We start from the raw sequence: 211,429 nt of genomic DNA on the forward strand, positions 1-211,429 counted from the left end.
CAAATCTACAACACGGAGCGGCCTCACATGGCCCTGAAAAACAAAACGCCCGATGCGGTGCATCGGGCGTTTTGAGGCCTACTGGCCTACCTGTATAGGTGTAAACCTATTTCAGGACTAGACACTGCGCCTTTCGTGGCGTCGCACGGGCCTTCAGGTCGGCGCTGCCGCCCAACGGGAGCGAGCTCCCTCGCCACATAGGCAGGGCGCCGTTAGTCGGAAGGGGCGGGGTGTTGGGGTGATCGATAGCCTGCTATCTGGCAACTCGTGGCTATCGCGACTAGTTTTCAGACAGTGCCGTGCCTGCTTCGACGCGGGGCCGCGGCCTTCGATGACTCACCTTTGTAGGGATGGAATCGGCTATGAACATTTTTCAACGCGTGCTGCTGTTGCTCAAAGTGCTGGTGATGCTGTCGCTCGGAACCTCGGCGGCCTGGGCCCACAATCTGCTGGAGGTGAAGGAGCCGGGTTTTTCATCGACCCACAGTGCGCCCGTGCAGATGCTTGCCAAATCCGAATCCGAGCCGGGGGATGAAGGCCAGGGCGGCAGCTCGGGCGACGACGACCAGACTACCGAGGACGATGGCGCCGATCAGGGTTGAGCAAAAAAAAGCCCCGACAACGGACTGATGCGCAATCCGTTGCCAGGGGCAGGTGGAACACCGTACAGGCGTTCCCGGCAGGTTCCGGGAGCGCCTTTTTCATGGACCGTTACAGGAACTGCTCGGCGAAGTGGCAGGCTACCTGGCGGCTGTCGAGCTGACGCAAGGCCGGCTCTTCAGTGCTGCAACGCTCGGTGGCGTACGGGCAGCGCTTGTGGAAGGCGCAGCCGGACGGCGGGTTCAGCGGGTTGGGCAGTTCGCCGGCGATCTTGATCTTGGGCTTGTTCGGATCGGGGTGAATGGCCGGGGTCGCCGACAGCAGGGCCTGGGTGTAGGGGTGCAGGGGACGGTTGTAGATGTCTTCCTTGGGGCCCATTTCCACCGGGCGGCCGAGGTACATCACCAGCACCTGGTCGGCGACATGGCGCACCACCGCCAGGTTGTGGGAGATGAACACGTAGGCTGTGTTGAACTCCTGCTGCAGGTCCATGAACAGGTTCAGCACCTGGGCCTGGATCGACACGTCCAGGGCCGAGGTCGGCTCGTCCGCCACCAGCACCTTGGGTTGCAGCATCATTGCCCGGGCCAGGGCGATGCGCTGGCGCTGGCCACCGGAGAACATGTGCGGGTAGCGCTGGTAATGCTCGGGGCGCAGGCCCACCTGCTTCATCATCGCCTGGACTTTCTCGCGACGCTCGGCGGCGGACAGCTTGGTGTTGATCAGCAGCGGCTCGGCCAGCTGGTCGCCGATCTTCTGCCGTGGGTTGAGCGAGGCATAGGGGCTCTGGAACACCATCTGCACGTCTTTGCGCAGTTGCTTGCGCTGGGCCTTGTCGGCGCCGGCGACTTCCTGGCCGGCGATTTTCAGCGAGCCCGAAGAGGGTTCCTCGATCAGGGTCAGGGCCCGGGCCAGGGTGGATTTGCCACAACCGGACTCGCCCACCACGGCCAGGGTCTTGCCGGCTTCCAGTTCAAAGGACACGCCGTTGAGGGCGCGCACCAAGGCATGGCCCTTGAACAGGCCGCGGGACACTTCGTAGTGCCGGGTGAGGTCGCGGGCGGTAAGAACGACGGCCATTACGCCACCTCCTGGTTGAGCGGGTAGAAGCAGCGCACCAGGCTGGCGGCTTGCGGATCGAGGCTGGGGCGTTGCTGGCGGCAGTTGTCCTGGGCGTAAGGGCAGCGTGGCGACAGCAGGCAGCCCACCGGCCGGTCGTAACGGCCGGGGACGATGCCCGGCAGGGTCGAGAGCCGCGAAGCCCCCAGGCTGTGCTCGGGAATCGCCGCCAGCAGCGCTTCGCTATAGGGGTGGGCGGGGATGTTGAACAGCTCCGGCACCTTGCCCACTTCCACCGCTTGCCCGGCGTACATCACGCACACTCGCTGGGCGGTCTCGGCAACCACGGCCAGGTCGTGGGTGATCAGCACCAGGCCCATGTTGCGTTCTTTCTGCAGGCTCAGCAGCAGGTCCATGATCTGCGCCTGGATGGTCACGTCCAGGGCGGTGGTGGGTTCGTCGGCGATCAGCAGCTTGGGTTCGCCGGCAATCGCCATGGCGATCGCCACCCGCTGGCTCATGCCGCCGGACAGTTGATGCGGGTAGGCGTCCATGCGGCTGGCAGCGCCGGGGATCTCGACTTTTTCCAGCAGCTCGATGGCCCGCTTGCGCGCGGCCTTGCCGGACATCTTCAGGTGCAGGCGCAGCACTTCCTCGATCTGGAAACCCACGGTGTAGCTCGGGTTGAGCGCGGTCATGGGGTCCTGGAAGACCATGGCCAGGTCCTTGCCGACAATCTGCCGGCGCTGGCGGGCGCTGAGCTTGAGCATGTCCTTGCCGTCGAAGGTGAGGGCGTCGGCGGTGACGATGCCGGGGTGCTCGATCAGGCCCATCAGGGCCATCATGGTCACCGACTTGCCGGAGCCGGACTCGCCGACAATCGCCAGGACTTCGCCCTTGTCGACCTTGAGGTCGAGGCCGTCGACCACGGGGACTGCCTTGGCGTCGCCGAAACGGACGTTGAGATTCTTGATTTCTAGCAGTGACATGGGAATCTCCTCAGGCGGCGTTCTTGAGTTTCGGGTCCAGCGCATCGCGCAGGCCGTCGCCCATCAGGTTGATTGCCAGCACGCTGAGCAAAATGGTCAGGCCAGGCAGGCTCACTACCCACCAGGCGCGTTCGATGTAGTCGCGGGCCGAGGCCAGCATGGTGCCCCACTCGGGGGTTGGCGGTTGCACGCCGAGGCCGAGGAAGCCCAGGGCGGCGGCGTCGAGGATGGCCGAGGAGAAGCTCAGGGTGGCCTGGACGATCAGCGGCGCCATGCAGTTGGGCAGCACGGTGATGAACATCAGGCGTGGCAGGCTGGCACCGGCCAGGCGCGCGGCGGTCACGTAGTCGCGGTTGACCTCGCCCATCACCGCGGCGCGGGTCAGGCGCACATAGGACGGCAGCGAGACCACGGCAATGGCGATCACGGTGTTGATCAGGCCTGGGCCGAGGATGGCGACGATGGCCACGGCCAGCAGCAGCGACGGCAGGGCCAGCATGATGTCCATCAGGCGCATGATGCTCGGGCCCAGCAAACGCGGGAAGAAACCGGCGAACAGGCCGAGGAGGATGCCCGGGATCAGCGACATCACCACCGACGACAGGCCGATCAGCAGCGACAGGCGCGAGCCCTGGATCAGCCGCGACAACAGGTCGCGACCCAGTTCGTCGGTGCCCAGCAGGAACTGCATCTGCCCGCCTTCGAGCCAGGCCGGCGGGGTCAGCAGGAAGTCGCGGTATTGCTCGCTGGGGTCATGGGGGGCCACCCAAGGCGCGAACAGTGCGCAGAACACTACGACCAGCATGAACATCAGGCCGGCCACCGCCCCCTTGTTGCGGGAGAAGTGCTGCCAGAATTCTTTGTAGACGGACGGGTAGAGCAGGCTTTGATCGACTGCTACTGAGGAAGTTGGAGTGCTCATTAGTCTTGATCTCAGCGCTGATGACGGATGCGTGGGTTGGCAAAGCCGTAGAGGATGTCCACCACGAAGTTGACCATGATCACCAGGCAGGCGATCAGCAGGATGCCGTTCTGCACCACGGGGTAATCCCGGGCGCCAATGGCTTCGATCAGCCACTTGCCGATGCCCGGCCAGGAGAAGATGGTTTCAGTGAGCACGGCGCCGGCCAGCAGGGTGCCGACTTGCAGGCCGACCACGGTCAGTACCGGAATCAGTGCGTTGCGCAGGCCGTGCACGAACACCACGCGGTTCGGCGAAAGGCCCTTGGCCTTGGCGGTGCGGATGTAGTCTTCACGCAGCACTTCGAGCATCGAGGAGCGGGTCATCCGCGCGATTACCGCCAGCGGAATGGTGCCCAGCACGATGGCCGGCAGGATCAGGTGCTGCAGGGCGTCGAAGAAGGCGCTGGTGTCGCCGGCCAACAGGGTGTCCACCAGCATGAAGCCGGTCTTGGGCTCGATGTCGTAGAGCAGGTCGATACGCCCGGAAACCGGAGTCCAGCCCAGGCTCACCGAGAAGAACATGATGAGGATCAGGCCCCACCAGAAGATCGGCATCGAATAACCGGCCAGGGAGATGCCCATCACCCCGTGGTCGAACAGTGAGCCTCGGCGCAAGGCCGCGATCACCCCGGCCAGGAGGCCGATCACCCCGGCGAACAGCAGGGCGGCCATGGCCAATTCCAGGGTTGCGGGAAACAGCGAGCTGAATTCGCTCCAGACGCTGGTGCGGGTACGCAGGGATTCGCCCAGGTCACCGTGGGCCAGTTTGCCGATGTAGTCCAGGTACTGGGCGTACAGCGGTTTGTTCAATCCAAGGCGTTCCATTGCCTGGGCATGCATCTCGGGGTCGACCCGACGCTCGCCCATCATGACTTCCACGGGGTCGCCGGGAATCATGCGTATCAAGGCGAAGGTCAGCAAGGTGATGCCGAAGAATGTGGGGATCAGCAACCCCACACGGCGGGCAATAAAACTAAACATCTTCTGAAGTACCTCAATCAGCCGGTTAGGCGTTGCCGCCGCCCTGGATCAAGGGCGGCGGGCGTTTCTTATTACTTCACTTGGGTGGTAGCGAAGTTGTTGGTGGTCAATGGACTCTGGTGAAAGCCCTCGACGTTCTTGCGCATGGCAGTGAACATTTTCGGATAGGCCATGGGGATCCACGGTTGGTCCTGGGCGAAAATCAGCAGGGCCTTTTCATAGAGTTCGGCGCGTTTGCCGGGTTCAGCGTCGGCACGGGCCTGGTCGATCAGGGTCTGGAACTCCTGGTTGCACCAGCGAGCGTAGTTTTCGCCGTTTTTCGCCGCGTCACAACTCAGGTTCGGGGTCAGGAAGTTGTCCGGGTCGCCATTGTCCCCGGCCCAGCCGGCCGAGACCATGTCGTGCTCGCCGTTTTTCGCGCGCTTGAGCATCTCACCCCACTCCATCACGCGGATATCCAGCTTGAGGCCGATCTTGGCCAGGTCGGCTTGCATCATCTGCGCGCCCAGCAGCGGGTTGGGGTTGGTCGGGCCGCCGCCGTTACGGGTGAACAGGGTGATCACGGTGCCTTCCGGCACGCCGGCTTCCTTGAGCAGGGCGCGGGCCTTGTCCAGGTCCCGTGGCGGGTTCTTCAGGCTGGCGTTGAAGCCCAGCAGGGTTGGCGGGTAGGGGCCGGTGCCCACCAGGGCATTGCCTTTGCCGTACAGGCTGTTGACGTAGGCTTCCTTGTCGAAGGCGATGTCGATGGCCTTGCGCACGCGCACGTCGCTCATGTACTTGCGGGTGGTATTCATGGCGATGTAGCCGGTGGTCATGGCCGCCAGTTCGTCGACCCTGAGGTTGGCGTCGGCCTTGATGCTGGGAATGTCATCGGGCTTGGGATAGAGGGCGATCTGGCACTCGTTGGCCTTGAGCTTCTGCAGGCGCACGTTGTTGTCGGTGGTGATCGCCAGCACCAGCGTCTCGGCCGGCGGCTTGCCGCGGAAATAGTCGGGGTTGGCCTTGAAACGCACCTGGGCGTCCTTGGCGAAGCGGGTGAAGATGAAGGGGCCGGTGCCAATGGGCTTGCTGTTGAGTTCGCCGGTCTTGCCTTCCTTGAGCAGCTTGTCGGCGTATTCCGCCGGGAAGATCGAGGAGAAGGCCATGGCCACGTCGGCCAGGAAGGGTGCTTCAGGACGGGTCAGGGTGAAGACCACGGTGTGATCGTCGGTCTTCTCGACGCTTTTCAGCAGTTCCTTGAAACCCATGCTTTCGAAATAGGGGAAGCCGACGCTGGATTTGTCATGCCAGGGGTGCTTCGGGTCCAGCTGGCGCTGGAAGCTCCAGAGCACGTCGTCGGCGTTCATCTCGCGGGTTGGGGTGAAGTAGTCGGTGCTGTGGAACTTGACGCCTTTACGCAGGTGGAAAGTGTATTGCAGGCCGTCGGGGCTGATGTCCCAGGTCTCGGCCAGTGCCGGCTCGATGTCCGTGGTGCCGGGCTTGAAGTCCACCAGGCGGTTGAAGATGGTTTCCGCCACCGCGTCGGCCGTGACTGCAGTCGTGTACTGGACCATATCGAAGCCTTCCGGGCTGGCTTCGGTACAGACCACCAAGGGTTTGGCTGCCGCGCCTATGGCGACGCTCAGCAATGCGGCGCCAATGGCCGCTCTCAGGGGAAGCATTTTCATCAAGAGCCCTCTGCAATCGGTTGAACCAGATTAGCTGGAATGGCGGATTCGTCATGAATCCGCCATTCGGCTGTTGGGTTAGAGAATGTTGAACGGGATGGTGGTGACCAGGCGGAACTCGTTGATGTTGCCGTCGGCCTGGTGTTCGCTGGCGCGGTGGGTGGTGTAGGTCGCGCGAATTGCCGTGGCCTTGAGTGGGCCGCTCTGCACCGCGTAGGACGCACCAATGCCGTACTCGTAGTGGCTTTCGCCATCCATCAGGCTCAGGTCGCCACGTTTGGCGCCTGGATCGGTGTAGGCAACGCCACGGTAGTGAGTACCGTCGATGCCCCAGCCACGGGCCTGGTAGATGTTGAACTTGAGGCCAGGTACGCCGTATTCGGCCATGTTCAGGCCATAGGCGATCTGGAAGGATTTCTCGTTCGGGCCGTTGAAGTCCGAGAGCAGGGAGTTGGCCAGGTAGATGCCGTTGGTTTCGTGCAGGTAGTCGAAGTATTCGTTACCACTGACTTCCTGGTACGAGAAGGTCAGGCTGTGGGCCTGGTGAGTCAGACCCAGCGACAACGAGTAGGTATCGTTGTCGATCTTGCCCATCAGCTTTTTGCCTTCATCGGCAGTCTTGTAGTAGTTCAGGCCGGTGGTCAGGCTCAGCACCTGGCTGTCGCCCAGTTCATGGGTGGCGCCGAAGTAGTACTGGTTCCAGAAGTCTTTGACCTTGGCGCCGTAGAGGCTGGTTTTCAGACTCTTGAACGGCTGGTAATTAAGGCCGGCGGTGTAGACCTTGTCGGTTTCCACGCCCGTTGCGGAGTATTCGCTACGGAATTTCGACAGGCTCTGTTCGGTTCGTGGAGACACGCGGTCGAAACCGGCCAGGTCGAATGACAGGTTGCTGAATTCTTCGCTGTGCAGGCTCACCCCTTCGAAACTCGAAGGCAGCGCACGGTTGCCGATCACGTCGACGATCGGCGTGCTGAAGTTCTGGCGGCCGGCGGTCAGGGTGGTGTTGGACACGCGGAACTTGACGTTGGCCAGGCCCAGCTTGCTCCACTGGCCCACGGCATCGCCGTCGGAGTGGGTCAGGGTGCGGTTGTTCTTGCCGGCGATGTCCTTGCGGTCACGGTCCAGGGCAATGGCGTTGTAGGCCGCAACCTCGGTGCTGACACCCACGGTGCCTTCGGTGAAGCCCGAGCTGTAGTTGAGGATGGTGCCCTGGACCCAGTTGATACGGCGTGGGGTCGAGGTTGAAACACCGTTGTGATTGTAGGAAAAACGGTCATCACGACGTTTCAGCTCGTTGGCGTACCAGTTGCGGGTAGTCCCCGACAGGCTCTGGCCTTCGATGAACCCCTTGGCGTCGGCCTGGGCGCTCTTGCTCAGTTCAGTCGGGACGAAGTCCTGGCTGACGTTCTCCGCATAAGCCGTGGCGGTGATGCTACTGATAGCCAAGGCTAACAATGCGCTGCTGCTCAGTTTCATGGGTGAAGCTCCTTTGCTTTCTTTTTAAATGCCGGTTTTTTTGGGCCGGCTGGTTTTTGGAACTCATTCATGGCATCGCAAACGTTTGCATGCGGCTTGATCGCCGATTTCAGGCAAAGCGCCTGCATGAGGGCGAAGATCGCCCCCAGGGTTTTGGCTCAACGGTTATGGGGTCAGGCTGACACCTGAGAAGGAGTTGCGGCCGAAGGGACTGACCTTGAAGTCCTCGACCCTGGCACTCAACGGTTGGTTGATTGTCGAGTGGGCCACTGGGGTAATGGGTACCTGCTGCTTGAGCAATTGCTGGGCCTGCCGGTACAGCTCGGTGCGCTGCTGGCGGTCGGTGACCACCTTGGCCTGCTTGATCAGTCGGTCGTATTGCGGGTCGCACCACATGGAATAGTTGTTGCCGCCGATGGCATCGCAGCTGTACAGGGTGCCCAGCCAGTTGTCCGGGTCGCCGTTGTCGCCGGTCCAGCCGATCAGGCTGATGTCGTGCTCACCGTTCTTGGTGCGCTTGATGTACTCGCCCCATTCGTAGCTGACGATCTTCACCTTGAGGCCGATTTTCGCCCAGTCGGACTGCAGCATCTCGGCCATCAGCTTGGCGTTGGGGTTGTAGGGGCGTTGCACGGGCATGGCCCAGAGGGTGATTTCCGTACCTTCCTTGACCCCGGCGGCCTTGAGCAGCTCGCGGGCTTTTTCCGGGTTGAAGGCGGCGTCCTTGATGCTCTCGTCGTAGGACCACTGGGTAGGCGGCATGGCGTTGACCGCCAGTTGGCCGGCGCCCTGGTACACGGCGTTGAGAATGGCCGGCTTGTTCACCGCCATGTCCAGGGCCTGGCGAACTTCGAGGCGGTCGAACGGTTTGTGCCGCACGTTGTAGGCGATGTAGCCGAGGTTGAAACCGGGCTTCACGATCACCTGCAACTTAGGATCGCTCTTGAGCGCATCGATATCGGCGGGGCGCGGATGCAGGGTCACCTGGCACTCGCCGGCGCGCAGTTTTTGCACCCGCACCGAGGCGTCGGTGTTGATGGCGAAGATCAACCGGTCGAGCTTGACCCGGCTAGGGTCCCAGTAATGGGGGTTGGCGGCGTAGCGGATCTGCGAATCTTTCTGGTAGCGCTGGAAGACGAAGGGGCCAGTACCGATGGGCTTCTGGTTGATCTGGCTCGGGGTGCCGGCCTTGAGCAGTTGCTCGGCGTATTCGGCGGAGAGGATCGCGGCGAAGCTCATGGCGATGTTCTGCAGGAACGCTGCGTCCACGCTGTTGAGGGTGATGACCACGGTCAGCGGGTCGGTTTTCTCGACCTTGGCGATGTTCTTGTTCAGGCTCATGCCGGTGAAGTAGGGGAACTCCGTGGGGTAGGCCTTGCGAAACGGGTGCTCGGCGTCGAGCATGCGGTTGAAGGTGAACAGCACGTCATCGGCGTTCAGGTCACGGCTGGGCTTGAAGTACGGGGTGCTGTGGAACTTCACACCGGGTCGCAGATGGAAGCTGTATGTGAGGCCGTCTTCGGAAATGTCCCAGCTCTTGGCCAGGCCGGGCCCCACGCTGGTTGCCCCGCGCTCGAATTCCACCAAGCGGTTGTACAGCGGCTCGGCGGCATCGTTGTCGGTGGCGGTGGTGTACTGCGCGGTGTCGAAACCTGCCGGGCTGCCTTCGGAGCAGAACACCAGGCTGCGGTCGGCGGCGCTGCTCAAGCAACTGATGGCCAGTAGGCCGGTGCCCAGAAGAGCCGAGAAAATCGGGGAATGACGCATGACGGTCCATCTCCATTTCTATTGTGATGATCAATGGACCATGACTCCTTCCTGGAGCCTGTACAGGTCATTGATGCCAAGCCATGGCTTGCAGCAAGTGCCCACCGACAGACGCAGTTTTGCCTTGCAACGACGTTAGGGGTCGAGGACAGGGCCGTATATGAGCTGTGCCTGAAAGCCCTGTAGGAATCGGCTCTAAAATCGAGAGATCATGCGCGTTGACGGATGTCTCTCGATGCAGAGGTACGGATTCGTTCAGGGGGGCGCATTCACAACGGCGACGCCGGGACGTCGCCGTTGCAGTGCCTTACTTGCTGACGCTTACACCGTAGAAGGAGTTCAAGCCAAACGGGCTGATCTTGAAGTCCTGCACGTTGCTGCGCATGGGTTGGAACACCGTCGAGTGTGCGATAGGTGTCATCGGGACTTGGTCTTTGATGATGTGCTGCGCCTGCTTGTACAGCTCGGTGCGCTTGGCCACATCGGACGTTGCCTTGGCTTGCTTGATCAGTGCGTCGTAAGGCTTGTCGCACCACTTCGAGAAGTTGTTGCCGTTCATTGCGTCGCAGCCGAACAGGGTGCCCAGCCAGTTGTCGGGGTCACCATTGTCGCCGCTCCAGCCGATGATCATTGCCTGGTTCTCGCCGCCCTTGGAGCGCTTGATGTACTCACCCCACTCGTAGCTGACGATATTCACCTTGAGGCCGATCTTCGCCCAGTCGGATTGCAGCATTTCTGCCATCAGCTTGGCGTTGGGGTTGTAGGGACGCTGTACTGGCATGGCCCACAGGGTGATCTGGGTGCCTTCCTTGATACCGGCTTCCTTGAGCAGCTGCTTGGCTTTCTCCGGATCGTACTGGGTGTCCTTGATGCTGGTGTCGTAGGACCACTGGGTGGGCGGCATGGCGTTGACCGCCAGCTGGCCGGCACCCTGATAGACCGATTCGATGATCTGCGGTTTGTTCACCGCCATGTCCAGAGCCTGGCGAACCTTGAGGTCGGCCAGCGGGTTGGCGTCGGTGCGGCCCTTGAGAACCGGCATCACGTTGTAGGCCACGTAGCCCAGGTTGAAGCCCGCCTGTTCAGGCATCTTCAGGTCCTTGTCCTCCTTGAGCGCCTTGAGATCGGCAGGGCGCGGGAACAGGGTGACCTGGCATTCGTTCTTCTTCAGCTTCTGCATGCGCACCGACGGGTCGGTGGTGATGGCGAAGATCAGGTTGTCGATCTTCACGTCTTCAGGCTTCCAGTAGTCCTTGTTGCCGGTGTAGCGGATGTTCGAGTCTTTCTGGTAGCTCTTGAACACGAACGGGCCGGTGCCGATCGGCTTCTGGTTGATGTCGGAAGGCTTGCCTTCCTTGAGCAGTTTGTCGGCGTACTCGGCGGACTGGATCGAAGCGAAGCTCATGGCCAGGTTCTGGATGAACGCGGCGTCGACGGTCTTCAGGGTGAACTTGACGGTCTTGTCGTCGATTTTTTCGATCTTGGTGATGTTGGTGTCCATCCCCATGTCGGTGAAATACGGGAATTCGGAGTTGTAGGCCTTACGGAACGGCATGTTCTTGTCGATCATGCGGTTGAAGGTGAACAGCACGTCGTCGGCGTTGAAAGTGCGGGTTGGTGTGAAGTACGGCGTGGTGTGGAACTTGACCCCTTCGCGCAGATGGAAGGTATAGCTCAGGCCGTCATCGGCGATGTCCCAGCTGGTGGCCAGGCCCGGGATCACTTTGGTGCCGCCACGTTCGAACTGGCTCAGGCGGTTGTAGAGGGTTTCGGCTGAGGCGTCGAAGTCGGTTCCGGTGGTGTACTGGCCTGGGTCGAAACCGGCTGGGCTCCCTTCGGAGCAGAACACCAGGTTAGTCGCTGCCTGGGCGAACGGGGCGCTGGCGAGCAAGCCGGCGCTGACTAAGAACGGAATGACTGCTTGTTTGAACATGGTGGCCTCATGATTTGTTGTCATTTTTGGTGTTGAGGGCGACCTCGTGAGTCGACCCGCCGATACTTATGCAGGCCCCATACCCAATGCAAGGTGCGGGGTCGCCACAAGTATCAAAGAGTGGCACGGACGTACAGGAATGACGCATTTGTATAAATCTTGACGCATTTGATCGTTTGCGCCGGTTCTTTATGGTGCGTGGTTCGCCTTCTTAGTGGGCGTTCAGGGCCAGTCGCGCCCTGCATCGGTGCAAGGCGTGGACGAGCGCCAGCCGGCAGCGGGTTGCGCCGCCGGGTCGTGCCGCCCTCGAGCGGAGGGTGGGCGAATGGGCTGGAAAAAGTGGCAACGCGAGAACCGGCCTGGTGATGTACCTCGGCCTGGTTGGCGTACCTGATCGTCGCGGGCAGTGCCCGGCCGACAAGCTGACTGACGGAGTCCGAAAACGCGGAGCCGGAACGCAGGCCGGCTAACTGCCAAGCCTTGCGCGAAAGGGTCTTACACATGCAAACCTCTTTTTTCTTTTTTTAGGGTGCATCTGAGGATTGGCCTTTTGGGCTGTGGTAACTCGCCTTTTCGATGGGGAATGGATGAACCCCAAGGACCCTATGCGGCGACAGCGAGTACCTGTTGTGTTCTTGATTGACGACTCGCAGATGCGGAAATTAAGTCATGCTGAAATTGTGGTCAACGAAAATTAAGCATGACTAACATTTATCCTGTGAATAGCTGTGTCTGTGGAGCTCTGCGGGGGGATGTGCTTGGGGCTCAGGAGGCTGGACGATCGTCGAACAGGCCCATGGTGGTGATGGTCAGGACTTCCGCCGGGCCGTCGCCGACATTGGCCAGGCAGTGGGTCTTGGTGGCGTCGAAGTGCACCGAGTCGCCGGGGCCGAGGGGGTATTGGCGGCCCTCGATGGTGTAGACGATCTGCCCCGTTAGAACGTAGGAGAATTCCGAGCCGTCATGGGAAATCAGTTCCGACTGGTAACCCACCGAGATATTCATCTTCACTGCATTGATCAGGTTGCCGGGGAAGGAACTGGACAGGCGCTCGTAGGCCAGTGGCTGGCCTTCGATGGTGTAGCGCACCCGCTCGCCGTCGTGAGAGTCGGGCTGGGCCTGGGTCGGCTGGTCGAACAGGGCATTGAGTGGAACGTTGAGGGATTTGGCGATGTTGACCAGGGACGAGATCGATACGCCGGTGAGGTTGCGTTCCGCCTGGGACAGGAAACTGGCGGTCAGGCCGGATTCACTGGCGATCTGACGCAGGGTTTTCTTGGCGGCGCGGCGATAGCGACGCAGGCGTTCGCCGATGCGGTCTGCGGTCATTGGATAGACTCTTATAGAAAGGCGCAGTATATCCGGCGCAGGCCAGAAAAGTCTGAGCGATGCACAGCCGGATGCGCTGACTTTAGCAGCCGCGAGCCGCGTAGTTTCATCCAGCCCAAGGCCGGGCTGCCCCGGCAGACGCTGCGAGGACGGCCAATGAAAACGGCGCCAACCCGAGCTTGTGCCCACAGGTTGACGCCGTTACGGCATGCCGCAAGAACCTTTATTGCATCAGTACTTCGATGGCGCCGTCGGCGGTCATGCTGACCTGGCTGGTGCCGGCCTCGACTTCCGGAGTCACCGGCGCCGAGTCCATGCTGCCGGCTTTCATCATCATCGGCGCGCGCATGTAGGGTTGTGGATAACCGTTGCTGTTGAAGTTCAGGCTGACGATCTTGTAGCCCTTGCCGCCCAAGGCTTCGGTTGCCAGTTGGGCGCGGGCCTGGAAGGCCTTGATCGCGTCCTTGAGCAAGGCGTCTTCGCTGGCCTTGCGGGTGGGCTCGGCGATGGCGAAGTCCATGCCGCCCATTTTCAGGTCGCCCAGCAGCTCGCCGGTAAGCTTGGACAGGGCGGCGAAGTCGGCGCTTTCAAGGCGCAGCTCGGCGCGCTCGCGCCAGCCGGTGATCTTCTGGCCCTTGCTGTCGTAGATCGGGTAGCTGTTGCGGCTGCCCTGGCGCAGGGTCACGTCCTTGACCTGGCGCGCCTGGCCCAGGGCCTTGTTCATGGTGGTGGTGATTTGCGCGGCCAGCTTGGCCGGGTCGCTGTCCTGCGCCTCGCTGTAGAGGGTCACTATCATCAGGTCCCGGGCCACTTCCTGGCTGGCCTCGGCGCGCAGGGACACCTGGTTGTAGTGCAGTTCATCGGCGGCCAGGGCGGGCAGGCTGGAGAGGGTGCCGGCGCCGAGGGCCAGATAAGCGAGGCTGCGACTCAAATGTTGCATAAAAACTCCTTGGGGGCGGTACGCAGGGCAAGGCCAGAGCCTGAATGAAAGGTTCAGACAGGCGAGGCAGTGGCAAGTTTCAAGCTGCGAGCTGCAAGCAAATACGCTTGTAGCTCAAAGCTCGCAGCTTGCCACTGCTTTTCTGTGACGCTTTGCCGCAGTTTGCCTGTGCCGGGGGCGCCTTGGTTATACTCCCGCCGATTGCCCTGGAGCGCTCATCAGGAGAGCTCATGCTCGCCCCCGTAAAATTGCTGTCCGCAACCCGTCAGAACCTCTGGCGCCTGACCTTTATCCGCACCCTGGTACTGGCCGCCCAGGCCGGCTCGGTGGGGCTCGCCTATTGGCTGGAGCTGCTGCCGCTGCCCTGGTTGCAACTGGGCGTGACCCTGATGTTCTCCGGGGTGTTGTGCGCGTTCACGGCCATCCGGCTGCGCACGTCCTGGCCGGTGACCGAGCTGGAATACGCCCTGCAGCTGGCTTGCGACCTGTTTATCCACAGCGTGCTGCTGTACTTCTCCGGCGGTTCCACCAATCCGTTCGTGTCCTATTACCTGGTGCCCCTGACCATCGCTGCGGTGACCCTGCCCTGGCGTTACTCGGTGGCGCTTTCGGGCATTGCCCTGAGCCTCTACACCTTGCTGCTGGCCTGGTTCTATCCCTTGCAGACTCTGCCCATCGCCCGGGAGAACCTGCAGGTCTATGGCATGTGGCTGAGTTTTGCCCTGGCCGCGGCGGTGATCACCTTCTTCGCCGCGCGCATGGCCGAGGAGCTGCGCCGCCAGGAAGAACTGCGGGCGATTCGCCGCGAGGAAGGCCTGCGCGACCAGCAACTGCTGGCCGTGGCGACCCAGGCTGCCGGCGCCGCCCATGAACTGGGTACGCCCCTGGCGACCATGAGCGTGCTGCTCAAGGAAATGCGCCAGGACCATCCCGATCCGCTGCTGCAGGACGACCTCAGCGTGCTCCAGGACCAGGTCAAGCTGTGCAAGGAAAGCCTGCAGCAATTGGTGCGCGCCGCCGAGGCCAACCGCCGCCTGGCGGTGGAGATGCAGGATGTCACCCAGTGGCTGGATGAAGCCCTGAACCGCTGGCACTTGATGCGCCCCGAAGCCAGCTACCGCTTCCATCTGCTGGGCCAGGGGCCGCTGCCACGCCTGGCGCCGCCGCCGGACCTGACCCAGGCCCTGCTCAACCTGCTGAACAATGCCGCCGACGCCTGCCCCGAGGGCCTGGAAGTGCGCCTGGACTGGGACGCGGAAAACCTCACTATCAGTATTCGTGACCACGGTGCCGGAGTACCCTTGGCCATCGCCGAGCAGATCGGCAAACCCTTTTTTACCACCAAGGGCAAAGGCTTCGGCCTGGGCCTGTTCTTGAGCAAGGCCAGCGTGACCCGCGCCGGTGGCTCAGTGAAACTCTACAGTCATGAGGAAGGCGGAACGCTCACCGAGCTGCGCCTGCCCCGTGCCGCCCGAGGAGACGACCATGAGTGAAGAGATCCAAGTCGAAGGCGAGGAATTGCCGCATCTGTTGCTGGTGGATGACGATGCCACTTTTACCCGGGTGATGGCCCGTGCCATGAGCCGCCGGGGCTTTCGCGTGACCACCGCAGGTTCCGCGGAAGAGGGCCTGAGCATCGCCCAGCAGGACCTGCCGGACTACGCCGCCCTGGACCTGAAGATGGACGGCGACTCCGGGCTGGTGCTGCTGCCCAAGCTGCTGGAGCTGGATCCGGAAATGCGGGTACTGATCCTCACCGGCTATTCGAGCATCGCCACCGCGGTGGAGGCGATCAAGCGCGGCGCTTGCAACTACCTGTGCAAGCCGGCGGACGCCGACGATGTACTGGCCGCGCTGCTCTCCGAGCATGCCGACCTGGATACCCTGGTGCCGGAAAACCCGATGTCGGTGGACCGCCTGCAATGGGAGCACATCCAGCGCGTGCTGACCGAGCACGAAGGCAATATCTCCGCCACTGCCCGGGCCCTGGGCATGCATCGCCGTACCTTGCAGCGCAAACTGCAGAAACGTCCGGTACGTCGCTGAACCGCGACTGAACCAATCTCTGCCGGACATCGTGAAAAGGTGAGCCGATCTACTATGATCGGCTCAATGCCTTCTTCCTCCCAGCCGAGCCTCAACTATGAATCAGAACGCTGAATACTCTGCGGTCAACGATGCTGTGCGCGGGCAATTCTTTCGTCGGGTCTGGGCCATGATCACGCCTTACTGGCGGAGCGAGGAAAAGGGCAAGGCCTGGCTGTTGCTGATTGCGGTGATCGGCCTGTCGCTGTTCAGCGTGGCCATCTCGGTGTGGATCAACACCTGGTACAAGGATTTCTACAACGCCTTGCAGAAGAAGGACGAGGCGGCGTTCTGGCACTTGATCCTGTATTTCTGCGGGATTGCCGCCGTGGCGATCCTCGGCGCGGTGTACCGCCTGTACCTGACCCAGATGCTGACCATCCGCTGGCGCGCCTGGCTGACGGAGAAGCACTTTGCCCGCTGGTTGGGCCACAAGAACTACTACCAGCTGGAGCAGGGTGGCTACACCGACAACCCGGACCAGCGGATTTCCGAAGACCTCAACAGTTTCACCAGCAACACCCTGTCCCTGGGTTTGGGGTTGATCCGCAACATCGTCAGCCTGGTGTCCTTTTCCATCATTCTCTGGGGCGTTTCCGGCAGCATCGAGGTGCTGGGCTACACCATTCCCGGCTACATGTTCTGGTGTGCGCTGGTGTATGCCCTGGTGGGCAGCTGGCTGACCCATATGATCGGCCGTCGGCTGATCGGCCTTAACAACCAGCAGCAACGTTTCGAGGCCGACCTGCGTTTCTCCATGGTGCGGGTTCGCGAGAACGCCGAGAGCATTGCCCTGTACGAAGGCGAGAAAAACGAGAATCAGCGCCTGAGCAACCGTTTCGGCAAGGTCTGGCACAACTTCTGGGAGATCATGAAGGTGTCCAAGCGCCTGACCTTCTTCACCGCCGGCTATGGCCAGATCGCGATCATCTTTCCGTTTATCGTTGCGGCGCCGCGCTATTTCGCCGGCAAGATCGAACTGGGTGAGCTGATGCAGATCAACTCGGCGTTCGGCAACGTCCAGGAGAACTTCAGCTGGTTTATCAGCGCCTATTCGGACCTCGCCGCCTGGCGCGCCACCTGTGACCGTTTGCTGAGTTTCCGCCAGGCCATGGACGACAACGAGGAGCGTCCGCCGGCCATCGATGTGCAACGCCAGGGCGAACAGTTGCAAGTGCGTGATTTGGGGTTGGACCTGGCTGACGGCCGCCACCTGCTGGCCGGTGCCGAGCTGACGGTGAATGCTGGCGAGCGCTTGATGCTCAGCGGCCGCTCCGGCAGCGGCAAGAGCACCCTGCTGCGGGCCATGGGCCGGCTTTGGCCGTCGGGACACGGCAGTATCCTGTTGCCCGGCCAGCGCTCGCTGTTCCTGCCGCAAAAACCTTACCTGCCCATTGGCAGCCTGCGTGAGGCCTTGAGTTATCCACAAGCGGGGGACAGCTACCCCCAGGAGCGTTATGCACAGGTACTGGAAACCTGCCGCCTGACGCATCTGATACCGCGCCTGGATGAAGCCAATCACTGGCAGCGCATGTTGTCGCCGGGTGAACAGCAGCGCTTGGCCTTTGCCCGGGCACTGTTGTATGTGCCGCGCTGGCTGTATATGGACGAGGCCACCTCGGCCATGGATGAGGAAGATGAAGCGAGCCTGTATCAGGCGCTGATCGATCAGTTGCCGGGGGTGAGCATTGTCAGCGTTGGCCATCGCAGCAGCCTCAAGCGTTTCCATGTGCGGCACGTGCGAATCGAGCAGGGGCACCTGGTGAATCAGCAGGTGACGGCCTGAGGCATTGCGCCCCAGGCCAAAGCACCCGCCGTGCCGTGGCCGTGAGGCGGCGTCGGCGCGGCGGGTGATGGCTCACCTAAGGCTCAGGCCTTGTGCAGGATGCTGCGGTCCACCCTGACCGCCAGTTGGCCACGGCCCGGCTTGGCGTTGAAGCTCACATTGCCCTGGGCATCGACAGCGGCCCGGGCGATCGGCGCACCATCGAGCAGCAGCTCCAGCGGCGCGTCCTTGAGGGATTGGCCAGAGGCCAGTTGCAGTTTCAGGTTGATAGCCATGTGAAGTCCTTGTCAGGCGTTACGGTCGATAAAGCGCGTGGCGTTCTTGTCGATGGAACCGATCAGCTCCGGTGAGCCGCCGCGGAACTGGCGGAACACATTGCGACCGGTGGCGCTGGCGTTGCGGGTGCCCGCCGGGATGCTCAGGGTTGGCTGGAAGCTGTCGCCCAGTTCCACATAGGCCGACCAGGGCCCGATATAGGATTCTTGCAAGCCATTGGTTTCACTGATGGCGTAACGCACCGCCTGGCCCGGCAGCCAGTTGGGCTCGCTGGGGGTATGGCTCTGCCAGCCATCGGCGAGGATGCCGGGAACCGCGCTGGGGGTTTCCAGGAAACCGGTCGGCTGGTTCGGGCTGTAGTTCTTCAGCAACAGGTAGGTGCTCCAGCCCCACCAGTTGTCGATGGTCTTGCTGTCGTTGAGGTTGTTCACATCGCTGCGGCGCAGCACCTGGTCGCCACGGCTGACGAACAGCGGTGAGAAATTGCCGCTCTTGGCTGCGTTGAGGTCCGGCACTACCTTGAGCGCCGCGTAACTGGCCGGCGCCGGCAGGCTGCCGCTGAGGTAGCTGGCGAAGACTTCGTCGGCCGAACGCTGCACTGCCAGCTTCACCTGCTGACGATTGCGGTGGTCGACACTGTCGAAATAGCGCTTGTCACCGTAGGCATGCCAGCGATCGCCCTGGGCGTTGCTGACCTCGAGGCCGAACTTGCTGTCTTCGTCGTGCATGAAGCGGGTGATCAACGAACCCAGGTCGCTGGGTGTGACCACCGCCGCCACCTGCTTGCGCGGTACCCGTAGATGGCCGGCGGAAAACAGGTCGGTGAGGAAGTGGTCGGCGAAGGCGTTCATCGCATAGGCCAGTTCCAGTTGCTTGTCGTCGGCGCTCTTGCCGGCGATCACTGCTTGCTGCAAGGCGGCGGTATGGCCGGCGGTGTAGGCGGCCAGGGCCCATTCGCCAAAGTGGTCGGCGTTGTTGGCCGCCAGTTTCAGGTAACGGCCCAGGGGGAACAGCGCCGACACCGCGCTGCCGCCGCCAGTGATGCGGTTCCATTCTTCGGACAGGCTATCGCCCAGGGCGTCATAGGCTTCGTGGGGCTGTTTGCCGTCGCGGATCGCTTGGTTGGCGGCGAGGATTTCCTTCTGCATCACCGTGAGGATCTGCCGAGCCTCGTCCTTGGCTGCCGGCAGTGTCGCCAGGGAGTTGAAGGCGTTGCTGAAGCGTTGGACCCGATCGGCGGGTGTGGCGCCGTCACAGATCGGCTGTTCCGGAATACCGTAGAAATCACCGCCCAGGGCTACCACCTGGCCATAGGTCAGGGCCAGGCCGTTGGGCAGGTGCAGTTGCACCTGCCAGGCGGGAATGGCCGGGGCGTCCTTGACGAAGCGCAGCAGGGTGCTGTCGCCGATGGCGGTGTGTTCACCGCCTTCGAAGCGCAGTTGGGGCTTGCCCCTGGTGGTTGGGTTCGGGGTGTGCGGAAGGTGTTCCGGGCGGTGGTACTTGATGGTGTGGTGGCCGTCGGCGACCAGTACCAGGGTGTCGCCATCGCCGGCAATGGCGATGCCTTGTTCGGTGAACAAAAGGTCCAGGTCGGCAATGATCTTGCCGGCCTGTTGTGGCTGCGTCTGTGCAGTGAGTCCTGACATTTCTAGCTCCTTGATATGTCATGGGGTGTTTCAGATTTAACTGTATGGATATACAGTTAAATCGAGCATAAAGGAAAACCGATCCGCGTCAAGATGCGAATCGTCTGGCTGTTGATGTTTATTTTCAGGGTTCAACTGCTGGGGGCCGGGCGAGACGCTGAAGGTTCCGGTCTTGAGCGCTCGGAAGGGGATTGGATTATCATCAGCGGCCTCACGACAGCCACAAGGCTTACCTGCAGATGCTGGCGATCTTTCTCGAAACGCTGACAATCACCGCCCCGGTGTTCGCCATGCTCTTGCTCGGTCTGCTGCTCAAGCGGGTGGGCTGGATCAACGACAACTTCATCCATACAGCGTCGGCCCTGGCGTTCAACGTGACCATGCCGGCGCTGCTGTTTCTCGGCATCATCCATGCCGACCTGCATGCGTCGTTGAAGCCTGCGGTGCTGATCTATTTCGCCGTGGCCACCCTGCTGTGCTTTGCCCTGGCCTGGGGCTGGGCCATCTGGCGCTGCCCGCGGGAGGATCGCGGCATCTATACCCAGGGCGCGTTTCGCGGCAATAACGCGATCATCGGCCTGGCCCTGGCGGCCAGCATGTATGGCGACTACGGCATTTCCCTGGGGGCGTTGCTCGCGGCCCTGGTGATTCTTTTCTACAACACCCTGTCGACCATAGTGCTGGCGGTGTACAGCCCGGTGATCAAGTCCGATCCGTGGAGCATCTTCAAGAGCGTGATCCGCAATCCGCTGATCGTCAGCGTGTTGGTGGCCGCGCCCTTTGCCTACTGGCAGATCGGTATTCCCGGTTGGCTGGAGACGTCGGGGCGCTATCTGGCGCAGATGACCCTGCCCCTGGCACTGATCTGCATTGGCGGCACCCTGTCCCTGGCGGCCCTGCGCAACAGCGGGCGGATGGCCATGAGTTCGAGCCTGCTGAAGATGGTCGGGCTGCCGACGCTGGCCACGTTCGGCGCCTGGCTGTGGGGCTTTCGGGGGCCGGAGCTGGGGATACTGTTCCTGTACTTCGGCAGCCCCACCGCGGCGGCCAGTTTTGTCATGGCCCGGGCGGCCAATGGCAATCACGAACTGGCGGCGGCGATCATCGTCATCACCACGGTCATGGCGGCCGTGACCACCAATATCGGGATCTTCCTGTTGCAGTGGGGCGGCTGGATCTAGGGCTTACTGCGGTTGCTGATAGGCGTCTATCACTTCCTGGGCCGCACGAAACGCATCGATGGCCGCCGGCACCCCGGCATACACCGCGCAATGCAGCAGCGCTTCACGGATTTCCTCGACACTGCAGCCATTGTTCAAGGCGCCGCGCACATGGCCCTTGAGCTCCTGCGGGCATTTCAGCGCGGTCAGGGCAGCCAGGGTGATCAGGCTGCGGGTCTTCAGCGGCAGCCCTTCGCGGTTCCACACCCCACCCCAGGCGTGCTCGTTGACGAATTCCTGCAAGGGTTGGCTGAACTCGCTGGCATTGCCCAGGGCGCGATCGACGAAGGCATCGCCCATCACTTGACGACGCATTTCTAAACCGCTTTTCTTGTTCTCGCTCATGGCGTGTCTCTCTTGTGTTGGCGGCGCCAGGCCCGTAGCGAACTGAACAGCAGAAACGCCACCAGCGCCGGCAGGAAGTAAAACAGCATCATCCGTTCCAGCTTGCCGGCCAGCGGCATGCCGGTGGTGAAGGACAGTAGGTGCAGCCCATAGGCCAGGTACAGGCCGAGAAACAGCAGGCCTTCGGCACGGGTCACGCGGTAGCCCGAATAGAACACTGGCAGGCACAGCAGGGCCACGCCGAGCAGCACCGGCAGGTCGAAATCCAGGGCGTTGGGCGAGACCGAGAGCGGGTTCGGCGCTACCAGGGCGGTGAACCCCAGCACCCCCAGCAGGTTGAACAGGTTGCTACCGATGATGTTGCCCACGGCGATATCCCGCTGACCACGCAGGGCCGCCAGCAGTGAGGTGGCCAGTTGCGGCAGCGAGCTGCAGACGGCGATCACCGTCAGCCCCATCACCCGTTCCGAAAGCCCCAGGTCGTCGGCCACACTGACCGCGGCGCCCAGCAGCAGGTGCCCGGCGGCGACCAGCAGGCCCAGGCCGATAAGCACCAGGAGCATGCTGCTGAACCGCGGTGCCGTGTTGCGCTGGCCGGCCGGCGCACGGAGCTGCGGGCGTGCTGCGCGCCGCGACTGACGCAGCAGCAGGGCCAGGTACAGCACCAGGGCTGAAAGCAGGATCAGGCCGTCGATCGGGGTCAGGTGTTCGTTGTAGGCGAGGGCAAAGACCAGTGCGCAGGCACCGATCATCAAGGGGATGTCCAGGCGCACCAGCTGGCGCGAGACCCGCAGCGGAATGATCAGCGCCGAGAAGCCGAGGGTCACCAGGATATTGAAGATGCTGCTGCCGATCACGCTGCCCACGGCGATATCGGTGTTGTCGGCCAGGGTCGCTTGCAAGCTGATGGCCATCTGCGGTGCGCTGCTGCCGACGGCGACGATGCTCAGGCCGATGATCAGCGGGCGTACATGCAGGCGGGCCGCCAGGCGCACGGCGGCGCGTACCAGCAATTCGGCGCCGGCGATCAGCATCAGCAGGCCGCTGAAAAGCTGGACCAGGCTGAGCAGGGGCAATTCGGCAAAGGCGGTAATGGCTTGGGCTCCGACTTCAGTCGCTGAGGGCTTGGATACGGACTTTCGCGGTACCGCTGCGCAGCATGTCCAACTGTTGCGCGGCACCACGGGAAAGATCGATCAGGCGGCCACGGGTGTGCGGGCCACGGTCGTTGATGCGCACCACCACACTCTTGGCATTGCCCAGGTTGGTGACTTGCACTCGGGTGCCGAATGGCAGTTCACGGTGGGCAGCGGTAAGGGCGTGCTGGTCGAAGGCTTCGCCACTGGCCGTACGCTTGCCGTGATGGCGGGAACCGTAATAGGAGGCGGTGCCGGTTTGGTCATAACCCCGTGGATCGATGATATGGCTGCTGGCGCAGCCCGTGAGCAGCGCCAGCAGGGCGCCAGTCACGACCCAGGGACGGGGAACGGCTATTTGCAGGAGCTGGCTTGCCAGCGAAAAGGGGCTTGGGGCCCCGTGGTTCCGACTGGCAAGCCAAGGCTTCATTGTCGATCAGCCTTCGAGCTTGCTTTTCAGCAGCTCGTTGACTTGCTGCGGGTTGGCCTTGCCCTTGGACGCCTTCATCGCCTGGCCGACGAAGAAGCCGAACATCTTGCCGCGCTTGGCCTCATCGGCGGCGCGGTACTGCTCGACCTGCTCGGCGTTGGCCGCGAGCATTTCATCCAGCACCGCGGAGATCGCGCCGGTGTCGGTGACCTGCTTCAGGCCGCGCTTGTCGATGATCTCGTCGGCGCTGCCTTCGCCATTGGCCATGGCTTCGAACACGGTCTTGGCGATCTTGCCGGAGATGGTGTTGTCCTTGATCCGCAGCAGCATGCCGCCCAGCTGTTCAGCCGACACCGGAGAGGCGTCGATTTCCAGGCCCTGCTTGTTCAGCAGGCTGCCCAGTTCCACCATGACCCAGTTGGCGGCCAGCTTGGCGTCACCGGCAATGCCCGCGACCTGCTCGAAGTAGTCTGCCTGCTCGCGGCTGGTGGCCAGCACGCTGGCGTCGTATACCGACAGGCCGAACTGCTGCTGGAAGCGCTCGCGCTTCTGCGGTGGCAGCTCTGGCAGGGTGGTGCGTACCTGGTCGAGGAAGGAGTCCTCGATCACCACGGGCAGCAGGTCCGGATCGGGGAAGTAACGGTAGTCGTTGGCTTCTTCCTTGCTGCGCATCGGACGGGTTTGGTCCTTGTTCGGGTCGTACAGGCGAGTCTGCTGGATCACCTTGCCGCCGTCTTCGATCAGCTCGATCTGGCGCTGGATCTCGGTGTTGATGGCTTTCTCGATAAAGCGGAACGAGTTGACGTTCTTGATCTCGCAGCGGGTGCCGAACTCGACCTGGCCCTTGGGCCGGACCGAGACGTTGCAGTCGCAGCGCAGCGAGCCTTCGGCCATGTTGCCGTCGCAGATGCCCAGGTAGCGCACCAGCGCGTGGATCGCCTTCACATAGGCCACGGCTTCCTTGGCATTGCGCATGTCCGGCTCGGAAACGATTTCCAGCAGCGGCGTGCCGGCACGGTTCAGGTCGATGCCGGTGGCGCCGTTGAATTCTTCGTGCAGGCTCTTGCCGGCGTCTTCTTCCAGGTGCGCGCGGGTGATCCCGACGCGTTTCATGGTGCCGTCTTCCAGGGGGATGTCCAGGTGGCCCTTGCCGACGATCGGCAGTTCCATCTGGCTGATCTGGTAGCCCTTGGGCAGGTCCGGGTAGAAGTAGTTCTTGCGTGCGAACACGTTGTGCTGGCCGATCTCGGCGTCTACCGCCAGGCCGAACATCACCGCCATGCGCACCGCTTCCTGGTTCAGCACCGGCAGTACCCCGGGCATGCCCAGGTCGATCAGGCTGGCCTGGGTGTTGGGCTCGGCACCGAAGGCGGTGGAGCTACCGGAGAAAATTTTCGATTGAGTGGTGAGCTGAGTATGAATCTCCAGCCCGATCACGACTTCCCATTGCATGTGCGTCTCCTCAGAAGCCGGTTGGGGTGCGGGTGTGCCAGTCAGTGTTGAGCTGATACTGGTGGGCAACGTTCAACAGGCGGCCTTCCTGGAAATACGGCGCGAGCAGTTGCACGCCCACCGGCAAGCCGTCGACGAAACCGGCGGGCATGGACAGCCCCGGCAGGCCGGCGAGGTTGGCGGTGATGGTGTAGACGTCTTCCAGGTAAGCAGCGACCGGGTCGCTGCTCTTGGCCCCGAGCTTCCAGGCCGGGTTGGGCGTGGTCGGGCCGAGGATGATGTCGACTTCGTTGAAGGCGTTCATGAAGTCGTTCTTCACCAGGCGGCGGATCTTCTGCGCCTTGAGGTAGTAGGCATCGTAGTAGCCGGCGGACAGGGCATAGGCACCGACCATGATCCGGCGCTGCACTTCGCTGCCGAAGCCTTCGCCACGGGAGCGGGTGTACAGGTCTTGCAGGTTTTCCGGGTTTTCGCAGCGGTAGCCGAAGCGCACGCCGTCGAAACGCGACAGGTTGGAGGAGGCTTCCGCCGGGGCGATCACGTAGTACGCGGGAATTGCGTGCTGCATGTTCGGCAGGCTGATTTCCTTGATCACCGCGCCGAGCTTTTCCAGCTCCTTGATGCTGTTGTGGATCAGCTCGGCGATGCGCGGGTCGAGGCCGGCGCTGAAGTATTCCTTCGGCACGCCGATGCGCAGGCCCTGCAGCGAGGCGTTGAGGCCGACGCTGTAGTCCGGTACCGGCTCATCGATGCTGGTGGAGTCGTTGGGGTCGAAGCCGGCCATGCCTTGCAGCATGAGTGCGCAGTCTTCGGCGGTGCGCGCCAACGGGCCACCCTGATCGAGGCTGGAGGCGTAGGCGATCATGCCCCAGCGGGAAACCCGACCGTAGGTCGGCTTCAGGCCGGTGAGGTTGGTGAAGGCAGCAGGCTGGCGGATCGAGCCGCCGGTATCGGTGGCGGTGGCGGCCGGCAACAGGCGCGCGGCAACCGCAGCAGCGGAACCGCCGGACGAACCACCGGGCACGTGTTCCAGGTTCCACGGGTTCTTCACCGCGCCGTACCAGCTCGATTCGTTGGCCGAGCCCATGGCGAATTCGTCCATGTTGGTCTTGCCCAGGGTCACGGCCCCGGCAGCGGCCAGCTTGGCGACCACGGTGGCGTCGTAGGGCGCCTTGAAGTTGTCGAGCATCTTCGAGCCGCAGCTGGTGCGAATGCCCTGGGTGCAGAACAAATCCTTGTGGGCGATCGGCGCGCCCAGCAGGGCACCGCTTTCACCGTTGGCGCGACGCTGGTCGGCGGCCTTGGCCTGGCTCAGGGCCAGGTCTTCGGTGCGGCTGATAAAGCTGTTGATCTGCGGGTCCAGCTGGGCGATGCGCGCCAGCAGGGCCTGGGTCAGTTCAACGGAAGAGAATTTCTTGTCGGCGAGGCCGCGGGCGATCTCGGCCAGAGTCATATGGTGCATTGCAGGCTCTTTCCCTTTAGTCGATGACTTTCGGAACCAGGTACAGGCCGCTTTCGACCGCTGGTGCGATGGACTGATAAGCCTCGCGATGATTGGACTCGGTGACCACGTCTGCGCGCAGGCGCTGGCTGGCTTCCAGAGGGTGGGCCAGGGGCTCGATACCGTCGGTATCGACTGCCTGCATTTGGTCCACCAGGCCGAGAATGCTGTTCAGCGCGGTGGTGATATGTGGAAGGTCGCCTTCATTGAGCTTGATGCTGGCCAAATGAGCGATTTTTTCCACGTCGGAGCGTTCGAGCGCCATGGGATTCTCCAGCGGAAAACAAAAGCGGATTTTATCCGCGTGTCAGATTGTCGGAACACCAGCGTGTTTCTACGGTCTTACGGCCGCGATCGAGGGGCTTGGTGCACAGAAAAGCGGCCAATTTAACATATTGGCGCCTTGCCCAAAATCCCTGTCGTTGTTAGAGTTTGCCGCACTTTTTTACCCACGCGTTGCCTAGGGTCCCTTTCCCATGTTCAAGAAACTGCGTGGCATGTTTTCCAGCGATCTTTCCATTGACCTGGGCACTGCCAACACCCTTATTTACGTGCGCGAGCGCGGTATTGTCCTGAATGAACCCTCGGTTGTGGCCATTCGCACCCACGGTAATCAGAAAAGTGTTGTAGCGGTTGGTACCGAAGCCAAGCGCATGCTCGGTCGTACTCCGGGCAACATTGCCGCCATTCGTCCGATGAAAGACGGCGTGATCGCCGACTTCAGCGTCTGCGAAAAGATGCTGCAATACTTTATCAACAAGGTTCACGAAAACAGCTTTCTGCAGCCCAGCCCACGTGTGCTGATCTGCGTTCCATGCAAGTCCACCCAGGTTGAGCGTCGCGCCATCCGTGAATCGGCGCTGGGCGCCGGTGCCCGTGAAGTGTTCCTGATCGAAGAGCCCATGGCTGCCGCTATCGGTGCCGGCCTGCCGGTCGAGGAAGCGCGCGGTTCGATGGTCGTGGATATCGGTGGTGGTACCACCGAAATCGCTCTGATCTCCCTGAACGGCGTGGTCTATGCCGAATCCGTACGGGTTGGCGGCGACCGTTTCGACGAAGCCATCATCACTTACGTGCGTCGCAACTACGGCAGCCTGATCGGTGAATCCACCGCCGAGCGCATCAAGCAGGAAATCGGCACCGCCTACCCGGGCGGCGAAGTGCGTGAAGTCGACGTACGCGGCCGTAACCTGGCCGAAGGCGTGCCACGTGCCTTCACCCTGAACTCCAATGAAGTGCTGGAAGCTCTGCAAGAGTCGCTGGCCACCATCGTTCAGGCCGTGAAGAGCGCCCTGGAGCAATCGCCTCCGGAACTGGCTTCGGACATCGCCGAGCGCGGCCTGGTGCTGACCGGTGGTGGCGCGCTGCTGCGTGACCTGGACAAGCTGCTGGCCCAGGAAACCGGCCTGCCGGTGATCGTCGCCGAAGACCCGCTGACCTGTGTCGCCCGCGGCGGTGGCCGTGCATTGGAAATGATGGACAAACACACCATGGACCTGCTCTCCAGCGAATAACTTCGCCGGTTGCATCTATGCTGTTGCGCTCACAGGCAGCACTTTGCAGTGCTGCCTGTGGCCGTTTATCTTCTGTCAATCTTCATCCAGGCCGGTTGATGCCGTATGAATAGACACAACATTTGCCTGGGAGGAGCGGCTTATTAAACCGCTTTTCGCCAAAGGCCCCTCATTAGGCGTTCGCCTCCTGGTGCTGGTCGTTCTCTCGGTCGCACTGATGGTGGTCGATGCCCGCTTCACACTGCTCAAGCCAGTGCGTAGCCAGATGTCGCTGGTGCTGATGCAGTCCTACTGGATCACCGACCTGCCGCAACGGCTATGGCAGGGTGTGGCCAGTCAATTTGGCAGCCGCACCGAGCTGGTCGCGGAAAACGAGAAACTCAAGACCGAGAACCTGCTGTTGCAGGGGCGCATGCAGAAGCTCGCGGCCCTGACCGAACAGAACGTGCGTCTGCGCGAGTTGCTCAATTCCTCGGCGCTGGTCAACGAGAAGGTTGAAGTGGCCGAGTTGATCGGCATGGACCCGAATCCCTTCACCCACCGCATCATCATCAACAAGGGCGAACGCGACGGCGTGTTCCTCGGCCAGCCGGTGCTCGATGCCCGGGGCCTGATGGGCCAGGTGGTGGAGTTGATGCCTTATACCTCCCGGGTGCTGTTGCTGACCGATACCACCCACAGCATTCCGGTGCAGGTCAACCGCAACGGCCTGCGCGCCATCGCCAGCGGCACGGGTAACCCGGAGCGCCTGGAGCTGCGCCATGTGGCCGACACCGCTGACATCAAGGAAGGCGACCTGTTGGTCAGCTCTGGCCTGGGGCAGCGTTTCCCCGCGGGTTATCCGGTGGCCACGGTCAAGGAAGTGATCCATGACTCCGGCCAGCCGTTCGCCATTGTGCGCGCCGTACCCACCGCGGCCTTGAATCGCAGTCGTTATCTGCTGCTGGTATTCAGTGACCCACGCACCGCCGAAGAGCGCGCCAACGATGCGGCCCAGGCCCAGGAAGCCCAGGACCAGCAAAGTGGCAATGCCACGCCGGCCGCTGTGCCTAAGCCGGCCACCGCGCCAGCAGTTGCAGCGCCTGCCGCTGCGGCAGCGACCCCGGCGGCTCCGGCAACCCCGGCCAAGCCTGCGGCCCACACGCCGGCCAAGCCGGTTCACAAGCCTGCGGTGAAACCGGTGGCCAGCAAGCCGCCGGCAGCGGCACCGGCCAGCACCGGAGGAAGAGAATAAATGGCGGGCACGACCTATTCGAGCAACGGCTGGATTGTCTGGCTGACCTTCCTGATCGGCATGCTGCTGAGTGTGATGCCGCTGCCGCAGTTCATGGAAATCCTCCGTCCATTGTGGTTGGCGCTGTTGCTGGCGTTCTGGGCCCTGGCCCTGCCGCACAAGGTGGGCATGGTCACCGCCTGGTGCCTGGGGCTGGCGGAAGACGTGCTGTATGGCACCCTGCTGGGGCAGAACGCGCTGATCCTGACCCTGATCACCTTCCTCGTACTGTCCTTGCAGCAACGCTTGCGGATGTTCCCGATGTGGCAGCAAAGCCTGGTGATCCTGGTGATCTTCGGCCTGGCGCAACTGGTGCAACTCTGGCTCAGTGCCCTGACCGGCAACCGCCAGCCGACCCTGGCCCTGGTGCTTCCCGCCCTGGTCAGTGCGCTGCTATGGCCCTGGGTGAGCTTCGGCCTGCGCGGCTTGCGTCGACGTTTCAAAATCAACTAATTCGGTCAGGCATTGGCCCGCACCTGGACAGGGAGATGTCTGATGAATCCGCTTTACCTCGCTTCTGGTTCTCCCCGTCGTCGTGAACTGCTGACCCAGATCGGCGTGCCCTTTACCGCCATCAGCGCGGATATCGATGAAACCCCCTTGGCCGGTGAAACCCCGGCTGCCTATGTCGAGCGCCTGGCCCGTGGCAAGGCGGCGGCTGGGCGCGCGTTGATCACCAGCAGCGAGTCCCGGGCCCCGGCCTGTGTCCTGGGGGCCGATACCGCGGTGGTGCTCGATGGGCAGATTCTCGGTAAGCCGTTGGACCAGGCCGACGCCCAGGCGATGCTGATGGCGCTTTCCGGGCGTGAGCACCAGGTACTGACCGCCATCGCTCTGCTCGATGGCGAGCGCTGCGAGTCACGGGTGGTCAGCAGCCTGGTGCGCTTTCGCGCCATCGGCCAGCAAGAGGCGGCTCGCTACTGGGCCAGCGGCGAGCCGCAGGACAAAGCCGGTGGTTATGCCATCCAGGGGCTTGCGGCGGTGTTTGTGGCAGGGCTCAATGGCAGTTATTCCGCCGTGGTTGGCTTGCCGGTATGCGAAACCGCAGAACTGCTCGGCCAATTCGGCATAGCCTGTTGGCAAAACCTTCCAGCGCGCTAAAGCGCCGTACCCCATTGTTGCGGCCCTCTATGAACACGCCTGAACGAGACACTGCCATGAGTGAAGAGATTCTGATCAACATCACGCCGATGGAATCACGGGTGGCGGTGGTTGAAAACGGAGTGCTGCAAGAGGTGCATGTCGAGCGCACCCAGCGTCGCGGCATTGTCGGCAATATCTACAAGGGCAAGGTGGTACGGGTGCTGCCGGGCATGCAGGCGGCTTTCGTCGATATCGGCCTGGATCGCGCGGCCTTTATCCACGCTTCGGAAATCTCCACCCGCGAAGGTACCGCGGTGGAGAGCATCAGTGCCCTGGTGCATGAAGGGCAGAGCCTGGTGGTGCAGGTCACCAAGGACCCCATCGGCACCAAGGGCGCGCGCCTGACCACCCAGCTGTCGATTCCCTCGCGTTACCTGGTGTACATGCCGCGTACCGCCCACGTTGGCATTTCCCTGAAGATCGAGGATGAGGCCGAGCGCGACCGCCTGAAGCAGGTGGTCAGCGACTGCGTGGCCCAAGAGGGCATTCAGGAGGCCGGCGGTTTTATCTTGCGCACCGCCGCCGAGGGCGCCGGCGCCGACGAAATCCTCATGGACATCCGCTATCTGCGCCGGCTCTGGGACCAGATCGGCACCCAGATCAAGACCATCGGCGCCCCCAGCGTGATCTACGAGGACCTGGGCCTGGCCCTGCGTACTCTGCGTGACCTGGTGAGCCCGAAGATCGAGAAGATCCGTATCGACTCCCGGGAAACCTTCCAGAAGACCACGCAGTTCGTCGCCGAGCTGATGCCGGAAATCGCCGATCGCCTGGAGCACTACCCCGGCGAACGGCCGATCTTCGACCTGTATGGCGTCGAGGATGAAATCCAGAAGGCCCTGGAGCGCAAGGTGCCGCTCAAGTCCGGTGGCTACCTGGTGGTGGACCCGGCGGAAGCCATGACCACCATCGACGTCAACACCGGGGCGTTCGTCGGCCATCGCAACCTTGAGGAAACCATCTTCAAGACCAACCTCGAGGCGGCCACCGCCATCGCCCGGCAGCTACGCCTGCGCAACCTGGGCGGGATCATCATCATCGACTTCATCGACATGGAGGACGAGGAGCATCGCCGTCAGGTGCTGCGCACCCTGGAGAAACAGCTGGAGCGCGATCACGCCAAGACCAATATCATTGGCATCACCGAGCTGGGCCTGGTGCAGATGACCCGCAAGCGCACCCGGGAAAGCCTGGAGCAGGTGCTGTGCGAGCCCTGCAGCAGTTGCCAGGGACGGGGCAAGTTGAAGACTCCTGAAACCATCTGTTACGAAATCTTCCGCGAAATTCTCCGCGAGGCCCGGGCTTATCAGGCAGAAGGGTATCGGGTGCTGGCCAATCAGAAAGTGGTCGACCGTCTGCTCGATGAAGAGTCGGGCAATGTTGCGGAGTTGGAAGGTTTTATTGGCCGGACCATCAGGTTCCAGGTCGAAACCATGTATTCCCAGGAACAATACGACGTGGTGCTGCTCTGATCCCCTGTGTTTTACCTCTGTGGAAACGGCTGGCCTCAGCTTTTTGCATGACTTCTGCCATGGGAGCCAACTGAGATGGAGCGGCTGATCCGCCTATTCGCCACGCTGACCCGCTGGGGGCTGGGCCTTTGTGCGCTGGTTCTGGTGCTGATTGCCCTGTATGTCAGCCTGGGTCGGGAACTGACCCCGCTGGTGGCCGAGTACCAGGCCGAGGTCGAGGCCAAGGTGCAGCAGGCCGTGGGCCTGCCGGTGCGTATTGGCAGCCTGGAAGGGCGCTGGAGCGGGCTTTCACCCATTCTGTTGGCCCACGACGTGATGGTCGGCGAGGGCACCAATGCCCTGCGCCTGGACCGAGTCAGCGTGGCGCCGGACATGCTCGCCAGCCTGCTGGCTCGCGACCTTCGGGTTGCCCGTATCGAACTCAGCGGCCTGAGCCTGGGCCTCAAGGAGACCCCGGACGGCCAATGGCAGTTGCAAGGCTTGCCCATGCCACAGGACGAGCAGCCGCTGGACCCCGGGCAACTGCTCGGTCGCCTGCAACAGGTGGCGCAACTGACGCTGCTGGACAGCCAGGTCACCTTGCTGCCCCAGGACCATGCGCCCGTGGCCCTGACCTATGTCGGGCTGAACCTGCGCACCGGCCCCAGCCGCCAGCGCCTTGACCTGCGCCTGACCCTGCCGGACGGCCAGCCCCTGGCGATGAGCCTGCGTACGCGAGTCCGTGCCGACGCCTGGCGCGAGGCCCAGGCCGAGCTGTACTTGAGCCTGCCGCAAAGCGATTGGTCGCGCTGGTTGCCGGCGCGCCTGACCCAGCAATGGAAGGTGTCCGAGCTCAAGGCCGGCGGCGAGCTGTGGCTGAACTGGGCCCAGGGCTCGGTGCAGAGCGCCGCGCTGCGCCTGAATGCACCGCAGTTCACCGGGGCCTATGCCGAGCGGCGTCCGGTCACCTTGAAGAACTTGGCACTGAACGCCTTCTTCCAGCGCAGCGAGCAGGGCTTGCAGGTGCAGCTCGATTCCCTGGCCCTGAACCTTGACGAGACCCGCTGGGAGTCGCGCCTGCAATTGCAGCAGAGCAAGGCCGGCGAAGGCGCCGAGGAACTCTGGCACCTGCAGGCCGACCGCCTGGACCTGGCGCCCATCACGCCGATTCTCGATGCCCTGGCGCCGCTGCCGGAAGGCCTGGCCACCACCATCGACCGCTTGAAGGTCACGGGCGGGCTGCGCAATGTGCTGCTCGACTACCGGCCCCAGGCCAGTGGCGATCAACGCCTGAGCTTTGCCGCCAATCTCGATCGGGTCGGTTTCGACGCCTATCACGGCGCTCCGGCGGCGCGTAATGTCAGCGGCAGCATCAGCGGCGACCTGGGCAAGGGCGAGCTGCGCATGGACAGCAAGGACTTTTCCCTGCATCTGTTCCCGATCTTCGCCAAGCCCTGGCAGTACCTGCAGGCCAACGCCACCCTGACCTGGAAGCTCGACCAGCAAGGCTTCACCCTGATCGCTCCCTACCTCAAGGTGCTGGGGGAAGAAGGCAAGATCGCCGGCGACTTCCTGATCCGCCTGCATTTCGACCACAGCCAGGAAGACTACATGGACCTGCGGGTCGGCCTGGTCGAGGGCGACGGTCGCTACACCGCCAAGTACCTGCCCCAGGTGCTCAGCCCCGCGCTGGATGAATGGCTGCGTACGGCGATCCTCAAGGGAGCGGTGGATGAAGGCTTCTTCCAGTACCAGGGGTCGTTGAACCATGACGCTGTCGAGGCTGCGCGCAGCATCAGCCTGTTCTTCAAGGTGCATGACGCCGAACTGGCGTTCCAGCCTGGCTGGCCGCACCTGACCAAGGTCGATGGCGATGTGTTTGTCGAGGACAGCGGCGTGCGCATTGTCGCCAGCAAGGGGCAGTTGCTGGACACCAAGGTGCGGGATGTTTTCGTCAATATTCCCCACGCCGCCAGCGGCCACAGCAACCATATGTACATCGACGGAGAATTTGCCGGTGGCCTGGCGGATGGGGTGAAGATTCTCCAGGAAGCGCCGATCGGTACCGGCGCGACCTTTGCCGGCTGGCAGGGCGAGGGCGAGTTGCAGGGCAAGCTGGAGCTGGACATTCCCCTGGTCAAGGGCGAAGAGCCGAAGATCCTGGTGGATTTCAAGACCGACAAGGCGCGCCTCAAACTCAGTGAGCCGGCGCTGGAGCTGACCCAGCTCAAGGGCAATTTCCGCTTCGACAGCACCCGTGGCCTGAGCGGCGAGGGCATCAGTGCCCAGGCTTTCGAACGGCCAGTGACGGCGCAGATCATTGCCGCCAGTAAGCCTGGCAAGCCCAGCACCCGGGTAGTGGCCAAGGGGCAGGTGTCGATCAAGAAGCTCAGCGACTGGCTGCAGGTAGGCCAGTCGTTGCCGGTGTCTGGCGAGTTGCCCTATCAGTTGCAACTGAACCTGGACGGGGCCGATAGCCAACTGATGGTCAGTTCCAGCCTCAAGGGGGTGGCGGTGGACCTACCGGCGCCGTTCGGCATGGCCGCCAGCAGCGGGCGCAACAGCGTGTTCCGCATGACCCTGCAAGGGCCCGAGCGGCGTTACTGGTTCAACTATGGCGAGCTGGCGGACTTCACCCTGGCCGCCCCCGCCGGCAAGTTGACCGAGGGCCGTGGCGAGCTGTTTCTCGGTGATGGCGCGGCCCAGCTGCCGACGGCCAAGGGGCTGCGGGTGCGGGGCGTGCTCTCCGAGCTGGATGTGGAGCCATGGAAAGCCCTGGTGGATCGCTATGCCGGCAAGGACCCGGAAGGCAGTGCCAAGCAACTGCTCAGCAGCGCCGACTTCAAGGTGGGCAAGCTCAGCGCTTTCGGTACTCGCCTGGATTCGGTCAGCCTGTTGCTGACCCGCCAGCCTGCGGCCTGGGACCTGAAGATCGACAGCCAGCAGGCCAAGGGCCAGGTGGCCATTCCCGATGCCAAGACCGCGCCGATGGCAATCAATATGCAGTATGTGCGCCTGCCGGCTGCTGATCCGGCAGCTCAGGCCGATGACAATGCCCCCGATCCGCTGGCCTCGGTGGACCCCAAGAACGTGCCGCCGCTGGATATCGCCATCGAGCAGCTGTTCCAGGGCCCGGACCTGGTCGGCCGTTGGGCGCTGAAGGTGCGGCCGACCGCCAAGGGCATGGTCTTCAATGGCCTGGACCTGGGCCTCAAGGGCATGCAGTTGCAGGGCGAGGGTGGTTGGGAAGGCCAGGCCGGTGCCAGCAGCAGTTGGTACCGCGGGCGGATCGGCGGCAAGAATCTGGCCGATGTGCTCAAGGGCTGGGGCTTTGCGCCCACCGTTACCAGCGAAGAGTTTCACCTGGATGTCGATGGTCGCTGGCCTGGCTCGCCGGCTTGGGTCGGCCTCAAGCGTTTCTCCGGAAGCCTGGACGCGACCCTGCGCAAGGGTCAGTTCGTCGAGGTCGAAGGCAGCGCCCAGGCGTTGCGGGTGTTTGGCCTGCTCAACTTCAACTCCATTGGCCGGCGCTTGCGCCTGGACTTCTCCGACCTGTTCGGCAAGGGCCTGAGCTATGACCGGGTGCGCGGCGTACTGGCGGCGAGCGAGGGGGTGTACGTCACCCGTGAGCCGATCACCCTCACCGGTCCGTCGAGCAATCTGGAGCTCAATGGCACCCTGGACATGGTGGCCGACCAGGTGGACGCCAAGCTGCTGGTGACCCTGCCGGTGACCAACAACCTGCCGATTGCCGCGCTGATCGTCGGTGCGCCAGCGGTGGGTGGGGCGCTGTTCCTGATCGACAAGCTGATCGGCGACAAGGTGTCGCGCTTCGCCAGCGTCAAGTACAACGTCAAGGGCCCGTGGAAAGAGCCGAAAATCACCTTCGACAAACCGTTTTGACCCTCCCCGACTCGCACCTATGGAGTAGCATGGCGGCCTACCCAACACGGAGCACGCCATGTCTCTTGCGGTGATCCAAATGGTCAGCCAGAGCGATATTCCGGCCAATCTGGCGCAGGCCCGCCGCCTGCTCGAACAAGCCGCCGCCGGCGGCGCCAGGCTGGCGGTGCTGCCGGAAAACTTCGCCGCCATGGGCCGCCGCGACATGGCCGCCATCGGTCGTGCCGAAGCCCTGGGCGAAGGCCCGATCTTGCCCTGGTTGAAACAGACCGCCCGCGACCTCAGGTTATGGATTGTCGCCGGCACTTTGCCGTTGCCGCCCGAGGATCAGCCCGAGGCCAAGTCCAATGCCTGCTCGCTGCTGGTGGACGACCAGGGGCAGTGTGTGGCGCGCTACGACAAGCTGCATCTGTTCGATGTCGATGTGGCGGACAATCGCGGACGCTATCGCGAATCCGATGACTATGCTCATGGAAACCGCGTGGTGGTGGCGGATACGCCGGTAGGCCGGTTGGGGCTGACGGTGTGCTATGACCTGCGTTTCCCCGAGCTGTACAGCGAATTGCGCGCCGCCGGTGCGGAGCTGATTACCGCGCCCTCGGCCTTTACCGCAGTGACCGGTGCCGCCCACTGGGAGGTGCTGATACGCGCCCGGGCCATCGAAACCCAGTGCTACCTGCTGGCGGCGGCCCAGGGCGGGGTGCACCCCGGCCCGCGGGAAACCTTTGGCCATGCGGCCATCGTCGACCCCTGGGGGCGCGTGTTGGCGGAGCAGGATCAGGGTGAGGGCGTGCTGCTGGCCGAGCGCGACAGCAGTGAACAGGCGTCCATTCGGGCGCGGATGCCGGTGGTCAGTCACCGGCGCATTTTCTCGCAAGGCGTCCAACGGCTTGCATAAGTACGACGAATTTAAGGCCAAAGCATATGAGCGGTTTGTTGTCCTCAGTCAGTGAACATCTACTAGCCCCGGGCGGCGTGACCATCGACAGCCTGCAGGGCGTGCTGGGGGATCTGGCCGGCCCGGGCATCGATGCTGCCGACCTGTATTTCCAGGGGCAGATTTCCGAGTCCTGGTCCCTGGAAGACGGCATCGTCAAGGAAGGCAGCTTCAACCTCGACCAAGGGGTTGGGGTGCGTGCCCAGTCCGGTGAAAAAACCGGTTTTGCCTACAGCAACGCCATCACTCTGGAGGCCCTGGGCCTCGCCGCTCGCGCCGCCCGTTCGATTTCCCGGGCCGGGCAGAATGGCACCGTGCAGGCGTTCTCGACCCAGGACGTGGCGCAGTTGTATGCCCCGGACAACCCCCTGGAAGTGCTCAGCCGCGCCGAGAAGGTCGAGCTGCTCAAGCGCGTGGACGCTGCCACTCGCGCCCTGGACCCGCGCATCCAGCAGGTCAGCGTGAGCATGGCCGGGGTCTGGGAGCGAATCCTCGTGGCGTCCACTGATGGCGGCCTGGCGGCGGATGTACGGCCGCTGGTGCGCTTCAATGTCAGCGTCATCGTCGAGCAGAACGGCCGGCGCGAGCGCGGTGGCCACGGCGGTGGCGGGCGTACCGACTACCGTTATTTCCTCAGCGAGGACCGGGCCATGGGTTATGCCCGGGAAGCCCTGCGCCAGGCCCTGGTCAACCTGGAAGCGATTCCGGCGCCGGCCGGCACTTTGCCGGTGGTGCTGGGCCCGGGCTGGTCCGGGGTGCTGCTGCACGAAGCCGTGGGCCATGGCCTGGAAGGCGATTTCAACCGCAAGGGCAGCTCGGCCTACAGCGGCCGCATGGGTGAAATGGTGGCCTCCAAGCTGTGCACCATCGTCGACGACGGCACCCTGGCCGGGCGCCGTGGTTCCCTGAGCGTGGACGACGAAGGCACGCCGACCCAGTGCACCACCCTGATCGAGAACGGTGTGCTCAAGGGCTACATGCAGGACAAGCTCAACGCCCGGCTGATGGGCGTGGCCCGCACTGGCAATGGTCGTCGCGAATCCTATGCGCACCTGCCGATGCCACGCATGACCAACACCTACATGCTGGGTGGTGAAAGCGACCCAGCGGAAATCATCGCCTCGGTGAAGAAGGGCATCTACTGCGCCAACCTCGGCGGTGGCCAGGTGGACATCACCAGCGGCAAGTTCGTGTTCTCCACCAGCGAGGCCTACCTGATCGAAGACGGCAAGATCACCGCCCCGGTCAAGGGTGCGACCCTGATCGGCAACGGCCCGGAAGCCATGAGCCGGGTGTCGATGGTGGGCAACGACCTGTCCCTGGACAGCGGTGTGGGAACCTGCGGCAAGGATGGGCAGTCGGTGCCAGTGGGCGTTGGCCAGCCGACCCTGAAGATCGATGCGATCACCGTGGGTGGCACTGGAGCCTAAGAGGAGGAGGGCGCGGGTGAGCTGCTGGGCAACTCACCCGGGCGAGAGTCAACGCAGGCCGCGTTGGGTCTCGTCGAGCTCGCGGATGTACTTGAAGATTTTACGGCTGGAGGCTGGCGCCTTGTTATGGGCCACCTCGTGCTGAGCCTGACGGATCAGCGAACGCAGTTGCTGGCGATCGGCTTCCGGGTATTCGCTGACGAACTTTTCCAGGACGTCATCGCCACCTCCGATCAGGCGGTCACGCCAGCGCTCCAGGTTATGGAAGCGTTCGTTGTATTGCCGGGTGGAGGCGTCGAGCTGGTCGAGCAGTTGCAGAATCGCGTCGGTGTCCTGGTCGCGCATCAGCTTGCCGATGAACTGCAGGTGGCGCTTTCGGGCGATATGGGCGACGTGCTTGGGCGCATCCGCCAGGGCCCGGCGCAGGGCGTCGGTCAGGGGCAGTTTGTTCAGCAGGTCGGGCTTGAGGGTGGTAAGGCGCTCGCCGAGATCAACCAGAGCATGCAGCTCGCGTTTGACCTGGGATTTGCTTTTCTCCCCATCGAGGGAGTCGTCGTAAGAATCAACCATGGTGGCAGTCCGCAAAGAAACGCCGCCATGATAACCAGTCGAGGGCCGCTTGTCCGGCCCGGTCGCTCGCCGGCCTTAATCGAAAGCAGAATTTGAGTGGAGAACAGCATGAGTGCAGTACAAAGCGTCGGTCCACAGGCGTTGCCGGCTCTGCAGGAGCAGGTCGAGCAGATCGTCGCCGAGGCCAAGCGCCAGGGTGCCAGCGCCTGTGAGGTGGCGGTATCGCTGGAGCAGGGGTTGTCGACTTCGGTGCGCCAGCGCGAAGTGGAGACCGTGGAGTTCAACCGCGACCAGGGCTTTGGCATCACCCTCTATGTGGGTCAGCGCAAGGGTTCGGCCAGCACTTCTGCCAGTGGTCCGGAGGCCATTCGGGAAACCGTGGCCGCGGCCCTGGCAATCGCCAAGCACACCTCCGAGGATGAAGCCTCGGGCCTGGCCGACGCCTCGCTGATGGCCAGGGATTTGCCGGACTTCGACCTGTTCCATGCCTGGGACATCACCCCGGAGCAGGCCATCGAGCAGGCACTGGCCTGTGAGGCCGCGGCCTTTGCCGCCGACAGCCGGATCAAGAATGCCGACGGCACCACCCTCAGCACCCATCAAGGCTGCCGGGTGTATGGCAACAGCCATGGCTTTATCGGTGGTTATGCCTCTACGCGCCACAGCCTCAGCTGCGTGATGATTGCCGAGGCCGATGGCCAGATGCAGCGCGATTACTGGTATGACGTCAATCGTCAGGGCCAGTTGCTGGCGGACCCGGCCAGCATCGGTCAGCGCGCGGCGCAGCGGGCTGCCAGCCGCCTGGGTGCACGCCCGGTGCCGACCTGCGAAGTGCCGGTGCTGTTTTCCGCAGAGCTGGCCGGTGGTCTGTTCGGTAGTTTCCTGGGAGCGATTTCCGGCGGCAATCTGTATCGCAAGTCGTCCTTCCTCGAAGGCGCCCTGGGCCAGCAGCTCTTTCCCCAGTGGCTGACCATCGATGAGCGCCCACATCTGCTGCGCGCCATGGGCAGCTCGGCGTTCGACGGCGATGGCCTGACGACCTACGCCAAGCCGTTCGTCAAGGATGGTGAGCTGGTGTCCTATGTGCTGGGCACCTATTCCGGACGCAAGCTGGGCATGCCGAGCACCGCCAACGCCGGCGGCGTGCACAACCTGTTCGTCACCCACGGCGATGAAGACCAGGCGGCGCTGTTGCGGCGCATGGGCCGTGGCCTGCTGGTGACCGAGCTGATGGGCCATGGCTTGAACATGGTCACCGGGGATTACTCCCGTGGCGCGGCGGGCTTCTGGGTCGAGAATGGCGAGATCCAGTTCGCGGTGCAGGAAGTGACCATTGCCGGGAACTTGCGCGACATGTTCAAGCAGATCGTCGCGGTGGGCAGTGACCTGGAACTGCGCAGTAATATTCGCACCGGCTCGGTGCTGATCGAGCGCATGACGGTCGCCGGCAGCTGATAGCCGCGGCTTGAAAAAGACGCGCCACCCTCAAAGGTGGCGCGTTTTTTTATGCCCGCAATTCCTCCGGGAACAGGCCCGCGGACTCCCGAAAAAGCAGAACAGAATTCGCACATGTCAGATTGATTTGATTCTCAATATCATTTAATAATAAATCTCATTATTCAATGAGCCCAGGTCATGAGTTCTGCCTTGCACGAGCAGCCTTACCTCGAAAGCTGGCGCTGGATGAGTCGCCAGATCCGTTGCGCACTGGAACCGGACGAGCCGCGCCTGATCGAGCATTACCTTGCCGAGGGGCGCTATCTGGCCTGTTGCACCGCCATGTCAGCCTGGACCGTGGCGGAAACCTCCTTCCGTTTACTGATCGATAGTGCGACCGATACCGCGCTGCCCTGGCACTGGCGCAGCCTGTGCCTGGACCAGGCCTGGCGCCCCTTGCGCGACCTGGAGCGATTGTCGCTGTGCAAGTGCCGGCTCAAGCGCTGGCAAAGCCATGCCTGGCGCCTGGCCACCGTAGAACTGTTGCCTTCCATTCCTCTGATTGAACTGATGCAAGGATCTCCCGATGAGTAATACCCGTATCGAACGCGACAGCATGGGCGAGCTGCTGGTCCCGGAGCAGGCGTTGTATGGTGCGCAAACCCAGCGTGCGGTGGATAACTTTCCCATCAGCGGGCAGCGCATGCCGGCGGCCTTCATTCGTGCCCTGATCCTGGCCAAGGCCGCGGCGGCCAAGGCCAACGTCGAGCTGGGCCAGCTCAGCGAATCCCAGGGCAAGGCGATAGTCGACGCTGCCCAGGGCCTGCTGGAAGGCGACTTCATGCAGCACTTCCCGGTGGATATCTTCCAGACCGGCTCCGGCACCAGCTCCAACATGAACGCCAACGAAGTGCTGGCGACCCTGGCCAGCCGCCTGTTGGGCGCAGCGGTCAACCCCAATGACCACGTCAACTGCGGCCAGAGCAGCAACGACATCATTCCCACCACCATTCATGTCAGCGCGGCCCTGACCCTGCACGAGCGATTGCTGCCGGCCCTGGTGCATCTGGTGGACGTCATCGAGCGCAAGGCGCTGCAGGTGCACCCTTTCATCAAGACCGGCCGTACTCACCTGATGGATGCCATGCCGGTGCGCATGAGCCAGGTGCTGGACGGCTGGGCGCAACAGCTCAAGGCCAATATTGCTCACCTGCAGGACTTGCTGCCGAGCCTGCAGGCCCTGGCTCAGGGCGGCACCGCGGTGGGCACCGGGATCAATGCCCACCCCGAGTTCGCCGCGCGTTTCAGCCAGCAGTTGAGCACGCTGACCCAGGTGCAGTTCACCCCGGGCAAAAACTTGTTCGCCCTGATCGGCTCCCAGGACACCGCGGTCACGGTGTCCGGGCAGCTCAAGGCCACGGCGGTGTCCTTGATGAAGATCGCCAACGACCTGCGCTGGATGAATTCCGGGCCGCTGGCCGGGCTCGGCGAGATCGAGCTGGAAGGCTTGCAACCGGGCTCCTCGATCATGCCGGGCAAGGTCAATCCGGTGATTCCTGAAGCCATGGCCATGGTCGCGGCCCAGGTCATCGGCAACGACAGCACCATCACCGTGGCCGGGCAGTCGGGCAACTTCGAACTCAACGTGATGCTGCCGGTGATTGCCCAGAACCTCTTGAGCAGCATCGAGTTGCTGGCCAGTTCCAGCCGCCTGCTGGCAGACAAGGCCATCGCCAGCTTCAAGGTCAACGAACCCAAGCTCAAGGAAGCGCTGTCGCGCAACCCGATCTTGGTCACCGCCTTGAACCCGATCATCGGCTACCAGAAGGCCGCGGAAATCGCCAAGACCGCCTACAAGCAAGGGCGCCCGGTGATCGATGTGGCGCTTGAGCACACCGATCTGCCGCGCAGCCAGCTGGAGGTTCTGCTGGATCCGGAAAAGCTCACGGCAGGCGGCGTGTAACCCTCGACAGCGCTTTGGAGGTTCACCATGGAACACTGGAAACGCACGATCGAAAGGGCCAATCGCCTGTTTATCCAGGGCGAGCTGGTGGATGCCCGCGAGTTCTACCTGCAAGCCCTGGCCCTGGCCCAGGTGTTGTTCCAGCGTTGGGCAGATGCCGACGAAGCGGTGGCGGCCTGTGTGATTTCCCATCACAACCTGGCGGACCTGCATCTACGCCTGAACCAGCCGGAGGAGAGCGCGGAGTACCTCTGCGCCATCCACCAGTTGCTGTTGCAGACCCTGCAGGACCCGCTCCTGCCCCTGGCGCTGCGGGAAGCGGCGCTGCGGCAAAGCAGCAAGACCTACGTCGAGCTGCTCAATTTCATTGCTGAGCACGGCAAGTACCCCCGCACTCAGCGTTTGCTGGACGGCAATGTCACGCGCTTGCCCCTTGATCACCCGCTGCCCGGCAATCCTTCTTATGGAGCCCACTGATATGTCCTTTACCTTGCCTGCACTGCCTTACGCCTACGATGCCCTGGAACCGCATATCGATGCGCAAACCATGGAGATCCACTACAGCAAGCACCATCAGACCTATATCAACAACCTCAATGCCGCGGTGGAAGGCACCGAGTGGGCGGGCTGGGAAGTGGAGAAACTGGTGGCCAGCGTCCAGCAATTACCGGAGAAGCTGCGTGCCGCGGTGATCAACCAGGGTGGTGGTCATGCCAACCACTCGCTGTTCTGGGCGGTCATGACCCCCGCCGGCGGCGGCAAGCCGGAGGGCGCGCTGGGCCAGGCCATCGAGCAGCAGTTGGGTGGTTTCGAAAGTTTCAAGGAGGCGTTCACCAAGGCTGCGCTGACCCGCTTCGGCAGCGGTTGGGCCTGGCTCAGCGTGACTCCGGAGAAACGCCTGGTGGTGGAAAGCAGCGGTAACCAGGACAGCCCGCTGATGAATGGCAATACGCCTATCCTCGGTCTGGACGTATGGGAGCATGCCTACTACCTGCGCTATCAGAACCGTCGGCCGGAATACATCAGCGCCTTCTACAACGTCATCAACTGGCCGGAAGTTGCCCAGCGCTACCAGGCGGCGATGGCCTGATACCCCCTTTCATAACAAGACCTAAGGCCGAATATGGGCACTGAAACACTGGCGATCAGCAGCGGGCGGATGTTTCGTTATGCCTTCGGCTCGCTCTTGCTGCTGGCGGGCACTGCCTTGCTGGTGGCCCAGGGGTTGCACTGGCTGGACCTGGAGCCGCGACTGCTGCGGGCGTTGCAGGGTGGCTCGATCTGCGCCCTGGGTACGGCGCTGGGGGCGGTTCCGGTGCTGGTGATCCGCAGGATGCCCCTGGCCCTGAGCGATACCTTGCTGGGCTTTGGTGCCGGGGTGATGCTGGCGGCCACGGCGTTTTCGCTGATCGTTCCCGGCATCGCCGCAGCCCAGGGTCTGGGGCTGTCCGCCTGGGGCTCCAGTGGCCTGGTGTGCGCCGGCATCCTGCTGGGGGCCTTCTCCCTGTTCCTGGTGGATCGGAAGATTTCCAGCGCCAGTCCCGAAACCTTGATGGGCACGCCGGAGCATCCGCTCATCCCTCCGCGCATCTGGCTGTTTGTGTTTGCCATCATTGCCCACAACATTCCCGAAGGCATGGCGGTGGGGGTGTCGGCCGGTGGTGGCATGGCCGATGCCGACAGCCTGGCCATGGGCATTGCCCTGCAGGATGTGCCCGAGGGGCTGGTGATTGCGCTGGTGCTGGCCGGGGCCGGGATGTCGCGGGTCAAGGCGTTCCTGATCGGTGCCGCCTCGGGGCTGGTGGAGCCGGTATTTGCCTTGCTCTGTGCCTGGCTGGTGAGCCTGGCGGAACTGCTTCTACCGCTGGGCTTGGCCCTGGCGGCGGGTGCCATGCTGCTGGTGGTGACTCACGAAGTGATTCCCGAGTCGCGGCGCAATGGCCATGAGAAGCTCGCCAGCCTTGGCCTGTGCATCGGCTTCTGCCTGATGATGGTGATGGATACGGCGCTCGGCTGAGTGCCTGCTGGCCAGCAGCCCGGCCGGGCTTACTCGCCTTCGTCGAAGTAGTTGTTGATCAAGGCCACCAGCGCGTCCAGTGCTTCCTGCTCCTGCTCACCTTCGGTCTTCAGGTGGATCTTGGTGCCCTTGCCGGCCGCGAGCATCATCATGGCCATGATGCTTTTGCCATCGACCATGGACTCGGCCGTTCTACCGGCGCGGATCTGGCAAGGGAACTGCCCGGCCACGCCGACGAACTTGGCCGAGGCACGGGCATGCAGGCCCAGTTTGTTGATGATCTCGATTTCCAGAGCTGGCATCGCGGGGTAGATCCTTTCAGCTAAGGTCGCGGTGGCGAACCTGGACGTTCTTCAGGGTTTTTTGCAGGACCTGGCCCAGGCGTTCGGTCAGGTATACGGAGCGGTGGTGCCCGCCGGTGCAGCCAATGGCAATGGTCACATAGGCGCGGTTGCTGGCGGCAAAGCGTGGCAGCCACTTGAGCAGGTAGCTTTCGATGTCGTGGAACATCTCCTGGACATCCGGCTGCGCGGCCAGGTACTCGGCCACTGGGGCGTCGAGCCCGGATTGGGCGCGCAGTTCCGGCTTCCAGTAGGGGTTGGGCAGGCAGCGCACATCGAACACCAGGTCGGCGTCCACCGGCATGCCACGCTTGAAACCGAAGGATTCCACCAGGAACGCGGTACCGGGCTCAGGCTGGTTCAGCAGCCGCAGCTTGATGGTGTCGCGCAACTGGTAGAGGTTCAGATTGGTGGTGTTGACCTTGAGGTCGGCCAGATCGACGATCGGCCCCAGCAGTTTGGTTTCATCCTCGATGGCTTCGGCCAGGGAGCGATTGGCGCTGCTCAGGGGGTGGCGCCTGCGGGTTTCCGAGAAGCGCTTGAGCAGGGTTTCCTCGTCGGCATCCAGGTACAGCACATCGCACTGAATATGCCGACTGCGTACTTCCTCCAGCAATTCGGGGAAACGCGACAGATGGCTGGGCAGGTTGCGGGCATCGATGGACACCGCCACCAGCGGTTGTGCCAGCTCAGTGTGGATCAACGCGCGCTCGGCCAGTTCTGGTAGCAAGCCGGCCGGGAGGTTGTCGATGCAGTAGTAGCCGTGGTCCTCGAGAACATCGAGGGCGGTGCTTTTACCTGAGCCGGAACGGCCACTGACGATGATCAGGCGCATGGTTAATGACCGTTCTGCTCGTCCAGGACAACCTGATACAAGGCTTGGTTGCTGGTGGCGCTGCGCAGGCGATCACGGACTTCCTTGCGATCGAGCATGCTGGCTATCTGCCGGAGCAGCTCCAGGTGCGCATCGGTGGCGGCTTCCGGGACCAGCAGGACAAACAGCAGGTCGACCGGGGCGCCGTCGATGGCGTCGAAATCGATGGGTGCATCCAGGTGCATCAGGGCACTGATGGGCGATTCGCAGCCCTTGAGGCGGCAGTGGGGAATGGCGATGCCGTTGCCAAAGCCGGTGGAACCGAGCTTTTCACGGGCGATCAGGCTCTCGAAGACATCCTGCATCTCCAGATCGGGCACTTCACGGCTGATCAGGTTGGCAATTTGTTCGAGGGCGCGTTTTTTACTGCCGCCCGGCACGTTCACCAGGGAACGGCCGGGGGTCAGGATGCTTTCAAGTCGGATCATGGGAGGGGAGTGTTAGCGACCCGTGCCTTGGAGAAGGTGGAGTTGCTTTTCCTTATGCTTTTTCAGTTGGCGGTCAAGCTTGTCCGTGAGCAGGTCGATTGCGGCATACATATCGTCATGTTCTGCATTGGCGACGACCTCCCCACCGTGGATGTGCAGGGTGGCTTCGATTTTCTGCTTCAGCTTCTCGACAGCCATGGTGACCTGCACATTGGTGATCTTGTCGAAATGGCGCTCCAGCCGGTCGAGTTTCTCGCCGATATAGACGCGCAGAGGTTCGGTCACTTCGAGTTGGTGTCCACTGATGTTGACTTGCATACAGCTTCTCCTTCGTTGCCAGTGCATAAAGCGGCAGGCTGGTTTGCCTGCCCCTGAAACGCTGTGGCGAGCCCGGTGCCTACATCAACCGCTTGCGTTCGCTGGACGGCGCGATCCCGAGGGACTCGCGGTACTTGGCGACGGTGCGGCGGGCTACCTGAATGCCTTGTGCCTCCAGTAAACCAGCGATCTTGCTGTCACTCAACGGCTTTTTCTGATTTTCCGCAGCCACCAGTTTCTTGATGATTGCGCGGATCGCGGTGGACGAGCATTCACCGCCTTCCGAGGTGCTGACGTGGCTGGAGAAAAAGTATTTCAGTTCATAAATACCCCGTGGGGTATGCATGTATTTCTGCGTGGTGACCCGGGAAATGGTCGACTCGTGCATGCCCACCGCCTCGGCGATGTCGTGCAGGACCAGGGGCTTCATTGCCTCATCGCCGTACTCGAGGAAGCCGCGCTGGTGTTCGACGATCTGGGTGGCGACCTTCATCAGGGTTTCGTTGCGGCTCTGCAGGCTCTTGATGAACCAGCGGGCCTCTTGCAACTGGTTGCGCATGAAGGTGTTGTCGGCGCTGGTGTCGGCCCGCCGGACGAAACCGGCGTACTGGGCATTGACCCGCAGGCGCGGCACCGATTCCTGGTTCAGCTCCACCAGCCAGCGCTCGTTGTCCTTGCGTACGATGACGTCCGGCACCACGTATTCCGCTTCACTGGATTCGATCTGCGAACCCGGGCGCGGGTTGAGGCTCTGCACCAGTTCGATAACCTGGCGCAGCTCGTCTTCCTTGAGCTTCATGCGGCGCATCAGCTGGCTGTAGTCGCGGCTGCCCAGCAGGTCGATATAGTCGTTGACCAGGCGCTGGGCCTCGGCCAGCCAAGGGGTCTTGGGCGGCAGCTGGCGCAATTGCAGGAGCAGGCATTCGCCCAGGTTGCGGGCGCCGATGCCGGCCGGTTCGAATTGCTGGATGCGGTGCAGGACGGCTTCGATCTCGTCCAGCTCGATGTCCAGTTCCGGATCGAAGGCTTCGTGGATTTCCTCGAGGGTTTCGTCGAGGTAGCCCTGGTTGTTGATGCAGTCGATCAGGGTCACGGCGATCAGCCGGTCGGTGTCCGACATGGGCGCCAGGTTCAGTTGCCAGAGCAGGTGGCTCTGCAGGCTCTCGCCAGCGGAGGTGCGGGTGGTGAAGTCCCACTCGTCGTCATCGCTGCTGGGCAGGCTGCTGGCGCTGGTCTGGTAGACGTCTTCCCAGGCGGTGTCCACCGGCAGTTCGTTGGGGATGCGCTCGTTCCATTCGCCGTCCTCGAGGTTGTCCACCGTGGGGGCGGTTTCCTGGTAGGAGGGTTCCTGGATTTCGGTGTTGGGCTTGGACTCGGTGTTGTCGGCCAAAGGGTCGCTGTTGTCGAAGTCGTCGCCTTCTTCCTGGCGTTCGAGCATCGGGTTGGACTCCAGGGCTTCCTGGATTTCCTGTTGCAGGTCCAGGGTCGACAATTGGAGCAGGCGGATGGCCTGTTGCAGCTGCGGTGTCATCGTCAGCTGCTGGCCCATTCTGAGGACTAGCGATGGTTTCATGGCAGGGGCTTAACACCTTATTTGCCGGCGCACATGCGCCATCCACTACAGGGCGCCGGAGCGCCAAACATAAGCAAATTATATGCCTGAAACTGAAGTGTTTGCCTAGAGCGCTGTAACAATAAACTTTGTGGGGTTTTACTGTTCCTGCGCCCTGGCGTGCAGCCCAACACCTCAGGCGTTACAGGCGGAACTCATGGCCCAGATAGACTTCCTTGACCAGTTCATTGGCCAGGATGGTTTCGGAGTCGCCCTCGGCGATCAGTTGCCCGTCGTTGACGATATAGGCGGTCTCGCAGATGTCCAGGGTTTCCCGGACGTTGTGGTCGGTGATCAACACCCCGATGCCCTTGGCCTTGAGGTGGTGGATGATCTGCTTGATATCGCCGACCGAGATCGGGTCCACGCCGGCGAAAGGTTCGTCGAGCAGGATGAACTTGGGCGCGGTGGCCAGGGCGCGGGCAATTTCCACGCGGCGGCGTTCACCACCGGACAGGCTCATGCCGAGGTTGTCGCGGATGTGATTGATGTGGAATTCCTGCAGCAGGCTTTCCAGCTCCTGGCGACGGCCGGCCTTGTCGAGCTCCTTGCGGGTCTCGAGGATGGCCATGATGTTGTCGGCCACCGACAGCTTGCGGAAGATCGAGGCTTCCTGGGGCAGGTAGCCGATGCCGGCGCGGGCGCGACCGTGCATTGGCTGGTGGCTGACATCCAGGTCGTCGATCAGCACGCGACCCTGATCGGCCTGGACCAGGCCGACGATCATGTAGAAGCAGGTGGTCTTGCCGGCGCCGTTGGGGCCGAGCAGGCCGACGATCTGGCCGCTGTCGATGGACAGGCTGACATCACGCACGACCTGGCGGCTCTTGTAGCTCTTGGCCAGGTGCTGGGCTTTCAGAGTTGCCATTACTGGGCCTTTTGCTCGTCGGTTTTCTTTTTCGGCTGGATGACCATGTCGATCCGCGGACGCGGAGCGGTGACCGAGTTACCGTTGGCGCGACCGGCGTTGGCCACTTGCTTGACGGTGTCGTAGACGATCTTCTCGCCTTCGGTGGTGTTGCCGTCGTTGATCACCTTGGCCTTGTCGATCAGTACGATGCGGTTCTGCTGGGCATGGTACTGGATGGTTACGGCATAGGCCTGGACCGGCTTGGGGTCGGTCTGCTTCTGCAACTGCTCGAAATAGGCCAGGTTGCCCACCGAGGTCACCACGTCGATTTCACCGGTCTTGGAGCGGGTGATGGTCACGGTGTTGCCGGTGATCTTCATCGAGCCCTGGGTGATGATCACATCGCCCTTATAGGTGGCCACGCCGTTCTTGTCGTCGAGCTGGGCGTCGTCGGCCTGGATGCGGATCGGCTGTTGGCTATCGTTCGGCAGAGCCCAGGCGCTCACGCTTCCCAGTGCTGCGCCCAGACTGAGCAAAATAGGGAGGGTTTTAACGAGCCTCATACTGTCCTCTTACGTTCGATAGCAGGTTCATCCTGCCGTCTTTCAAATACGCTTTCATTCCCTTGGCAGTGGTCACGCCGTCGGCGCCGTCGATTCTAACGGCTTGCTCGGTCTGCGCATATTGCTTCTGCGGGAATACTGTCATGCGGCTGGTGGTGATCAGCAGGTTGCGGTTGTGCTCGTCGGTGCGGGAAACCCGTACCGAGTCGATCAGCTCGACCTCGGTGCCGTCCGGATTGACCTCGCCGCGCTCGCTCTGCACATGCCAGGGAAAGGTGGTGCCGCGGTACATCTGCAAGTCTGGCTTGGTCAGCAGGGTCACTTCGCTGGCCTTGATGTGCTCGACCTTGTCCGAGGTCATTTCGTATTGCAGCTTGCCGTCGGGCAGGTACTGCACGCTGCGAGCGTTGAGCACGAAATAGTCGATGGCGTTTTCATCGACCTGCACCACCGGCTTGTCGAGGAAGCGTTCGGGGCTGATGTTCCAGTAACCGACCGCCGCGAACAGCAGGGCGATGATCCCGAAGACCAGAATGTTGCGAATCTTTTTGCTTAGCATGGTCTGGCTCTATAAATAAGCGGCGTTGGCTGCGTCCAGGCGACCCTGGGCTTGCAGGATCAGCTCGCAGAATTCGCGGGCGGCGCCTTCGCCGCCACGGGCTGCGGTGATGCCGTGGGCGTGCTCGCGAACAAAGCGGGCGGCGTTGGCCACCGCCATGCCCAGGCCTACGCGGCGGATCACCGGCAGGTCAGGCAGGTCGTCGCCCAAATAGGCAACCTGTTCATAGCTTAGGCCCAGTTGGGCAAGAAGCTGGTCCAGGACCACCAGCTTGTCTTCACGGCCCTGGAACAGGTGGGGAATGCCGAGGTTCTTGGCCCGACGCTCCACCACCGGAGTCTTGCGTCCGCTGATGATCGCGGTTTGCACCCCGGCCGCCATCAGCATCTTGATGCCCTGGCCGTCGAGGGTGTTGAAGGTCTTGAATTCGCTGCCGTCTTCGAGGAAGTACAGGCGCCCGTCAGTCAGTACGCCATCGACGTCGAACACCGCCAGCTTGATGTTTTTACCGCGTTGCAGCAGGTCGGCACTCATTACATCACTCCCGCGCGCAGCAAGTCGTGCATGTTCAAGGCTCCAATCGGCCGATCATCCTTGTCCACCACCACCAGGGCGCTGATTTTATGGTCTTCCATGATCTTCAGGGCTTCGGCGGCCAGCATATCGGCACGGGCGGTCCTGCCATGAGGGGTCATCACCGAGTCGATGCTGGCCTGGTGGATGTCGATGGCGCGGTCCAGGGTACGACGCAGGTCGCCGTCGGTGAAGATTCCCGCCAAACGGCCGTCGGCCTCCAGGATCACGGTCATGCCCAGGCCCTTGCGGGTCATTTCCATGAGCGCGTCCTTGAGCAGGGTGCCGCGCTGCACCTGCGGCAACTCGCTGCCTTCGTGCATCACGTGTTCCACCTTGAGCAGCAGGCGGCGGCCCAGGGCGCCACCGGGGTGCGAGAAGGCAAAGTCTTCGGCGGTGAAGCCGCGGGCTTCCAGCAGGGCCACGGCCAGGGCATCGCCCATTACCAGGGCAGCGGTTGTGGAAGAGGTCGGGGCCAGGTTCAGCGGACAGGCTTCATGCTCGATATGGGCATTGAGGTTGACGTCGGCGGCCTTGGCCAGCGGTGACTCGGGATTGCCAGTCAGGCTGATCAGCTGGATGCCCAGGCGCTTGATCAGCGGCAGCAGGGTGACGATTTCGTTGGTCGAACCGGAGTTGGAAAGGGCCAGGATCACGTCATCGCGGGTAATCATGCCCATGTCGCCGTGGCTGGCTTCGGCCGGGTGGACGAAGAATGCCGTGGTTCCGGTGCTGGCCAGGGTGGCGGCAATCTTGTTGCCGATATGCCCCGACTTGCCCATGCCGACCACTACTACGCGGCCCTTGCTGGCCAGAATCATCTCGCAAGCGCGTACGAAATCCGCGTCGATATGGGGCAGCAGGCCTTCTACTGCCTGCAGTTCGAGGCGGATGGTGCGTTGTGCTGATTGAATCAGGTCGCTGGATTGGCTCATGTCTGAAATCGTATAGCCCGATGAAAAGGCGGCGATTATAGCGGTAATGAACAAATCCCTCACGCAAGTTCGTCAGCCTTTGTCGAAGGGGCCACAGCATGGCCGGGCTTTTGCCTGTCCTTAACCTGAACGTTGCTAGGGTCACCCTTGGGGGCTCCGTATCAGCAGTGATATAGTTCGCCGCCAGTTCGGCCTGCCCAGGCACCTACTCCCGGCAGGGAGCCCAGCGTCCGAGTGTTAGGCTGCATCGCAAGGAGTTTAGATGAGTGCCGATAACGCCTACGCGGTCGAGCTGAAGGGAGTGACCTTCAAGCGCGGTGCGCGGAGCATTTTCAATAACGTGGATATCCGTATTCCGCGGGGCAAGGTCACCGGCATCATGGGGCCTTCCGGCTGCGGGAAAACCACCCTGCTGCGCTTGATGGGCATGCAACTGCGGCCCAACAGCGGCGAAGTGTGGGTCAACGGCCAGAATTTGCCGAAGCTCTCGCGCAGCGACCTGTTCGACGCCCGCAAGCAGATGGGCGTGCTGTTTCAGAGCGGTGCGCTGTTCACCGACCTGGATGTCTTCGAGAACGTGGCCTTTCCGCTGCGGGTGCACACCCAGCTGCCGGAAGAGATGATTCGCGACATCGTCCTGCTCAAATTGCAGGCCGTGGGCCTGCGTGGCGCGGTCGACCTGATGCCCGACGAGCTGTCCGGCGGCATGAAACGCCGGGTGGCGCTGGCCCGGGCCATCGCCCTGGACCCGCAGATCCTCATGTACGACGAGCCTTTCGTGGGCCAGGACCCGATCGCCATGGGCGTGCTGGTGCGCCTGATCCGCCTGCTCAACGATGCCCTGGGCATCACCAGCATCGTGGTGTCCCACGATCTTGCAGAAACCGCGAGCATTGCCGATTACCTCTATGTAGTGGGCGATGGCCAGGTATTGGGGCAGGGCACGCCTGAAGAGCTGATGGATTCCGATAACCCGCGTATCCGTCAATTTATGCAGGGCGATCCCGACGGCCCGGTACCGTTTCACTTTCCAGCGACGGATTACCGCGCAGATCTTCTGGGGAAGCGCTGATGCGCAAAATATCGCTAATCGAGAGGGTTCGCCTCTTCGGTCGCTCAGGCATCGATGTCCTGGCGGTACTGGGGCGTTCCAGCCTATTCCTGTTTCATGCGCTGTTGGGGCGCGGCGGCATCGGCGGCAGCTTCGGCCTGCTGGTCAAGCAACTGCACTCCGTGGGCGTGATGTCCCTGGTGATCATCGTCGTGTCCGGGGTCTTCATCGGCATGGTGCTGGCGCTGCAGGGCTTCAATATTCTCTCCAGCTACGGCTCGGAGCAGGCGGTGGGGCAGATGGTCGCCCTGACCCTGCTGCGCGAACTGGGGCCAGTGGTCACGGCGCTGCTGTTCGCCGGGCGTGCCGGTTCGGCGCTGACCGCAGAGATCGGCAACATGAAATCCACCGAGCAGCTCTCCAGCCTGGAGATGATCGGGGTCGACCCGCTCAAGTACATCATTGCCCCGCGCCTGTGGGCCGGCTTCATTTCCCTGCCGCTGCTGGCGATGATCTTCAGCGTGGTGGGCATCTGGGGCGGTTCCTGGGTGGCGGTCGACTGGCTGGGGGTCTATGAAGGTTCCTACTGGTCGAACATGCAGAACAGCGTGACCTTCAGCGGCGATGTGCTCAATGGCGTGATCAAGAGCATGGTGTTCGCCTTTGTCGTGACCTGGATCGCCGTATTCCAAGGCTATGACTGTGAGCCCACCTCAGAGGGGATCAGTCGTGCCACTACCAAGACCGTGGTGTACGCCTCGTTGGCCGTACTCGGCTTGGACTTTATTCTGACCGCCTTGATGTTTGGAGATTTCTGATGCAAAACCGCACCCTGGAAATCGGTGTCGGCCTTTTCCTGCTGGCTGGCATCCTGGCTTTGCTGTTGCTTGCTCTGCGGGTCAGTGGCCTGTCTCCGACCACCAACAACGAAAGCTATAAACTTTACGCCTACTTCGACAATATCGCCGGTTTGACGGTCAGAGCTAAGGTGACCATGGCCGGGGTAACCATCGGCAAGGTCACGGCGATCGATCTGGACCGTGACAGCTTCACTGGTCGGGTGACGATGCAACTGGAAAAGCGCGTGGATAATCTGCCGACCGACTCCACTGCATCTATCCTCACTGCTGGCCTGTTGGGTGAGAAATACATTGGTATCAGCGTGGGCGGGGAAGAAACCCTGCTCAAGGATGGCGGGACCATCCACGACACCCAGTCGTCGCTGGTGCTGGAGGACCTGATCGGTAAATTCCTGCTCAATACCGTTAGCAAAGACGCCAAATAAGGAGTTTTTCGATGATCTCTATCTTGCGACGTGGCCTGCTGGTGCTGCTGGCGGCCTTGCCCATGCTGGCCAACGCGGCAGGCGGCATGTCCGCCCATGATCTGGTGCAGGACACGACCAACCGCATGCTGGCTGACCTGTCGGCCAATAAAGAGAAGTACAAGCAGAGCCCGAACGACTTCTACAACGCCCTGAACGGCATTGTCGGCCCGGCGGTGGATGCCGACGGCATTTCCCGCAGCATCATGACCGTGAAGTACTCGCGCAAGGCTACCCCGGAGCAGATGGCGCGCTTCCAGGAGAACTTCAAGCGCAGCCTGATCCAGTTCTATGGCAACGCGCTGCTGGAGTACAACAACCAGGGCATCACCCTCTCGCCTGCCAAGGATGAGAGCGGTACCCGCACCAGTGTCGATATGCAGGTCAAGGGCAACAACGGCGCGATCTATCCGGTGTCCTACACCCTGGAAAAAATCAACGATGAGTGGAAGATCCGTAACGTGATCATCAACGGCATCAATATCGGCAAGCTGTTCCGTGACCAGTTCGCCGACGCCATGCAGCGCAACGGCAACAACCTGGACAAGACCATCGACGGCTGGGCCGGCGAAGTGGCCAAGGCCAAGGAAACCACCGACACCGCTGCGCAAAAGGCTGCGCCATGAGTGATTCGGCGGTACGCCTGGGTGAGTCCGGTGAGTTGCTGATCAGCGGCGTGCTCGATTACCGCAGTGGCCCGGGCCTGCGCAAGCAGGGCCAGGCGCTGATCAAGTCGAGCCAGGCCGCGGCGCTGGTGCTCGATTGCTCGGCGGTGGACAAGTCCAGCAGCGTGGGCCTGGCCCTGCTGCTGGCCTTCATGCGCGATGCCCAGGCCCTCGGCAAGGCTGTGAGCATTCGCGCCATGCCCGCGGACATGCGGGAAATTGCCGAAGTGTCCGGGGTTACCGAGATTCTGCTGTCGGCTTGAAAGCGACAGGCTCCATGCAAGCCCCCCGTCAGAGTCCTGCTATGCGGGGTTCGCAGGCGCGGGGCTTTTTTGTATGATGTCCGACCCGCGCGCACAGGGCGCCGATTGAGGTTGAGCATGCAGGCCAACGAAGTGAAGAGCTTTCTCGAGGGAAAGCTGCCCGGAACTCAGGTAGAAGTTGAGGGCGAAGGCTGCAACTTTCAGCTGAACGTGATTAGCGACGAATTGGCGGCTTTGAGCCCGGTCAAGCGTCAGCAGAGCATCTATGCCCATTTGAACCCATGGATTGCCGATGGCAGCATCCACGCGATCACCATGAAATTTTTCAGCCGCGCGGCCTGGGCCGAGCGCACCTGAGCCCAAGGGCGTCGAGACAGTTATGGATAAATTGATTATTACCGGCGGCGTTCGCCTCGATGGCGAGATCCGCATTTCCGGAGCCAAGAACTCCGCGCTGCCGATTCTGGCGGCAACCCTGCTGTGCGATGGCCCGGTTACCGTGGCCAACCTGCCGCACCTGCATGACATCACCACCATGATCGAGCTGTTCGGTCGCATGGGCATCGAGCCGGTGATCGACGAGAAACTCAGCGTCGAAATCGACCCGCGCACTATCAAGACCCTGGTGGCGCCCTACGAGCTGGTGAAAACCATGCGCGCCTCGATCCTGGTACTGGGCCCTATGGTGGCCCGTTTCGGCGAAGCCGAAGTGGCCCTGCCTGGCGGTTGCGCCATCGGCTCGCGTCCGGTTGACCTGCACATCCGCGGCCTGGAAGCCATGGGCGCGGTGATCGACGTCGAAGGCGGCTACATCAAGGCCAAGGCCCCTGAAGGCGGCCTGCGTGGCGCGAACTTCTTCTTCGATACCGTCAGCGTCACCGGTACCGAGAACATCATGATGGCCGCTGCCCTGGCCAAGGGTCGCAGCGTGCTGCAGAACGCCGCCCGCGAACCTGAAGTGGTGGACCTGGCGAACTTCCTGATCGCCATGGGCGCGAAGATCTCCGGCGCCGGCACCGACACCATCACCATCGATGGCGTCGAGCGCCTGCATTCGGCGTTCTACAAGGTCATGCCCGACCGGATCGAAACCGGCACCTACCTGGTGGCCGCTGCGGTCACCGGTGGCCGGGTCAAGGTCAAGGACACCGATCCGACCATCCTTGAAGCGGTACTGGAAAAACTCAAGGAAGCCGGCGCCGAAGTTACCACCGGCAGCGACTGGATCGAGCTCGACATGCACGGCAAGCGCCCCAAGGCGGTGAACGTGCGTACCGCTCCGTACCCGGCATTCCCCACCGACATGCAGGCCCAGTTCATTTCCCTGAACGCCATCGCCGAAGGCACTGGCGCGGTGATCGAGACCATTTTCGAAAACCGTTTCATGCACGTGTATGAACTGCACCGCATGGGCGCCAAGATCCAGGTCGAAGGCAATACCGCCATCGTCACCGGCACCGAGATCCTCAAGGGCGCGCCGGTCATGGCCACCGACCTGCGGGCCTCGGCCAGCCTGGTGATCTCGGCCCTGATGGCCGAAGGCGACACCCTGATCGATCGCATCTACCACATCGACCGTGGTTACGAGTGCATCGAAGAGAAACTGCAGATGCTCGGCGCCAAGATCCGCCGCGTACCGGGCTAGTGGTTTCCCGGGCGCAGGGAGGCGCCCACAGTCGATTCGTTTCACGTCGAGCCTGTTATCAGGCTCGACGCATGTCTGGCGCCGTTTGCGTCCGGGCATCAGTCGCCGCATAAGGACTCACGTTACTCATGTTGACCATCGCACTGTCCAAGGGCCGTATCCTCGACGACACGCTGCCGCTTCTGGCTGAAGCGGGCATAGTGCCGACCGAGAATCCGGACAAGAGCCGCAAACTGATCATCCCCACCACCCAGGAAGACGTACGCCTGCTGATCGTGCGTGCCACCGACGTGCCGACCTATGTCGAGCATGGCGCCGCCGATCTCGGGGTGGCCGGCAAGGACGTCCTGATGGAGTACGGCAGCCAGGGCCTGTACGAGCCGCTGGACCTGCAGATTGCCCAGTGCAAGCTGATGACCGCCGGTGCTGTCGGTGCGCAAGAGCCCAAGGGCCGCCTGCGCGTCGCCACCAAGTTCGTCAACGTGGCCAAGCGTTACTACGCCGAGCAGGGCCGCCAGGTGGACATCATCAAGCTCTACGGCTCCATGGAGCTGGCGCCGCTGATCGGTCTGGCCGACAAGATCATCGACGTGGTGGATACCGGCAATACCCTGCGGGCCAACGGTCTGGAGCCCCAGGACCTGATCGCCACCATCAGCTCTCGGCTGGTGGTCAACAAGGCTTCCATGAAGATGCAGCACGCGCGCATCCAGGCCTTGATCGATACCCTGCGCAAGGCAGTGGAATCGCGACACCGCGGCTGACTCACATGCGCGGCCCCAAGCCGCGCCCATCTATCCGTGTCATAGCCAGAATGCTCAGGTGCCCACGCGGATAGCTTGGTAGTCTTGCGGCGCCTGAGTCATGCAAAACCCAGCTTGTCCTTTTGTGCATTCGCCAATCAATGAGGCCTTCGCTATGACCGCTCCGACTGCAATTCGCCGACTCAACGCTGCCGACCCGGATTTCGCTCAGCATCTGGATCATCTGCTGAGCTGGGAAAGCGTCTCCGACGACTCGGTCAATCAGCGGGTGCTGGACATCATCAAGGCCGTGCGCGAGCGCGGCGATGCGGCCGTGGTGGAATTCACCCAGCGTTTCGACGGCCTGCAAGCCGCGTCCATGGCCGACCTGATCCTGCCGCGCGAGCGCCTGGAACTGGCCCTGACCCGCATCACTGCCGAGCAGCGCCAGGCCCTGGAGAAAGCCGCCAGCCGAGTGCGCAATTATCACGAACGGCAGAAGCAGGATTCCTGGCAGTACACCGAGGCCGACGGCACCGTGCTCGGGCAGAAGGTCACCCCGCTGGACCGCGCCGGCCTGTACGTGCCGGGGGGCAAGGCTTCCTACCCGTCCTCGGTGCTGATGAACGCGATCCCGGCCAAGGTCGCCGGGGTTACCGAAGTGGTGATGGTGGTGCCGACCCCGCGTGGCGAGGTCAACGAACTGGTGCTGGCCGCCGCCTGCATTGCCGGGGTCGACCGGGTGTTCACCATCGGCGGCGCCCAGGCCGTGGCCGCGCTGGCTTATGGCACACAAAGCGTGCCCCAGGTGGACAAGATCGTCGGCCCGGGCAACATCTATGTGGCCACCGCCAAGCGCCATGTGTTTGGCCAGGTGGGCATCGACATGATCGCCGGCCCTTCGGAAATCCTCGTGGTCTGCGATGGCCAGACCGATCCGGACTGGATCGCCATGGACCTGTTCTCCCAGGCCGAGCACGACGAAGACGCCCAGGCGATCCTGGTCAGCCCGGATGCCGCGTTCCTCGATCAGGTTGCCGCCAGCATCGCCAAGCTGCTGCCGAGCATGGAGCGCGCCGAAATCATCAACACCTCGATCAATGGCCGTGGCGCCCTGATCCAGGTCCGTGACATGCAGCAGGCCATCGAAGTGGCCAACCGCATTGCGCCCGAGCACCTGGAGTTGTCGGTGGCCGACCCGCAAGCCTGGCTGCCGCAGATCCGCCACGCCGGGGCGATCTTCATGGGCCGTCACACCTCCGAGGCCCTGGGCGACTATTGCGCCGGCCCGAACCACGTGTTGCCGACTTCCGGCACCGCGCGTTTCTCCTCGCCGCTAGGGGTGTATGACTTCCAGAAACGCTCGTCGATTATCTTCTGCTCCGAGCAGGGCGCCTCCGAACTGGGCCGCACCGCCTCGGTACTGGCCCGTGGCGAGTCGCTGACCGCCCACGCCCGCAGCGCCGAATACCGCATCGTCGACGACCAAGATCAGGGGCAATGAGCATGAGCAAATTCTGGAGTCCATTCGTCAAGAACCTGGTGCCCTACGTGCCGGGGGAGCAACCCAAGCTGACCAAGCTGGTCAAGCTCAACACCAATGAAAACCCTTATGGCCCGTCGCCCAAGGCCCTGGCGGCGATGCAGGCCGAGCTCAACGACAACCTGCGCCTGTACCCCGACCCCAACAGCGACCTGCTCAAGCAGGCGGTGGCCAGCTACTACGGCGTGCAGGGCAACCAGGTGTTCCTCGGCAACGGTTCCGACGAAGTCCTGGCGCACATCTTCCATGGCCTGCTGCAGCAGGAGAAGCCGCTGCTGTTCCCGGACATCAGCTACAGCTTCTACCCGGTGTATTGCGGCCTGTACGGCATCGAGTTCGAGCCGGTGCCCCTGGACGAGCAGTTCCAGATCCGCGTGGCCGACTACGCCAGGCCCAACGGCGGGATCATCTTCCCCAACCCGAATGCGCCCACCGGCTGCCTGCTGGCCCTGGACGCGGTGGAGCAGCTGCTCAAGGCCAGCCCGGATTCAGTGGTGGTGGTCGATGAGGCCTATATCGACTTCGGCGGCCAGAGTGCCATCAGCCTGGTAGACCGCTACCCGAACCTGCTGGTGACCCAGACCCTGTCCAAATCGCGCTCCCTGGCGGGCCTGCGAGTGGGCCTGGCGGTGGGCCACCCGGACCTGATCGAGGCCCTGGAACGGGTCAAGAACAGCTTCAACTCCTACCCGCTGGATCGCCTGGCGATCGTCGGCGCGGCGGCGGCTTTCGAGGATCGCGAGTATTTCGCCAAGACCTGCCAGCTGGTGATCGACAGCCGCGAATGGGTGGTGGCGCAGTTGCAGGCCAAGGGTTTCGACGTGCTGCCCTCGGCGGCCAACTTCATCTTCGCCCGCCACCCACAGCACGACGCCGCAGGCCTGGCGGCCAAGCTGCGTGAGCAAGGGGTGATAGTGCGCCACTTCAAGCAGCAGCGGATCGCCCAGTTCCTGCGCATCAGCATCGGCACGCCGGAGCAGAACCAGGCCCTGATCGACGGCCTCGGGCAACTCTAAGCGGCAAGCGGCAAGTTTTCAGCGGCAAGCAGAAGCCAAGAACACCAGCTCCTGGCTTGCCGCTACAAGCTTGCCGCTAATGGCTGCCTTTATTCGTGGTGGGGTTGGCCGAGGAAGGTCAGGGAGCTGAACAGCCCTCGGGACGCCACATCCGGGTTGTCCTTGAGGGGCACTTCGACCTGGGCGGCAATCACGTTCAGGCCCTCATTGCGCACCAGCACCTGGGCCCGGCCCTGGGCATCGGTCTCGCTGCTCAGGGTGTTCGGCGCGTTGCGGTAGTCACCGATCAGTTTCACCCCCGCCGCGGGCTGGCCATCCAGCAGTACCCGCACTGGCAGGTTCTTGCCCGGGCCGACGGTCAGTGGGTCGACTTCCGGCAGGATCACCAGCTTTAGGCTGTCGAGCTTGGGCAGTTTCGCTCCGGGCTGATAGATCGCCAGGCTGTACTTGAAGGTGTGGGTCGACTCGATGGCCCCGGGCACCTGGCTGCGGCCCTGGTTGATCCAGCGCTGGTCCGCGGTCTGCGACCACATGCCATTGTCCAGGGCCACGGCGAGCACCGCCGGAGGCTTGAGCGGCTGCAGGCGCGCGTGATCTACCAGGCGCTGCACCGTGACCGGAATCATTCGGCCGGCGCTGTCATAGGCCCAGGCACCGCTGATTTTCCGTGCCTTGAAGGCATCGTCCTCGGCGCCGTGGCCGTAGATCACTTCGATATTGCCCCGGCGTTGTTCGGTCCACAGGCCGTGGGCCGTGGCCTGGGTGCTGGCAAAGGCCGCGAACAGTCCCAGCAGGGCGATGGATTTCAGGTTGTGCATGGCAAGGCTCCGTCACAGGTTGAGGGTCAGGCTGAGGCTGAAGTTGCGTGGCTCCCCTGGAGTGATCCAGTAGTTGCTGTAGGAGCGCTCGTAGTACTTCTGATCGAACAGGTTGTTCAGGTTCAGGCCCAGGGTCAGGTGGTCGCTGGCCTTGTAGTGCGCCAGCAGGTCGAGGGTGCGGTAGGCCGGCAGTTCGAAGCGGCCGCCGGCCTCGCCCGAACGATCGCCGACATAGGTCAGGGCGGCGCCGAAGTCCGAGCCTTTGAGCCGGCCGTCCTGGAACTCATAAACCCCCAGCAGGCTGCCGCTGTGCCGGGCCACGCCGAGAATGCGGCTGCCGGCGGGGATCGCCTGGTCGCCCTTGGTCACTTCGGCATCGATCAGCGCATAGGCGCCTATCACTCGCAGCGCATCGGTCAGTTGGCCGCTGAACTGCAGGTCGACGCCCTGGCTGCGGGCCTTGCCCATGGCACGGCTGCGATCGGTGCCGGGGTCCAGGGCCAGGACGTTTTCCTTGTCGATATGAAAGGCCGCGAGGGTGGCGCTCAGGCGCTCGTCGAACAGTTCGCTCTTGATCCCCACTTCGTAGCCCATGCCTTCCTCGGGCTTGAAGGTCTTGCCGGCCGCATCCAGGCCATTGTTGGGCTTGAACGAGGTGGAGGCATTGGCGAACAGGCCCAGTTGCGGGGTCAGTTGGTAAAGCAGCCCGGCGCGCTGGGTCAGGGCGTCGTGGTTCTGCCGGCTGCGCTGGCCGCTGCTATGGTCGTCGATGCGCTGCTGGAAATGTTCGACGCGGGCGCCGAGCAGGCCGCGCAGGCGCTCGCTGAAGATGATCTGGTCCTGCAGGTTCAGCGCCCGACTTTCCACATGCTCGAAGAAGTCGCTGCCGGAGCGCTTGCCATTGGGCTTGGGCTGGCCGTAGATCGGGTTGTAGATGTCGATGGCGTAGGGGCCGCCGGCGATGGTGGTCACCCGCTCGTTCTTGCGGTAGTTCTCGTATTCGCTGCCGATCAGCAGTTCATGCTGCCAACTGCCCATGTCGAACAGGCCACGCAGTTCCAGCTGGGTGATGCTGTCGTGCCAGTTGTTGTCACGCTCGCGATAGCGGCGGTTGACGCTGTGCCCGTCGGCATTCAGCGGCCGGGTTTCCGAGGCGAAGCCCCACAGCTTGCCTTCCTTGTAGTGGCTGGCCAGGCGCAGTTTCCAGCTGTCGTTGAGGTGGTGTTCCAGGCTGGCCTGGAGCTGGTTGTTGTGGTTGTCGATATTGCCGTCGCTGGGCTCGCCGAGGAAGGTCGAACGGGACACGCCGCTCCAGCGATTGTCGGGAGCGACTATGCCGCGATCGAAGGTCGAGCTGTGGCGCACCAGCTCAGCCTCCAGCAGCAGGCTGGTGTCCGGGGTCAGTTGCCAACTGAAGGACGGCGCGACGAACACCCGGCGGCTGTCCACGTGGTTGCGGAAGCTGTGGTTGTCTTCCACCGCCAGGTTGATTCGCGACAGCAGGTTGCCCTGTTCATCCAGCGGGGTGTTGAGGTCCAGGGCGGTGCGGTAGCGATCCCAGCTGCCGGCGCTGGTCTGCAGGGTGGCGAAGGGTTCGGGCTGGGGTTTCTTGGTGACGATGTTTACCGTGCCACCCGGATCGCCACGCCCATACAGGCTGGCGGCCGGGCCTTTGAGCACTTCGATACGCTCGATATTGGCGGCATCCGGAGTGCTCGGGTAACCACGGTTGGCGCTGAAGCCGTCCTTGTAGAACTCCGAGGTGGTGAAGCCGCGAATGCTGTATTCGTAGAGGGTCAGGCCGCCGAAATTGTTCTGCTTGACGACCCCGCCGGCGAAATCCAGGGCGCGTTCGACGTTGCTGCTGCCCAGGTCCTTGAGCACGCTGGCGGGCACCACGCTGATGGCTTGCGGCACATCGCGCAATGCTGTGTCGGTCTTGGTCGCACTGGCCGAGCGAGTGGCCCGGTAACCCTTGACCGGGCCAGTGGCCGATTCGTATTCACTGCTGATGCGGGTGGTTTCGAGCTCCAGGGGGCGAGCTTCTTCGGCGACCAGGGGATCGGCCAGCAGGCCCAGGGCCAGGCCTGCCAGGGGGAGGATTTTGCGGGGCGTCATGGGGCTGTTCCAATATCGATATTGAAACAATATAACATGACTAATGAGAATGTATGCTGTTAGCCCAGCATGGCCGGGCGCGCAGTCATTCTTCTTCTTTGACCGGGGCGGGCGGTGGTCGCAGGCCGATTTCCGCGGTCAGCTTGAGCTCCTTGCCATTGCGCATCACCTGGATCGCGACTTTATCCGTCGGCTTGATTCGCGCCACCTGGTTCATCGAGCGACGGCCATCACCGGCCGGCTCGCCGTCGATGCTGAGGATCACGTCGCCCAGTTGCATGCCGGCCTTTTGCGCCGGGCCGTCGCGGAAGATGCCCGCCACCACGATCCCCGGGCGCCCGGCCAGGCCGAAGGATTCCGCCAGTTCCTGGGTCAGGGGTTGCACTTCGATGCCCAGCCAGCCACGGATCACCTGGCCGTGCTCGATGATCGACTTCATCACCTCCATCGCCAGCTTGATCGGGATGGCAAAACCTATGCCCTGGGATCCGCCGGACTTGGAGAAGATCGCGGTGTTGATCCCGGTGAGGTTGCCGTTGGCGTCCACCAGCGCACCACCGGAGTTGCCCGGGTTGATCGCAGCGTCGGTCTGGATGAAGTCTTCGTAGTTGTTCAGCCCCAGTTGGTTGCGCCCAGTAGCGCTGATGATGCCCATGGTCACGGTCTGACCCACGCCGAAGGGGTTGCCGATAGCCAGCGCGACATCGCCGACGCGAACGCTTTCCGAGCGGCCGACGGTGATCGAGGGCAGGTTCTTCAGGTCGATCTTGAGCACCGCGAGGTCGGTTTCCGGGTCGCTGCCGATCACCCGGGCCAGGGTTTCGCGACCGTCCTTGAGCGCCACCACAATCTGCTCGGCGCCGGAGGTTACGTGGTTGTTGGTCAGCAGGTAGCCCTCGGGGCTCATGATCACCCCGGAACCCAGGCTCGATTCCATACGCTGTTGCTTGGGCAGGTTGTCGCCGAAGAAGCGCCGGAACTGTGGGTCTTCGAACAGCGGATGGGCCGGCTTGTTGATCACCTTGGTGGTGTACAGGTTGACCACCGCGGGGGCGGCGATCACCACCGCATCGGCGTAGGACACCGGGCCCTGCTGAGTGCTGGTGGTTTGCGGAGCTTGCTGCAGGTTGACGTCCAGGCTGGGCAGGCCGACCCATTGCGGGTATCGCTGGATGATCAGTAACGCGATAAGCACACCGGCCAGCAGCGGCCAGCCAAAAAAACGCAGAGCCTTGAGCATTGAGCAAGTCCTGGGTGGTTACGAAGGGCTGCGCACGGCCCATAATGTCGCGCATTATACGAGGCCGCGCGTGCCTCTGAACGGGATATTTAGGAGTCTTTTATGGCCGTTGCCCTGAGTACATTGGTGGAAGAAGCGGACCGCTACCTGGGCAGTTCGCGAATCGCCGACTACTGCCCCAATGGCTTGCAGGTGGAAGGGCGTCCACAGGTGATGCGCATCGTCAGTGGCGTGACCGCCAGCCAGGCCCTGCTGGACGCCGCGGTGGAAGCCAAGGCCGACCTGGTGCTGGTGCATCACGGCTATTTCTGGAAAGGTGAGAACCCCTGCATCACCGGCATGAAGCAGCGTAGGTTGAAAACCCTGCTCAAGCACGATATCAGCCTGCTGGCCTATCACCTGCCCCTGGACCTGCACCCGGACGTGGGCAACAACGTGCAGTTGGCCCGGCAACTGGAGATCACCGTGGAAGGCCCGCTGGACCCGGAAAACCCCAAGGTGGTGGGCCTGGTGGGTTCCCTCGGCGAGCCGATGACCGCGCGCGACTTTGCCCGCCGGGTGCAAGAGGCGATGGGCCGCGAGCCGTTGCTGATCGAAGGCAGCAAGATGATCCGCCGGGTCGGCTGGTGCACCGGCGGCGGCCAGGGCTATATCGATCAGGCGGCGCAGGCCGGCGTCGACCTGTACTTGAGCGGCGAGGCCTCGGAGCAGACCTTCCACAGTGCCCGGGAAAACGACATCAGTTTCATCGCCGCCGGCCATCACGCCACCGAGCGCTACGGGGTCCAGGCCCTGGGCGACTACCTGGCCCGGCGCTTCGCCCTGGAGCACCTGTTCATCGACTGCCCCAACCCGATCTGAGCCCATGTAGGAGCCGGCTTGCTGGCGCGTCCTCCGTTGAGTTCTGCGGGGCTCGTGAAGGCGCCTTCGCTGGCAAGCCAGCTCCTACATCGCCCGTTTGCTCAGGGTTTTTGATGCCTAACCGGGCGGTATATTCATATACCGTTTCGTTCTAGTTGGCTCCCTGATTAGAAGCAGGTCGCTGTGCTAGCATGCCCCGCTCGAACACGGCCCGATGGCCGTCCATAAGAAAGCTTTCGTGAGTAGCCATGGTCGACAAACTGACGCATCTGAAACAGCTGGAGGCGGAAAGCATCCACATCATCCGCGAGGTGGCCGCCGAGTTCGACAACCCGGTGATGCTGTACTCCATCGGTAAAGACTCCGCCGTGATGTTGCACCTGGCGCGCAAGGCGTTCTTCCCCGGCAAGCTGCCGTTCCCGGTGATGCACGTCGACACCCAGTGGAAGTTCCAGGAGATGTACAAGTTCCGTGATCGCATGGTCGAGGAGCTGGGCCTGGAGCTGATCACCCACGTCAACCCGGATGGCGTGGCCCAGGGCATCAACCCCTTCACCCACGGCAGCGCCAAGCACACCGACATCATGAAGACCGAGGGCCTCAAGCAAGCCCTGGACAAATACGGTTTCGACGCCGCGTTCGGCGGTGCCCGCCGCGATGAAGAGAAGTCCCGCGCCAAGGAGCGCGTCTACTCGTTCCGCGACAGCAAGCACCGCTGGGACCCGAAGAACCAGCGCCCCGAGCTGTGGAACGTCTACAACGGCAAGGTCAACAAGGGCGAGTCGATCCGCGTGTTCCCGCTGTCCAACTGGACCGAGCTGGACATCTGGCAGTACATCTACCTGGAAGGCATCCCGATCGTGCCGCTGTACTTCGCCGCCGAGCGCGAAGTGATCGAGAAGAACGGCACCCTGATCATGATCGACGACGCGCGCATCCTCGAGCACCTCTCCGAGGAAGAGAAGGCCCGCATCGTCAAGAAGAAAGTGCGTTTCCGTACCCTTGGCTGCTACCCGTTGACGGGCGCGGTGGAGTCCGAGGCCGAGAGCCTGACGGACATCATCCAGGAAATGCTCCTGACGCGAACTTCCGAGCGCCAGGGCCGGGTCATCGACCACGATGGCGCCGGCTCAATGGAAGACAAGAAGCGTCAGGGATACTTCTAAGTTTTAAGTTACAAGCGACAAGCTGCAAGTTGCGTGCGTGACGCGTAGCTTGCCGCTTGATGCTTGCAGCAGGTTGCTGTGAGCCGGCACCGGAAAACTCGTGATGGACTTCGAGAAACTGGTGGTTTGGCGTAGAAGCAAAGCCTTGGCGGTGCAGATTTATAGAGAGCTTGCGCGATGTGAGGATTTCGCCTTCAGGAGTCAGATCACTCGCTCCGCACTCTCGGTGCCCTCCAATATTGCCGAAGGTATGGAACGGCGTAGCGCCAAAGAGAAGGTTCACTATCTTTGGATCGCCAAAGCCTCCAATGGCGAGCTGCGTACGCAGATCATCATCGGTCAGGAAATTGCCTACATCGCACAACCGCTGGCTGAACACTGGATTACAGAAACTCGCGAGCTTTCGAAAATGCTCAGCGGCTTGATCAAAAAAATTTCTGACTAGCTGTACGCCGACAAGCTTGCCGCTTGAAGCTGACAGCTTGGAGCTTGAACGCTATGAGCCATCAATCTGATTTGATCAGCGAGGACATCCTCGCTTACCTGGGCCAGCACGAACGCAAGGAGCTGCTGCGCTTCCTCACCTGCGGCAACGTCGACGACGGCAAGAGCACCCTGATCGGGCGCCTGCTGCACGACTCGAAGATGATCTACGAAGACCATCTGGAAGCCATCACCCGCGACTCGAAGAAGGTCGGCACCACCGGTGACGACATCGACCTGGCGTTGCTGGTGGACGGCCTGCAGGCCGAGCGCGAGCAGGGCATCACCATCGATGTCGCCTACCGCTATTTCTCCACCGCCAAGCGCAAGTTCATCATCGCCGACACCCCCGGCCATGAGCAGTACACCCGCAACATGGCCACCGGCGCCTCCACCTGCGACCTGGCGATCATCCTGGTGGATGCCCGCTATGGCGTGCAGACCCAAACTCGCCGCCACAGCTTTATCGCCTCGTTGCTGGGCATCAAGCACATCGTCGTGGCCATCAACAAGATGGACCTCAAGGGCTTCGATCAGCAGGTCTTCGAGTCGATCAAGGCCGATTACCTGAAGTTCGCCCAGGGCCTGAAGATCCAGCCCACCAGCCTGCACTTCGTGCCGATGTCGGCGCTCAAGGGCGACAACGTGGTGAACAAGAGCGAGCGTTCGCCCTGGTACACCGGCCAGTCGCTGATGGAAATCCTCGAGACCGTGGAAGTGGCCGGCGATCGCAACTTCACCGACCTGCGTTTCCCGGTGCAGTACGTCAACCGTCCGAACCTGAACTTCCGTGGTTTCGCCGGCACCCTGGCCAGCGGCATCGTGCACAAGGGCGACGAAATCGTGGTACTGCCCTCGGGCAAGAGCAGCCGGGTCAAGTCCATCGTCACCTTCGAAGGCGAGCTGGAACAGGCCGGCCCAGGCCAGGCCGTGACCCTGACCATGGAAGACGAGATCGACATCTCCCGTGGCGACCTGCTGGTGCATGCCGATAGCGTGCCGCCAGTCACCGACAGTTTCGACGCCATGCTGGTATGGATGGCCGAAGAACCGATGCTGCCGGGCAAGAAATACGACATCAAGCGTGCCACCAGCTATGTGCCGGGCTCGATTGCCAGCATCATTCACAAAGTCGATGTGAACACCCTGGAAGAGGGCGCGGCGAGCGCGTTGCAACTGAACGAGATCGGCAAGGTCAAGATCAGCCTCGACGCCCCGATTGCCCTGGATGGCTACGAAAGCAACCGCACCACTGGCGCCTTCATCGTTATCGATCGCTTGACCAACGGCACCGTCGGCGCCGGCATGATCGTCGCCCAGCCTGTGGCTCATGGCACTGCCACTCACCATGGCAAACAGGCCCATGTCAGCACCGAGGAGCGCTCCCAGCGCTTCGGCCAACAACCGGCCACCGTGCTGTTCAGCGGCCTGTCGGGCGCCGGCAAGAGCACCCTGGCCTATGCCGTGGAGCGCAAGCTGTTCGACATGGGGCGTGCGGTGTATGTGCTCGACGGCCAGAACCTGCGCCATGACCTGAACAAGGGCTTGCCACAGGACCGTGCCGGGCGCACCGAGAATTGGCGGCGTGCGGCCCATGTGGCCCGTCAGTTCAACGAAGCCGGGATGCTGACCCTGGCGGCGTTCGTGGCACCGAGCGCCGAAGGGCGTGAGCAGGCCAAGGAGCTGATCGGCAAGGAGCGCTTGCTCACGGTGTATGTCCAGGCATCGCCGGCGGTGTGCGTCGAGCGTGATCCGCAGGGCCTGTACGCGGCCGGCGGCGATAACGTCCCGGGCGAATCCTTCCCCTATGACGTGCCGCTGAATGCCGATCTGGTGATCGACACCCAGGCCCTGTCGCTGGAAGAAAGCGTCAAGCAGGTGCTGGATCTATTGCGTAGCCGCAGCGCGATCTAAGCCCCAGGAAAAAGCCCGCAGTCGAGTGATCGGCTGCGGGCTTTTTTATTGGCTTGCCAGCGCAGAGGCCCTCAAGGCCGGCCTGGATATTCACGATGCAAGGTTTCCAGCAGCGCATCCTTGGCCAGCCACTGCTGGTTGATCCAGCCCTGGAATTCCTGGCGATAGGCCGTGTCCTGCTCGTAGTTCTTGCCAATGAACTGCGCTGGAATCTGCACTTCTGCAAAACGCACCACCACCTCATCGAGCCTGCCGCACAGCAGGTCCCAGAACCCGGGGCGACCGGCGGGGTAGTGGATGGTCACGTCGATGATCGATTGCAGTTGCTCGCCCATGGCATCCAGGACAAAGGCGATGCCGCCGGCCTTGGGCTTGAGCAGGTAGCGGAACGGCGATTGCTGCTGAGCGTGCTTGGCTTCGGTAAAGCGTGTGCCCTCGACGAAGTTGAAGATGCCCACCGGGTTGGCGCGAAACTTCGCGCAGGTGTTGCGGGTGGTCTCCAGGTCCTTGCCTTTCTTTTCCGGGTGCTTCTCCAGGTAGGCCTTGGAGTAGCGCTTCATAAAGGGAAAGCCCAGGGCCCACCAGGCCAGGCCGATCACTGGCACCCAGATCAGTTCCTGCTTGAGAAAGAACTTCAGCGGGCGAATGCGCCGGTTGAGCACGTACTGCAGCACCATGATGTCGACCCAGCTCTGGTGGTTGCTGGTCACCAGGTAGGAGTGCTGGTAATCCAGCCCTTCCAGGCCCTCTACCTGCCAGCGGGTGCGGCGTACCAGTTGCATCCAGGCCTTGTTGTTGCTGATCCAGGCCTCGTGGGTGTGGTTCATCAGCCAGTGGCTGATGCGCTGGGTGAGAGCGAAGGGCAGGGCCTTGAACAGCGCCACGCAGAACAGGAACGAGCACAGCAGGATGGTGTTCAGCGCCAGCAGCAGCGAGGCGATGATGCCGCGTACCGCGGCAGGTAGAAATTCCAGCATTTAGGTCAGATATCCATAGGGCGGTTGGCGGCTTGAATCGCGGTCAGGGCGATGGTGTAGACGATGTCGTCGACCTGGGCGCCCCGGGGCAGGTCGTTCACCGGCTTGCGCAGGCCTTGCAGCATCGGGCCCAGGCTCACGCAGTTGGCGCTGCGCTGTACCGCCTTGTGGGTGGTGTTGCCGGTGTTCAGGTCGGGGAACACGAACACCGTGGCCTTGCCCGCCACGGGGCTGTCGGGGGCCAGTTCCCGGGCGACGTTGTCATTGGCGGCGGCGTCGTATTGCAACGGGCCGTCGATCAGCAGCGAGCGTTGGCTTTCGTGGGCCAGGAGGGTGGCTTCGCGAACCTTCTGCACTTCCTCGCCGCTGGCCGAGTCGCCGCTGGAGTAGCTGATCATCGCCACCCGCGGGGTGATGCCGAAGGCTGCTGCCGAGTCGGCGCTCTGCAGGGCGATCTCTGCCAGTTCGCTGGCGCTGGGGTGCGGGTTCATCACGCAGTCGCCGTACACCAGCACCTGCTCGGGGAACAGCATGAAGAACACCGAGGACACCAGGGTGCAGCCCGGTGCAGTCTTGATCAGTTGCAGGGCCGGGCGGATGGTGTTGGCGGTGGAGTGCACCAGCCCGGAAACCAGGCCGTCCACTTCGTCCAGGGCCAGCATCACGGTGCCGATCACCACCGGGTCTTCCAGCTGCTGCTCGGCCATGGGGGCATTGAGGCTCTTGCTCTTGCGCAAGGCCACCATGGGCTCCACGTAGCGTTCGCGGATCAGGTCCGGGTCGAGAATCTCCAGGCCCTCGGGCAGTTCGATGCCCTGGGCCCGGGCCACCGCATGCACTTCCTCGGGCTTGGCCAGCAGCACGCAACGGGCAATGCCCCGGGCCTGGCAGATGGCGGCGGCCTGCACAGTCAGTGGTTCGCTGCCTTCGGGCAGCACAATGCGCTTGTCGGCCTGCTGGGCGCGCTGGATCAACTGGTAGCGGAACACCGCCGGTGTCAGGCGCATTTCCCGTGGGGTGCCGCAGCGCTGGTGCAGCCAGTTGGCGTCCAGGTGGCTGGCGACGAAGTCGGTGATGATTTCCGCGCGCTCGCGGTCATCGATAGGGATTTCCTTGTTCAGGCCATTGAGGTGGTTGGCGGTGTCGTAGGAACCGCTGCTCACCGAGAGCACCGGCAGCCCGGCGTTCAGGGCACCGCGGCACAGCTCCATGATCCGTGGGTCGGGCAGGGTGTCGCTGGTCAGCAGCAGGCCGGCCAGGGGCACGCCGTTGATTGCCGCCAGGCTCACGGCGAGGATGATGTCGTCGCGGTCCCCCGGGGTCACCACCAGCACGCCGGGCTTGAGCAGCTCCACGGTGTTGCGCATGGTGCGCGCGCAAATGATGATCTTGGTCATGCGCCGGGTTTCATAGTCCCCGGCGTTGAGTACCTGGGCGCCCATCAGCTCGGCCACATCGCGGGTGCGCGGGGCATTGAGCTCCGGCTGGAAGGGAATGCAGCCCAGCAGGCGGAAGTCACCGCTGCGCAGCAGGGGCGAGTGTTCCTTCAGGCGGGCGGAAAACGCCTCCATGCTCTCATCGGTGCGTACCTTGTTGAGGATCACCCCCAGCACTTTCGGGTCCCGCGGGCCGCCGAACAACTGTGCCTGCAGCTCGACCCGGCCGGACAGTTCGGTGAGCACCTCGTTTTCCGGCGCCGAGACCAGGATCACCTCGGCATCCAGGCTTTTCGCCAGGTGCAGGTTGACCCGCGCGGCATAGCTGGCGCTGCGGGTTGGCACCATGCCTTCAACAATCAGTACGTCCTTGCCGATGGCCGCCTGCTGGTAGAGGGCGATGATTTCTTCCAGCAGTTCATCCAGCTGGCCGTCGCCGAGCATCCGCTCGACATGGGCCAGGCCCAGGGGTTGCGGCGGTTTCAGGCCGTGGGTGCGGGCCACCAGTTCGGTGGAACGCTCGGGGCCGGTATCCCCCGGATGCGGCTGGGCGATGGGTTTGAAGAAGCCGACCTTGAGGCCGGCCCGTTCCAGGGTCCGCACCAGCCCGAGGCTGATGGAGGTCAGACCCACACCAAAATCGGTGGGCGCGATAAAGAAAGTTTGCATGCGGATTCTCGAAGGGTGCATGGCAAGGGCGACGGTCTTCTCTGGCCGTCTGCCGGATCGTCAGGCGCTAAGGTTATCGCTTCCGGGGGCTTGCGCGCACCAGCCGCAAGCAAAGGGCTGGCCTATTTTTTCCGCCCGCCGTTGCGGGTCCAGGACCCAGGCACGGGATTGCCAGGGCGGTTGGTGGCGCAGGTGCTGGGTGTGGCCACAGGACAGTTCGGCCACCCAGTGGCCGTCTTCATCCTGATGAAAACCGCAGATTATCGAGGTTGGTTGCACGTTCCGTTGGTCCGGGTTCCGTTCGCTTTCGAACGATTGCTTCGCTAAACTTGGACCTCTTCATTCTTATGTAAAAGGTCCCGCCCTCATGCTGATCGCCGCCAATAAGGCTGTCTCCATCGACTATACCCTCACCAACGACGCTGGTGAGGTCATCGACAGCTCTGCCGGCGGCGCCCCGCTGGTTTACCTGCAAGGCGCAGGCAACATCATCCCAGGTCTGGAAAAGGCCCTGGAAGGCAAGCAGGTCGGTGACGAACTGAATGTCTCCGTTGAACCTGAAGACGCCTACGGCGAATACGCTGCCGAACTGGTCAGCACCCTGAGCCGCAGCATGTTCGAAGGCGTTGACGAGCTGGAAGTGGGCATGCAGTTCCACGCTTCCGCTCCGGACGGCCAGATGCAGATCGTGACCATCCGTGATCTGGACGGCGACGACGTGACCGTCGACGGCAACCACCCACTGGCCGGCCAGCGCCTGAATTTCCAGGTCAAGATCGTTGCCATCCGTGACGCCAGCCAGGAAGAAATCGCCCATGGTCACGTCCATGGCGAAGGTGGTCATCACCACTGAGTTTCTGCGCTAAGCTCAAACTTGCTGGAAAGGCGCCCGAGGGCGCCTTTTTAGTCCGCGGCTTTTGGCTCTACTGTCGAGAGGCTGTTTTCTGTAAGAACACGGGAATTTGGAGTTCGTCATGAGTGCTTTTCACGACCTTAAACTGAAAGCCCTGGATGGTCAGGAACTGCCGCTCGCGCCCTTCAAGGGGCAAGTCGTGCTGGTGGTCAATGTCGCTTCCAAATGTGGCCTGACCCCACAATACGCGGCGCTGGAAAATCTCTATCAGCAGTACAAGGGGCAAGGGTTCAGCGTGCTGGGCCTGCCCTGCAATCAGTTCGCCGGGCAGGAACCGGGCACTGAGCAGGAGATCCAGGAATTCTGCAGCCTCAACTACGGGGTGAGCTTCCCCTTGAGTGGCAAGCTGGAGGTCAACGGTCCCGAGCGTCATCAGCTGTACCGCTTGCTGGCGGGCGAGGGTGCCGAGTTCCCGGGGGACATCACCTGGAATTTCGAGAAGTTCCTGTTGGGCAAGGACGGCCGGGTGCTGGCGCGATTCTCGCCGCGCACCGCTCCCGATGATCCGGCTGTGGTCCAGGCCATCGAGAAAGCCCTGAGCTGAACCCGTCTTGGGCACCCGTTTCACGCCGCTTCGATGCGGCGTTTTTGCTTCTAGATCACTTAAATCAATAATGCTGTGCAGTCCCTTCAGGGCAGAATATTATCCACATCATAAATGCGCCGAGGAGCTGTTCTCGGCGCAGCCTTGTGTGTCGATCATGGGCTCAAGCCCTTTCTGTCGGAGTGCCGCATGCCTGTTCAAGCCTTGTTCAAACCCTTTCAACTCGGCGCGCTGGAGTTGCCGACTCGCGTGGTGATGGCGCCCATGACCCGCTCGTTCTCCCCGGGCGGCGTGCCCAACTCCAAGGTCATCGAGTACTACCGGCGTCGTGCCGCTGCAGGTGTCGGCCTGATCATCACCGAAGGCACCACGGTCGGCCACCCGGCCGCCAATGGCTACCCCAATGTGCCGCAGTTTTACGGCGAAGCGGCCCTGGCCGGCTGGAAGAAGGTGGTGGATGCGGTGCATGCCGAGGGCGGCAAAATCGTTCCCCAGCTGTGGCACGTGGGCAATGTGCGGCGCCTGGGCACCGAGCCGGACGCCAGCGTGCCCGGTTACGGCCCGAGCGAGAAGTTCAAGGATGGCAAGCTGGTGGTGCATGGCATGACCCACCAGGACATCCAGGAGGTGATAGCGGCCTTCGCCCAGGCCGCCAAGGATGCCCAGAGCATCGGCATGGACGGCGTGGAGATCCACGGCGCCCACGGCTACCTGGTGGACCAGTTCTTCTGGGAAGGCAGCAACCAGCGTACCGATGAATATGGCGGCGACCTGGCCCAGCGTTCGCGTTTTGCCATCGAGTTGATCCAGGCCGTGCGTGCCGCCGTTGGCCCGGATTTCCCGATCATCCTGCGCTTCTCGCAGTGGAAGCAGCAGGACTACGAGGCGCGCCTGGTGCAGACCCCTGAGGCCCTGGCGGCCTTCCTCAAGCCGCTGGCGGACGCCGGTGTGGATATCTTCCACTGCTCGACCCGACGCTTCTGGGAACCGGAGTTCGAAGGCTCCGACCTCAACCTGGCGGGCTGGACTCGCAAGCTCACCGGCAAGCCCACCATCACCGTGGGCAGTGTCGGCCTGGATGGCGAGTTCCTGCAGTTCATGGTCAACACCGACAAGGTGGCGCAACCGGCCAGCCTGGAGAACCTGCTGCAGCGCCTGAACAACGAAGAGTTCGATTTGGTAGCCGTGGGCCGGGCCCTGCTGGTGGACCCGGACTGGGCGCAGAAAGTGCGTGACGGCCGCGAGCAGGACATCCTGCCGTTCAGCCGTGAAGCGCTGATGAGCCTGGTTTAACCGGTGTTTCCGGGCGGCGAGGGAGGCAACCCCCTCGCCGCACCTAGCCTGGGCGCTGGGGCGCCTGGCTCGACCGTGGCTGTCTTCAATGCTGCGTAGCCCTCAGTCGGCATCTGCTGGCAGGCGCTGCGCAACTGTTCCTCGAATTGCTCGATCACCCCTGCCCACCCCTGGCGGCTGGCATGTTGCCGGGCGTTGAGGCGTACCCGGCGCAGGGTCTCGGCTTCTTCCAGCAGCCAGCTGGCGGCATCGCAGAAGGCATTTTCATCCCCGGGCATGGCTAGCACCCCGTTGTAGCCATGGCGCATATGCTGGGCCGCCGCGGCCTGGTCGTAGGCCACCACCGCCAGCCCCGAGGCCAGGGCTTCGAGCACCACGTTGCCAAAGGTCTCGGTCAGGCTGGGAAACAGGAACACATCCCCCGAGGCATAGTGTGCCGCCAGCGCCTCGCCCCTTTGGCTACCGCAGAACAGCGCGTCGGGCAAGCTCTTCTCCAGCGCCCCGCGTTGCGGGCCGTCACCCACCACGATCAGCTGCATCCGCCGCTGTGGATAAGTGGCTTGCAGTTGTTCGAAGCAGCGCTTGAGCAGGCCGAGATTCTTCTCCGGGGCCAGGCGCCCGACATGGATCACCGCCAGGTCCTCAGGCCCCAGGCCCCAACTGGCGCGCAGCTCGGCGCGGCGCTTGGCCGGGTGGAACAGCTGGCTGTCGACCCCTCGGGACAACAGGGCCAGGCGTTCGAAGTGGCGACGCTCCAGTTCCAGGCGCTGGCTGGCGCTGGGCACCAGGGTCAGCTTGGAGCGGTTGTGGAACCAGCGCAGGTAGTGGGTCAGCAGGCGGGTCAGCAAGCCCAGGCCGTACTGGCTGGAGTACTGCTGGAAATTGGTGTGGAAGCCACTGACCACCGAAATGCCCAGGCGCTTGGCCGCGCGCAATGCCGACAAGCCCAAGGGCCCTTCGGTGGCGATATAGAGCACATCCGGGCGCTGGCGTTTCCAGCGCCGCAGCAGCTTGTGCATCGATGACTGGCCCCATTGCAGCCCCGGGTAGCCCGGCAACGGCCAGCCGCGACACAGCAGCAGCGCCTCGTCGCTGGGGCGGCTCTGATCGCACCCCTGGCGCGGGCGCACCAGTTCCACCTGGTGCCCGCGCGCGCGCAAGCCATCACAGAGGCGGCCAAGGGTATTGGCCACGCCATTGATTTCCGGCGGGAAGGTTTCGGTGATCAGGGTGATGTGCAGGGCTGTCGTCATGGCCTCAGTGTCGACCGAGGCCATGTCGTCATTGTGACGTGCCGATGATGGATTTATGACGTCCCGGCCCTAGCGAGCCGGCAGGTTCTCCACCCCGCGCTCACGCACCCAGAACAGCGTGGCCCCGGCCACGGCGGCCGGCATCATCAGGATATTGACGAAGGGAATCATCAGCGCCAGGTAGACGATGCCGCCGAAGCCCAGGCTCTGCCAGCGCTTTTCCCGCAGCCAGGCGAGCATGTCCTGCCAGCTCATCTTGTGGTTGTCCGCCGGGTAGTCGATGTACTGGATGGCCATCATCCAGATGCCGAACAGCAGCCACAGCGGCGCCGCCACCAGGTTCACCACCGGAATCAGCGAGAGGATGAACAGGCCGATGGCCCGGGGCAGGAAATAGCCCAGCTTGCGCATTTCCCGGGACAGGGTGCGGGGGATCATGGCCACCAGTTCGCCCCAGCTGAAGGCCGGGAAATCATCGCTGCCACGGACCACGGTTTCGACTTTTTCCGATAGAAAACCGTTGAACGGTGCGGCGATGATATTGGCCAGCATGGTGAAGCTGAAAAACACCATCAGCACCACCAGCACCATGAACAGCGGCCACAGGACGTAGCTGAGAAAGCTCAGCCAATCCGGCAGGGTGGGCATCAGGGCATCGATCCACAGGCTGAACTGATGGCCGGCAAAATAGATCAAGCCGACGAACAGCAACAGGTTCACCAGCAGCGGCAGGAGCACAAACAGGCGTAGGCCGGGACTGAGGATCAGCTTCAGTCCTTCACGCAGATATTGCGGGCCAGACAGTACGGGGGCGGGCATAGAAGGCTCCGGGCAGTAGGAAAACGCGCCGACCTTACCGGCTTTGCCGGAGCGGCGAAAGCTTGCTGAAGAGGTCGACATCAACGGTAACAAAGACCCTCTCAAATAGGTCGTCCAGGGATAGAGACCGCCTATGAGCTGGATTGTTAAACCGTATTTCCTTAATCTTCGCCTCCTCTATACGCTGCACCCATTATTTTTCGGGCGGACGAGTTCAAGCCTTCCCCAAGGTTTCGCCGTCCCTTTTTATTCCAGCCGGCAACCCGGCGTTCCGCGCCAGGGCACCCGGGCCGGTCGATAGGAGTGAGTCATGTCTGAAGTACGCCATTCGCGTGTGATTATTCTCGGTTCCGGCCCTGCCGGTTACAGCGCCGCGGTGTATGCCGCCCGGGCCAACCTGAAGCCGCTGCTGATCACCGGCATGCAGGCCGGCGGCCAGCTGACCACCACCACCGAAGTCGACAACTGGCCGGGCGACGTGCACGGCCTGACCGGCCCGGCGCTGATGGAGCGGATGCGCGAGCACGCCGAGCGCTTCGAGACCGAGATCGTCTTCGATCACATCAATGCCGTGGACTTCGCTGCCAAGCCCTACACCCTGACTGGCGACAGCGCCACCTACACCTGCGACGCGCTGATCATCGCCACGGGCGCCAGCGCCCGTTACCTGGGCCTGCCGTCGGAAGAGGCGTTCATGGGCAAGGGCGTGTCCGCCTGCGCCACCTGTGACGGTTTCTTCTATCGCAACAAGCCGGTGGCCGTGGTCGGCGGTGGCAACACTGCGGTCGAAGAAGCCCTGTACCTGGCCAACATCGCCAGCACCGTAACCCTGATCCACCGTCGCGATACCTTCCGCGCCGAGAAGATCCTGATCGACAAGCTGCATGCCCGGGTTGCCGAGGGCAAGATCATCCTCAAGCTCAATGCCAACCTGGACGAAGTCCTGGGCGACAACATGGGCGTGACCGGTGCGCGCCTGAAGAACAACGACGGCAGCTTCGACGAGCTGAAAGTCGACGGCGTGTTCATCGCCATCGGCCACACCCCGAACACCTCGCTGTTCGAAGGCCAGCTGACCCTCAAGGACGGCTACCTGGTGGTTCAGGGCGGTCGTGACGGCAACGCCACCGCCACCAGCGTCGAAGGCATCTTCGCTGCCGGTGACGTGGCCGACCACGTTTACCGCCAGGCCATCACCTCGGCCGGCGCCGGTTGCATGGCGGCCCTGGACACCGAGCGTTACCTGGACGGTCTGCAGAACGCTGCACACTGATTTCCAGGCAATAAAAAAACCGGCGCAAGCCGGTTTTTTTATGGGTGTTGCACTGTAGGAGCCGGCTTGCCGGCGAAGAGGCCCGCGAGGCCTGTGTAAAATTCCAGGACGCCTTCGCTGGCAAGCCAGCTCCTACACAAGCCAGCTCCTACAGGGTCGCGATCAGCGGCGGGTCAGAGGCTGGGCGCTGAACTTCACCCCGGTCAGGCCGTGGGCGATCAGCGCGCGGATATTGCCGTGGTCGCTGCCCTCGGGGGTGGCCAGCACCGAGCGGTAGTGCTCGCCGAATGCCAGCAGGGTTTCGGCGTCGCTCAAGCCTTCCAGCAGGGCCAGGCCCAGGGTCTTGCACGAGCCTTCGTTTTGCCCGGCGGCGTTTTCCACGCCACCGTTATTGAAGGCCTGGGGCTGGTAGTCGTAGCCGCTGGTGATAAAGGCCAGGGTTTCGGCAAAGAGGTGCTCGCCACTGTTCAGGCTGGCGCGCAGGGTATTCAGATCAGTCATGGGGTTTTCCTTTGGCGAACGCCGCTTGCTGTTCGGCGTTGGCTTCTTTCTGGTAGAGATTCTTCCACTCGGCGTAGGGCATGCCATACACCACTTCACGGGCGTCATCGAGGCTGACCTCGATCTGGCGTTCGTCGGCCTCGGCCTTGTACCACTTGGACAGGCAGTTGCGGCAGAAGCCGGCGAGGTTCATCAGGTCGATGTTCTGCACGTCCTTGCGGCTGTCCAGGTGGGCCACCAGACGGCGAAAGGCGGCGGCCTCGAGCTCCAGGCGTTGTTGAGGGGACATAAGACTCTCTGCACATAGAAGGATGGGAACAGCGGCAAGCTACAAGCGGCGAGCGGCAAGTCAAAGCAACTTGGCTTTTACTTGCCGCTGGCCGCTAGCGACTTGCCGCTAACGTGATGGATACCGATTCGGCGAAGCGCAAGGCGTGGGGCTTGTCGACTTCGACCTCGGCGTAGAGCACCGAGGTATTGCTCATCACCAGGTCCAGCAGCTCCTGGGTCAGGCGTTCGAGCAGGGCGAAGCGATTGCCTTCGACATGGGCAATGATCGCCTTGGTGATGGTGCGGTAGTTCAGCGCGTGGTCGATATCGTTGTCGCGCACGGCCTCTTCGGCGGCATAGAGGATGGTCAGGTTGATCAGCACATCCTGCTTGTTGAGGATCTCGTCCTCGTTGATTCCGATGTAGGTCCGCAGGAGCAGGTCCTTGACTCGGATGCGAGCCATTCCTGGCTGAAGTTGTGGCATTGCTACTTGCTCCGTCCAATCAATTGCAGGAATTCCTGGCGGGTGGTGCTCGATTCGCGAAAGGCGCCGAGCATCACCGAGGTGTGCATGGTGGAATTCTGTTTCTCGACACCGCGCATCATCATGCACATGTGCTTGGCCTCGATCACCACCGCGACGCCGGCGGCCTGGGTCACGCTGTGCACGGCATCGGCGATTTCCCGGGTGAGATTTTCCTGGATTTGCAGGCGCCTGGCGAACATATCGACGATCCGCGCGATCTTCGACAGCCCCAGCACCTTGCCGGTGGGAATATAAGCCACATGGGCCTTGCCGATGAAGGGCAGCAGGTGATGTTCGCACAGGGAATACAACTCGATGTCGGCGACTATGACCATTTCATCGCTGTCGGAGGCGAACAGCGCCCCGTTGACGATCTCCTCCAGCGACTGGCTGTAGCCGTGACACAGGTATTGCATGGCCTTGGCCGCGCGCTTGGGGGTGTCGAGCAGGCCTTCGCGCTCGGGGTCTTCGCCGAGGCCCTTGAGGATCTCGCGGTAGTGCTGGGGCAGGGAAAGGCTCATGCAAGGTCCTCGCGGGGGCCGGCTTACTTGACGTGCCGTCCGCCGTTGACGGTCAGGGTGGTGCCGGTGACATAGGGGTTGTCCAGCAGGTAGCGCAGGCTCTGGTAGATCACTTCGCAGCCGGGTTCGATGCCCAGTGCGGATTTGGCCAGGGCCTTGGCGCGGTACGCTGCGTCATCGTCGGGATTGAACAATAGCAGGGCCGGGGCGATGCCGTTGACCTTGATTGCTGGGGCGTATTTGGCCGCGAACGACAAGGTCAGGCTGTCCAGCCCGGCCTTGCTGGCGCAGTAGGCGATGTGCTTGCTGCTGCCCTTGCGGGTCACGTCGTCGCTGATGTGGATGATGTCCGCCGGGCTCGAGCGGCGCAGCAGCTCGGCGCAGTGCAGGTTGATCAGGTAGGGCGCGAGCATGTGCACGCTGAACATCCGGGCAAAGGTCGGGCTTTCCTGGCCCGGGCTTTCCTCCAGCCACTCCGAGGCATTGTGGACAATGGCCCGCAAGCGATCGGTGTGGTTTTGCACTGCGCTGATCAGGGCCAGGATGCCCGCTTCGCTGGACAGGTCGGCAGGCAGCAGGGTGGCGCCTTGTTCCCGCAGGCGCTGCAGGCCGGGGCGCTCGCTGCGGTAGGTGACGATCACTGGTTGCCCGTCCTCCAGCAGGCGCAGGGCGCAATGCAGGCCGACACGCTGGCTGGCGCCGGTGATCAGGATCGGGGCAGGGGAAGGGTTCATGGAGGGCTCGCATCGCGGGTAGGGGAAAACTATACCAGCGGGGAAGCTGTTGTGGCTGATGGGCTAAGAGCAAGGGCTTTGCTGGCAAGTGGAACGCCGGGCGGCGTTCCACTTGCCGGCGAATCACGGATTCTGCGTCGAAGGGGCACTCGGCAACACGCGCGCCGGTGTGCCGTTGAGCCAGTTGGCCAGCAGCCGGGTGGACAGCGGAATGAACAAGTAGACCATCAAGGGCGTCAGCGCCAAGGTGCTGACGAACACCCGCGGCAGCAGGCTCAGGTCGCCCAGCAGCGGGCCGAAGACGAAGTTGAACAGCAATGACACCGGGAAGAATGCCAGCCAGATGGCCACGGCCTGCTTCCAGCGTGGCGGGCGTTGTCCGGCGCCGCCGAACCAGCCGTCGATACCACTGACCCGATGCTCCGAAGGGTGGGCGAACAGGTCGCTGCCCCGGGCCAGCCAGGCGCTGCGCGAGGCGGAGTGTTCCCAGGCGTGCAGGGTGTGTTCGTCGGCGAAGCGGAAAATGATCTGGAATTCGTCGTCGTCGGGCGGTGGGGCCAGGACGCCGGAGCCCAGGTAGCCGGGAAAGTCGGTGGCCAGTTGCTCGCCTTCGCGCAGCCAGGCGATCAGGTCCTGGTAACGGCCGTCGGCAACGCGCCGGGCGACCATCAGGGTGACGGGTGAGGTAGACATCATGTATCTCCGTAAAACCAATGCGCTGCCTGGGTAAGGCAGGCGCTTGACGCGGCACCGGGGTGTTGGGCCGCGCCTGGAACAAGCAAGGATTATTCCTGATCGGCGCTTGTGCACCAACGGCAGCGGTCGGATTTTCCCGGGCTTGAAGCAATCGCACTCGAGGGGCGTTAGAATGGCGGCCATTTTTCCATCAGTGTTTTCTCCGCAGATGCCCGTTATCACTGAACTTGCCCCCGTCGCCAATGCCCTCGACCCGGTTCCTCAGGACGAGCTGTTTCCGATTCGCGAAGTGGCGCGCCTGACCGGCATCAACCCAGTGACTCTACGGGCCTGGGAGCGACGCTACGGTCTGATTCAGCCAACACGCACCGAAAGCGGGCATCGCCTGTATTCCATGCACGATGTTGAGGCGGTGCGGGAGATTCTCGGCTGGATCGAACGCGGCGTGGCGGTGAGCAAGGTCGGCAAGATACTGGCCAAGAACCGCACCGCCCAGGCCCAGCTCAAGGCGCCGCCGGACGAAGGCCTGCAAGGCGAATACGGCCAGTGGCGCGATCAATTGCAACTGGCGGTCAGCGCCTTCGATGAGCCGCAGTTGGAGCGTCTCTACGGGCAGATCTTTTCCAGCTACGCCCTGCCGGTGGTGTTTCAGCAGATCTTCCTGCCGTTCTGGAAGCAGCTGTTGCAGGAGCGGGATGCCTTCGGCCAGACCTGCGAGTGGCTGTTCCTGGATGGCTTTCTGCGGGCCCGGATCACTCAGCGGCGGTTGTTGCAGCAGGCCACCCAGACCCAACACCTGCTGCTCTGCGCGCTCAACCAGCAGTGTCGTGAACTGGAGTTGCTGGTGGCGGCGCTGCTGCTGGGCAACGACCAGCTGGGCGTGCGCCTGCTGGCGCCGGGAGCGCCACTGGAGGAACTGACCCTGGTCTGCGAAAAGCTCAAGCCGGTGGCCCTGGTGGTGTTCTCCAACCACGCACCGAGCGCGGAGTTGCCTCGGCGACTCAAGCGCCTGGCCTTGACCCTGGACTGTCCGTTGATGCTTGCGGGGGATGCGGCAGACCTGGCCCAGGACAGCTTCAGCGGCTCACCCGTGGCCTGCCTGGGCAACGACGGTCGGCTGCTGCACAAACGCCTGCGGCAGTTTCTCGGCGGTCACCTGGACACCTGAGTGCCTCAGGCATGCAGCGCCGGATGGGTATGCCGATGCTGCTGGAGGATGAACTGGCGCAGCCGCTCGGTTTCCTCGGCATCGCGCTGGTCCAGGCGATAGGCATAGAAGCCGGCTTCGGTCTGGCGCTCGAAACGCCCGTGCAGGGCAATCCGTTCGTAGCCTGAAGGGCTGAACCACTGGGCGAACTGCTTGGGTGGCCGGGTGTTGTTGCGGATTTCCAGCAACACGCCCTTGAACGACACTTCCCGGACCCACAGGCGCCCGGCCTGGCCCCTGACGTTTTCCAGGGCCACCGGCTGTTCCAGCGCCAGGCGCCAAGGGCGGATCATCGGCCCGTCCTCGAAAATGCTCGGCACCCCCAGGCGCAGGTGCAGGGCGTGGAATTCGTCCTCCACCAGCTGCAGCGGGAAGGTCATCTGCTGGTTGTCGAAATGCGCCTGGATGGTGACCTTGTCGTTGGCCGCCAGGCGGGTCAGCAGATCGCGCAGTTGCGAACCGCCATTGACCAGCAGGCTGGATGTGGCATCGCGCACATTGAGCTGCGGGTTGTGCTGCATGGTCCGGATGAAATCCAGTTCATCCTGGGTGAGGAGGGCGTCACGCTGCATGATGTGGCTCGAAGGATGAAAGACAGAACTGTGGGGAATACCCCTACAGACCACTAATTCCGTGATTTATTAGCGCCATTGGTCGCCTTGAGCGCGGCCAGTTCGGCCTGGGTCTCGGCCAACTGCTGTTCCAGCTGCTGCAGGCGCTGCTGCGCCCGGACCTGGACGCTGACGTCCTTTTGCACGCCGATGAAATAGGTCAGCTGATCGCTGTCGTTGAACACCGGGGTGATCGACAGTTCGTTCCAGAAGTGGCTGCCGTCCTTGCGATAATTGCGCAGCACTTCGCGGCACGGCCGCCGTTCGCTCAGGGCCTGGCGGATCGCTGCCAGCGCCGCCTGGTCGCGATCGCCCGACTGCAGGAAGCGGCAATCCTGGTACAGCACTTCATCGGCGCTGTAGCCGGTCAGGCGTTCGAACGCCGGGTTCACGTAGATCACTATGTTGTCTTCGCCTTCCTGCTCGGCGACCACAATCCCGTCGTTGGAGGCGTCGATCATCCGTTGCAGCAGATGTGCGTTGATCATCCCGATATTCCATTGTCGATCAGCAGGTGCTGGATTCTAAGGCATGCCTGTGCGCTGTCCACCGGCACTTTTGCCGGTGGTGAACAGCAGAGGCCGGATTCTACTCCGTAGCTGGTAATATCCCAGCCTTTCACTCAGGTTCAGGAACAGTTTGATGAAAGTCGCCATCCTTTCCGGCTCGGTGTACGGCACGGCTGAAGAAGTCGCCCGGCACGCCGCCAAGCTCCTCAACGCTGCGGGCCTCGAGGCCTGGCACAACCCGCGGGCAAGCTTCGCCGAACTCCAGGCCTTCGCCCCAGAGGCCCTGCTGGCCGTGACCTCGACCACCGGCATGGGCGAGCTGCCGGACAATTTGCAGCCGCTGTACTCGAGCATCCGCGATCAACTGCCCGCTGCCTGGCGTGGCTTGCCGGGGGCGGTGATCGGCCTGGGGGATTCCTGCTACGGCGATACCTTCTGTGGCGGCGGCGAGCAGATGCGCGAGCTGTTCGGCGAGCTCGGCGTGCGTGAGGTGCTGCCGATGCTGCGCCTGGACGCCAGCGAAAGCGTGACCCCGGAAACTGATGCCGAGCCCTGGCTGGCCGAACTGATCAGCGTTCTGCGGGGCTGACCGGCATTTCCCGCAGCAGCGCCAGCCAGGCTTGCGCTGCCCGGGACAGATAGGCGCCCTGGCGCCAGATAAAGGCAATGTCCCAGCGCAGGTAGCTCGGCGCTTTCAGCGTCAGGCGCACCACCCCCGGGCGCACCAGGCCGCGGGCCACCACGCTGGGCAGCAACACCACGCCTTGACCTGCGGCCACCAGCGCCGCGAGAAAGTCCGCCTGGCCGCTGCGCCCTCCTTCCCTGGGGGTGAACCCCAACTGTTGGCAGGCCTGCAGCAGCCGATCGTTGAGCACGAAACTGCGCTGGTAAAGCAGGAAGGGCGTGTCCGCCAGTTCCTCCAGGCGCACCTGGGCGTTCATCGCCAGCGGGTGATCGGCGGGCAGCAGGGCGTCCAGCGGTTCATCGCAGAAGGGCTGGTAGGCGAAAGCCGGGTCCTTGGGGGTCAGGCTGCCGCCCAGTTCCAGCTCGCCGTTGCGCACCGCCTGTTCCACATTCAGGCTGCCGCCTTCGAGCAACTGCACCTGGATATTCGGGTAGCGCCGACGGTATTCGGCAAAGCGGCTGGCGAATAGCGCGTCGCTGCCCAGCAGCGGCAGGCCCAGGCGCAGTTCGCCGCGGGCCAGGTGGCTGAGGTCATCCAGTTCGCTTTGCAGTTCGTTGCGCAGGCGCAGCATGTCCTCGCCCCGTTGCAGCACCACCTGGCCGGCGGCGGTGAGGTGAATATGCGAGCCCTGGCGCTCCAGCAAGGGCGTACCCAGGCTCTGCTCCAGCTGGGCGACCTGCTTGCTCACCGCTGACTGGCTGATGTGCAGGGTCTTGGCCGCCTGGGTGAAACCGCCCTGGCGAATCACTTCGACAAAGCTGCGCAGTTGCTTGAAATCCATGGTCTTGATTCCAGATTGGAATGGCTGCCAGTCTAACAATTCGCTTCGGTAATGCGGGGGGCTTTTCTAAAATAGGGCCCTTAGAGGAACCCCCATGAACTTCACGAGCGTTAAATGCCTGGGCCGCCTGCTGGTCGAGCTGGCGGTGCTGTTGGCGATCTATTTTCTCGGCTGCCAACTGGCTGCCTGGCTGCCCTGGCCGATTCCCGGCGGGGTGGTCGGCCTGGCGCTGTTGCTGCTGGCCTTTGCCCTGGGCTGGGTCAAGCCGGCGGCGCTGCAACTGGGCGCCGGCCTGCTGATGGCGGAAATGCTGCTGTTCTTTATCCCGGCGCTGATGAGCCTGCTGGACTACGGCAGCCTGCTGCGCCAGGAAGGCTGGCGCATTCTGCTGGTGATTGGCTTCAGCACTCTGCTGGTGATGCTGGTGACCGCCCTCACCGTGGAATGGGTGTGCCGCTGGAGAGTCCGCCATGACGCTTGAACCCATGCCGATGTTCTGGCTGGCCCTGACCCTGGGAGCCTATCTGTTCAGCCGCTGGATCTACCGGCGCAGCGGGCGCTACCTGCTGTCGCCGCTGATCCTGGTGCCGGCCCTGCTGCTGGCGGTTGCCGTGCCACTGCACACCGCCTATGCCGAATACGCCGCCAACACCCACTGGCTGATGGGCGTGCTGGGGCCGGTCACCGTGGCCTTCGCGATTCCCATCTGGCAGCAGCGACACCTGCTGATGCGCCATTGGTCGGCGCTGTTGCTGGGCATGCTGGCCGGCAGCGCGGCGTCCATCGGCAGTTCCTTCGGCCTGGCCAAGGCCCTGGCCCTGGACAGTTCGGTGACCCTGTCGCTGCTGCCGCGCTCCATTACCACGCCGTTCGCCATGCCCCTGGCGCACGACCTGGGCGGGGTGCCCGAGCTGACGGCAATCTTCGTGATGTTCACCGGGGTCTTCGGCGCGGTGCTTGGTGGCCTGCTGCTGCGCTGGTTGCCACTGCGCAGCGCTCTGGCTCGGGGCGCGCTGTTTGGCGTGGGGGCCCATGGCGCCGGGGTCAGTCGGGCCCATGAAGTGGGCGGCGAGGAAGGTTCGGTGGCCGGCCTGGTGATGGTCCTGACCGGGCTCCTCAACCTGTTCGCCGCGCCCTTGCTGGCGTCGATGCTTTGACGTCAAAGCCGCGGGCCAGAGCTGTTTTTGCGCCTGACCCGCTGGGTCATCAAGCTGGCTGCCAATGCAACTCCAGAGCGTCTGCGGGCTGACTAGACTCTGGGGGTCCTCTGTTCCTATAACAACCATCACCGAGGTCCCTGCCGTGAGCCTAGCCCCCGTTCCCGCGACACCCAGCGTCAAGAAACAGGTCAGCGCCATCGAATGGCAAACCCGCCTGGACCTGGCGGCCTGCTATCGCCTGGTGGCGATGCACGGTTGGGACGACCTGATCTTCACCCACATCTCGGCCAAGGTGCCGGGCACCGATGATTTCCTGATCAACCCCTTCGGCATGATGTTCCACGAGATCAGCGCCTCCAGCCTGGTGAAGGTCGACCAGGCCGGCAACAAGCTGATGGACAGCCCCTACGAAATCAATCCGGCGGGCTACACCATCCACAGCGCGGTGCATGCCGCACGCCACGATGTGCTGTGCGTGCTGCACACCCACACTGCCGCCGGGGTTGCGGTGTCGGCGCAGAAACAGGGGGTGCTGCCCATCAGCCAGCAGTCATTGTTCGTGCTTTCGAGCCTCGGCCAGCATCCTTATGAGGGCGTGGCGCTGAACCCCGAGGAGAGGGTCCGCTTGCAGGCCGACCTGGGCGACAACAGCTTCCTGCTGCTGCACAACCATGGCCTGTTGACCTGCGGCGCGAGCATCGCCGACACCTTCCTGATGATGTTCACCTTCCAGCGCGCCTGCGAGATCCAGGTGCTGGCGCAGAACGGCGGGGCCGAACTGATTAGCATCCCGACCTCGATCCTGGCCGGGGCCAAGGCCATGATCGCCGGCGTTACCCGCAGCGCCCAGGGCATGGGCGGCGCCCTGGCCTGGCCCGCCCTGCTGCGCAAACTCGATCAATTCTCCCCAGGCTATGAACTCTGATGCCAATTGCCGAGATTCCTCTGTGTGTCTGGCGTACCCGTGGGCATGACCTCATGTTCCGTGGCCAGCACATTCGTTATTGGGTGGCGGGGCAAGGAGAGCCGCTGCTGTTGATTCATGGTTTCCCCACGGCCAGCTGGGATTGGCATTACCTGTGGGAGCCTTTGGCGCGACGCTATCAGGTGATCGCCTGCGACATGCTCGGCTTTGGCGATTCAGCCAAGCCGCCGGAGCACGACTACAGCCTGTTGGAACAGGCGGACCTGCAGCAGGCGCTGCTGGCCCATCTGCAGATCACCGAGCCGGTGCACCTGCTGGCCCATGACTACGGCGACAGCGTCGCCCAGGAATTGCTCGCCCGCTACTATGAAGAGCGCATCGACATTGCCAGCTGCGTGTTCCTCAACGGCGGCCTGTTCCCGGAAACCCACCGTCCGGTGCTGGCCCAGAAGCTGTTGCTCAGCCCCCTGGGCTGGATGCTCGGGCGCACGTTCAACCGCCAGGGGCTGGCCAAGAGCTTCCGCCAGATCTTCGGCCCCCAGAGCCGCCCCAGCGAGTCGGTGCTGGATGACTTCTGGAGCCTGGTGCAAAGCCGCAACGGGCCACGCATCCTGCACAAGCTGATCAGCTATATCCCCGAGCGGAGAGCGCAGCGTGAACGTTGGGTCAGCGCCATGCAGCGTGGCGCAGTGCCGCTGCGGGTGATCGATGGCGCCCGCGACCCGATCTCCGGGGCGCACATGGTGGAGCGCTACCGGCAATTGATTCCCGAGCCGGACACGGTGCTGCTGTCAGAGATCGGCCATTACCCGCAGATCGAGGCACCGCTGCTGGTGCTCAAGCATTACCTGGGGTTTCGTGAACGCCTGCTGACGCCGCCGCGCCAGGCGGTCGGTTCCTGAGCCGGCGCGCCAACCGCTCAAGGTCGCCGGTTCAAGCGCCACCTTGAGCGGTTGGGACGACTATCCCGCTGTCTTATCGAACACCATTCAGGCCTGGGCCTGTTTCTTGTGAGCGGCGCGCGCCTGCCCGACACTCGAACCCTTGTCCAATGCCCCTGCTGGAGTTCGGTATGAATGAATCTGTGCGTTTCGAAGACAAAGTAGTGATAGTCACCGGAGCCGGCGGGGGCCTGGGACGGGCCCATGCAATGCTGTTCGCCAAACATGGGGCCAAGGTCCTGGTCAACGACCTGGGCGGTTCGGCCCAGGGCGAAGGCGCCAGCGCCTCGGCCGCCGATCGGGTGGTGGCGCAGATTCGCGAGGCTGGTGGTATCGCCGAGGCCAACCACGACTCGGTGACCGATGGCGACAAGATAGTGCAGAACGCCCTGGATGCCTTTGGCCGGGTGGATGTGCTGGTCAACAACGCCGGGATCCTGCGCGACAAGACCTTCCACAAGATGGACGACAGCGACTGGGACCTGGTGTACCGGGTGCATGTCGAGGGTGCCTACAAGGTCACCCGCGCCGCCTGGCCGCACCTGCGGGACCAGGCCTATGGCCGGGTGATCTTCACCGCGTCCACCTCGGGCATCTACGGCAATTTCGGCCAGTCCAACTACGGCATGGCCAAGCTCGGCCTCTATGGCCTGACCCGCACCCTGGCGATCGAGGGGCGCAAGAACAATATCCTGGTCAACGCCATCGCCCCCACCGGCGGCACGCGGATGACCGAGGGGCTGATTCCGCCCCAGGTGTTCGAGCAGCTCAAGCCGGAACTGGTGAGCCCCCTGGTGGTGTACCTGGGCAGTGAGCAGTGCGAGGAAACCTCGGGCCTGTTCGAGGTCGGCGGCGGCTGGATCGGCAAGGTGCGCTGGGAGCGCAGCCTGGGTGCCGGTTTCGATCCGCGCCAGGGCTTCTCGCCGGAAGACGTGGCGGCCCATTGGCAGCAGATCTGCGATTTCGACGGGGCAGCGCACCCCAGGGACAATATCGAGGCGCTGAAGGAGATGATGCAGAATCTGCAAAAATACACGCTTTGAAACATTCCCCCAGCGTCCTGTTGCAAGGGACGCACGGGCCTTGCCGAGGGGCCTTGAGCGATGTGCTCCAGGCCCTTGCCGACGCTTGAGAGGCGGCGGTTTTACTCCCGTGGCGTTCGTCACTATGCTCGACGCTTGTCGAACCTGCAGGGAGTTCTGCGCATGTATGAATCAAAGGACCAGCCGGTACTGTCGCGGCTGCTGTTTATCCGCCGCCTGTGCCTGCACGGCCTGGTGGTGCTGGCGCTGATTGTTTTCTCGGTACTGCTGGGGATCAGCGGCCTGCTGTACTTCGAGCAGGATATTTCCTTCCATGACGCGCTCTACGACGCGGCCATGATCCTGGGCGGAATCGGCCCCATCAATATGCCGCAAACCCCCGGTGGCAAGCTGTTCTTCGCCACTTACGGGCTCTACACCAACCTGGTTTTCGCCGCCACCCTGGGGCTGATCCTGTCGCCGGTGGCGCACCGCCTGCTGCACAAGTTCCACTATGACGATGAGGATGAACGCCAGGCCTGAGCGCGCTTCGATCCAGTTCTTGCAGGCATAAAAAAGGCCGCTGCAAGAGCAGCGGCCGAAGTAAGACGTTAGATCAAGGAGCTACAAAATCAACGTCGGTGAACCTGGGGGGGTGGCCTGCAGCGAAGCACTGCACACCGCCTGGAAATCTGTGTCGAGAAACCCTCGCGGCCGAAGCTTCGCGGCAGTGGCGCTGGGCCGTTTTCCCTGACTGCGAAACAAGAATAAGCCCTGGCCCACGCAGGAAAAATAGCGAATCAGGACAAGGACTGTTACAGCCTGAGCAACAGTGGTGAGTGGGGCGTGCTGCTTCAGGGCAGCAGCCAGTGCTGGTTGCTGCAGGGGCGGTCGGAGCTGGCCTGCGAAGCCCTGAGTCGGGTGCTGCGGCATTTTCGCGGGCCCCAGGCCCTGGGCTTGATGGCCTGAGCTGCGGCGATTATTCAGACGGCGGCTGATAGCCCATGCGCCAGCTGGCGTTGGCGCAGGCCGCCAGCAGGCGCTGCGCCGCCGGGCCCTGTTCGTCGGCATGGAACAGCGAGGTGGGCCCGACCACCGTCAGCACCGCAGCGATCTTGCCGGTGGCATCGAATACCGGTGCCGACAGCGCATCCACCCCGGGCATCAACAGACCATGCACATGGTGCAGGCCGCGCTGGCGGATCTGCTCGGCCAGGGCGTCGTGCGCCTTGGCATCGGCCAGGGCATGGGGCTTGCCGGCCTGCAGTTCGAGCTGGCGCAAGTCGAGGGTTTCCCGCTGCGGCAGGTAGGCGTTGAACACCAGCCCGGTGGACGAGGAGAGCAGCGGCAGCACCGAACCCAGCTGGGTGACCACCGTCACCGCGCGCACCGCTGGCTCGATATGCACCACAGTGGCGCCCTGATTGCCCCACACCGCGATGAAACAGGTTTCGTTGAGTTCGTCCCGCAGTTCCGCCAGGGGCAGGGCGGCGACCCGCAACACATCCATGCTGCCCAGCGCCGCCAGGCCCACCCGCAGGGCTTCACGGCCCAGGCCGTAATGGTTGGTGGCGCTGTTCTGCTCGGCGAAACCGCTGGCGATCAGGGCCTGCAGGTAACGGTGAACCTTGCTCGCGGGCATTTGCACGTGTTCGGCCAGGCGCGACAGCGAGGTGGCCGGCGACAGTTCGGCCAGGGCCTTGAGGATGTCGGTGCCGACTTCGGCCGAGCGGACTTTCTGTTTCGCGGTGCTGTCGCTGCTGCTGCGCGGCTTTTCCATGGAGGTGTTGGGGTCCCGTGACAAGTGGCGGTCTTTATAGCTTGACGCTCCTGGGCAATCAAATTACGTTATGCGTAATTGGATTACGATAAAAATAACCCAGGCGTGCCGATAACTCTTGTGAAGGAGTGGTGGGCCCCTGCCTACTCCAACTTCCAGGAGGCTCCATGAACCTCGATTCCTCGGCGTCGGCCCTCAGCTACCAATCCGGCTTCGACAATGAATTTGCCAGCGAAGCCCTGCCAGGCGCACTGCCGGTCGGCCAGAACTCTCCGCAAAAAGCCCCTTACGGCCTGTATGCCGAACTGTTTTCCGGCACCGCCTTCACTATGATCCGCAGCGAATCCCGGCGCACCTGGATGTACCGTATCCAGCCCTCGGCCAAGCACCCGGCGTTCACCAAGCTGGCGCGCCAACTGGCGGGCGGCCCGCTGGGCGAGGTCACCCCTAACCGGCTGCGCTGGAACCCCCTGGCCATGCCCAGCGAGCCCACCGATTTCATCGACGGCCTGGTGGCCATGGTGGCCAACTCCCCGGCGCAGAAGCCGGCCGGTATCAGCGTCTACCACTACCGCGCCAACCGCTCCATGGAGCGAGTGTTGTTCAATGCCGACGGGGAAATGCTCCTGGTGCCGGAGCTGGGTCGCCTGCGGATCGTCACCGAGCTGGGCATCCTCGACCTGGAGCCGCTGGAAATTGCCGTGCTGCCCCGGGGCCTGAAATTCCGTATCGAACTGCTGGACCCGCAGGCCCGTGGTTATGTCGCCGAGAACCACGGTGCACCGCTGCGCCTGCCGGACCTCGGGCCGATTGGCAGCAACGGCCTGGCCAACCCGCGGGATTTCCTCGCCCCGGTGGCCCACTACGAAGACCTGCGCCAACCCACCCGCCTGGTGCAGAAGTACCTGGGCGAGCTCTGGGGCTGCGAGCTCGACCATTCGCCGCTGAACGTGGTGGCCTGGCACGGCAACAACGTGCCCTACAAATATGACCTGCGCCGTTTCAACACCATCGGCACCGTCAGCTACGACCATCCGGACCCGTCGATCTTCACCGTGCTCACTTCGCCCACCAGCGTGCCGGGCATGGCTAACCTCGACTTCGTGATCTTCCCGCCGCGCTGGATGGTGGCCGAGAACACCTTCCGTCCACCATGGTTCCACCGCAACCTGATGAATGAGTTCATGGGCCTGATCCAGGGCGCCTACGACGCCAAGGCCGAAGGCTTCCTGCCCGGCGGTGCCTCGTTGCACAGCTGCATGAGCGCCCATGGCCCGGACGGCGAGACCTGCACCAAGGCGATCAACGTCGAGCTGCAACCGGCGAAGATCGACCAGACCATGGCCTTCATGTTCGAGACCAGCCAGGTGCTGCGTCCCAGCCAGTTCGCCCTGGAGTGCCCGGAGCTGCAGAACGACTACGATGCTTGCTGGGCTTCGCTGCCCGTCACCTTCAACCCGAATCGGAGATAATTCATGACCTTGCCCACCATCACCCGCAGTTGGGTCGAGTCTGCCAACGGTCACCCCGACTTCCCGTTGCAGAACCTGCCCCTGGGTGTCTTCAGCAGCCAGGGCTCGGCACCGCGCAGCGGCGTGGCCATTGGCGAGCACATTCTCGACCTGGAAGCGGCGCTGGCCGCCGGCCTGTTCGAAGGCCCGGCCCAGGCCGCGGTGGAGGCGGCCCGTGGTGGCCAGCTCAATGCCTTCTTCGAACTGGGGCGCCCGGCGCGGGTAGCCCTGCGTGAACGCCTGCTGGAACTGCTGGGCGAAGGCAGCAGCCTGCGCGGCAAGATCGAGGCCCAGGGTGCGCAACTGCTGCCGCTGGCGGCGGACTGCCAGATGCACCTGCCGGCGAAGATCAACGACTACACCGACTTCTACGTGGGCATCGAGCACGCGCAGAACGTCGGCAAGCTGTTCCGCCCCGACAACCCGCTGCTGCCCAACTACAAGTACGTGCCAATCGGCTACCACGGCCGTGCCTCGACCATCCGTACCTCCGGTACCGAGGTGCGCCGGCCCAAGGGCCAGACCTTGCCGGCCGGGCAGACTGAGCCGACCTTCGGCCCCTGCGCACGCCTGGACTACGAGCTGGAACTGGGCATCTGGATCGGCCAGGGCAATCAGCTGGGCGAACCCATCGCGATTGGCGACGCCGCCGAGCATATTGCCGGTTTCTGCCTGCTCAACGACTGGTCGGCGCGGGATATCCAGGCCTGGGAATACCAGCCGCTGGGGCCGTTCCTGTCCAAGAGTTTCATCACCAGCATTTCGCCCTGGGTGGTGACTGCCGAAGCCCTGGAACCCTTCCGCCGCGCCCAGCCGCCGCGCCCTGAAGGCGACCCGCAACCGCTGCCCTACCTGCTGGACAAGCGCGACCAGGCCGCTGGCGGTTTCGATATCGAGCTGGAAGTGCTGCTGATCACCCAGGCCATGCGCGAGCAGGGCCTGCCGGCGTACCGCCTGACCCTGAGCAACACCCAGTACATGTACTGGACCGTGGCCCAGATGGTGGCACACCACAGCGTCAACGGCTGCCAGTTGCAGGCCGGCGACCTGTTCGGCTCGGGCACCTTGTCCGGCCCGCAAAGCGACCAGTTCGGCAGCCTGCTGGAGATCACCGAGGGCGGCAAGAAACCGATCGAACTGGCGTCCGGCGAGGTGCGCAAGTTCCTTGAAGACGGCGACGAGATCATCCTGCGCGGGCGTTGCCGCCGTGAAGGTTTCGCGTCCATCGGCTTCGGCGAATGCCGCGGCACTGTGCAGCCGGCCCGCTAAGAGGAGCGCCTGATGCAGCTCTATACCTACTACCGTTCCACCGCGTCCTACCGGGTGCGCATCGCCCTGGCCCTCAAGGGCCTGGGCTACGAAGCCATCCCGGTCAATCTGCTGGTGCCCAAGGGCGGCGCCAACCGCCAGCCGGAATACCTGAGCATCAACCCTCAGGGCCGGGTGCCGGCGCTGCGTACCGAGGAAGGCGAGCTGCTGATCCAGTCGCTGGCGATCATCGAGTACCTGGAAGAGCGTTATCCACAGGCACCGTTGCTGCCCGAGGACTTGATCGGCCGCGCCCGGCAACGGGCGGTGGCGGCGATCATCGGTTGCGACGTGCATCCGCTGCACAACTCCAGCACCCAGAACCTGCTGCGTGAATGGGGGCATGAAGAGGCGCAGTTGCTGGTGTGGATCGATCACTGGATCAGCCAGGGCCTGGCCGCCCTGGAGCAACTGATCGGTGATGAAGGTTTCTGCTTTGGCGCAGAGCCGGGCCTGGCGGATGTGTTCCTGATTCCCCAGCTGTATGCCGCCGAACGCTTCAAGGTGTCGCTCGAAGACTACCCGCGGATTCGTCGTGTGGCCGCCCTGGCGGCCGCCCATCCGGCGTTCCAGGCGGCGCACCCGGCCAACCAGCCCGACACTCCGGCCTGACCCCGCTGCGCTGCCCCGGTTCCCGGGGCAGCGTTGCATCTGCATCAACAGCGCCCCGCAACGGGGCCTGAGCGGTCACCCCGGGTGACCGGTGCAATAGCGCTGCGCATAACCATAAAAAATCGAACAGGTACTTGCGATGCACAATCAGATTGCCAGCTTTCGCGCGGCGCTCGACGCCCGCCCCGTGTCCCGCTATCAGTGGTTGCTCCTGCTGCTACTCGCCTTGCTGTTGGTCACCGACGGCTACGACGCCCAGGTGCTGGGTTATGTGGTGCCGGCCCTGGCCCAGGACTGGGGCCTGGAGAAATCCGCCTTCGGCCCGGTGTTCAGCGCCAACCTGCTGGGCCTGACCCTGGGCTCGCTGCTGGTGACGCCCCTGGCCGACCGCTTCGGCGTGCGCCGTATCTTGCTGTGCTGCGTGCTGATCTACGCCAGCCTGACCCTGCTGATGGTGTTCGCCACTTCCCTGAACAGCCTGATGGCCGCGCGGTTTATCTGCGGCATCGGCATGGGCGGGGCGATGCCCAGCGCCATGGCGCTGATGTCCGAATACTCGCCGCCGCGCCTGCGCACCCTGATGGTGACCCTGGCGGCCTGCGGTTTCTCGTTCGGCGGTGCTGCCGGTGGTTTTGTGGCCGCTGGTTTTATCGATCGCTTCGGTTGGGAGGCAGTATTCCTCGCCGGAGGGGTGACACCGCTGCTGCTGTTTCCCTTCCTGCTCTGGCGCTTGCCCGAATCCCTGCCACGCCTACTGCGGGATGCGCCGCCCTATGCACGGCTGCGCAAGGTCAGCGCACAGATGCTCCCAGATTGGCAGCCACCGGCGGCAACCCTGGAGGCCAGCGAGCAGCAGTCCACTAGCCAGTTCACGGTACTGGAACTGTTCCGCCAGGGTTATGCGCGCCCGACGCTGCTGATCTGGTCGACTTTTTTCGTCAGCCTGATCCTGCTGTATTTCATGATCAGCTGGCTGCCGAGCCTGCTGCTGGAAAGCGGCCTGGCCTTGAAACAGGCCAACCTGGTGACCTCGATGTTCCTGTTTGCCGGCACCCTGGGGGCGATCTGCATGGCCTGGATCGCCGATCGCCTGCAGCGCAAGGTGCGCCTGCTGGCGGCGGTGCTCACGGGCGCCGCGCTGTGCACCGTGCTGCTGGGGCTGAACCACGACAATCCGCGCTACCTGGTGCTGTTCGTGTTTGCCGCGGGCTTCTGCATCATCGGCGGGCAACTGACCCTGAATGCTTTCGCCAGCAACTTCTACCCGGCCCAGGTGCGCGCCACCGGCACCGGCTGGGCGCTAGGGGTGGGGCGCTTCGGTTCGATCCTCGGCCCGCTGTTCGGCAGCCTGCTGCTGGCGATGCATATTCCGGTGCAGCAGATTTTCTTCTTCTGCGCGATTCCGGCCCTGCTGGCGGCGTTGCTGATTATCCAGGTAAGGGCACCGTCGCAGGCGCCTGCGGACAGTGCAGCAACAGAACCGCAACTGCAGGCGCCACTCAAGCCCTGACCGGGTTCCGGGTCAGCGTGCCAGGTGCTTGATCATCGGCACGCAGGCCAGGGTCAGGCCCCGGGGCGACTGGTACTGGGCGATGCGCTCACCGACAAAGCCGCAATGGCGATAGAAGTCCGCGGCGTTCAGGGTCGAGTCCAGAATCAGGTGCGACAGGCCGGCTTGCAGGGCTTGCTGCTCGAGGTAGCTCATCATCTGCCGGCCGAGGCCTTGGCCCATGCAGGCCGGATCGACGAACACCGCGTCGACCTGGCCCGACGCCAGGTCGAGCATGCCGCTGGCCCTGACCTGGCCTTCGACCACCGCCACATGCCCGGTCTGTTCCAGCACCTCGATGAAGTAGTCCCCCAGGCTGCCGGCGGTCCAGACTTGCAGGTCGGCGGCGGGGTAGTGGCCGCTGCACTGATGAAGGATGGCCTGGTTGCGAATGTCGAAGACCCGCTGTGCGTCGCCGGCCTGAGCTTTTCTGATGAGCATTGGGTACCCGTTCCTTGGTGTTAGCCGCCCATCCTGCCAGAGTTCTGGCGGGGTTGTCATACGGCCCTGGCCTGGATCAGCAGCAGCCCCCAGCCGGTCGACAGGGTGCCGTCGGATGCTTGCAGATGCTCTGTGGCGTCGTGCAATTCATTTTTCATCAGGCGTTGATTGGCCGGCGTCAGTCGATCCAGGTCGTAGGTGTCTCCCAGGGAGTTCCATAGTTCCTCGAAGGTCGGCGTCCAGGGCAGGTCCAACTCCTCGAAGTGCAGCCCGGTGAAGTGCTGGCTCAACAGCTCCCGCCAGCCACGCTCCGACTGCGCCCGTGGGTCTACCAGGGGCAGGTGGGCCAGTTGGTCGCGCCGGGCAGCCGCACGGAATACTTGCAGGTAATGCTGGCCCAGTTCCCCGAGGAGGAATTCCCGCCCGACCACTGCTGACAGCCGGCCGCCCGGGACCAGCACCCGATGAATCTCCTGCAGAACCTGATCGATATCGCTCATGAGCATTAGTGCCAAGTGGGAAAGCACCGCATCGATGCTGGCGCTGGCGAGGGACAGGGATTGCGCCCGCTCCTCAAGCAGCAGGCCTCGGCCCGCCAGGCGACGCTGCGCGGCCTGCAGTTCGGTAGCGCTCATATCGACGCCGAGCAACTGGGCTCTGGGGTGCTGCCTGGCCAGCCGCTCGAGCAGGAAACCGTCGCCGCAACCCAGGTCCAGTACCCGAGCATCAGGTCGCAGGGCATCGAGTGTGGCTGCCAGCATGTCGTAGGAGCAACCGCGTCCCGCCAGGCGCAACTCGGCAAAGGCCGGCGGGGTGGTGCCGGGGCGGCGCTGGTGGAAATCCTGGAGAAAGCGTTCGGCACTGTTCATGCTTTTTCATCCTTGCAGCAGACAGGTGGGCGGCGGGCATTGTTGCACGGGCGGCGCGGGAGCGCCCTGGGGGTCAGTGCACCACGTGATTGGGCGGCAGATGCCCCAGGCGCTCGGTCAGGCGCAGGCGCTGGATCGGGTCGTCGCTGAGCAGCAGTGCGTGCTCCAGATCGAAGCGTTCGGCGTTTGGGCATTCCAGGTGCTGGTAGAGGCTGGCTCGGGCCAGGTAGTCGGCGGCGTTGCCGTTGCCCAGCTCCAGCACCCGCTCGGCGTTGATCAGGGCGCCCAGGTGATTGTCGTAGGACTGGTGCAGCTGCCGCAGGTTGCGCGACAGGCGTTGGAACATCTGCGCCGGCTCGGCAATTGCCAGGTGCTCGGCGTTGAGCTTGAGGTGGGCGCCGTACTGGCGTTGCAGCAGTTCCCGGCAGTCGTTGGGGTAGAGCCGGCGACCGCCACAGGGGTCCAGCAGATGGTCGGCGCCGGGCACCCGCAGCAGGAAGTGCCCGGGGAAGTTCACCCCCACCAGGGGAATACTCAGGCGTTGCGCCAATTCCAGGGCAATCAATGCCAGGGCCAGGGGCTGGCCACGGCGCAGTTCCAGCACCTTGTCCATCAGCGCCGCCTGGGGGCGCAGGGGCAGGTGTTCGTCCTGCTGGAAACCCAGGTCGTTCATCCGCCGCAGCAACGGCTGGCCCAGCTCGTTCGCCGGCAGATGGGGCAAGCTGCTGGCGATCTGCAGTTGGATATCCTTGAAATCTTCCAGCACGCGCTCGGGTTGCAGCCGCGGCTCATGCTCGGCGGCGATCCACAGCGCTGCCTCCAGCAAAGCGGGCGGCGAGCGCTGCAGACAGGCGAAGAAAGCTTGGCGCGGGTTCATTTCAACCTCCGGCGGATGCCTCGTTTTAGCGCCGTGGCGCCGCTTCGTCCAGTGCTGACGCAGGTGGTCACAGGTTATTTCCCAAACACTGGAAGGGCTCCGCGCTTATTCCAGCGTGGCGCAGCAAATTTCAGGCGCAAGCCTATACTGGCGGCTACAAGAAGTGATTCGGGAGCCCGTCGATGTTCGCTCTCATGCACAGCACCCGCCTTGAATCGCTGCACCTCAGCGTCGACCCCAGCACCGGGTTGAAGGCCGTGATCGCCATCCACAACAATCGCCTGGGGCCCGCCCTGGGGGGGTGCCGTTACCTTGCCTACCCCGACACCACCAGTGCCGTGGAAGATGCGGCGCGTCTGGCCCAGGGCATGAGCTACAAGGCGGCCCTGGCGGGCTTGGCGCAAGGCGGCGGCACCGCGGTGATCATCCGTCCGCCCCATGTGGAAAGCCGCGCCGCGCTGTTCGAGGCCTTTGGCCGTTGCATCGAGCAACTGGACGGCCGCTACATCGCGGCCATCGACAGCGGCACCTCGGTGGCCGACATGGACTGCATCGCCCAGCAGACCCGCTACGTCACCAGCACCACCGCCGCCGGCGACCCTTCGCCGCACACTGCCATGGGGGTATTCGCCGGCATTCGCAGCACCGCCATGGCGCGCCTGGGCAGCGACAATCTGGAAGGCTTGCGCGTGGCGATCCAGGGCCTGGGCAATGTCGGTTATTCCCTGGCCGAACAACTGCACGCCGCCGGTGCCGAATTGCTGGTCAGCGATATCGACGCCGGCAAGGTGCAACTGGCCATGGAGCAACTGGGGGCTCATCCGGTCGCCAACGACTCGTTGCTCAGCACCCCCTGCGACATCCTCGCCCCCTGCGGCCTGGGCGCCGTGCTCAACAGCCTCAGCGTGGCCCAGCTGCGCTGCTCGGCGGTGGCCGGCTCGGCCAACAATCAACTGACCAACTTGCAAGTGGCCGATCAACTGGAGCGGCGCGGCATCCTCTACGCGCCCGACTACGTGATCAACTCCGGGGGGCTGATTTATGTCTCCCTCAAGCATCGCAACGAAGAGCTGCCGGTGATCACGGCCCACCTGGCGAAGATCAGCCTGCGCCTGACCGAGATCTTCGCCCACGCCCAGGCGGAAAAACGCTCCCCAGCACGGGTTGCCGATGAGCTGGCAGAGCGAGTGCTGTATCGCTAGGCATTTATGGCCCCTGTAGTATCTCGGCCCGAGAAGGGGCCGCTGAGCCCATTTGCTGACAGGCCCAATGGACAGGGAATGAATTCGACCATGCTTGAAACGCTGGATACCGAGCTGGACAAACAGTTGTCGTGCCTGTTGCTGGCCGGTGCGGGTATTGAGTCGGTGCGCAATCTGCTGGTGCAGTACCGGGACCGGGGCTTTTCGGCGCAGGCGGTGTACAACTTTTTGGCAGGGCTCAGGCTGGGTGCATCGGAAGGGCTTGAAGACTCTGTGCTGGAAGCCATGGATATCGCATCCGGGTACTGTTCCGAAGGTTGCAGGGTGTGGGGGGGCGAGCGATGACAGTGGCCGATCCGCACGAGGGACTGAGCGAAGGCTCAACCAGGGATTTGCAGTTATACGCAGCGGCCTGCCTGGAGGCTTACTGCGCAGGGAAAGGTATTCGCCACCCTGCTGTGGCTGACTTGATCAGGCACCTCAAGGACTATCCGCAACAGGGTGGTTTACCGGCGTGGGACAGGGCTGGGGCGTTGCTGGCATTGAATGGCCGAGGGGATGATTGGCCGCAGGACCTTGTGGCGTTGATCTCGCCTGACGATATCGAGGCGTTCTCGACCCTCGTCGAGAGTGCTGTCGAGGTGGGCATTGTCGACCTGTATGGCGGCTCGACGGATGGGCCGCTGATCTTTGTGCGCAAGATCACCGGCATGCTGCGTGGCAACCTGATCGAGTTGCCCAGGTTGCACGTGGCGGCCACTGCATCAGCAGCATTTCTCCCAGGGCAGAGATGAAAAAAGCCCCGGGCCATGGACCCGGGGCTTATTCAATTTGCGTGCAGATTATTTCGCGGCCTTGGCCGCTTTCGCCGGCTTGATCGGCGCCTCTACTGCAGCCTCTTGCGCAACGTCAGCGGGTTGCTCGGCGGCAACGGCCTGCACTGCGGGAGCCGGGGTGCTGAGCAGTTCGGACAGCGCATCCGGCTGGCTCTTGAACGCCCTGGCGAACACTTCGCGATTCTTCGCCATGTAGATCCCGGCTTCTTCCACCTGCTGTTCGGTCAGCGACGGTACGGCCTTTTGCAACACTTCAGAGAGCAGCTCGGCCAGTTCGAGCATTTTGTCATGACGGTCAGCTTCGGCTTTATCCATGAACAAGCGCTCCAGATCTCGGCTGCTGCGGTATACCACTTCGACGGCCATTCACCACCTCACATGCCTTCACGATAATGGGTCGGTACAGATACTGTATTTATATACAGGTAAAGAGAATAGGCGAAACCTTTTCCCTTGAATAGTGGCTTTTTAATGTAGACGGAATTTTTTTTCCCGTAGCATCCGCCCGTGCAGGGCGCTGCAAGGCTCAAGGGCCCTGTCGCCGGCAAGCCGGCTCCTCCGCCAGGGCGTGCCTCGTTATGAGTGGTGGCCATCTTACAGATGGCCCCTGGCCTTTTTTCTGCATGCAGAACAACCGTCACGTCCAATCCGCATCATCCGGTCGAACCGACCTAAGGAAGTACCACAGTGAAAATCAATTGGGCCGAGAACCTGCGGCAGAACGTCCACCAACTGGCGGAATCCCTGGGCAACCTGTTTGTCGAGTCGTTCCACTACCTGGCGCTGTTCGCCATTGGTGCGGTCACCGCCTGGGCGGCGGTGATGGAATTTTTGCAGATGATCGAGGCCGGGCACATCAAGATCGATGACATCCTGCTGCTGTTCATCTACCTGGAATTGGGGGCGATGGTCGGCATCTACTTCAAGACCAACCATATGCCGGTGCGCTTCCTGATCTACGTGGCGATCACTGCCCTGACCCGGTTGCTGATTTCCAACGTCTCGCACCACAACCCGCCGGACCTGGGGATCATCTACCTGTGCGGCGGCATCCTGTTGCTGGCCTTCGCCATTCTGGTGGTGCGCTACGCCTCGTCGCAGTTCCCCTCAGTGAAGATCGAGCACCCGCAACGCAAGACCGGCGTGGGGTCCGGCGAGCATCCGGAAGTGGAAAAAGGCGAGCTCTAGAACCTCAGGGAGGACGGCCCGGGCTGCCGGCCGGCGGATGGCGGCAGCGCCAGGTCGCCGTTGGTCATGGCCTGGAGAATGGCCACGGCGCTGTGCCCCTGCTCGATGGCGATGCCGAACTGGATGCTCTGCACCAGGCGCCGGATACGCTGCGGGTCGCTGCGCTGGGCCGCGCTGATCATCCGCTTGGCCACCACCCGGCCGGCCTGGGACAGGGTCAGCATGATGCTGCCGTCCAGGCCCTGGATGCTCAGGTTGACCTGGTAATCCGCGCCGAAGGTGTCGCTGATCAATTGCAATGGATTGTCCATGATGGGCTACCGCCTGATGGGATCGTGCAGTGATTGACCGGTCGCAGGTGGCATAAGTTCGCGCCTGCGGACCACCGGCCGGCCGTTCGCCGAGGGTGCCAACGTCCGTGTCCCCCGGCCTGGACGAAGCAAGGGCCATGCCCGCAAGCGCGCGGGACAATGAATCCGGGGATAAAAAAAGCGGACCACCAGGGTCCGCTTTTTTGGGCGTGTGCCGTTTCAGGGCAGGAACGAATAAATGATCGCCGAGAGTGCGATCAGGCCGACCAGCACCACGAACAGGTTCGACAACTGGCCCGAGTACTGGCGCAGCGAAGGCACCCGCGCCACAGCGTACATCGGCATCAGGAACAGCAGGCAGGCGATCACCGGGCCGCCCAGGGTCTCGATCATGGTGAGGATGCCCGGGTTCAAGGTGGCCACCGCCCAGCAGCTGAGGATCATGAACAGCGCGGTGATCTTCTCCAGCCGGCTCGACGACAGCGAGCGGCCGCGGCCGCGCAGGCTTTTCACGATCAGCCCCTGGAAACCTTCGCTGGCGCCGATGTAGTGGCCGAGGAACGACTTGGTAATGGCCACCAGGGCAATCAGCGGCGCGGCATAGGCGATCACCGGGGTCTGGAAGTGGTTGGCCAGGTACGACAGGATCGAGATGTTCTGCTCCTTGGCCGCCACCAGGTCGGCCGGCGACAGGGCCAGCACGCAGCTGAAGCAGAAGAACATCACCGTCAACACCATCATGCCGTGGGCAGTGGCCAGGATGCCGCTGCTCTTGCGCTCGGCCTGGGCACCGTACTGGCGCTTCTGGTCCAGGGCGAAGGCCGAGATGATCGGCGAATGGTTGAAGGAGAACACCATCACCGGAATCGCCAGCCACAGGGTCTTGAAGAACAGCGACAGGGACATGCCTTCACCGGCCGAGGCGAAGAAGGCGCCGTTCCAGTTGGGGATCAGGCTCAGGGCCAGCAGTAACAGCGAGGCGACGAAGGGATAGACCAGCAGGCTCATGGCCCGCACTATCACCCCCTGGCCGCAGCGCACAATGGCCATCAGGCCGAGGATCAGCAGCAGCGACAGCAGGGCCCGGGGCGGCGGAGTCATGTGCAACTGGTGCTCCATGAAATTGCCCAGGGTGTTGGTCAGGGCCACGCTGTACACCAGCAGGATCGGGAAGATGGCGAAGAAGTAGAGCAGGGTGATCAGCTTGCCGGCGCCAACCCCGAAGTGTTCTTCCACCACTTCGGTGATGTCCCCGGAACGCCCGGAAAGCACGAAGCGAGTCAGGCCGCGGTGGGCGAAGAAGGTCATGGGGAAGGCCAGCAGCGCCAGCACGATCAGCGGCCAGAAGCCCCCGACCCCGGCGTTGATCGGCAGGAACAGGGTGCCGGCGCCGATGGCGGTGCCAAACAGGGCGAGCATCCAGGTGGTGTCGTGCTTGCTCCAGCCCTGGTGAGCGCTGGTGGTGTCGCGGGGTGTGGCTACAGCAGGGTTTTCGGCAGCAGGTGTCGGTACATCGGTCATCGGTATCGCCTCGTTATTATTCTTGCTCGGGCTCACGTGTTACGGACGGTCAGGGAAGGCTCCTCAGCATTCCACCCAGCTCACCGCCAGGCCGCCCCGTGAAGTCTCTTTGTATTTGTCGTGCATGTCGGCGCCGGTATCGCGCATGGTGCGGATCACCCGGTCCAGGGAAATGAAGTGCTGGCCATTGCCGCGCAGGGCCATCTGGGTGGCGTTGATCGCCTTCACCGCGGCAATCGCGTTGCGCTCGATGCAGGGCACCTGCACCAGGCCGCCCACTGGGTCGCAGGTCAGCCCGAGGTTGTGCTCCAGGCCGATCTCGGCGGCGTTCTCCAGTTGCTCGGGGGTGGCGCCGAGCACCTCCGCCAGGCCGGCGGCGGCCATGGCGCAGGCCGAGCCCACTTCGCCCTGGCAACCCACTTCAGCGCCGGAGATCGATGCGTTCTTCTTGCACAGGATGCCCACCGCCGCGGCGCCAAGGAAAAAGTTCACCACGTCGTCGTCACAGGCTTGCGGGTTGAATTTCATGTAGTAGTGCAGCACCGCCGGAATGATCCCCGCCGCGCCATTGGTGGGGGCGGTGACCATGCGCCCGCCGGCGGCGTTTTCCTCGTTCACCGCCAGGGCATAGAGGTTGACCCACTCCATGGCCGAGAGGGTCGAGGTGATGACGTTGGGCTTGCCGATCTCCAGCAGGTTGCGGTGCAGCTTGGCCGCCCGCCGTGGCACGCCGAGGCCGCCGGGCAGGGTGCCTTCATGGCGCAGGCCCTGCTCCACGCATTCGCGCATCACCGACCAGATATGCAGCAGGCCGCTGCGAATTTCCGCGTCACTGCGCCAGGCCCGTTCGTTGGCCAGCATCAGTTCGCCCACCCGCAGCTTGTGCTGCTTGCACAGGGCCAGCAGCTGGGCCGCGCTGTTGAATTCGTAGGGCAGTTCGACACTGGCAGCGGATTCGGCGCCGGCCGCGACCTGGGCCGCCTCGACAATGAAGCCGCCACCGACCGAGTAGTAGGTCTGCTCCAGCAGCGGCGCCTGTTCATCGAAGGCGGTCAGGGACATGGCGTTGGGGTGGTAGGGCAGGCTTTCGTCCAGCAGCAGCAAGTCCTGGTACCAGTCGAAGGCGATGGCCGTGCGACCGCCCAGCAGCAGTTCGCCGCTGTCGCGCAGTTGCTGGATGCGTGGCTCGATGCTGGAAGGGTCGATGCTGTCTGGCCATTCGCCCATCAGCCCCATGACGCTGGCGCGGTCGCTGGCGTGGCCGATGCCGGTGGCGGAGAGGGAGCCGTAGAGGCGGATTTCCACCCGTCGTACCCGAGGCTCCAGGCCTTGCTCGAACAGCGCCTGGGCGAAGGTTGCGGCGGCGCGCATCGGGCCCACGGTGTGGGAACTGGAAGGGCCGATACCGACTTTGAAGAGATCGAAAACACTGATAGCCATGCTAAAGCCTTACAAGCAATGGAAGGTGGATCGCTGCCATTTTTTGTAGGCCAAGCGCAATGTCGGCGATACTGCCCGTCTCGGTCAGCACTGACCAACGAAACTTCCTAAGAGATCCTTTAGCAGGACTAAACGATGAGCCGTCAATTTCATGCCCAGACCTATGTCTGGCTGCATGTGTTTTCCTGTGCCGCGCGGCACCTGTCCTTCACCCGCTGTGCCGAAGAGCTGCACATCACCCCGGGGGCGGTCAGCCAGCAGATCCGCCAGTTGGAAGAGCGCCTGGGGTTGCGCCTGTTTCACCGCCGACCGCGGGGCGTCGAACTCAGCGCCGAGGGGCAGCGCCTGGCCCAGACGGTGAGCGAAGCCTATGGCAGCATCGATGCCGAACTGCGGCGCCTGGATGCCGGGATGATCAGCGGCACCTTGCGCCTGCGCTCGATTCCTTCGTTTCTCGGCAAGTGGCTGACTCCGCGCCTGCCGCGCCTGCAACAGCGTTACCCGGAGATCCAGTTGCGCCTGGTGGCAGAGGACAGCAGCGTGGCCCTGCACGAGGGCGACTTCGACCTGGCCATCGACCTTAACGACGGCAGCTACCCCGGGCTGCAATCCACTGCCTTGCTGGATGAGCAGATCTTCCCGGTCTGCGCGCCGAGCCTGCTGCGCGGGCGGCCGCCCCTGCATGGCCCGGCGGACCTGGCGCACTTCCCGTTGCTGCACGACATCACCGCCTGGCGCGGCAGCTATGAGTACGCCGAATGGGAGTTCTACCTCAATGCCATAGGTTTCGAAGGCGCCGATGTGCGGCGCGGTCATACCTTCAACCGCAACCACCTGACTATCGAAGCGGCGATCGCCGGCATGGGGGTGGCAATCGCCCGGCGCACCCTGCTCAACGACGAGCTCGAACGCGGCACCCTGATGGTGCCCTTTGGCCTCGCGGTGCCCAATCACAAGCGCTATGTACTGCTCTATGCGCCGGGCGCCCTGAGCCATCCGGGAGTGCGCGCGGTGCATGACTGGCTGGTGGAGGAAGCGGAAATCTTTCGCGGTCTGCACCCCTTGGGAGAGGGGCAGTTGTGAGGGCTTGGGTAGGCAACCCGAAGCGAGCTAACTCCCGACATTAACAGCGCTTTTGGCCTTTGTCCGGGTTTATTTGCATATGAATATTTATCTTTTTTTAGGGGTTGAAATGTTCGCCGCCGTGCCTAATTGTGTAACCAAGAGGTCACGAAACGCAGGTTGCAACACACTGCCTTGACCCTCTTACGAGCAAGCTGAAATAAGGGAAGAACTATGCAAATCCAAGTCCATAGCGATAACCATATTCAAAGCAGCCTTCGGATGGAGGAGTGGGTGCGCAGCACCGTTGAGAGCACGCTCGAACGCTACGAGGAAGACCTGACCCGGGTGGTGGTCCACCTGCGGGACGAGAACGGCGGCAAGTCCGGGCCCGATGACATGCGCTGCCAGCTGGAAGCCCGGCCTAAAGGCCACCAGCCGATTTCTGTGACCCACAAGGCCGATACCCTGGAACAGGCTCTTGATGGCGCCACCATCAAGCTGGAAAGTGCCCTGGGGCATATGTTCGGCAAACTGCGCGGCAAACGTGTAGCCGCCGTGCCCAGCGCCGATGGCACCGAGGCGGATGCCCTGCTCGAAGAAGAATTCCTGGAGAACCAGCAAGCCGCGCTCAATAGCTGACGGCCACGCGTAACCCGCAAAGAAACGGGCCTGCATTGCAGGCCCGTTTTTTTTGTGTCGCCAGTAGCAGGTCATTTCGGGATGCAGGGCTTGCGGCTGCCTTGCAGCCGAGCGGGAGCAAGCTCCCTCGCCACGAGCAGTTATAGGGAAAACCGTCAGAAGGCCACGGAAGTCTGCACATACAGCGTGCGCGGCTCGCCCACGTACTTGCCCTTGTTGTTGTCGTCGAAGGAGCGGGTGAAGTACTGGTGGTTGAAGAGGTTCTTCACCCCCACCGCCACATTCAGGTCCGACAGCTGCGGGCCGAAGTCATAGCCGGCGCGGGTGCTGAACAGCATGTAGCCGGGAATCCGGCCGTTGCTGCCGTCGGCGCTTTCACGCGAGGTGTTGGCGTTGTCGGCGAACTGGCTGCTCTGGTAGCTGCTGTCGAAGTTGAGCTTCCATGGGCCTTCGGTGTAGCTCACCCCCAGGGTGCCCTTGTGCTTGGAAGAGAAAGGCACGCGATTGCCCTTGTTCGGCCCGTCTTCGCGAATGCGGGCGTCGACATAGGCGTAGGTGGCGTAGACATCGAAGCCCGCCAGCGCCGGATCGAGGCCGTCCAGGGCGTAGTTGATGCTGCTCTCGATGCCCTGGTGGCGGGTTTCGCCGCGGGCGATCACCGTGTCGTTGGTCTGGTTGCTGTCGTACTGGTTGTCGAAGTTGATCAGGAAGGCACCGATCTCCGCCCGCAGGCTGCCGTTGTCATAGCGGGTGCCCATTTCCCAGGTGCGGGCCTTTTCCGGTTTGACTTCGCCACTGGCCACGCGATTGGGCATCTGGCTGTACTGCACGCTGCCGAAGGAGCCTTCGGTATTGGCGTAGAGGTTCCAGCGTTCATTGAGGTGGTACAGCACATTCAACGCCGGCAGCGCGGTGTTGTAGTCGCCCTTGTACTTGACGTTGCTCAGGTTGTTGCTTTGTTGCGACTCGATCATCTCGTAGCGGATGCCCGGGGTCAGGGTCCATTTGCCGATGTCGATCCGGTCGTCGACGAAGAATGCATGGGCCTCGGTGCCGCCGCGGGTGTCGCGGTCGTTGCGGCTGCTGGTGGTGGGCAGTTGCTGGTTGGCGGTCAGTGGCGTGCGATAGCGCAGCTCATGCCCGGCTTCGTTGATATAGCGATAGCCGACCCCGACTTCGTGGCTGCTCTGGCCGAGGTCGAAGCCCTGGGCGAAACGGCTTTCCAGGCCGCGCACCCAGTACTCGCGAGGCGACAGGGAAAGGAAGCTGCCCTGGTTCAGGTAGCCGCTGCGCAGGGTCTTGGTGAAGAAGCTGTTGACGGTGAATTCACGGCGATCCTCCTGGTAGCGATAGCCGACATTGAACATAGTCCGGCGGCCCCAGAACTTGTCGTAGGGGCGGGTCGACTGATACGGGTCGGCCTTGTAGTTCGCCACGTTCAGGCCGCCGGGCATATCCGCCTCGCCTTCGTAGTACTGGGCCATGGCATTGAAGCTGTTGGCGTCGTCGAGCTGGTACTTGCCCTTGAGAATCAGGTCGTCGATCTGCGTGTCGCTGTGCTCGCGCCAGTCACCGCCGCGGGTGCCGGAATACAGCAGGGCGCCGCCCAGGCCGTTGGCATTGGTGCCACCGGCCAGCAGGTTGCCGGTGGTCTTGAAACCGTCATGGCTGGAGGACGGGCTGGTTTCAGTCTGGAACCCACCCTTGACCGTGGGCGCATCGGGGATCGCCCTGGTCACGAAGTTGACGATGCCGCCAACGTTCTGCGGGCCGTAGCGCACGGCGCCGCCGCCACGTACCACGTCCACCGCATCCATATTGCCCATGCTGATCGGGGCGAACGACAGCTGTGGCTGGCCATAAGGCGCAAAAGGCACCGGAATGCCGTCCATCAGCACCGTGGAGCGCGAGGCCAGGCGTGGGTTGAGGCCACGGATGCCGAAGTTCAGCGCCATGTCATGGCTGCCGGTGCCGTTGTTCTCCGGTGCGTTGACCCCGGGAATGCGGTTGAGCACATCCCGGGCCTGGGTCGCACCCTGGCGTTCGAACTCTTCCCGGCGGATCACGTCCCGGGCCCCCGGGTGCTCGAACACATCGCTCTGCTGGGCGTCGCCGAGCCAGTCGCCGACCACGCTGGAGGTTTCCAGGTGCAGCGCCGCCGGGGCTGTTTGCGGGCTGGCCGGTTGCAGGCTGAAGGCCTTGTTGCCCTCGGCCCGGGCTTGCAGGCCGGTGCCTTGCAGCAGGGTTTGCAGGCCCTGTTCCGGGCTGTAGCTGCCTTCCAGGCCCCGGCTCTGCAAGCCGCTGGTGACCTGGGAACCAAAGGAAATCAGCACCCCGGATTCACGCCCGAACTGGTTCAGGGCGTTTTCCAGGCTGGAGGGTGCAATCTGATAACGCTGGGCATCGGCTTCGGCGGCGTGCAGCGTTGGCAGGCTGACCAGGCTCAGGCTGGCGCCCAGCAGCAAGTGGCGCAGGGTGCGAGCCAGGGGCGTGAGGCGGGTGGGGTGCTGGGTCATGAACGGCGATCCTGAGAAGGGGGAATCAAGGTGGCTTTCCTTCTCTGTCACCCGAGCCTGGAAAAACGGCTCACTGAAAATGAAAAATAATTCGACCGACGCAACGACGGCATTCAGGCCCGTGCCTGGACATTGACCCAATAGCGGGTAAAGCGCCGTACCCGCACCGGCAGGCTGATCTCCAGCAAGTCGAGAATCCGTTCGCTGTCGTCCAGGGGATAGCTGCCGGATATCAGCAGGTCCGCCACCTGTGCATCGCAGTGCAGTTGGCCCCGACGGTAGCGGCCCAACTCGTCGAGGAAGTCCGCCAGGCGCATATGCGCCGCCACCAGCATGCCTTCGCTCCAGGCACCGCTGCCGGTATCCAGGGGCCGTGGCGCCTGCCAGTTGTTGCTGCTGAAATCCACCTGCTGCCCGGCGCCAATCCTCGGCGGCGTGGCGCTGTAGTGGCTCGGGGTCAGCTCCACGCTGCCGGAAAACACCGCCAGCTGGCTGCGGTCTCGGAACTGGCGCAGGTTCAAGCGTGCGGCGTCGGGCCGTAGCAGCCCCTGCGCACTCTGCACCAGCAGCGGCCGCGCATCCTTGGCGACGCTGAGCATGATCTCGCCTTCCAGCAGGCGGATCAGCCGCTGCTGGCCATCGAAGCGCACATCCACCGCGCTGCTGGTGTTGAGCTGCAACTGGCTGCCGTCACTCAACTGCAACTGGCGCCGCTGCCCCAGGGCGCTGCGGTAGTCCGCCAGCAGCGGCGGCAGCGGGTTGTGCTCGCGCAGGCCCCAGGCCATGGCCGAGCCGGCGCCCAGAATCAGCAACAGCTTCAGGGCCTGGCGCCGGCTGGTGGATTTCGGTGCATTCAAGGCGGCGTGGGCCAGCGGCGAAGACAAACCACGCAAGCGCTGGTTGACCCGCTGGATATGTTCCCAGGCCCGCTGGTGTTCGCTGTGGGCGTCATGCCATTGCTGCCAGGCCTGCTGCTGGCGCGGGCTCAGCGGCCCGCCCTGCATTTCGATCAGCCAGTGCACCGCTTGTTCGGCCACTGGGTTGCTGAAGTCGGGCTGCTGATTGAACGGGGAATTCATTGCGCTGCTCACCGGGCGAAATAGCAGCGCATGGCCGCCTTGTTCAGGTGACGCTTGACCGTGGCAATCGAGATATTCAATTCCCGGGCTATTTCGGCGTAGGTCAGGCCGTCCAGCTGACACAGCAGGAAGGCCCGCCTCACCGGCGGTGGCAGGCCATCGAGCAAGGCGTCCAGTTCCATCAGGGTCTGCAGGATAATGGCCCGCTCTTCCTCGCAAGGTGCTACCTGCTCCGGCATCTGGGCCAGGGTCTCCAGGTAGGCGCGCTCCAGGTCCTGGCGTCGGTAGTGGTTGCACAACAGCCGTTTGGCGATGGTGGTGAGAAACGCCCGGGGTTCGACCAGGGCGGGTGTTTCCCGAGCGCCCAGCACACGGATAAAGGTGTCCTGGGCCAGGTCGGCGGCGCTATGAGGGCAGCCGAGCCGGCGCCGCAACCAGCTGTTCAACCAGAGGTGATGGTCCTGATAAAGGCCTTCGACGCTAGCGCTATGGGACAAGCCGGACACTCCTGCACCCATTTGGCGCATAAGAGAACAAGAATTGTTCGCATTGTAGTGGTGCGACAGGGCGTTCGGCAATCAGCGTAGGCTGACGGAAGCGCAGCGCTTTCGTCGACGCTTTTTGCGTATGAGAATATTTATCATTAATATCGTCCGCCAGTTTTGTCCGGGGCTCGCCACAATGTGCAGGCTCCCTTTCGCGCTCAGGTGCACAGTTGAAAAGCAAGCTCGGTGCAATTTCCGCTTCCCCTCCCCAGGCCCTCGCTTCGCGGTTTCGCGTCGTGCTGCCTGCGGCCCTGGCGCAAGGCTGAAGCCCGTGATCAATAGCCGACCACCGGCCTCCGCCGACCTGGACCCTGCCGATCTGCCGGGCAGCCGTGCGCACTTCCTCCAGGTGTTCCTTTCCCAGCGCTCGCAGATGGAAGCCCTGGTCAGCCGCCGAGTCGGTTGCCGAGCCACTGCCGCCGACCTGGTGCAGGACCTGTTCCTGCGTTTCTGGCGCCGGCCCCTGGTGCAGGTCGAAGAACTCAGCACCTACCTGCTGCGCTGCGCCGGCAATATCGCCATCGACCATCTGCGCAGCGAAGGCGCCCGGGTGCGGGTCAGCGAAGGCTGGCTGCCGGAGCAGCAGGACAACCAGGGCAGCGAGCCCCAGGCCGCCCTGGAAGCCGGCAACGACCTGCGTCACGTCGAGGCCGCCCTGCGCAGCTTGCCGGAGCGTACCCGGCAGATCTTCCTGCTCAACCGCATCCACGGGCGCAAGTACGCCGAGATCGCCAAGGCCATGGGCCTGTCCCAAAGCGCAGTGGAAAAACATATGATGCGCGCCCTCGAAGCCTGCAAGGCCAGCCTGCGGGAACCCTCGACCCCGCGCACGCCAAGGAATGCACCGTGAACCACAGCGCCAGTGTTACCCCCACGCCTGCCCAAGAGCAGGCCGCCCTGGCCTGGCTGAGCCTGCTCCACGATCAGCCCAGCAGCGGCGACCAGGCCACCTTCAGCCAATGGCTTAAGGCCGACCCGGCGCATGTCGAAGCCTATGCCCAGGCCCAGGTGCTGTGGGAGTTGAGCGAGCAGCCGGCGCGCACCCTGGCGGGCGAAGACGCCTTCGCCCTGCAGGGCCTGCTGCGCGCCATGGATGGGGCCCGGAATCGCGCCCGGCGACGCTGGTCGGCGGGGCTGGCCATGGCCGCCAGTGTGCTGCTGGTGGTGGCCCTGGGTGCCGGTTGGCAGCCGGGTCGCTGGGTCGACGACCTGGGTGCCGATTACGTGTCGGCGCCGGGCCAGGTACGCACAGTGACCTTGGCCGATCAGAGCCAGGTGACCCTGGATGCCGACAGCGCCATCGCCGTGGATTTCAGCCAGGGCGAGCGTCATGTACAGCTGCGCCGCGGCGCTGCGTTCTTCAGCGTCAGCCACACCGGCCAGCCCTTTGTGGTGGCGGCCGGGGAGGGCGAGGCACGGGTGCTGGGCACCCAGTTCGAAGTGCGCCGGCAAGCATCCGGGGCCATGGTCACGGTGCTGTCCGGGCGGGTCGGGGTCAGGGCCGCCCAAGGCGCGCCGCAGCAAGTACTGGGTGCTGGCCAGCAAGTGGCCTACAGCCAGGGCCAGGCGCAGCCCCAGCACGGGGTCGACAGCGAAGCGCAACTGGCCTGGCGCCAGGGCTGGCTGAACTACTATCACGCGCCCCTGGCCGAGGTGGTCGAAGACCTGCGGCGCTATTTCCCCGGGCGCATCCTGCTGCTCGATCAACAGCTGGCGACGCGCCGGGTCAGCGGCAGTTTCTCCAGCCAGGACCCGCAAGCGGTGCTCGACTCCTTGCAGGCGGTGCTCGGCTTCCAGCAGCACAAGGTGCTCGGGAGATTGCTCGTCCTGCGCTGAAAAGCCCGCCCCAGAGCTCCCGAACATTCATCGATATCACTCCGTTCTGTCACTAAACCGTTACATGATGCGCGGATCATCTGCGCATTCCTGAGCACATGGTCAGGATCGGCGAGGGTTGTGATTCAGCTCTCACAAGGGAGGGATGGCTGAAGCAGGAGCAAATCGATGCGCAGCTGGGATGTCGCTAAAAAGAAGAAGGCCCATATCGAAATCATCCCGATGATCGATGTGATGATGTTTCTCCTGGTGTTCTTCGTACTCATCAGTCTCAACGTGATTCCCGCCGTGGGAATCAAGACTCAATTGCCGGTCGCCAGTACCGCGCAACAACTCAAGCCGCAGAATAAGGCAGTGATCACCCTGGGCCTGCAGGAACGCCTGCAACTCGACGGCCATGATCTGGATGAAACTGCACTGCTGGCGCAACTTAAAGTGCTGAATAACGGCGCTGAAAAGTTGGTGATCATTATCAACAGCGATCAGGGCGTGGAAGTTAAGCGCCTGGTTTCGGTGATGGACTTGCTCAAGGGCAATGGCTTCTCTTCCGTCTCCATCGCTACACGCAAGTCCTGACGCCATGTTCAATTTATATAGAACTCGCAAGTGGCTTGCGTGCCTGCTGCCGGCCGGCTTGTTGTTGGTGGTGATCTACAGCAGCCAGTTGCAACAGTTGCAGATCAAGCCGGTGTATGACGAAAGCACGGTGGAAATCGCCCTGGTGGATGCCAGCGAACTGCTGGCCGTGGCCGAACCGCCGCCGCCGGAACCCGAGCCGTTGCCCATCGAGCCGGAACCGCCAGTGGTGGTGCCGGACGAAGAACCGCTGGTGATCGAGCCGCCCAAGCCCAAGCCGCTGGTCAAGCCCAAGCCGCCCACGCCCAAGCCGCTGGTGGCCAAGCCCCAGCCACCCAAGCCTGCGCCTGCGGTGGAAGTGGCCAAGAGTGCTTCCGCAGCACCTCAGCCTGCGGTGGCCGCGGCGCCCCAGCCGGCACCCGCGCCCGCTCCGGCACCCGCGCCGGCGGCGCCCAGCAGTGCCATCAAGGAAAGCCTGTACACCGCCGCTTTGCGCAAGGAACTGGAAAAGCACAAGCAATACCCCAGCGGCCGCGAGGCCTCGTTACAACGTCCCCAGGGCGATGTGGTGATCTGGCTGGAAGTCGACCGGGCCGGCAACGTGCTCGACAGTGGCATCGAAAACAAGGCGCCGAACATGTTGCTCAATCGCGCAGCGCAAACCAGTTTGCGCCGCGTGGAGAAAGTTTCGCCGTTCCCCTCGGAGGCCTTCTCCGGCAAGAACAAGCAACGTTTTACCGCGACCTTTAGTTACAACGTGGAATAAACCCATCACCTATTAACGAAAGTTGTAAGCAAGGGATTGACCCGTGAAGATCAATAAACTTTATGCCCTGCTTCTGGCATCGGGCCTGGGCAGTTTTGCGCCATTGGTTTTGGCCGACGACACTGTCGACGTTGGTGCGGTAAATGTTGCCGGTAAACAGAGCCTGGGCAATGGCCACATGATCAAGGAAGAAAGCGCCAAGGGCCGCTCTACCGTGACCAAGGAAGCCATGGACCAGATGGCGCCCACCGCCAACGCGGTGGACAAGCTCAAGTACACCCCGGGGATCAACGTCTCCAGCACCGATGCCACGGGCCTCAGTGGCACCAACTTCAGCATGCGCGGGATGAACTCCGACCAGGTCGGGCTTTCCGCCGATGGTTTCCCGATCAACGACTCCGGTGACTACAGCATCTACCCCAACCTGATGGGCGACCCGGAGAACTTCAGCGAAGTCTTCGTCACCCAGGGTTCGTCCGAGGCCGATGGCCCGCACATCGGCTCCAGTGGTGGCAACATCGGCCTGGTGACCGTCCGCCCGACCAAGGACTTCGGCGTGTTCGCCAAGCAGTCGGTCGGCTCCAACAATGTGCGCAAGACCTTCGCCCGCTTGAACACCGGCGACCTGGGCGGCTTCAAGACCTGGGTCTCGGCCTCCCATACCGAAGGCGACAAGTGGAAGGGCAAGGGCACCCTGCGCGCCGACAAGATCGAATGGAGCACCTTGTTCGAAGACGGCAACGGCAACTCCACCCAAGCCATCGTCAAGTACAACAAGCAGGAAAACTACAACTACAACAGCGTCAGCAAATCCCAGTTCCAGACCCTGGGCCGGCGGGTGGACTACTCGGAAAGCACCGTGTTCAAGAACGGCAGCGTGTCCCAGTCCTACAAGCTCAACCGCAACCCCTTCGAGAGCGTGACCGCCTCGGTGACCCAGCGCTTCCAACTGCGTGACGACCTGAGCCTGACCTTCAACCCCTACTACGTGTGGTCCAACGGCGGCAGCTTCAGCGGCCAGACCGCCACCACGCTGTCCAGCACCTCGAGCAAGGCCGGTAACTACGACCTTTCCGGGCTGCCCAGCGGCACCTACTACCGGCCCTCCTGGACCGAGACCTGGCGCCCCGGCATGACCACCAAGCTCAAGTGGGACCTCAACGAAGAACACAGCCTGGATATCGGCTACTGGTACGAGCGCGCTCGCCAGCGCCAGACCCAGCCGTTTATCGGCATCAAGGGCAATGGCGCACCGGAGAATGTCTGGGGCGACTACAACGGTTCCGACCAGTTGGTGGACCGCAACGGCGCCACCGTGCAGGGCCGCCACCAGTACACCGTGACCCCGGCGCAGAAGCTGTGGATCCAGGACACCTGGCTGGCCACCCCGGACCTGACCCTGACCGGGGCCCTGGCCTACCAGTACGTGGAGCGTGACGGCGACAACCTCGGCAGCCTCACCGACAAGCCGGAAAAGCGTAACGCCAAGTACCACCAGTTCCTGCCGACCTTCAACGCCAAGTACCAGATCGACCCCAATAACCAGGCGTTCTACAACGTCACCCGCAATATGCGTACGCCGCCCAACTACGTGCTCTACAACAAGGGCGATTCCATCAGCCTGAAACCCGAGCTGAGCTGGAACCAGGAGCTGGGCTGGCGCTACAGCGACGACGCCATGTCACTCAGCGCGACCCTGTTCTACATCACCTTCAAGGACCGGCAGATCTCCACCACCGACCTCAATGGCGACTATGTGGTGGCCAACGTCGGCGAGGTGAAGAACCGTGGCCTGGAGCTGGAGTGGAGCGGCCTGCTGCCGCACAACTTCAACTACTACGCCTCCTACACCTACACCAAGTCGGAGCAGATGGACGATTTGACCAACAAGAACGTGCTGCTGCCGACCTCCGGCAAACAGCTGACCAACGTTCCGCAGAACATGTTCAACCTGAGCCTGGGCTACGACGACTCGCGCTACTACGGCAACGTGGTGGGCAAGTACGTCGGGGCTTTCTACGGTGACCTGACCAACGACGAGAAGATCTCCGGGCGCACGGTGTTCGACCTCAACGCCGGTATTCACCTGCCGGTGGACAAGAAGGTGCTGAAGTCCGCGACCCTGCGTTTCTCCATGCTCAACGTGTTCGACAAGGAATACCTGGCGTCGGTGCGCACCGTATCGTTCAACTCGGTGAAGACCAATGGCCTGGCGCCAAGCACCGCCTTCTACAACGTCGGTGAGGAACGCACCGCGATGGTCTCCCTGGAAGCCGCGTTCTGATTCGCATCAGGCACAAGAGGAAATGACGATGGACATGAATCTGCTGCACGACATCACCTTCTACACCATGTACGGCGCCGCCGCGATTGCCGCCTTTATCGCCGTGGAACGGGGCATCTACTTCAGCTACAGCCTGCGCCAGGCGAAGAAGCTGGAGACCGTGCTCAACCCCAAGATGCACAGTGTCGACGACCTGCCCGCCGAGCTGCGCGAACGCAACAGCCTGCCCCTGGAGATGGTTGCCGAGCTGTTTGCCCACAAGCACGGGCTGGCCAGCCACAAGGACCTGGAAGACCTCAGCGAGTCGATCTACATCGCCACCCGCAGCAAGCTGATGCATGGCCTGTGGCTGCTGGAAACCGTGGTGACCGCGGCGCCGCTGCTGGGCCTGCTGGGCACCATCCTGGGGATTATCGACACCTTCAAGGCCCTGGCCGAAACCGGCGTCAGCGACCCGGGCGAAGTGTCCAAGGGCATCGGCACTGCGCTCTATGCCACAGCCCTGGGTATCGCCATCGCACTGGGCAGCATGCTCTTTCACAACCACTTCCAGGACCGGGTGGAGCGCATCACCGACCACCTGAAAATCCTCCTGTTGCGCGCCGGCATGGGCACAGCCCTGAAGACCCCGCCAGCACCGCAAGCCATCCACGGCAGCCTGCAACCTGCCTGATGGTCTAATCTGCGGCCGCTGCCGCAGGCCCTGATCGACGGCGAGGCCGGTGCTGGTTCCCTGCACCCTTCGCCGACTGAGCATGGCCTGCGTCGGCGTTTTTTTTCGACTCTGCAAGGATTTCTTTTATGTCGCGTCTTCGTCCCACGCCCCGCTTGCTGGGGGCCCTGAGCCTGGCCCTGGTGACCCTGGCCGGTTGCAGTTCGCTGCCTCGCGAGCCGCAGCCGGTGGCGGTGAATATCGTCGCCATCAACGACCTGCACGGTTACCTGCAAGCCAACCCCTTCGGCTACAAGGACCCTCAAGCCCCGGGCGGCGTGCGCAAGCTGCAAGCCGGCGGCATCGCCACCCTGGGCGGCATGCTCAACCAGTTGCGCCAGCAGGACCCACAGCTGCTGTTTATCGGCGCCGGCGACCTGGTGGGGGGCAGCCCGCCGCTGTCGGCCATGTGGGCCGACGAGCCGACCCTGGACGCCCTGCGCCAGATGGGCATGAAACTCAGCGCCATCGGCAACCATGAGCTGGACAACGGCAAGGCCGAGTTCCTCCGTCAGCTCAATGGCGGCTGCCAGTCGTCGCGGCCGGACAAGGCCTGCCAGTTCCGCCCGAACTTCCCGGGCAGCGGCTTCCCCTACCTGGCGGCCAACATCATGGACAGCGACACCGGCCAGCCGCTGCTGCCTGCCTATCGCATCGAAGAGGTGCACGGGGTCAAGGTGGCCTTTGTCGGCGCCGTGCTGCGGGACGTGGCCTCGGTGGTCAGTGCCAAGGGCATGCGCGGTTTGCAGGTGGCGGATGAAGCCGAGTCCATCAACCGGCTGATCCCCGAGCTCAAGGCCCAGGGCGCCAACGCCATCGTTGCCGTGGTGCACCAGGGCGGCGCCACCCCGGAGCCGTTCGACAAGCAGGACTGCTCGCAGCTGGGCGGCGATATTGTCGATGTGGCCAAGCGCCTGGACCCGGCAGTGGACGTGCTGATCAGCGCCCACTCGCACCAGGGCTACCTGTGCAAGGTGGGGCCGCTGCTGGTGACCCAGGGCAACTCCTACGGCCACCTGCTGACTCACCTGACCTTGCAGGTGACCCCGGGGCAGCATCGGGTCACCGCTATCCAGGCACTCAACCTGGTGGCCGATCCGGCACGTTATCCACAGGACCCGGCCCTGGCCCGCCTGCAACAGGAGGTGGAGGCCCGCAGCAACCAGGTGCTGCAACAGCCGGTGGCGGCGATTGGCGCGGCGTCCATCACCCGCCGTGAAGACCCGGCCGGGGAAATGCCCCTGGGCGACCTGATTGCCGATGCCCACTTGGCCGGCGGCCAGGCCCACGGCGCGCAGATCGCCTTTATGAACAACGGCGGCATCCGCAGCGACCTGACCCTGGAACCGGGACAGACCCGCCTCAACTATGGGCAACTGGCGACCCTGCAACCCTTCAACAACAACCTGGTCGCCTTCGACCTGAATGGCCGACAGATCGAGCAGGTGCTCAACCAGCAATGGAAGGCCGCGGACGATGCCAACATCCTGCAAGTATCCCAGGGCTTCAGCTATCGCTGGGATGCCCTGCGCCCGCTGGACAGCCGCGTAGTGCCGGGCAGTGTGCGGCTCAATGGCCAGCCGCTGCGCGCCGATGCCAACTACCGGCTGGTGATGAACGGGTTCCTGGCCGATGGCGGCGATCGTTTCAGCCTGTTCAAGAGCGGCGTCAATCGCGCCGACCTGGGCGTCAGCGACCTGGACGCCACCCTGCACTACCTCAAGGCGCAGGAGCAGCAGGGCAAGCCTGCGGGTTCCGCCACCAGCGCCGGGCGTATCCAGCGCCTCAACTAGAGGTTGCTGCATCGCGGCGGCCACGCCGCGATGCAGCCCGACAGCTGTCGCCCAGGCGTTCATCCGGCGCCGTCAGGGCCCAGCTCAATGGCCGGGACGAAAATATTTTCAGAAACAGATGAGGTCTTTGCGTTCGACATCCGTGTAATGCGTGGAAGTGCGACTAATTCGCATTCACGGCGCTTATCCACGCGAGTCTCAAGCATGAAGTCCAGGGTCAATTCGGCGGCAAAGGTTTCGGTCAAAAACTGGTTCGGCGCATCCGCGCTAGTGGTTTCAGGGATGGCGCTGCTGCCCCTCGGCGTGGCCATCGCGGCCCAGGCCGGCAGTGAGCAGCACAGTGCGCTGTTCAACTTCGCCATTGCCGCCAAGCCACTGCCCCAGGCCCTCAGCGACTTCACCCGGGTGACCGGGATCAGCGTGGTCTACACCGATGAAGCGCCCTACAGCCTCCAGGCTCCGGCCGTCAGCGGCCAGCTCAGTGCCGAGCAAGCCCTGCAACGCCTGTTGGGCAATTCCGGCTTCACCTACCGGCACAGTGATGCCCATACCCTGGTGCTCGAACCTCTGCCACGCAATGGCGGGGTGAACCTGGGGGCCATCAGTGTCACCGCCCAGGGCAACAATGACAGCACCAGCTACCAGCCACCGGCTACCACCTCGGTGGCTCGCTCCCAGGCGCTGAACCAGGAAATCCCGCAGATCATCAACGTGGTGCCGGCCCAGGTGCTGCGCGATCAAGCCCCGCGCAACCTGGACGATGCCCTGGCCAATGTCAGCGGCATCACCCAGACCAACACCCTGGGCGGCACCCAGGACGCGGTGCTGCTGCGCGGCTTTGGCGACAACCGCAACGGTTCGATCATGCGTGACAGCATGCCGGTGGTGCAGGGTCGGGCGTTGAACGCCACGGCGGAGCGGGTGGAAGTGCTCAAGGGCCCGTCGTCGTTGCTGTACGGCATCCAGGACCCGGGCGGCGTGGTCAACGTGGTCAGCAAGAAGCCCGAGCTGCAGCAGTCCACGGCCCTGACCCTGCGTGGCTCGACCTACGGCTCGGGCAAGAACGGCAGCGGCGGCGGCCTGGATACCACCGGGCCAATCGGCGATTCAGGGCTGGCCTATCGGCTGATCGTCGACCATGAAGACGAAGACTACTGGCGCAATTTCGGCACCCATCGCGAATCCCTGGTGGCGCCGTCCCTGGCCTGGTACGGCGAGCGTACCAAGCTGCTGCTGGCCTATGAGCACCGCGAATTCCTCACCCCGTTCGACCGCGGCACGGCCATCGATCCCAAGACCAACCACCCGCTGGATATCCCGGCCAGCCGGCGCCTGGACGAGCCGTTCAACAATATGCAAGGGCGCTCGGACCTGTACCGCTTTGAAGCCGACCACGAACTCAACGACGACTGGAAGGCCCACTTCGGCTACAGCTGGAACCGCGAAACCTACGACGCCAGCCAGGTGCGGATCACCAAGGTCAATAACAACGGCACCCTGACCCGGACCATGGACGGCACCCGTGACGCCCTGACCACCGACCGCTACGCCACCCTCAGCCTGGAAGGCAAGGTGCAACTGGCGGGCATGCAGCATGACCTGGTGTTCGGCCTGGATGACGAGTACCGCAAGATCTACCGCGCCGACCTGATCCGTGGTACCCCCACCAGCTTCAACTACCTGAACCCGGTGTACGGCCAGCAAGTGGCCGGCACCAACGTCGGGGCCCCGGACAGCGACCAGACCGACCTGCTGCGCAGCGATTCGCTGTTCTTCCAGGACGCCATCCACCTCACCGACCAGTGGATCCTGGTGGGCGGCGGACGCTTCCAGGAATACGACCAGTACGCCGGCAAGGGGCGGCCGTTCCACGTCAACACCGACAGCAGCGGGCAGAAGTTCGTGCCCCGTGCCGGCCTGGTGTATCGCTACACCGAGCAGCTGTCGTTCTATGGCAGCTACACCGAGTCGTTCAAGCCCAACTCCAGCATCGCCCAGCTGGCCGGTGGCACCGCGGTGCTCGACGGCTCCATTGAACCGGAAGAGGCCAAGTCCTGGGAACTGGGGGCCAAGCTGGATATCCCCGGGCGCATCACCGCCAGCGCGGCGCTGTTCGATATCACCAAGCGCAATGTGCTGGTGACCACCGCCACGGCCAGCGAGACCGTCACCAGCGTCGCCGGTGAAGTGCATTCCCAGGGCCTGGAACTGGACCTGACCGGCCAGCTCAGCGATCAGTGGAGCCTGATCGGCAGCTACGCCTACACCGATGCCGAAGTGACCAAGGACACCCAGTACAAGGGCAAGCAATTGCAGAACGTGGCCAAGCACAGCGGCTCGTTGTCGGCGGTCTACGACTTCGGCAGCCTGCTGGGTGGCGACCGCCTGCGGGTCGGTGCCGGTGCCCGCTATGTGGGCGAGCGCGCCGGGGATGCACCCAACAGCTTCGACCTGCCGGGCTACACCGTGGCCGATGCCTTCGCCACCTACGACACCAAGCTCGAAGGGCAGAAGGTCAAGTTCCAGCTGAATGTGAAGAACCTGTTCGACAAGACCTACTACACCTCCTCGGCCAGCAAGCTCTTCGTCTCCATGGGCGATGCGCGCCAGGTGTCGCTGTCCAGCACGTTGGAGTTCTGATGAAGACCTGGAACCTGCTGTGGCTGGCCCTGGCTTTTGCCGGCGTGGCCCAGGCGGCGCAGCCGGTGGTGGCGCCGGCGGATACGCGGCTGTACCACCGCGAGCATCAGACCCTGCTGCCGGGTTCTGGTAGCAGCTGGGGATTCATCACCCTGGACCCGAGCCGGCCTTATCTGTACCTGGCGCGACGGGAGAACGGCCTGAGCGTGTTCGATGTGGCCAAGCAGCGTCCGCTGCGCACCCTTGACGATTCGGTCGGCGCCAATGGCGTGGTGCTGGTGCCCGAACTGGACCGGCTGCTGGTGCTCAATACCGACGGCAGCCTGGGAGTGGTGCAGTTATCCACACTCAAGCCGCTCAAGCGCATCGCCGTGACTCAAAGCAATCTCAACAGCGCGGTGTACGAACCCAAGACCGGACAGGTGATCATTGTCAGCGGGCGCCGGGCTGATCGTTCGACGCTGTTTGTCTTTGATCCCAAAGAGGAGCGGATCACCGCTGCCCACGAGCTGGCGGTGAAGAAGATCGACCCGCTGCTGCTCAAGGGCGACGGCAGCTTTTTCCTGCCGATGCGCGATGAGGGCACCCTCGCGCGGCTGTCGTCCAGCAGCTTCAAGGTGCTGGATCGCTGGCAGTATCCCGAATGCCAGCGGCCCAGCGCCCTGGCCCAGGATGAGCAGCGCGGGCGTCTGTTCGTCGCCTGCCGTGGCGAACGGCCGCTGCTGCTGGTGCTCGACCGCGACAGCGGCGCGCTGCAGGCCCGCCTGCCAATCAGCCGTGACGTCAACGCCCTGGCCTACGACCCCGAGGCCAGGCGCTTGTTGATTGCCAGCGGGGTGGACGCCAACCTCAGTGTCATCGCCCAGCTGGATGCCGACCACTATCAGCCCCTGGGCACGGTCAGTACCCAACCCATGGCCTACAACATGGCGTTCGATCCCCAGAGTCGGCGGGTGTACCTGGCGGCCATGGACTTCACCCAGCCGGCCGCCAGCCCCGAGGAACCCAAGCCGGACCCGCTGTTCCACGCCAACACCTTCAGCATCCTCACCCTGGCGCCCTAAGCCAGCGGCAAGCGGCAAGCAGTTTTCAGCTTGGCGCTTGCCGCTTGAAACTTGGCGCTGCCCCCAGAGCCTGCCGGTACTCGCCGGGCGTAGCGCCCAGGGCTTGGCGAAAGCGGTTGGTGAAGTGGCTGGCACTGGAAAAGCCGCAGGCCAGGGCAATCTCGCCCAAGGGCAGGTGGCTGTGGCGCAGCAGTTGCCGGGCCCGGCCCAGGCGCCGGGCCAGCAGGTACTGGTGGGGCGGCAGGCCGAAGCTTGCACGGAACATGCGAGCGAAGTGGTACTCGGAAAGGGCACACAAGCCGGCCAACTGGCCCAGGCTCAGCGGCGCGTCCAGCTGGCTGTCGATGTAGTCCACCAGCAGCCGTCGCTGGTGCGCGGCCAAGCCGCCTTTCAAGCGCAGGCCCTGACGCAGGCCCACCTGGTTGAGCAGGGCATGGCTGAGCATTTCGTGGGCCAGGCTGCTGGTCAACAGGCGCTCGCCGGGCTCCTCCCAGTTCAGGCGGATCAACTGCCCAAAGCGCAAGGTCTGCTGCGAATCGTCGAGAAAGGTGCTTTCGCGCAGTTGCAGCGCCCGGGGCTCGCGGTCCAGCAGGGTGACGCAGCCCAGGGCGAATTGCTCGGGGCTGAAATACACATGGGCCAGGCGGATTTCGCCATTGATCACCCAGGCCGACTGGTGCTCGGCGGGCAAGATGCACAGCTTGCCCGGCGCGCCCTTGCTGCCCGGCCGGTCGCGGCGGAAGGTGCCGGTGCCGCCGGCGATGTAGCAGGACAGGGTGTGATGGCTGGGCGCCTGGTACTCCTGGGCGTCGTGGTGGTTGCTCCACAAGGCCGCGGACAAGCCGTCACCCAGCTCGGCGCTGTGCTCCAGGCGAGCATGGGGCGAGCGGTTCAGGGCTTGGAAAACTTGCAGGGTATCCAGGGCGGGCATGGTGGGTACTTCAACTGCTGGTGTTTCGCATCCTACTCCCAGACGCCCGCGCTGCCAGCCCGGCGCCGATAAAAAGCGCAAGTTTATGCAAGCGCGGGCAGCGGGCGGGGCGGGAAACTGTGCGCCTTACCAAGGAGTCGCGCCATGAACCTATCGCTGTATTTGCTCACCGTGCTGATCTGGGGCACCACCTGGATCGCCCTGAAACTGCAACTGGGGGTGGTGGCGATTCCGGTGTCCATCGTCTATCGCTTTGCCCTGGCGGCCCTGGTGCTGTTCGTCATCCTGCTGCTGGCGCGCAAGCTGCAACCGATGAACCGCCGTGGCCACCTGATCTGCCTGGCCCAGGGCCTGTGCCTGTTCTGTGTCAACTTCATGTGTTTTCTGCACGCCAGCCAATGGATTCCCAGCGGCCTGGTGGCGGTGGTGTTTTCCACCGCAACCCTGTGGAACGCCCTGAATGCCCGAGTGTTCTTCGGCCAGCGAATTGCCCGCAACGTGCTGCTGGGCGGCGGCCTGGGGCTGCTGGGCCTGGGGTTGCTGTTCTGGCCGGAACTGGTGAGCCATAGTGCCAGCCCGCAAACCCTGCTGGGCCTGGGCTTGGCGCTGCTGGGCACCCTGTGCTTCTCGGCGGGCAACATGCTCTCCAGCCTGCAGCAGAAGGCCGGGCTCAAGCCCCTGACCACCAATGCCTGGGGCATGGCCTACGGCGCTGGGATGCTGGCGTTGTATTGCCTGAGCCAGGGCATTGCCTTCGAAGTGGACTGGAGCACGCGCTACATAGGTTCGCTGCTGTACCTGGTGATTCCGGGATCGGTGATCGGCTTCACCGCCTACCTGACCCTGGTGGGGCGCATGGGCCCGGAGCGGGCGGCCTATTGCACCGTGCTGTTCCCGGTGGTGGCGCTGAATGTCTCGGCCTTTGCCGAAGGCTACCAGTGGACCGCCCCGGCCCTGGCCGGGCTGGTGGCGGTGATGCTGGGCAACCTGTTGGTGTTCCGCAAACCCAAGCCGCAGGTGATGGCCAAGGCGGCCACCGCCTGAGCAGGCTTCAACCCTTCCACACCTGCGGGTTGACCAGGTCCTGCGGGCGCTCGCCCAGCAGGGCGCTGCGCAGGTTGCTGATGGCGCGCTCGGCCATGGCGTCGCGGGTCTCGGTGGTGGCCGAGCCAATGTGCGGCAGGGTCACGGCATTCTGCAGCTGGAACAAAGGCGACTGCGCCAGCGGCTCCTTCTCGTACACATCCAGCCCGGCGCCGCGGATCTGGCCCTTCTGCAAGGCTTCGATCAGCGCCGGCTCGTCCACCACCGGGCCGCGGGAAATATTCACCAGAATCGCTTCGGGCTTCATCAGCGCTAGTTCGCGATGGCTGATCAGGTGCCGGGTCTGCTCGCTCAGGGGCACCACCAGGCAGACGAAATCCGCCTCGGCGAGCAACTGCTCAAGGCTGCGAAACTGGGCGCCCAGCTCCTGTTCCAGGGCACTCTTGCGGCTGTTGCCGCTATAAAGGATGGGCATGCCGAACCCCAGGCGGCCACGGCGAGCGATGGCCGCGCCGATATTGCCCATGCCGACAATCCCTAAGGTCTTGCCATGCACATCGCAACCGAACAGCGCCGGGCCGACGCTGGCCTGCCAGTGTCCGGCCTTGGTCCAGGCGTCCAGTTCGGCCACCCGTCGGGCACTGCTCATGATCAGGGCGAAGGCCAGGTCGGCGGTGCTTTCGGTGAGCACGTCTGGGGTGTTGGTGAGCATCAGCCCGCGCTGGTTGAAGTAGTCCAGGTCGTAGTTGTCGTAGCCCACCGAGATGCTCGACACCACTTCCAGTTGCGCCCCGTGCTCCAGCTGCGCGCGCCCCAGCTTGCGCCCGACGCCGATCAGGCCGTGGGCCCGGGGCAGGGCCTCATTGAACTGCGCGGCAATATCCCCGTGCTTGGGGTTGGGCACTATGACCTCGAAATCCTGTTGCAGGCGTTCGGTCATGGCGGGGGTGATGCGGCTGAAGGCGAGTACGGTCTTTTTCATCGCGGCAAGGCTCGTCAGGCGGGAAAGAATGCCAAGCAAGCTAACATTTTTGCTGCTGCATGCGTAGAAGCTGCCTGGTGTAGGCGTCCGCAAGAGCAACGCCAGGCTCAGGGGCCTCTTCGCCGGCAAGCCGGTTCCTGTGGGCGAGGGCGGTCGATGGTGGCCCTGCGGCTCAGTTGGCCACGCGCGCGCCGGCCAGGCTGCCGCTCAGTTCATGGGCCGCCAGTTCCGCCTGGTGCGCGGCGAGGATCTCCGGCAGGAAGCCGCGCAGGTATTCGACCCAGGTCTTGATCTTGGCGTCCAGGTACTGGCGCGATGGGTAGATGGCGTACAGGTTCAGCTCCTGGGAGCGGTACTGGGGCATCACCCGCACCAGGGTGCCGTTGCGCAGGCCCTCGATGGCCGCGTACAGCGGCAGCACGCCAACCCCCATGCCGCTGATGATCGCGGTTTTCATCGCATCGGCGGAGTTGACCAGGAATGGCGAGCTGTTGATGGTTACCAGCTCTTGGCCTTCGGGGCCGTCGAACAGCCATTTCTCCAGGGGAATCACCGGGCTCACCAGGCGCAGGCAGGCGTGGTTCAGCAGGTCACTGGGCTTCTGGGCGCAGCCGTTGGCTTTCACATAGGCCGGCGAGGCGCAGACGATGCTGTAGGTGATGCCCAGGCGCTGGGAAACGAAACCCGAATCCGGCAGCTCGCTGGCCAGCACGATGGACACGTCGTACCCCTCGTCCAGAAGGTCCGGCACGCGGTTGGCCATGGTCAGGTCGAAGGTCACGTCCGGGTGGGTCTTGCGGTAATGGGCGATGGCGTCGATCACGAAGTGCTGGCCGATGCCGGTCATGGTGTGCACTTTCAACTGGCCTGAGGGGCGGGCGTGGGCGTCGCTGGCCTCGGCCTCGGCTTCCTCGACATAGGCCAGGATCTGTTCGCAGCGCAGCAGGTAGCGCTTGCCGGCTTCGGTCAGGGCGATGCGGCGGGTGGTGCGGTTGAGCAGGCGGGTTTGCAGGTGCGCCTCAAGGTTGGAGACGGCGCGCGAGACGTTGGCCGTGGTGGTGTCCAGCTGCACCGCGGCGGCGGTGAAGCTGCCAGCCTCGGCCACACAACTGAAGGCGCGCATGTTTTGCAAGGTGTCCATGGAGTGCTCTCAGGGGAGATGGCAAATTGTGACACGAAGTTACGGGGGCTTGGATAGACGACAAAGGGATTATCGCGTTTACGGTAACAAAGATTCACAGGAATCCCAGCTTATCGTCGGGCGGGGCTCACCCTAGAATTGCCCCGATCTCTGGGACCCGGTTCGCCGGTGAAGCGCCTCCAGGCCCATCGCGGTGTCTGGAACGCCGGTCAGCGGGTGCCCGAGAGAGATGTGCTTCTCCCCCCGATCTCAGGAATTCGCAGCAGTGCCGCGTCGCATCAGCAGAGGGCTCAAGACCCTCAGTGTTTGGGCTTTATCGTTAGCAATCAGCGGCTGCATCGGAACCGGAGGCATTGCCCCACAGGGCAAGACACTTCCCGCTAATAGCTTGGCCACCGACGAGGCGATCAACAGCGCCGCGCAGGACGCCCACTGGCCCAGCGCCCAGTGGTGGCAGGCCTATGGCGACCCGCAGTTGAACCACTGGATCGAGCTTGCCGTGCAAGGCAGCCCAAGCCTGGCCATGGCCGCCGCCCGGGTGCGCCAGGCCAAGGCCATGGCCGGCATTGCCGAAGCGGCCGAGTCGCTGCAGGTCAAGGGCGACGCCACCCTCAAGCGCCACAACTGGCCCACCGATCCGTTCTACGGCCCCGGTGCCCTGTCCAACAGCACCACCTGGGACAACAACGCGGCTCTGGGCTTGAGCTACGCCCTGGACCTCTGGGGCCGGGAAAGCAACAACAGCGAACGCGCCGTGGACCTGGCCCATATGAGCGTGGCCGAAGCCCGCCAGGCCCAACTGGAACTGGTGAACAATATGGTGCGCAGCTATATCCAGTTGTCCCTGCACTTCGCCCAGCGCGACGTGGTCCAGGCCACCTTGAAACAGCAGCAACAGATTCTCGAGCTGGCGCAACGGCGCCTGGACGGCGGCATCGGCACCCATTTCGAAGTCAGCCAGGCCGAGGCGCCGCTGCCGGAAACCCATCGCCAGCTGGATGCCCTGGACGAGGAAATCGCCCTGACCCGCAACCAACTGGCGGCCCTGGCCGGCAAGGGCCCGGGGGAGGGCGCGCAAGTGCAGCGGCCAAGCCTGTCCCTGGGCGCCGCGCTGAAACTGCCCTCGGCCCTGCCTGCACAATTGCTCGGGCAGCGTCCGGACGTGGTCGCCAGCCGCTGGCAAGTGGCGGCCCAGGCCCGTGGTATCGACGTGGCCCATGCCGGTTTCTATCCCAATATCGACCTGGTGGGCAGCATCGGTTTCATGGCCACCGGCGGCGGGGCCCTGGAGTTCCTCTCCGGCAAGAAGCTCAACTACAACCTTGGCCCGGCCATTAGCCTGCCGATCTTCGACGGCGGCCGCCTGCGTTCCGAGCTGGGTGAAGCCGCCGCCGGCTACGACCTGGCCGTGGCCAAGTACAACCAGACCCTGGTGCAGGCGCTGAAGAGCATTTCCGACCAGTTGATCCGCCGCGAGTCCATGGACAAGCAGCAAGCCTTCGCCGCCGAGTCGGTGGCCGCTGCGCAGAAGACCTACGACATCGCCACCGTGGCCTTCCAGCGCGGCCTCACCGACTACCTGAATGTGCTTAACGCCCAGAGCCTGCTGTTCCGTCAGCAGCAGATTCAGCAACAGGTGCAGGCCGCGCGCCTGACCGCCCAGGCGGACCTGGTGACGGCCCTGGGCGGCGGTCTTGAGGCCGGCGCTGATACGCCGGACGAAAGCCGCACCCAGGCACCCAAGACCCCGACCGCCCTGACCATCCTTCACTGAAGCAGGCACCCATGACTTCCTTGCCCGCCCCCTTGCGCTGGCTGTACTCCCTTGAATGGCGCCGGGGTTTCTTTGACTGGGCACGCAGCGACGGCGTGACCTGGGTCTATATCTTCAAGGTGCTGGCCGCTGCATTCCTCACCCTGTGGCTGGCCATGCGCCTGGAGCTGCCGCAACCGCGCACGGCGATGATCACCGTGTTTATCGTCATGCAGCCGCAAAGCGGCCAGGTGTTCGCCAAGAGTTTCTATCGCTTTCTCGGCACCCTGACCGGCTCGGCGGTGATGGTGGCGCTGATCGCCCTGTTCGCCCAGAACACCGAGCTGTTCCTCGGTGCCCTGGCGATCTGGGTGGGCATCTGCTCGGCCGGTGCCGCGCGCTACCGCAACTTTCGCGCCTACGGTTTTGTGCTGGCCGGCTACACCGCGGCCATGGTCGGCCTGCCGGCCCTGGCCCATCCGGAAGGGGCCTTTATGGCGGCGGTGTGGCGGGTGCTGGAGATCTCCCTGGGAATTCTCTGCTCGACCCTGGTCAGCGCCGCGATCCTGCCGCAGACCGCCAGCGCCGCCATGCGCAACGCCCTGTACCAGCGCTTTGGGGTGTTCGCCCTGTTCGTCACCGATGGCCTGCGAGGGCGCAGCCAGCGCGACATTTTCGAAAGCAGCAACGTGCGCTTTATCGCCGAGGCCGTGGGCCTGGAAGGGCTGCGCAGCGTCACCGTGTTCGAAGACCCGCACATGCGCCGGCGCAACGGCCGCCTGAGCCGCCTGAACAGCGAGTTCATGGGCATCACCACGCGCTTCAACGCCCTGCATCAGTTGCTCGAACGCCTGCGCAGCAGCGGCGCCGATCAGGTGGTGGCGGCGATCAAGCCGGGGCTCTACGACCTGGCGGAACTGCTCGACGGGTTCTCCGGGCGGGCCCTCACCAGCCCCGATGCGGCGCGCCTGGCCAGCGCCCTGGCGGCCTACAAGAGCGAGCTGCCGGCGCGGGTGCGCAGCCTGCGCGCGGTGTTCCAGGAAACCGCTCCGAGCGATGCCGAGCAGCTGGATTTCCACACCGCCTATGAACTGCTGTACCGCTTTGTCGACGAGCTGCACAGCTACGCCCAGACCCACGCTTCCCTGTCCGACCACAGCCACGAACGCGAACGCTGGGACGAGCCCTACACCCCGCAGACCAACTGGCTGGCCAGCGCCGCCTCAGGGCTTCGCGCGGCCTTCGTGCTGGTGATCCTGGGCAGCTATTGGGTGGCCACGGCCTGGCCCAGCGGCGCCACCATGACCCTGATCGCCGCCGCCACCATTGGCCTCTCGGCGGCCACGCCGAACCCCAAGCGCATGGCCTTCCAGATGGCCTGCGGAACCTTGATCGGGGCGCTGGTGGGCTTCGTCGAAATGTTTTTCGTGTTCCCCTGGCTCGACGGCTTCCCGCTGCTGTGCCTGACCCTGGCGCCGGTCATCGTGCTGGGTTCGTTCCTGGCTTCCAGGCCCAGGTACGCCGGGGTCGGCCTGGGCTTGCTGATCTTCTTCAGCACCGGCTCGGTGCCGGACAACCTGACCGTCTACAACCCCTATGCCTTCATCAACGACTACATCGCCATGGTCATGGGCATGCTGGTCTGCGCCGCCGCCGGGGCGATCATTCTGCCGCCCAACAGCCGCTGGCTGTGGCGGCGCCTGGAGCAGGACTTGAGGAGCCAGGTGGTGTACGCCATCAGCGGCAAGCTCAAGGGCCTGGCGTCGAGTTTCGAAAGCCGCACCCGCGACCTGCTGCACCAGGCCTATGGCCTGGCGGTGGGCCAGCCCAAGGTGCAGAGCGAGCTGCTGCGCTGGATGTTCGTGGTGCTGGAAGTCGGTCACGCCATCATCGAGCTGCGCAAGGAGCAGGCGATTCTCCCGGTGCACCCGGCCTATGCCGAATCCCAGCCTTGGCGCCAGGCGATCCGGGTCATGGGCCGCTCCCTGGTGCGGCTGTTTTTGCAACCGAGCCAGAGCAACCTGGAGCGCGGGCTGATTGCCGTGGACCACGCCATCAGCCGGGTCCAGGCCACCGACGAACCCTTCGCCCCGCACTTCGACACCTCGGCCCTGCGCCGGGTCAAGAGCTACCTGCATTTCATCCGTACTTCACTGCTCGACCCGCAATCGCCGCTGGCGGCCTATGCCCTGGCCAAGCCGGCAGCGCCTGCACCCCAAGGACTTGACCATGCCTCGTGAAATCGCCTTCCACGGCGTTTACATGCCCACCATGACCCTGATGTTCTTTATCGCCGCGGCCCTGGCCTGGGCCCTGGACCGGTTCATCTCCGGCTATGACCTGTATCGCTTCTTCTGGCACCCGGCGCTGCTGCGCCTGAGCCTGTTCTGCTGTCTGTTCGGCGCCATGGCGCTCACTGTCTACCGTTGAGATTCGCCCAATGAAAAAGTTTTTCAGCCTGCTCGCCACCCTGCTCGTGCTGGCCCTGGCCCTGTGGATCGGCCGCACCCTGTGGGAGCACTACATGTACACCCCCTGGACCCGTGACGGCCGGGTGCGGGCGGACATTATCAACGTCGCCGCCGACGTCACCGGCGAAGTGGTGGACGTGCCGGTCAAGGACAACCAGCTGGTGCGCAAGGGTGACGTGCTGATGCAGATCGACCCCGAGCACTACCAGATTGCGCTCAAGCAGGCGCAATCGTTGGTGGCGTCGAAGAAGGCCACCTGGGAGATGCGCAAGGTCAACGCCCGGCGCCGCGCCGACATGGACAACCTGGTGATCTCCAAGGAAAACCGCGACGACGCCGGCAACATCGCCGACTCGGCCCTGGCCGACTACCAGCATGCCCAGGCCCAGCTGGAAGCGGCGCAACTCAACCTTGCGCGCACCCAGGTGCGGGCGGCGGTGGATGGCTACGTCACCAACCTCAACGTGCACCGCGGCGACTACGCGCGCATCGGCGAGGCGAAGATGGCGGTGGTGGACATGAACTCGTTCTGGGTCTACGGCTTCTTCGAGGAAACCAAGCTGCCCCACGTGCGCGTGGGGGATAAGGCCGATATGCAATTGATGAGCGGCCAGGTGCTCAAGGGCCATGTGGAAAGCATTTCCCGCGGCATCTACGACCGTGACAACCCGGAAAGCCGCGAGCTGATCGCCGACGTCAACCCGACCTTCAACTGGGTGCGCCTGGCCCAGCGGGTACCGGTGCGCATCCACATCGACGAAGTGCCGGACGGCGTGCTGCTGGCCGCCGGCATCACCTGCACCGTGGTGGTCAACCCGGAACCCCAATAGACGCGATTTGGCGTGTGTAGGAGCTGGCTTGCCAGCGAAGACGCCGGCCGGGGCGATGCAAGGCTCGCGGGCCGCTTCGCCGGCAAGCCGGCTCCTACGACGCTGGCGGGTTATTTGTAGCTTTTGTGCATGATCGCCAGGGATTTTTTCGCCGCCGCTTCCAAGCCGTCGTCGACGTGGTTGATGACCGCCACCAGTTTCGGGTTCTGCAGCACGTCGACACCGGGGTGACGCTGCTGGGCCAGGCGCGAGACGATGATGTACTGGGTTACCGCGTAATGCAGCTTGAACTGGCCGCTGTCCCGGGCCTTGGCGATGGCCGCTTTGACAAAGGCCTGGCGCTGGGCCGTGGTCATGCCCTGGAACAGGTCGGGGAGATCGAAATGGATCTCGGCGGAGAAAATCGCCACCTCCTCATCCCGCGCTTCGTCGTACATCACCTGCTTGCTGGTCACCTGGGCCTTGAGCTCGTTGAAGCGCTGCTCGCCTGCGGCCAGTTGCTCCGGGTTCATCTTGCCTTTCAAGGTATCCAGCTGGCTGGTGTCCTCGGTGTTGTCGATGATCTTCAGCCAGGCATAAGCCTTCACCAGGTCGCCGGATTCTTCGGCGGCGTCGGCCAGGCTCTGCTGCGGTTCCGGGTTGCCATGCAGCGCCGAGCGTTCCAGCCAGCGCAGGGCCAGGTCTCGGTCCTTGGGAAAGTCCTTGTCGCCGAACCAGTAGGTGGCGTACATGCCGTACTCGGCGCACCAGTCGTTCTGTGACGCCGAGTAGGCGATGTAGTTGAAGGACTCGCGGTCGCGTTCGGCCTTGGGCTTGTCCGTTTCCTGGTCGGTGGTGGTGGACAGGTAGCAGAAGGCCCGGGTGTAGTGCGGCGCAGCCATGGCGAAGCAGCCCTTGGCGTTCTTGTAGTCCTCGATCTCGTTCAGCTTGTAACCGATGCCGTACAGCAGATCGGCCTCCATGGCCGGGTTGCAATACTCGTTGGCGCTGACCTTGGGCAGCACGGATTCCAGGGTCAGCTTGGGCAGGGTGTCATTCAGCTCGGGGAGTTTCGGTTCGGTGTTTTCCGCAGGCGTGGTGGCGCAAGCCGCCAGCAAGACAGCCAATGCCAGTGGCAGCACGTTGAACAATTTCAATGGGTATTCCCTGAGCGGCGGATGAAAAAAGTCGCGCATGAAATCAGGCAGGGACGGGGTAGGGCGGTGGGTGAGCCATTCCGTGCTTGGGTGTCGATACCAGCGATTCCATGCGGCGAGCGCATTCTACTGGGAATGCCATGGGCTACAACCCGAACCGCACCACCGCTGTAGGAGCTGGCTTGCCAGCGAAGGCGCCGGCATGGGCGATGCAAGGCTTGCAGGCCCCTTCGCCGGCAAGCCGGCTCCTACGGGAGACAGGCGCTACACCCGGCTGGCTTGCAGGCGTGGGAGGTCAGAGCTTGGCGCCCAATCCGAAGCGCTTCATCAGGCCCTTCTCCAGCAAACCCTTGGGCAGCAGATTGGCCAGTAGCGGCAGGGCGCGGCTGCCGTTGCCGATGCGTACCAGGCGCGGCGGTTTGTCCTGCTGCACGGCCTTGAGCAAATCGGCGGCGAATTCGCTGGCGGGGGTGGGTTTATCCTGGGAGGCCTTGGCCCGGGCGCGGATGCCCTCGCGCAGCGGCCACCAGGGCGATTGCTCGTTGAGCAACTGTTCGGCTTCGGCCCCGGCGTTCTTGGCAAAACTCGAGGCAATGGCCCCGGGCTGCACTTCCATCACCCGGATACTGAACGGCGCCAGCTCCATGCGCAGGGCATCGCTCAAGGCGTGCACCGCGGCTTTCGACGCACAATAGGCACCGGCAAAGGGCGTCACCAGCACCCCGGACACACTGCCGATATTCACCACCAGGCCACGGCTGCGGCGCAGCACCGGGAACATCGCCCGGGTCACCCCGACCACTGCGAACACATTGGTTTCGAACTGGCGCTGCAGGGCTTGCACGCCGCCATCCAGCAGCGGGCCCATGGCGCCATAACCGGCGTTGTTGATCAGCACATCGAGGCCACCGTACTGCTGGTTGATCTCCTCGCTCAAGGCGCCCAGGGCCGGGCCGTCATTCACATCCAATTGCACCGCCTTGAACCCGGCGCCTTGCAGGGCTGCCACATCCTCGGCCTTGCGGGCCGTGGCCAGCACCGTGAAGCCGGCGTTCTTGAAGGTATCGGCCAGGGCACGGCCGATGCCGCTGGAACAACCGGTGATCAACGCTACGGGCATGGCGCGGTCCTTGTGCTGAGAGGGGAAAGGGCAAATCAGTCGGAGAAACTACCCTGTAAACGCTCGGCGCGAAACTCCAGGGTTTGCGGGCGATAGCCCGGGCGCAGGGGCGGCAGCGGCAGGCAGTCCTGCCAGTTGGCGCCGGCCTGCAACTCGCCGGGGCCACGATAGCGCGGAGCGTTGTACTGGTTTTCCGCGAGGTTCACCGTATCCCCCGGCGCGTAGGCGGCAACCCGCCAGCGCAGTTCGACCAGGGGCACCTTGTTGCCGTTGTTGAGCTTGACCTGCAGCGGCCGGTCGGCGGGGCAATGCTCCGGGGCGTAGGCCAGGCGCAATTCCAGACGCGCCAGTTGCTGGGCTTCGCGGTTGTCCATCCAGACCACCCAACAGGCCACCAGGGCCAGGCCGAAGGCGGCGGCCAGGGACACGGGCAGGGCTTTGGCGGGGTAGCGCAGAAGCAGGATCAGCCAGGTGATGACCAGCAGAACACCGATGAACATGACGCGAGCCTCGGGGAACAGGAGGGGACATCCTACCTAAGCGTAGGTGGGGTTGGCGATGGAGGATGGCCTTGCGGGTATTACTCAGTGTTCCATAGTGAGAATATATATTGTGGATAATATATGGTCTCTTATTGCATATTTATCACTGGAATGGAGCCTATATTGTCCATAATATGGATCGATATCCCCTAGGCCGGAGGCAAGCGCAGCGTTATGTCGCTCACTCGTTTCATGTACACACCGTCCGAGATCACGGTCGAGATCGGAAAAAACGCCCAGGCTCTCAGGTTGTCGAAAAACCTGTCGCGCAAAACCCTGGCCGAGAAGTCCGGGGTACCTGCCTCGACCATCAAGCGCTTCGAGTTGCAGGGAGCCATTTCCCTTGAGTCGATGGTGCTGATTGCGACGGCTTTGGATGAGCTCGATCCGCTGCTCAGGTTGTTCAAACCACCTTCGCCAAACACGCTGTTTGAGCTGCAAAACTCAAAACGCCAGAGGGGCACCCGATGACTGAACGAGGCATCAAAAAATACAAGCCGATCGAGCAATTGGGAGTCTTCATGCATGGCCGGCAGGTGGGGGTGCTGATCTGGAATCGTCAGGGCTGCTACTTCACCTACGCCAAGGAATGGCTGACCCAGGGATTCAACCTTTCGCCGCAACTGACCTTCGACGAGAAGCCGCAGCAACCCGATAGCCAATTGTTCCTGGGCATTCATGGGGCCTTCGCCGATTCCCTTCCCGATGGTTGGGGTTTGCTGCTGATGAAGCGTTTTTTTACTGCTGAGTATGGATCGCGGGTCGCCAATGGCCTGACTCAACTCGATCGGCTTGCCTACATTGGCAACCGTGGGATGGGCGCCTTGGAGTACTATCCCATGGCGGAAAAAGTGGTCCAGGAGCCCATCAGTCTTTCACTGTTGTACGAGGCTTCGGTCCAGGTCCAAGTAGGTGAGACGCTTGACGTCCTGAAGGCGCTGCGAATTGCCGGTGGCTCCCCAGGTGGCGCCAGGCCCAAGGCCGCCGTTGCCCTTTCAGAGGATCTGTCGCATGTGGTTTCGGCCTTCGATCCCTTACCTGAGGGCTACGCGCACTGGATAGTAAAATTCAGAGCCCTGCAGGAGCCCTGGTCGACGGGCGCGATTGAATATGCCTACGCCCGTATGGCCCGCGCGGCCGGGGTCGATATGGCGTATTGCGAGTTGATAACGGTGCCCTCAGAACAGGGATGGAACGAGCGTTTCTTTGCCACCCGGCGTTTTGATCGCAGGCATAACGAGAAAGTCCACATGATGACCGCTGCCGGCATTTTGCATGCGGACTTCAGAATTCCCTGCCTGGACTACAAGGACTTGCTGCGGCTGACCTTTGCGTTGACCAAGAGCGCCAAGGAAGTGGAAAAAATGGCCCGGCTCATGGTGTTCAACGGCCTGGCGCACAATTACGACGATCATGCGAAGAACTTCGCCTTTCTCTATGAAGAGGGGCATGACGGCTTGAGTGGGCAATGGGTTCTTGCGCCTGCGTACGACCTGACTTTCTCCACTGGAATGGGGGAGCACACCACCGCGTTCGACGGCCAGGGGCGTCCGTCCAGAAAGGCGATCAGGCGTTTGTGCGCGGACTACAAGTTTCTCAAGCCGGATGACTACATTGATCAGACGCTGGATGCGTTGGGCAACTGGGAAGCGGTGTTTGACGAACTGAATATCCTGACCGCCGATGGGCAGGAGATATTCGAGACGCTTGAGGATGTTCGCCAGCATCTTTAAGAGTAAAGCCTGGTGAAAGAATGCACGCCAGGCCGGGAATTCCCCTATGCCCTGCATAGGGTCTTCGGGGGTCGGCGCACTCAACGTCAGGGGGGCGAACTGGCGCATGAGGGCGAATCAGGTAGTCAGGTGTGTTTCAGTTCATCTGTGAACTTGATCGGATAATCCCTGGTTAAATTTAATCAAACCAATGTTCAAGAAATATTTTGCAATATTTGTGGGCGCATAACCCCGTAAGTTTTTACTCTCCTCGTTTGTCCTGTATCTGATCAAGGCGAAAAACCACGATCGCTTGGAACGCGTAAGTGAAAGCAATAGCGCAATAAAGCCAAATATGGAAATGTGATCAGAGGGTTGCACAATGTCAGAACATTTTATTAGCGTGAGAAACGAAGAGACGATATCTACCACTTCAAACCCTTCACCTGGAATGAATTTTTCAGATCGTTCATCATTTACCATCCATGCAGCAAAGGCCGGATCAAGCATGGGTAATAATACGACCAAGACCGGGCATGTTTTCTTAGAGATCAATACGCCCGGCTATCGAGGTTCCATAGGTTTTAGCCCGGGTGAAAAATACGACACTTCACGTGACAATATTTCGCTCAATGATCGCGAGATTTACAAGGAGACAAGCTCGCATCGGTTTGAACTTCCGAGTAGTCCTAAGTTTGACAATATGATGAATATTCTTACGGCGCAGGTTAAGGGCTATGCAAGCGGTGCAATAGAACCTGGAGACTACAATCTCTTGTTCAATAACTGCATCCATTTTGTCGAGAAAATACTTGACAAAGCCGGCATAAAAATCGATCTGGCAACAACGCCGGACGGTGTGGCGAAGGAAATCAGCAAAGTTCCGGAAAAACTTAAAACCCCTCTCCTTATTGATTTGGATGGAAGCGGTATAACGACCTTGCCAATTGAGCAGGGTGTCGAATTTGACTTTGATGGAGAGTCACAGCCTATTCATACAGGATGGGCGGGTACAAACAGTGGCTTCCTTGTGATGGATAGAAATAAAGACGGCATCATAAATGATGGTAAAGAGCTGTTCGGCGATCGTACTCCTCTGCCAAACGGTGGAACGGCGCCAGATGGCGTTATCGCACTCGCCGCCCTGGACAGCAATCTTGATGGGTTTATCGACAAGAATGACAGCGTGTGGGCGGATCTGAAGATTTGGCAAGACATCAATAGCAACGGGATTTCCGAGGCAAATGAGCTTCAGTCATTGATCGATATTGGCTTGAAAAATATAAACCTGTCCTTCACCAGGGATTCAATTTTAGATAAGCATGGAAATATTCATGAACTGAATTCGTCGGTAACATGGAATGATGGCCGGGTTACAGATATATCGGATGTTTTATTCAAGGTTCTTGATCCGAAGGCAAGTGATGATGTTCTAAACTTCATTTCGCAAGATTTTTCGATTGATGTGGTCGGCTCAAGGTACACGGCTGAAGAGGTGTATTCATGATGAGTCGAATGCCAGCTAGGCGCGCTAGCATCATTTGTTTATCGCTGCTGCTTCTATCCACGCCGGCAGTCTCGGATGACCCTATGAAAAAAACAACTGTTACGCTGCCCCCGGCAATTGTTAAAAAATTCGACTATCCGCCGGGTCCGCAAATCAATAACTACCCTAAAGACAGGGAAGAGTTTTCTCACTTGCTCGAACTTTCCAGTATGGGTAACGCGCACTTCAACTATATTCTGGGCAGGATTTATAGTGACGACCGGCTGGATGAATCGGAAAAAGACTACAAGACCAGCCTGTTTTATTATGAAAAGGCGATTGCTTTGTATGCGCGTCACCCAGAGGCGCTTACAAATCTGGGGGTTCTCTATCAACGTGGTTTAGGGGTGGCAAAAGATGTAAAGAAGGCCGTCGCCTTGTATGAACGGGCCGGCGAAGTGGGCTCGGTTATAGCCTTCAATAACTTAAGTGTTATCTATGCCATGGGTGATGAGGTTCCGCAGGATTTCGAAAAGGCAAAAATATACAATCAAAATGCGGCTCATCTGGGTGATGCGCAAAGTATCGAGCTGTTAAGGCATTGGGATTATTATGTTGAAATATCTTCAACGAAAGATGACAAGGAAATAGAAAAAATTGCAGAAAAGTACAAGAAAATCGAATTGCAAAAAAAGCTGAGCCAATAGGCCGTATTTTATCATTGTTGATCTCATTACCCCCCTGAGCGCTCGGGGGTAACGAGATAAGTCAGTACCCGCTTTTTGTGATTTATGCCGCGCAATCTATAGGTTTCTTAGGTTATAGGTGCTGCACTGGGCAGCGGTTTCATCGATCACCTCAGGCTTTCCGTAACATTCCCAACACCCATGGCTTGGACATAAACTGCGACGCCTTTGTCGTTGCTCCGTATCGGACGTGGGACTAGCCTTTGAGCGTCGCTACCAATTTAGCGACTGGGCTTGGTAACCCGTTTTGATACAGGCGCAACAGCGCCCCATTTCACTCTTGCAGGCGCTTTTTTTGTGCCTGCACACTCGTGCAATGGCGGCTGTGCGTGGGAGGGCTCGTCCCTGCCGGGTTCCTGTATCTCCGGTTTACCAACCTGCGCGCAGCTGCCACCCATTCGCTTGGTAACGAACGTGGCAGCTCTCACCTTGATATGGGGGTTCCACCATGTGCGCTATCAAAACCTCTGGCTTTGTCACCTTCGGTTCCTGTGGCGATGCCGATCAGTCCCTGTTCCGCGTCAATGCCGACGTGCCTTTGCAGCAGGCCCTGGAGCACGCTTCGACCCTGCTGTACTACGCCAAGAAACTCGCCCTGGATGCGGCCATGGAAGACCAGGGCGAGCGCTACGCCTGGGCCGCGCATTTCCTGGCGGAGATGGGCAAGGCGGTGATCGATGATGTGGGATTGGGGATAAAGGAAGAGGTGTTGCAGGCTTGATCAATGTCAGTTGATTGAGGGAGTGGAAAGGGCGCTGCGTCTTTGTGGGAGGGACGCGGCGCTTTTTCTTGCCGCTTGCCGCTCGAAGCTTTCCGTTGCTGCAAAAAAATCCCCCCGTCCATTCGCCTGCGGATAGGGGACGCAGGCACCTGGAAAGGGGGAACACAAAGGTCTTACCAACACGACTCCCTGCTTTTACTTGCAGCTTGCCGCTTGAAGCTTACGGCTGCGTCTCTTGCCGCTTGCCGCTTGAAGCTTACGGCTGCGTCTCTTGCCGCTTGCCGCTTGAAGCTTGCGGCTGCGCTTACTGCGCTATGGTTTTCACCGAAACGCCCCGCTCCACCGGCGTCGAACGCCCATAGATATCCTCAAACCGCTCGATATCGTCCTCACCCAAATAACTGCCCGATTGCACTTCGATGATCTCCAGCGGGATCTTCCCGGGGTTGCGCAGGCGGTGCACCGAGGCGATGGGGATGTAGGTGGACTGGTTCTCAGTGAGCAGGAACACGTTCTCGTCACAGGTGACTTCGGCGGTGCCGCTGACCACTATCCAGTGTTCGGCGCGGTGGTGGTGCATCTGCAGGGACAGGCAGGCCCCCGGCTTGACCGAGATGTGCTTGACCTGGAAACGCCCGCCCATGTCCACCGAGTCGTAGGAGCCCCACGGGCGGTACACCTCGCAGTGGTTCTGGGTTTCGCTGCGGCCCTGTTCGTTGAGGGTGTTGACCATCTGTTTCACCCCTTGGACCTTGTCCTTGTGGGCGATCATCATGGCGTCCTTGGTTTCCACCACCACGATGTTTTCCAGGCCGATCACCGACACCAGCTTGCCGTTGCCGTGGATCATGCAGTTCTTGCTGTCCTGGATCACCACATCGCCCTTGCTGACGTTGCCGTTGGCGTCTTTTTCATGCACGTCCCATAGCGACGACCAGCAGCCCACATCGCTCCAGCCGGCAGTCAGGGGCACCACGCAGGCGCGCTGGGTCTTTTCCATCACCGCGTAGTCGATGGAGTTGTCCGGGCAGCAGGCGAAGGTGGCTTCATCGATGCTGACGGTGTCTGGGTCCTGCTGGCTGCGCTCCAGGGTCAACAGGCAGGTGTCGTAGATGTCCGGGTCGTGTTTTTTCAGCTCTTCGAGGAAGCGGCTGGCGCGGAACAGGAACATGCCGCTGTTCCAGAAATAGCCGCCGGCCTGGACGAACTCGCTGGCACGTTTTTCGTCGGGTTTTTCGACAAAGTGCGAGACCCGGCTGACCCCCTCCGGCAGCAGCGCATCGGCGGTGGACTTGATATAGCCGTAGCCGGTTTCCGGTTTGCTCGCCGGTACGCCGAACAGCACCATTTCGCCGCGCTCGGCAGCTACCGTGGCCAGGGCCAGGGCCCGTTGCAGGGCTTTCTGGTCTTCCAGCACATGGTCGGCGGGCAGCACCAGCATCAGCTCGTCGCGGCCTTCGTTGACCAGCATCATCGCGGTCAGGGCCACGGCAGGCGCGGTGTTGCGGCCGAAGGGCTCCATGAGGATGCGCTGGGCTTCGAGCTTACGGTTGCTCAGCTGTTCGTTGACGATAAAGCGGTGGTCCTTGTTGCAGACCACGATGGGGGTGTCCATGCCTTCGAACACCAGGCGCTCCAGGGTTTGCTGGAACAGCGTGTGTTCGCCGGTCAGGGCGAGGAATTGCTTGGGGAACTGCTTGCGCGAAAGCGGCCAAAGACGTGAGCCGCTACCACCTGACAAGATCACCGGAATCATGTTGTTACTCCTTCACATATCGTTTGGGTTAGAGCTACTGCGTTCTGTCGTTTCACTCTTGTTTTTGTCTGGGAGGCAGTCGCAAGCCCCAAGCATCAAGCGGCAAGAGAAACGCTGTCCCTTGCTGCTTGAAGCTTGCAACTTGCCGCTGCTCTTATCGGGTCGAGACTGGGCGCTTGACCCAGACTGGCGACAGGTTGCTGCCGTTGCCGGTGACGTAGAGCACCGCCGCTTCGCCGCGCTCCAGGGCCACGGGCTTGAGGTCGCTGACCTTTTTCTCACCGTCGTACAGGGCGAAGCTGACCTTCACCGGGTTGATTTCGCGCTCGCCACGACCCTTGGCGGCCACGGCCTTGACCACGTCGGTCTTGCCGTCGGCGGTCTTCAGGGTCAGGGCCTGGTCGCTGAGGTTCTGCACCCGCACCAGGGATTTCTGCTTGTTCTTGAACGGCGGTTCTTCGATCAGTTGCGGCTGGCCGCTGGCGTTGTTGACCAGGGTGTAATAGTGGTCGGCGGCCAGTTTCACCGGCACGCTCTGGCTGCCCACCTTGGCGGTGTAGTCGCCGCCGGGCATAAAGCTGAAATCACTGCTGGCCAGGGGCGCGACGTCGTTGACGTTGGTGCTGCCCACCGTGGCGCTGACTTCGCTGTTGCTGGCGTTGTACAGGCGCACGAAGGTCGAGCCCTTGGGCGCGGTGGGGCCGTACAGTGCGGCATCGCCGGCGGCGAATACCGGGGCGGATAGCAGGCCCAGGCCCGCGGCCAATACGGCGGCTTTCAGGGACTTGGCAGCGAGACGACGAGGAGTAGTAGTGAAAGTCATGAGTGTTACCTCTTTTCAGTTTTGCGCCCGATCGGGCGTCTCGGATTTGTTGATTGCAGCTACGTTCTGTTGGCGAGCACCGGCTTGCTTGAGCGCTGCGACCCACTGCGGGTCGGCGTCGCCGATTTCGTTGTTCACAGGCAGATAGCGTTCAGGGAATTCCCAGATCAGCACCTGGGGCGGGTGGTTCTTGAAGTCGTCGCTTTTCAGGTAGCTGAGCATCGGCAGGATCGGGCCGTGGCCGTCTTCGGCGTAGCTCAGCACGTCGCTGTGCAGGGCCTGTTTCAGCGCGCCGACAAAGTTCCAGCTGGGGTTGGCGCTGTAGCTGGTGCCCACCAGGGTCACCGGCACTTCGTGGTCGGCGAACAGTGCGTCGTCGGCGCCTGGTTGTTCCTCGCTGGCCCGGGTCACGCGTTTTTGCAGTGGCTCTTGGGCCGGCATCAGGTTTTCGAACAGCGGGTCCAGGGGCAGGAAGCGCCGCAGGTCGCCCTGGTGCTCCACGGTCTCCTGGGTTTCGGTGACGAAGCGTTGCGGCTGGCCGCTGAGCGGGGTCTTGGCGGCGATGGTCCGGGCCAGTTGCCGGGCGACGACTTCGGCGCCGGCCGGGGTCCAGTGGGTGTCGGTGCGCAGGAACACCTGCTGGCCCTGTTGCTTGGCCTGTCGCAGGGGCCCGAGCAGGTCGGGGGCGAGGATCTTGTTGGCGGCCACCCGGGCGTGGAAGTCCTGGTAGAGATTGGCGTGGATGCGCGCCGGGCGCACTTCATCCATATGTTCCGGGTACAGGCGCACCTTGGCCGGCACTATGGCCATCACCAGTTTCACCCCGTGCTCCTGCAAGGTCTGGCGCACGCCTTCCACCAGGGCGTAGTTGCCCTGCAGGTTGAGCTCCTCGTTGACCACCGGGTGGAACTCTTCATCGCTGTACAGCCACTGGTCGCGGCCCAGCACCACGCCGGGGCGGCCTTCGTTGAACAGCTTGAAGTCCAGGGCGGCCCACAGGTTGGTGCCCAGGCGCTTGATCGGGAACTGCTCGTCGTAGTGGGTTTCCACCGCCTTGGCCCAGCGCCCGTTGAGCACGCTGGCGTCGGGGTTGGTACTGAAGCCGAAGAAGCTGCGCGCCGACCACAGCCCCAGCACCACCAGGGTCACCAGGAACAGCGCGATGTAGAACAAGCGTAATGAGCGGGTCATGGGCAGATCCCTCAGAACTGGAAGTAAAGGAACGGCGAGAAGCTTTGCGCCGAGAGTTTGAGAATCGAGGCGATGAACAGCAGCAGCACCAGGGCGCGCATGGCGTAGCGCGACCAGTCGGCGCTCCAGTAGGCCGGTTGCACCTGGGCCTCACGCCCGACGAGGTAGCCCGGTTGATGGATGCTGCCGGGCAGGTCGCCAGGCACGGCCTTGATCAGGCCGGGTTCTGCGCTGGCCGGGCCATCGGCCTCGCTGTCGACTTCAGGCTTGGCCTTGACCGGTGCCGGGTTGCGGTACAGGTCACGCAGGCCGAAGAACGCCAGGGTGGCGTAAGCCAGGACCAGGGTCGCCACTTGCAGGCCGGTGAGGCTGGCGCGATTGAGTTCCGACAGCGACCAGTCGCCAAAGCTGAACATGGCGCCGTACATGCGGCCGGCCACGTGCAGGTTCTCGGCGCGGAAGATCACCCAGCCCATCACCACCAGCAGAAAGGTCAGGGCCCAGCGCACCGGGTTCAGGCTGCGCGGCGTGGTGTTGATGCCCAGGGCCTTTTCGATGGCCAGCCACATGCCGTGCCAGGCGCCCCAGACGATGTAGGTGATGTTCGCGCCGTGCCACAGGCCGCCCAGCAACATGGTCAGGAACAGGTTGCGGTAGGTGATCAGGGTGCCTTTGCGGTTGCCGCCCAGAGTGATGTACAGGTAGTCCCGCAGCCAGGTGGAGAGGCTGATGTGCCAGCGCCGCCAGAACTCGGTGATCGACTGGCTGATGTAGGGCTGCTTGAAGTTTTCCATAAAGCGAAAACCCATCATCAGTCCCAGGCCGATGGCCATGTCGCTGTAGCCGGAGAAGTCGAAGTACAGCTGCGCGGTGTAGGCCAGGGCGCCGAGCCAGGCATCGCCGGTGGTGGGGTTTTGCAGGGCGAAGCAATGGTCGGCGACCACCGCCAGGGTGTCGGCGATGAATACCTTCTTGATAAAGCCCTGCATAAAGCGGGTGCAGCCTTCGGAGAACTTGTCCAGGGTGTGGGTGCGGTTGTTGAACTGGTCCGCCAGGTCGCGAAAGCGCAGCACGGGGCCGGCGATCAGGTGCGGGAAGATCGCCACGAACGCCGCGAAGTCGATCAGGTTGCGGGTGGCCGGGGTGTCGCCGCGGTAGACGTCGATGATGTAGCTGATGGACTCGAAGATGTAGAACGAGATACCGATCGGCAGCAGCACGTGGGTCAGGATGAACGGCTCAAGCCCCATTGAAGTCATGATGGCGTTGAGGCTGTCGACGCCGAAGTTGGCGTACTTGAAGTAGCCGAGGATGCACAGGTCCACCGCCACGCCCAACAGCAGCCAGCGCTGGGCGGGTTTGGTGCGCACGCCGGCGGCGCCGACTTTCAGGCCGATCCAGTAGTTCCACAGGGTGACGCCGGCGAACAGCGCCAGGAAGTCCACCCGCCACCAGGCATAGAACACATAGCTGGCGATCAGCAGCAGCAAGTTGCGATAGCGTTGCCCGCTCAAGTAGTACAAGCCGAGAAAGATCGGCAGGAACAGGAACAGGAACACATTGGATGAGAAAACCATCCCGATCTCTCCTTGTTTAACCCATAGTCAGAGGCCGCAGCCCCCCCAAACCCCCCCGTGAAAAACCGGGGAAGCGGTATTGCGTGTACACACCGGTTTGTGGCGAGGGAGCTAGCTCCCGCTCGAGTGCGCAGCACTCGCAAACCTGTCTGATTCATCTATCAAAGCGGCGGTGGCCGGCCCAGCGGGAGCAAGCTCCCTCGCCACAACCGCGTTCAGTCAGCATCTGTCTCAGGAGCCTTTTTCATGGGCCGGGTCGTAGACCTTGGTCAGGTCGCCCCCCAGGCGGAAGGTCTTGAACGGCTGCATCTTGTGCTTGCGCTCCAGCACTTCCGGGGCGCAGGCGTAGAGGCTGCAGAAGGGTTCCAGCCAGGCGAATTTCGAGTCGACCTTGAGGTCGGTCATGTCCTGTTGCTTGCCGTTTTTCTTCTCGAAAGTGTCCGGGTCCTTGACCCCGGCCAGCACCCGTTCACCCAGGCGCTTGAGCGCCTCGTGGTTTTCCTGGCGCAGGTCCACGCCGTTGACCTGGGCGAAGCTGGCGATCATTGCCAGGGGCGGCAGGGCGTAGTTGTGGTAGGCCAGGGCACGCTGCTGGCGCTTGAGTTCGTTGGGCAGGAAGCCGTCGGCGTCGACCTGGTTGGCGCCGACCTTGTATTCCTTCACCGCCCAGTCGAACAGGTCGCGGCGGTTGGTGGCCACGGCGGTGGCCATCACCGACCAGGCGGCCCAGTAGGAATGGTTGTTGGTCTTGTCCAGGGGCAGGTTGTCCCAGTCGCTGACCACCTGGTCGGCCAGCTTGCTGAACCAGGCCTCGATCTTCTGCGCCTGCTCCTGGTGGGCCGCCAGGGGGTGAGAGTCGGAGAACTTCAGCCGCAGGTAGGCCGAGGCCATGCTGCCCAGGGCCCATTTGCGCATGGACTTGCCGGTGTGGTTGAAGTCCTTGGACATCAGCGCATCGGCCTGGGCCCAGGCGCTGAGCCAGGCGAGGGTGCAGTCCAACTGCTGCGGACGGCCGTCACGCATAAATTGCATGACCCGCTTGCTGGTGCCGCGCTCGATCTTGGTGATGTCTGCGGTGGTGTCGCGAAAGGCCTGTTCCGACTGCACATTCAGCGTGGCCCGGGCCTTGTCCGAGCCTTCGTACTTGCTGCGAAACTGCAGGGCACCGGTGTAGGGCGCCGGCATGGCGTCGCAGCCTTCGCTGTGGTCAGCGCTCTTGAACTGGTCCACCGGGGCGTAATAACCCTGGGGCGGGCGCAGCGGCGCGGCGGCCTGGGCGCTGCCGGCGACCATGGCCAGGCCCAGCAGGCTGGGGATCAGCAAGCGTTTGAAGTCTGTGCTGTGCATGGGATACCTCATTGCCCGATCTGCGCGGTGCGTTGCTCCGCGCTCGGGAATACGTTGCGTTGGCAAATTTGCGCTTCGACCTTCTGCCCGGCTGCACCCGCTTCCGGGCCCTGGATTTCCACCGCCAGCAGGTTCTGCGAGGCCCAGTCTTCGTCAGTACGCAGTTCGAAGGCGAAGCGCCCGTCGGTGTCGGACGTTTCCGGTTTGTCGATCTTGATGTCCTCGTGGCGCCCGTTCATGTACCAGAGGGTGGCTTGCAAGGTTTTCACCGAGGGATCGGCGAAGCGGATATCGACCTGATGGCTGCTGTTGCGCAGGTCGAGGTTCTTGCTGTTGACCAGCAATTCGTTCTTGCCGGGCTTGAGGGTGGTGCTGCCGGACATTTGCGCGGGCTTGCCCTCGCAGCCGTTGTCCAGCAGGGCCATCATCTGCCGGTAGATGGTTTCCTGATCCAGGCGGTACAGCGGCGAGAATTCCCAGATCAGGATCTTCGGCGGGCTTTTGTGGAATTCGTCGCTGCCCAGGTACTGCAGCATCGAACCTTCCAGGCCGCCCCCGGGGAAGGCCACGTTAAGGATGTCGGCGCCGATGGCTTCTTCCAGGAAGCCGGCGAAGTTGTAGTTCTTGCCGCTGTGGCTGGTGCCCACCAGGGTGATCTGCGGGTTGCCGGCATCGCCGAACAGGTCGCCGTCACCGGCCTCGCCCTTGGGCTCGGTGGTGAACTGGTCCATGTACTGGATGGCGTAGCTGGTGCCGCACAGCTGCCCGGCCATGTTGTGCAGGGTGCCGGTCTTGCCCATGCGCCCGGATCTGTGGGTTTCGAATTCACGCCGTGGAATGTCGGCGAAGGCCGGTAGCTGCTTGACCTTGTCCGCGACGATCTTCGCCGTGCGCTGGGCGCCATAAGGCGTCCAGTGCTGGTCGCCGCGGAAGTAGAAGTCGTGGGCCGGCAGGGTCTCGGGCAGTTGTTCGTTGGTCAACGGCGACAGGTCCGGCACCACGTAGCCCATCTGCGCGAAGCGCCCGAGCATGGCCTTGTAGTTGCTCAGCGCCTTGTCGTAGTCGAAGCGGGCCTTCTCCTCGGGGTTGAGCTTGTTGCGATTCACCAGGCCGCGGGTTGGCTGATAGACCAGCACCAGTTCCACGCCCTTGCTCTTGAACGCCTCGTGCAGCTGCTTGAGGCGACGGTAGCCTTCGGGGGTGGTGTTGAATTCGGTGCGCAAATCTTCCTGGGTGCGGAACAGCCAGTCGCCCTGGGCTTGCACCAGGGTGGTGAAGTTCTGCTGGTAGCGGGTCACGTAGTTCTTCGCATCGTGGGCCGCCGGGCACAGGTTGCAGCAGGGCTCGGCCTTGAAGCTGGGCGCGCTGCCGGCTTCATCGGCGCGGGCAGTGGCACTGGCGGCGAGGATGCCGGCGGTGAGGGCCGAGAGGCCCAGGAACTTGATCAGGTGTGGGTGCATGAAGGTCATCCTCAATCGCGCATTTCGGTCTGGCGTTCGACGGGGTCGATCAACACCGCTTTCTGCTGGCGCACCAGCAGGTCGAGAATTTCATCCTGGCGTTCGCCCAGGACCCCGGAAAAGCTGATGCCGCTGCTCTTGGTCGGTGCCAGCAGGGAAACCCGGTACAGCTCCACGCTCAGGGGCGAGTCGATGGACATCGGGCCGCTGCCATTGGCCGCCAGCTCGCCACCCACCACGATCAGCGAGACCTGGGCGTCGAACGGGTCGAGCTTGATGTCGCGGTCGGTGTCGGTGAGGTCCTTGATGTGGCCGTAGACCCCGGTCAGGCCGTTGGCCATGGCGATGTTTTCGTACAGGCGGATGTTCACGCTGTTGCGAATGCGGATGCCGTGGCGGCGGTTGCTGATCACCTGATTGCCGTAGATCAGGTTGTCGGCACTCTCGTAGAGGGTGATGCCGTCGGTGTGGTTGCGGTAGATCTTGTTGTAGGCGATCAGGTTATTGACGCTGTTGCGGTCGATCACCAGCCCGGAAAGGTGGTTGTCGTAGCTGCGGTTGTTGAAGATGAAGCTGTCGTTCACTTCCCGGGAAATAATGATGCCGTGCTTCTTCTGGGTGCCGTATACGGTGTTGTCGGCAATGATCAGGCCGTGGGAGCGGTCGTGGGGGTCGATGCCGTAGACGATGTTGTCCTTGTAGGTGTTGCCCTTGAGCACGAAGCCCTGGGTTTCGTAGCAGTAGAAGCCGTACCACATGTCGGAGAAGGTCGAGCCGATGATCCAGCCGGTGGGCTCAGGGCGCTTGAGCACCTTGGCCATGTTCGGCGTGTACTGGGAAATGCTCACCCCGTAGGACTTGGAGTTGGCATAGCCGAAGCTGGCCATCTGGCTGTTGACGATGTAGGTCTGGGTGCCGCCCCAGGCCAGCAGGAAGGGGCGGAATTCCTTGGCCGAGCGGAAGCTTGCCGGGCCGTTGTCCTGCTCGCGCCAGCCGGTGATCTTGCTGTCTCGCACAAACAGTTGGCCATCGTTGACCAGGAACGAGCCGCCTTCCTGGGACAGGCGCAGCTCCTGGGTCTGCTTGTCGATTTCCAGAATGCCGTGGCGGCCGACGACGATCGGCAGGCGCGCCAGGTAGACCCCGGGGGCGGTTTCGCTGAAGTACTGCTTGGGCACCTTGGCCGCCAGCTGCTTGAGGTTGACGTAGCCGTCGTCGATAAAGATCGCCTGGGGAATGCCGTGCTGGCGCACCACCCACTCGGCCATCTTGTTGTCGCCGCCGATAAAGTCCTTCAGGGCGTCTTCCTGCATCATCCGGCGCAGGCTGATCTTGCCTGGCTGGCTGCGCACGATCTTTGCCGCAACGGCTTCGGCGGTGTAGCCGGAAAGGTCGGGCAGGGTCGGCTTGGCCAGGGCCAGGGGTTCGGTGGGGGCGCTGCTGACGGTGTAGGTCTTGGCCTGCTGCAGGCCCTTGGCGAGGGTCGGCGCCTTGGCCGCCTCGACACTGGCCAGGGCCGCGCTGCTGGCCAGCAGCAGCGCGCCGGCCAGCAGGCTCAGGGAGCCTCTGTGGCGCGCACTGTTGACGGGGTAGTGAGTCATCTCGGGCACTCCTTTGGCGCTTCGCATCAGAAGCGCCAGATCACGTCGATAAAGGCGCGGTGCATGTAGGAGTCGACCTCTTTGCCGTAGGCGTCGCCGGGCTTGAACACGCCGCCACGAAAACGCACCAGGGCCGAAGGTTCATCGATCGACTGGCTCAGGGCCGCCGGCAACAGGCCTTGCTTGAAGTACTTGGTGACCACCAGGTCCATCTCCTGGCCGAGGTCTTTCTTGCCGTCTTGCAGGGGCAGCGAGGTGCTGCTGAGCAGGGCGCCGGTGGCGTCGTCGTAGTTGTTGTCCACCGCGTTGATGCCGGTGCTGCCCACGGGCTTGTTGCCGTCCACGCGCCAGAACTTGTGGTAGACCAGGCTGGCGTCGTAGTCCTCGCGCAACTGCCAGGAGCCGAACAGGGTGGCGCTCTGGGTGTTGTTCATCTCGCCGCGAAAGGCCTCGCCGAAACGGTGCACCCGGGAGCGGGTGCCGGTGTAGTTGGAACGGTTGCTGTGCAGGCCGTTCTGCTCGTAGTCGGCGCTGGCCCGGGCGTAGGCCGCGCCCACTTGCCAGTTCGGATCGAGGCGCAGGCGCACGCCGAGGTCGGTGGCCCAGCCGTCGAGGTTGTCGCCACGCTTGGCCTGGCTCGGGCGGCTGCCATCGGCGTTCAGCGGGTTGACCGTGTCGCGGTCGCCGCGCATGCCGGTGAGGCTGGCCCAGTAGTTGACGGTATTGGTGTTGCGCCAGTTGTAGGCGTCGCTGTTGGCTTCCAGGCCGAGCCAGGTCAGGTCGCCGTTCTGCTTCTTGTCCAGCGGGTCGCTGGCCACGCCGGGCTGGGCATAGTCGAGCTTGCCGTCGTCGTGGGTATGGTGGGCGCGAATGCCAGCCCAGTGGCCGGGGGTCCATTGGTAGGCGGCGTCGGCGTACAGGTGCAGGCGGTCCTTGTCCTTGGGCGCCAGCTCCTTGAGGTCGGTGCGGTATTCGCTGAAGCGCTCGGCGGCCCCCAGGTTGGCCCGCAGCAGGGTGGTGTCGAAGGTCCAGTTGAGGGCTTCGATGTTGGTGTCGCGCCATTGCCCGTCGTCGTTGCGCAGGCGCTGACGACCGAACTTCAACTGCTCTCCGGGGTAGGCGGTGAAGCCGCTGTAGCCGACCCAGAACTCGCGCATGGCCAGGTAGTTCTTCTTGGCCTTGCGGTCGTCGTTGCTGGACTGCTGGCTGGCGTCGTCGCCGGACTGTTGCAGGGTGTCGGTTTCGATTACATCGGTGGAGGTTACCGCCTGGCCCATGGCGTAGGCGCTCCAGTTGCCGCTTTCGCCATAGACCCAGGGCCGCAGGTCGAGGCCCAGGCCGTTGACGTCGCCGCCGCGCTGGGTGCCGAGGTCGCGATCGTCCTCGGACTGGCCGGTGATCTTCACTTCCAGGCCGAAGTTCTGGGTATCGCTGACGGCCGCCAGCGACGGGGTCGCCCAGATCAGCGTCAGGCCCAGGCTCAGCAGGCTGAGGCGGGCAGGGCATGGATGAGTGAACAGGGGCTTGAGCTTCATAGGGATTCCTCGCCGTCTTGTTCCTGCAGCGCGTGCAGTTGCAGCGTGTTCTGGGTCAGGGCGCCACGTACCGCCTGTTCCTGTTGCAGCAGGCGCAGGGCTTCGGCGCGCTGGCCGGGGGGCAGTTGTTGATCCAGCTGCTGGGCCAGTTCATTGGCCTGGGGCGTGTCCTGGGCCTTGGCCAGCTGGCTGAAGACATAGGCGTTGACCGGGTCGGGACGGGTGCCACGGCCCTGGGAAAACAGCTGGGCAATGGCGAAGTCGGCGCTGTTCTGGCCGTTGCGCGCGGCCGTCAGCAGGTGGTCCAGGGCTTTTTGCGGGTACACCTGGCCCAGGTAACCACGGCGGTAGATCTGCCCCAGGTAGTAGTCGGCGGCCACTTCGCGGCCCTGGGCCTTCTTGAAGTGTTCCTCGGCCACCTTGGCGTCCGCCGGCACCCACTTTCCTTCGTAGTAGAGCTTGCCCAGCAGCAGCTCGGCCCGGGGCTGGTCGGCGGCGCGGCCGTTGTCCAGGTACTGCATCATCTTGTCCACGTCCCCCAGCTCGGGGAAGTCGTAGAGCAGTTGCGCCAGGCTGACCCAGGACGCCGGGTAGCCAGGGGCCACGTGTTCCAGCAGGGCCTGGGCGGTCTTTTCGTCCGGCTTGCCGAGGCTGGCATCGCCCAGCACCCGGGCCACGCTGTCGACCCGCTGGGCGCTGATGCTGCCACGGCTGTAGCCGGCCTGCAGTTGCTGGATCAGTGCCGCCTGCTGCTCCGGCTGGCCGCGCTTCTGATAGACGCTGGCCAGTTCCACGTAGCAGATGTCGGTGCTGTTGAGAGCGGCCTTGCAGATCTTTTCCACTTCATCCAGGTGCTGGTCGTAGCTGCCCTGGGTGCGGTACAGCAGCACCTGGGCCAGGCCGGCTTCGGGGTAGCCGGCGGTACGCCACTGGCTGATCTGCTGCTGCGCATTGATGTTGGGGAAGCTGTGGGGGTATTGCAGGTAGAGCATCGCCAGGGGGATCAGGGTGTTGCCTTCGCCATGGGCAAAGGCTTTCTTCAGCAGGCCCTCGGCTTCTTGCCGCTCGGCCTCGGTGGCACCGGGCTTGGCCGCCAGCAGGCGACCCAGGCGCGCCTGGGCCCGAGGCGAAGTGTCGGCCGCGGCGCGGTAGGTGGCCTCGGCCTGTTTGATCTGCGCCGGGTCGCGGCTTTCCACCTGGATATCCGCCAGGCCCACTTGCGCTTCGCTGTAGCCCAGGTCCGCCAGTTGGCGATAGTTCTGTTGCGCCAGGGCGGTGTCGCCGCGTTTCAGGGCTTCGTTGGCCAGGCGCTGGTCGGGCAGGCCGGCGCAACCGGCCAGGCTCACGGCCAGCGCCAGGGAGCACAGGGCCAGATGGCGGCGCCTGTAGGAGCGAGCTTGCTCGCGATCGAGTGCGCAGCACTCGCCAATGAAAAGGCTAGTCACAGGCATGTCCTCCGCTTAGAGACCGGCGGCCATGGCTTTGTCGATCAGCCAGTTCAGCGAGGGGCCGCGGTCGCTGCTGACTTCCACCGGGCGGCCGGCGAAGGCGCTGCTCAGGGGCGCGTCGGGCTTGATCTGCACGCGGATATCGGAGGACAGGTCATTGCTGTTGAGGCTGGTGCTGCTGACGATGGTGCCGCTGCGCACTTCATCCTCGCCGGCGATCTGGAAATTAACCCGGGTGCCCGGGCGCACGTCGCCGAACTGGCGGTAGGAGAAACGAGCCTCGACATTGGCCTGGGTGCCTCGTGGCACCAGTTGGAAGATCACCTCGCCCTTGCTCGCGTACTGCCCGTCAGCCACCAGCTGCTGGGCCACGGTGCAGTCGCAGGGGGCGGTCAGGGTGCCGGTCATCTGCTTGCCGAACAGCTCCTCGACCTTGGCCGGTTGCAACTGGTTTTCGTCCAGGTGGCCCTTGAGCACGTCCAGCATGCTGCTGCTGAAGCTGGCCAGGGGCGCGCCCTTGGCCACCTCGCCGTGGGTTTGCACCAGGCTTTGCACGGTGCCGTCGCGGGGCATGGTCACGTTCATCCCCGGCACGTTGACCAGCCCGGCCTGGGCGTGGCTGACGAAGTACATGCCGTACACCGACTTGAGAATGAAGCCGAAGGCCGCGAGGCCGACGACGAAGATCGCGGCGCTGAAGGTCACCGCCCGCAGGCGGCCCAGGGCGCTCATGCCGCTGCCGCTGTCCTTGCTCTTGCGCGCCTTGGTGAAGTTGTCGCGCTGCAGGGTGGCGAGCACGTCGCCCATGCTGACGATGTCGCCGGCCAGGTGCGAGGTGATCAGGTGGCGCAGGGTGGAGATGTCCTGGGGCTCGAGGTTCTGGAACTGGCAGCCGACGCGGCCGCTCTGGCGATCGAAGGAGCGGATCTGCAGTTCCACATCCATGGCCAGGCCGAGGTTGTCGATGACGAACTGCAGGCGGCCCTTGTGCACGGAGCCGATGCTCAGCATCTGCTGCCCGGCGTTGAAGCTCAGGCCGCCGGCGGAGAGGTCGTGGACCCGCACTTCCAGAGGCTTGGCCTCGCTGCCGAAGAAGCGCAGCTTGGCCGGGATCTTGACCCGGGCGTGCTGGCGTTGGGCTTCGGATTCATGCACTACGTTGACGTTCACGGCGGTGTTCATAGAGTCGATTTCCTAATGAGTTCAGGCAAGGCGGTTCAGACCATCAGCAGCAGTACGGCGACAAATACGCTGCCGGCGGAGAAGGTCATGGTCCGAGACGACCAGGTGTTGAACCAACGTTGAAAACTGGCCAGGTCGCGGGTCAATTTGGTGTCCTGGCGGGTCCAGGATTGCTGGTCGAGGCGGAAGAACACGTAGATCTTCACCAGGGCGCCGACGATCTGGTTGTAATAGAGAATCAGCGGGTAGGCCGGGCCGATGCGGTGTCCCGAGCAGGACAGCAACAGGGTCAGGATCAAGCGCGTAATGCCGATCCACAGCAGGTAGGCGAGGATGAAGGCGGTGCCGTACTTGAAGCTGGCGATGATGGCCACGGTGAGCCCCAGCAAGGAGGTCCACATCGACACCCGCTGGTCGAACAGCACCACGCTGGTGAACAGCCCCAGGCGTTTCATGCCCAGGCCCAGGGCCCGGGAGTTCTGCCGCAGGTTGTTGCCGTACCAGCGAAACATCAGCTTGCGGCTGGCCTTGATAAAGCTCTTCTCCGGCGGGTGCTCCACGGTGTTGATCGCCGCGTCGGGCACGTAGAAGGTGTCGTAGCCCAGGCGCATCAGGCTGAACCAGCTGGATTTGTCGTCACCGGTGAGGAACTTGAAGCGGCCCAGGCGCCAGTGCTGCAGGGAGTCGCTTTCCACATCGGCGATAAAGTCCGGGTCGGTGACCACGGTGGCGCGAAACACCGACATGCGCCCGGTCATGGTCAGCACGCGCTTGGACAGGGCCATGGAGCACATGTTGATGTGGCGCTGGGCGAAGCGCAGCTTGTGCCACTCGCTCATGACGTAGCCGCCGCGCACTTCGCAGAATTCATTGGTGGTCAGGCCGCCGACATTGCCGAACAGCTGGAACCAGGGCACGGTCTTGCGCACCACGCCTGCGCCGAGCACCGTGTCGCCGTCGATCACCGCCACCACGGCGCGGCTGTCCGGCAGGTGGCGGGAGATGGCGCGGAAACCGAAGGCCAGGCCGTCGCGCTTGCCGGTACCGGGAATGCGCACGAAGTCCAGCTTGACCCGCTCTGGCGGGTTCATCCGCGCCCACAGGCTTTTCACCAGCAGCTCGTCGGACATCTCCACGATCGAGCAGACCACGGTGGTGGGGAAGCCGCAGTCGATGGCTTCGCGGATCACCGAGCCGTAGACCTGGGCGGTGGTCAGGGCGTCGATGCGAAAGCTGGTGACCATCAGGTACACATGGGACGGGTCCGCCGCGCTGCCGAGCTTGCGCACCTTGCGCCGCAGGTACGGGTAGACCACGTAGAGAAACAGCATGCCGCGCACGAAATGCGTGGCACCCATGGAGTAGCGCCAGATGCCCACGGCGCCAATCAGGAAAATGAAGTCCTTGGACTGCGAGTCGAAGGTCGAGGCCGGCAGCAACAGCGCCATGCCCATCAGCAAACTCAAGTAAAACAGCCAACCGGCGGCCTGGAGCAGGCCGTGCTTTAGCCTGTGCATAAGCGAAGTCCTAAAATCAGTTGCCAGCTCCAAGCCGCAAGCTTCAAGCGTGGTGCTCTCACTTGCGGCTGGAGGCTCGAAGCTTGCCGCTGCTTTACCAGCAGATGCCTTCGGTACGGCCCTGGGTGCAGGTGGCCTTGGACATGAAGCCCACCAGGTCGATGACCTGCTTGCCCTGGGGCACGTGTTCGGCCAGGGCGCGGAACTTCTCGTCGCGGTTGCCGAGGATGATCAGGTCGGAGTTGTCGATCACCGCGTCGAAGTCCGAATTGAGCAGGGACGAGACGTGGGGGATCTTCGACTCGATGTAGTCCTTGTTGGCGCCGTGCACTCGGGCGTACTCGACATTGCTGTCGTAGATGCTCAGGTCGAAGCCCTTGCCGATGAGCATTTCCGCCAGTTCCACCAGGGGGCTCTCGCGCAGGTCGTCGGTGCCGGCCTTGAAGCTCAGGCCGAGCAGGGCGACCTTGCGCTTGTCGTGGCTGGAAACGATGTCGAAGGCGTTCTGCACCTGGGATTCGTTGCTGCGCATCAGCGAGTTGAGCAGCGGTGCCTGCACGTCCAGGGCGCCGGCGCGGTAGGTCAGGGCGCGCACGTCCTTGGGCAGGCACGAGCCGCCGAAGGCGAAGCCCGGGCGCATGTAGTACTGGGACAGGTTGAGGGTCTTGTCCTGGCAGACCACGTCCATCACATCCCGGCCGTCCACACCCACCGCCTTGGCGATGTTGCCGATCTCGTTGGCGAAGGTGACCTTGGTCGCGTGCCAGACGTTGCAGGTGTACTTGATCATCTCGGCCACTTCGATGTCCTTGCGGATGATCGGCGCGTCGAGCTCTTCGTACAGCGCTTGCAGCACATCGCCGGACGCCTGGTCGTACTGGCCGATGACGGTCATGGGCGGGAAGTCGTAGTCCTTGATCGCGGTGCTTTCACGCAGGAACTCGGGGTTCACCGCCACGCCGAAATCCACCCCGGCCTTCTTGCCCGAGCAGTCTTCGAGGATCGGGATCACCACGTTCTTCACCGTGCCCGGCAGCACTGTGCTGCGCACCACGATGGTGTGGCGGGTGGCCTTGTCGCGCAGTACGAAGCCGATCTCGCGGCACACCGATTCGATGTAGTCCAGTTCCAGGTCGCCGTTCTTCTTGCTTGGGGTGCCGACGCAGATCATCGACAGGTCGGTATCGCGAATGGCTTCGGCGAAGTTGGTGGTACCGCGCAGACGAGCGGTCTGAATTCCTTGAGCCAGAAGTTCACCCAGACCCGGTTCGACAATCGGTGATTTGCCAGCGTTGATCAGGTCGATCTTATCTTTGGAAATATCCACGCCAACCACTTCATGGCCCCGTGCAGACAGGCAACCGGCACAGACTGCACCGACGTAACCCAAACCAAATATGCTGATGCGCATCGCATTTACCTCTGTGTTATTCACGCCATTAGATGGCCGGAGTTAATGTTTGCCAGCTGTTGTTGCGCACTCGGAAGTACAGCGAAGTTCGCTGTAGTGCCGCGTGCAGGCAGACTAAGTTCCGAGTGACTAAATAAATGCACTCAAGTTGTGCACAACCGATCCTTGTTGTTTTGCTTTGCCCTTGAATGTTGCCGGCGGCTCCTGCTGCAGGTGCCTCGAGAAAACCATCCGACATCCTGTGGATGGCTGGATGCCACGTCGTGCGGGCTCTCCAGTTGGTTTTCGCGGTCCTTGAAGGCCGGCTGGTCCTTGGCTTGTTAGGGGGTAGTTGGGTTCCTTATCTCCTGGTGCTTACCCTTTAGTTAAAGTTTGTGAGTCATTGGTCAAACCAATATCTGCACTAGCTTAGTTTCAATGGGCTCCATGTAAGTCATCTCTTACAAAGTCGTTGAGAATCGTTACCGGTGGTATGAACGGTGTCTGCGGGCATAGTTCCGGCCCACTCATCCTGTTTTTCGACATTTCTTGAAATATTGAAAAAGATGGCACTGCTTTCAAATTGATAGCACTAAGGGTTTCGCCCTTTAGTTATGGGGAGTTGCCAGGCGGGGATGTTTTTGTGCCACTACCGGATAAAAAAAGTGGTGCCACTACTGAAAAAATTTGGGGCTGTCGAGTGAAAGAAAGTTTATGCAGAAAATGAAGTTGTTTTTATGGCGCCAAAAAAATGACTTGTTGCGAGGGGAGTGTGCGGCGGATCACATTCTGCCGTGCGCATCGATGGTCGATGAGCACGGCACGAGGGATAGCTTTATTCCGCAGGGTGGTCGCGGAGGAATACCAGGTTGTCGGCTTTCGATTGTTCGGCGCTGAAACGGTAACCCTGGACATCGAACTGCTTGAGCTGGGCCGGGTCGTTGATGCGTTCCTGGATCACAAAACGGCTCATCAGGCCGCGGGCCTTCTTGGCATAGAAGCTGATGATCTTGTACTGGCCGTTCTTCAGGTCCTTGAACTCGGTATTGATGATCCGCGCGTTCAGGGCCGTGCGCTTGACCGCCGAGAAGTACTCGTTGGAGGCCAGGTTCAGCAGCAGGTCGTCGCCTTGCTCGGCCAGAGCCTCGTTTAGCCATTCGCTGATACGGGTGCCCCAGAAGGCGTAGAGGTCCTTGCCTCGGGCGTTGGCCAGCTTGGTGCCCATTTCCAGGCGATAGGGCTGCATCAGGTCCAGGGGGCGCAGCAGGCCATAGAGGCCGGAGAGCATGCGCAGGTGCTGCTGGGCGTAGTCGAAATCCGCCTCGCCGAGGGTTTCGGCGTTGAGCCCGGTGTAGACGTCGCCCTTGAATGCCAGCAGCGCCTGCTTGGCGTTGGCCGGGGTAAAGGCCGGGGTCCAGCTGCCGAAGCGCGCGGCGTTGAGGCCACCGATCTTGTCGGAGACGTGCATCAGCTCGCTGATCTGTGCCGGGGTCAGTTCCCGCAGTTGCTGGATCAGTTCCTGGGAGTGGTCGAGGTATTGCGGCTGGGTAAAGCGCTGGGTTACCGGCGGCGTCTGGTAATCGAGGGTCTTGGCGGGGGAAATCACCATCAGCATTGAGTCGTCTCCTTTAAGCGTCGGGGGATTCTAGGGATTTGGGCGCCCGGACTCCACCTATCAAGGCGATAGCTGACGCATGGCAGAAGCCGGGTGGTGGCGAGGGAGCTTGCTCCCGCTGGAGTGCGCAGCGCTCCCGACAGGGCCCTCGCGGTATTGCTGGCGGATCGGGGCGGCTGTATTGGGGCCGCTTCGCGACCCAGCGGGAGCGAGCTCCCTCGCCACAGTGAGCACCGCAGATCGGCTATAGTGCCGCGCGGGTTCTGTTCTGGAGACTTCCCTTTTGCGTATCGCGTTTTTCTTCTCGGCCTGGCTCTTGAGTTGCAGCGTGCTGGCGGCACCTAATAATGAGGTGGCGACCCTGGATCGCAGCACCTGGCCGGAAAAGATCGACAACCCGACCCTGTTCGATGTCGCCTCGCGGGCCGAGATCCTTACCTTCGCTCGCGCCCTGCTGGTCAGCGAAGCCTGGGACGAGGCCTCCCTGAAGCAGCGCCTGGGCCTGCGCATGATCAACATGGCGGCGATCAACGAGCTGCGCCAGCAGTTGTGGCCGCGCCTGCTGGAAAACTACAACTTCGCCCAGCAAAGCTGCGACCAGGACGCCTCGTTCTGCTACCTGGTGGAAAACCTGCAGCAGCTGCGCAAGCAGGCCGGCAAGTTCCAGCTGGCCCAGGATTCCTACTACGCACGCTGGGGGGAGCCGGCCCGGACCTTCCACGAACACTACCTGGACGAACTGCTGCGCAAGGCGGCGCTGTGGCCGCAGACCAGCAGCGAGGTGCTGCGCTTTGGCGATTACGAGCGCAATGGCGATGGGCTCAATGACCGGCTGTTCCTGCTGAGCTTCGACAGCGCCGCCAACCTGGCGCCGGACAATACCCCCTGGCTCACCGATTACCTGCGCAAGGCCAACCTGAGCGGCACCTTCTTTGTGTTGGGCAACGATATCCAGAACCGCCTCGAGCAGGCCTCGGTGGCCAGCCTGCAGTCCCTGTATTCCCGGCAGTGCGTAGGGGTTCAAGGCTGGGAATACCGTTCCCACAGCCATTGGCAGGATTGGCAATATTCGATCCAGCGCAGCGCCGATCTGCTCAAGGGCAAGCTACCGGAAAACTACGTGCCGCTGTTCCGCCCGCCCTACGGGCAACGGCGTGCCGATGCCCAGGGCTTCTTCAATGCCCAGGGCATGCAGGTGGCGCTATGGAACATCGACGCCCAGGACGGTGCCGGCAAGCTCAAGGCCGAGGACAGTGGCCAGCGGGTGCTGACCCTGATGCTGCTGTGGCGACGCGGGGTGATTGCCTTCAATGCCAAGCAGGATGGGGTCAAGAGCAGCCTGCCCTGGTTGCTGGCACAGACCGCGCAGAGCGGCATCGGCTGGGAGGATTGTCAGGACGCGTTTCGCTGAAGGCGAGAAATGCCCGGAAATACGGGGCAAGGGCGTTGAAAGAGGCGGAAAAGGTGGGGATTTCACGGCAGGCGGACTTCCGACTTTAACGGTGCCCGGGCAGCCCGCCAAGGGCTTTTCGTCAGCCTGAAAAATAAACATCAAAAAAGCGTCAAGGTGCGTTTTCCTGTCACGGTTTTTGGAGTATTACGAACTCAGACCGCCGAAACCTGCGACACAGGTGGCGTCTCCCAAGACTCCTTGTGTGCAGACCACTTCAACCCCTCAGGGTGAACTTTCGGTGGTCTTTCGAGGCGCGGCACCCCATGGTGTTGCGTCGACTGGCTCCCACATAAGGTGACCGAGTATGGATGACCACGGACGTAGATCTTCTTCCAACCAGCCAATCCTTTATGTACTCGATACCAACGTATTGATTCACGATCCCAACGCCCTGCTGAATTTCGAAGAACACCACGTCGCCATCCCCATGACCGTGCTCGAAGAGCTGGACAAGCTCAAGAGCGGGCACCACAGCGTGGCTGCAGAATGCCGCCAGGCCATCCGCCTGATCGACAATACCCTGGGCGAGGCCTCCCCCGAGGACGTCGAGCTGGGGGTGCCGATCCAGCGTGGCAAGAGCGGGCCCAAGGGTTTTCTGTCGATCCTGATGAGCAAGCGCAACGAGCCCAACCGCCTGTTGCCGGACAACCTCAACGACAACATCATCATCAACCAGCTGATCGACCTGCACGCGCGCAACAAGGATCAGGCGGTGGTGCTGGTCACCAAAGACATCAACATGCGCCTCAAGGCGCGGGCCTGTGGCATCGCCGCCGAGGACTACAGCACCGACCAGCTGGTGGACGACGTGTCCCTGCTGCCCAATGGTTTCCACAACATGAGCGGCTCGTTCTGGGACCGTGTGAGCAAGGTGGAAACCCGCCAGGACCACGGTCGTACCTGGCACCAGGTGCAGCTCACCGACAACCTGCCGGCGGTGCATATCAATGAATTCATCATCGACGAGCAGGGCTTCGTCGGCTGGATCAAGGAGATCCGTGCCGATGTGCTGCTGATCCTCGACCTGCATCAGGAACCCCTGTTGCACCAGGAAGCCTGGGGCCTGAAACCACGGGACATCTACCAGGGGCTGGCGCTGTATGCGCTGCTCGATCCGGATATCCACCTGGTCAACCTGTCCGGCGCCGCGGGCTCCGGCAAGACCATCCTGGCCCTGGCCGCGGCCATCGAGCAGACCATGGTCAGCAAGCGCTACCGGCGCATCATCGCCACCCGCAGCGTGCAGGGGCTGGACCAGGAGATCGGCTTCCTGCCGGGCACCGAAGCGGAAAAAATGGAACCCTGGCTGGGGGCCATTACCGACAACCTCGAAGCCCTGCATATGGACGACGAGAACACCCATGGCAGCGTCGACTACATCCTCAGCAAGGTGCCGTTGCAGTTCAAATCCCTGAACTACATTCGGGGTCGCAGCTTCCAGCAGAGCCTGATCCTGATCGACGAATGCCAGAACCTCACCCCGCACCAGATGAAGACCATCATCACCCGTGCCGGCGCCGGTTCCAAAGTGGTGTGCCTGGGCAACCTGGCACAGATCGATACCCCTTACCTGTCGGCCACCAGCTCGGGGCTGACCTACCTCACCGAACGCTTCAAGGACTTCCCCAACGGCGTGCACATCACCCTGCAAGGGGTGCCGCGCTCGATCCTCGCCGAATACGCGGAAAGCCATCTGTAACGATCCTGGAAACAACACGGGCGGCCCTGGGGCCGCCCGTTTTTTTTGCGGCATGGCGTCTCAGGCCAGTTGCTGCAGTTCTTCCTCGGCCTGGGAGCGGCTGTGGCTGCGGGCCATCAGGCTGTAGATCGAGGGCAGCACGAACAGGGTGAACAGGGTGCCCACCAGCATGCCGATAACGATCACCAGCCCCAGGCCGAAGCGGCTGCTGGCGCCGGCGCCGGAGGAGAACAGCAGCGGCACCAGGCCCACCACCATGGCGGCAGTGGTCATGAGGATCGGCCGTAGGCGAATCCGCGCCGCGCGAATGATCGCCTGCACCGGTGAGCAGCCCTGGGCGGCCTGCAGCTCGTTGGCGAACTCCACCATCAGGATGCCGTGCTTGCTGATCAGGCCGATCAGGGTCACCAGGCCGATCTGGGTGTAGATGTTGACACTGGCCAGGCCCAGCGCCAGGGGGATCAGCGCCCCGCAGATCGACAGCGGCACGGTGATCAGGATGATCAGCGGATCGCTCAGGCTTTCATACTGCGCGGCCAGCACCATGTAGATCACGATCAGGGCGAACAGGAAGGTCAGCAGCAGGGCGTTGCCTTCATGGATGAACTGTCGTGAATCGGCCTGCCAGTCGTGGCTGAAGCTGGCGGGCAGGGCCTGGCTCTGCTGCTGCAGGAAGGCCACCGCCTGGCCCAGGCTGACCCCCGGCGCGGGGATGCCCTGGAAGGTTGCGGCGTTCTGCTGGTTGAACTGCTTGAGCTTGTTGGGCTGGATGCTGTCCTGCAGGCTGACCACCGTGGACAGCGGCACCTGGGTGCCGCTGTCGGTATCGACGTAGAAACCGTTGAGGGCCTGGGGCGTCAGGCGCTGGGCGGCGCTGCTCTGGGGAATCACGTCGTAGGAGCGGCCTTGCAGGGCGAAGCGGTTGGTGTAGTTCTCGCCGATCAGCACCGCCAGGGTGTTGCCGATGTCCTGCATGCGGATGCCCAGGCTGTTGGCCTTGCTGCGATCGATGCGCACCTCGGTCACTGGGTTGTTGAACTCCAGGTCGCTGTCCACTACCGCGAACAGGCCACTGGCCCGGGCCTTGGCCTTGATCTCCTCCATGGCCTGGTACAGCGAGCGGTAGTCTTCGGTGGTGCGGATCACCAGTTGCACCGGCAGGCCGCCGGTGGACGCCGGCAGCGGCGGCAGTTGGAAGACGAAGATCGAGTTGCCTTCCACGGCGTCGACCTGCTGCTGCAACTGCTGCTGGATGCTGGCGGCGCTGCGCTGGCGCTGCGACCACTCGCTGAAGTTGACCCCGGCGAAGCTCGCCGCGACCCCGTCGTTGCCATTGATGATCCAGGTGCTGACGGTTTCCGGCAGGCCTTGCAGCACGGCGTCCAGCTGGTAGGCGTAGCGCTCGACGTAATCCAGGTTGGCGTGCTGCGGCGACTTGATTGCCAGCAGCAGGTTGCCCTGGTCTTCGTTGGGCGCCAGTTCCTTGCTGGCCTGGCCATACAGCCATGGCAGGCTGAGCAGCACCAGCACGGCAAACGCCAGCACCGCGCCGCGCCAGCGCAGGGAGCGCACCAGGCCGCGCTGGTAGTGGCGCGCCAGGCGGTGGAAGAACTGTTCGGCGAGGCGGCTCATGCGGCCTTCCTGCTGCCCGGCCGGCAGCAGCTTGGCGCACATTACCGGGCTCAGGGTCAGGGCCACCACCCCGGACACCAGCACCGCGCCGGCCAGGGTCAGGGCGAACTCCTTGAACAGCGCCCCGGTGAGCCCGGTCATCAGGCCGATGGGCATGTACACCGCGGCCAGGGTGATGGTCATGGCGATCACCGGCGAGGCGATTTCCCGGGCGCCGACAAAGGCCGCCTGCAACGGCGTGCGACCTTCCTTGAGGTGGCGGTGGATGTTCTCCATGACCACGATGGCGTCGTCCACCACCAGGCCGATGGCCAGCACCATGGCCAGCAGGGTCAGCAGGTTGATGCTGAAGCCGAACAGGTGCATCAGGGCCAGGGCGCCGAGCATCGACAACGGGATGCTGACCACCGGGATCAGCACGCTGCGGGCCGAGCCCAGGCACAGGTAGATGATCGCCACCACGATCAGGATGGCTTCGATCAGGGTCTCCACCACTTCGATGATCGAGGCCTGGATAAAGTGCGCGGTCTCGAACGCCAGGGCCACTTCCACATCCGGCGGCAGGGTTTTCTGGATCTCCGGCAGCAGGCGCTTGATGTCGGCGACGATCAGCAACGGGTTGCCCCTGGGCGTGGCGTACAGGCCCAGGTGTACCGCCGGCTTGCCGTCCATCAGGGCGCTGGTTTCATAGGACGCCGAACCCAGCTCGACCTCGGCCACATCCCGCAGGCGCAGCAGGTGGTCGCCGCGGTTGCTGATGACCATGTCGCGAAATTCGTCGAGGCTGCTGAGGTCGGTGTTGACCTGGATCGAGGAGATCACGTACTGGCCCTTGATCTGCCCGGGGGCGGCCTGGAAGTTGTTGGCGCGGATCGCCTGTTCCACCTGGTTGGCGCTGATGCCATGGCCAGCCATGCGCTGCGGGTCGAGCCACAGGCGCATGGCCAGGCGATGGCCGCCGAAGGTCTCGACCTTGGCCACGCCCTCGATGCTGGCGAACAGCGGCTGCACCACCCGGCTCAGGTAGTCGCTGAGGGCCGAGGCCGACAGCGAGCGGCTGGCGAAGCCGACATAGGCCACCGCCGTGGCGTCGCCGGCGGAGCGTTCGATCACCGGGTCGTAGGCCTGCTCGGGGAGGCGGTACTTGACCTGGTTGACCTTGGCGATCACCTCGCTCAGGGCCCGGGCCGAATCCTGGTTGAGGGCCATGCGCAGGGTGATCAGGCTGCGTCCCTGGACTGAGGACGAGCTGACGTAGTCCACGCCTTCCACCGAGGCCAGGGCCTGGTTGATCGGCTGGGTGACAAAGCCCTGCATCAGCTCCGCCGGGGCTCCGGGATAGTCGGTGGTGACGCTGATCATCGAGCTTTCCAGTAAGGGGTACTGGCGCACCGGCAAGTTGCTGTAGGCCTTGAGGCCGGCCAGCAGGATCAGCAGGCTGACCACCAGCGCCAGCACCGGCCGGCGCACGAACAGATCGGTGAATTTCACGGTGACTCTCCTGTGGCGACGGTGGTGCCGGCATGGCTCGCATCCCCCAGTACGCTATGGGCCACCGGCTCAATCGCGGCACCGTCACTGAGCTTGATCTGTCCGGAAACCACCACCTGGGCGCCGGGCTTCAGGCCGCTGTCGATCACCACCCGGCCGCCGTGGCGGTCGCCGGTCTTGACCGCGACCCGGCGCACGGTGGGGGCGCCCTGGCCGTCCTGGCCCGGCTGCACCACGAACAGCTCTTCGCCGTAGGCGTTATAGGTGACCGCGGTTTCCGGCACGCTCAGGGTGTTGCCGGGCAGCGGCTGGGCCAGGCGCACCCGGGCGAACATGTGCGGCAGGGCGCTGGCCGGCGGGTTTTGCAGGCGCGCCTGGACGCTGAGGGTGCGGGTGCGGTCGAGGAACGGGTCGATGCTGGTCACCTTGGCGCTCAGCGCCTGCTCGGGCAGGGCATCGAGCAGCACTTGCAGGGTTACCCCCGGGCGCAACTGGGACTGGGCCTGTTCCGGCACGCTGAAGTTCACGTACAGGCCCTGGTCGCCCACCAGGTTGATCAGCACATCGCCGGGATTGACGTACTGGCCCAGGTGCACCTTGCGAATGCCCAGGGTGCCGGCGAACGGCGCGCGAATGGTGCGCTGCTCGATTTCTGCGGCCAGCGCCTGCAGGGCGCCCTTGGCGGTGGTCAGGTCGGTCTGGGCGTTGTCGAAGGCTTCCTTGGAGGTGGCATTCACCGACACCAGGCGGCGCAGGCGTTCCAGGCGCACCCGGGCGTTTTCCAGGGTGCCTTGCAGGCGCACCAGGTCGCCGCGTTGCGGCGCATCATTGAGCTGCACCAGCACTTGGCCACGATCGACCCGCTGCCCGGACTGGATCGGCAGGCCGACGATGCGCCCGCCGATTTCCGCCGGCACGCTGACTTGCTGGATGGCTTCCAGCTCGCCTATGGCTTCCAGGTAGCGGGTGAAGGGCTGGGTGCTGGCAGTGGCCACGGCAACCTTGATCGGCGTCGCCGCGTAGGCTTGGGCGCCGGGCCGGGTTTGCTGCCACAGCCACCAGGCCAGGCCGGCGAGAACCGCTAGCGCGACGATCAGCAGCAGTCGCGCGCGCGCAGAGGGGTGCTTGGTTACACCAACGGACACCATGACATTCACTCCTTGACGTCAATTGCAGATTCAGTAGATCGGCCAGCAGCCTGGGGTGAGCAGCTCCAAGAGGTTCTGGTCGGGGTCGCGGAAATAGATGCTGGAGCCGCCCTTGGGCCATTCGGTGCGGCCTTCCAGGGGGATGCCGAGGCGTGCCAGGCGCTCTTTCCAGGCCGGCAGGTCGTGCTCGTCGATGGCGAAGCAGACGTGGATCTGCCCGCTGGCGTCGTGGGGCGGGATCTCGCCGCCGCTGAGGTATTTGGTGTGCAGCGAGGCGCCGCGCTTGAACAGCAGCAGGGTGTTTTGTCCGCCGATATTCAGCGCCACCAGCACCTCGCTTTCCACCATGACTTCCAGCTGGAAGGTTTTTGCGTAGAATCCCTTGGCGATGTCGAGATCGTTCACGTAAAGGGCTGTTTCAATTATCCGTTTGAGTTGAAGCATGTGTTGCTCCTTTGGGACGCTGTTCCCTGAGTTGGAAATGACAGGATGGTCACGGTCTTACTGCGCAATATCGATTTGAACCTGTTGGTGGTGCTGGATGCGCTGCTGACCGAAAAACACGTCACCCGCACGGCCTTGCGCCTGCACTTGAGCCAGCCGGCCATCAGCCATTCGCTGAGCAAGCTGCGCGCGCTGCTGGACGATCCGATCCTGATCCGCCGCGGCAGCGAGCTGGTGCTCAGCTCCCTGGCGCAGAACCTGCAGGAGCCGCTGCGGGAAATCCTCAGCCAGATCGAGACGCTGTTCGGCAAGTCCATCGACTTCGACCCGGCCAGCTCGCAGCGGATCTTTACCCTGGCGATGTCCGACTACGGCGCGGCGATCATCCTGCCCAGGCTGTTGGTACGCTTGCGCCGGGATGCGCCGAACACCACCTTGCTGGTGACCCAGGACACCCGCCACGGGATGTTCGAACAGGTGGCCCAGGGCAAGATCGACCTGGCGCTGGGGGTCTTTCCCAATCTCTCGGGGGACATTTCCACCGAGGTGCTGTTTGAGGAAACCTTTTCCTGCCTGCTGGATCGGCGCACCTTGCCGGCCGACGGCGTGCTGGACCTGGACAGCTACCTGGCACGACCGCACATCCTGGTGTCGATGGATGGCAGCGCCAACGGTGAAGTGGACAGCCTGCTGCGGGACGAGGGGCTGCAACGGCGGATCGCCGTGAGCGTGCCCCATTGGCGCACCGCCCCGAGCATGATCCACAACACCGACCTGATCCTGACGGTGGCCACCCGCACCCTGGACGAGGCCTTGGTCAACCAGGACCTGGTACAACTGCGCCCGCCCTTGCCGATTCCGCCCTTTCCCTTTGTGCAGATCTGGCATCAGCGCTTCAACCACGAGCCGGCCCACGTCTGGCTGCGCGATCAGGTCAAGCAGGTGGTGGCTCACAGCGGGCTCGACGGCTGAGCCGGACGCAGGCGCAGGCGCAGGTCCGTTCCCAGCTGGCTGACGTCGTGCAGGCTGAAGTCCAGCACTTCCTCCAGACGCTCGAAGGCCGGCAGGTGCACCAGTGGCCGCGCCAGGTCTCCCAGCAGGCGAGGGGCGACGTACAGCAGCAGTTCGTCCACCAGTTGTGCCTGTAGCAGGTTGCCGGCCAGGGTCGGTCCGGCCTCGACCATCAGGTCGTGCAGCCCGCGTCGGCTCAGTTCGAGCATCAGCTGGTGCAGGTCCAGGCCCTGTTCGGTGCCGGGCAGGGCCAGCACCTGAGGGTTTTCCTGGGCCGCCAGCGGATGCTCGCGATGCACCACTTGCAGGCTCGGCGCCTGGTCGTCGAAGACCTTGGCCGTACGCGGCACCCGGCCCTGGCTGTCGAGCACCACACGCAGCGGCGCCACGGCCTCGGGGGAGGACAGCTGGCGTACGGTGAGCAGCGGGTCGTCCGCCAGCACGGTGCCGCTGCCGGTGAGGATCGCCGCGCTGCGCGCCCGCCAGTACTGCACATCGGCCCGGGCCCGGGCGCCGGTGATCCATTTCGACCGGCCGTTGTCCAGGGCCGTGCGGCCATCCAGGCTCATGCCCATCTTCAACTGCACCCAGGGCCGCTGGCGCTGCACCGTGGACAGAAAGCCCCGGTTCAGTTCCTCGGCGGCCGAGCCCAGCAGGCCGACCCGGACATCGATGCCGGCGCTGCGCAGTTGGGCGATGCCCTGGCCATTGACCTGCTTGAACGGGTCCTGGTGGGCCACCACCACGGCGTTGACGCCGCTGTCGATCAGCGCCTGGTGGCAGGCCCCGGTGCGCCCGACATGGCTGCAGGGCTCCATGGTCACGTAGGCGGTGGCGCCCCGCGCCAGGCTGCCAGCCTGACGCAGGGCGAACACCTCGGCGTGGGGCCCGCCGGCCTGCCGATGCCAGCCTTCGCCGACAATTTGCGGGCCGTGGGCGATCACGCAGCCAACCCTGGGGTTGGGCCAGGTGGAGTGGCTACCTCGCTCGGCCAGTGCCAGCGCGTGTTGCATGTGCTGGAAGTCGACTTCGCTGAAGTAGGTCATGGGCGCGACGACTGGGCAGCTGCCTGGGGGTTGATCGGGTAGATCCGGCCGTCGTAGGCGCTGGCCAGGAAACCATCGCCGTCGGCGTCGTGGATCAGGCAGGAGATGCCGCTGGCGGTGGGTTTCTCGACGCTGGCCCAGACCCGCTTGTGCAGGTCGAACACCGCCACGGTGCCGCCGTAGCTGCCGGTGGCGATCAGCGAGCGGTCGCGGGAGATGGCGATGCACTTGATCGAGTGGCTGTGGGGCGTGTCGAAGACTTCGCTGTTGCCGTTGCGCCACAGGCGCAGTTTCAAGTCGCGGCCGATGCTGGCGAAGCCACCCTGGATCTGCGTGCAGCCGTTGGAAATGCGCTCGTGAGCCTTGTCCAGGTAGGTTTCCAGGCTGAAGTCGGCAATCCGGAAGAAGGCCGCGGCGGCAGTGGCGCAGACGCTGAAGATATAGCTTTCGTCGGCGGCGATGCCCTTGATGGCGTTCTCATGCATGCGCACTTCGGTGAGGAAATGCGGCTGGCCGTCCTGCAGCGAGAAGATCAGCGCTTCCCCGGTGTAGGTGCCGATGGCTGCGTGCAGCTGGCCGTCCTTGATAAAGGTGGTGCCGCAGTTCAGGGGCGAGCGGTGCTGGTACAGGGTGGCGCCGGTGCGGGCGTCGAACACGGTGCCCATCTGGCCGCCGGTCAGCACGCTGTCGCCGAACGGCAGGAGGAAGTTGCACAGGCTGCCGGCCTTGACGCTGGGTTGGCCGTTGATATGCAGGATGCCGGCGTCGCCGATGCTGTAGACGTCGCTGTCGACCACCGCCACGGCGTTGAGGCTGATAGCCGGCTCGATGCCGCCCAGGTCCCAGGCTTGGGTGGCGAAGTCCCAGACGGCGTAGCTGGAGCCGAAGGTGACGAAGGCGATGCGGTGGCTGCCCAGCAGCGCGCAGCTGCGTGGCCAGATGATGCTGGGCAGGGAGGTTTCGGCGGTCTTGACCAGGCTGCCGTCCTGCTTGAGGTGCCAGAGCATCACCGAGCGGTCGTAGCTCAGGCTGATCAGCAGGCGTTGGGCGTCGTCCCAGATGATGCGCTTGATCCCGGCGCTGTGGGCCGGCTGCAGTTGGGTGCCGGTGGCGCTGATGATGGAGATCTTGCCTTCGTCGTCACCGGCGAAAATGATCCCTTCGCGGGACAGGGCCACGGTGTCGGTTTCCACCCCGCCCAGGTCGATGGTTTCCAGTTGCTGGCCGCTGTTGGCGTCCCAGCGGCGGATCGAGCCGTCGTCGCTGCTCGATACCAGGGTCTGGCCGTCGGCCGACCAGCACACCGAGATCACGTCGGCGGTGTGGCCGCGGAGGATGTTCAGGGTCTGCCCGTTGAGGTCGAACAGGCGGATGCTGTGGTCCCGGGAGCAGGTGGCGATGCGTTGGCCATCGGGAGCGAAGGCGGCCATTTCGATATCGTCGTCATGGCCGATGAGCACGGCCTTGAGGCGCAGCGACGGCACTTCCCAAACCCGCGCGGTGTAGTCGCTGCTGGCGCTGACCAGCAGGGTGCCGGCGGCATTGAAGGCGCACTGGTTGGCCAGGTGGTCGTGGAGCACCCGCTGGATCGGAGTCTTGGTTCTGGCATCCCAGAGAATGACCTGGTTGTCGTAACCCGCGGTGGCGACGTAGGTGTCCTTGAAGGTGGCGATACCGCTGATAGGGCCGAAATGTCTCATGCTTATTGTCCTTAATAATGACGTTGGCTGGCTGCGGGTGGCCGCCTTCGGCCCAGGTTGCCAAAGGCGGCGGGCGGGTTACTTGACCAGGTCGATGACGTGGTTCTTCTTGTCTTTCTTGGCCTGCAGGTAGTGGCCGTTGTGCCGGGTGAGGAACACCCCGGTGGGGATGATGCTGTCGACCGCAATGCCGTTGTCGCGCAGGGCCTGGACCTTGTCCGGGTTGTTGGTGATCAGGCTGCAATGGTGCACGCCGACCGCCTTGAGCATCTTCGCGGCCATGGAGAAGTCACGGCCGTCCTCGGGGAAATTCAGGTGGCTGTTGGCTTCGAAGGTGTCCATGCCACCGTCTTGCAGGCGATAGGCGTCGAGCTTGGCGTACAGGCCGATGCCGCGGCCTTCCTGGCGCAGGTAGATCAGGTAGCCGCCTTCTTCCTGCATGCGGTTGATCGACTCGCTGAGCTGCGGGCCGCAATCGCAGCGCTGGGAGTTGAAGACGTCGCCGGTCAGGCATTCGGAGTGGATGCGCACCAGAGGGCTGCGCTCACTGTCGGGGCCGAGCTTGATCAGGATGTGCTCCTGAGCCGCGTCCAGGCCGCTGAAGCTGTAGAAGGTGCCGGGTACGCTGGAGTCGTTCAGCGGAATGTTGACCTGGTTTCTGACACTGAGGTTGTTCATGGGAATCCCTTCCGTTCTCTGTGGTTGAACGTGTAATTGTTGGCTGCACGGTTAGATGTATCGGGTTAGAGGCTTTCGGCGAGCCTGAAGCCCATGACGTAGATCTCCCTGGGGTACTTGCCATGCCTGCGGCAATTGCGGGCCAGGTCGCGAAAGCGGGTGAAGCTGCCGCCGCGGGCGATCCGGTGGGTGCCAACCACGGTCACCAGATCGTCGACCACGGCGTTGCCGCCGGGGTAGGGGGCGTAGTTGTCGGCGACGTATTCCTCGACGTTGCCGGCCATGTCCATGCAGCCGAAGGGCGATGCGCCCTCGGGCAGGACACCCACCGGAGTGGTGCTGAACAGCCCCATTTCCGCGGTATTGGCGTGCAGCGGCAGGAAGCGGTTGCCCCAGGGAAACTCGAGGTTTTCATGGCCGGCGGCGGCAAATTCCCACTCCGCCTCGCTGGGCAGGCGGAACGCCCGTCCGGTGCGCGCGGCCAGCCACTGGGCATAGGCGTCGGCATCCTCGGCGCTCAGGCCGTAGACCGGGTGGTTGGCCCGTTCGCTGGGGAATTGGCCGAACAGCCAGTTGCCGGGAATTGCCGGGTGCAGCGTGTCTTCCAGGAAGGCCCGGTACTCCAGGTTGGTCACCGGGTACTTGCCAATGGCATAGGGGTTGAGCCGGACCTTGTGCCGCGGTGCTTCCTTTTCGATCCAGCTGCGGTCCAGGCCCAGGCCCTGCATATCGTGCATCACCTGGTCGATGGCCGATTCTGCAAGACCGATCTCCACGGTTGCGCCGTCGATCTGGATCATCGGCGGGTTGAGCACATTCAGCCGTGGGTCCATGGTCTGCGCCAACAGGCGGGCCGAGGCCAGCCGCCAGGGCAGGGGCGAGTCAGGGTTTTCCACCCCCTGGGCCAGCTGTTCAGCCGACTTGTCGGACAGTTGGCGCCAGACCGCCAGTGGCAACGACAGCTCGATACCTGGCTGAAAATGCTCTTCGAGGCCCATCAGTTGCCTGTCGGTCATTTCTGCAGTCAGGGGGCCGTCGAATACTGGCCAATGAGCAAAACCCTTGGATTTCATAGTGCTTCTTGTCCTGCATCGGGTGGAGGTGGAGGGGGCGAAGACCGGGGTCGGTCACAGGGTGCAGATCAGTCCGGTCTGCAGGCAGTTGCGTTCGAAGTCGTCCCAGTAGCCTTGCGGGTGCTTGGCCCGATTGGCCACGGAAATGATTGGTTTCTGCCACTGCAGCTTGGAGAAGCCGGCCTTGAGGATGGCCTGCTCGTAGACTTCGCGGCTCCAGCGATGAAAGGTGAAGGCGCTGGGTGGCTGGGTGACGAACTCGGCCTGGTAGCGGTGGCCGCCTTCATGGGCTTCTTCGCTGAGTACATGGACCCCGTACTTGGTGAAGTTGCCGCGTTGCAGCTGGTAGCCCGGGTCCACGGTGTAGGCAATCAGCTTGCCACCGGAAACCATGTTGCGCGCCACTACCTGGAACATGTTTTCCAACTCTTTTGGCGACTGGGCGTAGTTGAACAGCCAGGCCGCGGTGACGCGATCGAAGTGCCCCAGCACGCCCATCTCGCCGACGTTGGCGACGTGGTATTCGATGGCCTCCTGGTTGCGTGCCGACTCTTTGCGGGCCAGCTCGATCATCGAGGCGGAAATGTCCACGCCGACCACCTTGCTGGCGCCCTGGCGATAGAGTTCACGACCGAAGTAGCCGTAGCCGCAGGCCAGGTCGAGAACGGATTTGCCCTTGATATCACCCACCATGTGGAAGAAGGTTTCGGTTTCTACCGAGCGCTGCGAGGCGGTATCGGTAAAGTTTTCGAAGCGTTCACCAATTGAGTCGTAAGTTGCAGTCTGGCTAGTCATTGTTCACCTGTATGGGTGGTTGGATGGTTTCAGCTTTCCGCTATATGAATGGATAACTAGGCGAGTTGCTTGTTGCTATGTTTTGAATTCTGCTTAGTTGTAGTTCAGCCGCGAGTGGTGATGAAGAAGCCGCCAATAACTACCACCACGCCGATAAGTTTCTGCATGCTGATTGTTTGCCGCGGCAGCCCCACTAAACCGAAGTAGTCGATTAACAGGGAGATGATCAACTGACCGACGATCACCGCCATGATGAAGTTCAGGGCACCAAGGCGTGGCGCCATCAGCAGTGCAACGGTGATGTAGAAGACCCCGGCGATGCCGCCCAGCCAGATCCACCAGGGGCCATCCTGGGCCGCGGCGAAGTTGGGGCGGGGAACTTTGATGAAGATGATTACAATCGCCAATGCCAATAGGCTGACAAGTAGCGATACTCCGGTGGCCCATAAGGGGTGGCCTAGCAAGTTGCCGAGTCTTGAGTTGCTTCCCGCTTGGAGTGGAACTGCGAAGCCGGCCAGAAGACTTAAAAGGATGGATATAAGTAATGCCATGTCGTTGCGTTCCGTTTTTTTGGAAGTTGTACTTTTATTGATATAAGTGCGCCAATTCTTTGTTCTTATGTTGGGTATTCGCCGCACTGATTGCCCTGCCGACACCTGTGCCAGACGGCTCTGTGACAGGTTCCGGGCGAGGTTTTTTTCTGCCCGTGGCGGTCTTCGACGAGGATGCGCAGAGTTGACCTGCGGGTTTACAATCGCCGCACCTGATCAGGAGTAACGCCGTGCTGACTCATCTCGATTCCCAAGGTCGCGCCACTATGGTCGACGTCACCGACAAGGCCGTTACCTTCCGCGAGGCGGTGGCCGAAGCACGGGTGCGCATGCTGGCGCCCACCTTGCAGATGATCATCAGTGGCGGTCATCCCAAGGGCGATGTGTTCGCCGTGGCGCGGATTGCCGGCATCCAGGCGGCGAAGAAGACCAGCGAGCTGATCCCCCTGTGTCATCCGCTGATGCTCACCAGCGTCAAGGTCGAGCTCAGTGCCGAAGGCCCGGACTGCGTGCATATCGTTGCGCGCTGCAAGCTTTCCGGGCAGACCGGGGTGGAGATGGAGGCGCTGACCGCCGCCAGCGTTGCCGCGCTGACTATCTATGACATGTGCAAGGCCGTGGACCGGGGCATGACCATCGAAGGCGTGCGCCTGCTGGAGAAACTCGGCGGCAAGAGCGGCCATTACCAGGCGGAGCCAACATGAAGATCCAGGTGAAGTTCTTTGCCCGCTATCGCGAGGCCCTGGGGCAGGACGAGTTGCAGATCGAAGGCGCCTTTGCCTGTGTCGACGATGTGCGCCAGGCCCTGTTGTCCCGCGAGGGTGCGGCAGTGCTGGCCGAGCGCAACCTGATGTGCGCCCGCAACGAGGAGCTGTGCCAGTTGCACGAGCCCCTGGTGGACGGCGATGAAGTGGCGTTCTTTCCCACCGTGACCGGAGGCTGAAATGGCGATTCGCGTGCAGTCGGCCGCCTTCGATCCCGGCACCGAGGTCAACGCCATGCATGCCGCTGATACCGGCGTTGGCGCGGTGGTGAGCTTTGTCGGTTACGTGCGGGATTTCAACGACGGCCAGGAGGTGAACGGAATGTTCCTGGAGCACTACCCGGGCATGACCGAAAAGGCCCTGGCGAAGATTGCCGCCGAGGCCGAGCAGCGCTGGCCGCTGCTGCAACTGGAGGTGCTGCACCGGATCGGCGCCTTGGAACCGGGAGAGCCCATCGTGTTTGTCGGCGCCGCCAGTGCTCATCGCCAGGCGGCGTTCGAGGCCTGCGCCTTTGTCATGGACTACCTCAAGACCCGCGCGCCGTTCTGGAAGAAAGAAAACACCGCCCAGGGGCCGCGCTGGGTCGACGGTCGCGACAGTGACCATGCCGCGGCCGAACGCTGGAAAGGCTGATTCTCTAACCCCTGCCCAGGGGCCCCGCACACATTCTCCATTGCGCATTTGCCCTGCAACCTTCGGGCAGATGCGCCTGTGCGCGGCGTTGACGATATGTACATAAAAGTCCAGTATGGATTTACAAGTACAAATCTTGCGTCCGTTCCACCTCTTTCTTCTGTCTTGCCAAACCAATAACAACTTGCGAGAGCACGAACATGAAAAGACTCCCCCTGATCAGTGGCCTGGCCTTGAGCCTGTTGGCCTGCAGCAGCCTGCTGGCTGCCGAGAAGACTGTGCGCCTGGGCATCGAGGCCGCTTACCCGCCGTTCGCCTTCAAGACCGCCGAGGGCAAGATCGGCGGTTTCGACTACGACATCGGCAATGCGCTGTGCGCGCAGATGCAGGTCAAGTGCGAGTGGATCGAGGGTGAGTTCGATGGCCTGATCCCGTCGCTGAAGGTGAAGAAGATCGATGCCGCGCTGTCGTCCATGACCATCACCGCGGAACGCCGCAAGTCGGTGGATTTCACCCACAAGTACTACTTCACCTCATCGCGCCTGGTGATGAAGAAAGGCGCCGTGGTGGATGACCAGTACGCCAGCCTCAAGGGCAAGACCGTGGGGGTGCAGCGTTCCACCACCACCGACCGCTACGCCACCGAGGTGTTCGAGCCCAAGGGCATCAAGGTGGTGCGCTACAGCAACAACGAAGAGATCTACATGGACCTGGCCGCCGGGCGCCTGGATGCGATCTTCGCCGACACCATTCCCCTGGACGATTTCCTGTCGATGCCGCGGGGCGCCGACTATGCCTTTGTCGGGCCTGAGCTGAAGGACCCCAAGTATGTGGGCGAGGGCGCGGGGATTGCCGTGCGCAAGGGTAACGGCGAGTTGCTGGGGGCGCTGAACAAGGCCATCGACGATATTCGCGCCAATGGCGAATACCAGAAGATCCAGGCCAAGTATTTCAAGTCGGATATCTATGGGGATTGAGGCTGTGTGGCGTTAGTGAGGACGCCTTCGCGAGCGAGCTCCTACAGGGGACGAGGCTATTTGAGCTTGCTCGCGAAAAATCACTGAGCCTTCAATTCCTTCAGGTGCTTGTACACCGTCGCCCGTCCCATGTTCAGCACGTTGGCCACGTAGTTGGAGGCGCTCTTGCCCTTGAACGCGCCCTCGGCGTGCAGTGCCAGTACCAGTTCACGCTTGTGTTCCCGAGTCAGCAGGTTCAGCCCCAGTTGCCGCTCGCGCAGCCAGTTGTGCAGGAAGGTATTGATGCGCTCCTGCCAGTCATCGCGAAACAGCGAGTCGGGCTGGGGAATCAACTTGCTGGGTGACAGGAACAGGTCCAGCGCCGCCTTGGCGTTCTCGAACAGGGAAATATTCAGGTTGATGCACAGCACCGCCAGCGGCTGGCCGTGGCTGTCGCGCAGCACGCTGCTGAGGCTGCGGATCTTCTGGCCATCCCAGTTGAGCTTTTCATAGGGGCCGATATTGCGCTCGTCGCGGTCGCCGCTGAGCATGTCTTCCAGGGCTGCATCGTCGCCTACTTCGCGCTTGGACAGGTTGTTGGCGATGTAGTCGATCTTCTGCGTGCGCAGGTCGTGGAGCACCACTTCGGCATGGGGGAAGAACAGGGTGGCGATGGCGTCGGCGATCGCCCGGAAATTGTCCAGGGCGGGGTCCTTGGCAGGTGAGGTCATGGTGGTACTCCAGGCAGCTTCAGCGCCCGCCGGCCGCGGGCGCTGGGAGTGTGCCGCAATAGTGCGGGGGCGTCACCCCAGAGGGTTCAGCGCCAGGCGTGCGGGGGACAGCATGGCGGCGTCCAGGCCGAAACGGGTCAGTGCCTCCGGCAGGGGTTCGCCCCGCACCAGGGCGGCACTGGCCTGGCCCATGGCTGGGGAGGTCTGGATGCCGTAGCCGCCTTGTCCGGCAACCCAGAACAGCCCCGGTACCAGGGGATCGAACCCGGCCAGCAGGTCACCGTCGCTGACGAAACTGCGCAGGCCGGCCCAGGCGCGGGTGGGGCGGCGAATGCTCAGGGTGGTAGCCTCCTCGATCTGGTAGATGCCCATGGCGATGTCCAGTTCTTCGGGCTGCACATCGTGGGGCTCTACCGGGTCGGCATTGGCCGGCGAGCCAAGGAACATGCCGGCGTCGGGCTTCATGTAGAAGGATTCGTCCAGGCTCACCAGCATTGGCCAGTGCTGGCTGTCGAGGCCTTCCGGCCCGGCGAAGATAAAGGCCGCGCGGCGCTTGGGCTGCAGGCCCAGGGGGCGAGCGCCAGCCAGGACGCCAATGTGGTCGGCCCAGGCCCCGGCTGCGTTGATCAGCACCGGGGCGCTGAAGCTCTGGCCGGCGCACTGTACCTGCCACAGCCCCTGTGGGTCGCGGCTCAGGCCCAGCACTTCGCAGTCGGTACGGACTTCACCCTGGTTACGGCGGATGCCCCGCAGGTAACCCTGGTGCAGGGCGTCGGTGTCGATATCGGCGGCGCTGGGATCGTAGAGCGCGCCGTGGACCTTTTCCCGACGCAGGATCGGCAGCCGCGTGCAGGCCTGCTCAGCGCTCAGCAATTGCATCTCCGGCACCGTGGCCTTGGCGCTCAGGTACTGGGCGTTGAGTTCTTCCGGGTCGCCATTGAAGTCCACGGTCATTTCGCCCCGTGGCGTCAGCAGCGGGTGTTCGCAGAAATCCGCGGGCGGCTGGTCGAAGAACGCACGGCTGGCCAGGGTCAGCCGGCGCACCTGGGGCGTGCCGTAGGCGGCGGTATAGAGCGCGGCGGAGCGGCCGGTGGAGTGGTAGGCCGGGTGCGATTCGCGCTCCAGCACCAGGACTCGGCCATGGCGCGACAGCCAGTAGCCGGTGGAGGCACCGGCAATACCGCCGCCGATGATGATGAAATCTGCCTGGGTCATGAAAGTCTCCGAAACATGCAGGTAGCTGTCGCTTAGGCCTGGCGTTGCAAGTGGTACAGGGCATTGGCCAGGGCGATGTCTTCCAGGCCCAGGCCGATGGAGCGGAAGAACACATGGCGTTCGGCGCTGGGGCGCTGGGCCTGGTTGCTCAACAGCTCTGGCAGGTCGCCGAGAATCGCCGCGCTGTCCCAGCCATGCTGTTCGCCAGCGATCAGCATTTCCCCGGCCGAGCCCGGCGTGGTGCGCCGGTAGTCGCAGTAGACCTGCATATTCGGCAGGGCCGCGGGCGGCACTTCATGGGCCCGTGGCGCGTTGGTGCTGATGGAGGTGATCAGGGCCGGCTTGCCGAGGCTGCGCGGATCGAGCAGCGGTGCGGCGGACGAGGTGCAGAGCATGATCACGTCGGCGTCTTCGAGCGCGTCTTCAAGCCGCGGTACCAGTTGCAAGCGCGAGTCGATGGCCTGCAGGCGTGCAAGGTCTTTGGCTGGCTTGTTCGCCAGGTTCGGCGAATAGAGGCGGATGCTCTGCCATTCCCGCAGGTCTTTCACATAGTGCAGATGAGCCTGGGCCACGGCGCCACTGCCGATGATCGCCAGGTGCCGGGCTGCAGGCGCGGCCAGTGCCTCGACGGCGACAGCCGTGGTGGCGGCGGTGCGCGCGGTGGTCAACTCGGCGGCATCGCACAGCAGCAGGGGCTGGCCGCTGTCCATGGACATCAGCAAGGTCCAGGCGGTGATCAGCGGTCCTTCGGCGCGGACGATATAGGGCGAGGTCTTGACCCCATAGACCCGGTCTTCGGCCAGTACCCCGAGGTAGTTGATAAAGTCGCCGGCACCCTGGGGAAACTCCACCAGCTGTTGCGCCGGTTGCACCGCCAGCCCGGCGGCCAGGTCACGGAACAGCTTGCGCAGGATATTGGGCACATCGACTTGCCCGAGCAACTCACGGGCTTCGGCTTGGGCAATCACATAGGGCGTGCTGGACATGGACAGATTCCCAGAGAAATAAACTAATTTGTCCATTATGGACTTTTAGTTTTGTCGGGCAATATCCAGGCGAAAAAAAACGCAGCCTGGGGGCAGGCTGCGTTTTTATGCTGACTACAAGCTTCAGGCGTGCGGGCGTTTGCGCTCAACCGGGCGCAGCAGCTCGGTGGGTGGCATCTCGCAGCTGATCTTGCGCCCCAGCAACTCCTCGATGGCCGGCAGCTGGTAGGAGTCGTCCTCGCCGGCGAAGCTGATGGACACGCCATCGGCGCCGGCCCGGCCGGTACGGCCAATGCGGTGCACGTAGTCGTCCGGCGTTTCCGGCAGGGTGAAGTTGATCACATGGCTGATGCCGTCGATATGGATGCCGCGGCCAGCCACGTCGGTGGCCACCAGGACCCGGATCTTGCCTTCGCGGAAGCCTTCCAGGGTCTTGATCCGCTTGTGCTGCGGCACGTCGCCGGACAGTTGGGCGGCATTCACGCCATCACGCACCAGGCGTTCCTCGATGCGCCGCACTTCATCCTTGCGGTTGGCGAAGACCATCACCCGTTCCCAGCCGTTATCGTTGACCAGGTTGTACAGCAGCTTGTACTTGTCGGCCCCGGCCACAGCATAAATGTGCTGTTCGACGTTGGCGTTGGCCACATTCTCTGCCTCGATCTCGACGATCGCCGGGTCAGTGGTCCACTGCTTGGCGAGGTTCATCACGTCGTCGGTGAAGGTGGCGGAGAACAGCAGGGTCTGACGTTCGCTCTTGGGCGGGGTCTGGCGAATGATCTGACGCACCTGGGGGATAAAGCCCATGTCGAGCATGCGGTCGGCTTCGTCCAGCACCATCACTTCGACCATGTCCAGGTGCACATCGCCGCGCTGGTTGAAGTCCAGCAGGCGGCCTGGGGTGGCTACCAGGATGTCGCAGTGGCGGGCTTCGAGGTGCTTGAGCTGTTTGTCGAAGTCCATGCCGCCGACGAAGCTCATCACATTCAGGCCGGTGTACTTGGTCAGGGCCTCGGCGTCCTTGGCGATCTGCACCACCAGCTCCCGGGTCGGGGCGATGATCAGCGCCCGCGGTTCGCCCATGTAGCGTTCCTTGGGCGGCGGAGTCTGCAACAGCTGGGTGATGATCGAGATCAGGAAGGCCGCGGTCTTGCCGGTGCCGGTCTGGGCGCGACCGATGGCGTCCTTGCCCGCCAGGGTGAAGCCCAGCACCTGGGCCTGGATCGGCGTGCAATAAGGGAAGCCCAGGTCGTGGATGGCGTGCATCAGTTCCGGGGCGAGCTTGAAATCGTGGAAGCGGGTCTTGCCTTCCTGGGGTTCGACCGTGAAATCTTCGAGTTTCCAGGTGCTGGCTGGCGGTTTGGGCGCGCGTGGGCGACGCGGTTGCGCGGCCTTGGACGGCTCGTCCTTGGATTTTTCCTGGCGCGGCGCTTTGCTTGCGGCAGGGGCGGCCGGTGTGTTCACCGATTCTTCTTTAGCAGCGGTAGCGGGTGCACTCCGTTCCGCCTGAGGGCCGTGGTGGCGGCTGCTGGAACTGGGAGAGGGGGCACTGGGGCTTGGCGCGAGCGGCTCAGCCTCGCTTTTACCGAAGATTTTCTTGAGTGCTTTGAGCACGGTCATCTCATCAATTGGTTAAGGAATGAACGCCGGCCAGTGTAAAGCAAGAAACGGGCGCGGCGTAGTCTGTTGCTGGTGGGGTCGATGGCAGCGCTTCGATCAGCGCAGGCGTTCGCCCAGCCAGGTGCCGATATCGCGGATTTCCTCCGGTAACACCTCGTGTTCCATTGGGTATTCCTGCCATGTCACGGTGACACCAAAGCGCTTGAGGTACTCATAGGCCGTGCGTCCCATGGAGTTCTGCACCACTTCGTCGTACTGGCCATGCAGCGACAGCACCGGAATCCGCTGTTGGCTGGCCGAAAGTTGCAGTTCGTCGCTGAAGGTCGGGGCATAGGTGGACAGGGCAAGTACGCCACCCAGCGGACCTTGCCATTTGAGGAAGGCAGTGTGCAGCACCACCGCGCCGCCCTGGGAAAACCCGGCAAGGAAAATGCGCGAGGCGTCTATTCCGCTGCTGCGTTGTTCTTCTATCAATCTGATGACTTCCTCAGACGATTCTTCCAACTGTTCACGACTGATCGCACGAGCTGGGTTCATGGCCAGAATGTCGTACCAGCTGGGCATGGCATACCCGCCATTGATTGTCACGGCGCGGGTCGGTGCCTGGGGCAAAACGAAGCGGGTGCTCAGCAGGGTTTCCTGGAGCATCTCGGCGACCGGGAGGAAGTCGTAACGGTCCGCTCCCAGGCCATGAAGCCAGATCACACAGGCGTCTGCGGGCTTGCTGGGCTGAAGAATCAAGGGCTCGGTCATGGCTGCTCCATTAGTGTGCGTGCGCGCCGATTGAGTGCGTGGTCAGGGCGCGCGGCCGGTGAATTGCTGAAGAAGATGTCGCACGGTTGAATCTTTTGCTATTGACCACTGGCTGAATCGCTTTAGCCGTGACTGTGGTACGGGCTTTGCTATGGGGCAAAAAGAGGAATCGAAGTTTCAGCACTTTCTGCTGGCGGTAACACTAACAGGCTACCGCCGACGATGGGATAGCCGGCTTCCTCTGATGGACGTTCGCCAACGGCCGCCACGGGCTTTGCGAACTGCAAGGGGCTAGAGCCCGTTCGGCCGATTGGTGAGATGTAGGCAACCCATTATGTGGATTTCTCCTACTAGACTCATAGCGAAGGTCCTACGCCGCTTGACCCTATAAAAAAGCCGACACGGGTCAACAGCACCTCATGAGGGTGCCGCAGGACTCAAGCTCCGACACAACAAGAGCAAAATTGGAGGTTTGAATGAAGATGTTGAAATCCACCCTGGCTGTCGTTACGGCTGCCGCGGTCCTGGGTATGAGTGGTTTCGCACAGGCGGGTGCGACCCTGGATGCAGTACAGAAGAAAGGTTTCGTACAGTGCGGCGTCAGTGATGGCCTGCCGGGCTTCTCGGTACCGGACTCCACCGGCAAGATCCTCGGCATCGACGCCGATGTCTGCCGTGCTGTGGCCGCTGCTGTGTTCGGCGATGCGACCAAGGTCAAGTTCAGCCAGTTGAACGCCAAGGAGCGCTTCACCGCGCTGCAATCCGGCGAGATCGACGTGCTGTCGCGCAACACCACCTGGACCAGCTCCCGCGATGCAGGCATGGGGCTGATGTTCGCCGGCGTCACCTATTACGACGGCATCGGCTTCCTGGTGAACAACAAGCTGGGCGTGAAAAGCGCCAAGGAACTGGACGGCGCCACTATTTGTATTCAGGCCGGTACTACTACCGAACTGAACGTGTCGGACTACTTCCGTGGCAATGGTCTGAAATACACCCCCATCACTTTCGATACCTCCGATGAAAGCGCCAAGTCGCTGGAGTCCGGCCGTTGCGACGTGCTGACTTCCGACAAATCCCAGCTCTATGCACAGCGCAGCAAGCTGGCGACCCCGACCGATTACGTGGTACTGCCGGAAACCATCTCCAAGGAGCCTCTGGGCCCGGTGGTGCGTAAAGGCGACGAAGAGTGGTTCAGCATCGTCAAGTGGACCCTGTTCGCCATGCTCAACGCCGAAGAGGCGGGCATCACTTCGAAGAACGTCGAAGCCGAAGCCAAAGCCACCAAGAACCCTGATGTTGCACGTCTGCTGGGCGCGGACGGTGAATACGGCAAAGACCTGAAACTGCCGAAGGACTGGGTAGTACAGATCGTCAAGCAAGTAGGTAACTACGGTGAAGTGTTCGAGAAAAACCTCGGCAAGAGCACGCCACTGGCCATCGACCGCGGCCTGAACGCGCTGTGGAACAACGGCGGCATCCAATACGCACCACCTGTGCGCTGATGGTTCTATCACCCGGCGGGCCAACCGCCGGGTGATGTTCTGTTCCATTATTCCTGGGGCACTTCATGCAAAATTCTATCGGCGCACCCAAGCAGAGGCTCAGCCTCAGCGATCCACGTGTGCGCGCGTGGTTATTCCAGATCATCACCCTTGTGGCGGTGGTCTCAATGGGCTGGTTTCTGTTCGACAACACCCAGACCAACCTGGCCCACCGGGGTATCACCTCGGGTTTCGACTTTCTCGAGCGCAGCGCCGGCTTCGGTATCGCGCAACACCTGATTGCCTACACCGAAGCGGACAGTTATGCCCGGGTGTTCGTCATCGGCTTGCTCAATACCCTGCTGGTGACCTTTATCGGTGTGATCCTGGCCACCTTGCTGGGCTTCATCATCGGTGTGGCGCGGCTGTCGCAGAACTGGATCATCAGCAAGCTGGCGACGGTGTATGTGGAAGTGTTCCGCAATATTCCGCCGCTGCTGCAGATCCTGTTCTGGTACTTCGCGGTGTTCCTGACCATGCCGGGGCCGCGCAACAGCCATAACTTCGGCGACACCTTCTTCGTCAGCAGCCGCGGCCTGAACATGCCGGCGGCGCAGATGGCGCCGGGCTTCTGGGCCTTTGTCGCGAGCCTGCTGCTGGCCATCGTCGCCATCGTGCTGATGTGCCGCTGGGCCAACAAGCGCTTTGAAGAAACTGGCGTGCCGTTCCACAAGTTCTGGGCCGGCCTGGGCCTGTTCCTGGTCATTCCCGCCCTGTGCATGCTGATTTTCGGCTCGCCCGTGCATTGGGAACTGCCCACGCTGCAAGGTTTCAACTTCGTGGGCGGCTGGGTGCTGATTCCCGAGCTGCTGGCCCTGACCCTGGCCCTGACCGTCTACACCGCGGCATTTATTGCCGAGATCGTGCGTTCCGGGATCAAGTCGGTAAGCCATGGCCAGACCGAAGCGGCGCACTCCCTGGGGCTGCGCAACGGTCCGACCCTGCGCAAGGTGATCATTCCCCAGGCCCTGCGGGTGATCATTCCGCCGTTGACCAGCCAATACCTGAACCTGGCGAAGAACTCGTCCCTGGCCGCCGGTATCGGTTACCCGGAAATGGTCTCGCTGTTTGCCGGCACCGTGCTCAACCAGACCGGCCAGGCGATCGAGGTGATTGCCATCACCATGAGCGTGTACCTGGCGATCAGCATCAGCATTTCCTTGCTGATGAACTGGTACAACAAGCGCATTGCGCTGATCGAGCGGTGAGGAAGCGCCCATGACGACTCATATCTTCAAGCCCGATATGCCGCCGCCCGGCAGCAGTATCGGTGCCCTGGCGTGGATTCGCGCCAACATGTTCTCCAGCTGGCTCAACACCCTGCTGACCCTGTTCGCCTTCTACCTGATCTACCTGGTGCTGCCACCGTTGCTGCATTGGGCGATTCTCGACGCCAACTGGGTTGGCACCAGCCGCGCCGACTGCACCAAGGACGGCGCCTGCTGGGTGTTTATCCAGCAGCGTTTCGGCCAGTTCATGTACGGCTACTTCCCGGTGGAACTGCGCTGGCGAGTGGACCTGACCGTGTGGCTGGCGGTGATTGGCGTGGCGCCGTTGTTTATCGCGCGTTTCCCGCGCAAGGCGATCTACGGGCTGGCCTTTCTGGTCTGGTATCCGCTGGTTGCCTACACCCTGCTGCATGGCGGCTACCTGGGCTTGAGCAATGTCGCTACCAGCCAGTGGGGCGGCCTGATGCTGACCCTGGTGATTGCCACCGTGGGCATTGCCGGGGCCTTGCCCCTGGGCATCCTGCTGGCCCTGGGACGGCGTTCCAACCTGCCGGCGATCCGCGTGGTGTGCGTGACCTTCATCGAGTTCTGGCGCGGGGTGCCGTTGATCACCGTGCTGTTCATGTCCTCGGTGATGCTGCCGCTGTTCCTGCCCGAGGGCATGAACTTCGACAAGCTGCTGCGGGCGCTGATCGGGGTGATCCTGTTCCAGTCGGCCTATGTGGCCGAGGTGGTGCGTGGTGGTCTGCAGGCGATTCCCAAGGGCCAGTACGAAGCGGCCGCGGCCATGGGCCTGGGCTACTGGCGGGCGATGGGCCTGGTGATTCTGCCGCAAGCCCTGAAGCTGGTGATTCCCGGCATCGTCAACACCTTTATCGCCCTGTTCAAGGACACCAGCCTGGTGATCATCATCGGCCTGTTCGACCTGCTCAACAGCGTCAAGCAAGCCGCCGCCGACCCCAAATGGCTGGGCATGGCCACCGAAGGCTATGTCTTCGCGGCCCTGGTGTTCTGGATTTTCTGTTTCGGTATGTCCCGCTACTCCATGCATCTGGAGCGTAAGTTGGACACAGGCCACAAGCGTTAGGAGTACCTCCATGAGTGAAGCGAACAAAAAGCCTGTGGGCCCTGAAGGCATTATTCAGATGCAGGGCGTGAACAAGTGGTACGGCCAGTTCCATGTGTTGAAAGACATCAACCTGAATGTCAAACAGGGCGAGCGCATCGTGCTGTGCGGGCCTTCGGGCTCGGGCAAGTCCACCACCATCCGTTGCCTCAATCGCCTGGAGGAACACCAGCAGGGGCGTATCGTGGTGGACGGCGTGGAGTTGACCAACGACCTCAAGCAGATCGAAGCCATTCGCCGCGAAGTGGGCATGGTGTTCCAGCACTTCAACCTGTTCCCGCACCTGACCATTTTGCAGAACTGCACCCTGGCACCGATGTGGGTACGCAAGATGCCCAAGCGCAAGGCCGAGGAAATCGCCATGCACTACCTGGAGCGGGTGCGCATTCCGGAGCAGGCCAACAAGTACCCGGGGCAGCTTTCCGGTGGCCAGCAGCAACGGGTGGCGATTGCCCGGGCGCTGTGCATGAAGCCCAAGATCATGCTGTTCGACGAGCCGACCTCGGCCCTCGATCCGGAGATGGTGAAAGAAGTACTGGACACCATGATCGGCCTGGCCGAAGACGGCATGACCATGCTCTGCGTGACCCACGAAATGGGCTTTGCCCGCACCGTGGCCAACCGAGTGATTTTCATGGACAAGGGCGAGATCGTCGAACAGGCGGCGCCGAACGACTTCTTCGACAACCCGCAGAACGATCGCACCAAGCTGTTCTTGAGCCAGATCCTGCATTGATCCTGATGCGCTGAAAATAAACCCGGACTGGTTCCGGGTTTATTTTTGCCTGGCATTCAGCCGCCGGCGGCACCGAGCGGCGGCGCGGGCTCATCGCTGGCGGCGGTAACCTTTTGTGGCTCGCTCAGCTCCAGCACATCCTTCATCAGCTGTGGATGACGGTCCAGCAGGCGCAGCAGCATGTACAGCGGCTGGGGAGTGTTGACTTCGCCGCGCTCGTAGCGGGAAAAGGCATTGTGCCCTCCGCCGGACAGCAGCCTGACCGCTTCCTTCTGCGAGAGGTGCAGCTTGCGGCGGATGCGCTTGATATCTACGGCTACCTGCTGCCGGTAATCCTCGAGCAACTGGTCGCCAGCGGCGGCGTAGCGTTCTGCGCTGGCGGCATCGAACTCTATCTCGCCGCATTCCTGGCATTCCCAGCCGGCCAGGTCGTGCAGGTGACGCTGCATGTGGCGGAACTCGATGAGCTCGCTGCGCTGCTCGAATGGCCGCATGCCGGCCGGGGCGCCGCAGTTGAAGCACTGTTGTCGTTTCATCTTTCTGCCTCCTTGAAGGAGATCACTGGCGGCCCTGCACCGGGGCGGTAGGTGACCTTGATATAGAGCCTGCGGTGCTCGAAGCGGGGGTAATACACGTCCTGCCAGATTCGATGATCGCCGTAGGTGGTCATCGATTTGTAGAACATGCCGATTTGCAGTTCGGCGATGACCCGCTGCATGTCGGCCAGTGACAACCCGAGTTGCCTGCCGCATTGCAATGCGCTGCGGGTGAAGGCCCGAGCTCCGTGTCGAACGACCTGTGCCTTGATCGCTGCGAGGTCGTAATGAGGTGTTTTCTTTTCCATAAGACACCTTTAAAGCTGGCTTGAAATTACCCTTATAGGGTTTTTTGTCAAGGCCTGTTCGAGAGGGCGAAAGTGCCTCTTCAAGCCTAAAGCGTTGATCTCTCGGAAAAGCCTGAATACCATGTCGGGCAATTCATCCGATGATTGGATGAAAGAGTGAGTTCAATGAGCGAAATTTCCCCCCTGATCAAAAGATCCCTGGTCGACCAGGCCCTGGAGCAACTGCGCCAGCGCATCAACAACGGCGCCTGGAGCGTCGGCCAACGCCTGCCCACCGAACCGGAACTGGCCAGCGAGCTGGGCATCAGCCGCAATACCGTGCGCGAAGCCATGCGGGTGCTGGCGTTTTCCGGGCTGATCGAAATTCGCCAGGGCGACGGCAGTTACCTGCGGGCCGTGGCCGACCCCCTGGACATGCTCCAGGCCCTGTCCCAATGCTCCCTGGAGCAGGCCCGGGAAACCCGGCAGATCCTTGAAGTGGAGGCGGTAGGCCTGGCGGCCCTGCGCCGTACCGAGGCCGACCTGCAAGGCTTGAGCAGCGCCTTGCAGGCCAGCAGCGGGCATTTTCATGGCGACCTGGAAAGCTACATTGCCTGTGACCTGGTGTTTCACCAGCGCCTGGTGGACGCCGCCCACAACTCGACCCTGAGCCAGCTGTATCGCTATTTCTCCAGTGTGCTGGTGGCCCAGTTGCGCCAGACCCTGGCCGCGACTCCCCGGCGCCAGGATGTCTTCGATCGCCATCAGCACCTGCTGGATGCCATCGAGCAGGGCGATGCCGAGCGCGCCAAGCACCTTTCCCGCCAGTTGATCAACGAAACCTGACCCCCGAGCCTTCCATGTCCAAGCACCCGGTACCCCCGAATGCCCTGTCGCCTCCAGAGTTGCTGATCGACGCCGAGGCCGATGACGAAGAAGTCCAGCAGGCGCCACCGCCTTTACGTCGTCCCTGGCTGTTGCTGCTGGGGTTGATCCTGGTGGCGTTGAACCTGCGCCCGGCGCTGTCGAGCATGGCACCGCTGCTCAGTGAGGTGTCGCACCACCTGGGCCTGTCGGCGGCCAAGGCTGGCCTGCTGACCACGTTGCCGGTGCTGTGCCTGGGGCTGTTCGCGCCGTTGGCGCCGCTGCTGGCCCGGCGTTTTGGCGCCGAACGGGTGGTGCTGGGCATCCTCATGACCCTGGCCTTGGGCATTGTGCTGCGCAGTTCCTTCGGTGAGTTCGGGGTGTTTGCCGGAAGCATCCTGGCGGGGGCCAGCATCGGCGTGATCGGCGTGCTGTTGCCGGGCATCGTCAAGCGCGACTTTGCCAAGCACGCGGGCACCATGACCGGGGTCTACACCATGGCCCTGTGCCTGGGCGCGGCCATGGCCGCCGGTGCCACGGTGCCCCTCAGCCATGCATTCGATGACAATTGGGCCCTGGGCCTGGGCTTCTGGGTGGTGCCGGCGCTGGTCGCGGCGCTGTTCTGGCTGCCTCAGGTGGGGCAAAAACACGGCGCCCATCATGTGGCCTATCGCGTGCGGGGGCTGCTGCATGATCGCCTGGCCTGGCAGGTGACCCTGTATATGGGCCTGCAATCCTCGCTGGCCTATATCGTCTTTGGCTGGTTGCCGTCGATCCTTATCGGCCGTGGGCTGAGCCCGACCCAGGCCGGGCTGGTGCTGTCCGGCTCGGTGATCGTGCAATTGGCCAGTTCCCTGGCGGCCCCTTGGCTGGCTACCCGCGGCAAGGACCAGCGCCTGGCGATAGTGATCGTCATGCTGATGACCTTGGGCGGCCTGTTCGGCTGCCTGTATGCACCGCTCGATGGCCTGTGGGGCTGGGCCATCCTGCTGGGCCTGGGGCAGGGCGGCACCTTCAGCCTGGCCCTGACCCTGATCGTGCTGCGCTCGCGGGATACCCATGTGGCGGCCAACCTGTCGAGCATGGCCCAGGGCATTGGCTACACCCTGGCGTCCATGGGGCCATTTGCGGTGGGCTTGGTGCACGACTGGACCGGCGGCTGGAACGCTGTGGGCTGGATTTTCGCGGTGCTGGGCAGTGGTGCGATCATCGCCGGGCTGGGCGCCGGTCGCGCGCTCTATGTCCAGGTGCAGAGCGAGAAGATCTGAATCGCTTCAGTGGGGGTATTTGCCCGGTAAATGCCGATAGTGTTCTGTCGGCTCGCGGATTATGGTGCTGGCATTTCTATGTCTTTTTGGAGCCTGTCCATGAGTGATGCCCACCGCGCCCTGATCAGCGAGTTCTACCAGGCCTTCCAGCGCCTGGATGCCGAGGCCATGAGCGCTTGCTACACCGAGGACGTGGTGTTCAGTGACCCGGCTTTCGGCGAGCTGCGCGGGCGTGATGCCGGCGACATGTGGCGCATGCTCACCACCCGCGCCAAGGATTTCTCCCTGACCTTCGACCAGGTGCATGCCGACGAGCGCGCAGGTGGCGCGCACTGGGTCGCCACCTACCTGTTCAGCCAGACCGGCAACACCGTGGTCAACGATATCCAGGCGCGCTTCGTGTTCCGCGACGGCAAGATCTGCGAGCATCACGACCATTTCTCTATGTGGCGCTGGGCCCGTCAGGCCCTGGGCGCCAAGGGCCTGCTGCTGGGCTGGACGCCCTTGCTGAAAAACGCCGTCCGGGCCCAGGCGCGCAAGGGCCTCAAGGCCTTCCAGAGCGGTCGCTGAAAGCCATCCTCTGCTAAGATCGCGGCTTGTTCTCCACAGGCCGCGATTGCATCCGTGAGCACCCCCGATCCATCCCTTGCCAGCCCCGCTAGCGCCAAGCCCTGGTTCGTCTATTTGGTTCGAGCGGCCAACGGCGCCCTGTACTGCGGCATCAGTGACGATCCGCTCAAGCGTTTCGCCAAGCACCAGAGTGGCAAGGGCGCGCGCTTCTTCCTGTCCAGCCCGGCGGTGGCCCTGGTCTACACCGAGGCCTGTCGGGACAAGAGCGAAGCCCTGCGCCAGGAGCGGCTGATCAAGAAGCTGAAAAAGAGCGCCAAGGAGTGCCTGGTGGCCTCGGCGCTGGCCGCTGTATCCATCTGACTGATGGGTTCTCGCTGCAACGGGCCGTAGGCCGGCTTTGCATTGCAGGCTAAGCTCAGCCCTCTCCCTTCTCTGGTGGACCCTGAGCATGTCTGAGTTGATCCTGCACCATTACCCAACGTCGCCTTTCGCCGAAAAAGCCCGTTTGCTGCTGGGCTTCAAGGGCCTGTCCTGGCGTTCGGTAAAGATTTCCCCGGTGATGCCCAAGCCTGACCTGACCGCCCTGACCGGCGGCTATCGCAAGACCCCGGTACTGCAGGTGGGCGCCGATATCTATTGCGACACGGCGCTGATCGCCCGTCGCCTGGAGCAGGAAAAGGCTTCGCCGGCGCTGTTTCCTGAAGGCCAGGAAATGACCAGTGCGATCTTCGCCGCCTGGGTCGATTCGGTGGTGTTCCAGCATGCGGTGACCCTGGTGTTCCAGCCTGAATCCGCCGCCGTGCGTTTTGGCAAACTGCCACCGGAAGCGCTCAAGGCCTTTATGGCCGATCGCGCCGGGCTGTTCAGTGGCGGCAGTGCCAGCCGCTTGCCGCTGGAAGTGGCCAAGCACCAATGGCCGACCATCATGGCGCGCCTGGAGCAGCAGCTGCAGCGTGAGCCCGGAGACTTCCTGTTTGGCCAGCCATCGATTGCCGATATCGCCCTGGCTCATCCGCTGTGGTTCCTCAAGGCCACTCCAGTCACCGCACCTTTGGTGGATGAGTACCCGGCGGTCAGTGCCTGGCTGGCGCGGGTACTGGGTTTTGGCCATGGCGCCTTCAGCGAAATGAGCGCCGAAGAGGCCCTGGACGTGGCTCGGCGCTCGACCCCGGCGCCGCTGCCGGAGGAGCAGTTTGTCGACCCCAACGGCTTCAAGGCGGGCCAGCAGGTGCTGATTGCCGCGACCGACTACGGTGTTGATCCGGTAGCGGGCGAGTTGCTGTTCGTCGGCGCTGAAGAGTTGATCCTGCGGCGCGAGGACCCACGTGCCGGGGTGGTGCATGTGCACTTCCCGCGAATGGGTTTCCGAATCCAGGCGCAATGACGGACGGCGCCCCCGACTGGCCGGCTGGCGGGTAACTGGCTTGTTGGCCGGACGGCGTTGCGCTTGCCGGCGTAGGCGTGATCAGGGTTGAGTAGGGGCCGCTGTCCCCTGCGCCTGAGGTTGCAGCGCCGCCATGATGGCGTCGGGGTCGTAGGTGCGAATCAGCCTGCCATTGACGTCGAGGATCGGAATCCCGGCACCGCCCAGGGCGCTGTAGGCCTGGCGCGCTTCGGCGTCTTTCTCTATATCGAACTCTTTGAAGGGAATGCCCTTCTGGTCGAGAAAGCGCCGGGTGGCCTTGCAGTAGCCGCACCAGTCGGTGGCGTACAGCACCACCCGGGCCTGGCTGCGGATCTGTTCGCTGACCACCGCCGAGGGGTTGAACAGGCGCTCGATCTTGCCCCAGTGCTGGTAGATCACCACCACCAGCAAAATCAGCAGGAACTTCTTCAGAACCCCCTGGAGCATCAGTTGCGGCGCTTGAGCTGGTCGGTCAGCTGGGTTGGCAGGCCCTTGATGATCAGGGTCCCGGCTTCTTCGTCGTACTCGATCTTCGAGCCCAGCAGATGGGCTTCAAAACTGATGGACAGGCCTTCGGCGCGGCCGGTGAAGCGGCGGAACTGGTTGAGGGTGCGTTTGTCTGCAGGGATTTCCGGTGACAGGCCGTAGTCCTTGTTGCGGATGTGATCGTAGAACGCCTTGGGGCGATCCTCGTCGATCAGTTCCGAGAGTTCTTCCAGGCCCATGGGTTCGCCGAGCTTGGCCTGGCTGCTGGCGTAGTCCACCAGGGTCTTGGTCTTCTCCCGGGCCGAATCTTCCGGCAGGTCCTCGCTTTCCACGAAGTCGCTGAAGGCCTTGAGCAGGGTGCGGGTTTCGCCGGGGCCGTCGACGCCTTCCTGGCAACCGATGAAGTCGCGGAAGTATTCCGAGACCTTCTTGCCGTTCTTGCCCTTGATAAAGGAGATGTATTGCTTGGACTGCTTGTTGTTCTGCCACTCAGAGACGTTGATGCGCGCCGCGAGGTGCAGTTGGCCCAGGTCCAGGTGCCGCGACGGGGTCACGTCCAGCTGGTCGGTCACCGCCACGCCTTCGCTGTGGTGCAGCAGGGCAATGGCCAGGTAGTCGGTCATGCCCTGCTGGTAGTGGGCGAACAATACGTGGCCGCCCACCGACAGGTTGGATTCTTCCATCAGCTTCTGCAGGTGTTCCACCGCCACCCGGCTGAAGGCGGTGAAATCCTGGCCGCCGTCCAGGTACTCCTTGAGCCAGCCGCTGAAGGGGAAAGCGCCGGATTCGGGATGGAACAGGCCCCAGGCTTTGCCCTGCTTGGCGTTATAGCTTTCGTTGAGGTCGGCGAGCATGTTCTCGATGGCGGCGGACTCCGCCAGTTCGGAATCGCGGGCGTGCAGAACTGCGGGGCTGCCGTCGGGTTTCTTGTCGATCAGGTGGACGATGCAATGACGGATCGGCATGGGCTTCTCGGCTGGTTGAAGGGGGAGGGCGGGCTCCCCGAAAAAGTGCCCAGTGTACCGCACCCGCTGGTTTTGGCGCGGTTTGCCGGGTGATCAACGGCCGGTTGGTAAAGGTTATGCAATTTTTTACCGATTTAGCTCAATAAAGCTGACCAAATGGCTAGGTAGAGGCGGATATTTCCCCGCCTGTGTGCTAGTTTTGCCCCCGTCTTACGCGGTGTCTCTGCGTTAAGCGTGCATTCAGCATTTGTCGGGTCGAACCAAACCCTGATTTCGGTATCTATAACCCCGATCTGTCGTGGTTGTAACCGGGGTGCCAGATCCACAAGACCTGGCTCGATGGCTGACACTGCACTCTGCAATCCAAATGAAATTGATAGGGAAGGAACACCATAATGGCTATTACTAAAGACCAACTGATCGCCGATATCGCTGAAGCCATCGACGCGCCAAAAACCACCGCGCGTAACGCCCTGGACCAACTGGCTCAGATCGTTGCTGATCAATTGGAAAATGGCGGCGAAATCACTCTGCCAGGCATCGGCAAACTGAAAGTGACCGAGCGTCCTGCCCGTACTGGCCGTAACCCATCGACTGGCGCTGCCATCGAAATCGCTGCCAAGAAAGTGATCAAGCTGGTTGTGGCTAAAGGCCTGACCGACGCTGTGAACAAGTAATACTTGCAGTGAAACCGTGCTCAGAAGTTCTCCGGGCACGGTTTGTGTGACACCGATTCACGCAAGGTGAATCGTTATTGAAGTTCCCGCCTCTCAGCTCTTCTTGCCCCAACGCTCCTGGCTCCAGGCCTGTTGCTGTGCCTTGTCCTTGAAGGTCCAGGCGACGAAGCGGCTCTGTTTCTGTCCCTGGGACATTTCCACTACCTGACTTTCCAGGGCGCCGGCTTTTTTCAGCGCGCTTTCGATCCCCGGCAGGTTGGCGGCTTTCGACACCAGGGTGCTGAACCACAGCACCTGCTGGCCGACGCCGGCGCTTTCAGCAATCAACTGGCTGACGAAGCGGATCTCGCCTCCTTCGCACCACAGCTCACGGGCCTGGCCGCCGAAGTTCAGCACCGGCAGCTTGCGCTTGGGATCGGCCTTGCCCAGGGCCCGCCATTTGCGCTGGCTGCCGCGGGTGGCTTCGTCCAGCGAGGCGTGGAAGGGCGGGTTGCACAGGGTCAGGTCGAAGCGCTCGGCACTCTCCAGCAGGCCACTGAGGATCTGCTTGGGGTTGCTCTGCTGGCGCAGGCTGATGGCCTTGGTCAGGCCATTGGCCTGGACAATCGCCTTGGCCGCGGCCAGGGCGGTGCTGTCGATGTCCGAACCGAGGAAGTGCCAGCGGTAATCGCTATGGCCCAGCAGCGGGTAGATGCAGTTGGCACCGACCCCGATATCCAGCACCCGTACCGCCGCGCCGCGAGGGATCTGGCCCTGGTTGTGGCTGGCCAGCAGGTCGGCAAGAAAGTGCACATAGTCGGCGCGACCGGGCACCGGCGGGCAGAGAAAATCCGCCGGGATGTCCCAATGGGCAATGCCGTAGAAGGCCTTGAGCAGGGCGCGGTTGAACACCCGCACCGCGGCCGGGTCGGCGAAGTCGATGCTTTCCTTGCCGTAGGGGTTGAGGATCACGAACTGCCCCAGCTCCGGGGTGCCCTTGATCAGTTGCGGGAAGTCGTAGCGCCCCTGATGGCGATTGCGCGGGTGCAGGCTGGCCTTTTCCCGGGGCGCGACGGCCTTGGCCGGGGTGGCAGGCTTGGGTTTCTTGCGCGGTGGCTTGGGTGTGCTGGGGGCGGTCATGGGGATAGATTCGGGGGTGGTTCAAGGAAGGCGGGCATTGTCCCACAGGAGCAGCGGTAAGTTTCAAGCTACAAGTTTGCCGTGGCGAGGGAGCTTGCTCCCGTTGAGCCGCATCGCGGCCCCATTCGGAATTTCACGGCTCTCTGCCAACGCAGTTGCATCTGCTGCGCAGACGAGTGGGCGAATAAAAAAGGGAGGCCGTTGCGGGCCTCCCTTTTTCACTTCGCGCGAATTGCCGTTACAGGCTGGAAATCCGTGCGTGCTGCTCCGCCAGCTTGCCCAGGGCCTGTTCGGCCTCGGCCAGCTTGGCGCGTTCCTTCTCGATCACTTCGGCCGGGGCCTTGTCGACGAAGGAGGCATTGGACAGCTTGCCGCCGACCCGTTGCACTTCGCCTTGCAGGCGCTGGATTTCCTTGTCCAGGCGCGCCAGTTCGGCACCCTTGTCGATCAGGCCGGCCATCGGCACCAGCACCTCCATCTCGCCCACCAGGGCGGTGGCCGACAGCGGCGCTTCGTCGCCGGCGCCCAGCACGGTGATGGATTCGAGCTTGGCCAGTTTCTTCAGCAGGGCTTCGTTCTCGGCCAGGCGACGCAGGTCTTGTTCACCGGCGTTCTTCAGGAACAGGGTCAGGGGCTTGCCCGGGCCGATGTTCATTTCCGCGCGGATATTGCGGGTGCCGAGCATCAGGCCCTTGAGCCATTCGATGTCGTCTTCGGCGGCCTGGTCGATGCGTGCTTCATTGGCCACAGGCCATGGCTGCAGCATGATGCTCTTGCCTTCGGCTCCGGCCAGCGGCGCCAGGCGCTGCCAGATTTCCTCGGTGATGAACGGCATGAACGGGTGGGCCAGGCGCAGGGCCACTTCCAGTACGCGCACCAGGGTACGGCGGGTGCCGCGCTGGCGTTCCACTGGCGAGTTCTCGTCCCACAGCACCGGCTTGGACAGTTCCAGGTACCAGTCGCAGTACTGGTTCCAGATGAACTCGTACAGCGCCTGGGCGGCCAGGTCGAAGCGGAACTGGTCGAGCTGGCGGGTGACTTCGGCTTCGGTGCGCTGCAACTGCGAGATGATCCAGCGATCCGCCAGGGACAGCTCGTAGGCCTCGCCGTTCTGGCCGCAGTCCTCGCCCTTGTCCAGCACGTAGCGCGCGGCGTTCCAGATCTTGTTGCAGAAGTTGCGGTAGCCCTCGACGCGGCCCATGTCGAACTTGATGTCGCGACCGGTGGTGGCCAGGGAACAGAAGGTGAAACGCAGGGCGTCGGTGCCGTAGCTGGCGATGCCGTCGGCGAATTCGGCGCGGGTCTGCTTCTCGATGGCTTTCTGCAGTTTTGGCTGCATCAGGCCGGTGGTGCGCTTCTGTACCAGGGTTTCGAGGTCGATGCCGTCGATGATGTCCAGCGGGTCCAGCACGTTGCCCTTGGACTTGGACATCTTCTGGCCCTGGCCATCGCGCACCAGGCCGTGCACGTACACGGTCTTGAACGGAACCTGCGGCGTGCCGTCCTCATTCTTCACCAGGTGCATGGTGAGCATGATCATCCGCGCGACCCAGAAGAAGATGATGTCGAAGCCGGTGACCAGCACGTCGGTGGGGTGGAAGGTCTTGAGGAACTCGGTCTGCTCCGGCCAGCCCAGGGTGGAGAAGGTCCACAGGCCCGAGCTGAACCAGGTGTCGAGCACGTCGTTGTCCTGCTGCAGGGCAACGTCCGGGCCGAGGTTGTGCTTGGCCCGTACTTCGGCTTCATCACGGCCGACATAGACCTTGCCCGACTCGTCGTACCAGGCCGGAATGCGGTGGCCCCACCACAGCTGGCGGCTGATGCACCAGTCCTGGATATCGCGCATCCAGGAGAAGTACATGTTTTCGTACTGCTTGGGTACGAAGGCGATGCGGCCGTCTTCCACGGCGGCAATGGCAGGTTCTGCCAGGGGCTTGGTGGAGACGTACCACTGGTCGGTGAGCCACGGCTCGATGATGGTGCCGGAGCGGTCGCCCTTCGGCACTTTCAGCGCGTGGTCGTCGACGCTGACCAGCAGGCCGGCGGCGTCGAAGGCGGCCACGATCTGTTTGCGCGCTTCGAAGCGATCCAGGCCCACGTACTCGGCCGGGATCTTGCCGTCGATGCTCTCGTTGAGGCTGCCGTCCAGGTTGAACACCTGGCAGGCCGGCAGTACGGCGGCGTTCTTGTCGAAGATATTGAGCAGCGGCAGGTTGTGGCGCTTGCCGACTTCATAGTCGTTGAAGTCGTGGGCCGGGGTGATTTTCACGCAGCCGGTGCCGAATTCGGGGTCGCAGTAATCGTCGGCGATGATCGGGATGCGCCGGCCTACCAGGGGCAGCTCGACGAACTTGCCGATCAGGGCCTTGTAGCGCTGGTCTTCAGGGTTCACCGCGACGGCGGAGTCACCGAGCATGGTTTCCGGACGGGTGGTGGCGACGATCAGGTAATCCTTGCCTTCAGCGGTCTTGGCGCCGTCGGCCAGGGGGTATTTCAGGTTCCACAGGAAGCCTTTCTCGTCGTGGTTTTCCACTTCGAGGTCGGAAATCGCCGTGTGCAGCTTGGTGTCCCAGTTCACCAGGCGCTTGCCGCGGTAGATCAGGCCGTCTTCATGCAGGCGCACGAAGGCTTCCTTCACCGCTTCGGAAAGACCGTCATCCATGGTGAAGCGCTCGCGGCTCCAATCCACGGAAGAGCCCAGGCGGCGGATCTGGCGGCTGATATTGCCCCCGGACTGATCCTTCCATTCCCAGACTTTCTCGAGGAATTTTTCCCGGCCCAGATCGTGACGATTCTGGCCCTGGGCTTCGATCTGGCGCTCCACCAGCATCTGCGTGGCGATACCGGCGTGGTCGGTGCCCGGCTGCCACAGGGTGTTGCGACCCTGCATGCGGCGGAAACGGATCAGCGCGTCCATGATCGCGTTGTTGAAGCCGTGGCCCATGTGCAGGCTGCCGGTGACGTTCGGCGGCGGGATCATGATGGTGTAGGAGTCGCCCGCGCCTTGCGGGGCGAAGTAATTCTCGGACTCCCAGGTCTGGTACCAGGAAGTTTCAATGGCGTGCGGCTGGTAGGTCTTATCCATGCGCGGCGGGACCCTATTGGCATTTATTCAGGAAAAGCCGGCAAGTATAGCGGAGGGGGGCCGCAGCAAGCCACAAGCGGCAAGCGACAAGATGGCCCGGCCCGGCTGTTGCGTGTGGCTTATGGTTTGTTGCTTGTGGCTGCGGCGAGTAGCCGCTCAAGGCGGGCATCGAGGCGGCGCTTGATCTCGGTTTCGATATGCGGGGCGAAGTCGTCGATCACGTCCTGCATGATCAACTGGGCGGCGGCGCGCAGTTCGCTGTCCAGGTGCAGCAGGGCGTCGCCGTTGCTGGTGGCAGGTTTGGCCGGGGCTGCCGGAGTCGGGGCGGGCGTGGGGGCCTGGGCCTGGACGGGAGCTGGAGCCGGTTCGGGCTTGACGCTTGGGGTGGCGGCCGGCTGGGCGCTGGCCTGAGCCGCGGCGCGGGGTTCGGCGCGGGTGGCTGGCGGGTTGCCCACCATGTCGAACAACAGCGGGATTTGTCCTTCGCTGGTCACGGTTTCGGTGAGCAGCGGCGGTTGCAGGTTTTCATCGCCGAGCAGCTTGCGGATCGATTCGAGGTCGTCCAGCAGGTGCGCGGACTTTTGCAGCGGGTTGGGAGTGTCCATCGGGTGCTCAGAGTCGCTGTAATCGGTGATCTTGCAGAGAATAGCCCTGTTCGCGATAGAAACGGAAACTCTCGCGGGCCGCCTGGCGGATAGCCGGGTCTTCCACCACCACCTCGGCGATACGGGCAAAGCGCTGGGCGAAGGAGGGGACGTTCAGGTCCAGGTTCACCAGCAGGTCGTGGTGCTCGCCCGGGTCCTGGCCGAGGCCGAGGACGATCAGCCCATCAGGCTGGCTTTCTGCCGGGCCGTGGGGCACGAAGGCCTCGCCCTTGAAGCTCCACAGGCGTGCGTCCAACTCGTCGCGCTGTGCCTCATCGCTGCAGTGCAGGTAGATGCGATGGCCCATACGCCAGGCCTTGTCGGTGAGCTTGCAGGCAAAATCCAGGCGCGCCGCAGGGTCCGCGCTGGGAAGAATATAGAAGTCGACTTTGGTCATTGGGGTTCCTGAGCCGCAGTGGGCGCCGCATTCAAGCGGCGCCCACTGTGGTCACGGTTTTCAGGCCTTGGCGCGGTCCAGCAGGTACTGGGTCAGCAGGGGCACCGGACGGCCGGTGGCGCCCTTGTCCTTGCCGCCGCTGGTCCAGGCGGTGCCGGCGATATCCAGGTGGGCCCAGTTCAGGTTCTTGGTGAAGCGCGACAGGAAGCAGGCGGCGGTGATGGTGCCGGCCTTCGGCCCGCCAATGTTGGCGATGTCGGCGAACGGGCTGTCCAGTTGCTCCTGGTACTCATCGAACAGCGGCAGTTGCCAGGCGCGGTCGTCGGCTTGCTGGCCGGCGCTGAGCAGTTGCCCGATCAGTTCCTCGTTGTTGCCCAACAGGCCCGAGGTGTGGGCGCCCAGGGCTACCACGCAGGCACCGGTGAGGGTGGCGATATCGATCACCGCCTGAGGCTTGAAGCGTTCGGCGTAGGTCAGGGCATCGCACAGCACCAGGCGGCCTTCGGCGTCGGTGTTGAGGATTTCCACGGTCTGCCCGCTCATGGTGGTGACAATGTCGCCAGGGCGCGAGGCGCCACCGCTGGGCATGTTTTCGGCACAGGCCAGGATGCACACCAGGTTGATCGGCAGTTGCAGTTCCAGTACTGCGCGCAGGGTGCCGAACACGCTGGCGGCGCCGCCCATGTCGTATTTCATCTCGTCCATGCCGGCGCCCGGCTTGAGGCTGATGCCGCCGGTGTCGAAGGTGATGCCCTTGCCCACCAGGGCGAACGGCTTCTCAGACTTCTTGCCGCCGTTGTACTGCATGACGATCAGGCGTGGCGGCTGGTCGCTGCCCTGGCCCACGGCATAGAACGAGCCCATGCCCAGTTCCTTGATCTTTTTCTCGTCGAGCACTTCGACTTTCAGGCCCTTGAACTCCTTGCCCAGGGCCTTGGCCTGCTCGCCGAGGTAGGTCGGGTGGCAGACGTTCGGTGGCTGGTTGCCCAGGTCACGGGTGAAGGCCATGCCGTTGGCGATAGCCTGGGCGTGAGTGACAGCGCGCTCGACTTCGGCCTGGGCGGCCTTGATGGTCAGCAGGGTGATCTTCTTCAGGGCGCGGGGTTCGGCTTTCTGGCTCTTGTAGCGGTCGAATACGTAGCCACCGTCCACCAGGGTTTCCGCCAGCAGGCGGGTCTTGCCGTAGCTGTCGCGACCCTTGACTGCCACTTCGTCCAGCGCCAGCACGGCATCGCTGCCGCCCAGGCCCTTGAGGGTATTGAGCACGCCACTGATGATCTTGCGGAACGGGCGGTCGCCCAGTTCGCCTTCCTTACCGACGCCCACCAGCAGCAGGCGCTCGGCCTTGAGCTTGGCCACGCCGTGCAACAGCAGGCTCTGGCCGACCTTGCCGGTCAGGTCGCCACGCTTGAGCACGGCGCTGATGGCGCCACCGCTGAGTTCATCGAGCTGCTTGGCCACACCACCGAGTTTGCTGCCTTCGCTGACGGCGACCACCAGGGTGGCGGTCTTCAACGTTTCCGGGCTAACGCTTTTTACAACCAGTTCCATGTCCGGTTCCCTGAATGAATGGTCAAAGGGTGCAGGTGACTGTTCTGCACCGGGCTTATCTATATAGAAGACGCCGCGTCAGGCCGTGTGAAAACTACTGCGTTTGGCAATCCTGCGTTAAAAACAGGTTCGGAATGCTCATTTACAGCCAGTAAACTGCGCTTCCTCACCTGTTTTTGCCTTGTCTTGCCTGCACTCGTGACGTTTTCACACAGCCTGGCATGCTGCCGACGACAAAGCCGCCAGTTTGAACCTCGCCGCTTGCGGCTGACAACCCTCGGATTGGCCAAGTTCTGTGCTTTAGAGGCGCCGGTGAGCATCCTCCGTGACAGGCGCACGCAATCACAGGATAATGCGCCATCTTTTTTCGGCGGCCCTGCGTCTGGGGCCGGCTCGATACGTTTGCTTGTTCGGCCGCCTTAGCCTGACAACCCTGGAGTGTCTGGTTTGATCGTCTTTCGTTATCTGTCCCGCGAAATCCTGCTGACCCTGAGTGCCGTGAGCGCGGTGCTGCTGGTCATCATCATGAGCGGGCGCTTCGTCAAGTTCCTTGCCCAGGCCGCCTCGGGCGCCTTGGACCCAAGCTCGCTGTTCCTGATCATGGGCTTTCGCCTGCCGGGCTTTTTGCAACTGATCCTGCCCCTGGGGCTGTTCCTCGGCATTCTCCTGGCCTATGGCCGGCTCTATCTCGAAAGCGAGATGACCGTGCTCTCGGCCACCGGCATGAGCCAGCAGCGCTTGCTGGGCATGACCCTGATTCCCGCGACCCTGGTGGCCTTGCTGGTGGCCTGGTTGAGCCTGAGCCTGGCGCCACAGGGGGCCAATCAATTCCAGTTGCTGCTGAACAAGCAAGACGCCCTGACCGAGTTCGACACCCTGGTGGCCGGGCGCTTCCAGGCGCTCAACGATGGCTCCCGGGTGACCTACACCGAACAGCTGTCGGAAGATCGGACCAACCTGGGCGGGGTGTTCATTTCGGAAAAGCGCCTGAACCAGCAGAAGAAGGACCAGGGCATCTCGGTGCTGGTGGCCGAGAAGGGCCATCAGGACATCCGCCCTGATGGCAATCGCTACCTGATCCTGGAAAACGGCTACCGCTATGACGGTAACCCCGGCGAGGCCAACTACCGGGTGATCAAGTACGACACCTACGGTGTGTTGCTGGAGCGCCCGGATGTCAGCGACGAGGTTACCGATCGCGACGCCATGCCGACCGCCGACCTGATCGGCAAGGACGACCTGCGGGCCCGCGCCGAGCTGCAATGGCGCCTGTCCCTGCCGTTGCTGGTGTTTATCGTGACCCTGATGGCGGTGCCGCTGTCCCGAGTCAACCCGCGTCAGGGTCGCTTCCTCAAGCTGATTCCGGCGATCCTGCTGTACATGGCCTACCTGACCATCCTGATCGCCGTGCGCGGCGCCTTGGAGAAAGGCAAGATTTCACCTGCACTGGGCCTGTGGTGGGTGCATGTGCTGTTCCTGGCCATAGGCCTGGGGCTGATGTATTGGGAACCGTTGCGCTTGAAGATGGCGAGTCGTCGCAGCATGAAGGAGATGGCTCGTGGTTAAGCTCGATCGCTACATTGGTAGCAGTGTGTTCATGGCCATTCTCGCGGTCCTGGGGATCATCCTCGGGCTGGCCTCGCTGTTTGCCTTTATCGATGAGGTGGGCAGCGTCACCGACAGCTACACCGTCATGGACGTGATGAGCTACGTAGTGCTCACGGCTCCGCGCCGGGTTTATGAAATGCTGCCGATGGCGGCCCTGATCGGCTGCCTGATCGGCCTGGGCAGCCTGGCCAGCAACAGCGAACTGACCATCATGCGCGCCGCTGGGGTGTCCGTGGGGCGGATCGTCTGGGCGGTGATGAAGCCGATGTTGCTGCTGATGCTGGTGGGCGTGCTGGTGGGCGAGTACGTGGCGCCGGCCACCGAGACCCAGGCCCAGGCCAGCCGCGCCCTGGCTCAGGGTTCGGGGGATGCGCAAAGTTCCAAGCATGGCCTGTGGCACCGCCAGGGCGATGAGTTCATCCATATCAACGCCGTGCAGCCCAACGGCTTGTTGTATGGCGTGACCCGCTATCACTTCGACGACCAGCGGCACATGCTGTCGTCGAGCTTCGCCCGTCAGGCGCGTTTCCACGATAGCTACTGGCAACTGACCGACGTCACCACCACTTATTTCCGTGAAGGGCACACCGAGGTCATCAGCGTGCCCGACGAGCGCTGGGACGTGGCCCTGAGCCCGCAACTGCTGAGTACCGTGGTGATGGCACCGGAGTCCCTGTCGATCAGCGGCCTGTGGGGCTATATCCATTACCTGGCTGATCAGGGGCTGAACAATGGTCGTTATTGGCTGGCGTTCTGGGTCAAGGTCCTGCAACCGCTGGTGACGGCGGCCCTGGTGCTGATGGCGATTTCCTTTATCTTCGGTCCCTTGCGCTCGGTAACCCTCGGTCAGCGGGTGTTCACAGGCGTGCTGGTGGGTTTCACCTTCCGTATCGCCCAGGACCTGCTGGGGCCATCGAGCCTGGTATTCGGCTTCTCGCCCCTGTTCGCGGTGCTGGTGCCGGCGGGTATCTGCGCTGTCGCCGGCGTCTGGATGTTGCGCCGGGCCGGCTGATTCGGTGGTTTTTGCAGGCTTTTGGCACGACGCCTCGATCTGTGGATCGGGGCGTTTTTGCATTTGACAAACGCTGACCGGCGAGCGTGACGCTCGTGCCGAGTATCAGGTACAATTCCCGGCTATTTTTCGGCGGGCCATGCCTGCAGCCTTTTTGAGTGTTCATCCGTGAGTGATTTGAGTCATATCCGCAATTTCTCCATCATCGCCCACATTGACCATGGCAAGTCGACTCTGGCCGATCGGTTCATCCAGATGTGCGGCGGCTTGGCCGATCGCGAAATGGAAGCCCAGGTTCTGGACTCCATGGACCTTGAACGTGAGCGCGGGATCACCATCAAGGCGCACAGCGTAACCCTCTACTACAAGGCGCGCGACGGCGTGACCTACCAGCTGAACTTCATCGATACCCCGGGCCACGTCGACTTCACCTATGAAGTCAGTCGCTCCCTGGCGGCCTGTGAAGGCGCGCTGCTGGTGGTGGATGCCGGCCAGGGCGTGGAAGCCCAGTCGGTTGCCAACTGCTACACCGCCATCGAGCAGGGCCTGGAAGTGATGCCGGTGCTGAACAAGATCGACCTGCCCCAGGCCGAGCCGGAGCGGGTCAAGGAAGAGATCGAGAAAATCATCGGCATCGACGCCACCGACGCCGTGACCTGCAGCGCCAAGACCGGCCTGGGCGTGGACGAGGTGCTCGAGCGCCTGGTAACCACCATTCCGGCCCCTACCGGCAATATCGAAGACCCGCTGCAAGCGCTGATCATCGACTCCTGGTTCGACAACTACCTGGGCGTCGTGTCCCTGGTGCGTGTGCGTCATGGCAGGGTGAAGAAGGGCGACAAGATCCTGGTCAAGTCCACCGGCAAGGTCCACCTGGTGGACAGCGTCGGTGTATTCAACCCGAAGCACACCGCCACCGTTGATCTCAAGGCCGGTGAAGTGGGCTTTATCATCGCCGGCATCAAGGACATTCACGGGGCGCCAGTGGGTGACACCCTGACCCTCAGCTCGACCCCGGACGTGGCCGTGCTGCCAGGCTTCAAGCGCATCCAGCCGCAGGTCTATGCCGGTCTGTTCCCGGTCAGCTCCGATGACTTCGAGGATTTCCGCGAAGCCCTGCAGAAGCTCACCCTCAACGACTCGTCCCTGCAGTACACCCCGGAAAGCTCCGACGCCCTGGGCTTCGGCTTCCGTTGCGGGTTCCTCGGCATGCTGCACATGGAGATCATCCAGGAGCGCCTGGAGCGCGAATACGACCTGGATCTGATCACCACCGCGCCGACGGTAATCTTCGAGCTGCTGCTCAAGAACGGTGAAACCATCTATGTCGATAACCCGTCGAAGCTGCCCGACCTGTCTTCCATCGAAGACATGCGTGAGCCGATCGTGCGGGCCAATATCCTTGTGCCGCAGGAGCACCTGGGCAACGTCATAACCCTGTGCATCGAGAAACGCGGCGTGCAGCGCGACATGCTGTTCCTCGGTTCCCAGGTGCAGGTGACCTACGACCTGCCGATGAACGAAGTGGTACTGGACTTCTTCGATCGCCTGAAGTCCACCAGCCGCGGCTATGCTTCGCTGGATTACCATTTCGATCGCTACCAGTCGGCTAATCTGGTCAAGCTGGATGTAATGATCAACGGTGACAAGGTCGATGCCCTGGCATTGATCGTGCACCGCGACAACGCCCACTACAAAGGGCGTGCGTTGACCGAGAAGATGAAAGAACTGATTCCTCGGCAGATGTTTGACGTGGCAATCCAGGCCGCCATCGGCGGGCAGATTATCGCGCGGACAACCGTCAAGGCCCTCAGAAAGAACGTACTGGCCAAATGCTACGGTGGCGACGTCAGCCGTAAGCGCAAGCTGTTGGAAAAGCAGAAGGCTGGTAAGAAACGCATGAAGCAAGTGGGCAACGTGGAAATTCCACAAGACGCCTTCCTTGCGGTGCTCAGGTTGGATAGTTAGGTCCTATGTCACTAAATTTCCCGCTGTTGCTGGTCATTGCTGTCTTTGTCTGCGGTCTCTTGGGGTTGCTCGACCTGGTGTTCCTGGCGCCGCGTCGGCGTGCCGCCATTGCCAACTATCAGGGCAGCGTCAGCCAGCCGGACGGGCTGGTGGTGGAAAAGCTGAGCAAGGAGCCCTTGCTGGTGGAATACGGCAAGTCGTTCTTTCCGGTGCTGTTTCTGGTGCTGGTGCTGCGTTCGTTCCTGGTGGAGCCGTTCCAGATTCCCTCGGGTTCGATGAAGCCGACCCTGGATGTGGGCGACTTTATCCTGGTGAGCAAGTTTTCCTACGGCATCCGCCTGCCGGTGATCGACAAGAAGATCATCGACGTCGGTGAACCGCAGCGCGGCGATGTGATGGTGTTCCGCTACCCAAGCGACCCTAACGTCAACTACATCAAGCGTGTGGTCGGCCTGCCGGGTGATGAAGTGCGCTACACCGCCGACAAGCGCCTGTTCGTCAACGGCCAGTCGGTGGCCGAGCAACTGGTGGGCGCCGAGCCCGGTACCCTGGGCAGCTCGGAGCTGTACAAGGAACAACTCGGCGAGGCCGAGCACCTGATCCGCAAGGAAATGAACCGCTACCGGCCGACTCCGGAAGGTCGTTGGGTGGTGCCTGCCGGGCACTACTTCATGATGGGCGACAACCGCGACAACTCTAACGACAGTCGCTACTGGGACGATCCAAGTATTCCCAAGGATCTGCTAGGCATGGTTCCCGACAAGAATATCGTCGGCAAGGCCTTCGCGGTCTGGATGAGCTGGCCCGAACCGAAACTCAGCCACCTGCCGAATTTCTCGCGGGTTGGCCTGATCAAGTAATCACTCACGGCGCTGTTGAACACAGCGCCGAATGCTTTTCTGGCTCTTGCATAAAACGGCCTGGCCTTCAGGCAGCCCGTAGCAGGTGTATTGCCAGCAGCATGCAGTCAACGATATTCAGGATGTGGATTTGAACACAGCGTTAATTGCTACCCGCACCTCGTGCGCGGCCCCTGGGATGGTGAGTTTCCACAGCGAAACCAGCGTGGGCAAACCGTGAGCGTTTCTTTGAGTCGTCTCGAGCGCCAGCTCGGTTATTCCTTCAAGGACCAGGAGCTGATGCTGCTGGCCCTCACTCACCGCAGCTTTGCCGGGCGCAACAACGAGCGCCTGGAATTCCTCGGGGATGCGATCCTCAACTTCGTCGCCGGTGAAGCGCTGTTCGAGCGCTTTCCCCAGGCCCGCGAAGGCCAGCTGTCGCGTTTGCGCGCGCGCCTGGTGAAGGGTGAAACCCTGGCGGTACTGGCCCGTGGTTTCGACCTGGGCGAATACCTGCGCCTGGGTTCCGGTGAGCTCAAGAGCGGTGGTTTCCGTCGCGAATCGATCCTTGCCGATGCCCTGGAAGCCCTGATCGGTGCTATCTACCTGGACGCCGGCATGGAAACTGCCCGTGACCGCGTGCTGTCCTGGCTGGCCTCGGAGTTCGAGAGCCTGACCCTGGTGGACACCAACAAGGACCCCAAGACCCGGCTGCAGGAGTTCCTCCAGTCCCGCGCCTGCGAACTGCCACGCTACGAAGTGGTGGATATCCAGGGCGAGCCGCACTGCCGGACATTCTTCGTCGAATGTGAAGTCACCCTATTGAATGAAAAAAGCCGAGGGCAGGGCGTCAGCCGACGCATTGCCGAACAGGTTGCGGCCGCCGCCGCCCTGATTGCCCTGGGCGTGGAGAATGGCCATGACTGATTCAACCGCAACACGCTGTGGCTATGTCGCCATCGTCGGCCGCCCCAACGTGGGCAAGTCGACGCTGCTCAACCACATCCTCGGGCAGAAGCTGGCGATCACTTCGCGCAAGCCCCAGACCACCCGTCACAACATGCTCGGGATCAAGACCGAGGGTGATATCCAGGCGATCTACGTCGACACCCCCGGCATGCACAAGAGCAACGAGAAGGCGCTCAACCGCTACATGAACAAGACTGCTTCGGCGGCGTTGAAAGACGTCGACGTGGTGATCTTCGTGGTCGACCGCACCAAGTGGACCGACGAAGACCAGCTGGTTCTGGAGCGTGTGCAGTACGTGCAGGGCCCGGTGATCCTGGCGATCAACAAGACCGACCGCATCGAGGACAAGGCCGAGCTGATGCCGCACCTGACCTGGCTGCAGGAGCAGCTGCCGAACGCCGAGATCGTGCCGGTCTCGGCCCAGCAGGGGCACAACCTCGACGCCCTGGAAGGCCTGATCGCCAAGCACCTGCCGGAGAACGAGCACTTCTTCCCGGAAGACCAGATCACCGACCGCAGCAGCCGTTTCCTGGCCGCCGAACTGGTGCGCGAGAAGATCATGCGCCAGCTGGGGGCCGAGCTGCCGTACCAGATCACCGTGGAAATCGAAGAGTTCAAGCAGCAGGGCCACGTCCTGCATATCCATGCCTTGATCCTGGTGGAGCGTGACGGGCAGAAGAAAATCATCATTGGCGACAAGGGTGAGCGGATCAAGCGCATCGGCATGGAAGCGCGCAAGGACATGGAACTGCTGTTCGACTCCAAGGTCATGCTCAACCTCTGGGTCAAGGTCAAGGGTGGCTGGTCCGACGACGAGCGCGCCCTGCGCTCCCTGGGCTACGGCGACCTCTGAGTCGCCCCTGTGTTGGGGGAGGGCCGCCGCGGTAGTGGCGAGGGAGCTTGCTCCCGCTGGAGCGCATAGCGCTCCCCAACCCTGCCGAGGCTCAGTTTAGGCAGCCCGGCGATTGCCATCTCCCGCCACATTTTCTCTGCAGAGGCCCGGCTTCTGATGTCCAGCACCCCCCCTCTCGGCCAGCTCGCCTACGTCCTGCACAGCCGCGCCTATCGCGAAAGCAGCGCCCTGGTGGATTTCCTCACCCCGCAAGGCCGCCTGCGTGCCGTGCTGCGCAGTGCCCGGGGCAAGGCCGGCACCCTGGCGCGGCCCTTCGTGCCCCTGGAAGTGGAGTTTCGCGGCCGCAGCGAGCTGAAGAATGTCGGGCGCATGGAAAGTGCCGGCGTTGCCACCTGGCTCAATGGCGAAGCGCTGTTCAGCGGTCTGTACCTGAATGAGCTGCTGATTCGCCTGTTGCCGGCGGAAGATCCCCACCCCGCACTGTTCGAGCATTACGCCGCCACCCTGCTGGCCCTGGCCGAAGGCCGGCCCCTGGAGCCCCTGCTGCGGGCCTTCGAATGGCGCCTGCTGGACGACCTGGGCTATGGCTTTGCCCTGGACAGCGACATCCATGGCGCACCCATTGTTGCCGACGGCCTGTACCGGCTGCAGGTGGATGCCGGCCTGGAGCAGGTGTTCCTGCTGCAGCCAGGCCTGTTCAATGGTGCCGAACTGCTGGCCATGGCCGAGGCCGACTGGAGCGCTCCCGGCGCCCTGGCGGCGGCCAAGCGCTTGATGCGCCAGGCCCTGGCGGTGCACCTGGGCGGGCGGCCCCTGGTCAGTCGCGAGTTGTTCCGCAAGCCCTAGATCGCCCGCGTGGTGGCCGGCAGCGCGTCAGCCAATGGCAACCGACCCTATTCTCCCCGTATGCTGTGCGCCGCATTCTCATTTCTTCAGGAGCGCTTTCGTGACCACCAGCAATCGCATTCTTCTTGGCGTGAACATCGACCACGTTGCCACCCTGCGCCAGGCCCGGGGCACCCGTTACCCGGACCCGGTCAAGGCGGCACTGGACGCGGAAGAGGCGGGCGCCGACGGCATCACCGTGCACCTGCGCGAAGACCGCCGGCATATCCAGGAGCGCGATGTGCTGCTGCTCAAGGAGGTGCTGCAAACCCGCATGAACTTCGAGATGGGCATCACCGAAGAGATGATGGCCTTTGCCGAGCGCATCCGCCCGGCGCATATCTGTCTGGTGCCGGAAACCCGCCAGGAGCTGACCACCGAAGGCGGCCTGGACGTGGCCGGCCAAGAGGCGCGGATCAAGGCGGCGGTGGAGCGTCTGGCGCAGCTGGGCTCCGAGGTGTCGCTGTTTATCGATGCCGACGAGCGCCAGATCGAAGCCGCTCGGCGCGTCGGCGCACCGGCCATCGAACTGCACACCGGGCGCTACGCCGATGCACAGACCCCGAGCGAAGTGGCCGAGGAGCTGCAGCGTATCGTCGATGGCGTGGCCGTGGGCCTGGCCCAGGGGCTGATCGTCAACGCCGGCCACGGCCTGCACTATCACAACGTGGAGGCGGTGGCGGCGATCAAGGGCATCAATGAGCTGAACATCGGCCACGCCCTGGTGGCCCATGCGCTGTTCGTTGGTTTCAAGGGCGCGGTGGCGGAGATGAAGGCGCTGATTCTGGCGGCGGCCAAGGCCTGAGTCACCTTCGCCGGCAAGCCGGCTTCTACAAGACCCGTGTAGGAGCCGGCTTGCCGGCGCAGTCTTCTAGAGCTGCGGGCTCTCTTCCGGCGGCTTGGTCTTGTTGACCCCGGGCACATGCAGGTTGCCTTCGGCGACCTGGTCGCCTTCCAGCTGCGGCTGGGTCACCCAGGTGAGAATGTCGTAGTAGCGGCGGATGTTGGCCACGAAATGCACCGGCTCGCCACCGCGGGCGTAGCCGTAGCGGGTCTTGCTGTACCACTGCTTCTGCGACAGGCGCGGCAGCATCTTCTTAACATCCAGCCACTTGTTCGGGTTCAAGCGTTCGCGTTCCGCCAGCTTGCGGGCGTCATCCAGGTGGCCGGTGCCGACGTTGTAGGCGGCCAGGGCGAACCAGGTGCGGTCCGGCTCCTCGATCTTGTCGTCCAGCTGTTCCTTGATATAGGCCAGGTACTTGGCGCCGCCGCTGATGCTCTGCTTGGGGTCCAGGCGGTTGGACACGCCCATGGCCTGGGCGGTGTTCTGGGTCAGCATCATCAAGCCGCGCACGCCGGTCTTGGAGGTGACTTCGGCCTGCCACATGGATTCCTGGTAGCCCACGGCGGCCAGCAGGCGCCAGTCGAGCTTCTCTACCTTGGCCGAGGCCTTGAAGTGCTTCTCGTACTTGGGCAGGCGCTGCTGCAGGTGCTGGGCAAAGGTGTAGGCGCCGACATAACCGAGTACATCGACATGGCCGTAGTAGCGATCCTTGAGGCGTTGCAGGGTGCCGTTCTTCTCCACCCGGTCGAGGAAGCTGTTGATCTCGTTGAGCAGGCTGTTGTCGTCGCCGGCGGCCACCGCCCAGCTCTGGCTGCGGGCGTTGCCCAGGTCGAAGGCCACCCGCACATTGGGGAAGTACACCTGGTTCATCGCCAGTTCGTTGGAGTCCACCAGGGTCAGGTCGATCTGCCCTTCGTCCACCATGCGCAGCAGGTCCACCACTTCAACGGCATCCGACTCTTCGTATTCGATGCCGGGGTACTGGGTCTTGAGCTGGGCCAGCTGCTCGGCGTGGCTGCTGCCCTTGAGCACCATGATGTGCTTGCCCACCAGTTCCTTGGCCGTGGTGGGGCGGGACTGGCCGTTGCGATAGATGATCTGCGGCGTGACTTCCAGGTACGGATGGGAAAAGCGCACCTGCTGCTTGCGCTGCTCGCTGCTGACCAGGCCGGCGGCCGCCAGCACCGGGCCCTTGGGTTGGCCCAGCTGGCCGAACAGGTCATCGAGGTTGTCGGCGGTCTCGATTTTCAGCTCCACCCCCAGGTCCTCGGCGAAGCGCTTCACCAGCTCGTACTCGAAGCCGGTCTCGCCGTTGCGATCCTGGAAGTAGGTGGCGGGGCTGTTGCGGGTGATCACCCGCAGCACACCGTCCTCCTTTACGCGCTCTAGGGTGCTGGGTTTTTCAACGCAGGCGCCGAGCATCAGGAAGAGTCCGGTTACGATGAGCCACTTGGCGCAGCGTGGACGTAAAGCCATAGGGGAAAACATTGGCGCAGTATACGCAAAGGATCAGAAGCGCCATATCTCGACAGCGAAGGGCGGGTCTGCTAGCACGCGGCGCACCGGGCTGGAGCCCTTGGGAATGGGGCCTCGGGGTTGAATCCGAGGTTGAAAATAACCTGCGGCAATGAGCCTCATCAGCCTTTGTTATAAGGAGGCGGAGCTGGACCGACGTTCGGACGCGCTGCGGGATTGCGTTTCGAGTGCCGATGCCAGCGGTTTACGTTAGAATGCACGGCCTCAAAGCACACCCCCTTCCCGAGGCTGTCCCGAAGATGTTGATCCTGCGCGGCGCTCCTGCCCTTTCTGCCTTTCGCCACAGCAAACTCCTTGAGCAACTGAGCCAGAAGGTTCCGGCTGTCAGTGGCCTGTATGCTGAATTCGCTCACTTCGCCGAAGTTACCGGCGTCCTGACCGGCGACGAACAGCAGGTGCTCGCGCGCCTTCTGAAGTACGGCCCCAGCGTTCCGGTACAAGAACCTACAGGTCGCCTGTTCCTGGTGTTGCCGCGTTTTGGCACCATCTCGCCGTGGTCGAGCAAGGCCAGCGATATTGCCCGCAACTGTGGCCTGGCCAAGGTCCAGCGCCTGGAGCGTGGCATCGCCTTCTACGTGGCCGGTGAGTTCAGCGACGCCGATGCGCAATTGCTCGCCGATGCCCTGCACGACCGCATGACCCAGATCGTGGTGGACAACCTGGACCAGGCCGCCGGCCTGTTCAGCCATGCCCAAGCCAAGCCGCTGACCGCCATCGACATCCTCGGCGGTGGCCGTGCTGCCCTCGAGCAGGCCAACAGCGAACTGGGCCTGGCCCTGGCCGAAGACGAAATCGATTACCTGATGAACGCCTTCCAGGGCCTCAAGCGTAATCCGCATGACATCGAACTGATGATGTTCGCCCAGGCCAACTCCGAGCACTGCCGCCACAAGATCTTCAACGCCAGTTGGGACATCGACGGCCAGAGCCAGGAAAAAAGCCTGTTCGGCATGATCAAGAACACCTACCAGATGCACGGCGAAGGCGTGCTGTCCGCTTACAAGGACAACGCTTCGGTGATCGTCGGTAACGTTGCCGGTCGTTTCTTCCCGGACCCCGAGACCCGCCAGTACGGCGCGGTGCAGGAGCCGGTGCACATCCTGATGAAGGTCGAGACCCACAACCACCCGACCGCGATTGCCCCGTTCCCGGGTGCGTCCACCGGTTCCGGTGGCGAGATCCGCGACGAAGGCGCCACCGGTCGCGGGGCCAAGCCGAAGGCCGGCCTCACCGGCTTCACCGTGTCCAACCTGCAGATCCCGGGCTTCCAGCAGCCGTGGGAAGTGCCTTACGGCAAGCCCGAGCGCATCGTCACCGCGCTGGACATCATGATCGAAGGCCCGTTGGGCGGCGCGGCGTTCAACAACGAATTCGGCCGTCCGGCTCTGACCGGCTACTTCCGTACCTTCGAGCAGTCCATCGCCACCCCGCGCGGCGAAGAGGTTCGTGGCTACCACAAGCCGATCATGCTGGCAGGCGGCATGGGCAACATCCGCGCCGAGCACGTGCAGAAGGGCGAGATCGAGGTCGGCTCCAAGCTGATCGTCCTCGGCGGCCCGGCCATGCTGATCGGCCTGGGCGGTGGCGCGGCTTCCTCCATGGCCACCGGCACCAGCTCGGCAGACCTGGATTTCGCCTCGGTACAGCGTGAAAACCCGGAAATGGAACGCCGTTGCCAGGAAGTCATCGACCGTTGCTGGCAGCTGGGTGAGCACAACCCCATCAGCTTTATCCACGACGTCGGCGCCGGTGGCCTGTCCAACGCCTTCCCGGAACTGGTCAACGACGGCGGCCGTGGCGGTCGCTTCGAACTGCGCAACATCCCCAACGACGAGCCGGGCATGGCCCCGCACGAAATCTGGTCCAACGAATCCCAGGAGCGTTACGTCCTGGCGGTGGGCGCGGCGGACTTCGAACGCTTCAAGGCCATCTGCGAGCGCGAGCGCTGCCCGTTCGCGGTAGTCGGCGAGGCCACCGCCGAGCCACAGCTGACCGTCACCGACAGCCACTTCGGCAACAGCCCGGTGGACATGCCGCTGGAAGTGCTGCTGGGCAAGGCCCCGCGCATGCACCGTTCGGCCGTGCGGGAAACCGAGCTGGGCGACGACTTCGACCCGAGCACCCTGGATATCGCCGAGAGCATCGAGCGCGTTCTGCACCACCCGGCCGTGGCCAGCAAGAGCTTCCTGATCACCATCGGCGACCGCACCATCACCGGCCTCGTGGCCCGTGACCAGATGGTTGGCCCATGGCAGGTGCCGGTGGCCGACGTGGCCGTGACCGCCACCAGCTTTGATGTCTACACCGGTGAAGCCATGGCCATGGGCGAGCGCACGCCGCTGGCCCTGCTGGACGCCCCGGCCTCGGGCCGCATGGCGATTGGCGAAACCCTGACCAACATCGCCGCTTCGCGGATCAACAAGATTTCCGACATCAAGCTGTCGGCCAACTGGATGTCCGCTGCCGGCCACCCGGGTGAAGATGCGCGCCTGTACGACACCGTCAAGGCCGTCGGCATGGAGCTGTGCCCGGAGCTGGGCCTGACCATTCCGGTGGGCAAGGACTCGATGTCCATGGCCACTCGCTGGAATGAAGAGGGCACCGACAAGAGCGTCACCTCGCCGCTGTCGCTGATCGTTACCGGCTTCGCTCCAGTGGCCGATGTGCGCCAGACCCTGACCCCGCAACTGCGCATGGACAAGGGCACCACCGACCTGATCCTGATCGACCTGGGTCGCGGGCAGAACCGCATGGGCGCCTCGATCCTCGCCCAGACCCACGGCAAGCTCGGCAAGCAGGCTCCGGACGTTGATGACGCCGAAGACCTGAAAGCCTTCTTCGCAGTGATCCAGGGCCTGAATGCCGACGGTCACCTGCTGGCCTACCACGACCGTTCCGATGGCGGCCTGCTGGTCAGCGCCGTGGAAATGGCCTTCGCCGGTCATTGCGGCCTGAACCTGAGCCTGGACGCCGTGGCGGAAAACGCCGGGGAAATCGCCGCCATCCTGTTCAACGAAGAACTGGGCGCGGTGATCCAGGTGCGTCAGGACGCTACCCCGGACGTGCTCGCCCAGTTCAGCGCGGCCGGCCTCGGCGACTGCGTGGCGGTGATCGGCCAGCCGATCAACAACGGCGAAGTGAGCATCTCCTACAACGGTGAAAGCGTATTCAGCGGCCAGCGTCGTCTGCTGCAGCGTCAGTGGGCCGAGACCAGCTACCAGATCCAGCGCCTGCGGGACAACGCCGAATGCGCCGAGCAGGAATTCGACGTGCTGCTGGAAGAAGACAACCCGGGCCTGAGCGTCAAGCTCGGCTTCGACGTCAACCAGGACATCGCCGCGCCTTACATCAAGAAGGGCGTGCGCCCGCAAGTGGCGGTGCTGCGTGAGCAGGGCGTCAACGGCCAGGTGGAAATGGCCGCGGCCTTCGACCGCGCCGGCTTCAACGCCATCGACGTGCACATGAGCGATATCCTCGCCGGTCGCGTCGACCTCAACGACTTCAAGGGCATGGTTGCCTGCGGTGGCTTCTCCTATGGTGACGTGCTGGGCGCTGGCGAAGGCTGGGCCAAGTCGGCACTGTTCAACAGCCGTGCGCGGGATGCCTTCCAGGGCTTCTTCGAACGCAACGACAGCTTCACCCTGGGTGTGTGCAACGGTTGCCAGATGATGTCCAACCTGCACGAGCTGATCCCGGGCAGCGAGTTCTGGCCGCACTTCGTGCGCAACCGTTCCGAGCAGTTCGAAGCCCGTGTGGCCATGGTCCAGGTACAGGAATCGAACTCGATCTTCCTCCAGGGCATGGCCGGTTCGCGGATGCCGATCGCCATCGCCCACGGCGAAGGCCATGCGGAATTCGAAAGCGAAGAAGCCCTGCTGGAAGCCGATCTGTCCGGTTGCGTGGCCCTGCGCTTCGTCGACAACCACGGCAAGGTCACCGAGCGCTACCCGGCCAACCCCAACGGTTCGCCGCGCGGGATCACTGGCCTGACCAGCCGTGATGGCCGCGTCACCATCATGATGCCGCACCCGGAGCGGGTGTTCCGCGCCGTGCAGAACTCCTGGCGTCCGGAAGAGTGGAATGAAGACGGCGCCTGGATGCGCATGTTCCGCAACGCTCGCGTCTGGGTGAACTGAGGCTGATGTACAAGCTCAGCTTCTTCGTCCCGCAAAGCCATGTGGAGCAGGTCAAGGGCGCCGTGTTCGCCGCCGGAGGCGGTCGTATCGGCGCTTATGACCAGTGCGCCTGGCAGGTGCTCGGCCAGGGCCAGTTCCGCCCGTTGGACGGCAGCCAGCCGTTTCTCGGGCAGACTGGCCAGGTTGAGCGGGTGGAGGAGTGGAAGGTCGAGCTGGTGGTGGCCGATGAACTGATCGCCGGGGTAGTGATGGCGCTCAAGCAGAGCCATCCCTACGAAACGCCGGCTTATGAAGTCTGGCGCCTCGAAGCCTTCTGAGGTTATCCACAGACAAAAAGCCCGCTGAACCGGAAACGGTCAGCGGGCTTTTTTGTGGCCTTTGTCCCGTCCTGAATAAGGTTTACACCTCCCATCCCGAATTTCCGGAGAGTCAGATGGAACAAGGTGTAAAGCGCACACAACGAGATTACTCACTGTCCTTTAAATTGGCGGTGGTTGATCAGATT

200 protein-coding genes and 2 pseudogenes are annotated in these 211,429 nt (G+C 63.0%); 102 read left to right on the plus strand and 100 right to left on the minus strand.

What is annotated here, in order from left to right:
* The first annotated feature begins 362 nt into the window (after window positions 1–362).
* The gene (locus J4P02_RS19655; protein WP_426193279.1) at window positions 363–602 is read left to right on the plus strand and encodes a hypothetical protein; all 240 of its coding nucleotides are present in this window, start codon (window positions 363–365) and stop codon (window positions 600–602) included.
* A 109-nt stretch (window positions 603–711) separates the two neighbouring features.
* On the opposite strand, the gene J4P02_RS19660 is transcribed toward J4P02_RS19655, so the two are convergent.
* The 10 genes from J4P02_RS19660 to J4P02_RS19705 all read right to left on the minus strand — a co-directional run bounded on the left by J4P02_RS19660 (window position 712) and on the right by J4P02_RS19705 (window position 13,704).
* On the minus strand, window positions 712–1,680 hold the full coding sequence (locus J4P02_RS19660; RefSeq protein ID WP_426193281.1) for a peptide ABC transporter ATP-binding protein: 969 nt from the start codon (window positions 1,678–1,680) through the stop codon (window positions 712–714).
* On the minus strand, window positions 1,680–2,648 hold the full coding sequence (locus J4P02_RS19665; RefSeq protein ID WP_426193283.1) for an ABC transporter ATP-binding protein: 969 nt from the start codon (window positions 2,646–2,648) through the stop codon (window positions 1,680–1,682). Before J4P02_RS19665 ends, J4P02_RS19660 begins: the two co-directional genes overlap by 1 nt.
* A gap of 10 nt (window positions 2,649–2,658) precedes the next feature.
* Window positions 2,659–3,570, minus strand: a complete 912-nt coding sequence (locus J4P02_RS19670; RefSeq protein ID WP_426193285.1) for an ABC transporter permease subunit — start codon at window positions 3,568–3,570, stop codon at window positions 2,659–2,661.
* A gap of 11 nt (window positions 3,571–3,581) precedes the next feature.
* Window positions 3,582–4,592 (minus strand): ABC transporter permease subunit, encoded by a 1,011-nt coding sequence (locus J4P02_RS19675; protein WP_426193287.1) that lies wholly within the window; start codon window positions 4,590–4,592, stop codon window positions 3,582–3,584.
* Between the two features lie 71 nt (window positions 4,593–4,663).
* On the minus strand, window positions 4,664–6,259 hold the full coding sequence (locus tag J4P02_RS19680; RefSeq protein WP_426193289.1) for an ABC transporter substrate-binding protein: 1,596 nt from the start codon (window positions 6,257–6,259) through the stop codon (window positions 4,664–4,666).
* Between the two features lie 78 nt (window positions 6,260–6,337).
* Complete coding sequence (locus tag J4P02_RS19685) at window positions 6,338–7,735, minus strand: OprD family porin (protein ID WP_426193291.1); 1,398 nt, start codon at window positions 7,733–7,735, stop codon at window positions 6,338–6,340.
* Window positions 7,736–7,900: 165 nt separating this feature from the next.
* Window positions 7,901–9,502: an ABC transporter substrate-binding protein gene (locus tag J4P02_RS19690; RefSeq protein ID WP_426193293.1), complete on the minus strand. Its 1,602-nt coding sequence runs from the start codon at window positions 9,500–9,502 to the stop codon at window positions 7,901–7,903.
* Between the two features lie 307 nt (window positions 9,503–9,809).
* The gene (locus tag J4P02_RS19695) at window positions 9,810–11,435 is read right to left on the minus strand and encodes an ABC transporter substrate-binding protein (protein ID WP_426193295.1); all 1,626 of its coding nucleotides are present in this window, start codon (window positions 11,433–11,435) and stop codon (window positions 9,810–9,812) included.
* A 765-nt stretch (window positions 11,436–12,200) separates the two neighbouring features.
* Window positions 12,201–12,764 (minus strand): helix-turn-helix domain-containing protein, encoded by a 564-nt coding sequence (locus tag J4P02_RS19700; protein ID WP_426193297.1) that lies wholly within the window; start codon window positions 12,762–12,764, stop codon window positions 12,201–12,203.
* A gap of 223 nt (window positions 12,765–12,987) precedes the next feature.
* Window positions 12,988–13,704, minus strand: a complete 717-nt coding sequence (locus tag J4P02_RS19705; RefSeq protein WP_426193299.1) for an SIMPL domain-containing protein — start codon at window positions 13,702–13,704, stop codon at window positions 12,988–12,990.
* 230 nt (window positions 13,705–13,934) lie between these two features.
* Between J4P02_RS19705 and J4P02_RS19710 the strand changes: the two genes are divergently transcribed.
* From J4P02_RS19710 to J4P02_RS19720, 3 genes are all read left to right on the plus strand, one after another.
* The gene (locus J4P02_RS19710; protein WP_426193301.1) at window positions 13,935–15,197 is read left to right on the plus strand and encodes an ATP-binding protein; all 1,263 of its coding nucleotides are present in this window, start codon (window positions 13,935–13,937) and stop codon (window positions 15,195–15,197) included.
* A complete protein-coding gene (locus J4P02_RS19715) occupies window positions 15,190–15,750 on the plus strand; it encodes a response regulator transcription factor (protein ID WP_426193303.1) in 561 nt (186 codons plus the stop codon). The genes J4P02_RS19710 and J4P02_RS19715 overlap by 8 nt, the downstream gene beginning before the upstream one ends.
* A 97-nt stretch (window positions 15,751–15,847) precedes the next feature.
* Window positions 15,848–17,575, plus strand: coding sequence for an ABC transporter ATP-binding protein/permease (locus J4P02_RS19720; RefSeq protein ID WP_426193305.1), 1,728 nt, complete (start codon window positions 15,848–15,850; stop codon window positions 17,573–17,575).
* Between the two features lie 83 nt (window positions 17,576–17,658).
* Here the strand turns inward: J4P02_RS19720 and J4P02_RS19725 are convergent, their stop codons facing one another.
* Together J4P02_RS19725 and J4P02_RS19730 are read right to left on the minus strand one after the other, a co-directional pair.
* The gene (locus J4P02_RS19725; RefSeq protein ID WP_426193307.1) at window positions 17,659–17,850 is read right to left on the minus strand and encodes a hypothetical protein; all 192 of its coding nucleotides are present in this window, start codon (window positions 17,848–17,850) and stop codon (window positions 17,659–17,661) included.
* A gap of 12 nt (window positions 17,851–17,862) precedes the next feature.
* Window positions 17,863–19,497, minus strand: a complete 1,635-nt coding sequence (locus tag J4P02_RS19730; RefSeq protein WP_426193309.1) for a phospholipase — start codon at window positions 19,495–19,497, stop codon at window positions 17,863–17,865.
* Window positions 19,498–19,736: 239 nt separating this feature from the next.
* Between J4P02_RS19730 and J4P02_RS19735 the strand changes: the two genes are divergently transcribed.
* On the plus strand, window positions 19,737–20,678 hold the full coding sequence (locus J4P02_RS19735; protein WP_426193654.1) for an AEC family transporter: 942 nt from the start codon (window positions 19,737–19,739) through the stop codon (window positions 20,676–20,678).
* Window positions 20,679–20,681: 3 nt separating this feature from the next.
* Here the strand turns inward: J4P02_RS19735 and J4P02_RS19740 are convergent, their stop codons facing one another.
* The 6 genes from J4P02_RS19740 to gatC form a co-directional block, all read right to left on the minus strand.
* Window positions 20,682–21,062: a carboxymuconolactone decarboxylase family protein gene (locus J4P02_RS19740; protein ID WP_426193311.1), complete on the minus strand. Its 381-nt coding sequence runs from the start codon at window positions 21,060–21,062 to the stop codon at window positions 20,682–20,684.
* A complete protein-coding gene (locus J4P02_RS19745) occupies window positions 21,059–22,123 on the minus strand; it encodes a calcium/sodium antiporter (RefSeq protein WP_426193656.1) in 1,065 nt (354 codons plus the stop codon). The genes J4P02_RS19740 and J4P02_RS19745 overlap by 4 nt, the downstream gene beginning before the upstream one ends.
* A 49-nt stretch (window positions 22,124–22,172) precedes the next feature.
* Complete coding sequence (locus J4P02_RS19750) at window positions 22,173–22,532, minus strand: septal ring lytic transglycosylase RlpA family protein (RefSeq protein ID WP_426193313.1); 360 nt, start codon at window positions 22,530–22,532, stop codon at window positions 22,173–22,175.
* A gap of 102 nt (window positions 22,533–22,634) precedes the next feature.
* Window positions 22,635–24,080, minus strand: a complete 1,446-nt coding sequence (gene gatB / locus J4P02_RS19755) for an Asp-tRNA(Asn)/Glu-tRNA(Gln) amidotransferase subunit GatB (RefSeq protein WP_426193315.1) — start codon at window positions 24,078–24,080, stop codon at window positions 22,635–22,637.
* Window positions 24,081–24,090: 10 nt separating this feature from the next.
* A complete protein-coding gene (gatA, locus tag J4P02_RS19760) occupies window positions 24,091–25,542 on the minus strand; it encodes an Asp-tRNA(Asn)/Glu-tRNA(Gln) amidotransferase subunit GatA (RefSeq protein ID WP_426193317.1) in 1,452 nt (483 codons plus the stop codon).
* Window positions 25,543–25,558: 16 nt separating this feature from the next.
* Window positions 25,559–25,846: an Asp-tRNA(Asn)/Glu-tRNA(Gln) amidotransferase subunit GatC gene (gatC, locus tag J4P02_RS19765; protein WP_426193319.1), complete on the minus strand. Its 288-nt coding sequence runs from the start codon at window positions 25,844–25,846 to the stop codon at window positions 25,559–25,561.
* 211 nt (window positions 25,847–26,057) lie between these two features.
* Here gatC and mreB point away from each other — a divergent pair, with 211 nt between their 5' ends.
* The 8 genes from mreB (at window position 26,058) to tldD (ending at window position 37,232) form a co-directional block, all read left to right on the plus strand.
* The gene (gene mreB, locus J4P02_RS19770) at window positions 26,058–27,095 is read left to right on the plus strand and encodes a rod shape-determining protein MreB (RefSeq protein WP_002555108.1); all 1,038 of its coding nucleotides are present in this window, start codon (window positions 26,058–26,060) and stop codon (window positions 27,093–27,095) included.
* Between the two features lie 142 nt (window positions 27,096–27,237).
* A complete protein-coding gene (gene mreC, locus J4P02_RS19775) occupies window positions 27,238–28,329 on the plus strand; it encodes a rod shape-determining protein MreC (protein ID WP_426193658.1) in 1,092 nt (363 codons plus the stop codon).
* Window positions 28,330–28,821, plus strand: coding sequence for a rod shape-determining protein MreD (gene mreD, locus J4P02_RS19780; RefSeq protein WP_426193321.1), 492 nt, complete (start codon window positions 28,330–28,332; stop codon window positions 28,819–28,821).
* Between the two features lie 42 nt (window positions 28,822–28,863).
* Window positions 28,864–29,469, plus strand: coding sequence for a Maf family protein (locus J4P02_RS19785; RefSeq protein ID WP_426193323.1), 606 nt, complete (start codon window positions 28,864–28,866; stop codon window positions 29,467–29,469).
* Window positions 29,470–29,525: 56 nt separating this feature from the next.
* On the plus strand, window positions 29,526–30,983 hold the full coding sequence (gene rng, locus J4P02_RS19790) for a ribonuclease G (protein WP_426193325.1): 1,458 nt from the start codon (window positions 29,526–29,528) through the stop codon (window positions 30,981–30,983).
* A 75-nt stretch (window positions 30,984–31,058) separates the two neighbouring features.
* Window positions 31,059–34,865: a YhdP family protein gene (locus J4P02_RS19795; protein ID WP_426193327.1), complete on the plus strand. Its 3,807-nt coding sequence runs from the start codon at window positions 31,059–31,061 to the stop codon at window positions 34,863–34,865.
* 58 nt (window positions 34,866–34,923) lie between these two features.
* Window positions 34,924–35,763, plus strand: coding sequence for a carbon-nitrogen hydrolase family protein (locus J4P02_RS19800; protein ID WP_426193329.1), 840 nt, complete (start codon window positions 34,924–34,926; stop codon window positions 35,761–35,763).
* 26 nt (window positions 35,764–35,789) lie between these two features.
* Window positions 35,790–37,232, plus strand: coding sequence for a metalloprotease TldD (gene tldD, locus J4P02_RS19805; RefSeq protein WP_426193331.1), 1,443 nt, complete (start codon window positions 35,790–35,792; stop codon window positions 37,230–37,232).
* Window positions 37,233–37,280: 48 nt separating this feature from the next.
* On the opposite strand, the gene yjgA is transcribed toward tldD, so the two are convergent.
* Window positions 37,281–37,802, minus strand: a complete 522-nt coding sequence (gene yjgA, locus J4P02_RS19810) for a ribosome biogenesis factor YjgA (RefSeq protein WP_426193333.1) — start codon at window positions 37,800–37,802, stop codon at window positions 37,281–37,283.
* A 108-nt stretch (window positions 37,803–37,910) separates the two neighbouring features.
* Here yjgA and pmbA point away from each other — a divergent pair, with 108 nt between their 5' ends.
* From pmbA to J4P02_RS19840, 6 genes are all read left to right on the plus strand, one after another.
* Complete coding sequence (pmbA, locus tag J4P02_RS19815; protein ID WP_426193335.1) at window positions 37,911–39,257, plus strand: metalloprotease PmbA; 1,347 nt, start codon at window positions 37,911–37,913, stop codon at window positions 39,255–39,257.
* Window positions 39,258–39,437: 180 nt separating this feature from the next.
* The gene (locus tag J4P02_RS19820) at window positions 39,438–39,833 is read left to right on the plus strand and encodes a FagA protein (protein ID WP_426193337.1); all 396 of its coding nucleotides are present in this window, start codon (window positions 39,438–39,440) and stop codon (window positions 39,831–39,833) included.
* A complete protein-coding gene (locus J4P02_RS19825; protein ID WP_426193339.1) occupies window positions 39,826–41,202 on the plus strand; it encodes a class II fumarate hydratase in 1,377 nt (458 codons plus the stop codon). Before J4P02_RS19820 ends, J4P02_RS19825 begins: the two co-directional genes overlap by 8 nt.
* 27 nt (window positions 41,203–41,229) lie before the next feature.
* Window positions 41,230–41,679: a hypothetical protein gene (locus J4P02_RS19830; RefSeq protein WP_426193341.1), complete on the plus strand. Its 450-nt coding sequence runs from the start codon at window positions 41,230–41,232 to the stop codon at window positions 41,677–41,679.
* A 1-nt stretch (window position 41,680) separates the two neighbouring features.
* Entirely contained in the window at window positions 41,681–42,292 is a 612-nt protein-coding gene (locus J4P02_RS19835) for a superoxide dismutase (protein ID WP_426193343.1), read from the plus strand.
* Between the two features lie 33 nt (window positions 42,293–42,325).
* Window positions 42,326–43,219 carry a ZIP family metal transporter gene (locus tag J4P02_RS19840; protein ID WP_426193345.1) on the plus strand — a complete coding sequence of 298 codons (894 nt, stop codon included), beginning with the start codon at window positions 42,326–42,328 and terminating at the stop codon, window positions 43,217–43,219.
* Window positions 43,220–43,248: 29 nt separating this feature from the next.
* Here J4P02_RS19840 and J4P02_RS19845 read toward each other — a convergent pair whose 3' ends face one another.
* From J4P02_RS19845 to J4P02_RS19890, 10 genes are all read right to left on the minus strand, one after another.
* Window positions 43,249–43,521, minus strand: a complete 273-nt coding sequence (locus J4P02_RS19845) for an HPr family phosphocarrier protein (protein WP_426193347.1) — start codon at window positions 43,519–43,521, stop codon at window positions 43,249–43,251.
* Between the two features lie 16 nt (window positions 43,522–43,537).
* A complete protein-coding gene (gene rapZ, locus J4P02_RS19850) occupies window positions 43,538–44,395 on the minus strand; it encodes an RNase adapter RapZ (RefSeq protein ID WP_426193349.1) in 858 nt (285 codons plus the stop codon).
* Between the two features lie 2 nt (window positions 44,396–44,397).
* Window positions 44,398–44,862, minus strand: coding sequence for a PTS IIA-like nitrogen regulatory protein PtsN (gene ptsN, locus J4P02_RS19855; RefSeq protein ID WP_426193351.1), 465 nt, complete (start codon window positions 44,860–44,862; stop codon window positions 44,398–44,400).
* Between the two features lie 12 nt (window positions 44,863–44,874).
* A complete protein-coding gene (gene hpf, locus J4P02_RS19860) occupies window positions 44,875–45,180 on the minus strand; it encodes a ribosome hibernation-promoting factor, HPF/YfiA family (RefSeq protein WP_011059268.1) in 306 nt (101 codons plus the stop codon).
* A gap of 79 nt (window positions 45,181–45,259) precedes the next feature.
* Window positions 45,260–46,753: an RNA polymerase factor sigma-54 gene (locus tag J4P02_RS19865; protein WP_426193354.1), complete on the minus strand. Its 1,494-nt coding sequence runs from the start codon at window positions 46,751–46,753 to the stop codon at window positions 45,260–45,262.
* Window positions 46,754–46,934: 181 nt separating this feature from the next.
* Window positions 46,935–47,660 (minus strand): LPS export ABC transporter ATP-binding protein, encoded by a 726-nt coding sequence (lptB, locus tag J4P02_RS19870; protein ID WP_011059270.1) that lies wholly within the window; start codon window positions 47,658–47,660, stop codon window positions 46,935–46,937.
* Window positions 47,660–48,205, minus strand: a complete 546-nt coding sequence (gene lptA / locus J4P02_RS19875) for a lipopolysaccharide transport periplasmic protein LptA (protein ID WP_426193356.1) — start codon at window positions 48,203–48,205, stop codon at window positions 47,660–47,662. The genes lptB and lptA overlap by 1 nt, the downstream gene beginning before the upstream one ends.
* Complete coding sequence (gene lptC / locus J4P02_RS19880; RefSeq protein WP_426193358.1) at window positions 48,192–48,764, minus strand: LPS export ABC transporter periplasmic protein LptC; 573 nt, start codon at window positions 48,762–48,764, stop codon at window positions 48,192–48,194. The genes lptA and lptC overlap by 14 nt, the downstream gene beginning before the upstream one ends.
* Window positions 48,765–48,773: 9 nt before the next feature.
* Window positions 48,774–49,298: a KdsC family phosphatase gene (locus J4P02_RS19885; protein ID WP_426193360.1), complete on the minus strand. Its 525-nt coding sequence runs from the start codon at window positions 49,296–49,298 to the stop codon at window positions 48,774–48,776.
* Window positions 49,298–50,272, minus strand: a complete 975-nt coding sequence (locus J4P02_RS19890) for a KpsF/GutQ family sugar-phosphate isomerase (RefSeq protein ID WP_426193362.1) — start codon at window positions 50,270–50,272, stop codon at window positions 49,298–49,300. The genes J4P02_RS19885 and J4P02_RS19890 overlap by 1 nt, the downstream gene beginning before the upstream one ends.
* Window positions 50,273–50,534: 262 nt before the next feature.
* Between J4P02_RS19890 and J4P02_RS19895 the strand changes: the two genes are divergently transcribed.
* The 10 genes from J4P02_RS19895 to hisC all read left to right on the plus strand — a co-directional run bounded on the left by J4P02_RS19895 (window position 50,535) and on the right by hisC (window position 58,522).
* Window positions 50,535–51,344, plus strand: coding sequence for an ATP-binding cassette domain-containing protein (locus J4P02_RS19895; protein WP_426193364.1), 810 nt, complete (start codon window positions 50,535–50,537; stop codon window positions 51,342–51,344).
* Window positions 51,344–52,141: a lipid asymmetry maintenance ABC transporter permease subunit MlaE gene (gene mlaE / locus J4P02_RS19900; RefSeq protein ID WP_426193366.1), complete on the plus strand. Its 798-nt coding sequence runs from the start codon at window positions 51,344–51,346 to the stop codon at window positions 52,139–52,141. The genes J4P02_RS19895 and mlaE overlap by 1 nt, the downstream gene beginning before the upstream one ends.
* A complete protein-coding gene (gene mlaD, locus J4P02_RS19905; RefSeq protein ID WP_426193368.1) occupies window positions 52,141–52,608 on the plus strand; it encodes an outer membrane lipid asymmetry maintenance protein MlaD in 468 nt (155 codons plus the stop codon). The genes mlaE and mlaD overlap by 1 nt, the downstream gene beginning before the upstream one ends.
* 11 nt (window positions 52,609–52,619) lie before the next feature.
* A complete protein-coding gene (locus J4P02_RS19910) occupies window positions 52,620–53,273 on the plus strand; it encodes an MlaC/ttg2D family ABC transporter substrate-binding protein (protein ID WP_426193370.1) in 654 nt (217 codons plus the stop codon).
* Window positions 53,270–53,575 carry an STAS domain-containing protein gene (locus J4P02_RS19915; RefSeq protein WP_426193372.1) on the plus strand — a complete coding sequence of 102 codons (306 nt, stop codon included), beginning with the start codon at window positions 53,270–53,272 and terminating at the stop codon, window positions 53,573–53,575. Before J4P02_RS19910 ends, J4P02_RS19915 begins: the two co-directional genes overlap by 4 nt.
* A gap of 117 nt (window positions 53,576–53,692) precedes the next feature.
* Complete coding sequence (locus tag J4P02_RS19920; RefSeq protein WP_426193374.1) at window positions 53,693–53,932, plus strand: BolA family protein; 240 nt, start codon at window positions 53,693–53,695, stop codon at window positions 53,930–53,932.
* A 22-nt stretch (window positions 53,933–53,954) separates the two neighbouring features.
* Window positions 53,955–55,220, plus strand: a complete 1,266-nt coding sequence (murA, locus tag J4P02_RS19925) for a UDP-N-acetylglucosamine 1-carboxyvinyltransferase (protein ID WP_426193376.1) — start codon at window positions 53,955–53,957, stop codon at window positions 55,218–55,220.
* A 128-nt stretch (window positions 55,221–55,348) separates the two neighbouring features.
* Window positions 55,349–55,984 (plus strand): ATP phosphoribosyltransferase, encoded by a 636-nt coding sequence (hisG, locus tag J4P02_RS19930; protein ID WP_426193378.1) that lies wholly within the window; start codon window positions 55,349–55,351, stop codon window positions 55,982–55,984.
* A 154-nt stretch (window positions 55,985–56,138) separates the two neighbouring features.
* Entirely contained in the window at window positions 56,139–57,467 is a 1,329-nt protein-coding gene (gene hisD, locus J4P02_RS19935; protein ID WP_426193380.1) for a histidinol dehydrogenase, read from the plus strand.
* Window positions 57,468–57,469: 2 nt separating this feature from the next.
* Window positions 57,470–58,522, plus strand: a complete 1,053-nt coding sequence (gene hisC / locus J4P02_RS19940; protein ID WP_426193383.1) for a histidinol-phosphate transaminase — start codon at window positions 57,470–57,472, stop codon at window positions 58,520–58,522.
* Window positions 58,523–58,611: 89 nt separating this feature from the next.
* Here hisC and J4P02_RS19945 read toward each other — a convergent pair whose 3' ends face one another.
* The 3 genes from J4P02_RS19945 to algW all read right to left on the minus strand — a co-directional run bounded on the left by J4P02_RS19945 (window position 58,612) and on the right by algW (window position 62,698).
* Complete coding sequence (locus J4P02_RS19945; protein ID WP_426193385.1) at window positions 58,612–59,340, minus strand: DUF4198 domain-containing protein; 729 nt, start codon at window positions 59,338–59,340, stop codon at window positions 58,612–58,614.
* Window positions 59,341–59,352: 12 nt separating this feature from the next.
* Entirely contained in the window at window positions 59,353–61,458 is a 2,106-nt protein-coding gene (locus tag J4P02_RS19950) for a TonB-dependent siderophore receptor (RefSeq protein ID WP_426193387.1), read from the minus strand.
* Window positions 61,459–61,543: 85 nt separating this feature from the next.
* A complete protein-coding gene (gene algW / locus J4P02_RS19955) occupies window positions 61,544–62,698 on the minus strand; it encodes a Do family serine endopeptidase AlgW (RefSeq protein WP_426193389.1) in 1,155 nt (384 codons plus the stop codon).
* Between the two features lie 102 nt (window positions 62,699–62,800).
* Here algW and J4P02_RS19960 point away from each other — a divergent pair, with 102 nt between their 5' ends.
* From J4P02_RS19960 to cysN, 4 genes are all read left to right on the plus strand, one after another.
* Window positions 62,801–63,559, plus strand: a complete 759-nt coding sequence (locus tag J4P02_RS19960; RefSeq protein WP_426193391.1) for a Nif3-like dinuclear metal center hexameric protein — start codon at window positions 62,801–62,803, stop codon at window positions 63,557–63,559.
* 248 nt (window positions 63,560–63,807) lie between these two features.
* Complete coding sequence (gene cysD / locus J4P02_RS19965) at window positions 63,808–64,725, plus strand: sulfate adenylyltransferase subunit CysD (RefSeq protein WP_426193393.1); 918 nt, start codon at window positions 63,808–63,810, stop codon at window positions 64,723–64,725.
* A gap of 103 nt (window positions 64,726–64,828) precedes the next feature.
* A complete protein-coding gene (locus J4P02_RS19970; protein ID WP_426193395.1) occupies window positions 64,829–65,170 on the plus strand; it encodes a four helix bundle protein in 342 nt (113 codons plus the stop codon).
* A gap of 53 nt (window positions 65,171–65,223) precedes the next feature.
* Window positions 65,224–67,122, plus strand: coding sequence for a sulfate adenylyltransferase subunit CysN (gene cysN / locus J4P02_RS19975; protein WP_426193397.1), 1,899 nt, complete (start codon window positions 65,224–65,226; stop codon window positions 67,120–67,122).
* A gap of 71 nt (window positions 67,123–67,193) precedes the next feature.
* On the opposite strand, the gene J4P02_RS19980 is transcribed toward cysN, so the two are convergent.
* From J4P02_RS19980 to J4P02_RS19990, 3 genes and pseudogenes are all read right to left on the minus strand, one after another.
* Entirely contained in the window at window positions 67,194–68,099 is a 906-nt protein-coding gene (locus J4P02_RS19980; RefSeq protein WP_426193399.1) for an acyltransferase, read from the minus strand.
* Between the two features lie 5 nt (window positions 68,100–68,104).
* Complete coding sequence (gene pta, locus J4P02_RS19985) at window positions 68,105–70,204, minus strand: phosphate acetyltransferase (protein WP_426193401.1); 2,100 nt, start codon at window positions 70,202–70,204, stop codon at window positions 68,105–68,107.
* Window positions 70,205–70,264: 60 nt separating this feature from the next.
* Window positions 70,265–70,603, minus strand: a pseudogene (locus J4P02_RS19990) (DUF3565 domain-containing protein).
* Between J4P02_RS19990 and J4P02_RS19995 the strand changes: the two are divergent.
* The 3 genes from J4P02_RS19995 (at window position 70,572) to J4P02_RS20005 (ending at window position 72,954) form a co-directional block, all read left to right on the plus strand.
* Window positions 70,572–71,057 carry an FKBP-type peptidyl-prolyl cis-trans isomerase gene (locus J4P02_RS19995; protein WP_016964800.1) on the plus strand — a complete coding sequence of 162 codons (486 nt, stop codon included), beginning with the start codon at window positions 70,572–70,574 and terminating at the stop codon, window positions 71,055–71,057. The pseudogene J4P02_RS19990 and the gene J4P02_RS19995 overlap by 32 nt on opposite strands.
* 121 nt (window positions 71,058–71,178) lie before the next feature.
* On the plus strand, window positions 71,179–71,661 hold the full coding sequence (locus J4P02_RS20000) for a glutathione peroxidase (RefSeq protein ID WP_426193404.1): 483 nt from the start codon (window positions 71,179–71,181) through the stop codon (window positions 71,659–71,661).
* Window positions 71,662–71,850: 189 nt separating this feature from the next.
* Window positions 71,851–72,954, plus strand: coding sequence for an NADH:flavin oxidoreductase (locus tag J4P02_RS20005; RefSeq protein ID WP_426193406.1), 1,104 nt, complete (start codon window positions 71,851–71,853; stop codon window positions 72,952–72,954).
* Here J4P02_RS20005 and J4P02_RS20010 read toward each other — a convergent pair.
* Both J4P02_RS20010 and cysZ read right to left on the minus strand, forming a co-directional pair.
* Window positions 72,951–74,231: a glycosyltransferase family 4 protein gene (locus J4P02_RS20010; RefSeq protein WP_426193408.1), complete on the minus strand. Its 1,281-nt coding sequence runs from the start codon at window positions 74,229–74,231 to the stop codon at window positions 72,951–72,953. The two genes, J4P02_RS20005 and J4P02_RS20010, sit on opposite strands and share 4 nt — an antisense overlap.
* A gap of 45 nt (window positions 74,232–74,276) precedes the next feature.
* A complete protein-coding gene (gene cysZ, locus J4P02_RS20015; RefSeq protein WP_426193410.1) occupies window positions 74,277–75,026 on the minus strand; it encodes a sulfate transporter CysZ in 750 nt (249 codons plus the stop codon).
* A 310-nt stretch (window positions 75,027–75,336) separates the two neighbouring features.
* On the opposite strand from cysZ, the gene trxB reads away from it, so the two are divergent.
* Entirely contained in the window at window positions 75,337–76,299 is a 963-nt protein-coding gene (gene trxB / locus J4P02_RS20020; protein ID WP_426193412.1) for a thioredoxin-disulfide reductase, read from the plus strand.
* A gap of 162 nt (window positions 76,300–76,461) precedes the next feature.
* Here trxB and J4P02_RS20025 read toward each other — a convergent pair whose 3' ends face one another.
* The 6 genes from J4P02_RS20025 to J4P02_RS20050 form a co-directional block, all read right to left on the minus strand.
* A complete protein-coding gene (locus tag J4P02_RS20025; protein ID WP_426193414.1) occupies window positions 76,462–76,800 on the minus strand; it encodes a HopJ type III effector protein in 339 nt (112 codons plus the stop codon).
* A complete protein-coding gene (locus J4P02_RS20030) occupies window positions 76,793–77,089 on the minus strand; it encodes a DUF1244 domain-containing protein (RefSeq protein ID WP_426193416.1) in 297 nt (98 codons plus the stop codon). Before J4P02_RS20030 ends, J4P02_RS20025 begins: the two co-directional genes overlap by 8 nt.
* A 94-nt stretch (window positions 77,090–77,183) precedes the next feature.
* Complete coding sequence (folX, locus tag J4P02_RS20035) at window positions 77,184–77,555, minus strand: dihydroneopterin triphosphate 2'-epimerase (protein ID WP_426193418.1); 372 nt, start codon at window positions 77,553–77,555, stop codon at window positions 77,184–77,186.
* Window positions 77,556–77,557: 2 nt separating this feature from the next.
* Window positions 77,558–78,118: a GTP cyclohydrolase I FolE gene (folE, locus tag J4P02_RS20040; protein WP_426193420.1), complete on the minus strand. Its 561-nt coding sequence runs from the start codon at window positions 78,116–78,118 to the stop codon at window positions 77,558–77,560.
* A 23-nt stretch (window positions 78,119–78,141) separates the two neighbouring features.
* The gene (gene folM / locus J4P02_RS20045; RefSeq protein WP_426193422.1) at window positions 78,142–78,852 is read right to left on the minus strand and encodes a dihydromonapterin reductase; all 711 of its coding nucleotides are present in this window, start codon (window positions 78,850–78,852) and stop codon (window positions 78,142–78,144) included.
* A gap of 123 nt (window positions 78,853–78,975) precedes the next feature.
* The gene (locus J4P02_RS20050; RefSeq protein WP_426193424.1) at window positions 78,976–79,545 is read right to left on the minus strand and encodes an antibiotic biosynthesis monooxygenase; all 570 of its coding nucleotides are present in this window, start codon (window positions 79,543–79,545) and stop codon (window positions 78,976–78,978) included.
* A 211-nt stretch (window positions 79,546–79,756) separates the two neighbouring features.
* Between J4P02_RS20050 and J4P02_RS20055 the strand changes: the two genes are divergently transcribed.
* Entirely contained in the window at window positions 79,757–80,716 is a 960-nt protein-coding gene (locus tag J4P02_RS20055; protein WP_426193426.1) for a MerR family transcriptional regulator, read from the plus strand.
* Between the two features lie 5 nt (window positions 80,717–80,721).
* Here the strand turns inward: J4P02_RS20055 and J4P02_RS20060 are convergent, their stop codons facing one another.
* On the minus strand, window positions 80,722–81,327 hold the full coding sequence (locus tag J4P02_RS20060) for a hypothetical protein (RefSeq protein ID WP_426193428.1): 606 nt from the start codon (window positions 81,325–81,327) through the stop codon (window positions 80,722–80,724).
* A 53-nt stretch (window positions 81,328–81,380) separates the two neighbouring features.
* The gene (locus J4P02_RS20065; protein WP_426193430.1) at window positions 81,381–81,854 is read right to left on the minus strand and encodes a PAS domain-containing protein; all 474 of its coding nucleotides are present in this window, start codon (window positions 81,852–81,854) and stop codon (window positions 81,381–81,383) included.
* A 154-nt stretch (window positions 81,855–82,008) separates the two neighbouring features.
* On the opposite strand from J4P02_RS20065, the gene J4P02_RS20070 reads away from it, so the two are divergent.
* Window positions 82,009–82,464 (plus strand): flavodoxin, encoded by a 456-nt coding sequence (locus J4P02_RS20070; protein ID WP_426193432.1) that lies wholly within the window; start codon window positions 82,009–82,011, stop codon window positions 82,462–82,464.
* Here J4P02_RS20070 and J4P02_RS20075 read toward each other — a convergent pair.
* Window positions 82,445–83,341: a LysR family transcriptional regulator gene (locus tag J4P02_RS20075; protein WP_426193433.1), complete on the minus strand. Its 897-nt coding sequence runs from the start codon at window positions 83,339–83,341 to the stop codon at window positions 82,445–82,447. The two genes, J4P02_RS20070 and J4P02_RS20075, sit on opposite strands and share 20 nt — an antisense overlap.
* A gap of 94 nt (window positions 83,342–83,435) precedes the next feature.
* On the opposite strand from J4P02_RS20075, the gene J4P02_RS20080 reads away from it, so the two are divergent.
* The 7 genes from J4P02_RS20080 (at window position 83,436) to J4P02_RS20110 (ending at window position 88,358) form a co-directional block, all read left to right on the plus strand.
* Entirely contained in the window at window positions 83,436–83,822 is a 387-nt protein-coding gene (locus tag J4P02_RS20080) for a CidA/LrgA family protein (protein ID WP_426193435.1), read from the plus strand.
* The gene (locus J4P02_RS20085) at window positions 83,812–84,498 is read left to right on the plus strand and encodes an LrgB family protein (protein ID WP_426193437.1); all 687 of its coding nucleotides are present in this window, start codon (window positions 83,812–83,814) and stop codon (window positions 84,496–84,498) included. The genes J4P02_RS20080 and J4P02_RS20085 overlap by 11 nt, the downstream gene beginning before the upstream one ends.
* Window positions 84,499–84,643: 145 nt before the next feature.
* Window positions 84,644–85,426: a class II aldolase/adducin family protein gene (locus J4P02_RS20090; protein WP_426193439.1), complete on the plus strand. Its 783-nt coding sequence runs from the start codon at window positions 84,644–84,646 to the stop codon at window positions 85,424–85,426.
* Window positions 85,426–86,328, plus strand: a complete 903-nt coding sequence (locus J4P02_RS20095; RefSeq protein WP_426193440.1) for an alpha/beta fold hydrolase — start codon at window positions 85,426–85,428, stop codon at window positions 86,326–86,328. The genes J4P02_RS20090 and J4P02_RS20095 overlap by 1 nt, the downstream gene beginning before the upstream one ends.
* 170 nt (window positions 86,329–86,498) lie before the next feature.
* Window positions 86,499–87,410: an SDR family oxidoreductase gene (locus J4P02_RS20100; RefSeq protein ID WP_426193442.1), complete on the plus strand. Its 912-nt coding sequence runs from the start codon at window positions 86,499–86,501 to the stop codon at window positions 87,408–87,410.
* A 162-nt stretch (window positions 87,411–87,572) separates the two neighbouring features.
* Window positions 87,573–87,932 (plus strand): hypothetical protein, encoded by a 360-nt coding sequence (locus J4P02_RS20105; RefSeq protein ID WP_426193444.1) that lies wholly within the window; start codon window positions 87,573–87,575, stop codon window positions 87,930–87,932.
* Window positions 87,933–88,235: 303 nt separating this feature from the next.
* Window positions 88,236–88,358, plus strand: a complete 123-nt coding sequence (locus J4P02_RS20110; protein ID WP_426193446.1) for a hypothetical protein — start codon at window positions 88,236–88,238, stop codon at window positions 88,356–88,358.
* A 10-nt stretch (window positions 88,359–88,368) separates the two neighbouring features.
* Here the strand turns inward: J4P02_RS20110 and J4P02_RS20115 are convergent, their stop codons facing one another.
* A complete protein-coding gene (locus tag J4P02_RS20115) occupies window positions 88,369–89,169 on the minus strand; it encodes an IclR family transcriptional regulator (RefSeq protein ID WP_426193660.1) in 801 nt (266 codons plus the stop codon).
* Window positions 89,170–89,336: 167 nt separating this feature from the next.
* Here J4P02_RS20115 and hmgA point away from each other — a divergent pair, with 167 nt between their 5' ends.
* From hmgA to J4P02_RS20135, 4 genes are all read left to right on the plus strand, one after another.
* A complete protein-coding gene (hmgA, locus tag J4P02_RS20120) occupies window positions 89,337–90,641 on the plus strand; it encodes a homogentisate 1,2-dioxygenase (protein ID WP_426193448.1) in 1,305 nt (434 codons plus the stop codon).
* Between the two features lie 3 nt (window positions 90,642–90,644).
* Complete coding sequence (gene fahA / locus J4P02_RS20125; protein WP_426193450.1) at window positions 90,645–91,949, plus strand: fumarylacetoacetase; 1,305 nt, start codon at window positions 90,645–90,647, stop codon at window positions 91,947–91,949.
* Window positions 91,950–91,961: 12 nt separating this feature from the next.
* Window positions 91,962–92,600, plus strand: coding sequence for a maleylacetoacetate isomerase (maiA, locus tag J4P02_RS20130; RefSeq protein ID WP_426193452.1), 639 nt, complete (start codon window positions 91,962–91,964; stop codon window positions 92,598–92,600).
* A 139-nt stretch (window positions 92,601–92,739) separates the two neighbouring features.
* A complete protein-coding gene (locus J4P02_RS20135) occupies window positions 92,740–94,110 on the plus strand; it encodes an MFS transporter (RefSeq protein WP_426193454.1) in 1,371 nt (456 codons plus the stop codon).
* A 12-nt stretch (window positions 94,111–94,122) separates the two neighbouring features.
* Here J4P02_RS20135 and J4P02_RS20140 read toward each other — a convergent pair whose 3' ends face one another.
* The 3 genes from J4P02_RS20140 to J4P02_RS20150 form a co-directional block, all read right to left on the minus strand.
* Window positions 94,123–94,590 (minus strand): GNAT family N-acetyltransferase, encoded by a 468-nt coding sequence (locus J4P02_RS20140; RefSeq protein WP_426193456.1) that lies wholly within the window; start codon window positions 94,588–94,590, stop codon window positions 94,123–94,125.
* Window positions 94,591–94,646: 56 nt separating this feature from the next.
* Window positions 94,647–95,459, minus strand: a complete 813-nt coding sequence (locus J4P02_RS20145) for a class I SAM-dependent methyltransferase (RefSeq protein ID WP_426193458.1) — start codon at window positions 95,457–95,459, stop codon at window positions 94,647–94,649.
* A gap of 73 nt (window positions 95,460–95,532) precedes the next feature.
* Complete coding sequence (locus J4P02_RS20150) at window positions 95,533–96,336, minus strand: SirB1 family protein (RefSeq protein ID WP_426193460.1); 804 nt, start codon at window positions 96,334–96,336, stop codon at window positions 95,533–95,535.
* Window positions 96,337–96,518: 182 nt separating this feature from the next.
* Between J4P02_RS20150 and J4P02_RS20155 the strand changes: the two genes are divergently transcribed.
* The 3 genes from J4P02_RS20155 to J4P02_RS20165 all read left to right on the plus strand — a co-directional run bounded on the left by J4P02_RS20155 (window position 96,519) and on the right by J4P02_RS20165 (window position 98,332).
* Window positions 96,519–97,538: a Leu/Phe/Val dehydrogenase gene (locus J4P02_RS20155; RefSeq protein ID WP_426193462.1), complete on the plus strand. Its 1,020-nt coding sequence runs from the start codon at window positions 96,519–96,521 to the stop codon at window positions 97,536–97,538.
* A gap of 78 nt (window positions 97,539–97,616) precedes the next feature.
* Entirely contained in the window at window positions 97,617–97,883 is a 267-nt protein-coding gene (locus tag J4P02_RS20160) for a hypothetical protein (RefSeq protein ID WP_426193464.1), read from the plus strand.
* Window positions 97,880–98,332 carry a hypothetical protein gene (locus tag J4P02_RS20165; RefSeq protein WP_426193466.1) on the plus strand — a complete coding sequence of 151 codons (453 nt, stop codon included), beginning with the start codon at window positions 97,880–97,882 and terminating at the stop codon, window positions 98,330–98,332. Before J4P02_RS20160 ends, J4P02_RS20165 begins: the two co-directional genes overlap by 4 nt.
* Window positions 98,333–98,485: 153 nt before the next feature.
* Here J4P02_RS20165 and J4P02_RS20170 read toward each other — a convergent pair.
* A pseudogene (locus tag J4P02_RS20170) lies at window positions 98,486–98,740 on the minus strand (YebG family protein); the annotation flags it as partial.
* A 321-nt stretch (window positions 98,741–99,061) separates the two neighbouring features.
* Between J4P02_RS20170 and J4P02_RS20175 the strand changes: the two are divergent.
* Window positions 99,062–99,562: a phosphate-starvation-inducible protein PsiE gene (locus J4P02_RS20175; protein ID WP_426193468.1), complete on the plus strand. Its 501-nt coding sequence runs from the start codon at window positions 99,062–99,064 to the stop codon at window positions 99,560–99,562.
* Here the strand turns inward: J4P02_RS20175 and J4P02_RS20180 are convergent.
* From J4P02_RS20180 to J4P02_RS20190, 3 genes are all read right to left on the minus strand, one after another.
* Complete coding sequence (locus J4P02_RS20180; RefSeq protein WP_426193470.1) at window positions 99,559–99,873, minus strand: DUF3509 domain-containing protein; 315 nt, start codon at window positions 99,871–99,873, stop codon at window positions 99,559–99,561. The two genes, J4P02_RS20175 and J4P02_RS20180, sit on opposite strands and share 4 nt — an antisense overlap.
* Before the next feature lie 219 nt (window positions 99,874–100,092).
* Window positions 100,093–101,394: a serine/threonine transporter gene (locus J4P02_RS20185; RefSeq protein ID WP_426193472.1), complete on the minus strand. Its 1,302-nt coding sequence runs from the start codon at window positions 101,392–101,394 to the stop codon at window positions 100,093–100,095.
* 63 nt (window positions 101,395–101,457) lie between these two features.
* Complete coding sequence (locus J4P02_RS20190) at window positions 101,458–102,834, minus strand: L-serine ammonia-lyase (RefSeq protein ID WP_426193474.1); 1,377 nt, start codon at window positions 102,832–102,834, stop codon at window positions 101,458–101,460.
* Between the two features lie 135 nt (window positions 102,835–102,969).
* Here J4P02_RS20190 and J4P02_RS20195 point away from each other — a divergent pair, with 135 nt between their 5' ends.
* Together J4P02_RS20195 and J4P02_RS20200 are read left to right on the plus strand one after the other, a co-directional pair.
* On the plus strand, window positions 102,970–103,917 hold the full coding sequence (locus tag J4P02_RS20195; RefSeq protein ID WP_426193476.1) for a LysR substrate-binding domain-containing protein: 948 nt from the start codon (window positions 102,970–102,972) through the stop codon (window positions 103,915–103,917).
* A gap of 213 nt (window positions 103,918–104,130) precedes the next feature.
* Complete coding sequence (locus tag J4P02_RS20200; protein WP_426193478.1) at window positions 104,131–104,538, plus strand: HPF/RaiA family ribosome-associated protein; 408 nt, start codon at window positions 104,131–104,133, stop codon at window positions 104,536–104,538.
* A 155-nt stretch (window positions 104,539–104,693) separates the two neighbouring features.
* Here J4P02_RS20200 and fecA read toward each other — a convergent pair whose 3' ends face one another.
* The 3 genes from fecA to J4P02_RS20215 all read right to left on the minus strand — a co-directional run bounded on the left by fecA (window position 104,694) and on the right by J4P02_RS20215 (window position 108,651).
* Window positions 104,694–107,054, minus strand: a complete 2,361-nt coding sequence (gene fecA, locus J4P02_RS20205) for a TonB-dependent Fe(3+) dicitrate receptor FecA (RefSeq protein ID WP_426193480.1) — start codon at window positions 107,052–107,054, stop codon at window positions 104,694–104,696.
* Window positions 107,055–107,167: 113 nt separating this feature from the next.
* Window positions 107,168–108,133, minus strand: coding sequence for a FecR domain-containing protein (locus J4P02_RS20210; RefSeq protein WP_426193482.1), 966 nt, complete (start codon window positions 108,131–108,133; stop codon window positions 107,168–107,170).
* 8 nt (window positions 108,134–108,141) lie between these two features.
* The gene (locus tag J4P02_RS20215) at window positions 108,142–108,651 is read right to left on the minus strand and encodes a sigma-70 family RNA polymerase sigma factor (protein ID WP_426193484.1); all 510 of its coding nucleotides are present in this window, start codon (window positions 108,649–108,651) and stop codon (window positions 108,142–108,144) included.
* A 301-nt stretch (window positions 108,652–108,952) separates the two neighbouring features.
* On the opposite strand from J4P02_RS20215, the gene J4P02_RS20220 reads away from it, so the two are divergent.
* From J4P02_RS20220 to J4P02_RS20260, 9 genes are all read left to right on the plus strand, one after another.
* On the plus strand, window positions 108,953–109,528 hold the full coding sequence (locus J4P02_RS20220) for an RNA polymerase sigma factor (RefSeq protein ID WP_426193662.1): 576 nt from the start codon (window positions 108,953–108,955) through the stop codon (window positions 109,526–109,528).
* Window positions 109,525–110,514, plus strand: a complete 990-nt coding sequence (locus J4P02_RS20225; RefSeq protein ID WP_426193486.1) for a FecR family protein — start codon at window positions 109,525–109,527, stop codon at window positions 110,512–110,514. Before J4P02_RS20220 ends, J4P02_RS20225 begins: the two co-directional genes overlap by 4 nt.
* Before the next feature lie 168 nt (window positions 110,515–110,682).
* A complete protein-coding gene (locus tag J4P02_RS20230) occupies window positions 110,683–111,090 on the plus strand; it encodes an ExbD/TolR family protein (RefSeq protein ID WP_426193488.1) in 408 nt (135 codons plus the stop codon).
* Window positions 111,091–111,094: 4 nt separating this feature from the next.
* On the plus strand, window positions 111,095–111,856 hold the full coding sequence (locus J4P02_RS20235; protein WP_426193490.1) for an energy transducer TonB family protein: 762 nt from the start codon (window positions 111,095–111,097) through the stop codon (window positions 111,854–111,856).
* A gap of 43 nt (window positions 111,857–111,899) precedes the next feature.
* Window positions 111,900–114,140, plus strand: coding sequence for a TonB-dependent receptor family protein (locus tag J4P02_RS20240; RefSeq protein ID WP_426193492.1), 2,241 nt, complete (start codon window positions 111,900–111,902; stop codon window positions 114,138–114,140).
* Between the two features lie 28 nt (window positions 114,141–114,168).
* Window positions 114,169–114,813, plus strand: a complete 645-nt coding sequence (locus tag J4P02_RS20245; RefSeq protein ID WP_426193494.1) for a MotA/TolQ/ExbB proton channel family protein — start codon at window positions 114,169–114,171, stop codon at window positions 114,811–114,813.
* 128 nt (window positions 114,814–114,941) lie between these two features.
* Window positions 114,942–116,645 (plus strand): bifunctional metallophosphatase/5'-nucleotidase, encoded by a 1,704-nt coding sequence (locus tag J4P02_RS20250; RefSeq protein WP_426193496.1) that lies wholly within the window; start codon window positions 114,942–114,944, stop codon window positions 116,643–116,645.
* A gap of 204 nt (window positions 116,646–116,849) precedes the next feature.
* Complete coding sequence (locus tag J4P02_RS20255; protein ID WP_426193498.1) at window positions 116,850–119,285, plus strand: TonB-dependent siderophore receptor; 2,436 nt, start codon at window positions 116,850–116,852, stop codon at window positions 119,283–119,285.
* Complete coding sequence (locus tag J4P02_RS20260) at window positions 119,285–120,349, plus strand: hypothetical protein (RefSeq protein WP_426193500.1); 1,065 nt, start codon at window positions 119,285–119,287, stop codon at window positions 120,347–120,349. Before J4P02_RS20255 ends, J4P02_RS20260 begins: the two co-directional genes overlap by 1 nt.
* Before the next feature lie 25 nt (window positions 120,350–120,374).
* On the opposite strand, the gene J4P02_RS20265 is transcribed toward J4P02_RS20260, so the two are convergent.
* Window positions 120,375–121,280, minus strand: coding sequence for a helix-turn-helix domain-containing protein (locus J4P02_RS20265; protein ID WP_426193502.1), 906 nt, complete (start codon window positions 121,278–121,280; stop codon window positions 120,375–120,377).
* 144 nt (window positions 121,281–121,424) lie between these two features.
* On the opposite strand from J4P02_RS20265, the gene J4P02_RS20270 reads away from it, so the two are divergent.
* Window positions 121,425–122,324, plus strand: coding sequence for a DMT family transporter (locus J4P02_RS20270; protein WP_426193504.1), 900 nt, complete (start codon window positions 121,425–121,427; stop codon window positions 122,322–122,324).
* Between the two features lie 7 nt (window positions 122,325–122,331).
* Here J4P02_RS20270 and J4P02_RS20275 read toward each other — a convergent pair whose 3' ends face one another.
* Together J4P02_RS20275 and J4P02_RS20280 are read right to left on the minus strand one after the other, a co-directional pair.
* Complete coding sequence (locus tag J4P02_RS20275; RefSeq protein ID WP_426193506.1) at window positions 122,332–123,306, minus strand: 2-hydroxyacid dehydrogenase; 975 nt, start codon at window positions 123,304–123,306, stop codon at window positions 122,332–122,334.
* 172 nt (window positions 123,307–123,478) lie between these two features.
* Entirely contained in the window at window positions 123,479–124,447 is a 969-nt protein-coding gene (locus J4P02_RS20280; RefSeq protein WP_426193508.1) for a LysR family transcriptional regulator, read from the minus strand.
* A gap of 265 nt (window positions 124,448–124,712) precedes the next feature.
* Here J4P02_RS20280 and J4P02_RS20285 point away from each other — a divergent pair, with 265 nt between their 5' ends.
* The 4 genes from J4P02_RS20285 to J4P02_RS20300 are packed head-to-tail and all read left to right on the plus strand — an operon-like array spanning window position 124,713 to window position 129,501.
* Window positions 124,713–126,221 carry an efflux transporter outer membrane subunit gene (locus J4P02_RS20285; protein ID WP_426193510.1) on the plus strand — a complete coding sequence of 503 codons (1,509 nt, stop codon included), beginning with the start codon at window positions 124,713–124,715 and terminating at the stop codon, window positions 126,219–126,221.
* Between the two features lie 11 nt (window positions 126,222–126,232).
* A complete protein-coding gene (locus tag J4P02_RS20290; RefSeq protein WP_426193512.1) occupies window positions 126,233–128,440 on the plus strand; it encodes an FUSC family protein in 2,208 nt (735 codons plus the stop codon).
* Window positions 128,430–128,630, plus strand: a complete 201-nt coding sequence (locus J4P02_RS20295) for a DUF1656 domain-containing protein (RefSeq protein ID WP_007930063.1) — start codon at window positions 128,430–128,432, stop codon at window positions 128,628–128,630. Before J4P02_RS20290 ends, J4P02_RS20295 begins: the two co-directional genes overlap by 11 nt.
* 10 nt (window positions 128,631–128,640) lie before the next feature.
* A complete protein-coding gene (locus J4P02_RS20300) occupies window positions 128,641–129,501 on the plus strand; it encodes an efflux RND transporter periplasmic adaptor subunit (RefSeq protein WP_426193515.1) in 861 nt (286 codons plus the stop codon).
* Between the two features lie 110 nt (window positions 129,502–129,611).
* Here J4P02_RS20300 and J4P02_RS20305 read toward each other — a convergent pair whose 3' ends face one another.
* From J4P02_RS20305 to J4P02_RS20315, 3 genes are all read right to left on the minus strand, one after another.
* The gene (locus J4P02_RS20305; RefSeq protein WP_426193517.1) at window positions 129,612–130,637 is read right to left on the minus strand and encodes a sel1 repeat family protein; all 1,026 of its coding nucleotides are present in this window, start codon (window positions 130,635–130,637) and stop codon (window positions 129,612–129,614) included.
* A 295-nt stretch (window positions 130,638–130,932) separates the two neighbouring features.
* Window positions 130,933–131,757 (minus strand): SDR family oxidoreductase, encoded by an 825-nt coding sequence (locus tag J4P02_RS20310; RefSeq protein WP_426193519.1) that lies wholly within the window; start codon window positions 131,755–131,757, stop codon window positions 130,933–130,935.
* Between the two features lie 35 nt (window positions 131,758–131,792).
* The gene (locus J4P02_RS20315) at window positions 131,793–132,257 is read right to left on the minus strand and encodes a multidrug transporter (RefSeq protein ID WP_426193521.1); all 465 of its coding nucleotides are present in this window, start codon (window positions 132,255–132,257) and stop codon (window positions 131,793–131,795) included.
* 216 nt (window positions 132,258–132,473) lie between these two features.
* On the opposite strand from J4P02_RS20315, the gene J4P02_RS20320 reads away from it, so the two are divergent.
* The 5 genes from J4P02_RS20320 (at window position 132,474) to J4P02_RS20340 (ending at window position 136,964) form a co-directional block, all read left to right on the plus strand.
* A complete protein-coding gene (locus tag J4P02_RS20320; RefSeq protein WP_426193523.1) occupies window positions 132,474–132,770 on the plus strand; it encodes a helix-turn-helix domain-containing protein in 297 nt (98 codons plus the stop codon).
* A complete protein-coding gene (locus J4P02_RS20325; RefSeq protein ID WP_426193525.1) occupies window positions 132,767–134,032 on the plus strand; it encodes a type II toxin-antitoxin system HipA family toxin in 1,266 nt (421 codons plus the stop codon). The genes J4P02_RS20320 and J4P02_RS20325 overlap by 4 nt, the downstream gene beginning before the upstream one ends.
* A 361-nt stretch (window positions 134,033–134,393) precedes the next feature.
* Window positions 134,394–135,518 (plus strand): hypothetical protein, encoded by a 1,125-nt coding sequence (locus J4P02_RS20330; RefSeq protein WP_426193527.1) that lies wholly within the window; start codon window positions 134,394–134,396, stop codon window positions 135,516–135,518.
* Window positions 135,515–136,204, plus strand: coding sequence for a tetratricopeptide repeat protein (locus tag J4P02_RS20335; protein WP_426193529.1), 690 nt, complete (start codon window positions 135,515–135,517; stop codon window positions 136,202–136,204). The genes J4P02_RS20330 and J4P02_RS20335 overlap by 4 nt, the downstream gene beginning before the upstream one ends.
* A 487-nt stretch (window positions 136,205–136,691) precedes the next feature.
* Complete coding sequence (locus J4P02_RS20340; protein WP_250329109.1) at window positions 136,692–136,964, plus strand: DUF3077 domain-containing protein; 273 nt, start codon at window positions 136,692–136,694, stop codon at window positions 136,962–136,964.
* Between the two features lie 304 nt (window positions 136,965–137,268).
* Here J4P02_RS20340 and J4P02_RS20345 read toward each other — a convergent pair whose 3' ends face one another.
* The 13 genes from J4P02_RS20345 to yaaA form a co-directional block, all read right to left on the minus strand.
* Window positions 137,269–138,720: a mannose-1-phosphate guanylyltransferase/mannose-6-phosphate isomerase gene (locus tag J4P02_RS20345; RefSeq protein ID WP_426193531.1), complete on the minus strand. Its 1,452-nt coding sequence runs from the start codon at window positions 138,718–138,720 to the stop codon at window positions 137,269–137,271.
* 154 nt (window positions 138,721–138,874) lie between these two features.
* Window positions 138,875–139,543 carry an alginate O-acetyltransferase AlgF gene (locus J4P02_RS20350; protein ID WP_426193533.1) on the minus strand — a complete coding sequence of 223 codons (669 nt, stop codon included), beginning with the start codon at window positions 139,541–139,543 and terminating at the stop codon, window positions 138,875–138,877.
* A gap of 15 nt (window positions 139,544–139,558) precedes the next feature.
* A complete protein-coding gene (locus J4P02_RS20355) occupies window positions 139,559–140,734 on the minus strand; it encodes an alginate O-acetyltransferase (protein WP_426193535.1) in 1,176 nt (391 codons plus the stop codon).
* 11 nt (window positions 140,735–140,745) lie between these two features.
* Window positions 140,746–142,311: an MBOAT family O-acyltransferase gene (locus J4P02_RS20360; protein WP_426193537.1), complete on the minus strand. Its 1,566-nt coding sequence runs from the start codon at window positions 142,309–142,311 to the stop codon at window positions 140,746–140,748.
* 231 nt (window positions 142,312–142,542) lie between these two features.
* The gene (locus J4P02_RS20365) at window positions 142,543–143,658 is read right to left on the minus strand and encodes a mannuronate-specific alginate lyase (RefSeq protein ID WP_426193539.1); all 1,116 of its coding nucleotides are present in this window, start codon (window positions 143,656–143,658) and stop codon (window positions 142,543–142,545) included.
* 8 nt (window positions 143,659–143,666) lie between these two features.
* Window positions 143,667–145,118, minus strand: coding sequence for an alginate O-acetyltransferase (locus J4P02_RS20370; RefSeq protein WP_426193541.1), 1,452 nt, complete (start codon window positions 145,116–145,118; stop codon window positions 143,667–143,669).
* Between the two features lie 11 nt (window positions 145,119–145,129).
* Window positions 145,130–146,719 (minus strand): mannuronan 5-epimerase AlgG, encoded by a 1,590-nt coding sequence (gene algG, locus J4P02_RS20375; protein ID WP_426193543.1) that lies wholly within the window; start codon window positions 146,717–146,719, stop codon window positions 145,130–145,132.
* 26 nt (window positions 146,720–146,745) lie between these two features.
* Window positions 146,746–148,254 (minus strand): alginate export family protein, encoded by a 1,509-nt coding sequence (locus J4P02_RS20380; RefSeq protein WP_426193545.1) that lies wholly within the window; start codon window positions 148,252–148,254, stop codon window positions 146,746–146,748.
* Window positions 148,251–149,705: an alginate biosynthesis TPR repeat lipoprotein AlgK gene (gene algK, locus J4P02_RS20385; RefSeq protein ID WP_426193547.1), complete on the minus strand. Its 1,455-nt coding sequence runs from the start codon at window positions 149,703–149,705 to the stop codon at window positions 148,251–148,253. Before algK ends, J4P02_RS20380 begins: the two co-directional genes overlap by 4 nt.
* A 9-nt stretch (window positions 149,706–149,714) precedes the next feature.
* Window positions 149,715–150,884 carry an HlyD family efflux transporter periplasmic adaptor subunit gene (locus J4P02_RS20390; RefSeq protein ID WP_426193549.1) on the minus strand — a complete coding sequence of 390 codons (1,170 nt, stop codon included), beginning with the start codon at window positions 150,882–150,884 and terminating at the stop codon, window positions 149,715–149,717.
* A 35-nt stretch (window positions 150,885–150,919) separates the two neighbouring features.
* Window positions 150,920–152,401, minus strand: coding sequence for a mannuronan synthase (gene alg8 / locus J4P02_RS20395; RefSeq protein WP_426193551.1), 1,482 nt, complete (start codon window positions 152,399–152,401; stop codon window positions 150,920–150,922).
* A 94-nt stretch (window positions 152,402–152,495) separates the two neighbouring features.
* The gene (locus tag J4P02_RS20400; RefSeq protein ID WP_426193553.1) at window positions 152,496–153,812 is read right to left on the minus strand and encodes a nucleotide sugar dehydrogenase; all 1,317 of its coding nucleotides are present in this window, start codon (window positions 153,810–153,812) and stop codon (window positions 152,496–152,498) included.
* Between the two features lie 814 nt (window positions 153,813–154,626).
* Window positions 154,627–155,406 (minus strand): peroxide stress protein YaaA, encoded by a 780-nt coding sequence (gene yaaA, locus J4P02_RS20405; RefSeq protein WP_426193555.1) that lies wholly within the window; start codon window positions 155,404–155,406, stop codon window positions 154,627–154,629.
* Between the two features lie 283 nt (window positions 155,407–155,689).
* On the opposite strand from yaaA, the gene J4P02_RS20410 reads away from it, so the two are divergent.
* Both J4P02_RS20410 and J4P02_RS20415 read left to right on the plus strand, forming a co-directional pair.
* The gene (locus tag J4P02_RS20410; RefSeq protein ID WP_426193557.1) at window positions 155,690–156,817 is read left to right on the plus strand and encodes a polysaccharide deacetylase family protein; all 1,128 of its coding nucleotides are present in this window, start codon (window positions 155,690–155,692) and stop codon (window positions 156,815–156,817) included.
* Between the two features lie 346 nt (window positions 156,818–157,163).
* Window positions 157,164–158,558, plus strand: a complete 1,395-nt coding sequence (locus J4P02_RS20415) for a PhoH family protein (protein ID WP_426193559.1) — start codon at window positions 157,164–157,166, stop codon at window positions 158,556–158,558.
* Window positions 158,559–158,618: 60 nt separating this feature from the next.
* Here the strand turns inward: J4P02_RS20415 and J4P02_RS20420 are convergent, their stop codons facing one another.
* The 3 genes from J4P02_RS20420 to J4P02_RS20430 are packed head-to-tail and all read right to left on the minus strand — an operon-like array spanning window position 158,619 to window position 163,273.
* Window positions 158,619–161,681: a MexW/MexI family multidrug efflux RND transporter permease subunit gene (locus J4P02_RS20420; protein WP_426193561.1), complete on the minus strand. Its 3,063-nt coding sequence runs from the start codon at window positions 161,679–161,681 to the stop codon at window positions 158,619–158,621.
* Window positions 161,678–162,829 (minus strand): efflux RND transporter periplasmic adaptor subunit, encoded by a 1,152-nt coding sequence (locus J4P02_RS20425; protein WP_426193563.1) that lies wholly within the window; start codon window positions 162,827–162,829, stop codon window positions 161,678–161,680. Before J4P02_RS20425 ends, J4P02_RS20420 begins: the two co-directional genes overlap by 4 nt.
* 30 nt (window positions 162,830–162,859) lie before the next feature.
* Window positions 162,860–163,273, minus strand: a complete 414-nt coding sequence (locus tag J4P02_RS20430; RefSeq protein ID WP_426193565.1) for a VOC family protein — start codon at window positions 163,271–163,273, stop codon at window positions 162,860–162,862.
* A gap of 45 nt (window positions 163,274–163,318) precedes the next feature.
* On the opposite strand from J4P02_RS20430, the gene J4P02_RS20435 reads away from it, so the two are divergent.
* Complete coding sequence (locus J4P02_RS20435) at window positions 163,319–164,245, plus strand: LysR family transcriptional regulator (RefSeq protein WP_426193567.1); 927 nt, start codon at window positions 163,319–163,321, stop codon at window positions 164,243–164,245.
* On the opposite strand, the gene ribD is transcribed toward J4P02_RS20435, so the two are convergent.
* The 6 genes from ribD to J4P02_RS20465 all read right to left on the minus strand — a co-directional run bounded on the left by ribD (window position 164,224) and on the right by J4P02_RS20465 (window position 170,127).
* Window positions 164,224–165,330 carry a bifunctional diaminohydroxyphosphoribosylaminopyrimidine deaminase/5-amino-6-(5-phosphoribosylamino)uracil reductase RibD gene (ribD, locus tag J4P02_RS20440; protein WP_426193569.1) on the minus strand — a complete coding sequence of 369 codons (1,107 nt, stop codon included), beginning with the start codon at window positions 165,328–165,330 and terminating at the stop codon, window positions 164,224–164,226. The genes J4P02_RS20435 and ribD overlap by 22 nt on opposite strands.
* A complete protein-coding gene (locus J4P02_RS20445; RefSeq protein WP_426193571.1) occupies window positions 165,327–167,030 on the minus strand; it encodes a WD40 repeat domain-containing protein in 1,704 nt (567 codons plus the stop codon). The genes ribD and J4P02_RS20445 overlap by 4 nt, the downstream gene beginning before the upstream one ends.
* 78 nt (window positions 167,031–167,108) lie before the next feature.
* Window positions 167,109–167,708 carry a GTP cyclohydrolase II gene (locus J4P02_RS20450; RefSeq protein WP_426193573.1) on the minus strand — a complete coding sequence of 200 codons (600 nt, stop codon included), beginning with the start codon at window positions 167,706–167,708 and terminating at the stop codon, window positions 167,109–167,111.
* Between the two features lie 65 nt (window positions 167,709–167,773).
* A complete protein-coding gene (locus J4P02_RS20455) occupies window positions 167,774–168,781 on the minus strand; it encodes a formylglycine-generating enzyme family protein (RefSeq protein ID WP_426193575.1) in 1,008 nt (335 codons plus the stop codon).
* A gap of 54 nt (window positions 168,782–168,835) precedes the next feature.
* Window positions 168,836–169,576: a class I SAM-dependent methyltransferase gene (locus J4P02_RS20460; protein WP_426193577.1), complete on the minus strand. Its 741-nt coding sequence runs from the start codon at window positions 169,574–169,576 to the stop codon at window positions 168,836–168,838.
* Window positions 169,577–169,680: 104 nt separating this feature from the next.
* A complete protein-coding gene (locus J4P02_RS20465; protein WP_426193579.1) occupies window positions 169,681–170,127 on the minus strand; it encodes a DMT family transporter in 447 nt (148 codons plus the stop codon).
* 230 nt (window positions 170,128–170,357) lie between these two features.
* On the opposite strand from J4P02_RS20465, the gene moaC reads away from it, so the two are divergent.
* The 4 genes from moaC to J4P02_RS20485 all read left to right on the plus strand — a co-directional run bounded on the left by moaC (window position 170,358) and on the right by J4P02_RS20485 (window position 172,501).
* Complete coding sequence (gene moaC / locus J4P02_RS20470; RefSeq protein ID WP_426193581.1) at window positions 170,358–170,831, plus strand: cyclic pyranopterin monophosphate synthase MoaC; 474 nt, start codon at window positions 170,358–170,360, stop codon at window positions 170,829–170,831.
* Window positions 170,828–171,070 carry a MoaD/ThiS family protein gene (locus J4P02_RS20475; protein WP_426193583.1) on the plus strand — a complete coding sequence of 81 codons (243 nt, stop codon included), beginning with the start codon at window positions 170,828–170,830 and terminating at the stop codon, window positions 171,068–171,070. The genes moaC and J4P02_RS20475 overlap by 4 nt, the downstream gene beginning before the upstream one ends.
* A 1-nt stretch (window position 171,071) precedes the next feature.
* Window positions 171,072–171,524 (plus strand): molybdopterin synthase catalytic subunit MoaE, encoded by a 453-nt coding sequence (gene moaE / locus J4P02_RS20480; RefSeq protein ID WP_426193585.1) that lies wholly within the window; start codon window positions 171,072–171,074, stop codon window positions 171,522–171,524.
* Between the two features lie 200 nt (window positions 171,525–171,724).
* Window positions 171,725–172,501 (plus strand): ABC transporter substrate-binding protein, encoded by a 777-nt coding sequence (locus J4P02_RS20485; protein ID WP_426193587.1) that lies wholly within the window; start codon window positions 171,725–171,727, stop codon window positions 172,499–172,501.
* An 80-nt stretch (window positions 172,502–172,581) separates the two neighbouring features.
* On the opposite strand, the gene J4P02_RS20490 is transcribed toward J4P02_RS20485, so the two are convergent.
* The 5 genes from J4P02_RS20490 to J4P02_RS20510 all read right to left on the minus strand — a co-directional run bounded on the left by J4P02_RS20490 (window position 172,582) and on the right by J4P02_RS20510 (window position 177,785).
* Window positions 172,582–173,211: a helix-turn-helix transcriptional regulator gene (locus tag J4P02_RS20490; protein ID WP_426193589.1), complete on the minus strand. Its 630-nt coding sequence runs from the start codon at window positions 173,209–173,211 to the stop codon at window positions 172,582–172,584.
* A gap of 72 nt (window positions 173,212–173,283) precedes the next feature.
* The gene (locus J4P02_RS20495; protein WP_426193591.1) at window positions 173,284–174,426 is read right to left on the minus strand and encodes an NAD(P)/FAD-dependent oxidoreductase; all 1,143 of its coding nucleotides are present in this window, start codon (window positions 174,424–174,426) and stop codon (window positions 173,284–173,286) included.
* Window positions 174,427–174,458: 32 nt separating this feature from the next.
* Entirely contained in the window at window positions 174,459–175,412 is a 954-nt protein-coding gene (locus J4P02_RS20500) for an ornithine cyclodeaminase family protein (RefSeq protein WP_426193593.1), read from the minus strand.
* A gap of 123 nt (window positions 175,413–175,535) precedes the next feature.
* The gene (gene rhlB, locus J4P02_RS20505; protein WP_426193595.1) at window positions 175,536–177,032 is read right to left on the minus strand and encodes an ATP-dependent RNA helicase RhlB; all 1,497 of its coding nucleotides are present in this window, start codon (window positions 177,030–177,032) and stop codon (window positions 175,536–175,538) included.
* 96 nt (window positions 177,033–177,128) lie between these two features.
* Window positions 177,129–177,785: an alpha/beta hydrolase gene (locus J4P02_RS20510; protein WP_426193597.1), complete on the minus strand. Its 657-nt coding sequence runs from the start codon at window positions 177,783–177,785 to the stop codon at window positions 177,129–177,131.
* Between the two features lie 476 nt (window positions 177,786–178,261).
* Between J4P02_RS20510 and J4P02_RS20515 the strand changes: the two genes are divergently transcribed.
* From J4P02_RS20515 to J4P02_RS20530, 4 genes are all read left to right on the plus strand, one after another.
* A complete protein-coding gene (locus J4P02_RS20515) occupies window positions 178,262–179,290 on the plus strand; it encodes an amino acid ABC transporter substrate-binding protein (RefSeq protein WP_426193599.1) in 1,029 nt (342 codons plus the stop codon).
* Between the two features lie 65 nt (window positions 179,291–179,355).
* Window positions 179,356–180,537: an amino acid ABC transporter permease gene (locus J4P02_RS20520; RefSeq protein ID WP_426193601.1), complete on the plus strand. Its 1,182-nt coding sequence runs from the start codon at window positions 179,356–179,358 to the stop codon at window positions 180,535–180,537.
* Window positions 180,538–180,547: 10 nt separating this feature from the next.
* Window positions 180,548–181,645: an amino acid ABC transporter permease gene (locus J4P02_RS20525; protein ID WP_426193603.1), complete on the plus strand. Its 1,098-nt coding sequence runs from the start codon at window positions 180,548–180,550 to the stop codon at window positions 181,643–181,645.
* A gap of 10 nt (window positions 181,646–181,655) precedes the next feature.
* Complete coding sequence (locus tag J4P02_RS20530) at window positions 181,656–182,420, plus strand: amino acid ABC transporter ATP-binding protein (protein WP_426193605.1); 765 nt, start codon at window positions 181,656–181,658, stop codon at window positions 182,418–182,420.
* A gap of 56 nt (window positions 182,421–182,476) precedes the next feature.
* Here J4P02_RS20530 and J4P02_RS20535 read toward each other — a convergent pair whose 3' ends face one another.
* Window positions 182,477–182,956 (minus strand): type II toxin-antitoxin system MqsA family antitoxin, encoded by a 480-nt coding sequence (locus J4P02_RS20535; protein ID WP_426193607.1) that lies wholly within the window; start codon window positions 182,954–182,956, stop codon window positions 182,477–182,479.
* Window positions 182,953–183,264 (minus strand): type II toxin-antitoxin system MqsR family toxin, encoded by a 312-nt coding sequence (locus J4P02_RS20540; protein ID WP_426193609.1) that lies wholly within the window; start codon window positions 183,262–183,264, stop codon window positions 182,953–182,955. Before J4P02_RS20540 ends, J4P02_RS20535 begins: the two co-directional genes overlap by 4 nt.
* A 165-nt stretch (window positions 183,265–183,429) precedes the next feature.
* On the opposite strand from J4P02_RS20540, the gene J4P02_RS20545 reads away from it, so the two are divergent.
* From J4P02_RS20545 to J4P02_RS20565, 5 genes are all read left to right on the plus strand, one after another.
* Window positions 183,430–184,089 (plus strand): FadR/GntR family transcriptional regulator, encoded by a 660-nt coding sequence (locus J4P02_RS20545; protein ID WP_426193611.1) that lies wholly within the window; start codon window positions 183,430–183,432, stop codon window positions 184,087–184,089.
* Window positions 184,090–184,103: 14 nt separating this feature from the next.
* Window positions 184,104–185,375, plus strand: coding sequence for a CynX/NimT family MFS transporter (locus J4P02_RS20550; protein WP_426193613.1), 1,272 nt, complete (start codon window positions 184,104–184,106; stop codon window positions 185,373–185,375).
* 99 nt (window positions 185,376–185,474) lie between these two features.
* On the plus strand, window positions 185,475–185,945 hold the full coding sequence (locus tag J4P02_RS20555; protein ID WP_426193615.1) for a nuclear transport factor 2 family protein: 471 nt from the start codon (window positions 185,475–185,477) through the stop codon (window positions 185,943–185,945).
* 54 nt (window positions 185,946–185,999) lie between these two features.
* Window positions 186,000–186,305, plus strand: a complete 306-nt coding sequence (locus J4P02_RS20560; RefSeq protein WP_426193617.1) for a GIY-YIG nuclease family protein — start codon at window positions 186,000–186,002, stop codon at window positions 186,303–186,305.
* A gap of 88 nt (window positions 186,306–186,393) precedes the next feature.
* Window positions 186,394–187,329: a glutathione S-transferase family protein gene (locus J4P02_RS20565; RefSeq protein ID WP_426193618.1), complete on the plus strand. Its 936-nt coding sequence runs from the start codon at window positions 186,394–186,396 to the stop codon at window positions 187,327–187,329.
* Between the two features lie 81 nt (window positions 187,330–187,410).
* Here the strand turns inward: J4P02_RS20565 and J4P02_RS20570 are convergent, their stop codons facing one another.
* A complete protein-coding gene (locus J4P02_RS20570; protein ID WP_426193620.1) occupies window positions 187,411–187,797 on the minus strand; it encodes a glutaredoxin family protein in 387 nt (128 codons plus the stop codon).
* The gene (gene yejK, locus J4P02_RS20575) at window positions 187,797–188,801 is read right to left on the minus strand and encodes a nucleoid-associated protein YejK (RefSeq protein ID WP_159895925.1); all 1,005 of its coding nucleotides are present in this window, start codon (window positions 188,799–188,801) and stop codon (window positions 187,797–187,799) included. Before yejK ends, J4P02_RS20570 begins: the two co-directional genes overlap by 1 nt.
* A 395-nt stretch (window positions 188,802–189,196) precedes the next feature.
* Here yejK and J4P02_RS20580 point away from each other — a divergent pair, with 395 nt between their 5' ends.
* Window positions 189,197–189,478, plus strand: a complete 282-nt coding sequence (locus J4P02_RS20580; protein ID WP_003440137.1) for an HU family DNA-binding protein — start codon at window positions 189,197–189,199, stop codon at window positions 189,476–189,478.
* Window positions 189,479–189,571: 93 nt separating this feature from the next.
* On the opposite strand, the gene rlmF is transcribed toward J4P02_RS20580, so the two are convergent.
* From rlmF to J4P02_RS20605, 5 genes are all read right to left on the minus strand, one after another.
* Window positions 189,572–190,597 carry a 23S rRNA (adenine(1618)-N(6))-methyltransferase RlmF gene (gene rlmF / locus J4P02_RS20585; RefSeq protein WP_426193623.1) on the minus strand — a complete coding sequence of 342 codons (1,026 nt, stop codon included), beginning with the start codon at window positions 190,595–190,597 and terminating at the stop codon, window positions 189,572–189,574.
* A gap of 238 nt (window positions 190,598–190,835) precedes the next feature.
* Window positions 190,836–193,682 (minus strand): valine--tRNA ligase, encoded by a 2,847-nt coding sequence (locus J4P02_RS20590; RefSeq protein ID WP_426193625.1) that lies wholly within the window; start codon window positions 193,680–193,682, stop codon window positions 190,836–190,838.
* A 119-nt stretch (window positions 193,683–193,801) separates the two neighbouring features.
* Window positions 193,802–194,287 carry a DNA polymerase III subunit chi gene (locus J4P02_RS20595; protein ID WP_426193627.1) on the minus strand — a complete coding sequence of 162 codons (486 nt, stop codon included), beginning with the start codon at window positions 194,285–194,287 and terminating at the stop codon, window positions 193,802–193,804.
* A gap of 7 nt (window positions 194,288–194,294) precedes the next feature.
* Window positions 194,295–194,723: a DNA polymerase III subunit chi gene (locus J4P02_RS20600; RefSeq protein WP_426193629.1), complete on the minus strand. Its 429-nt coding sequence runs from the start codon at window positions 194,721–194,723 to the stop codon at window positions 194,295–194,297.
* A gap of 60 nt (window positions 194,724–194,783) precedes the next feature.
* Window positions 194,784–196,274, minus strand: coding sequence for a leucyl aminopeptidase (locus J4P02_RS20605; RefSeq protein WP_426193631.1), 1,491 nt, complete (start codon window positions 196,272–196,274; stop codon window positions 194,784–194,786).
* Between the two features lie 447 nt (window positions 196,275–196,721).
* Here J4P02_RS20605 and lptF point away from each other — a divergent pair, with 447 nt between their 5' ends.
* The 8 genes from lptF (at window position 196,722) to pdxJ (ending at window position 205,213) form a co-directional block, all read left to right on the plus strand.
* Window positions 196,722–197,840, plus strand: coding sequence for an LPS export ABC transporter permease LptF (gene lptF / locus J4P02_RS20610; RefSeq protein WP_426193633.1), 1,119 nt, complete (start codon window positions 196,722–196,724; stop codon window positions 197,838–197,840).
* The gene (gene lptG, locus J4P02_RS20615; protein WP_426193635.1) at window positions 197,833–198,894 is read left to right on the plus strand and encodes an LPS export ABC transporter permease LptG; all 1,062 of its coding nucleotides are present in this window, start codon (window positions 197,833–197,835) and stop codon (window positions 198,892–198,894) included. Before lptF ends, lptG begins: the two co-directional genes overlap by 8 nt.
* Before the next feature lie 168 nt (window positions 198,895–199,062).
* Complete coding sequence (gene lepA, locus J4P02_RS20620; RefSeq protein ID WP_426193637.1) at window positions 199,063–200,862, plus strand: translation elongation factor 4; 1,800 nt, start codon at window positions 199,063–199,065, stop codon at window positions 200,860–200,862.
* Between the two features lie 5 nt (window positions 200,863–200,867).
* On the plus strand, window positions 200,868–201,722 hold the full coding sequence (lepB, locus tag J4P02_RS20625; RefSeq protein WP_426193639.1) for a signal peptidase I: 855 nt from the start codon (window positions 200,868–200,870) through the stop codon (window positions 201,720–201,722).
* A 216-nt stretch (window positions 201,723–201,938) separates the two neighbouring features.
* Window positions 201,939–202,628: a ribonuclease III gene (gene rnc / locus J4P02_RS20630; RefSeq protein ID WP_011059421.1), complete on the plus strand. Its 690-nt coding sequence runs from the start codon at window positions 201,939–201,941 to the stop codon at window positions 202,626–202,628.
* Window positions 202,621–203,523 carry a GTPase Era gene (gene era / locus J4P02_RS20635; RefSeq protein ID WP_426193642.1) on the plus strand — a complete coding sequence of 301 codons (903 nt, stop codon included), beginning with the start codon at window positions 202,621–202,623 and terminating at the stop codon, window positions 203,521–203,523. Before rnc ends, era begins: the two co-directional genes overlap by 8 nt.
* Before the next feature lie 156 nt (window positions 203,524–203,679).
* Window positions 203,680–204,369, plus strand: coding sequence for a DNA repair protein RecO (recO, locus tag J4P02_RS20640; RefSeq protein ID WP_426193644.1), 690 nt, complete (start codon window positions 203,680–203,682; stop codon window positions 204,367–204,369).
* Window positions 204,370–204,469: 100 nt separating this feature from the next.
* On the plus strand, window positions 204,470–205,213 hold the full coding sequence (gene pdxJ / locus J4P02_RS20645) for a pyridoxine 5'-phosphate synthase (protein WP_426193646.1): 744 nt from the start codon (window positions 204,470–204,472) through the stop codon (window positions 205,211–205,213).
* Window positions 205,214–205,279: 66 nt separating this feature from the next.
* On the opposite strand, the gene mltF is transcribed toward pdxJ, so the two are convergent.
* A complete protein-coding gene (gene mltF, locus J4P02_RS20650; RefSeq protein ID WP_426193648.1) occupies window positions 205,280–206,740 on the minus strand; it encodes a membrane-bound lytic murein transglycosylase MltF in 1,461 nt (486 codons plus the stop codon).
* 287 nt (window positions 206,741–207,027) lie between these two features.
* Here mltF and purL point away from each other — a divergent pair, with 287 nt between their 5' ends.
* Both purL and J4P02_RS20660 read left to right on the plus strand, forming a co-directional pair.
* Window positions 207,028–210,924 (plus strand): phosphoribosylformylglycinamidine synthase, encoded by a 3,897-nt coding sequence (gene purL / locus J4P02_RS20655; RefSeq protein WP_426193650.1) that lies wholly within the window; start codon window positions 207,028–207,030, stop codon window positions 210,922–210,924.
* A 5-nt stretch (window positions 210,925–210,929) separates the two neighbouring features.
* Window positions 210,930–211,241, plus strand: coding sequence for an NGG1p interacting factor NIF3 (locus J4P02_RS20660; RefSeq protein ID WP_426193652.1), 312 nt, complete (start codon window positions 210,930–210,932; stop codon window positions 211,239–211,241).
* The last annotated feature ends 188 nt before the right edge of the window (window positions 211,242–211,429 follow it).

Origin of the sequence: Pseudomonas sp. NFXW11, from assembly GCF_049887815.1 — a bacterium.
Taxonomy (GTDB): Bacteria; Pseudomonadota; Gammaproteobacteria; order Pseudomonadales; family Pseudomonadaceae; genus Aquipseudomonas.

Coding starts and splice junctions, on each gene's coding strand:
- J4P02_RS20430 (WP_426193565.1), bottom strand. CDS start 163,273: ATGCTTCAACTCAAACGGATAATTGAAACAGCCCTTTACGTGAACGAT.
- J4P02_RS20315 (WP_426193521.1), bottom strand. CDS start 132,257: ATGTTCATCGGTGTTCTGCTGGTCATCACCTGGCTGATCCTGCTTCTG.
- J4P02_RS20365 (WP_426193539.1), bottom strand. CDS start 143,658: ATGCACAGCACAGACTTCAAACGCTTGCTGATCCCCAGCCTGCTGGGC.
- mreB (WP_002555108.1), top strand. CDS start 26,058: ATGTTCAAGAAACTGCGTGGCATGTTTTCCAGCGATCTTTCCATTGAC.
- hisG (WP_426193378.1), top strand. CDS start 55,349: ATGTTGACCATCGCACTGTCCAAGGGCCGTATCCTCGACGACACGCTG.
- J4P02_RS19840 (WP_426193345.1), top strand. CDS start 42,326: ATGGGCACTGAAACACTGGCGATCAGCAGCGGGCGGATGTTTCGTTAT.
- J4P02_RS20145 (WP_426193458.1), bottom strand. CDS start 95,459: ATGAACAGTGCCGAACGCTTTCTCCAGGATTTCCACCAGCGCCGCCCC.
- J4P02_RS20580 (WP_003440137.1), top strand. CDS start 189,197: ATGGCTATTACTAAAGACCAACTGATCGCCGATATCGCTGAAGCCATC.
- purL (WP_426193650.1), top strand. CDS start 207,028: ATGTTGATCCTGCGCGGCGCTCCTGCCCTTTCTGCCTTTCGCCACAGC.
- J4P02_RS19700 (WP_426193297.1), bottom strand. CDS start 12,764: ATGACCGCAGACCGCATCGGCGAACGCCTGCGTCGCTATCGCCGCGCC.
- J4P02_RS19660 (WP_426193281.1), bottom strand. CDS start 1,680: ATGGCCGTCGTTCTTACCGCCCGCGACCTCACCCGGCACTACGAAGTG.
- J4P02_RS20345 (WP_426193531.1), bottom strand. CDS start 138,720: ATGATTCCGGTGATCTTGTCAGGTGGTAGCGGCTCACGTCTTTGGCCG.
- J4P02_RS19865 (WP_426193354.1), bottom strand. CDS start 46,753: ATGAAACCATCGCTAGTCCTCAGAATGGGCCAGCAGCTGACGATGACA.
- rlmF (WP_426193623.1), bottom strand. CDS start 190,597: ATGACCGCCCCCAGCACACCCAAGCCACCGCGCAAGAAACCCAAGCCT.
- J4P02_RS20050 (WP_426193424.1), bottom strand. CDS start 79,545: ATGTCTACCTCACCCGTCACCCTGATGGTCGCCCGGCGCGTTGCCGAC.
- J4P02_RS20340 (WP_250329109.1), top strand. CDS start 136,692: ATGTGCGCTATCAAAACCTCTGGCTTTGTCACCTTCGGTTCCTGTGGC.
- J4P02_RS20330 (WP_426193527.1), top strand. CDS start 134,394: ATGTCAGAACATTTTATTAGCGTGAGAAACGAAGAGACGATATCTACC.
- J4P02_RS19915 (WP_426193372.1), top strand. CDS start 53,270: ATGAGTGATTCGGCGGTACGCCTGGGTGAGTCCGGTGAGTTGCTGATC.
- J4P02_RS20350 (WP_426193533.1), bottom strand. CDS start 139,543: ATGACTTTCACTACTACTCCTCGTCGTCTCGCTGCCAAGTCCCTGAAA.
- J4P02_RS20310 (WP_426193519.1), bottom strand. CDS start 131,757: ATGCCCGTAGCGTTGATCACCGGTTGTTCCAGCGGCATCGGCCGTGCC.
- J4P02_RS20295 (WP_007930063.1), top strand. CDS start 128,430: ATGCCTCGTGAAATCGCCTTCCACGGCGTTTACATGCCCACCATGACC.
- trxB (WP_426193412.1), top strand. CDS start 75,337: ATGTCTGAAGTACGCCATTCGCGTGTGATTATTCTCGGTTCCGGCCCT.
- J4P02_RS20190 (WP_426193474.1), bottom strand. CDS start 102,834: ATGGCTATCAGTGTTTTCGATCTCTTCAAAGTCGGTATCGGCCCTTCC.
- J4P02_RS20565 (WP_426193618.1), top strand. CDS start 186,394: ATGTCTGAGTTGATCCTGCACCATTACCCAACGTCGCCTTTCGCCGAA.
- tldD (WP_426193331.1), top strand. CDS start 35,790: ATGAGCGGTTTGTTGTCCTCAGTCAGTGAACATCTACTAGCCCCGGGC.
- J4P02_RS20005 (WP_426193406.1), top strand. CDS start 71,851: ATGCCTGTTCAAGCCTTGTTCAAACCCTTTCAACTCGGCGCGCTGGAG.
- J4P02_RS19995 (WP_016964800.1), top strand. CDS start 70,572: ATGCTGATCGCCGCCAATAAGGCTGTCTCCATCGACTATACCCTCACC.
- J4P02_RS19690 (WP_426193293.1), bottom strand. CDS start 9,502: ATGCGTCATTCCCCGATTTTCTCGGCTCTTCTGGGCACCGGCCTACTG.
- J4P02_RS19970 (WP_426193395.1), top strand. CDS start 64,829: ATGGACTTCGAGAAACTGGTGGTTTGGCGTAGAAGCAAAGCCTTGGCG.
- J4P02_RS19740 (WP_426193311.1), bottom strand. CDS start 21,062: ATGAGCGAGAACAAGAAAAGCGGTTTAGAAATGCGTCGTCAAGTGATG.
- J4P02_RS19820 (WP_426193337.1), top strand. CDS start 39,438: ATGAGTTCTGCCTTGCACGAGCAGCCTTACCTCGAAAGCTGGCGCTGG.
- J4P02_RS20540 (WP_426193609.1), bottom strand. CDS start 183,264: ATGGAAAAGAAAACACCTCATTACGACCTCGCAGCGATCAAGGCACAG.
- J4P02_RS20515 (WP_426193599.1), top strand. CDS start 178,262: ATGAAGATGTTGAAATCCACCCTGGCTGTCGTTACGGCTGCCGCGGTC.
- J4P02_RS19720 (WP_426193305.1), top strand. CDS start 15,848: ATGAATCAGAACGCTGAATACTCTGCGGTCAACGATGCTGTGCGCGGG.
- J4P02_RS20255 (WP_426193498.1), top strand. CDS start 116,850: ATGAAGTCCAGGGTCAATTCGGCGGCAAAGGTTTCGGTCAAAAACTGG.
- J4P02_RS20095 (WP_426193440.1), top strand. CDS start 85,426: ATGCCAATTGCCGAGATTCCTCTGTGTGTCTGGCGTACCCGTGGGCAT.
- lptA (WP_426193356.1), bottom strand. CDS start 48,205: ATGAGGCTCGTTAAAACCCTCCCTATTTTGCTCAGTCTGGGCGCAGCA.
- rhlB (WP_426193595.1), bottom strand. CDS start 177,032: ATGACCGTGCTCAAAGCACTCAAGAAAATCTTCGGTAAAAGCGAGGCT.
- J4P02_RS19695 (WP_426193295.1), bottom strand. CDS start 11,435: ATGTTCAAACAAGCAGTCATTCCGTTCTTAGTCAGCGCCGGCTTGCTC.
- J4P02_RS20065 (WP_426193430.1), bottom strand. CDS start 81,854: ATGATCAACGCACATCTGCTGCAACGGATGATCGACGCCTCCAACGAC.
- J4P02_RS20265 (WP_426193502.1), bottom strand. CDS start 121,280: ATGCCCGCCCTGGATACCCTGCAAGTTTTCCAAGCCCTGAACCGCTCG.
- mlaD (WP_426193368.1), top strand. CDS start 52,141: ATGCAAAACCGCACCCTGGAAATCGGTGTCGGCCTTTTCCTGCTGGCT.
- J4P02_RS19795 (WP_426193327.1), top strand. CDS start 31,059: ATGGAGCGGCTGATCCGCCTATTCGCCACGCTGACCCGCTGGGGGCTG.
- moaE (WP_426193585.1), top strand. CDS start 171,072: ATGGCGATTCGCGTGCAGTCGGCCGCCTTCGATCCCGGCACCGAGGTC.
- J4P02_RS20500 (WP_426193593.1), bottom strand. CDS start 175,412: ATGTCCAGCACGCCCTATGTGATTGCCCAAGCCGAAGCCCGTGAGTTG.
- J4P02_RS20105 (WP_426193444.1), top strand. CDS start 87,573: ATGTATGAATCAAAGGACCAGCCGGTACTGTCGCGGCTGCTGTTTATC.
- J4P02_RS20250 (WP_426193496.1), top strand. CDS start 114,942: ATGTCGCGTCTTCGTCCCACGCCCCGCTTGCTGGGGGCCCTGAGCCTG.
- J4P02_RS20160 (WP_426193464.1), top strand. CDS start 97,617: ATGAATTCGACCATGCTTGAAACGCTGGATACCGAGCTGGACAAACAG.
- pmbA (WP_426193335.1), top strand. CDS start 37,911: ATGAGTGCAGTACAAAGCGTCGGTCCACAGGCGTTGCCGGCTCTGCAG.
- J4P02_RS19705 (WP_426193299.1), bottom strand. CDS start 13,704: ATGCAACATTTGAGTCGCAGCCTCGCTTATCTGGCCCTCGGCGCCGGC.
- hisC (WP_426193383.1), top strand. CDS start 57,470: ATGAGCAAATTCTGGAGTCCATTCGTCAAGAACCTGGTGCCCTACGTG.
- J4P02_RS20370 (WP_426193541.1), bottom strand. CDS start 145,118: ATGCACCCACACCTGATCAAGTTCCTGGGCCTCTCGGCCCTCACCGCC.
- J4P02_RS19670 (WP_426193285.1), bottom strand. CDS start 3,570: ATGAGCACTCCAACTTCCTCAGTAGCAGTCGATCAAAGCCTGCTCTAC.
- J4P02_RS20390 (WP_426193549.1), bottom strand. CDS start 150,884: ATGAACACCGCCGTGAACGTCAACGTAGTGCATGAATCCGAAGCCCAA.
- algG (WP_426193543.1), bottom strand. CDS start 146,719: ATGACTCACTACCCCGTCAACAGTGCGCGCCACAGAGGCTCCCTGAGC.
- J4P02_RS20520 (WP_426193601.1), top strand. CDS start 179,356: ATGCAAAATTCTATCGGCGCACCCAAGCAGAGGCTCAGCCTCAGCGAT.
- gatC (WP_426193319.1), bottom strand. CDS start 25,846: ATGGCGCTCGAACGCTCCGACGTGGAAAAAATCGCTCATTTGGCCAGC.
- recO (WP_426193644.1), top strand. CDS start 203,680: ATGTCCAGCACCCCCCCTCTCGGCCAGCTCGCCTACGTCCTGCACAGC.
- J4P02_RS20555 (WP_426193615.1), top strand. CDS start 185,475: ATGAGTGATGCCCACCGCGCCCTGATCAGCGAGTTCTACCAGGCCTTC.
- J4P02_RS20180 (WP_426193470.1), bottom strand. CDS start 99,873: ATGGACAATCCATTGCAATTGATCAGCGACACCTTCGGCGCGGATTAC.
- pta (WP_426193401.1), bottom strand. CDS start 70,204: ATGCAAACTTTCTTTATCGCGCCCACCGATTTTGGTGTGGGTCTGACC.
- J4P02_RS20000 (WP_426193404.1), top strand. CDS start 71,179: ATGAGTGCTTTTCACGACCTTAAACTGAAAGCCCTGGATGGTCAGGAA.
- yjgA (WP_426193333.1), bottom strand. CDS start 37,802: ATGGTTGATTCTTACGACGACTCCCTCGATGGGGAGAAAAGCAAATCC.
- J4P02_RS19960 (WP_426193391.1), top strand. CDS start 62,801: ATGGCCGTTGCCCTGAGTACATTGGTGGAAGAAGCGGACCGCTACCTG.
- J4P02_RS20465 (WP_426193579.1), bottom strand. CDS start 170,127: ATGGCATTACTTATATCCATCCTTTTAAGTCTTCTGGCCGGCTTCGCA.
- J4P02_RS20325 (WP_426193525.1), top strand. CDS start 132,767: ATGACTGAACGAGGCATCAAAAAATACAAGCCGATCGAGCAATTGGGA.
- J4P02_RS20260 (WP_426193500.1), top strand. CDS start 119,285: ATGAAGACCTGGAACCTGCTGTGGCTGGCCCTGGCTTTTGCCGGCGTG.
- J4P02_RS20165 (WP_426193466.1), top strand. CDS start 97,880: ATGACAGTGGCCGATCCGCACGAGGGACTGAGCGAAGGCTCAACCAGG.
- J4P02_RS20185 (WP_426193472.1), bottom strand. CDS start 101,394: ATGACCGATGTACCGACACCTGCTGCCGAAAACCCTGCTGTAGCCACA.
- maiA (WP_426193452.1), top strand. CDS start 91,962: ATGCAGCTCTATACCTACTACCGTTCCACCGCGTCCTACCGGGTGCGC.
- J4P02_RS19845 (WP_426193347.1), bottom strand. CDS start 43,521: ATGCCAGCTCTGGAAATCGAGATCATCAACAAACTGGGCCTGCATGCC.
- J4P02_RS20485 (WP_426193587.1), top strand. CDS start 171,725: ATGAAAAGACTCCCCCTGATCAGTGGCCTGGCCTTGAGCCTGTTGGCC.
- algW (WP_426193389.1), bottom strand. CDS start 62,698: ATGCTCAAGGCTCTGCGTTTTTTTGGCTGGCCGCTGCTGGCCGGTGTG.
- J4P02_RS20300 (WP_426193515.1), top strand. CDS start 128,641: ATGAAAAAGTTTTTCAGCCTGCTCGCCACCCTGCTCGTGCTGGCCCTG.
- fecA (WP_426193480.1), bottom strand. CDS start 107,054: ATGACCCAGCACCCCACCCGCCTCACGCCCCTGGCTCGCACCCTGCGC.
- rng (WP_426193325.1), top strand. CDS start 29,526: ATGAGTGAAGAGATTCTGATCAACATCACGCCGATGGAATCACGGGTG.
- J4P02_RS20570 (WP_426193620.1), bottom strand. CDS start 187,797: ATGCTCCAGGGGGTTCTGAAGAAGTTCCTGCTGATTTTGCTGGTGGTG.
- J4P02_RS19800 (WP_426193329.1), top strand. CDS start 34,924: ATGTCTCTTGCGGTGATCCAAATGGTCAGCCAGAGCGATATTCCGGCC.
- J4P02_RS20215 (WP_426193484.1), bottom strand. CDS start 108,651: ATGGGTGCAGGAGTGTCCGGCTTGTCCCATAGCGCTAGCGTCGAAGGC.
- J4P02_RS20425 (WP_426193563.1), bottom strand. CDS start 162,829: ATGGTGTCCGTTGGTGTAACCAAGCACCCCTCTGCGCGCGCGCGACTG.
- J4P02_RS19785 (WP_426193323.1), top strand. CDS start 28,864: ATGAATCCGCTTTACCTCGCTTCTGGTTCTCCCCGTCGTCGTGAACTG.
- J4P02_RS20155 (WP_426193462.1), top strand. CDS start 96,519: ATGTTCGCTCTCATGCACAGCACCCGCCTTGAATCGCTGCACCTCAGC.
- gatA (WP_426193317.1), bottom strand. CDS start 25,542: ATGCACCATATGACTCTGGCCGAGATCGCCCGCGGCCTCGCCGACAAG.
- J4P02_RS19665 (WP_426193283.1), bottom strand. CDS start 2,648: ATGTCACTGCTAGAAATCAAGAATCTCAACGTCCGTTTCGGCGACGCC.
- J4P02_RS20270 (WP_426193504.1), top strand. CDS start 121,425: ATGAACCTATCGCTGTATTTGCTCACCGTGCTGATCTGGGGCACCACC.
- J4P02_RS19680 (WP_426193289.1), bottom strand. CDS start 6,259: ATGAAAATGCTTCCCCTGAGAGCGGCCATTGGCGCCGCATTGCTGAGC.
- J4P02_RS20450 (WP_426193573.1), bottom strand. CDS start 167,708: ATGAACAACCTCAGTGTCAGAAACCAGGTCAACATTCCGCTGAACGAC.
- J4P02_RS20400 (WP_426193553.1), bottom strand. CDS start 153,812: ATGCGCATCAGCATATTTGGTTTGGGTTACGTCGGTGCAGTCTGTGCC.
- J4P02_RS20415 (WP_426193559.1), top strand. CDS start 157,164: ATGGATGACCACGGACGTAGATCTTCTTCCAACCAGCCAATCCTTTAT.
- J4P02_RS20025 (WP_426193414.1), bottom strand. CDS start 76,800: ATGACTGATCTGAATACCCTGCGCGCCAGCCTGAACAGTGGCGAGCAC.
- J4P02_RS20100 (WP_426193442.1), top strand. CDS start 86,499: ATGAATGAATCTGTGCGTTTCGAAGACAAAGTAGTGATAGTCACCGGA.
- folE (WP_426193420.1), bottom strand. CDS start 78,118: ATGAGCCTTTCCCTGCCCCAGCACTACCGCGAGATCCTCAAGGGCCTC.
- murA (WP_426193376.1), top strand. CDS start 53,955: ATGGATAAATTGATTATTACCGGCGGCGTTCGCCTCGATGGCGAGATC.
- J4P02_RS20280 (WP_426193508.1), bottom strand. CDS start 124,447: ATGGACACCTTGCAAAACATGCGCGCCTTCAGTTGTGTGGCCGAGGCT.
- hmgA (WP_426193448.1), top strand. CDS start 89,337: ATGAACCTCGATTCCTCGGCGTCGGCCCTCAGCTACCAATCCGGCTTC.
- J4P02_RS20150 (WP_426193460.1), bottom strand. CDS start 96,336: ATGAACCCGCGCCAAGCTTTCTTCGCCTGTCTGCAGCGCTCGCCGCCC.
- J4P02_RS19675 (WP_426193287.1), bottom strand. CDS start 4,592: ATGTTTAGTTTTATTGCCCGCCGTGTGGGGTTGCTGATCCCCACATTC.
- J4P02_RS20320 (WP_426193523.1), top strand. CDS start 132,474: ATGTCGCTCACTCGTTTCATGTACACACCGTCCGAGATCACGGTCGAG.
- J4P02_RS19715 (WP_426193303.1), top strand. CDS start 15,190: ATGAGTGAAGAGATCCAAGTCGAAGGCGAGGAATTGCCGCATCTGTTG.
- J4P02_RS19830 (WP_426193341.1), top strand. CDS start 41,230: ATGGAACACTGGAAACGCACGATCGAAAGGGCCAATCGCCTGTTTATC.
- J4P02_RS20455 (WP_426193575.1), bottom strand. CDS start 168,781: ATGAAATCCAAGGGTTTTGCTCATTGGCCAGTATTCGACGGCCCCCTG.
- J4P02_RS19685 (WP_426193291.1), bottom strand. CDS start 7,735: ATGAAACTGAGCAGCAGCGCATTGTTAGCCTTGGCTATCAGTAGCATC.
- J4P02_RS20085 (WP_426193437.1), top strand. CDS start 83,812: ATGACGCTTGAACCCATGCCGATGTTCTGGCTGGCCCTGACCCTGGGA.
- J4P02_RS19725 (WP_426193307.1), bottom strand. CDS start 17,850: ATGGCTATCAACCTGAAACTGCAACTGGCCTCTGGCCAATCCCTCAAG.
- cysN (WP_426193397.1), top strand. CDS start 65,224: ATGAGCCATCAATCTGATTTGATCAGCGAGGACATCCTCGCTTACCTG.
- J4P02_RS20605 (WP_426193631.1), bottom strand. CDS start 196,274: ATGGAACTGGTTGTAAAAAGCGTTAGCCCGGAAACGTTGAAGACCGCC.
- J4P02_RS19945 (WP_426193385.1), bottom strand. CDS start 59,340: ATGCACAACCTGAAATCCATCGCCCTGCTGGGACTGTTCGCGGCCTTT.
- mlaE (WP_426193366.1), top strand. CDS start 51,344: ATGCGCAAAATATCGCTAATCGAGAGGGTTCGCCTCTTCGGTCGCTCA.
- lptB (WP_011059270.1), bottom strand. CDS start 47,660: ATGGCAACTCTGAAAGCCCAGCACCTGGCCAAGAGCTACAAGAGCCGC.
- J4P02_RS19895 (WP_426193364.1), top strand. CDS start 50,535: ATGAGTGCCGATAACGCCTACGCGGTCGAGCTGAAGGGAGTGACCTTC.
- hpf (WP_011059268.1), bottom strand. CDS start 45,180: ATGCAAGTCAACATCAGTGGACACCAACTCGAAGTGACCGAACCTCTG.
- J4P02_RS19980 (WP_426193399.1), bottom strand. CDS start 68,099: ATGCTGGAATTTCTACCTGCCGCGGTACGCGGCATCATCGCCTCGCTG.
- J4P02_RS20590 (WP_426193625.1), bottom strand. CDS start 193,682: ATGGATAAGACCTACCAGCCGCACGCCATTGAAACTTCCTGGTACCAG.
- J4P02_RS19920 (WP_426193374.1), top strand. CDS start 53,693: ATGCAGGCCAACGAAGTGAAGAGCTTTCTCGAGGGAAAGCTGCCCGGA.
- era (WP_426193642.1), top strand. CDS start 202,621: ATGACTGATTCAACCGCAACACGCTGTGGCTATGTCGCCATCGTCGGC.
- J4P02_RS20525 (WP_426193603.1), top strand. CDS start 180,548: ATGACGACTCATATCTTCAAGCCCGATATGCCGCCGCCCGGCAGCAGT.
- J4P02_RS20495 (WP_426193591.1), bottom strand. CDS start 174,426: ATGACCCAGGCAGATTTCATCATCATCGGCGGCGGTATTGCCGGTGCC.
- J4P02_RS19655 (WP_426193279.1), top strand. CDS start 363: ATGAACATTTTTCAACGCGTGCTGCTGTTGCTCAAAGTGCTGGTGATG.
- J4P02_RS19835 (WP_426193343.1), top strand. CDS start 41,681: ATGTCCTTTACCTTGCCTGCACTGCCTTACGCCTACGATGCCCTGGAA.
- lepB (WP_426193639.1), top strand. CDS start 200,868: ATGTCACTAAATTTCCCGCTGTTGCTGGTCATTGCTGTCTTTGTCTGC.
- J4P02_RS19735 (WP_426193654.1), top strand. CDS start 19,737: ATGCTGGCGATCTTTCTCGAAACGCTGACAATCACCGCCCCGGTGTTC.
- J4P02_RS20360 (WP_426193537.1), bottom strand. CDS start 142,311: ATGGTTTTCTCATCCAATGTGTTCCTGTTCCTGTTCCTGCCGATCTTT.
- ptsN (WP_426193351.1), bottom strand. CDS start 44,862: ATGATCCGACTTGAAAGCATCCTGACCCCCGGCCGTTCCCTGGTGAAC.
- folX (WP_426193418.1), bottom strand. CDS start 77,555: ATGCCACAACTTCAGCCAGGAATGGCTCGCATCCGAGTCAAGGACCTG.
- J4P02_RS20080 (WP_426193435.1), top strand. CDS start 83,436: ATGAACTTCACGAGCGTTAAATGCCTGGGCCGCCTGCTGGTCGAGCTG.
- fahA (WP_426193450.1), top strand. CDS start 90,645: ATGACCTTGCCCACCATCACCCGCAGTTGGGTCGAGTCTGCCAACGGT.
- J4P02_RS20275 (WP_426193506.1), bottom strand. CDS start 123,306: ATGAAAAAGACCGTACTCGCCTTCAGCCGCATCACCCCCGCCATGACC.
- J4P02_RS19890 (WP_426193362.1), bottom strand. CDS start 50,272: ATGAGCCAATCCAGCGACCTGATTCAATCAGCACAACGCACCATCCGC.
- J4P02_RS20595 (WP_426193627.1), bottom strand. CDS start 194,287: ATGGACACTCCCAACCCGCTGCAAAAGTCCGCGCACCTGCTGGACGAC.
- J4P02_RS20030 (WP_426193416.1), bottom strand. CDS start 77,089: ATGTCCCCTCAACAACGCCTGGAGCTCGAGGCCGCCGCCTTTCGCCGT.
- J4P02_RS19730 (WP_426193309.1), bottom strand. CDS start 19,497: ATGTCAGGACTCACTGCACAGACGCAGCCACAACAGGCCGGCAAGATC.
- J4P02_RS20380 (WP_426193545.1), bottom strand. CDS start 148,254: ATGAAGCTCAAGCCCCTGTTCACTCATCCATGCCCTGCCCGCCTCAGC.
- J4P02_RS20545 (WP_426193611.1), top strand. CDS start 183,430: ATGAGCGAAATTTCCCCCCTGATCAAAAGATCCCTGGTCGACCAGGCC.
- J4P02_RS19910 (WP_426193370.1), top strand. CDS start 52,620: ATGATCTCTATCTTGCGACGTGGCCTGCTGGTGCTGCTGGCGGCCTTG.
- J4P02_RS20245 (WP_426193494.1), top strand. CDS start 114,169: ATGGACATGAATCTGCTGCACGACATCACCTTCTACACCATGTACGGC.
- J4P02_RS20235 (WP_426193490.1), top strand. CDS start 111,095: ATGTTCAATTTATATAGAACTCGCAAGTGGCTTGCGTGCCTGCTGCCG.
- mreD (WP_426193321.1), top strand. CDS start 28,330: ATGGCGGGCACGACCTATTCGAGCAACGGCTGGATTGTCTGGCTGACC.
- mltF (WP_426193648.1), bottom strand. CDS start 206,740: ATGTTTTCCCCTATGGCTTTACGTCCACGCTGCGCCAAGTGGCTCATC.
- yejK (WP_159895925.1), bottom strand. CDS start 188,801: ATGCCGATCCGTCATTGCATCGTCCACCTGATCGACAAGAAACCCGAC.
- J4P02_RS20535 (WP_426193607.1), bottom strand. CDS start 182,956: ATGAAACGACAACAGTGCTTCAACTGCGGCGCCCCGGCCGGCATGCGG.
- J4P02_RS20210 (WP_426193482.1), bottom strand. CDS start 108,133: ATGAATTCCCCGTTCAATCAGCAGCCCGACTTCAGCAACCCAGTGGCC.
- J4P02_RS20475 (WP_426193583.1), top strand. CDS start 170,828: ATGAAGATCCAGGTGAAGTTCTTTGCCCGCTATCGCGAGGCCCTGGGG.
- cysD (WP_426193393.1), top strand. CDS start 63,808: ATGGTCGACAAACTGACGCATCTGAAACAGCTGGAGGCGGAAAGCATC.
- J4P02_RS20600 (WP_426193629.1), bottom strand. CDS start 194,723: ATGACCAAAGTCGACTTCTATATTCTTCCCAGCGCGGACCCTGCGGCG.
- lptC (WP_426193358.1), bottom strand. CDS start 48,764: ATGCTAAGCAAAAAGATTCGCAACATTCTGGTCTTCGGGATCATCGCC.
- J4P02_RS20055 (WP_426193426.1), top strand. CDS start 79,757: ATGCCCGTTATCACTGAACTTGCCCCCGTCGCCAATGCCCTCGACCCG.
- J4P02_RS20230 (WP_426193488.1), top strand. CDS start 110,683: ATGCGCAGCTGGGATGTCGCTAAAAAGAAGAAGGCCCATATCGAAATC.
- J4P02_RS20445 (WP_426193571.1), bottom strand. CDS start 167,030: ATGAGACATTTCGGCCCTATCAGCGGTATCGCCACCTTCAAGGACACC.
- rapZ (WP_426193349.1), bottom strand. CDS start 44,395: ATGCGCCTGATCATCGTCAGTGGCCGTTCCGGCTCAGGTAAAAGCACC.
- J4P02_RS20075 (WP_426193433.1), bottom strand. CDS start 83,341: ATGGATTTCAAGCAACTGCGCAGCTTTGTCGAAGTGATTCGCCAGGGC.
- J4P02_RS20135 (WP_426193454.1), top strand. CDS start 92,740: ATGCACAATCAGATTGCCAGCTTTCGCGCGGCGCTCGACGCCCGCCCC.
- gatB (WP_426193315.1), bottom strand. CDS start 24,080: ATGCAATGGGAAGTCGTGATCGGGCTGGAGATTCATACTCAGCTCACC.
- J4P02_RS19710 (WP_426193301.1), top strand. CDS start 13,935: ATGCTCGCCCCCGTAAAATTGCTGTCCGCAACCCGTCAGAACCTCTGG.
- J4P02_RS20140 (WP_426193456.1), bottom strand. CDS start 94,590: ATGCTCATCAGAAAAGCTCAGGCCGGCGACGCACAGCGGGTCTTCGAC.
- J4P02_RS19950 (WP_426193387.1), bottom strand. CDS start 61,458: ATGACGCCCCGCAAAATCCTCCCCCTGGCAGGCCTGGCCCTGGGCCTG.
- hisD (WP_426193380.1), top strand. CDS start 56,139: ATGACCGCTCCGACTGCAATTCGCCGACTCAACGCTGCCGACCCGGAT.
- J4P02_RS20060 (WP_426193428.1), bottom strand. CDS start 81,327: ATGCAGCGTGACGCCCTCCTCACCCAGGATGAACTGGATTTCATCCGG.
- J4P02_RS20435 (WP_426193567.1), top strand. CDS start 163,319: ATGGTCACGGTCTTACTGCGCAATATCGATTTGAACCTGTTGGTGGTG.
- algK (WP_426193547.1), bottom strand. CDS start 149,705: ATGCCTGTGACTAGCCTTTTCATTGGCGAGTGCTGCGCACTCGATCGC.
- J4P02_RS19825 (WP_426193339.1), top strand. CDS start 39,826: ATGAGTAATACCCGTATCGAACGCGACAGCATGGGCGAGCTGCTGGTC.
- yaaA (WP_426193555.1), bottom strand. CDS start 155,406: ATGCTGATGGTGATTTCCCCCGCCAAGACCCTCGATTACCAGACGCCG.
- J4P02_RS20115 (WP_426193660.1), bottom strand. CDS start 89,169: ATGGAAAAGCCGCGCAGCAGCAGCGACAGCACCGCGAAACAGAAAGTC.
- ribD (WP_426193569.1), bottom strand. CDS start 165,330: ATGACCTACTTCAGCGAAGTCGACTTCCAGCACATGCAACACGCGCTG.
- J4P02_RS20290 (WP_426193512.1), top strand. CDS start 126,233: ATGACTTCCTTGCCCGCCCCCTTGCGCTGGCTGTACTCCCTTGAATGG.
- J4P02_RS20510 (WP_426193597.1), bottom strand. CDS start 177,785: ATGACCGAGCCCTTGATTCTTCAGCCCAGCAAGCCCGCAGACGCCTGT.
- J4P02_RS20660 (WP_426193652.1), top strand. CDS start 210,930: ATGTACAAGCTCAGCTTCTTCGTCCCGCAAAGCCATGTGGAGCAGGTC.
- alg8 (WP_426193551.1), bottom strand. CDS start 152,401: ATGCACAGGCTAAAGCACGGCCTGCTCCAGGCCGCCGGTTGGCTGTTT.
- J4P02_RS20460 (WP_426193577.1), bottom strand. CDS start 169,576: ATGACTAGCCAGACTGCAACTTACGACTCAATTGGTGAACGCTTCGAA.
- J4P02_RS19885 (WP_426193360.1), bottom strand. CDS start 49,298: ATGAGTGCCGACCTGCTGCAACGCGGTAAAAACATCAAGCTGGCGGTG.
- J4P02_RS20195 (WP_426193476.1), top strand. CDS start 102,970: ATGAGCCGTCAATTTCATGCCCAGACCTATGTCTGGCTGCATGTGTTT.
- folM (WP_426193422.1), bottom strand. CDS start 78,852: ATGAACCCTTCCCCTGCCCCGATCCTGATCACCGGCGCCAGCCAGCGT.
- J4P02_RS20070 (WP_426193432.1), top strand. CDS start 82,009: ATGAAAGTCGCCATCCTTTCCGGCTCGGTGTACGGCACGGCTGAAGAA.
- J4P02_RS20530 (WP_426193605.1), top strand. CDS start 181,656: ATGAGTGAAGCGAACAAAAAGCCTGTGGGCCCTGAAGGCATTATTCAG.
- J4P02_RS20200 (WP_426193478.1), top strand. CDS start 104,131: ATGCAAATCCAAGTCCATAGCGATAACCATATTCAAAGCAGCCTTCGG.
- J4P02_RS20355 (WP_426193535.1), bottom strand. CDS start 140,734: ATGACCCGCTCATTACGCTTGTTCTACATCGCGCTGTTCCTGGTGACC.
- J4P02_RS20335 (WP_426193529.1), top strand. CDS start 135,515: ATGATGAGTCGAATGCCAGCTAGGCGCGCTAGCATCATTTGTTTATCG.
- J4P02_RS20010 (WP_426193408.1), bottom strand. CDS start 74,231: ATGGCCTCGGTCGACACTGAGGCCATGACGACAGCCCTGCACATCACC.
- J4P02_RS20490 (WP_426193589.1), bottom strand. CDS start 173,211: ATGACCTCACCTGCCAAGGACCCCGCCCTGGACAATTTCCGGGCGATC.
- J4P02_RS20550 (WP_426193613.1), top strand. CDS start 184,104: ATGTCCAAGCACCCGGTACCCCCGAATGCCCTGTCGCCTCCAGAGTTG.
- cysZ (WP_426193410.1), bottom strand. CDS start 75,026: ATGCCCGCCCCCGTACTGTCTGGCCCGCAATATCTGCGTGAAGGACTG.